The sequence below is a fragment of the Arcobacter roscoffensis genome, from assembly GCF_024267655.1.
Classification (GTDB): domain Bacteria; phylum Campylobacterota; class Campylobacteria; order Campylobacterales; family Arcobacteraceae; genus Arcobacter_B; species Arcobacter_B roscoffensis.
Window position 1 is genome coordinate 2,133,850 of record NZ_CP100595.1, and the last position, 230,686, is coordinate 2,364,535.

201 protein-coding genes, 15 tRNA genes and 9 rRNA genes (1 of these 225 cut by a window edge) are annotated in these 230,686 nt (G+C 29.1%); 74 read left to right on the top strand and 151 right to left on the bottom strand.

From position 1 onward, the window contains the following. Positions 1 to 85: 85 nt before the first annotated feature. From radA to NJU99_RS10085, 3 genes are all read left to right on the top strand, one after another. Positions 86 to 1,435: a DNA repair protein RadA gene (radA, locus tag NJU99_RS10075; RefSeq protein ID WP_254575792.1), complete on the top strand. Its 1,350-nt coding sequence runs from the start codon at positions 86 to 88 to the stop codon at positions 1,433 to 1,435. A 70-nt stretch (positions 1,436 to 1,505) separates the two neighbouring features. Next, positions 1,506 to 1,925: an rRNA maturation RNase YbeY gene (ybeY, locus tag NJU99_RS10080; RefSeq protein WP_254575793.1), complete on the top strand. Its 420-nt coding sequence runs from the start codon at positions 1,506 to 1,508 to the stop codon at positions 1,923 to 1,925. Next, a complete protein-coding gene (locus NJU99_RS10085) occupies positions 1,926 to 2,846 on the top strand; it encodes a calcium/sodium antiporter (RefSeq protein WP_254575794.1) in 921 nt (306 codons plus the stop codon). Positions 2,847 to 2,852: 6 nt separating this feature from the next. On the opposite strand, the gene NJU99_RS10090 is transcribed toward NJU99_RS10085, so the two are convergent. Then, the gene (locus NJU99_RS10090) at positions 2,853 to 3,257 is read right to left on the bottom strand and encodes a Fur family transcriptional regulator (protein WP_254575795.1); all 405 of its coding nucleotides are present in this window, start codon (positions 3,255 to 3,257) and stop codon (positions 2,853 to 2,855) included. A 220-nt stretch (positions 3,258 to 3,477) separates the two neighbouring features. Here NJU99_RS10090 and NJU99_RS10095 point away from each other — a divergent pair, with 220 nt between their 5' ends. The 13 genes from NJU99_RS10095 to NJU99_RS10155 all read left to right on the top strand — a co-directional run bounded on the left by NJU99_RS10095 (position 3,478) and on the right by NJU99_RS10155 (position 16,561). Beyond that, a complete protein-coding gene (locus tag NJU99_RS10095; protein ID WP_254575796.1) occupies positions 3,478 to 4,140 on the top strand; it encodes a ferritin family protein in 663 nt (220 codons plus the stop codon). A gap of 74 nt (positions 4,141 to 4,214) precedes the next feature. Next, positions 4,215 to 4,868 (top strand): ferritin family protein, encoded by a 654-nt coding sequence (locus NJU99_RS10100; protein WP_254575797.1) that lies wholly within the window; start codon positions 4,215 to 4,217, stop codon positions 4,866 to 4,868. A gap of 94 nt (positions 4,869 to 4,962) precedes the next feature. Then, complete coding sequence (locus tag NJU99_RS10105) at positions 4,963 to 6,543, top strand: endonuclease/exonuclease/phosphatase family protein (RefSeq protein WP_254575798.1); 1,581 nt, start codon at positions 4,963 to 4,965, stop codon at positions 6,541 to 6,543. Next, positions 6,543 to 7,850 carry a murein biosynthesis integral membrane protein MurJ gene (gene murJ / locus NJU99_RS10110; RefSeq protein ID WP_254575799.1) on the top strand — a complete coding sequence of 436 codons (1,308 nt, stop codon included), beginning with the start codon at positions 6,543 to 6,545 and terminating at the stop codon, positions 7,848 to 7,850. The genes NJU99_RS10105 and murJ overlap by 1 nt, the downstream gene beginning before the upstream one ends. A 56-nt stretch (positions 7,851 to 7,906) precedes the next feature. Further along, entirely contained in the window at positions 7,907 to 9,616 is a 1,710-nt protein-coding gene (locus tag NJU99_RS10115) for an ABC transporter ATP-binding protein (protein ID WP_254575800.1), read from the top strand. Positions 9,617 to 9,711: 95 nt separating this feature from the next. Then, positions 9,712 to 10,770, top strand: a complete 1,059-nt coding sequence (locus NJU99_RS10120; protein ID WP_254575801.1) for a quinone-dependent dihydroorotate dehydrogenase — start codon at positions 9,712 to 9,714, stop codon at positions 10,768 to 10,770. 81 nt (positions 10,771 to 10,851) lie between these two features. Further along, a complete protein-coding gene (locus NJU99_RS10125) occupies positions 10,852 to 12,111 on the top strand; it encodes a M16 family metallopeptidase (protein ID WP_254575802.1) in 1,260 nt (419 codons plus the stop codon). 1 nt (position 12,112) lies between these two features. Beyond that, entirely contained in the window at positions 12,113 to 12,562 is a 450-nt protein-coding gene (locus NJU99_RS10130) for a globin domain-containing protein (RefSeq protein ID WP_254575803.1), read from the top strand. A gap of 21 nt (positions 12,563 to 12,583) precedes the next feature. Further along, positions 12,584 to 13,471 (top strand): 4-hydroxy-tetrahydrodipicolinate synthase, encoded by an 888-nt coding sequence (gene dapA, locus NJU99_RS10135; RefSeq protein ID WP_254575804.1) that lies wholly within the window; start codon positions 12,584 to 12,586, stop codon positions 13,469 to 13,471. Continuing rightward, positions 13,471 to 14,250: an enoyl-ACP reductase gene (locus NJU99_RS10140; RefSeq protein WP_254575805.1), complete on the top strand. Its 780-nt coding sequence runs from the start codon at positions 13,471 to 13,473 to the stop codon at positions 14,248 to 14,250. Before dapA ends, NJU99_RS10140 begins: the two co-directional genes overlap by 1 nt. Further along, positions 14,250 to 14,792, top strand: a complete 543-nt coding sequence (gene pgsA, locus NJU99_RS10145; protein ID WP_254575806.1) for a CDP-diacylglycerol--glycerol-3-phosphate 3-phosphatidyltransferase — start codon at positions 14,250 to 14,252, stop codon at positions 14,790 to 14,792. The genes NJU99_RS10140 and pgsA overlap by 1 nt, the downstream gene beginning before the upstream one ends. Positions 14,793 to 14,812: 20 nt before the next feature. Continuing rightward, the gene (rseP, locus tag NJU99_RS10150) at positions 14,813 to 15,871 is read left to right on the top strand and encodes an RIP metalloprotease RseP (RefSeq protein WP_254575807.1); all 1,059 of its coding nucleotides are present in this window, start codon (positions 14,813 to 14,815) and stop codon (positions 15,869 to 15,871) included. Positions 15,872 to 15,880: 9 nt separating this feature from the next. Continuing rightward, positions 15,881 to 16,561 carry a YggS family pyridoxal phosphate-dependent enzyme gene (locus NJU99_RS10155; protein ID WP_254575808.1) on the top strand — a complete coding sequence of 227 codons (681 nt, stop codon included), beginning with the start codon at positions 15,881 to 15,883 and terminating at the stop codon, positions 16,559 to 16,561. A 33-nt stretch (positions 16,562 to 16,594) separates the two neighbouring features. Here the strand turns inward: NJU99_RS10155 and trpC are convergent, their stop codons facing one another. From trpC to NJU99_RS10175, 4 genes are read right to left on the bottom strand one after another with little or no spacing between them, the layout of a single operon-like run. Further along, positions 16,595 to 17,389 carry an indole-3-glycerol phosphate synthase TrpC gene (gene trpC, locus NJU99_RS10160; protein WP_254575809.1) on the bottom strand — a complete coding sequence of 265 codons (795 nt, stop codon included), beginning with the start codon at positions 17,387 to 17,389 and terminating at the stop codon, positions 16,595 to 16,597. Continuing rightward, on the bottom strand, positions 17,386 to 18,702 hold the full coding sequence (locus NJU99_RS10165) for a tetratricopeptide repeat protein (protein ID WP_254575810.1): 1,317 nt from the start codon (positions 18,700 to 18,702) through the stop codon (positions 17,386 to 17,388). Before NJU99_RS10165 ends, trpC begins: the two co-directional genes overlap by 4 nt. Continuing rightward, entirely contained in the window at positions 18,678 to 19,061 is a 384-nt protein-coding gene (locus NJU99_RS10170; RefSeq protein ID WP_254575811.1) for a YkgJ family cysteine cluster protein, read from the bottom strand. The genes NJU99_RS10165 and NJU99_RS10170 overlap by 25 nt, the downstream gene beginning before the upstream one ends. Further along, positions 19,054 to 19,767 (bottom strand): tRNA1(Val) (adenine(37)-N6)-methyltransferase, encoded by a 714-nt coding sequence (locus NJU99_RS10175; RefSeq protein ID WP_254575812.1) that lies wholly within the window; start codon positions 19,765 to 19,767, stop codon positions 19,054 to 19,056. Before NJU99_RS10175 ends, NJU99_RS10170 begins: the two co-directional genes overlap by 8 nt. Before the next feature lie 294 nt (positions 19,768 to 20,061). On the opposite strand from NJU99_RS10175, the gene NJU99_RS10180 reads away from it, so the two are divergent. Genes NJU99_RS10180 through NJU99_RS10195 form a run of 4 tightly spaced genes read left to right on the top strand, consistent with a single transcriptional unit; the run spans position 20,062 to position 22,951 of the window. Continuing rightward, entirely contained in the window at positions 20,062 to 20,388 is a 327-nt protein-coding gene (locus tag NJU99_RS10180; RefSeq protein WP_254575813.1) for a 4Fe-4S dicluster domain-containing protein, read from the top strand. Positions 20,389 to 20,397: 9 nt separating this feature from the next. Further along, positions 20,398 to 21,528, top strand: a complete 1,131-nt coding sequence (locus tag NJU99_RS10185; protein ID WP_254575814.1) for a 2-oxoglutarate synthase subunit alpha — start codon at positions 20,398 to 20,400, stop codon at positions 21,526 to 21,528. Positions 21,529 to 21,530: 2 nt separating this feature from the next. After that, a complete protein-coding gene (locus NJU99_RS10190) occupies positions 21,531 to 22,364 on the top strand; it encodes a 2-oxoglutarate ferredoxin oxidoreductase subunit beta (protein WP_254575815.1) in 834 nt (277 codons plus the stop codon). 11 nt (positions 22,365 to 22,375) lie between these two features. Next, positions 22,376 to 22,951 carry a 2-oxoglutarate:acceptor oxidoreductase subunit OorC gene (locus tag NJU99_RS10195; protein WP_254575816.1) on the top strand — a complete coding sequence of 192 codons (576 nt, stop codon included), beginning with the start codon at positions 22,376 to 22,378 and terminating at the stop codon, positions 22,949 to 22,951. 93 nt (positions 22,952 to 23,044) lie between these two features. On the opposite strand, the gene NJU99_RS10200 is transcribed toward NJU99_RS10195, so the two are convergent. Genes NJU99_RS10200 through rpe form a run of 4 tightly spaced genes read right to left on the bottom strand, consistent with a single transcriptional unit; the run spans position 23,045 to position 25,648 of the window. Further along, positions 23,045 to 23,587, bottom strand: a complete 543-nt coding sequence (locus NJU99_RS10200) for an HD domain-containing protein (RefSeq protein WP_254575817.1) — start codon at positions 23,585 to 23,587, stop codon at positions 23,045 to 23,047. Further along, complete coding sequence (locus NJU99_RS10205; RefSeq protein WP_254575818.1) at positions 23,588 to 24,424, bottom strand: 3'-5' exonuclease; 837 nt, start codon at positions 24,422 to 24,424, stop codon at positions 23,588 to 23,590. Beyond that, positions 24,414 to 25,004 (bottom strand): phosphoribosylanthranilate isomerase, encoded by a 591-nt coding sequence (locus NJU99_RS10210; protein WP_254575819.1) that lies wholly within the window; start codon positions 25,002 to 25,004, stop codon positions 24,414 to 24,416. Before NJU99_RS10210 ends, NJU99_RS10205 begins: the two co-directional genes overlap by 11 nt. A 2-nt stretch (positions 25,005 to 25,006) precedes the next feature. Next, positions 25,007 to 25,648, bottom strand: a complete 642-nt coding sequence (gene rpe / locus NJU99_RS10215) for a ribulose-phosphate 3-epimerase (RefSeq protein ID WP_254575820.1) — start codon at positions 25,646 to 25,648, stop codon at positions 25,007 to 25,009. Between the two features lie 146 nt (positions 25,649 to 25,794). On the opposite strand from rpe, the gene NJU99_RS10220 reads away from it, so the two are divergent. After that, a complete protein-coding gene (locus tag NJU99_RS10220; protein WP_254575821.1) occupies positions 25,795 to 26,817 on the top strand; it encodes a phospholipase A in 1,023 nt (340 codons plus the stop codon). A gap of 3 nt (positions 26,818 to 26,820) precedes the next feature. On the opposite strand, the gene NJU99_RS10225 is transcribed toward NJU99_RS10220, so the two are convergent. From NJU99_RS10225 to NJU99_RS10255, 7 genes are all read right to left on the bottom strand, one after another. Further along, positions 26,821 to 27,246 carry a c-type cytochrome gene (locus NJU99_RS10225; protein ID WP_254575822.1) on the bottom strand — a complete coding sequence of 142 codons (426 nt, stop codon included), beginning with the start codon at positions 27,244 to 27,246 and terminating at the stop codon, positions 26,821 to 26,823. Beyond that, positions 27,243 to 27,827 (bottom strand): NUDIX domain-containing protein, encoded by a 585-nt coding sequence (locus tag NJU99_RS10230; protein WP_254575823.1) that lies wholly within the window; start codon positions 27,825 to 27,827, stop codon positions 27,243 to 27,245. The genes NJU99_RS10225 and NJU99_RS10230 overlap by 4 nt, the downstream gene beginning before the upstream one ends. A 51-nt stretch (positions 27,828 to 27,878) precedes the next feature. Then, the gene (locus tag NJU99_RS10235) at positions 27,879 to 29,081 is read right to left on the bottom strand and encodes a sensor histidine kinase (RefSeq protein WP_254575824.1); all 1,203 of its coding nucleotides are present in this window, start codon (positions 29,079 to 29,081) and stop codon (positions 27,879 to 27,881) included. Then, positions 29,074 to 29,733 (bottom strand): response regulator transcription factor, encoded by a 660-nt coding sequence (locus tag NJU99_RS10240; RefSeq protein ID WP_254575825.1) that lies wholly within the window; start codon positions 29,731 to 29,733, stop codon positions 29,074 to 29,076. The genes NJU99_RS10235 and NJU99_RS10240 overlap by 8 nt, the downstream gene beginning before the upstream one ends. Positions 29,734 to 29,791: 58 nt before the next feature. Beyond that, positions 29,792 to 30,577, bottom strand: a complete 786-nt coding sequence (locus NJU99_RS10245; protein WP_254575826.1) for a hypothetical protein — start codon at positions 30,575 to 30,577, stop codon at positions 29,792 to 29,794. A gap of 359 nt (positions 30,578 to 30,936) precedes the next feature. Next, positions 30,937 to 31,440: a YajQ family cyclic di-GMP-binding protein gene (locus tag NJU99_RS10250; protein WP_254575827.1), complete on the bottom strand. Its 504-nt coding sequence runs from the start codon at positions 31,438 to 31,440 to the stop codon at positions 30,937 to 30,939. A gap of 124 nt (positions 31,441 to 31,564) precedes the next feature. Continuing rightward, entirely contained in the window at positions 31,565 to 32,821 is a 1,257-nt protein-coding gene (locus tag NJU99_RS10255; RefSeq protein WP_254575828.1) for a uracil-xanthine permease family protein, read from the bottom strand. 132 nt (positions 32,822 to 32,953) lie between these two features. Here NJU99_RS10255 and upp point away from each other — a divergent pair, with 132 nt between their 5' ends. After that, on the top strand, positions 32,954 to 33,577 hold the full coding sequence (upp, locus tag NJU99_RS10260) for a uracil phosphoribosyltransferase (protein WP_254575829.1): 624 nt from the start codon (positions 32,954 to 32,956) through the stop codon (positions 33,575 to 33,577). Here the strand turns inward: upp and NJU99_RS10265 are convergent. The 7 genes from NJU99_RS10265 to NJU99_RS10295 all read right to left on the bottom strand — a co-directional run bounded on the left by NJU99_RS10265 (position 33,574) and on the right by NJU99_RS10295 (position 39,087). After that, a complete protein-coding gene (locus NJU99_RS10265; protein WP_254575830.1) occupies positions 33,574 to 34,344 on the bottom strand; it encodes a Rossmann-fold NAD(P)-binding domain-containing protein in 771 nt (256 codons plus the stop codon). The two genes, upp and NJU99_RS10265, sit on opposite strands and share 4 nt — an antisense overlap. Continuing rightward, positions 34,341 to 35,144, bottom strand: a complete 804-nt coding sequence (locus NJU99_RS10270) for an ion transporter (protein ID WP_254575831.1) — start codon at positions 35,142 to 35,144, stop codon at positions 34,341 to 34,343. The genes NJU99_RS10265 and NJU99_RS10270 overlap by 4 nt, the downstream gene beginning before the upstream one ends. Positions 35,145 to 35,148: 4 nt before the next feature. Continuing rightward, positions 35,149 to 35,535 carry a DUF423 domain-containing protein gene (locus NJU99_RS10275; protein WP_254575832.1) on the bottom strand — a complete coding sequence of 129 codons (387 nt, stop codon included), beginning with the start codon at positions 35,533 to 35,535 and terminating at the stop codon, positions 35,149 to 35,151. Positions 35,536 to 35,596: 61 nt separating this feature from the next. Then, positions 35,597 to 35,875, bottom strand: a complete 279-nt coding sequence (locus NJU99_RS10280) for a hypothetical protein (RefSeq protein WP_254575833.1) — start codon at positions 35,873 to 35,875, stop codon at positions 35,597 to 35,599. 137 nt (positions 35,876 to 36,012) lie between these two features. Beyond that, a complete protein-coding gene (locus NJU99_RS10285; protein WP_254575834.1) occupies positions 36,013 to 36,459 on the bottom strand; it encodes a phosphoribosyltransferase in 447 nt (148 codons plus the stop codon). Positions 36,460 to 36,468: 9 nt separating this feature from the next. Beyond that, a complete protein-coding gene (locus tag NJU99_RS10290; protein WP_254575835.1) occupies positions 36,469 to 37,761 on the bottom strand; it encodes an NCS2 family permease in 1,293 nt (430 codons plus the stop codon). 174 nt (positions 37,762 to 37,935) lie between these two features. After that, a complete protein-coding gene (locus NJU99_RS10295; protein ID WP_254575836.1) occupies positions 37,936 to 39,087 on the bottom strand; it encodes an aminotransferase-like domain-containing protein in 1,152 nt (383 codons plus the stop codon). A gap of 164 nt (positions 39,088 to 39,251) precedes the next feature. Between NJU99_RS10295 and NJU99_RS10300 the strand changes: the two genes are divergently transcribed. Both NJU99_RS10300 and NJU99_RS10305 read left to right on the top strand, forming a co-directional pair. Next, the gene (locus NJU99_RS10300) at positions 39,252 to 40,055 is read left to right on the top strand and encodes an AraC family transcriptional regulator (RefSeq protein WP_254575837.1); all 804 of its coding nucleotides are present in this window, start codon (positions 39,252 to 39,254) and stop codon (positions 40,053 to 40,055) included. After that, entirely contained in the window at positions 40,055 to 40,402 is a 348-nt protein-coding gene (locus tag NJU99_RS10305) for a DUF192 domain-containing protein (protein ID WP_254575838.1), read from the top strand. Before NJU99_RS10300 ends, NJU99_RS10305 begins: the two co-directional genes overlap by 1 nt. Before the next feature lie 130 nt (positions 40,403 to 40,532). On the opposite strand, the gene rrf (NJU99_RS10310) is transcribed toward NJU99_RS10305, so the two are convergent. The 32 genes from rrf (NJU99_RS10310) to gltB form a co-directional block, all read right to left on the bottom strand. Then, positions 40,533 to 40,648 (bottom strand): 5S ribosomal RNA (gene rrf / locus NJU99_RS10310). A 149-nt stretch (positions 40,649 to 40,797) separates the two neighbouring features. Next, a 23S ribosomal RNA gene (locus NJU99_RS10315) occupies positions 40,798 to 43,712 on the bottom strand. Between the two features lie 338 nt (positions 43,713 to 44,050). Next, a 16S ribosomal RNA gene (locus tag NJU99_RS10320) occupies positions 44,051 to 45,567 on the bottom strand. Together the 16S, 23S and 5S rRNA genes form the textbook arrangement of a ribosomal RNA operon. Before the next feature lie 599 nt (positions 45,568 to 46,166). Continuing rightward, positions 46,167 to 46,241, bottom strand: a tRNA-Asn gene (locus NJU99_RS10325). Positions 46,242 to 46,261: 20 nt separating this feature from the next. Further along, positions 46,262 to 46,336 (bottom strand) — tRNA-Asn (locus NJU99_RS10330). Between the two features lie 33 nt (positions 46,337 to 46,369). After that, positions 46,370 to 46,444, bottom strand: a tRNA-Asn gene (locus NJU99_RS10335). Positions 46,445 to 46,519: 75 nt separating this feature from the next. Next, on the bottom strand, positions 46,520 to 47,437 hold the full coding sequence (locus NJU99_RS10340; protein WP_254575839.1) for a radical SAM protein: 918 nt from the start codon (positions 47,435 to 47,437) through the stop codon (positions 46,520 to 46,522). Positions 47,438 to 47,494: 57 nt separating this feature from the next. Next, positions 47,495 to 48,535, bottom strand: a complete 1,041-nt coding sequence (gene hemE, locus NJU99_RS10345; RefSeq protein ID WP_254575840.1) for a uroporphyrinogen decarboxylase — start codon at positions 48,533 to 48,535, stop codon at positions 47,495 to 47,497. Between the two features lie 13 nt (positions 48,536 to 48,548). Next, a complete protein-coding gene (locus NJU99_RS10350; protein ID WP_254575841.1) occupies positions 48,549 to 49,061 on the bottom strand; it encodes a YqhA family protein in 513 nt (170 codons plus the stop codon). Continuing rightward, entirely contained in the window at positions 49,061 to 50,098 is a 1,038-nt protein-coding gene (locus NJU99_RS10355) for an aspartate-semialdehyde dehydrogenase (protein WP_254575842.1), read from the bottom strand. The genes NJU99_RS10350 and NJU99_RS10355 overlap by 1 nt, the downstream gene beginning before the upstream one ends. Before the next feature lies 1 nt (position 50,099). Further along, on the bottom strand, positions 50,100 to 52,679 hold the full coding sequence (gyrA, locus tag NJU99_RS10360; RefSeq protein ID WP_254575843.1) for a DNA gyrase subunit A: 2,580 nt from the start codon (positions 52,677 to 52,679) through the stop codon (positions 50,100 to 50,102). Positions 52,680 to 52,805: 126 nt separating this feature from the next. Then, positions 52,806 to 53,024: an HP1242/YdcH family protein gene (locus NJU99_RS10365; protein WP_254575844.1), complete on the bottom strand. Its 219-nt coding sequence runs from the start codon at positions 53,022 to 53,024 to the stop codon at positions 52,806 to 52,808. A 152-nt stretch (positions 53,025 to 53,176) separates the two neighbouring features. Continuing rightward, complete coding sequence (gene argJ / locus NJU99_RS10370; protein ID WP_254575845.1) at positions 53,177 to 54,358, bottom strand: bifunctional glutamate N-acetyltransferase/amino-acid acetyltransferase ArgJ; 1,182 nt, start codon at positions 54,356 to 54,358, stop codon at positions 53,177 to 53,179. Beyond that, on the bottom strand, positions 54,359 to 55,480 hold the full coding sequence (locus NJU99_RS10375) for a potassium channel family protein (protein WP_254575846.1): 1,122 nt from the start codon (positions 55,478 to 55,480) through the stop codon (positions 54,359 to 54,361). Positions 55,481 to 55,503: 23 nt separating this feature from the next. Further along, on the bottom strand, positions 55,504 to 55,692 hold the full coding sequence (gene rpmB, locus NJU99_RS10380) for a 50S ribosomal protein L28 (RefSeq protein WP_254575847.1): 189 nt from the start codon (positions 55,690 to 55,692) through the stop codon (positions 55,504 to 55,506). Positions 55,693 to 55,742: 50 nt separating this feature from the next. Next, a complete protein-coding gene (locus tag NJU99_RS10385) occupies positions 55,743 to 56,624 on the bottom strand; it encodes a glycosyltransferase (RefSeq protein WP_254575848.1) in 882 nt (293 codons plus the stop codon). 14 nt (positions 56,625 to 56,638) lie between these two features. Beyond that, positions 56,639 to 57,370 carry a hypothetical protein gene (locus NJU99_RS10390; protein ID WP_254575849.1) on the bottom strand — a complete coding sequence of 244 codons (732 nt, stop codon included), beginning with the start codon at positions 57,368 to 57,370 and terminating at the stop codon, positions 56,639 to 56,641. A gap of 4 nt (positions 57,371 to 57,374) precedes the next feature. Further along, complete coding sequence (locus tag NJU99_RS10395) at positions 57,375 to 58,118, bottom strand: glycosyltransferase family 2 protein (RefSeq protein ID WP_254575850.1); 744 nt, start codon at positions 58,116 to 58,118, stop codon at positions 57,375 to 57,377. Next, positions 58,115 to 58,903, bottom strand: coding sequence for a polysaccharide deacetylase family protein (locus tag NJU99_RS10400; RefSeq protein WP_254575851.1), 789 nt, complete (start codon positions 58,901 to 58,903; stop codon positions 58,115 to 58,117). The genes NJU99_RS10395 and NJU99_RS10400 overlap by 4 nt, the downstream gene beginning before the upstream one ends. 2 nt (positions 58,904 to 58,905) lie before the next feature. Then, the gene (locus NJU99_RS10405) at positions 58,906 to 59,895 is read right to left on the bottom strand and encodes a glycosyltransferase (protein WP_254575852.1); all 990 of its coding nucleotides are present in this window, start codon (positions 59,893 to 59,895) and stop codon (positions 58,906 to 58,908) included. Beyond that, a complete protein-coding gene (locus tag NJU99_RS10410; RefSeq protein ID WP_254575853.1) occupies positions 59,892 to 60,953 on the bottom strand; it encodes a glycosyltransferase family protein in 1,062 nt (353 codons plus the stop codon). Before NJU99_RS10410 ends, NJU99_RS10405 begins: the two co-directional genes overlap by 4 nt. After that, a complete protein-coding gene (locus NJU99_RS10415) occupies positions 60,937 to 61,920 on the bottom strand; it encodes a glycosyltransferase (RefSeq protein ID WP_254575854.1) in 984 nt (327 codons plus the stop codon). The genes NJU99_RS10410 and NJU99_RS10415 overlap by 17 nt, the downstream gene beginning before the upstream one ends. Beyond that, positions 61,917 to 62,738 carry a polysaccharide deacetylase family protein gene (locus NJU99_RS10420; protein WP_254575855.1) on the bottom strand — a complete coding sequence of 274 codons (822 nt, stop codon included), beginning with the start codon at positions 62,736 to 62,738 and terminating at the stop codon, positions 61,917 to 61,919. Before NJU99_RS10420 ends, NJU99_RS10415 begins: the two co-directional genes overlap by 4 nt. Next, positions 62,738 to 63,823 (bottom strand): O-antigen ligase family protein, encoded by a 1,086-nt coding sequence (locus NJU99_RS10425; protein WP_254575856.1) that lies wholly within the window; start codon positions 63,821 to 63,823, stop codon positions 62,738 to 62,740. Before NJU99_RS10425 ends, NJU99_RS10420 begins: the two co-directional genes overlap by 1 nt. 61 nt (positions 63,824 to 63,884) lie before the next feature. Then, on the bottom strand, positions 63,885 to 64,982 hold the full coding sequence (locus NJU99_RS10430; RefSeq protein WP_283256449.1) for a glycosyltransferase family 4 protein: 1,098 nt from the start codon (positions 64,980 to 64,982) through the stop codon (positions 63,885 to 63,887). 1 nt (position 64,983) lies between these two features. Beyond that, positions 64,984 to 65,859, bottom strand: coding sequence for an ELM1/GtrOC1 family putative glycosyltransferase (locus tag NJU99_RS10435; RefSeq protein WP_254575857.1), 876 nt, complete (start codon positions 65,857 to 65,859; stop codon positions 64,984 to 64,986). Continuing rightward, positions 65,834 to 66,742, bottom strand: a complete 909-nt coding sequence (locus tag NJU99_RS10440; protein ID WP_254575858.1) for an LpxL/LpxP family acyltransferase — start codon at positions 66,740 to 66,742, stop codon at positions 65,834 to 65,836. Before NJU99_RS10440 ends, NJU99_RS10435 begins: the two co-directional genes overlap by 26 nt. Continuing rightward, positions 66,743 to 68,212 (bottom strand): Ppx/GppA phosphatase family protein, encoded by a 1,470-nt coding sequence (locus NJU99_RS10445; protein ID WP_254575859.1) that lies wholly within the window; start codon positions 68,210 to 68,212, stop codon positions 66,743 to 66,745. It abuts the gene before it with no gap. Next, positions 68,212 to 68,466, bottom strand: a complete 255-nt coding sequence (locus NJU99_RS10450) for a YfhL family 4Fe-4S dicluster ferredoxin (protein WP_254575860.1) — start codon at positions 68,464 to 68,466, stop codon at positions 68,212 to 68,214. Before NJU99_RS10450 ends, NJU99_RS10445 begins: the two co-directional genes overlap by 1 nt. 39 nt (positions 68,467 to 68,505) lie before the next feature. Further along, the gene (locus NJU99_RS10455) at positions 68,506 to 69,261 is read right to left on the bottom strand and encodes an inositol monophosphatase family protein (protein WP_254575861.1); all 756 of its coding nucleotides are present in this window, start codon (positions 69,259 to 69,261) and stop codon (positions 68,506 to 68,508) included. Then, positions 69,261 to 70,634, bottom strand: coding sequence for a glutamate synthase subunit beta (locus NJU99_RS10460; protein ID WP_254575862.1), 1,374 nt, complete (start codon positions 70,632 to 70,634; stop codon positions 69,261 to 69,263). The genes NJU99_RS10455 and NJU99_RS10460 overlap by 1 nt, the downstream gene beginning before the upstream one ends. Positions 70,635 to 70,639: 5 nt before the next feature. After that, a complete protein-coding gene (gene gltB, locus NJU99_RS10465; RefSeq protein WP_254575863.1) occupies positions 70,640 to 75,076 on the bottom strand; it encodes a glutamate synthase large subunit in 4,437 nt (1,478 codons plus the stop codon). A gap of 362 nt (positions 75,077 to 75,438) precedes the next feature. On the opposite strand from gltB, the gene NJU99_RS10470 reads away from it, so the two are divergent. Genes NJU99_RS10470 through NJU99_RS10480 form a run of 3 tightly spaced genes read left to right on the top strand, consistent with a single transcriptional unit; the run spans position 75,439 to position 78,341 of the window. Then, positions 75,439 to 76,434: a TRAP transporter substrate-binding protein gene (locus NJU99_RS10470; RefSeq protein WP_254575864.1), complete on the top strand. Its 996-nt coding sequence runs from the start codon at positions 75,439 to 75,441 to the stop codon at positions 76,432 to 76,434. Between the two features lie 6 nt (positions 76,435 to 76,440). Beyond that, positions 76,441 to 77,058: a TRAP transporter small permease gene (locus tag NJU99_RS10475; protein ID WP_254575865.1), complete on the top strand. Its 618-nt coding sequence runs from the start codon at positions 76,441 to 76,443 to the stop codon at positions 77,056 to 77,058. Then, complete coding sequence (locus NJU99_RS10480) at positions 77,058 to 78,341, top strand: TRAP transporter large permease (protein ID WP_254575866.1); 1,284 nt, start codon at positions 77,058 to 77,060, stop codon at positions 78,339 to 78,341. The genes NJU99_RS10475 and NJU99_RS10480 overlap by 1 nt, the downstream gene beginning before the upstream one ends. Before the next feature lie 172 nt (positions 78,342 to 78,513). Here NJU99_RS10480 and NJU99_RS10485 read toward each other — a convergent pair whose 3' ends face one another. Further along, positions 78,514 to 79,260 (bottom strand): hypothetical protein, encoded by a 747-nt coding sequence (locus NJU99_RS10485; RefSeq protein ID WP_254575867.1) that lies wholly within the window; start codon positions 79,258 to 79,260, stop codon positions 78,514 to 78,516. A gap of 135 nt (positions 79,261 to 79,395) precedes the next feature. Here NJU99_RS10485 and NJU99_RS10490 point away from each other — a divergent pair, with 135 nt between their 5' ends. The 3 genes from NJU99_RS10490 to NJU99_RS10500 all read left to right on the top strand — a co-directional run bounded on the left by NJU99_RS10490 (position 79,396) and on the right by NJU99_RS10500 (position 82,396). Continuing rightward, positions 79,396 to 79,878, top strand: coding sequence for a hypothetical protein (locus NJU99_RS10490; RefSeq protein ID WP_254575868.1), 483 nt, complete (start codon positions 79,396 to 79,398; stop codon positions 79,876 to 79,878). Positions 79,879 to 79,966: 88 nt separating this feature from the next. Beyond that, entirely contained in the window at positions 79,967 to 80,269 is a 303-nt protein-coding gene (locus NJU99_RS10495) for a tyrosine-type recombinase/integrase (protein ID WP_254575869.1), read from the top strand. Between the two features lie 327 nt (positions 80,270 to 80,596). After that, positions 80,597 to 82,396 carry a hybrid sensor histidine kinase/response regulator gene (locus NJU99_RS10500; RefSeq protein WP_254575870.1) on the top strand — a complete coding sequence of 600 codons (1,800 nt, stop codon included), beginning with the start codon at positions 80,597 to 80,599 and terminating at the stop codon, positions 82,394 to 82,396. A gap of 13 nt (positions 82,397 to 82,409) precedes the next feature. Here the strand turns inward: NJU99_RS10500 and NJU99_RS10505 are convergent, their stop codons facing one another. The 12 genes from NJU99_RS10505 to NJU99_RS10560 form a co-directional block, all read right to left on the bottom strand. Further along, on the bottom strand, positions 82,410 to 83,375 hold the full coding sequence (locus NJU99_RS10505; protein ID WP_254575871.1) for a multidrug resistance efflux transporter family protein: 966 nt from the start codon (positions 83,373 to 83,375) through the stop codon (positions 82,410 to 82,412). Positions 83,376 to 83,436: 61 nt separating this feature from the next. Further along, positions 83,437 to 84,828 (bottom strand): aldehyde dehydrogenase family protein, encoded by a 1,392-nt coding sequence (locus NJU99_RS10510; protein ID WP_254575872.1) that lies wholly within the window; start codon positions 84,826 to 84,828, stop codon positions 83,437 to 83,439. Positions 84,829 to 84,851: 23 nt separating this feature from the next. Further along, positions 84,852 to 85,289 carry a universal stress protein gene (locus NJU99_RS10515; protein WP_254575873.1) on the bottom strand — a complete coding sequence of 146 codons (438 nt, stop codon included), beginning with the start codon at positions 85,287 to 85,289 and terminating at the stop codon, positions 84,852 to 84,854. Between the two features lie 12 nt (positions 85,290 to 85,301). After that, positions 85,302 to 86,627, bottom strand: a complete 1,326-nt coding sequence (locus NJU99_RS10520) for a TRAP transporter large permease (protein ID WP_254575874.1) — start codon at positions 86,625 to 86,627, stop codon at positions 85,302 to 85,304. Then, the gene (locus NJU99_RS10525; protein ID WP_254575875.1) at positions 86,627 to 87,160 is read right to left on the bottom strand and encodes a TRAP transporter small permease subunit; all 534 of its coding nucleotides are present in this window, start codon (positions 87,158 to 87,160) and stop codon (positions 86,627 to 86,629) included. Before NJU99_RS10525 ends, NJU99_RS10520 begins: the two co-directional genes overlap by 1 nt. A 24-nt stretch (positions 87,161 to 87,184) precedes the next feature. Then, on the bottom strand, positions 87,185 to 88,207 hold the full coding sequence (locus NJU99_RS10530; RefSeq protein WP_254575876.1) for a TRAP transporter substrate-binding protein: 1,023 nt from the start codon (positions 88,205 to 88,207) through the stop codon (positions 87,185 to 87,187). Positions 88,208 to 88,302: 95 nt separating this feature from the next. Beyond that, entirely contained in the window at positions 88,303 to 89,589 is a 1,287-nt protein-coding gene (gene gabT, locus NJU99_RS10535; RefSeq protein WP_254575877.1) for a 4-aminobutyrate--2-oxoglutarate transaminase, read from the bottom strand. A gap of 270 nt (positions 89,590 to 89,859) precedes the next feature. Beyond that, the gene (locus NJU99_RS10540; RefSeq protein ID WP_254575878.1) at positions 89,860 to 91,068 is read right to left on the bottom strand and encodes an NAD(P)/FAD-dependent oxidoreductase; all 1,209 of its coding nucleotides are present in this window, start codon (positions 91,066 to 91,068) and stop codon (positions 89,860 to 89,862) included. A gap of 26 nt (positions 91,069 to 91,094) precedes the next feature. Continuing rightward, positions 91,095 to 91,928 carry a DUF5718 family protein gene (locus NJU99_RS10545; protein WP_254575879.1) on the bottom strand — a complete coding sequence of 278 codons (834 nt, stop codon included), beginning with the start codon at positions 91,926 to 91,928 and terminating at the stop codon, positions 91,095 to 91,097. Between the two features lie 20 nt (positions 91,929 to 91,948). Next, on the bottom strand, positions 91,949 to 93,667 hold the full coding sequence (locus NJU99_RS10550) for an FMN-binding glutamate synthase family protein (RefSeq protein WP_254575880.1): 1,719 nt from the start codon (positions 93,665 to 93,667) through the stop codon (positions 91,949 to 91,951). Between the two features lie 238 nt (positions 93,668 to 93,905). Beyond that, positions 93,906 to 96,392, bottom strand: a complete 2,487-nt coding sequence (locus NJU99_RS10555; RefSeq protein WP_254575881.1) for a transporter substrate-binding domain-containing protein — start codon at positions 96,390 to 96,392, stop codon at positions 93,906 to 93,908. A 25-nt stretch (positions 96,393 to 96,417) separates the two neighbouring features. Then, positions 96,418 to 97,608, bottom strand: coding sequence for a hybrid sensor histidine kinase/response regulator (locus NJU99_RS10560; protein ID WP_254575882.1), 1,191 nt, complete (start codon positions 97,606 to 97,608; stop codon positions 96,418 to 96,420). Between the two features lie 178 nt (positions 97,609 to 97,786). Between NJU99_RS10560 and NJU99_RS10565 the strand changes: the two genes are divergently transcribed. The 5 genes from NJU99_RS10565 to NJU99_RS10585 are packed head-to-tail and all read left to right on the top strand — an operon-like array spanning position 97,787 to position 104,265. Then, positions 97,787 to 98,518: a response regulator transcription factor gene (locus NJU99_RS10565; RefSeq protein ID WP_254575883.1), complete on the top strand. Its 732-nt coding sequence runs from the start codon at positions 97,787 to 97,789 to the stop codon at positions 98,516 to 98,518. A gap of 17 nt (positions 98,519 to 98,535) precedes the next feature. Next, a complete protein-coding gene (locus tag NJU99_RS10570) occupies positions 98,536 to 100,485 on the top strand; it encodes a DNA polymerase domain-containing protein (RefSeq protein ID WP_254575884.1) in 1,950 nt (649 codons plus the stop codon). A gap of 47 nt (positions 100,486 to 100,532) precedes the next feature. Then, positions 100,533 to 101,141 (top strand): arylesterase, encoded by a 609-nt coding sequence (locus NJU99_RS10575; RefSeq protein ID WP_254575885.1) that lies wholly within the window; start codon positions 100,533 to 100,535, stop codon positions 101,139 to 101,141. After that, the gene (locus tag NJU99_RS10580; RefSeq protein ID WP_254575886.1) at positions 101,141 to 101,803 is read left to right on the top strand and encodes an ABC transporter ATP-binding protein; all 663 of its coding nucleotides are present in this window, start codon (positions 101,141 to 101,143) and stop codon (positions 101,801 to 101,803) included. The genes NJU99_RS10575 and NJU99_RS10580 overlap by 1 nt, the downstream gene beginning before the upstream one ends. Continuing rightward, positions 101,797 to 104,265, top strand: coding sequence for an ABC transporter permease (locus NJU99_RS10585; protein WP_254575887.1), 2,469 nt, complete (start codon positions 101,797 to 101,799; stop codon positions 104,263 to 104,265). Before NJU99_RS10580 ends, NJU99_RS10585 begins: the two co-directional genes overlap by 7 nt. A gap of 10 nt (positions 104,266 to 104,275) precedes the next feature. Here NJU99_RS10585 and NJU99_RS10590 read toward each other — a convergent pair whose 3' ends face one another. The 11 genes from NJU99_RS10590 to NJU99_RS10640 form a co-directional block, all read right to left on the bottom strand. Continuing rightward, entirely contained in the window at positions 104,276 to 104,743 is a 468-nt protein-coding gene (locus NJU99_RS10590; protein WP_254575888.1) for a hypothetical protein, read from the bottom strand. A 102-nt stretch (positions 104,744 to 104,845) separates the two neighbouring features. Beyond that, positions 104,846 to 105,055, bottom strand: coding sequence for a PD-(D/E)XK nuclease family protein (locus NJU99_RS10595; RefSeq protein ID WP_254575889.1), 210 nt, complete (start codon positions 105,053 to 105,055; stop codon positions 104,846 to 104,848). Between the two features lie 204 nt (positions 105,056 to 105,259). Beyond that, on the bottom strand, positions 105,260 to 106,375 hold the full coding sequence (locus NJU99_RS10600; RefSeq protein ID WP_254575890.1) for a hypothetical protein: 1,116 nt from the start codon (positions 106,373 to 106,375) through the stop codon (positions 105,260 to 105,262). Positions 106,376 to 106,377: 2 nt separating this feature from the next. Beyond that, positions 106,378 to 107,850 (bottom strand): DUF2779 domain-containing protein, encoded by a 1,473-nt coding sequence (locus tag NJU99_RS10605; RefSeq protein ID WP_254575891.1) that lies wholly within the window; start codon positions 107,848 to 107,850, stop codon positions 106,378 to 106,380. A 1-nt stretch (position 107,851) separates the two neighbouring features. Beyond that, positions 107,852 to 108,544 carry a hypothetical protein gene (locus NJU99_RS10610; protein WP_254575892.1) on the bottom strand — a complete coding sequence of 231 codons (693 nt, stop codon included), beginning with the start codon at positions 108,542 to 108,544 and terminating at the stop codon, positions 107,852 to 107,854. Between the two features lie 12 nt (positions 108,545 to 108,556). Beyond that, the gene (gene dgt, locus NJU99_RS10615; protein ID WP_254575893.1) at positions 108,557 to 110,038 is read right to left on the bottom strand and encodes a dGTPase; all 1,482 of its coding nucleotides are present in this window, start codon (positions 110,036 to 110,038) and stop codon (positions 108,557 to 108,559) included. Positions 110,039 to 110,055: 17 nt separating this feature from the next. Beyond that, on the bottom strand, positions 110,056 to 111,438 hold the full coding sequence (locus tag NJU99_RS10620) for a B12-binding domain-containing radical SAM protein (RefSeq protein ID WP_254575894.1): 1,383 nt from the start codon (positions 111,436 to 111,438) through the stop codon (positions 110,056 to 110,058). Positions 111,439 to 111,909: 471 nt separating this feature from the next. Continuing rightward, positions 111,910 to 113,085 (bottom strand): alanine racemase, encoded by a 1,176-nt coding sequence (alr, locus tag NJU99_RS10625; protein ID WP_254575895.1) that lies wholly within the window; start codon positions 113,083 to 113,085, stop codon positions 111,910 to 111,912. Positions 113,086 to 113,213: 128 nt separating this feature from the next. Then, a complete protein-coding gene (locus tag NJU99_RS10630) occupies positions 113,214 to 114,722 on the bottom strand; it encodes an alanine/glycine:cation symporter family protein (protein WP_254575896.1) in 1,509 nt (502 codons plus the stop codon). Positions 114,723 to 114,757: 35 nt separating this feature from the next. Beyond that, on the bottom strand, positions 114,758 to 115,996 hold the full coding sequence (locus NJU99_RS10635; protein WP_254575897.1) for an NAD(P)/FAD-dependent oxidoreductase: 1,239 nt from the start codon (positions 115,994 to 115,996) through the stop codon (positions 114,758 to 114,760). Between the two features lie 25 nt (positions 115,997 to 116,021). After that, complete coding sequence (locus NJU99_RS10640) at positions 116,022 to 116,396, bottom strand: RidA family protein (RefSeq protein WP_254575898.1); 375 nt, start codon at positions 116,394 to 116,396, stop codon at positions 116,022 to 116,024. Positions 116,397 to 116,695: 299 nt separating this feature from the next. Between NJU99_RS10640 and NJU99_RS10645 the strand changes: the two genes are divergently transcribed. Together NJU99_RS10645 and NJU99_RS10650 are read left to right on the top strand one after the other, a co-directional pair. Next, positions 116,696 to 117,346, top strand: a complete 651-nt coding sequence (locus tag NJU99_RS10645; RefSeq protein WP_254575899.1) for a helix-turn-helix transcriptional regulator — start codon at positions 116,696 to 116,698, stop codon at positions 117,344 to 117,346. Continuing rightward, a complete protein-coding gene (locus NJU99_RS10650) occupies positions 117,347 to 117,538 on the top strand; it encodes a DUF6726 family protein (RefSeq protein WP_254575900.1) in 192 nt (63 codons plus the stop codon). Positions 117,539 to 117,664: 126 nt separating this feature from the next. Here NJU99_RS10650 and NJU99_RS10655 read toward each other — a convergent pair whose 3' ends face one another. The 3 genes from NJU99_RS10655 to NJU99_RS10665 are packed head-to-tail and all read right to left on the bottom strand — an operon-like array spanning position 117,665 to position 119,531. Beyond that, a complete protein-coding gene (locus tag NJU99_RS10655) occupies positions 117,665 to 117,976 on the bottom strand; it encodes an AzlD domain-containing protein (RefSeq protein WP_254575901.1) in 312 nt (103 codons plus the stop codon). Beyond that, positions 117,973 to 118,653 carry an AzlC family ABC transporter permease gene (locus tag NJU99_RS10660; RefSeq protein WP_254575902.1) on the bottom strand — a complete coding sequence of 227 codons (681 nt, stop codon included), beginning with the start codon at positions 118,651 to 118,653 and terminating at the stop codon, positions 117,973 to 117,975. The genes NJU99_RS10655 and NJU99_RS10660 overlap by 4 nt, the downstream gene beginning before the upstream one ends. 47 nt (positions 118,654 to 118,700) lie before the next feature. Next, positions 118,701 to 119,531, bottom strand: coding sequence for an AraC family transcriptional regulator (locus NJU99_RS10665; protein ID WP_254575903.1), 831 nt, complete (start codon positions 119,529 to 119,531; stop codon positions 118,701 to 118,703). Between the two features lie 112 nt (positions 119,532 to 119,643). Here NJU99_RS10665 and NJU99_RS10670 point away from each other — a divergent pair, with 112 nt between their 5' ends. Beyond that, the gene (locus tag NJU99_RS10670) at positions 119,644 to 119,886 is read left to right on the top strand and encodes a hypothetical protein (RefSeq protein ID WP_254575904.1); all 243 of its coding nucleotides are present in this window, start codon (positions 119,644 to 119,646) and stop codon (positions 119,884 to 119,886) included. A gap of 13 nt (positions 119,887 to 119,899) precedes the next feature. On the opposite strand, the gene NJU99_RS10675 is transcribed toward NJU99_RS10670, so the two are convergent. Then, positions 119,900 to 121,378 carry a cache domain-containing protein gene (locus NJU99_RS10675; protein WP_254575905.1) on the bottom strand — a complete coding sequence of 493 codons (1,479 nt, stop codon included), beginning with the start codon at positions 121,376 to 121,378 and terminating at the stop codon, positions 119,900 to 119,902. A 145-nt stretch (positions 121,379 to 121,523) separates the two neighbouring features. On the opposite strand from NJU99_RS10675, the gene NJU99_RS10680 reads away from it, so the two are divergent. Genes NJU99_RS10680 through NJU99_RS10690 form a run of 3 tightly spaced genes read left to right on the top strand, consistent with a single transcriptional unit; the run spans position 121,524 to position 123,793 of the window. Continuing rightward, on the top strand, positions 121,524 to 122,219 hold the full coding sequence (locus NJU99_RS10680) for a response regulator transcription factor (RefSeq protein ID WP_254575906.1): 696 nt from the start codon (positions 121,524 to 121,526) through the stop codon (positions 122,217 to 122,219). Continuing rightward, positions 122,220 to 122,636: a hypothetical protein gene (locus tag NJU99_RS10685; RefSeq protein WP_254575907.1), complete on the top strand. Its 417-nt coding sequence runs from the start codon at positions 122,220 to 122,222 to the stop codon at positions 122,634 to 122,636. After that, positions 122,633 to 123,793, top strand: a complete 1,161-nt coding sequence (locus NJU99_RS10690; protein WP_254575908.1) for a S8 family peptidase — start codon at positions 122,633 to 122,635, stop codon at positions 123,791 to 123,793. Before NJU99_RS10685 ends, NJU99_RS10690 begins: the two co-directional genes overlap by 4 nt. A gap of 20 nt (positions 123,794 to 123,813) precedes the next feature. Here NJU99_RS10690 and NJU99_RS10695 read toward each other — a convergent pair whose 3' ends face one another. After that, positions 123,814 to 124,653, bottom strand: a complete 840-nt coding sequence (locus NJU99_RS10695; protein ID WP_254575909.1) for an EI24 domain-containing protein — start codon at positions 124,651 to 124,653, stop codon at positions 123,814 to 123,816. Between the two features lie 39 nt (positions 124,654 to 124,692). Next, complete coding sequence (locus NJU99_RS10700) at positions 124,693 to 125,571, bottom strand: radical SAM/SPASM domain-containing protein (RefSeq protein ID WP_346731822.1); 879 nt, start codon at positions 125,569 to 125,571, stop codon at positions 124,693 to 124,695. A gap of 119 nt (positions 125,572 to 125,690) precedes the next feature. Here NJU99_RS10700 and NJU99_RS10705 point away from each other — a divergent pair, with 119 nt between their 5' ends. Further along, the gene (locus NJU99_RS10705) at positions 125,691 to 126,014 is read left to right on the top strand and encodes a hypothetical protein (protein WP_254575910.1); all 324 of its coding nucleotides are present in this window, start codon (positions 125,691 to 125,693) and stop codon (positions 126,012 to 126,014) included. A 2-nt stretch (positions 126,015 to 126,016) separates the two neighbouring features. Here the strand turns inward: NJU99_RS10705 and NJU99_RS10710 are convergent, their stop codons facing one another. After that, complete coding sequence (locus tag NJU99_RS10710; RefSeq protein WP_254575911.1) at positions 126,017 to 126,754, bottom strand: hypothetical protein; 738 nt, start codon at positions 126,752 to 126,754, stop codon at positions 126,017 to 126,019. 7 nt (positions 126,755 to 126,761) lie between these two features. After that, a complete protein-coding gene (locus NJU99_RS10715; protein WP_254575912.1) occupies positions 126,762 to 127,295 on the bottom strand; it encodes a hypothetical protein in 534 nt (177 codons plus the stop codon). A gap of 186 nt (positions 127,296 to 127,481) precedes the next feature. Between NJU99_RS10715 and NJU99_RS10720 the strand changes: the two genes are divergently transcribed. Beyond that, positions 127,482 to 127,979: a DsrE family protein gene (locus NJU99_RS10720; RefSeq protein ID WP_254575913.1), complete on the top strand. Its 498-nt coding sequence runs from the start codon at positions 127,482 to 127,484 to the stop codon at positions 127,977 to 127,979. Positions 127,980 to 127,987: 8 nt separating this feature from the next. On the opposite strand, the gene NJU99_RS10725 is transcribed toward NJU99_RS10720, so the two are convergent. Then, the gene (locus tag NJU99_RS10725) at positions 127,988 to 128,326 is read right to left on the bottom strand and encodes a MerR family transcriptional regulator (protein ID WP_254575914.1); all 339 of its coding nucleotides are present in this window, start codon (positions 128,324 to 128,326) and stop codon (positions 127,988 to 127,990) included. Between the two features lie 127 nt (positions 128,327 to 128,453). Between NJU99_RS10725 and NJU99_RS10730 the strand changes: the two genes are divergently transcribed. After that, positions 128,454 to 129,335 (top strand): tetratricopeptide repeat protein, encoded by an 882-nt coding sequence (locus NJU99_RS10730; protein WP_254575915.1) that lies wholly within the window; start codon positions 128,454 to 128,456, stop codon positions 129,333 to 129,335. Positions 129,336 to 129,371: 36 nt separating this feature from the next. Here the strand turns inward: NJU99_RS10730 and NJU99_RS10735 are convergent, their stop codons facing one another. The 4 genes from NJU99_RS10735 to proV form a co-directional block, all read right to left on the bottom strand. Continuing rightward, on the bottom strand, positions 129,372 to 130,421 hold the full coding sequence (locus NJU99_RS10735) for an alcohol dehydrogenase family protein (protein WP_254575916.1): 1,050 nt from the start codon (positions 130,419 to 130,421) through the stop codon (positions 129,372 to 129,374). 115 nt (positions 130,422 to 130,536) lie between these two features. Continuing rightward, positions 130,537 to 131,508: a glycine betaine/L-proline ABC transporter substrate-binding protein ProX gene (proX, locus tag NJU99_RS10740; RefSeq protein ID WP_254575917.1), complete on the bottom strand. Its 972-nt coding sequence runs from the start codon at positions 131,506 to 131,508 to the stop codon at positions 130,537 to 130,539. 9 nt (positions 131,509 to 131,517) lie between these two features. Next, the gene (gene proW / locus NJU99_RS10745) at positions 131,518 to 132,537 is read right to left on the bottom strand and encodes a glycine betaine/L-proline ABC transporter permease ProW (RefSeq protein WP_254575918.1); all 1,020 of its coding nucleotides are present in this window, start codon (positions 132,535 to 132,537) and stop codon (positions 131,518 to 131,520) included. Continuing rightward, positions 132,530 to 133,777: a glycine betaine/L-proline ABC transporter ATP-binding protein ProV gene (gene proV / locus NJU99_RS10750; RefSeq protein ID WP_254575919.1), complete on the bottom strand. Its 1,248-nt coding sequence runs from the start codon at positions 133,775 to 133,777 to the stop codon at positions 132,530 to 132,532. Before proV ends, proW begins: the two co-directional genes overlap by 8 nt. A 240-nt stretch (positions 133,778 to 134,017) precedes the next feature. Between proV and NJU99_RS10755 the strand changes: the two genes are divergently transcribed. Then, positions 134,018 to 135,580: a BCCT family transporter gene (locus NJU99_RS10755; RefSeq protein WP_254575920.1), complete on the top strand. Its 1,563-nt coding sequence runs from the start codon at positions 134,018 to 134,020 to the stop codon at positions 135,578 to 135,580. 20 nt (positions 135,581 to 135,600) lie between these two features. Here the strand turns inward: NJU99_RS10755 and NJU99_RS10760 are convergent, their stop codons facing one another. The 3 genes from NJU99_RS10760 to NJU99_RS10770 all read right to left on the bottom strand — a co-directional run bounded on the left by NJU99_RS10760 (position 135,601) and on the right by NJU99_RS10770 (position 139,075). Then, positions 135,601 to 137,763 carry an ATP-binding protein gene (locus tag NJU99_RS10760; protein ID WP_254575921.1) on the bottom strand — a complete coding sequence of 721 codons (2,163 nt, stop codon included), beginning with the start codon at positions 137,761 to 137,763 and terminating at the stop codon, positions 135,601 to 135,603. Further along, entirely contained in the window at positions 137,750 to 138,577 is an 828-nt protein-coding gene (locus NJU99_RS10765) for a PhnD/SsuA/transferrin family substrate-binding protein (protein ID WP_254575922.1), read from the bottom strand. The genes NJU99_RS10760 and NJU99_RS10765 overlap by 14 nt, the downstream gene beginning before the upstream one ends. A gap of 66 nt (positions 138,578 to 138,643) precedes the next feature. Further along, entirely contained in the window at positions 138,644 to 139,075 is a 432-nt protein-coding gene (locus tag NJU99_RS10770) for an NUDIX domain-containing protein (protein WP_254575923.1), read from the bottom strand. 333 nt (positions 139,076 to 139,408) lie between these two features. Between NJU99_RS10770 and NJU99_RS10775 the strand changes: the two genes are divergently transcribed. Beyond that, positions 139,409 to 141,181 (top strand): sensor domain-containing diguanylate cyclase, encoded by a 1,773-nt coding sequence (locus tag NJU99_RS10775; protein WP_254575924.1) that lies wholly within the window; start codon positions 139,409 to 139,411, stop codon positions 141,179 to 141,181. Between the two features lie 66 nt (positions 141,182 to 141,247). Here the strand turns inward: NJU99_RS10775 and NJU99_RS10780 are convergent, their stop codons facing one another. The 11 genes from NJU99_RS10780 to NJU99_RS10830 all read right to left on the bottom strand — a co-directional run bounded on the left by NJU99_RS10780 (position 141,248) and on the right by NJU99_RS10830 (position 142,927). Then, the gene (locus NJU99_RS10780; protein WP_254575925.1) at positions 141,248 to 141,727 is read right to left on the bottom strand and encodes a hypothetical protein; all 480 of its coding nucleotides are present in this window, start codon (positions 141,725 to 141,727) and stop codon (positions 141,248 to 141,250) included. A gap of 112 nt (positions 141,728 to 141,839) precedes the next feature. After that, positions 141,840 to 141,923 (bottom strand) — tRNA-Leu (locus NJU99_RS10785). A gap of 68 nt (positions 141,924 to 141,991) precedes the next feature. After that, positions 141,992 to 142,068 (bottom strand) — tRNA-Met (locus NJU99_RS10790). Positions 142,069 to 142,127: 59 nt separating this feature from the next. Beyond that, positions 142,128 to 142,202: transfer RNA gene (locus tag NJU99_RS10795), tRNA-Gln, on the bottom strand. Between the two features lie 40 nt (positions 142,203 to 142,242). Beyond that, a tRNA-Thr gene (locus tag NJU99_RS10800) sits at positions 142,243 to 142,319 on the bottom strand. Positions 142,320 to 142,356: 37 nt separating this feature from the next. Further along, positions 142,357 to 142,433, bottom strand: a tRNA-Met gene (locus NJU99_RS10805). Between the two features lie 10 nt (positions 142,434 to 142,443). Then, positions 142,444 to 142,520 (bottom strand) — tRNA-Met (locus NJU99_RS10810). 18 nt (positions 142,521 to 142,538) lie between these two features. Continuing rightward, a tRNA-Gly gene (locus NJU99_RS10815) sits at positions 142,539 to 142,615 on the bottom strand. A gap of 53 nt (positions 142,616 to 142,668) precedes the next feature. After that, a tRNA-Gly gene (locus NJU99_RS10820) sits at positions 142,669 to 142,745 on the bottom strand. Between the two features lie 5 nt (positions 142,746 to 142,750). Continuing rightward, positions 142,751 to 142,827 (bottom strand) — tRNA-Ile (locus NJU99_RS10825). A 9-nt stretch (positions 142,828 to 142,836) separates the two neighbouring features. Then, positions 142,837 to 142,927 (bottom strand) — tRNA-Ser (locus NJU99_RS10830). A 205-nt stretch (positions 142,928 to 143,132) separates the two neighbouring features. On the opposite strand from NJU99_RS10830, the gene NJU99_RS10835 reads away from it, so the two are divergent. Next, positions 143,133 to 144,608 (top strand): sensor domain-containing diguanylate cyclase, encoded by a 1,476-nt coding sequence (locus NJU99_RS10835; RefSeq protein WP_254575926.1) that lies wholly within the window; start codon positions 143,133 to 143,135, stop codon positions 144,606 to 144,608. On the opposite strand, the gene pyrF is transcribed toward NJU99_RS10835, so the two are convergent. The 8 genes from pyrF to NJU99_RS10875 form a co-directional block, all read right to left on the bottom strand. Next, complete coding sequence (gene pyrF / locus NJU99_RS10840; protein WP_254575927.1) at positions 144,598 to 145,296, bottom strand: orotidine-5'-phosphate decarboxylase; 699 nt, start codon at positions 145,294 to 145,296, stop codon at positions 144,598 to 144,600. The two genes, NJU99_RS10835 and pyrF, sit on opposite strands and share 11 nt — an antisense overlap. Before the next feature lie 3 nt (positions 145,297 to 145,299). Further along, positions 145,300 to 145,692, bottom strand: coding sequence for a transcription antitermination factor NusB (nusB, locus tag NJU99_RS10845; RefSeq protein ID WP_254575928.1), 393 nt, complete (start codon positions 145,690 to 145,692; stop codon positions 145,300 to 145,302). A gap of 1 nt (position 145,693) precedes the next feature. Next, complete coding sequence (gene ribH / locus NJU99_RS10850) at positions 145,694 to 146,164, bottom strand: 6,7-dimethyl-8-ribityllumazine synthase (RefSeq protein ID WP_254575929.1); 471 nt, start codon at positions 146,162 to 146,164, stop codon at positions 145,694 to 145,696. A gap of 71 nt (positions 146,165 to 146,235) precedes the next feature. Then, positions 146,236 to 147,039: a 3-deoxy-8-phosphooctulonate synthase gene (gene kdsA / locus NJU99_RS10855; RefSeq protein ID WP_254575930.1), complete on the bottom strand. Its 804-nt coding sequence runs from the start codon at positions 147,037 to 147,039 to the stop codon at positions 146,236 to 146,238. Beyond that, positions 147,040 to 148,725 (bottom strand): potassium channel family protein, encoded by a 1,686-nt coding sequence (locus tag NJU99_RS10860; RefSeq protein WP_254575931.1) that lies wholly within the window; start codon positions 148,723 to 148,725, stop codon positions 147,040 to 147,042. A gap of 15 nt (positions 148,726 to 148,740) precedes the next feature. After that, positions 148,741 to 149,118, bottom strand: coding sequence for a DUF6394 family protein (locus NJU99_RS10865; protein WP_254575932.1), 378 nt, complete (start codon positions 149,116 to 149,118; stop codon positions 148,741 to 148,743). After that, positions 149,105 to 150,847: an FMN-binding glutamate synthase family protein gene (locus tag NJU99_RS10870; RefSeq protein WP_254575933.1), complete on the bottom strand. Its 1,743-nt coding sequence runs from the start codon at positions 150,845 to 150,847 to the stop codon at positions 149,105 to 149,107. Before NJU99_RS10870 ends, NJU99_RS10865 begins: the two co-directional genes overlap by 14 nt. A 3-nt stretch (positions 150,848 to 150,850) precedes the next feature. Beyond that, positions 150,851 to 151,735, bottom strand: a complete 885-nt coding sequence (locus NJU99_RS10875) for a DMT family transporter (RefSeq protein WP_254575934.1) — start codon at positions 151,733 to 151,735, stop codon at positions 150,851 to 150,853. Between the two features lie 125 nt (positions 151,736 to 151,860). Here NJU99_RS10875 and murA point away from each other — a divergent pair, with 125 nt between their 5' ends. The 3 genes from murA to NJU99_RS10890 all read left to right on the top strand — a co-directional run bounded on the left by murA (position 151,861) and on the right by NJU99_RS10890 (position 154,961). Next, positions 151,861 to 153,126, top strand: a complete 1,266-nt coding sequence (gene murA, locus NJU99_RS10880; protein WP_254575935.1) for a UDP-N-acetylglucosamine 1-carboxyvinyltransferase — start codon at positions 151,861 to 151,863, stop codon at positions 153,124 to 153,126. A gap of 102 nt (positions 153,127 to 153,228) precedes the next feature. Continuing rightward, positions 153,229 to 154,326, top strand: a complete 1,098-nt coding sequence (locus NJU99_RS10885; RefSeq protein ID WP_254575936.1) for an HdrB C-terminal domain-containing protein — start codon at positions 153,229 to 153,231, stop codon at positions 154,324 to 154,326. A gap of 20 nt (positions 154,327 to 154,346) precedes the next feature. Continuing rightward, positions 154,347 to 154,961, top strand: coding sequence for an HNH endonuclease (locus NJU99_RS10890; RefSeq protein WP_254575937.1), 615 nt, complete (start codon positions 154,347 to 154,349; stop codon positions 154,959 to 154,961). On the opposite strand, the gene NJU99_RS10895 is transcribed toward NJU99_RS10890, so the two are convergent. The 14 genes from NJU99_RS10895 to NJU99_RS10960 all read right to left on the bottom strand — a co-directional run bounded on the left by NJU99_RS10895 (position 154,956) and on the right by NJU99_RS10960 (position 165,889). Next, a complete protein-coding gene (locus tag NJU99_RS10895; RefSeq protein WP_254575938.1) occupies positions 154,956 to 155,537 on the bottom strand; it encodes an SH3 domain-containing protein in 582 nt (193 codons plus the stop codon). The two genes, NJU99_RS10890 and NJU99_RS10895, sit on opposite strands and share 6 nt — an antisense overlap. 8 nt (positions 155,538 to 155,545) lie before the next feature. Then, positions 155,546 to 156,055, bottom strand: a complete 510-nt coding sequence (locus NJU99_RS10900) for a prepilin-type N-terminal cleavage/methylation domain-containing protein (RefSeq protein ID WP_254575939.1) — start codon at positions 156,053 to 156,055, stop codon at positions 155,546 to 155,548. After that, the gene (locus NJU99_RS10905; RefSeq protein ID WP_254575940.1) at positions 156,055 to 156,453 is read right to left on the bottom strand and encodes a type IV pilus modification PilV family protein; all 399 of its coding nucleotides are present in this window, start codon (positions 156,451 to 156,453) and stop codon (positions 156,055 to 156,057) included. Before NJU99_RS10905 ends, NJU99_RS10900 begins: the two co-directional genes overlap by 1 nt. Then, positions 156,453 to 157,955, bottom strand: a complete 1,503-nt coding sequence (locus NJU99_RS10910) for a GspE/PulE family protein (RefSeq protein ID WP_254575941.1) — start codon at positions 157,953 to 157,955, stop codon at positions 156,453 to 156,455. The genes NJU99_RS10905 and NJU99_RS10910 overlap by 1 nt, the downstream gene beginning before the upstream one ends. Before the next feature lies 1 nt (position 157,956). After that, positions 157,957 to 159,900 carry a secretin N-terminal domain-containing protein gene (locus NJU99_RS10915; protein ID WP_254575942.1) on the bottom strand — a complete coding sequence of 648 codons (1,944 nt, stop codon included), beginning with the start codon at positions 159,898 to 159,900 and terminating at the stop codon, positions 157,957 to 157,959. Further along, a complete protein-coding gene (locus NJU99_RS10920) occupies positions 159,887 to 160,708 on the bottom strand; it encodes a site-2 protease family protein (protein ID WP_254575943.1) in 822 nt (273 codons plus the stop codon). Before NJU99_RS10920 ends, NJU99_RS10915 begins: the two co-directional genes overlap by 14 nt. Further along, positions 160,692 to 161,219 carry a hypothetical protein gene (locus tag NJU99_RS10925; RefSeq protein ID WP_254575944.1) on the bottom strand — a complete coding sequence of 176 codons (528 nt, stop codon included), beginning with the start codon at positions 161,217 to 161,219 and terminating at the stop codon, positions 160,692 to 160,694. Before NJU99_RS10925 ends, NJU99_RS10920 begins: the two co-directional genes overlap by 17 nt. Next, entirely contained in the window at positions 161,219 to 161,614 is a 396-nt protein-coding gene (locus tag NJU99_RS10930) for a hypothetical protein (RefSeq protein WP_254575945.1), read from the bottom strand. The genes NJU99_RS10925 and NJU99_RS10930 overlap by 1 nt, the downstream gene beginning before the upstream one ends. Beyond that, the gene (locus tag NJU99_RS10935; protein WP_254575946.1) at positions 161,611 to 162,528 is read right to left on the bottom strand and encodes a hypothetical protein; all 918 of its coding nucleotides are present in this window, start codon (positions 162,526 to 162,528) and stop codon (positions 161,611 to 161,613) included. The genes NJU99_RS10930 and NJU99_RS10935 overlap by 4 nt, the downstream gene beginning before the upstream one ends. Beyond that, on the bottom strand, positions 162,509 to 163,129 hold the full coding sequence (locus NJU99_RS10940; RefSeq protein WP_254575947.1) for a hypothetical protein: 621 nt from the start codon (positions 163,127 to 163,129) through the stop codon (positions 162,509 to 162,511). The genes NJU99_RS10935 and NJU99_RS10940 overlap by 20 nt, the downstream gene beginning before the upstream one ends. Positions 163,130 to 163,132: 3 nt before the next feature. After that, positions 163,133 to 164,347: a type II secretion system F family protein gene (locus tag NJU99_RS10945; protein ID WP_254575948.1), complete on the bottom strand. Its 1,215-nt coding sequence runs from the start codon at positions 164,345 to 164,347 to the stop codon at positions 163,133 to 163,135. Then, entirely contained in the window at positions 164,337 to 164,879 is a 543-nt protein-coding gene (locus NJU99_RS10950) for a prepilin-type N-terminal cleavage/methylation domain-containing protein (protein WP_254575949.1), read from the bottom strand. The genes NJU99_RS10945 and NJU99_RS10950 overlap by 11 nt, the downstream gene beginning before the upstream one ends. A 3-nt stretch (positions 164,880 to 164,882) precedes the next feature. Next, positions 164,883 to 165,254 carry a type II secretion system major pseudopilin GspG gene (gspG, locus tag NJU99_RS10955; RefSeq protein WP_254575950.1) on the bottom strand — a complete coding sequence of 124 codons (372 nt, stop codon included), beginning with the start codon at positions 165,252 to 165,254 and terminating at the stop codon, positions 164,883 to 164,885. Positions 165,255 to 165,316: 62 nt separating this feature from the next. Beyond that, positions 165,317 to 165,889 (bottom strand): YigZ family protein, encoded by a 573-nt coding sequence (locus NJU99_RS10960; RefSeq protein WP_254575951.1) that lies wholly within the window; start codon positions 165,887 to 165,889, stop codon positions 165,317 to 165,319. A gap of 75 nt (positions 165,890 to 165,964) precedes the next feature. On the opposite strand from NJU99_RS10960, the gene tlyA reads away from it, so the two are divergent. Together tlyA and NJU99_RS10970 are read left to right on the top strand one after the other, a co-directional pair. Beyond that, on the top strand, positions 165,965 to 166,675 hold the full coding sequence (gene tlyA / locus NJU99_RS10965) for a 23S rRNA (cytidine-2'-O)-methyltransferase TlyA (RefSeq protein ID WP_254575952.1): 711 nt from the start codon (positions 165,965 to 165,967) through the stop codon (positions 166,673 to 166,675). Beyond that, a complete protein-coding gene (locus tag NJU99_RS10970) occupies positions 166,644 to 167,486 on the top strand; it encodes a bifunctional riboflavin kinase/FAD synthetase (RefSeq protein ID WP_254575953.1) in 843 nt (280 codons plus the stop codon). The genes tlyA and NJU99_RS10970 overlap by 32 nt, the downstream gene beginning before the upstream one ends. Here NJU99_RS10970 and NJU99_RS10975 read toward each other — a convergent pair. The 3 genes from NJU99_RS10975 to NJU99_RS10985 form a co-directional block, all read right to left on the bottom strand. Continuing rightward, the gene (locus tag NJU99_RS10975; protein ID WP_254575954.1) at positions 167,481 to 167,903 is read right to left on the bottom strand and encodes a hypothetical protein; all 423 of its coding nucleotides are present in this window, start codon (positions 167,901 to 167,903) and stop codon (positions 167,481 to 167,483) included. The genes NJU99_RS10970 and NJU99_RS10975 overlap by 6 nt on opposite strands. Before the next feature lie 72 nt (positions 167,904 to 167,975). Beyond that, positions 167,976 to 175,919 (bottom strand): putative Ig domain-containing protein, encoded by a 7,944-nt coding sequence (locus NJU99_RS10980; RefSeq protein ID WP_254575955.1) that lies wholly within the window; start codon positions 175,917 to 175,919, stop codon positions 167,976 to 167,978. Positions 175,920 to 176,108: 189 nt separating this feature from the next. Further along, positions 176,109 to 176,999 (bottom strand): hypothetical protein, encoded by an 891-nt coding sequence (locus NJU99_RS10985; protein WP_254575956.1) that lies wholly within the window; start codon positions 176,997 to 176,999, stop codon positions 176,109 to 176,111. A gap of 106 nt (positions 177,000 to 177,105) precedes the next feature. On the opposite strand from NJU99_RS10985, the gene cmoA reads away from it, so the two are divergent. Genes cmoA through NJU99_RS11015 form a run of 6 tightly spaced genes read left to right on the top strand, consistent with a single transcriptional unit; the run spans position 177,106 to position 182,528 of the window. Continuing rightward, positions 177,106 to 177,816, top strand: a complete 711-nt coding sequence (gene cmoA / locus NJU99_RS10990) for a carboxy-S-adenosyl-L-methionine synthase CmoA (RefSeq protein ID WP_254575957.1) — start codon at positions 177,106 to 177,108, stop codon at positions 177,814 to 177,816. Between the two features lie 11 nt (positions 177,817 to 177,827). Continuing rightward, complete coding sequence (gene bcp / locus NJU99_RS10995; RefSeq protein ID WP_254575958.1) at positions 177,828 to 178,331, top strand: thioredoxin-dependent thiol peroxidase; 504 nt, start codon at positions 177,828 to 177,830, stop codon at positions 178,329 to 178,331. A 14-nt stretch (positions 178,332 to 178,345) separates the two neighbouring features. Next, positions 178,346 to 179,389, top strand: coding sequence for a plasminogen-binding N-terminal domain-containing protein (locus NJU99_RS11000; protein WP_254575959.1), 1,044 nt, complete (start codon positions 178,346 to 178,348; stop codon positions 179,387 to 179,389). Continuing rightward, on the top strand, positions 179,389 to 180,777 hold the full coding sequence (locus NJU99_RS11005) for an FAD-binding oxidoreductase (protein WP_254575960.1): 1,389 nt from the start codon (positions 179,389 to 179,391) through the stop codon (positions 180,775 to 180,777). The genes NJU99_RS11000 and NJU99_RS11005 overlap by 1 nt, the downstream gene beginning before the upstream one ends. Before the next feature lie 6 nt (positions 180,778 to 180,783). Then, a complete protein-coding gene (locus tag NJU99_RS11010) occupies positions 180,784 to 181,581 on the top strand; it encodes a YihY/virulence factor BrkB family protein (protein WP_254575961.1) in 798 nt (265 codons plus the stop codon). Further along, positions 181,578 to 182,528 (top strand): hypothetical protein, encoded by a 951-nt coding sequence (locus NJU99_RS11015; RefSeq protein ID WP_254575962.1) that lies wholly within the window; start codon positions 181,578 to 181,580, stop codon positions 182,526 to 182,528. The genes NJU99_RS11010 and NJU99_RS11015 overlap by 4 nt, the downstream gene beginning before the upstream one ends. A gap of 228 nt (positions 182,529 to 182,756) precedes the next feature. Here NJU99_RS11015 and rrf (NJU99_RS11020) read toward each other — a convergent pair. The 11 genes from rrf (NJU99_RS11020) to NJU99_RS11070 form a co-directional block, all read right to left on the bottom strand. Then, positions 182,757 to 182,872, bottom strand: a 5S ribosomal RNA gene (gene rrf, locus NJU99_RS11020). Between the two features lie 149 nt (positions 182,873 to 183,021). Continuing rightward, positions 183,022 to 185,936 (bottom strand): 23S ribosomal RNA (locus NJU99_RS11025). A gap of 338 nt (positions 185,937 to 186,274) precedes the next feature. Then, positions 186,275 to 187,791 (bottom strand): 16S ribosomal RNA (locus NJU99_RS11030). 911 nt (positions 187,792 to 188,702) lie between these two features. Then, positions 188,703 to 188,818 (bottom strand): 5S ribosomal RNA (gene rrf / locus NJU99_RS11035). A gap of 149 nt (positions 188,819 to 188,967) precedes the next feature. Further along, a 23S ribosomal RNA gene (locus tag NJU99_RS11040) occupies positions 188,968 to 191,882 on the bottom strand. Positions 191,883 to 192,163: 281 nt separating this feature from the next. After that, a tRNA-Ala gene (locus NJU99_RS11045) sits at positions 192,164 to 192,239 on the bottom strand. A 42-nt stretch (positions 192,240 to 192,281) separates the two neighbouring features. Next, positions 192,282 to 192,358 (bottom strand) — tRNA-Ile (locus NJU99_RS11050). 119 nt (positions 192,359 to 192,477) lie between these two features. Continuing rightward, positions 192,478 to 193,994 (bottom strand): 16S ribosomal RNA (locus NJU99_RS11055). Positions 193,995 to 194,347: 353 nt separating this feature from the next. Continuing rightward, entirely contained in the window at positions 194,348 to 195,685 is a 1,338-nt protein-coding gene (locus NJU99_RS11060; RefSeq protein WP_254575963.1) for an HlyD family type I secretion periplasmic adaptor subunit, read from the bottom strand. Next, positions 195,686 to 197,878: a type I secretion system permease/ATPase gene (locus tag NJU99_RS11065; RefSeq protein WP_254575964.1), complete on the bottom strand. Its 2,193-nt coding sequence runs from the start codon at positions 197,876 to 197,878 to the stop codon at positions 195,686 to 195,688. It abuts the gene before it with no gap. Between the two features lie 8 nt (positions 197,879 to 197,886). Beyond that, a complete protein-coding gene (locus tag NJU99_RS11070; RefSeq protein ID WP_254575965.1) occupies positions 197,887 to 199,542 on the bottom strand; it encodes a TolC family protein in 1,656 nt (551 codons plus the stop codon). 181 nt (positions 199,543 to 199,723) lie between these two features. Here NJU99_RS11070 and NJU99_RS11075 point away from each other — a divergent pair, with 181 nt between their 5' ends. From NJU99_RS11075 to NJU99_RS11145, 15 genes are all read left to right on the top strand, one after another. Further along, positions 199,724 to 200,812 carry a glycosyltransferase family 4 protein gene (locus NJU99_RS11075; RefSeq protein ID WP_254575966.1) on the top strand — a complete coding sequence of 363 codons (1,089 nt, stop codon included), beginning with the start codon at positions 199,724 to 199,726 and terminating at the stop codon, positions 200,810 to 200,812. Positions 200,813 to 200,824: 12 nt separating this feature from the next. Next, positions 200,825 to 201,853: an SDR family oxidoreductase gene (locus tag NJU99_RS11080; RefSeq protein ID WP_254575967.1), complete on the top strand. Its 1,029-nt coding sequence runs from the start codon at positions 200,825 to 200,827 to the stop codon at positions 201,851 to 201,853. Positions 201,854 to 201,877: 24 nt separating this feature from the next. Then, on the top strand, positions 201,878 to 203,125 hold the full coding sequence (tviB, locus tag NJU99_RS11085; protein WP_254575968.1) for a Vi polysaccharide biosynthesis UDP-N-acetylglucosamine C-6 dehydrogenase TviB: 1,248 nt from the start codon (positions 201,878 to 201,880) through the stop codon (positions 203,123 to 203,125). A gap of 61 nt (positions 203,126 to 203,186) precedes the next feature. Further along, positions 203,187 to 204,671, top strand: coding sequence for an oligosaccharide flippase family protein (locus NJU99_RS11090; RefSeq protein WP_254575969.1), 1,485 nt, complete (start codon positions 203,187 to 203,189; stop codon positions 204,669 to 204,671). A 4-nt stretch (positions 204,672 to 204,675) separates the two neighbouring features. Then, on the top strand, positions 204,676 to 205,959 hold the full coding sequence (locus NJU99_RS11095) for a hypothetical protein (protein ID WP_254575970.1): 1,284 nt from the start codon (positions 204,676 to 204,678) through the stop codon (positions 205,957 to 205,959). Beyond that, entirely contained in the window at positions 205,956 to 206,921 is a 966-nt protein-coding gene (locus NJU99_RS11100; RefSeq protein WP_254575971.1) for a polysaccharide pyruvyl transferase family protein, read from the top strand. The genes NJU99_RS11095 and NJU99_RS11100 overlap by 4 nt, the downstream gene beginning before the upstream one ends. A gap of 6 nt (positions 206,922 to 206,927) precedes the next feature. Then, positions 206,928 to 208,010, top strand: a complete 1,083-nt coding sequence (locus NJU99_RS11105; protein ID WP_254575972.1) for a glycosyltransferase family 4 protein — start codon at positions 206,928 to 206,930, stop codon at positions 208,008 to 208,010. Then, positions 208,007 to 209,107 (top strand): glycosyltransferase, encoded by a 1,101-nt coding sequence (locus NJU99_RS11110; protein ID WP_254575973.1) that lies wholly within the window; start codon positions 208,007 to 208,009, stop codon positions 209,105 to 209,107. The genes NJU99_RS11105 and NJU99_RS11110 overlap by 4 nt, the downstream gene beginning before the upstream one ends. Position 209,108: 1 nt before the next feature. After that, the gene (locus NJU99_RS14920; protein WP_283256424.1) at positions 209,109 to 209,636 is read left to right on the top strand and encodes a serine O-acetyltransferase; all 528 of its coding nucleotides are present in this window, start codon (positions 209,109 to 209,111) and stop codon (positions 209,634 to 209,636) included. Continuing rightward, positions 209,636 to 210,742, top strand: a complete 1,107-nt coding sequence (locus NJU99_RS11120) for an EpsG family protein (RefSeq protein WP_254575974.1) — start codon at positions 209,636 to 209,638, stop codon at positions 210,740 to 210,742. The genes NJU99_RS14920 and NJU99_RS11120 overlap by 1 nt, the downstream gene beginning before the upstream one ends. A gap of 8 nt (positions 210,743 to 210,750) precedes the next feature. Continuing rightward, on the top strand, positions 210,751 to 211,638 hold the full coding sequence (locus NJU99_RS11125) for a glycosyltransferase family 2 protein (RefSeq protein WP_254575975.1): 888 nt from the start codon (positions 210,751 to 210,753) through the stop codon (positions 211,636 to 211,638). Positions 211,639 to 211,641: 3 nt separating this feature from the next. Further along, a complete protein-coding gene (locus tag NJU99_RS11130) occupies positions 211,642 to 212,688 on the top strand; it encodes a glycosyltransferase (RefSeq protein ID WP_254575976.1) in 1,047 nt (348 codons plus the stop codon). Further along, positions 212,685 to 213,803, top strand: a complete 1,119-nt coding sequence (locus tag NJU99_RS11135; protein WP_254575977.1) for a glycosyltransferase family 4 protein — start codon at positions 212,685 to 212,687, stop codon at positions 213,801 to 213,803. Before NJU99_RS11130 ends, NJU99_RS11135 begins: the two co-directional genes overlap by 4 nt. A 42-nt stretch (positions 213,804 to 213,845) precedes the next feature. Then, positions 213,846 to 214,637 (top strand): polysaccharide biosynthesis/export family protein, encoded by a 792-nt coding sequence (locus NJU99_RS11140; protein ID WP_254575978.1) that lies wholly within the window; start codon positions 213,846 to 213,848, stop codon positions 214,635 to 214,637. A 16-nt stretch (positions 214,638 to 214,653) separates the two neighbouring features. Continuing rightward, complete coding sequence (locus NJU99_RS11145; RefSeq protein ID WP_254575979.1) at positions 214,654 to 217,005, top strand: GumC family protein; 2,352 nt, start codon at positions 214,654 to 214,656, stop codon at positions 217,003 to 217,005. Positions 217,006 to 217,027: 22 nt separating this feature from the next. Here NJU99_RS11145 and NJU99_RS11150 read toward each other — a convergent pair whose 3' ends face one another. Beyond that, on the bottom strand, positions 217,028 to 217,768 hold the full coding sequence (locus NJU99_RS11150) for a tyrosine-protein phosphatase (protein ID WP_254575980.1): 741 nt from the start codon (positions 217,766 to 217,768) through the stop codon (positions 217,028 to 217,030). Positions 217,769 to 217,813: 45 nt separating this feature from the next. After that, positions 217,814 to 224,188: a tandem-95 repeat protein gene (locus NJU99_RS11155; protein ID WP_254575981.1), complete on the bottom strand. Its 6,375-nt coding sequence runs from the start codon at positions 224,186 to 224,188 to the stop codon at positions 217,814 to 217,816. Between the two features lie 103 nt (positions 224,189 to 224,291). Here NJU99_RS11155 and NJU99_RS11160 point away from each other — a divergent pair, with 103 nt between their 5' ends. Beyond that, positions 224,292 to 224,984, top strand: a complete 693-nt coding sequence (locus NJU99_RS11160) for a response regulator transcription factor (protein ID WP_254575982.1) — start codon at positions 224,292 to 224,294, stop codon at positions 224,982 to 224,984. On the opposite strand, the gene NJU99_RS11165 is transcribed toward NJU99_RS11160, so the two are convergent. From NJU99_RS11165 to NJU99_RS11195, 7 genes are all read right to left on the bottom strand, one after another. After that, positions 224,981 to 225,676, bottom strand: a complete 696-nt coding sequence (locus tag NJU99_RS11165; protein ID WP_254575983.1) for a 5'-methylthioadenosine/adenosylhomocysteine nucleosidase — start codon at positions 225,674 to 225,676, stop codon at positions 224,981 to 224,983. The two genes, NJU99_RS11160 and NJU99_RS11165, sit on opposite strands and share 4 nt — an antisense overlap. Further along, positions 225,669 to 226,598 carry an ACP S-malonyltransferase gene (gene fabD / locus NJU99_RS11170; RefSeq protein WP_254575984.1) on the bottom strand — a complete coding sequence of 310 codons (930 nt, stop codon included), beginning with the start codon at positions 226,596 to 226,598 and terminating at the stop codon, positions 225,669 to 225,671. The genes NJU99_RS11165 and fabD overlap by 8 nt, the downstream gene beginning before the upstream one ends. A gap of 178 nt (positions 226,599 to 226,776) precedes the next feature. Continuing rightward, positions 226,777 to 227,310: an FKBP-type peptidyl-prolyl cis-trans isomerase gene (locus NJU99_RS11175; RefSeq protein WP_254575985.1), complete on the bottom strand. Its 534-nt coding sequence runs from the start codon at positions 227,308 to 227,310 to the stop codon at positions 226,777 to 226,779. A gap of 18 nt (positions 227,311 to 227,328) precedes the next feature. Continuing rightward, entirely contained in the window at positions 227,329 to 228,336 is a 1,008-nt protein-coding gene (locus tag NJU99_RS11180) for a tetratricopeptide repeat protein (protein ID WP_254575986.1), read from the bottom strand. A gap of 5 nt (positions 228,337 to 228,341) precedes the next feature. Next, complete coding sequence (locus NJU99_RS11185) at positions 228,342 to 228,896, bottom strand: OmpA family protein (RefSeq protein WP_254575987.1); 555 nt, start codon at positions 228,894 to 228,896, stop codon at positions 228,342 to 228,344. A gap of 69 nt (positions 228,897 to 228,965) precedes the next feature. Next, positions 228,966 to 230,237, bottom strand: a complete 1,272-nt coding sequence (gene tolB / locus NJU99_RS11190; RefSeq protein ID WP_254575988.1) for a Tol-Pal system protein TolB — start codon at positions 230,235 to 230,237, stop codon at positions 228,966 to 228,968. Positions 230,238 to 230,241: 4 nt separating this feature from the next. Then, a protein-coding gene (locus NJU99_RS11195) for a TonB C-terminal domain-containing protein (RefSeq protein ID WP_254575989.1) crosses the window boundary here: on the bottom strand, positions 230,242 to 230,686 show its 3' portion. 290 nt of this gene lie beyond the right edge of the window; 445 of the gene's 735 nt are visible here — the last part of the coding sequence; the start codon falls outside the window, past its right edge; it ends in the stop codon at positions 230,242 to 230,244.

Below are 230,686 nucleotides of genomic sequence, written 5' to 3' on the forward strand. Positions count from 1 at the left end.
CTTAAAATTATAACATATTGCAATATTTTAAACTCCATAATAAAAATTTCACTATAATTGCAAGAAGTTTTAAATAGGAACAAATATGGCTAAAAAGAAAAAAACACTATTTGAGTGTCAACACTGTGGAGAACAATCAACAAAATGGCTAGGTAAATGTCCAAACTGTGGCGGTTGGGATAGTTTTGTAGAATTAAATCAAGAGCAGCAAGAAGTATTAAAACAAGTATCAAAAGTAACTACATCAACTTCAAAAGCAAAGGCTATTACTGAAATTGTTCAAGATGATGTTACAAGATTTAGTTCACATAATGATGAATTTGATTTAGTTTTAGGTGGAGGAATTGTTCCTGGAAGTTTAACCCTAATTGGAGGAAGTCCTGGTGTTGGTAAGTCTACACTACTTCTTAAAGTTGCAGGAAGTATTGCCTTTTCAGGGAAAAAAGTTTTATATGTATCAGGTGAAGAGAGTGCTGGACAGATAAAACTGCGAGCTAATAGACTTGAAGCAAATAGTGATAAGATGTTTTTATTAAGTGAAATAAAACTTGAAGAAATTCAAGATGAACTACTCAGACAAGATTATGAAGTATGTATTATTGACTCTATTCAAACTATCTATTCATCAAACCTAACATCAGCACCAGGAAGTGTAAGTCAAGTTCGTGAAATCACTTTTGAGCTAATGAGAAAAGCAAAAGAGTCTGATATTGCAATGTTTATTATTGGGCATATTACAAAAGATGGAAGTATCGCTGGACCTAGAGTACTTGAACATATGGTTGATACAGTTTTATACTTTGAAGGTGAGGCTTCCAAAGAACTTAGAATGTTAAGAGGTTTCAAAAATAGATTTGGTTCTACTTCTGAAATTGGTATATTTGAGATGACGCAAGAAGGTTTGGTTAGTGCAAAAGATATAGCATCTAAGTTTTTTGATAAAACAAAAGCACAAAGTGGTTCTGCTTTAACTGTATCAATGGAAGGTTCAAGGGCTTTAATACTTGAAGTTCAAGCTTTAGTAACAGAATCAACACATCCAAACCCAAAAAGAAGTGCTACCGGTTTTGATGTAAATAGATTAAATATGCTTTTAGCCCTACTTGAGAAAAAGATTGATTTACCTCTAAATCACTATGATGTATTTGTAAATATAAGTGGTGGTATTAAAATCAAAGAAAGTTCAGCAGATTTAGCAGTAGTTGCAGCTATTATCTCCTCATTTAGAGATAGACCTATTTCAAAAGAGTCAGTATTCATTGGAGAGGTTTCACTTACAGGTGAAATCAAAGATGTATACTCAATGGATATGAGGCTAAAAGAAGCCCAAGCCCAAGGTATAAAAAAAGCTGTAATCTCACAAAAACCAAATCTAAATCTTAAACTAAAGTGCTTCGCTGTTGATGAAGTACCTAAGATGATAGAACTATTTTAAACTAATTTTTTTCTTTTATCTTTTAATTTGCAAAACTTAGATACAATCGCGCAAATTAAAAGGGAAAAGAATGATTGATATAGAAAACAACTCCTCTTTAGAGTTTGATTTATCAAAACTTGAAGAGATAGCTTCATATGTAACTTCAAAAGATATTGAACTAATTATTACAAACAATGATGAAATTCAAGAACTAAATAATGAACATCGAAATATAAATAAAGCAACTGATGTATTAAGTTTCCCTTTAGAGTTTAATATGCCTAATATGCCAGTTGGCTCAATCGTAATCTCAGAAGAGTTTGTAAAAAACAAAGCAGACGAATATGGACATAAAGAAGAGGAAGAGTTTTTTCTTCTTTTTATTCATGGATTACTTCATTTAGTTGGATTTGACCACGAAGTTGACAATGGTGAGCATAGAGATAAAGAAGAAGAGCTGATTAATAAATTTAATCTGCCAAAAAGTTTAATAGTAAGGAATTCGTAAATGGATATTATAATTTTTACAGTAGCGATGGCCGCACTTATATATGGTGCTGATTTTATAATTGAGCAAAGTGAAAAAATTGCACTTCATTACAATATCTCACATTTCGTAATTGGTGCTACTTTAATTGCACTTGGAACATCTCTCCCTGAAATGGCTGTTTCTATGTCAGCTTCAATGAAAGGAAGTGCAGATATTGCTGTAGCAAATGTTGTTGGAAGTACGATATTTAATATTGCACTAGTTTTAGGTGCTGTTTTTCTTGTTGCTAAGAAAATATCACCAGATAGAGATCTTTTTGCAAAAGATTCAGCTTGGGCATTATTTCCTATTTTAGTATTTATACTTATGGGAGTTGATGGTAAGATAAATATAGTTGATGGTGTTTTATTTCTTCTATTAATGGCTGCTTACTTAATTTTCTTAATTAGCTCAAACCAAGTTGAAGAAATAGATGAAGACTTAGCAAAAGAAAAATTTGCATGGGGAAAAACATCTGCATTATTACTTGTTGGTTTTGTATTTGTAGTTGGAGGTGCTGATTTTGCTATTGATAGTGCTGGAAATATTGCAAGAGAGTTTGGGATTTCTGAATGGCTTATTGGACTATTTTTAGTTGCATTTGGTACATCTCTACCAGAACTTACAATCTCAATTAAATCAGCTATGAAAAACAATGCAGATTTAGCAATAGGTAATATCATTGGATCAAATGTTGCTAACTTTACTATGGTATTAGGGTTAGCTTCAATTTTAAATCCTTTAAATGTAGATTTAAATCTTTACTTCTTTGATATAGCAGCAGCTGTTATATTATCACTAATGTTAGTATTTATTACAGCAAACAAACTTTATAATAAAAGTGCAGGAATTGTTTTATTAGTTGTATTAGGGTTAGTAATCCAAAATAGTTTAGCTTAAGCTAAACTATTTTGAACATTTTGGACAAAGTCCGCTAAGTACTATATCAGCACTTTCAATTTTAAAATTACTCTTCACAGCAGCTTCTTCTAAAACATTTGAACTATTTACGATTACATCTTCAATATAACCACAAGATGAACAAACCATGTGTGCATGTTCTTCTTTTACTAGTTCATAAACAGATTTAGTATTTGGTATCTTTACTTCTGAAAGAAATACTTTTTCAACCATTGCATTGATATTTTTATATATCGTTGCTAAAGATATAGATGGGAACTTTGCTAATAATTTTTTATATAAATCATCTATATTCATATGTCCATTTATATAAAGTTCTTCTACTATTGCCACTCTTTGAGGAGTAACTTTTAAATCATAATCTTTTAGTAAACTTGTATAATTTGTCATAGTTTCTCTTCCTTTCGTGAAATAATACAATATATATCATTTAATTTCACATAATTTACATATATAATCTTGTAAAAATTATACACTTATTTTCATAATTCAAATTATACCATAAATTTTATTAAACGAGAATAATTTTCCTTTAAGCTTTAATATATTATACTTTCTTCAACGGAAAAAGATTTTCCATAGAAAATTAATATTATTAAGGAATTAAATTATGAGACAATATGAAACTTACAAATGTAACACATGTGGATGTGAAGTAGAAGTACAAGAAACAGGAACAAATGCAAAATTATCTTGTTGTGGAAATGAAATGGAAATGATTACAGAAAACTTAACTGCTGTAAACTTAATGAAAGCCTTTGCAGGTGAATCACAAGCTAGAAATAAATATGAATTTTTTGCCGAAGTTGCTTTTGAAGAAGGTTTACATAAAATTGCAAGATTCTTCCAAGAAGCTGCTGATAATGAAAAATACCATGCTATGGCTGAATTTAAAGCTTATAATAAATTAGTAAATAATGTAGAGTTAGATTCAACTAAAAAGAACATTCAATATGCAGCTGATGGTGAAAAGTATGAGCATGAAGAAATGTATCCAAACTTTGAAACTATAGCTAAAGAAGAAGGATTAAAAGAGATTGCTAGAATGTTTAAAGCTATTGGAAAAGTTGAAGTTGAACATGAAAATGAATACTTAGAATTAAAACAAGCTTTAATCGATGAAGGTTTCTTAGAATCAGATACTGAAGAAGAATGGGTATGTGAAGTTTGTGGTCATGTTCATAGAGGGAAAAAACCTCCAGGTGCTTGTCCTTTATGTAGAGTTGAAAAAGAGTACTTCAAAAAAAGAAATAAAGATGTTACTGTAGGTTAATATTTTTCATAGTTAATAATCAATTAAATTTTAAATGTTAGAATATATCAATTTCAAATTTCAAGGAGATACAAATGAGACAATATGAAAGTTATAAATGTAGTGTATGTGGTAACGAGGTTGAATTATCAAAAGTTGGTGGAGGTGAACTTCACTGCTGTGGTAAAAAAATGGACTGTATTACAGAAGATTTAACTTCGGTTGTCTTGATGAAAGCTTTTGCAGGTGAATCTATGGCAAGAAACAAATACGAGTATTTTGCAAAAATTGCACAAAAAGAAGGTTTCAGAGATATAGCTGAACATTTCCAAAGAGCAGCAAACAACGAGAAAAAACATGCACATTTAGAACTTAAAGCATATAATGTTCTAAACTATGATAAAGAGTTTGGAGATACAAGTGAAAATCTTCAAATAGCTATTGATGGTGAAAGTTATGAAAATGTTACTATGTATCCAGATTTTGCTAAAGTTGCAAAAGAAGAAGGTCATAAAGACATTTCTAGAATGCTTGATATGATTGGAAAAATTGAAATTGAACATGAAAATATGTACAAAAGATTAAAAGACAGACTTGAAAGTGGTAAAGAGTTTGTTAGTGACGATGATGAGGAAGAATGGATTTGTGAAGTGTGTGGTCATGTTCATAGAGGTAAAAAAGCTCTAAAAACATGTCCTGTTTGTAAACATCCACAAGAGTATCAGTCAAGACTTAACTCTCAAAAATAGATATAAAAAGAAGCATTTTTACCTTGCTTCTTTTAGTTTTACCTCTTAAACATAATATATTTGATAATATTATAAAAAATATTGGAGATTATATTTGTTTAAGAGTTTCTTTCTTTTCTTTTTAGCTTTTGGCGTTTTTTTAAATGCTAAAGATTTTTGTGTAGCTTCTTATAATGTAGAAAACCTATTTGATCTAGAAAATCAAAAAACTGAGTACAAAGAGTATAAACCTTTTACAAGCAGTAATTGGAATAAAAAAACTTTCCATACAAAACTTAATAATACAATAAAAGTAATCAAAGACATAGATTGTGATATTATTGCACTTCAAGAAATAGAAAATAAACAAATACTTCAAACACTACTAAAAAAAATCCCCTCATATAAATACTATTCTTTTTCAAAATATAAAAATTCAGCTGTTGGACTTGGATTTATTTCTAAAGTAAAAATTATAAATTCAAAAGATATAAAAGTAAAGTTTTCAAACAAAACATTTAGACCTATACTTGAATCAACTTTCAAAATAGATAATCATGAATTTAAGATTTTCAATAATCACTGGCCTTCAAAAAGAGTAAAAGAGTCTTACAGAATAAAATTTGCAAAAAAACTTTATGATAGAGTAAAAAAACTTCCAAAGGATTATGATTATATTTTATTAGGTGATTTTAACTCAAATTATAATGAAGAGCAAACATTTAAGTTTGATAAAAAACTAAATAATACTTACGGTATTACAGGAATAAATCAAGTTTTAAATACAAAAATAAAAAAAGATTTTAATACCTATGATGATTTGATGCAAAAAGAAAAAATTGCTCACTATAATTTATGGCTTGATTTAAAATCTTATGAAAGGTTTTCAAATAAATTTAGAAACAAAAACCAAACCCCTGATAATATAATAGTTCCAAAAGCTCTATTTGATACAAAAAATATTTCATATATCCCCTATTCATTTAAAGTTTTTAAACCTTCTTATTTATATAAAAATAAAAGAGTTTTAAGATGGCAAATAAAAAAAGGTATCCATCAAGGATATGGATATTCTGATCACTTGCCAATTATTGCAAGTTTTAGCACTAAAAAAGAGTATAAAAATAGCCTTTTCAAACACAATAATCAAAATGACAGTAAAGATAATAAAGAAGTCTTAATCTCATACCTTTATGAAAAAGAGACATTAAAAAACCCTTCAATCATAAAAAATGCAATAGTAATCTACAAAAATAAGAATAATGCTATTTTAAAACAAAAAAACAATAAAGCTATTTACTTTTATAAAAATGCTAAAAATTTAAAACTTGGAAATTCTTATGATTTTAAAGTCACTAAAATAGAAAACTTCTATGGTTTAAAAGAAGTAAAAGAGTTTGAACTTTTAAAAGAAAATAAAAGAAACAATTCTTATAAAAAACTATATTTAAATGCAAAAAATATAGATATTTTCAATCCGACATATCAAAATGAAATAATTACAAATCTAAATGGTATTGTAAAAAATAATAGGTTATACTTTCAAAACAAGGAAATAAGACTTTATTGCAAAGATAAAAGTATACTCCCTCCTAATAATAGTAAGATTAGAATCCTTTCAGGTCATTTATCGACTTTTAAGGGTAATATTCAAATTAATATTCATAAAAAATCAGATTATAAAGTAGAGTTTTAATGTTAATAAAATCAATTTTTACAAATAGTACAGGTATTCTAACTTCAAGAATTTTAGGTTTCATAAGAGACCTTTTAACAGCTTCAATATTAGGAGCCAATATTTATTCAGATATTTTCTTTGTTGCTTTTAAACTACCTAATCTATTTAGAAGAGTTTTTGCAGAAGGTGCTTTTACACAAGCTTTTATTCCAGCATATGCAAAAACAAAACATAAAATTAGATTTTCTTCTATTATATTCTTACAGCTTTTTGGTTTTTTGATTATTCTTTCCCTTTTAGTAACTGCCTTTTCTCATCTGGTAGCAAAAGCAATCGCTATTGGTTTTGATGATAAAACTATTGATTTAGCAGCGCCTTTATTTGCTATAAACTTCTATTATTTACCTATGATTTTTGTTGTAACATTTATGGCTGCTCTCCTTCAATATAAAAACCATTTTGCTACAACTGCTTATGCTACAGCCCTACTAAACCTAGGAATGATAGCTGCTCTTTTAATCTCACAAGATATGGAAAAATATGATATAACTTTTTATCTATCTTATGGGGTTTTAGTAGGTGGACTTCTTCAAATAATAGTTCATTTAATAGCTATAAAAAATCTAAACTTATGTAAAATATTTCACTTTAAAAAACATAAGAAAAAAGAAGAGAATAAATTTTATAAAAACTTCTTTTCTGCAACACTTGGTTCTTCAACTGCGCATATTTCTGCTTTTTTAGATACTTGGCTTGCTTCTTTTTTAGTATCTGGTTCTATTTCTTATCTTTATTATGGAAATAGAGTTTTTCAACTACCACTTGCGCTATTTGCAATAGCTACATCAATAGCACTATTTCCAATGATAGCAAGAGCAATAAAAAATAAGGATGAAGATAAAGCCCTAAGACTTATGAAAAAATCTTCAATAATTTTATTTACTCTTTTAAGTATAGCTACACTTATTGGTATTGGTTTTGATGAATTTATAATTTGGCTGTTATTTGAAAGAGGTGCTTTTGATGCCCAAGACACAGCAAATACTGCACTTATATTATCTATGTATTTAATAGGACTTATTCCTTATGGAATAGCTAAAATTTTCTCTTTATGGTTATATGCAAAAGAACAACAGTTTTTAGCTGCCAAAATAGCCATGAAAAGTTTAGGTTTTAATATAGTGTTTTCTCTTCTTTTAATACAGCCCTACGGAGCAGCAGGACTTGCATTTGCTTCTACTTTGAGTGGATTTATTCTGTTTTATCTGACACTAAAAGAGTTTGGCTTTAAAAAGTTTTATATTATGTTTAAAAAGCCTATTTAGGGATTAAATTTCTTTTAGATATAATATAAGCTTATTTATAAAAAACTAGGATTATAATGAGAGAATTTTACAAACACTATTTACCTTATTTAAAAAACTACAAACTAAAATTTTTCTTCGCTGTAATTGGTATGATTATGGTAGCAGGTGGTACTGCGGGAACTGTTTATATAATAGAACCTTTACTTGATGATATTTTTATTAATAAAGATAAAGATCTTTTATTTATTATGCCTTTTATTGTTGTTGGTATCTATGCTATTAAAGGTATTGGTGGATATGTTCAAAAGTACTATATTTCATTTATTGGTCAAGATATTGTAAGAATTATTAGAGATAAGCTTTTAAAACATATTTTAGAACTAGATATGTCTTTTTTTCAAAAAAAACATGGCGGTGAACTAATATCAAGAATTACAAATGATATCAATAGAATTCAACAAGCCGTGTCAAACTTTGTTGCTGATATGATAAGAGAGATTCTAACAATCATTGGATTAGTAGGAGTTGCTATTTATCAAAGCCCTGAGCTTGCTTTTTATGGTTTGGTTGTTCTTCCAATAGCTATTTATCCTTTATCAAAACTTGCAAAAAAGATGAAAAAACTATCTTTTAAATCACAAGAATCTATTTCTGATGTTACTTCACATTTAAGTGAAACTTTCAATAATGTAGAGCTAATCAAAGCAAATTCTACAAACAAAATAGAATTAGATAGTTTTAAAGAACATAACTATAAGTTTTTTAAAATTACAATAAATACAGTGAAAACAAATTCTTTAGTATCTCCTATTATGGAAATCATAGGTTCAATTGGTTTTGCAGTAGTTATTATAGTTGGTGGTACACAAGTAATAAATGGAGAGCTTACAACTGGTTCATTCCTTTCATTTACAACTGCCCTATTTTCTTTATACACACCAATTAAAAGACTTTCATCACTATACAACCAAATGCAAGATGCAATAGCTGCTGATATTAGAATTAAAAGTATTTTTGCACAAAAACCAGAAATAAAAAGTGGAAGTAAAACATTTCCTACTCAAATAGAAAATATTGAGTTTAAAAATGTAGAGTTAAAATATGATGATTTTACAGCCTTAAAAGACATAAGTTTTCATGTTACAAAGGGTGAAAAGTTTGCTCTTGTAGGAGATAGTGGTGGTGGAAAATCATCTGTAATTAATCTTCTAATTAGATTTTATGATATCAGTAAAGGTTCAATAAAATACAATAATGAAAATATTCAAGATATAAACATAGACTCTCTTAGAAATAATATCTCAGTAGTAACTCAAAGAGTTTATATCTTTAATGACTCAGTTGCTGCAAATGTGGCATATGGTTATGAAATTGATGAGAAAAGAGTTATTGAAGCTTTAAAGCAAGCCCATGCTTATGATTTTGTAAGTGACTTAGAAAATGGTATTTACACAAAACTTGATGAATCAGGTACAAACTTAAGTGGAGGTCAAAGACAAAGAATTGCAATAGCAAGAGCCTTATATAAGAACCCACAAATCCTAATCTTAGATGAAGCAACTTCTGCTCTTGATAATGAAAGTGAATCTATCATATCAGAAGTAATAGATGATGTTTCAAAAGATAGAATTACTTTCGTAATTGCCCACAGATTAAGCACTATTAAAAATGCCGATAAAATTGCTGTATTCAAAGATGGTAATATTGTAGCAATTGATAATGAAAAAAACCTACTAGATACTTGTAAAGAGTATCAAAGACTATATAACTTAGCAAATATTTAAAAAAATATTTGCTAAAAATGCTTTTAAAACAACATTAAAACTTATATTTAACGATTTTTAGATAAAATATCTAAATTTTAAAAAAGGATTCACTTTTGTTAAGTTATGACACAATAAAAAAAGTTCTATTCAAGTTTGAGCCAGAAACAGCTCATAATATTGCAGAATTAGGTTTAAGAGCAGTAGGTACTTGTAAACTTATTAAAAAACCTATGGAAAAAGAGAATTTTATATGTGATGAAAAACTTACACAAGAGATTTTTGATGTTAAATTTGTAAACCCAGTTGGACTTGCTGCTGGTTTTGATAAAAATGCAACAATGGTTAAATCAATGCCAGCAATGGGATTTGGTTTTACAGAAATTGGAACAATGACACCAAGACCACAAGATGGAAATGCAAAACCTAGAATGTTTAGATACCCTGAACATAAATCAGTTCAAAATGCAATGGGTTTCAATAATGAAGGTGCTCATACGGTTCTAAAAAACTTAAAAAAAGTATACCCTTTTGAAATTCCAGTTGGAGCAAATATTGGTAAAAATAAAATAACACCAGAAGAGTTTGCTTTAAGTGATTATAAAACTCTTATCAAAAAGTTTGAAGGGACAAGTGATTATTTAGTGATAAATATCTCAAGTCCGAATACTCCAAATTTAAGAGATTTACAAAATGAAGAGTTTATTACAGAGCTTTTTACTATGGCAAAAAGCTTAACGAATAAACCAATTTTATTAAAAATTGCTCCTGATATGGAACCTAAGCAAGCAATTGAACTTTGTAATTGTGCAGTAAATGCAGGAGCTGCAGGAATTATTGCTACAAATACAACTATTGATTATAGTTTAGTTCCAAACTGTCAAGACTTTGGCGGATTAAGTGGAGCTTGTTTAACAGAAAAATCATATAGTTTATTTAAAGAAATAGCAAAAGAACTATTTGGAAAAACTGTTTTAATCTCTGTTGGTGGTATTATCACAGGAGAAGATGCTTATAAAAGAATTAAAGCAGGTGCTTCATTAGTGCAAGTATATTCAGGTTTAATTTTTGAAGGTCCTTCGATGGTTAAAAAAATCAATGAAGAAATTCTAGAACTTCTAGAAAAAGACGGTTATTCACATATTAGTGAAGCAATTGGCGCAGATTTAAAATAAGAAAAGGAAGGGAAAATGAGAAGTATTTTTAAATTTTTACTAATTCATTTTTCATTATTAATTATAGTTTCGGGAGAATTAATGAGTAGTAGTTTACCAAAATATCATACACAAACTTTAGAAAATGGTCTACAAGTTGTTGTAATCCCAATGGATAATGGCTCAAATGTAGTATCAACAGATATTTTCTATAAAGTAGGAAGTAGAGATGAAAAGATGGGGAAAAGTGGAATAGCTCATATGCTAGAACACCTAAATTTCAAATCTACTGAAAATTTAAATGCAGGGGAATTTGATGAAATAGTAAAAGGATTTGGTGGAGTTAATAACGCTTCAACTTCTTTTGATTATACACACTATTATATCAAATCTGCTTCAAAAAACATGAATAAGTCATTAGATTTATTTGCAGAGTTAATGGAAAATCTTACTTTAAAAGATGAAGAGTTCCAACCAGAAAGAGATGTGGTTGCAGAAGAGCGAAGATGGAGAACTGATAATAACCCTATGGGATATTTACAGTTTAGACTTTTCAATAATGCCTATATCTATCACCCATACCACTGGACACCTATTGGTTTTATGAGTGATATTAAAAACTGGTCAATTGAAGATATTAAAGACTTCCATAGTACATACTATCAACCAAAAAATGCAATAATAGTAGTTGCTGGTGATATAACAAAAGAAGAAGTATTTAAAGCTGCTAAAAAACATTTTAGTAAAATTAAAAATACAAAAGAAATACCAAGTTCTATTCATACAGTAGAGCCAAAACAAGATGGAGCAAAAAGAGTAGAAATAATCAAAGACTCAGCAGTTCAAATGCTAGCAATTGCTTATCATTTACCAAACTTTGAGCATAAAGATCAAGTTGCCCTATCTGGATTAAGTGAACTATTAAGTGCAGGGAAAAGTTCTATTTTACAAAAAAGACTTGTTGATGAAAAAAGACTTGTAAACTCTATTTATGCTTACAACTTAGAGTTAAAAGATCCTGGACTTTTCTTATTTGTTGCAGTTGCAAATGAAGGTGTAAAAGCAAAAGAAATAGAAAAAGAGATTTTAGATATTATTGATGAAATTAAAAAAGGCAAAATCACTAAAAAAGATATTGAAAAAATCAAAATCAATACAAAAGCTGATTTTATATTCTCATTAGAAAGTTCATCATCAGTTGCTAACTTATATGGGTCATATTTAGTAAGAGACAATATTAAACCTTTATTAGAGTATGAAGGTGCAGTTGAAAAACTAACTAAAAAAGATTTAATAAAAGTTGCAAATAAATATTTAACAAAAAACAATTCTACTACTGTAATTTTAAAACAGGAAAAATAGTATGGATTATCATGTAAGTAAAACTGAGTTTGGTGAAAAACCTAATTTTGAATACCCTAAACCTATCTTTATTGAAGAGCTTGGAGAAGAAGGTTTAAAAAAGCTATTTAATGAATTTTATGATTTAATCGTAGATAGTGATATTGGGAATTTCTTTCCTCAAGAGGAAGAAGAGTTAGAAAAAGTAAAAGCTCACAATGTAAAGTTTTTCATTGAGGCTGCTGGTGGACCTAAGCACTATAGTGAAACAGTAGGTCACTTTGATATGGTTAAGGCCCATGAGCCATTTTCAATTACTGAAAAAGCAAGAAGAGAATGGCTTGGAACAATGGAAGAAGTTCTTAGAAAGACAGATATTTCGGATGAAGCAAAACAAAGTTTCTGGGATTTTTTAGAGAGATTTTCAAAACATACAGTTAATACTCCCGTGAGTGAAGACTTTAAGATTTAGTAGTAGGAAAGGATAAATAATATGGAAAATATCACAGGTGCGATGACTGCACTAATTACACCGTTTAAAAATGGAAAAGTTGATTTAGAAAAGTATGAGTCTTTAATAAAAAGACAAATAGAACAAGGTATGGATGCAGTAGTTCCAGTTGGAACAACAGGAGAGAGTGCAACACTTTCACATAAAGAGCATAAAGATTGTATCTCTGTTGCTGTTGAAACATGTAAGGGAACAAATGTAAAAGTAATAGCAGGTGCTGGTTCAAATGCTACTCATGAAGCTTGTGATATTGCAAAACATGCTGAGTCTGTAGGAGCACATGGTTTATTATCTGTAACTCCATACTACAATAAACCTACTCAAGAAGGTTTATATCAACACTATAAAGCAATTGCAAATGCGGTTGAAATTCCAGTGATGCTTTATAATGTACCTGGAAGAACGGGTGTAGAAATTGAAACAGCTACAGTTGTTAGACTATATGATGATGTAGAAAACATTTATGCTATTAAAGAAGCTAGTGGGTCTATTGGAAAAATCGTAGAACTTCAAGCTCAAAGAAAAGATTTAGTAATTGTTTCAGGTGAAGATGCAATTGATTTTCCAATTTTAACAGCAGGTGGTCATGGTATTATTTCTGTAACATCAAACCTACTTCCTAATTTAAAATCAAAACTTGTACATTCAGTAGCCAAAGGAGACTTAAGTGTAGCAAAACAAATTAATGAAGATTTATTTGAATTAAACTCTGTACTTTTCTGTGAAAGTAATCCTATTCCAATTAAAGCAGCAATGTATTTATCTGGATTATTAGATACTTTAGAGTATAGACTTCCTTTAACAGCACCTAGTGCACAAAACATGAAAAAACTTGAAGAAACTTTAAAAAAATATGAGGTAATAAAATAATGAGTAACGAAATGAAGGGTAAAACTTTAGTAATTACAGGTGGTACAAAAGGTATCGGTAAAGAGTGTGTATATAAATTTGCAAGCAATGGTATAGATGTTGCGTTCACATATAACTCAAATGCACAAATTGCAGAAGATATTTGTAAAGATGTAGAAGAGAAATTTGGTGTAAAATGTAAATGTTATGCATATAATATCCTAGAACCAGAAACTGCTAAAGAACTTTTCTTAGAAATTGACAAAGATTTTGATAGAGTTGATTTCTTTATTTCAAATGCTATGATTTATGGAAGAGCAGTTGTTGGTGGATATGGTAAATTTATGAAATTAAAACCAAGAGGATTAAACAATATTTATACAGCAACAGTTAATGCTTTTGTTTGTGGTGCTCAACAAGCTGCAAAAAGAATGCAAAAAACTGGTGGTGGTGCAATTGTTTCTTTATCTTCAACTGGAAACTTAGTTTATATTGAAAATTATTCAGGACATGGTACAAATAAAGCAGCTGTTGAAGCTATGGTTAGATATGCTGCAACTGAACTTGGTGAATTTAATATTAGAGTAAATGCTGTTTCTGGTGGTCCAATTGATACAGATGCACTTAAAGCATTCACAAATTATGAAGAAGTTAAAGCAAAAACTGCTGAATACTCTCCTTTAAATAGAATTGGTCAACCAGAAGATTTAGCTCAATCATGTTACTTCTTATGTACAAATGATGCTTCTTGGATTACAGGTCATACACTAATTGTTGACGGTGGGACTACATTTAAATAATGACAAAAAGTTTAAACCTACCAAATGCACTGGCACTTTTCAGAATAGCATTAGCTCCGCTAATGCTATGGTTTTTAGTAGATAGAGACAATGCTATTTTTGCTACTTGGCACCCTTCTTGGCTTGATTACTTCGCAGGACTTATTTTTGTAATTGCATCTGTAACTGACTTTTTTGATGGCTTTATTGCAAGAGCTTGGAATCAAATGACAAAACTTGGTGGAATTTTAGATCCCCTTGCAGATAAAATGCTTATGCTAGCAGGTTTCTTAGGACTTATGGCAATAGATAGAGCAAGTGCATGGGCTGTATTTTTAATACTTTCTAGGGAGTTCTTTATTACAGGTCTTAGAGTTGTTGCTATTGGTGAAGGTAAGGATGTAGCTTCTACTATGGCAGGTAAAATTAAAACCGTAGTTCAAATGATAGCTATTGGTTTTTTAATTATGAACTGGCCTTTTGCAACTGCCCTATTATGGTTAGCTGTTGCGCTTACAATTTACTCTGGATATGAATATACTAGAGATTATTTCAAAAACTAAATAATTAACTGGAGATTATCTTGGGTACTATTACTTTTTTACTTGTACTATCTTTTTTAGTATTTTTTCATGAATTAGGACACTTTTTAGCAGCACGTTATTTTGGTGTAAAAGTTCATGTATTTTCAATTGGATTTGGGAAACAGCTTTTCGCAAAAGAATGGAAAGGTACTACTTGGCAATTTGCTTTAATACCACTTGGTGGCTATGTAAGAATGAAAGGTCAAGATGATACTAAACCCGGAATTGAAGAGGAAGGAAATGACTCTTACAATACTAAAAAACCTTGGCAAAGAATAGTTATACTATTTGCAGGTCCTTTTGCAAACTTTATTTTAGCAGCTGTGTTATATTTTTTTATTGCTGTTTTAGGAGCAAGTGCTTTAGCACCACAAGTTGGTAAAGTATTAGAAAACTCCCCTGCTCAACAAGCTGGCATACTGGCTAAAGATGAGATATTAAAGATTAATAACACAGAAATCACTACTTGGAATGATATAGGAAAAGTTATAGTTAATACGCAAGGTCCTTTAAAGTTTTATCTTAAAAGAGATGATAAATATTTTGCAAAAACTATCAACCCATATATTTCAGACTCTCAAAATATGTTTAAAGAGAAAATCAAAAAAAGAATGATTGGTATATCACCATCAGGTAAGGTTATTAACCTTGATTTATCTTTTGGGGAATCTTTAGTATTTGCATATGAAAAAACAATTTTTGCTTCAACTATGATTTTTCAAGGAGTACAGAAATTAATCCAAGGAATAATACCTAGTTCTGAAATTGGTGGAGTTATTACTATTGGTAAAGTAATTTCAGATGCAAGTGAATCAAGTATAATTGCTCTACTTAGTATAACAGCACTAATATCTGTAAACTTAGGAGTTCTAAATTTACTTCCTATTCCTGCACTTGATGGAGGACATATAATGTTTAATTTATATGAAATGATTTTTAGAAGAAAACCAAGTGATAAAGTATTTATGTTTTTAACTATTATGGGTTGGGTGATACTAGCAAGTCTTATGTTACTTGGTATATACAATGATATAAATAGAATATTTTTAAATGAATAAGGGTTTATAATGAATAAAAAAACAGCTACTAGAAATTTAGATGATATTATTACAAGAGTAGAAGGTGCTAGACTTAGAGTATCAGAACATCATATAGTAAAGGTAATTGGTATTAGTAAATACTCAAGTTCTGATGATGTTGCTACACTTTACGAGGCAGGTCAAAGAGCCTTTGGTGAAAATAAAGTACAAGACTTAAGAGAAAAGAGCGAAAAGCTTGATGAACTACCAATTGAATGGCATTTTGTAGGAAGACTACAAAAAAATAAAATCAATAATCTAATTGATTTAAATCCTTCACTTGTACAATCAATTGATTCATTAGAATTAGCACAAGAATTCAATAAAAAACTTGAAGCAAAAGGTAAAAAGATAAATGCCCTACTTCAAATAAACTCTGCAAAAGAAGATACAAAAGCAGGTGTAATGCCAGAAGATGCTCTATCAACTTATAAAGAGATTTTAGATACATGTCCTAACTTAAAACTTAAAGGTGTTATGAGTATTGGAGCACATGTAGAAGATGAAAAGATTATAAAAGAGTCATTCAAAACTACTAAAAAAATCTTTGATGAACTAGTACCACTTGGGGCAAAATATTGTTCTATGGGAATGAGTTCTGATTATGAGTTAGCTATTGCTTGTGGTTCAAATATGATTAGAGTTGGTTCTACACTATTTAAAGACTAAGTGTCTTTAAATAGTAAATGTTTTTCTAGAAGATTAAGATTCTTTAGCTTTTTTAAATTTTTGTAGTTCTTCTTCAATCGAAGGAACTCGCATAAAATGCTCACCTATTAAGAAAGCATCAGCTCCAGCATCACTTAATCTAGCAATTATTTCTGTATTAGAAACTCCTGATTCAGCAACAATTATTTTTCCATTTGGAATCATTGGAATTAATTTCTCACATAAACTCATATCCATTTCCATAGTCTCAAGGTTTCTATGATTTATGCCTACTATATGAGCTCCGCATTTCATGGCTTTTGTTAAATCTTCTTTATCATGAACTTCAACTAATACTTCTAAACCTAAATATAAAGCATATTCATATAATTCTTTTAAATCTTTAGTACTTAAACTTTTTGCAATTAATAAAATAAAATCTGCACCATAAACTAAGGCTTCAACAATTTGATATTTATCTAAAATAAAATCTTTTCTTAAAAGTGGTGTTGGTACATATCTTCTAATAGCAGTTAAATACTCAAGATTTCCTTGAAACCAATGAGGCTCAGTTAATACTGAAATAGCATTAGCTCCATTGTTTGAATACTCTTGGGCAATAGCAATTGGATCAAAATCTTCTTTGATAACACCTTTTGATGGACTTGCTTTTTTAACCTCTGCAATAATTCTAATTGGTTCTTCTTTTGTTGCAGTTAAATATGGTTTAACATCTCTTGGTGCGTAAGGATTTGAAGAAAGTGTTCTTCCTAATAAATCCAATGGTAAATCTTTTTTTCTTTTTTCAACATCTTCTAAAGTTCGTCTGTTAATTTCATCTAATATCACTTGATACACTCCTTAATTTTTTCCCAGTGAAATTTTATTTCATCATCTTCAAGTCCAGCTTTATCAACAACTTTTTTCATTTGCTCATAAGCAGTAGTACAATTATTTAGTTTATACTCACCCCAAGCTAAAGTATCAATATAAGCAAGATTATCAGGTTCTTTTTCTAAGGCTTGTTTAACTAAAACTAAACCTTTTTCTACATCTTTATCATAATCAATTAAAATGTAAGCTAAATAGTTTTGATAAATTGGATTGTCCAAAGTCTCTAAAGCTTTTGCAAATTTACGAATTACACTAGCTAGTACATCTTTTTTATTATCTGCTAACTCAAACTCTAAAATTGCAATTTGAGCTAGATAATCAGAGTTATTTGTCTTTTTATAAAGTTTATTTAAAATATCTAAAGCTTTTAAAGGCTGATTTGAATTTCTATATAAAGCAAGTAAAATCTCTGGGTCTTTATCATTTTTCTCAAAAAATTCTAAGGCTTCATTTATATCTTTTTTTGCTAAATATCTAAGCAATAGACTTTTTATTCTTTTTAATAACTCTTCATCCTGATTATCATTATATTTAAAATACATTTCTTTAAGCAAAGCAATTATTTTATCATCGCTTTTATCTTTTTCGTAAAGAGTTAAAAGTTGAATTGCCACACTATAAACTAAACCATTTTTATCAATAAAATTTTCTAGTAAGCTTATAGCCTCTTCTTTTTCATCTAAATAGTAATACTTTACGTTTGAAAGAGAGAAAAGTGTTCTAGAGTTTTGAGTTAATTTATAAGCTTTTAAAAAAGTTTCAGAGGCTTTTTTATAATCTTTTTTTTGTAAGTAAATTGTACCTAGTAATTCTAGATTTACATCTTTATAAAATTTATCGACTAATTGCTTTGCATATACAATAGAGTTATCATACTCTTTTAGTTTAAATAAACTTAATATATAAAATCTAAGTATTTGCTCTTCTTCTTTGATTCCAGAAGTCAAATTCTCACTTGCATACTTTTTTATAGTCTTTAAATCATTAAGTAAAAAGTTTAAAGAAAGAAATTTTACAAGATACTCATACTTATTTGTTTTTAAAAATAGTTTATAATAAATATCTCGTGATATATTGAACTTTCTTTGACTTTCATTTTCAAGTGCATATATAATGTATTGATCTTCAAGAACATACTCTTTGTGCTTAACAGTTATATAATCTTTTTTTTCTTTTGTTTTTATATCTAAGTTTTGTGTTTGAGCACTACAACCAAATAAAATTGTTGCTAAAACAATAGAACTTAAATATTTTTTACAGCTGGGCACTCTTTAAAAACCTCTTCTTTATTCTCTTTGAAATAATCCCAAAATGGAAATGTCCTACATTGTGTAGGTCTTGCTTCATATATACTACACTGTTTTTTGTTCAAATCAAAAAATACGCAAGCATAATTATCTTTTTGTAATTGTATCTCTTTTATGCTGTATTTATATCCTATTTTCATCAAATATTTTTGCCCTACTTCTTCAATTGTAGTATTTAAATGCTTGGCTAAATTTTCAATCTCTGATTTATTTATCCATATATAGCCACTCTCTCCTATACAACATCTTCCACCACATGATTCACAACCACTTGCATCAAAAGAAAAATCAAAACCTTCTTTTTTAAAAATATTACTCATTATCAACCTTAATACTATGAGTAGAAGATTTTTTATAAATATCTTGTACTTCATTTGTAAATTCACTATCTTCAAAAACAACTAAAGGAGGTAAGACTTTCGTTAAAGATTTTGAGTTTTTTCTTGCGTAAACTAAAATAAGAGTAGCATCTTTTTGTTTTTTTGGATGAACAAACTGTAAGCTTTCTAGATTTAATTTATATTTCTTTAGACTAATTAATATTTCATTTATCTGTTTCACATCGTAACAAAAGAAGAATTGTCCTGAATCTTTTAGTATTAAAGATACCTTTGAAATAAAAGAATCCAATGGCATTGAATCATTATATCTAGCAATTTTTATATTTTCATTTTCACTTTTAACTACACTTGAATGATAAAAAGGTGGGTTAGAAACACAGATATCAAACTTTTTATCAAATTGCATCTGCAAAAAAGAACCTTTATACATATTTGATTCTATATTATTAGATTTTGCATTTTTTTGTGAGAAAAATTGAAACACTTCTTGTATCTCACTTTGATTTAACGAAAGCTTCTTATACTCTCTAGACACAAGTAACCCTAGTATTCCACTACCACTTCCTATATCTAAAAGCTCTCCTTTTACATTTTTGAACTTTTCTAAATTATTACAAATGAAGTTATATAAAAAATGAGTGTCGCTATTGTAACAATAGCCGTCTTTAGGCTGATATAAAACCAAAACTATCCTTTATTATTTTAGATATTATATCAAAAAAATCCTAGATAAATTTTAAACTTAATTTAACCATATCTTTTAATACAAAATTAGCAATAATAATTAAGCTAAAACATAGTTTCAAAGCCACTAATTATACACTTGAAAAAATCGTGTAGCAAAATGTAACAATAGAGAAATTAAGAATTCAAAATGCTTGTTTTAATTAATTTTTAGATGTGATATAGGTTATCATTCAACAATAATAATTGAGATTTATTCAACTATTGATAAATAAAAAATAATTAAGGGGAAATTATGTCTAATATGGAAGCTCCTGCAAACACTCCTGTTTGGGTGAATGAAGATAGATGTAAAGCATGTGATAAGTGTGTTTCTGTTTGTCCAGCTGGTGTTCTTGCTATGAGACAAGAGATTACTTCAACTTTAGGTTCGATGATTAAAGTTGTTCATCCAGATTCATGTATTGGTTGTACTGACTGTGAACTTGCATGTCCAGATTTCGCTATTTACGTAGCTGATAGAAAAGAGTTTAAATTTGCTAAATTATCAGATGAAGCAAAAGAAAGAAAAGAAAAAGTTATCAAAAATAACTATAGAATTTTAGATGAAGATGAGGCTTAAGGAGAATTAATGGCAAGAGAACTAATTTCAACAGGTAACGAATTAGCAGCTAAAGCTGCACTTGACTCAGATCTTGAGTTTTTTGGTGGGTACCCTATTACTCCTTCAAGTGAAATAATGCACGTTTTATCTTCAGCACTTCCTGCAAGAGGAAAAGCTTGTATCCAAATGGAAGACGAAATTTCTGGTATTTGTACTGCATTAGGTGCAGCTATGTCAGGAAAAAGATCTATGACAGCTTCATCTGGACCTGGTATTTCATTAAAAGCTGAAAACTTAGGTGTTGGATATATTTCAGAAGTTCCTTTAGTAGTAGTAAATGTAATGAGAGGTGGTCCATCAACTGGTTTACCAACAAGAGTTGCACAAGGTGACTTATTACAAGCTAAGAACCCTACTCATGGAGATGTAAAATCTATTACATTATGTCCTGGGAACTTAACTGAGTGTTACACTGAAACAGTAAGAGCATTTAATTTAGCTGATAGATTCATGCAACCTGTATTTATTTTATTAGATGAAACAATTGGTCACATGAGTGGTAAAACTACAATTCCTGACTTAGAAGAAATTCAAGCTTCAAAAATTTCAAGAAAGAAATTTGAAGGTGATCCAAAAGAGTATAAACCTTATGGTGTTGCTGAAGATGAGCCAGCAGTATTAAACCCAATGTTTGAAGGTTATAGATACCACTTTACTGGATTACACCATGGACCAACAGGTCACCCAACAGAAGATGCTGATACTTGTGATGCTTTAATGAAAAGATTATTCAACAAAGTTGATGCACATACTGATGAATTAGAATTAAATGAAGAGTATATGTTAGAAGATGCAGATATTATGATTATCGCATATGGTTCAGTTTCATTAGGTGCAACTGAAGCAATTAACAGATTAAGAGCTGAGGGAATTAAAGTTGGTATGTTTAGACCACTTACAATTTGGCCAAGCCCAGCAAAAAGAATTAAAGAATTAATGGACAAATTTGATAAGGTATTAGTTACTGAATTAAATATGGGTCAATTTGCAGATGAAGTACAAAGAGTATCTGGAAGATCTGACTTTGATACATTATTTAAAGTAAATGGAAGACCTTTATCTCCATTAGAGATTATTGAAAAAGTGAAAGGAATGTAATCATGGCATTTAATTATGATGAATATTTAAGAACAGACAAAATGCCAACACTATGGTGTTGGGGATGTGGTGATGGAGTTATTTTAAAATCTGTAATTAGAGCCATTGAAAAAACTGGTTGGAATATGGATGACGTATGTGTTGTTTCTGGTATTGGATGTTCAGGAAGATTCTCTTCTTACATCAACTGTAATACAGTACATACAACTCATGGTAGAACATTAGCATATGCAACAGGTATTAAATTAGCAAACCCTGAAAAGAAAGTTATTGTTGTTGGTGGAGATGGTGATGGTCTTGCTATTGGTGGTAACCATACGATCCACGCATCAAGAAGAAATATTGATCTTAACTACATTATTATCAATAACTTTATTTATGGATTAACAAACTCTCAAACTTCTCCAACTACTCCTCAAGGTATGTGGACAGTTACAATGAGTAGAGGTAATATCGATCCTACATTTGATGCTTGTAAACTAGTTGAAGCAGCAGGAGCTTCATTTGTTGCAAGAGAAACTATGTTAGATCCTAAAAAACTTGAAAGAGTTTTAGTTAAAGGTTTCCAACATACTGGATTCTCATTTATTGAAGTATTCTCTAACTGTCACGTTAACTTAGGAAGAAAAAATAAAATGGCTACAGCTATGGCTAACTTAGAGTGGATTAAATCTATCTCAATTGGTAAAGCTAAATTTGATAAATTAGAAGCTGAAGAGCAAACAGGATTATTCCCTACAGGTATCTTAAAACACGATACTGAAGCACAAGAGTACTGTGAAGCATACGAAAAAGTAAAAGAAGCTCACAGAACTAAAACAGCAGTAGAATTATAAGGAGAAACATCATGGCAGCTAATAGAACGTTAATGAGATTTACAGGAGTTGGTGGACAAGGTGTTCTTCTTGCAGGTGCGATTTTCGCAGCTGCTAAGATTAATGATGGTGGTTATGGTTTAAAAACTTCAACTTATACATCTCAAGTAAGAGGTGGTCCAACAGTTGTTGATATTACTTTACAAGATGAAGAAATTTTATACCCATATGCAAATAAAGGTGAAATTGACTTTATGTTATCAGTTGCTAATGTATCTTACCAACAATTTAAAGGTGATGTTAAACCAGGTGGAACAATTGTAATTGAACCAAACCTAGTTAAGCCTACAGAAGAAGATAGAAAAACATGGAATATCGTTGAGATTCCTATTATTACTATTGCAAAAGAAGAAGTTGGAAATGTTATTACTCAATCTGTATTAGCATTATCAATTGCTAACTACTTTACAGGGGAAACTATTCCAGCTGAAAGACTAAGAGAAACTATGCTTTCAAAAGTACCTGCAAAAGTACATGATATTAATAATAAAGCTTATGACTTAGGTTATAAGTATGCAAAAGAAGCTCAGGATGCACAAGCTTCATAATAAAATATTATGAAAACTAAAAAAGGGAAGTGACAAAACCACTTCCCTTTTTTTATGTTCAAAATTAAAAACTATTATAAACTCTTTTTTATTTTAGTCCATAAACTCTTCATACTCTTTTATTTTTTCTTCAAGTCTTACAGATAAGTGAATATTAGAATTTTTTAGACAAGATAAAATAAATTTTGCTTCACCAAGATAGTTTTTCTTTTTTTCATTGTTCCAATGTTTTGGAGGTTTTGATAAATTTGTTATTCTATCAGCTAATTTTACCATTTGAACCTCATAAGGTTGGTTCATTAATTTTTCTAAACTATCTTGCATTTGCTCTTTTTTAGTCTTTAAATTTTTATTTTTACTTAAAGCCTCAACTCCATCAGCAACCTCAGGAGAGAAATGAGTATACAAATGATCATAAGTAATATCAGTATCTTCAATTGTATCATGTAGTAAAGCACATACTATTGCCAAGTTTGACTTTTCTTCATCAAGACCTGACTTTTCACAAGCATGTATAACTTCCATAGCAACACTTGTAATATGAACAACATAAGGATGACCCTTTGGAGTTTTTTGTTCACCGTGGGCTTTTGATGCATAAGCTAAGGCTTTTAAATAAACTTCTTGTGAAAACATTTATTCTTCCTTTTTATTATTTTGTTTCTGTATAGTTTTTTGTTTTACTTTTGAACTCTTTGAAAATATTATCAAATCTTCACTAGTAATATCTTTATTCTCTAAATTTGATATACATTCTTTCAAGATATAAGTAGTTGCAAGTGCATCATAATAAGCTCTGTGATGATTATCTACATCAATATCTAAAGTCTCTTTCAAAGCTCTTAAACCATACTTTTCAGACTCAATACACCTTCTAGCTAAATCAATAGTACAAAGTTTTCTATTATAAAGTTTTCCTAAATCATATTTTTCAAAAGAATCAGATATAAACCCATAATCAAACTTAATATTATGAGCAATAAAAAGATCATCGCCCAAAAAGAGTTTAAACTCTTTTAAAACCTTTTCAACAATAGGTGAGTCTTCTAGCATTTTTGGATTTATTTGTGTTACTTCTTGTATATATTCAGGTATTTTTTTCGCATGAACCAAAGACTCAAACTTATCAATGACTTTGTCATTTTTATATTTAATAGCACCTATTTCTATAACTTGAGCACCTTTTTTAACACAAGATCCATTTGTTTCAATATCAACAATACAAAAAACTTGATCTTCTATTTTTGTGTGTGCTGTTTTTAAAAATATATAGTTTTCTTCATCTAGTTCTAAAGGTAAACCATTTGATAAAAGTAATTCAAATTCCAATTCAGGTGTATCAAAAAATGTATCATTAGCTTTTTCTAAAAGTGCTAAAAAGTCATTGTATTCAATTTTTTCTTTTTCTAGTTTTTGGATTATATTTTCTATTTTAAAAGAAGGTTTTGGAATTAGTCTTTTTCTAGATTTCATTTGAAGCTTTTATAAATTTAATCATTTTATCTTTATCTTTTTTACCCTTTGATGCTTCAACACCAGAACTTACATCAATAGCAAAAAAGTTATAGCCCTTTAGTTCTTTTATATTTTCATAAGTTAAACCACCTGCAAGTACAATTTTAGAGCAATCAACCTCATCAAACCAATCAAGAGCTACTCTTTTTCCTGCACCGCCAAAACTCTCTACAAAAGCATCTACTAAATAATACTTATCATCTATATTTAATAAGTCATTTTTATTTTTTGCTCTTATAACTTCTATATATTTTATTTCTAATGATTCTAGTTCAGTGTAATTATCATCATCAATTATTTGAGCTATTTGCATTTTAGCATTAGTGCAAACTTGATTTATATAATTTGTTGATTCATTTACAAAAAGTCCTACGGTTTGAATAAAAGGAGGTAGTTTATCTACAATTTTTCTTGCTTCAAAAGGCTCTATATATCTAGGTGATTTTTCATAAAATACAAAGCCAAGAGCTGAAGCTCCCGCTTGTATTGCATCAAGTGCATCTTCAAGATTTGTGATACCACAAATTTTAACTCTCATTTTTACACCTGTAGGCTTTTAATCGCTTTTGAGTAATCATCATTTCCAAATACATAAGATCCAGCAACAACTACATCAACACCTGCTTCTTTAAGTTCATGGATATTCTTATCATTTACACCACCATCAACTTCAATTAAACAGTTTGGATTTCTTTTATTAATTAACTCTTTTAATTTTTTAGTTTTTTCAACAACAGATGTGATAAACTTTTGTCCACCAAAACCAGGGTTTACAGACATTAATAAAACCATATCTAAATCTTCTAATAAATACTCAATTGTTTCAGGAGTAGTATGTGGATTTAAAACAATAGCAGGTTTAATTCCGTATGATCTAATTTTTTGAATAAGTCTATGAGGATGTTTCTCACTTTCAATATGAAAAGATATATATTCAGGCTTTAATGGAGCAAAAAGCTCAACAAAAAAAGTATTGTTTTCAACCATCAAGTGTACATCAAGAGGCTTTGTAGCAGCTTTAGCTACTGGGTTTACTACAACTGGACCAATTGTCATATTTGGAACAAAATGTCCATCCATAACATCAACATGAATTAAATCACATCCACCATCACAAATTGCTTTTATTTCTTCATCTAACTTTCCAAAATCAGCCGATAAAATCGAAGGTGCAACAAGCATATATTAACCTTTTATTAATTTTTTAGGGATTATAGCATTATCTCTCTTTTATCCTGCGAAAATATATATTTTCAAATAAGTTTTTGATAAAAATAGAAAGCTAAACACTATTATTGTAAAATTCAAAAAACAAAAAAAGAGATAAAATGTTAAAAGTAAAAATATTACTAATATTTACAATAAGTTTTCTTTGGGCAAATGACACAAGTAAGATTTATAAAAAAGCTCAGGAATATGAAAAAATAGGTGATTACAAAAATGCTATGATTATGTATAAAAAAGCATATGAAACTTCAAATAAAACTGCTCAATCTAACGATCAGTACTTAGTTGATAAATCAAAAGATCAAAACTATCAAGTACAAACTTTCACTAAGTTAAAAAGTGATTTTTATGAAAAACTCATAAATAAAACAGAAGATAAAGAAGCAAACAAAGCTATAAAACAGATTCTTACAAAAAACTTTGGTTTGTATCCTTATCAAATGAACTATTTACTTCCAGTGACATTTGATGATAATAGAAAAAGTGATAGAGAAAGATTTGAAACAAAATTTCAATTTAGTATTGAAAAACCTATGACATATAATTTTCTAGGTCTAGATGAGTCAATATCATTTGCATATACTCAAAAATCTTTTTGGCAAACAAGTGCTGATTCTGCACCATTTAGGGAAACTAACTATGAACCAGAAATATTTGTACAGTTTCCTTATAAAAATAGTGAGACATTAAAAGGTTATAAAATAGCTTTAAATCATCAATCAAACGGTAGAAACAATGAGTTTTCAAGATCATGGAATAGAATCTACCTAGAAGGGTATTTACAGCTATCAAAAATGTTTGTAGTTCCTAGAGTTTGGTATAGAATTCCTGAAAAAGCAGATGATGATAATCCAGATATTGAAGATTATTATGGATATGGAGACTTAAAACTTTTATACCCTTATAAAGATCAAGTTTTTGAATTAATGGTTCGTAATAATATGAAATTTAATTCAGAAAATAAAGGTGCAGTTCAACTTGACTGGACTTTTCCTTTTCCAAGTTTTATATCATCTTCAAATACATATGGATTTATTCAAGTGTTTTCAGGTTATGGAGATAGCTTAATAGATTATGACAAAAAGATAAATAGAATTGGATTTGGTATAGCCCTATCTAGATAGAGCTTACTTTAAATTTTTCACATAGTAGTAAATTGCTGCGATTTCTTCTTCTACTAAAAAATATGTAGGCATTACATTTGCATAATATATAAGTTTTTCGCATACTTGCTCTTTGGGAAACTTCTTTGAAGGGTTTCTTTTTGAGTTAATTTTTTTTGAAAAAACCTTATAATCAGCTTCTTTAATACTTGGAGCTACTAAATCACACTCATATTGTTTTTTTCTATAAGTATGAGTGAAACTAACTATTTTTTTTCCTTTTGCATCATTTCCATGGCAAGTATTGCACCCTATTCCTCTAGGATTAGTATAAAGCATTTTTCCATACTCATACTTTGTAATAAAAGTATTATCCACTTTAACCATAGGCTCATTTGCAAAAAGAAAAAAAGGTGTGATTAAAAAAAGGTATATAAATCTTCTACTCATTTTATTCCTAAACTATTTTTATTCTTCATAAACCAATAAAAAGAGAACATAAGACCTGGTGTTTTAGCTTTACTTTCATCAAAAATAAACTCATCACTCTCATCTAGTGGAAGATACATAAGTTCAATTTGTTCATCATTTATTCCTCCACCCTTATGAGACAACATAGAGTTATTTATCTTTGCAAAATATAAATGCTGTTTAGATCCACTAACTCCTACATTCGTATAAAATGAAGTGACCTTTAAAATAGAATCAACTTCTACTTTATATCCACATTCCTCATCTATTTCTTCTTTTACTATTTCTTCAAGGGATTTTTCTTTATCAATAATACCTGCACAAAGTTCATAAGTACATAATTTACTATTATCATTTAAATACACAGGAGGCCTAAACTGCTTTACTAATAAAAAAGAGTGTTTTTCTTCATGGTATAAAAGTACAGCTACACTATCATGACTTTTTACAGCTTCCCAAGCTTTATTTTTACCATTTTGATTATATGTTAGTCTTAATGGATGAACAAACTTTGTATTTTCTAAATCACTTGTTTTAAAATCTTTAATAATATTATTCATTTTATCTCTTTTTATTTTTTGTATTCTATTGCTTTTATTATAAAAACTCTTTTAAATTTCTTTATCTTTTATATCACATTTAGCACCAGTGATTACAGATGAGAAGTTTATATAAAAAGTTGTACCCTCATCAAGTTTTGAATCTAACTGTAATTTTAAGTCATATTCACTTGATATTCTTTTTACTATATCAAGACCTATTCCAAAACCACCTTCTATATTATTGCTACCTCTTTTATATCTTTTGAAAATCTCTTTTTGCTCTTTTTTTGAAATACCCACACCAAAATCTTTTACACTTAAAATATTCTCTTTAATACTGACCTCAACATTAGAGTTATTATGACTATATTTAACAGAATTTGAAATAAGATTATTTACAATTTTTTGTGTTTTTGTTTTATCCATAAATAAAATACAATCATCTAAGTCTGCTTTTATTTCAATATTTTTAGTGATTGAAATATCATTAAAATAATCAACACTTTCTTGAACAAGTTCTTTTAAATCAAACTCTTCTATTACATCTTCATTTGAAGCATTAAAAGCAGAAAAGTGTATGTCATTGTAAATTTGTGATATTTGTTTTGAACTACTTAAAATGTATTTCATCATCTTTTCAGGATTTTTACCTTTTTTAAGCATGGAAACAGATGTTAATAAAACTGAAATTGGAGTATTTAACTCATGTGCTGAATCTTTTATAAACCTATCCATATGTTCCACTTTCTCTCTAACTGGTTTTAAGAGAATTTTAGCCAATAAATAAGCAATTATTCCAATAAACACTGAACTTAAAATCAGTACAACTATTATATATACTTTTAGTTTGTTTGTATCTTGATACTCTCTACAAGACTCTAAAACAATATATTCAGTTGGAACTGAGGGTTCATTTAGTTTAACAATATAAAAATCATATATATCTTCCACATATTTACTTTTTGATAAGTCAACATATTTTTGCCCATCTAAACTTGAATATAAAAGTTTTTTATCTTCATCATATAAAGCATATCTTATATGATCACTTCCATAATCTTTAGGAATAAACCTTTTATTTTTCATATAGCTATCAAGTATTTCACTTTTTATTTCCATAGAAACACTACTTATTTCCATACTACAACTATCTTTTAACATTCTAACTTCATTGTTATAGTATAAATAAAGCATAATACTAATCAAAAGTATGGCTGAACCAATATAAATACTAAGAAAACTAATAAGGGCTTTTCTTTCATTTTTATTCAAATTTATACCCTATACCTCTAATAGTTTTTATTCTATCTTTTCCAATAATTTCTCTTAAATTTTTTATATAAACCCTAATAGTTGCATCAGTTGGCATATCTTCATAAGCCCAAATGTTTTGAAGTAGTTCTTCACTAGAAACTACCCTATTTCTATGGTTACAAAAATACTTTAAAATATCTCTTTCTTTTTGAGCAATACTTACACTTTTATTATCTAATAATATCAAACATGAGTCAGGTTCAAAAAATAGTTTTTCATCAATTTGTATATTACTATTTTGCTCAATTGAAAACTGTCTACAAAGTTTCATAATTCTTTGGTCTAATTCTTCTAAATCAAAGGGCTTTTTTATATAATCATCAACACCATTTTCAAATGAATCTTTTAAATGTTTTGTGTCTTGATAAGCAGTAAGAATTATTACAGGAGTACTGTTCTTGTAATCTTCTCTTATAGTTTTTAAAACTTCTATTCCTGTCATTATTGGAGTATTTATATCAAGTAGAGCAAAATCAAACTTTTCATCTATTAAATACTCTAATGCTTCTTGTCCATTTGTACATAAAGTAACATCATAACCTTTGTCTTCCAAATGATCACTTAGCAAATCATTTAATGCCATATCATCTTCTAATAGTAGTACTCTCATATATATCCTATTTATAAATATGAGATATTATAATATAAGTTTGTTTATTTCTTGTAAATTAAATTAATTTGAAAATTCTCATAAGTTTTGTTTGAATCAATATATAAACAACAGATGCTACAAAAGCTAAAACTGTACCTATTAAAATTCCATAAGGCTCATAAGTATAAAAAACCACTAATGAATAAATAACAACCGAACTTAAACCAAAAGGTGTATTTTTTATTATAGTTCTAGCTTGTAAATTACTATGTCTAAAATGAATTATTAATAATAGTGGCAAGAGAATAGTAGGAAAGGCTGAAAAAATACCAGCAAGATTTGGATCTACATATTTAGGTAGACTTGAAACAATTAAAAAAATACCTATTGTAATAATAGACCTAAAAAGTAAATCAAGAAAAGATACTTTTTCTTTTTTTTCAATTGAATGATTCTGTTTTTTTGCAAAATATACAGATGAAATCAACATTAATATTATAACTATTAAAGGTGTAAAAATTATATGTGGAGGAATAAATGATATAATATATGCGATTAAAAGATAAGAAAGGAAAGAGATTAAAAGACTCATTGAAATCTCTAATTTACCTTTATAAAAAGTACTAATATAATAACCTATACAAAAAGCAAGTGCTGCAAAAAGACCATGTATATTATATAATGCTACATTAGTTACATAATCTACACCATTTTCAACTGCAAAAAATAAAAGTGTGATTGAGCTTCCTACAGGAAGTCCTGATAAAATACCTGAGATTTTGGGACTTAGTTTTTCTGCAATAAAACTAAGAGTTAAAACTAGTACAACAACAGATATAGATTTTATTATTAAAAGTTCCAAGATAGATTCCTTGTAATAAATGAAGTAAAGACTATGTAAGGCGGTATATTAAAGAGTATTAGGTCACTACAAAAGAAAGAAGAATTCATATAAAGTATTATATAATAACCTATTATTGGCGTTGTAGTAAAAGTATAAAAACTACAACTATTTTTTACATAGTCCACTTCATTACAATAGCAAAAAAGATAGATAGAAGTGGATTAAAATATTATGTTTATTAACAAAAACTAAGGGTTAAGACTTAATTTTAAAACTATTTCTTCAGGAGTCTTCTATCACACTATCCTTTTTGAACTTTGTAAGTATATATAAAATACAATTAATTTCAGATTAATTGTACAAAAGTTTCATATTTTCTATCTAAAGTTATCAAAAACAAGTGGAGCTTTTAACTCTAAACTTTTTAAGTGCTTCATTACAGTTTGTAAGTCATCAATATTTTTTCCTGTAACTCTTATCTCATCACCTTGATTTACAGCAGTAACTTTTAGTTTTAGTTTTTTGATTTCATTTTGAATAGTTTTTGCTTCATCTTTTTCTATACTATCAATAACTTTGTATGTGAATTTTCTATTTGCACCACTTGAATCTTCTGTTTTTAATTCCTCTAGTGAGTTAATAGATAAACCTCTTTTATTCATTTTAGAAATTAAGATATCCTTCATAGCATCAATCTTATTATCACTTGCACTAATTAGTGTCAAAGTTTTTGCACCTTGGTTAAAATCGATCTCTTTTGAGATACCTTTAAAATCGTATCTATTATCTATCTCTTTTTGAGCTTGAATTACTGCATTTTTCATCTCTTGCATATCAAGTTTTGCAGAAATATCAAATTGATGTTCTTTAGCTTTTGCCATAAATGTTTCCTTTGATTTTAAATTAGAAGAAGATTATATCAAAGAAAAAGAAAGGATTTGTTTATAATTTAAGTAGTTTTAAGTATATGGCTAAATAAATAGCCATATATTTTATGATAAAGGATTAGATTGCTTCATCACTTTCATCTTTACTTGGCTGTGGTAAAACAAGATTTAAAATAATACCAACAATAGCTCCAAGACCAATTCCAGAAAATGGAACCCCACCAAAGTTAAATGTCATTCCACCAATAGAAAATACTAAAATCATTGAAACAATAACCATATTTCTAGGACAAGTAAAATCAGTTTTTGCTTTTACTAAAGTAGAAATACCTAAAGTTGCAATAATACCAAAAAGTAAAAGCATAATTCCACCCATTACAACAGTAGGAATAGTTGCAAGTAAACCTCCAAGTTTTCCAACAAATGCAAGTGCAATTGCACAAATAGCAGCCCAAGTCATAATTGCAGGATTATAAGCTTTTGTAACAGTTACTGCCCCTGTAACTTCCGAATATGTAGTATTTGGTGGTCCACCAAATAATGAAGCAACAGAAGTAGCCAAACCATCACCTAGAAGTGTATTTTTTAAACCTGGCTTTTTTAAGTAATCTTTTTTCGTAACATTTGAAATAGCTAGCATATCTCCAATATGTTCAATAGCAGGAGCTATAGCAATTGGCAATATAAATAAAATAGCATGCCAGTTAAATTCAGGTGCTGTAAAATTTGGTATTGCAAACCAAGCTGCATTTTTAAAAGCTGAAAAATCAACTATTCCATAAAATAAAGATAAGGCATAACCTACAATAATACCACATAAAATAGGAATAAGTTTGAATATTCCTTTAGCTTTTAAAGATACTAATACAGTTACAAGCAAAGATACCATTGATATGATAATTGCTTTATCAAAATCTACAAGAACAGCAGATCCGTCACCTGTTTTTCCCATAGCTAAGTTTACTGCAACAGGAGATAAAATAAGTCCAATAGACATAATTACAGGACCTACAACAACAGCAGGTAAAAGTCTATGTAAAAAGCCATCCCCTTTAAGTCTAATTAGAAAACTTAAAAATACATATAATAAACCAGCAGCTACTAATCCTGACATAGTTGCTGCAATTCCCCAAGTTTGAACCCCATGTGAAATAGGAGCAATAAAAGCAAAAGAAGATGCTAAAAAAATAGGAGGAATAGCTCCTCTATTTACAAATTGAAATACTAAAGTACCAATACCAGCTGTGAAAAGTGCAACACTTGGATCTAGTCCCGTTAAAATAGGAACAAGCACAAGTGCACCAAAGGCTACAAATAAAAATTGTAAACCTAAAATCGAATCCTTGACTCTAAAATTGTAATCAGTGGCGTTCATAAAACCTCTTTGTGAAAAATTTAACCTAAAATGATAACAAATTAATCGTTAATAAAAATTAAATTTATATGCAATTTATAAGCAATTTTTCAGTATTATATAAACTTTAAAATAAAATAATGGGGATTTTATATGTATAAAGAGAGTTCTAATGTTGTTGTTAAACATTTAGTAAACAGATTAAGAGATACAAGAACTGCTTCAAATGAATTTAGATTAACTATTGAAGAAATTTCAAGAATCATAGTATCAGAAGCATTAAGTGATTTTGAAACAGTAACTCAAAATATCAATACTTGGCAAGGTGCCTTAGATGTTGAAATGATTGAAGTTCAAAAACTAGTACTTGTTCCAATTTTAAGAGCTGGGGAGCCAATGCTTACAGGTATTTTAAGAACACTTCCATATGCAAGAAGTGGTTTTTTAGCTATGAAAAGAGATGAAGAAACTGCTTTAAGTAAACTATTTTATGAAAATATTCCTGCAATTGAAGATAAAACTGTTCTACTATTAGATCCAATGATTGCAACAGGTGGTTCACTAATAGATGGTATTGACTACTTAAAATCAAAGGGTGCTAAAAGAATTATTTCATTAAATATTTTAGGTTGTCCAGAGGGAGTTGAAAGTGTACAAAAAGCTCACCCAGATGTAGATATCTATATTGCTCAAATTGATGAAAGACTTGATGAAAACAAATATATTAGACCAGGTCTAGGAGATGCAGGAGATAGAGCCTTTAATACAAATGGCTAATCATACTGCATAGGGTTTTGGTATTTATACCTAAATCCTAAACTCTCAATTCTACTTCCATCAATTATTCGATTTAAAACTTTTTTATTTGTATACTCCAAAATAGGTTTTTCAAAATTATACTTTTTTGCATTTGATTCATATAAATCATCTCTTAAAGGGTGAGTATTTGAACAAAGATTGTATATACCTTCAATATCATTTTTTATTGCAAAAATAGTTGCCCTTATTACATCATCTAAATGTACATGATTTATTTTTTTATTTGAGCTTTTTAAAACTTTACCACTAAAATATTTTCCAGCAATTCTATCATTTCCCATAAGACCAGAACATCTAAATATTACATGACTTCTTTTAGCCACTTGTTCTGCTTCAAAAACTATCAGCTTTGAGTCTTCTTTTTTTATCTTGTACTCTTCTGTAAAAGACTCTTCAAAACTTGGATAAATAGAAGTTGAACTAATAAAAAATATCTTTTGGATATTTGTGATTTTTGAATGAGTATATATCTTTTGTAAAAATAAAAGATAGTCCTCAAATTTTGAGGGAGGATAGTTAATAAATAAAAAATCACAATCAAGTAATGAGTCTAAACTATCAAGCTGCTTTTCATTTAAAACATAAGGGTTAAAGCCCTCATGCTTTAAAGAATCAAATCTTGTGTCATCTTTTATAGACACTTTAACATTATAGTCCTCTTTTAAACTACAAGCTAAGGCATAACCTAACCATCCAGTACCTAATATTGAAAATGTTTTTTTCATGTATCTTTCTTCTTTAGTTCACTAATCTCTTCTCTTAAACTTTTTACTTCTTTAAGTAAAACATCAAGCTTTTTACTATCTTCATGAATCTCTTCTTTCATTTCAGCCTCTTGAAGTTTTTGCATCTCTCCAATGATAACTGCAACAAAAAGATTGAAAAATACAAATGCAGCAATAATTACAAATGATACAAAATATATCCATGCCCATGGATATACTTCCATTGCCTCATACATAACATCTGTCCAGTCTTCAAAAGTTAAAACTCTAAATAAAGTAAGCATTGAAATTAAGAAATCTTTCCATAAACCAGATGGTAAATCAACAAAGAAGAAACTTCCAATAATTGCATAAATATAGAATATAATAAACATTAAAATAACTATATCAATGATTGAAGGAATAGCTTTTATAAGCATATCTATTATTGCTTTTAATTCAGGTCGTGCTGTAAAAAGCCTTAAAATTCTAAATACCCTCATAAGTCTAGCAATAGCTGCAAAACTTGATGATTCTAAAGGTAAAAGAGTAATTACAACAATTACAAAATCAAATACATTCCAGCCTGATTTAAAGAAGTTTACAAACTTCTTTTCAGCAACCATTTTAATGGCTAACTCAAATACAAAATAAACAGTTACAAAATAATCAGCAACTCTCAAAAAAAGATCATAATGGCCTTCAACTTCATCTAAAGTTTTAAACCCTAAGATTGAAGCATATGCAAGAATAATAAAAGTTGTTAAATTTGAGAACCACTTTGCATCTCTTATTTCTTGTATTTTTTCCATTGCAGTCATTAAATTACTCCTTTACAATAGCATAAGTTGTAAGCAACCAAGCAATTATAAGTAAAGAACCACCTATTGGAGTTACTGCTCCTAATATTGGCATATTTAATAAAACTAAAGCATATAGTGAAAATGAGAATATTAATAATCCTATTAATACTAACCAAGCAGAGATTACTAGCTTCTTTGAATTTTGTTTAAAATTCATAAGAAATGCAATAACAAAAAGTCCAAGTGTATTATAAAAGTGATATTCCACACCTGTATTGTAAGTAATTAGCATCTTTTCAGATACAATTGATTTTAGGCCATGGGCACCAAAAGCGCCTATAGCAATAGCCAACGCAAATAAAAAACTTGCGATTGCAAGAAATTTTTTTGAATTTTGATTAAGTGACATTATACTTCCCAATTTTAAATTTTGCGAAGTATATCAAAAAAATGTTAATAGTATGTAACAGCTATTGAGGCTCTTGATCTTTCTCTTCTTTTTTCTTAGAAAAACCTGCACCTTTTTTCTCTTTTTTCTTTAACTCTAAATCATTAATTAATGTCTTATAGTCAATACCTTCTTGATTCATTTTAGCAAAACAAGTTGCAACAGCAGCAATTGCATTAGGTACTTCCTTTTTCTTTTTATAAGCTTGAATATTCTTCTCGCTCACCTTAATTAATGCAGTAAATTTTGGTATTGTAAGTTCAGCGTCTAAAAGTAGTTTCTTAAATTCTATAAATGTCATTTTTTATGTCCATTAGTTTTTTTTAGATTATACAAGCAAGTTTGTAAAAATTAGCTAAATCTTTTATAATTTATTTATAAAAGTAATATTTTATGTAGATTATAGGTCAAAATATTTAATATTTTGACCTAGTGTAATTATTTAACGTCAACTTCCCAAAAGAAATCAATCCATTGAGTAGCTTCTCTTACAGTATAATCAGGCTGTAAAACTGCAGTTTTCTTATAAAAGATAGTTGCAAGTTTAAATTCAACTGTAGGAAATTTTTCTTTTAAAATTTTTAAAATCTCTTCCATTGTTTCACCAGAGTCAACAATATCATCAACTACTAACACTCTTTTTGCATGAGATACATCTGGAATATTAAAAATATTAAATGTATCAAGCTTTAATTCACCTTCATAATGAATTGAATTTAAAGAGTATAAGTTTCTCATATCTAAAGCCTGAGCCATTAAATGAGAAAGTGTTAAGCCACCTCTTGCTACTGCAAGTAAAATATCTGGCTCGTAATCTCTACAACTATCTACTAACTTTTGAGTGTCCTCTTTGAACAGTTCATAACTATAATAAAGTTTTTCCAAAAAATATCCTTATAAAATAAATGCTAACGCACTAATAAATGTAATTACTAATATACCTAAATTAAGACTTTCAAACTCTTTCTTACCAATCTTAATAATTGTATAAACTAAGAATCCAGCTGCAATACCATTTGTAATTGAAAAAGTTAAAGGCATTAAAATCACTATTAAAAATGCCCCTGCACTTGTAGCTAAATCAGAATCTTCAAAATTAATCTTTCCAAGTTCAGTAAACATTAGAACACCAACTACAACCAATACAGGATAAATAGCATTTGCTGGAATTGATTTAAATAAAGGCAACATAAATAAAGTTGCTACAAAAAACATAGCCGTAAATACAGCAGTAAGACCAGTTCTACCACCTTCTTCAACACCAGAAGCACTCTCAATAAATGCAGTAGTTGTAGAAACACCAATCATAGAACCAGCAGTAGTAGCAATAGCATCTGCTTCTAAAGTTTTTTGTAAAGACTTATCATCTTTATTATTCTCTTGGAAAAGTTTTGCTCTAGTTCCAACTCCTGTTAATGTTCCAAGAGTATCAAACATATCTGTGATTAAAAAAGTAATAATAACAGGTAATAAAGACAAGCTTATTGCACTCATAATATCAAGTTTAAAGAAAATTGGCTCAATAGAAGCTGGTGCTGAAACAACAGCAGTAGGAAGCTCACCAAGACCAAAAGTCCATGCTACAATAGATGTAATGGAAATAGATAAGATGAAAGCACCTTTTAATCTATATGCATAGAATAAGAAAGAAAGAATTAAACCTAATACTCCAAGAAGTACATTTGGATTAGAGAAGTCTCCAAGTGAAACTAATGTAGCTTCATTTGCACTTATCATGCCCATTTGCTTTAAACCAATAAAAGCAATAAATGATCCAATACCTGCACTAATTGCTCTTCTTAAACTCATAGGGATAGATGTCATTATCCAAACTCTAAAGTTTGTTAATGACAAAATCACAAAGAGTAAACCTGATAAAAATACAATACCTAATGCTGTTTCCCATGGAAGTTTCATTCCTAATACTAATCCATAAGAGAAATACGCATTAAGTCCCATACCAACACTCATTGCAATTGGAGTATTTGACCATAATCCAGAGAAAAGTGTAGCTAGAATTGTAATTAATGCAGTGGCAGTAACTACTGCATCCATTGGCAATCCTGCATCAGCTAAAATAAAGCCATTTACAGGAACGATATACATCATTGTTAAAAATGTTGTAAAACCAGCAGAAAGTTCAGTACCTACTGTTGTATTATGCTCTTTTAGTTTAAAAAAGTTCATAAGCTTGTCCTTATTTATAAATTAAGGCGGAATTATACTGAAATTTAAGTAAAACTTAATATAAAAAGATAGTTTTTATATATAAAAGTTGTAAAATATTAGTAAAATAGTATCTATTATGAAGTATTTTAAATAATAAACCTACAACTAATAATCTAAACCTTTATATAATTTTCAACCTGCCTTTAAAGAATCAAAAATTGTTAGAAAAATTGATCTCTTTTCTTTTTTAATTTCCTTTAAAATATTTGCTAAAATTTTTATTCCATCTTCGATTTCACCATAAGTAGAATTAGTAAAATTTAACCTGATTTCATTTGACTTTTTATTTAAGTAAAAAACTTCTGCAGGAACAATAGCAAGTTTTTGTTTTAGTGCAATATTAGCAAGATTCATAGTATCACAATTTAATTTGCCATAAATAAACATTCCACCTTTTGGTCTTTCAAATTTAAAAGAAGGTATATATTTTACTAAACAATCAGCCATAAAATTCATCTTTTCTTGATAGTTAGCATTAATAAACTCAATATGCTCAAATAAGTTATTTCTATTTAAGTATTCATCAAAAATCATTTGATTTAATGTTGCTGTATGTAAATCAAGTGATTCCTTAATAAACAATAATTTATCGATTAAACTCTTCTTAGCTCTAATCCAACCTACTCTAAGTCCAGGTGCAACTATTTTAGAAAAAGAGCCTAAATGAAATGACTTTTCTACATTTTTAGATATAGGTGTTTTAAAATTATTCTCAAAATCTAAAAAAGTATATGCTCCATCTTCAATTAAGAAACTACAATTTTTATTTATCATTTTACTTAACACTTGTCGTTGAGTACAATTATAAGAACTAGTTGATGGATTTTGAAAATCACTTATTAAATATAAACAACTTTTATTATCTAATAAAGCATTTAAACTAGATATCTTTGAAAAAGAGTTTATCTTCTTATTTAAAACTCTAAAAGAAGCTAAAGCTCCTAAATATGATGGTTCTTCTACAATAATTTTTGTATCAATAGCTTTTAAAATAATATCAAATGCCTGTTGACTACCACTTGTAATTAAAATCTCTTCTTCATTTGTAGGAAAATCTAATTTATCACAATAAAATGAAGCAATTTTTTTTCTTAAAGTTTCTAATCCATAAGATGATGAATACTGTAAGGACTTTGTGTTTTCTAAAGCTTTTACTGTAGCTTCTTGAATCTGTTTTTTTGGAAAAAGCTCTTCATTTGGTAAGCCACCTGCAAAAGAAATATAATCATCATCAATAACATCTAAAATCTCACGAATATAAGATCTTTTAATTTTACTACTCATTACTTCGCCTTTTTTATTTGTATTATAGAAGATTTTATTTTTTTAATCTTTATTCTAGTTTGCAATTTTTTTGTCTTAAATTGCTATTTTTTTTGCTATACTAAAGTATGAAAAAAGAAACAATACAAGACAGAGCCGACATAGTAAATAAGAGTCTTTCATATATGTATAAAAACATTGAATATGAAATCACATTAGATGACTTAGCAAAAATAAACCATGTATCAAAATTTCATTTTCACAGAATATTCAAAGAAGAAACAAGTGAGAATTTTTCAGAAGTCTTAACATCAATAAGACTACAAAAAGCTGCTAATTTACTAATATCTAATCAACACTCTACTATTACAGAGATTTCAAAACAATGTGGATATAATTCACACTCATCTTTTATAAAAGCATTTAAAAATAGGTTTTTATATACTCCGAGTCAATGGAAAAATGGTTCCTTTGAAATGTATAGTGAAAAGTTAAATACAAAGAAATTAAAAGAAATTAAAACCCTAGATTATGAAATAAAAGTAAATGAAGAAGTTTATTGTGCATATATTAGGCATAAAGGTTATGATAAAACTATAAAAAATACTTGGCAAAGACTAAGAGCACTTGCTTATCAAAATAATATAGAAAAATATGAAGAAATTGGACTACATCATGATAATCCTGCCATTACTCCACTTGATAAATGTAAATATATAGCAGCAATTACAATTAGTAAAAATCAAAAAATAAAATCAAATATATCAACTTTCATAATTCCAAAATCTTTATGCGCAGTATTTAAACTAGATGGAAAATTTGGTGAGATTATTGATTTAATCAGATATATTCATCAAAATTGGATTTTAAATGAAGGAAAAGGTTATGAAATTACAACACTTCCAATTTATATAAAATACATAAAAAACCATTTAATAGATAACACAGATTTTAAAATAGAAGTTAATATTCCAATAAAGGTTATATAATGACAAATAAACTAAAAACTTGTCTACTTTACACACTTCTAGGATTTACAATAGGTGGCTATGCAAACATAAAAGAACCTGATTATTATTCAAAAAAGGGTTATTGTATAGTAAACACTAGTAAGCAAAAAGCAATTGGTTTAAATAGATTTAAGACAGTAAAAGAGTTTAAAGAAAAATGTAACTCGAAAATGATCTTTCATTTTGAAAAAGACGAATGTAGACTATTTACAATGAAAGATATGAAATTTGATATATACATAAAAGATAAAAAGTCAAATCAAAAATTTAAAATAAAAGAAGAAAAATTGATGTGTGGTAAAACAGTAATTGAATATGTAAAATAAAATAAAAAGAGGAGAAGAGGCTAGGGAGATAAAATGGGGGGGGCTAAAAAATTCAGCTAAAAAAAAAGCTTCTATCTAAAGGAACTTTAGAGAAGTTCAAATAGATAAAAGCTTAATAAATATACTCAAGAGCTGGCAGCGGCCTACGTTTCCACAAGTGAAACCTGCAGTATTATCAGCGATGAAGTGCTTGACTTCCAGGTTCGGAATGGGGCTGGGTATTTCCACTTCTCTGTAACCACCAGCAATATGAGTATAAAAAGTTCTAAATAAACTCTTTATACTCACATTAGGTAATGAGTGTAAAGATAATGTTAAAGTCTTAATGAATGAAACAATTCACACATTTATCAAGTATGCATATACTTAATAAGATAGTAAACCAAGAAATATATTAAAAAAAGCCAAACGATCTATTAGTACTAGTCAGCTAAACGTCTTACAACGCTTACACACCTAGCCTATCAACCAGCTAGTCTTGCTGGGATCTTCAGGGAAAGTTCATCTTGAAGTTGGCTTCGAGCTTAGATGCTTTCAGCTCTTATCACATCCGTACATAGCTACCCAACGATGCCCTTGGCAGAACAATTGGTACACTAGTGGTACGTTCATCCCGGTCCTCTCGTACTAGGGACAAATCTCCTCAACTTTCCTACGCCCACGGAAGATAGGGACCGAACTGTCTCACGACGTTCTGAACCCAGCTCGCGTACCGCTTTAAATGGCGAACAGCCATACCCTTGGGACCTGCTCCAGCCCCAGGATGCGATGAGCCGACATCGAGGTGCCAAACCTCCCCGTCGATGTGAGCTCTTGGGGGAGATCAGCCTGTTATCCCCGGCGTACCTTTTATCCTTTGAGCGATGGCCCTTCCACACAGAACCACCGGATCACTATGACCGACTTTCGTCTCTGTTCGACTTGTATGTCTCACAGTCAAGCTAGTTTATGCCATTATACTCAACTGGCGATTTCCATCCGCCATGAACTAACCTTTGTAAGCCTCCGTTACTTTTTAGGAGGCGACCGCCCCAGTCAAACTACCCACCAGACATTGTCCTAGTAGAGGATAACTCTACGTAGTTAGTAACTCAAATATTCAAGGGTGGTATCTCAAGGATGGCTCATCATATACTGGCGTCTATGAATCAAAGCCTCCCACCTATCCTGCACAAGAATATCCAAGCTACAGTGTCAAGCTGTAGTAAAGGTGCACGGGGTCTTTCCGTCTTTCCGCGGGTAGGAGGAATTTTCACCTCCACTACAATTTCACTGGATCCCTGGTTGAGACAGCTCCCATCTCGTTACGCCATTCATGCAGGTCGGTATTTAACCGACAAGGAATTTCGCTACCTTAGGACCGTTATAGTTACGGCCGCCGTTTACTCGGGCTTCGATCAAATGCTTCGATAAATCTAACATCATCAATTAACCTTCGAGCACCGGGCAGGCGTCACACCTTATACATCCACTTACGTGTTAGCAAAGTGCTGTGTTTTTGGTAAACAGTCGGGAGGGACTCTTTGTTGCAACCTCTTTAGCTTTCGAGAGTAAATCTCTATACCAAAGTAGGCACACCTTATACCGAAGATACGGTGCTAGTTTGCAGAGTTCCTTAACCAGGGTTCTTCCACGCGCCTTAGAATACTCATCCCACCCACCTGTGTCGGTTTACGGTACGGGCAACAAATAATATACTTAGTGGCTTTTCTTGGCACGACAGTATCATCGATTCTCTATCTCCTCCGAAGAGTGTCAAGAGCCTGTAAGATCTCGGCCTAATGTAACCCGGATTTGCCTAAGTTACAGCCTACGTCCTTCGACCCACTATTCCATCAGTGAGCTCGATTAACTCTATGCGTCCCCACATCGCGCTTATTTGTTGGTATTGAAATATTAATCAATTTGCCATCGTCTACCCCTCTCGGACTCGACTTAGGTCCCGACTAACCCTACGATGACGAGCATCGCGTAGGAAACCTTGGGTTTTCGGCGAAGAGGATTCTCACCTCTTTTATCGCTACTCATGCCTGCATGCTCACTTCTATCCGCTCCAGCGCTCCTTGCCGGTACACCTTCAACGCTGAATAGAACGCTCTCCTACCACTCAGATAAATCTGAGTCTAAAGCTTCGGTGCATATCTTAGCCCCGTTATATTTTCCGCGCAGAATCACTAGACCAGTGAGCTGTTACGCTTTCTTTAAAGGATGGCTGCTTCTAAGCCAACCTCCTGGTTGTCACAGTAACTCCACATCGTTTTCCACTTAGATATGACTTTGGGACCTTAGCTGTTAGTCTGGGTTGTTCCCCTCTCGACATAGGATTTTATCACCCTACGCCTGACTCCTGTGATTACACATATAGTATTCATAGTTTGATAGGGTTTGGTACCGCGGTAAGCAGCCCTAGCCCATTCAGTGCTCTACCCCTATATGCTACTACACAAGGCTATACCTAAATATATTTCGGAGAGAACCAGCTATCACGAAGTTTGATTGGCCTTTCACCCCTATCCACAAGTCATCCGAGGACTTTTCAACGCCCACCGGTTCGGTCCTCCACTGGCTCTTACACCAGCTTCAACCTGCTCATGGATAGATCACTTCGTTTCGGGTCTGCAGCATCTGACTAATTCGCCCTATTAAGACTCGCTTTCGCTACGGCTTCGTACTTGACTTAACCTTGCCAGACACCACAACTCGCAGGCTCATTATGCAAAAGGCAGTCCGTCACCCTGATAAATCATAGGGCTCCGAATGATTGTAAGCTAATGGTTTCAGGTTCTATTTCACTCTCCTCACTGGAGTACTTTTCACCTTTCCCTCACGGTACTTGTTCACTATCGATCTGTAAGTAGTATTTAGGATTAGAGGGTGGTCCCCCTAGATTCAGTCAAAATATCACGTGTTCCGACCTACTCAGGATACCAATAAAGTCATTGAAGATTTTAAGTACAGGAGTATCACCTTCTATGCTATAGCTTTCCAACTATTTCCTCTATCTTCTTTGATCTTATATCTTGGTCCTACAACCCCCTATGCAAGCATAGGGTTTGTCCTAATCCGCGTTCGCTCGCCGCTACTAACGGAATCTCATTTGATTTCTCTTCCTCCGGTTACTGAGATGTTTCACTTCACCGGGTTCGCCCACTTTGCAGTGTAATATATATCTCTATATACTGGGTTGTCCCATTCGGAAATCTACGGATCAAAACTTCTTGACAGTTCCCCGTAGCTTATCGCAGTCTAGTACGTCCTTCATCGCCTCTTACAGTCTAGGCATCCACCATTAGCCCTTAATAGCTTATTTTTTATGTTGATAAAGTAATTTACATTACTTCACCGTTTGAATAATTATTCCTTGGCTACTATCTTATTAAATATATTACTATATTCAATAAAAAAGTTGTGTTTTAAAAATTGTTTCTTATTTTAGTTCATATTTAAACTTTCATTTAAATATTCGCTAGAAAAATTTTAAGACTTTAACATTATGTTTTTAAATATCATATCCTTTATTATCAAATAAAGAATGTTTAAAGATTATAAATAATCTTTATAAACCGAATATAGAAAAGGTCGATATTCCCTTTTTTTACTAACTTTGTTAGTTTCTGAGATAAGAATCGAATCTTATCTCTTTCTCTGAAAGGAGGTGATCCAACCGCAGGTTCTCCTACGGTTACCTTGTTACGACTTCACCCCAGTTACTGAATCCACTGTGGAGGGTAGCTACTTTAGCATTCCCGCTTCGAATGAGTTCAATTCCCATGGTGTGACGGGCGGTGAGTACAAGACCCGGGAACGTATTCACCGTAGCATTGCTGATCTACGATTACTAGCGATTCCAACTTCAAGTAGTCGAGTTGCAGACTACTATCCGAACTGGGAGATATTTTTGAGATTTGCTCCACGTCACCGTATCGCTGCTCTTTGTATACCCCATTGTAGCACGTGTGTAGCCCTGGACGTAAGGGCCATGATGACTTGACGTCGTCCTCACCTTCCTCCTGGTTACCCAGGCAGTCTCGTTAGAGTTCTCAGCCGAACTGTTAGCAACTAACGACGAGGGTTGCGCTCGTTGCGGGACTTAACCCAACATCTCACGACACGAGCTGACGACAGCCGTGCAGCACCTGTATATAAGCTTCTGCAAGCAGACACCTCATAATCTCTTATAAGTTCTTACTATGTCAAGTCCAGGTAAGGTTCTTCGCGTATCGTCGAATTAAACCACATGCTCCACCGCTTGTGCGGGTCCCCGTCTATTCCTTTGAGTTTTAATCTTGCGACCGTACTCCCCAGGCGGTACACTTAATGTGTTTACTGCATTACTGCAAGGTCTAGCCTCACAACAACTAGTGTACATCGTTTAGGGCGTGGACTACCAGGGTATCTAATCCTGTTTGCTCCCCACGCTTTCGCGTCTCAGCGTCAATAATGTTCCAGTAGATCGCCTTCGCAATCGGTATTCCTTCTGATCTCTACGGATTTTACCCCTACACCAGAAATTCCATCTACCTCTCCCATATTCTAGGTTAACAGTTTTCAAAGCAGTTCTATGGTTGAGCCATAGGATTTCACTTCAAACTTATTAACCCGCCTACACGCTCTTTACGCCCAGTGATTCCGAGTAACGCTTGCGCCCTCCGTATTACCGCGGCTGCTGGCACGGAGTTAGCCGGCGCTTATTCATATAGTACCGTCATTATCTTCCTATATAAAAGGAGTTTACGCACCGAAATGTGTCATCCTCCACGCGGCGTTGCTGCATCAGGGTTTCCCCCATTGTGCAATATTCCCCACTGCTGCCTCCCGTAGGAGTCTGGACCGTGTCTCAGTTCCAGTGTGACTGATCATCCTCTCAAACCAGTTAGGCGTCATTGTCTTGGTGAGCCATTACCTCACCAACTAACTGATACCGTACAGGCCGATCCTAGAGCTATAAATATTTCCCTTGCAGACTTTTGTCTTAAAGGCATATAGAGTCTTAGCATTCGTTTCCAAATGTTATCCTCTTCTCTAGGGCACATTACCTATATATTACTCACCCGTGCGCCACTTAGCTGACAGTTATAGCAAGCTATAACCCGTTCTCGTTCGACTTGCATGTGTTAAGCACGCCGCCAGCGTTCACTCTGAGCCAGGATCAAACTCTCCATAAATGAAGTATTTGAAACTGACAATTTTTGTATTAAATTACAAAATTATCACTCAAAATGCTTTTTACTTTCGTAAAAAACTTAAATAGACAAGAATTGTATTTCTTGTTTTTTATATCGTTTATTCTATATTCGGTTTATAAAAATTACTTCTTATTAACCTTCTGTTTTTAAAGATCATAATCTCTTTTAGAACTTCTTGTCGTTCCTCTGAAATTGGATGGGAATTATAGACAAATATCTCTCGCTTGTCAAGCGATTTTTCTAAATTAAAGCTTAAATTTTGGAAATTATGGATTTTTGTATTGAAAAATCTATATTTTATTACCTTTTAGAGTTTATATTTTTTATTCTTTTTACCTTATTTGATTTTTACTATTCTTTTTTACATAAATAGAAAAGAATTTCTTTTGTAAATTCACATTAGATGTGTAAAGTTTATAAAGTTAAGATACTAAGATTAGCTGACATACGACCAAAGTTTATTATAGTAGGCATATATGAACTATTTAATGAAAAGTTATAATTGTTAATTTCTCATAATATTTTAATTTATTAATTGTTTACTGTGAAATATTATGTGATTGATTAAATATATGAAGTGGCTCCGGCACCTGGATTCGAACCAGGGACCAAATGATTAACAGTCATCTACTCTACCACTGAGCTATGCCGGATTTTGAAGTTAATTTATAAATGGCTCCGGCACCTGGATTCGAACCAGGGACCAAATGATTAACAGTCATCTACTCTACCACTGAGCTATGCCGGAATCTATAAATTATGATATGTTGTATTAAAAATATGGCTCCGGCACCTGGATTCGAACCAGGGACCAAATGATTAACAGTCATCTACTCTACCACTGAGCTATGCCGGATTATTTAACCATTTTTTTAATGGAGTGGAATTATAGTAAAAAATATTTTCTTTGTCAAGGGAATTTTATAAAAATTTATAAATTTTTATAAAATTTAACTCCACTACTATCGACAAGTGATATTTTACTATTTTTTACTAGTTCTTCAAGCTTATTCTTAGATTCCTCATCAAATAAGTTTTCAATATCTTCAATAGTAAGAGGTCTTCTTTTTAATGTTTGAACAATATCATCTTTTGAATATGAACCTAAAAGTTTAGGTCTATTTTTATATACTATGTTTACATTTATACCTTTAAAAATATTTGCAACTTTTTCTAAAGTTTTATATGATACAGGTTTAACTTTATACGCAGGTGGCCTATCAATAGTACCAATATCTACTCTTTTAGGGTTTATTTTTTTCACAGCATTATATAATAAAGCAATTTCATCATCCTTATCATTTAAATCTTTAACAAAAAGAATTTCTAAAACAAAATCATTTTTTGTTTTTTGCGAAAAATCTATCATAGAAGGAACAATTTTATCTATTTCTATACTTTTATCAGTTCTATCAAGTTTTTTAAAACACTTCTCACTTACACAATCTAATGAAAGTTTTACTGTATCAATTTTAAGAAGAGTTTTAAAGGTATCTTCTTTATAAATTGTACTACCATTTGATAAAATAAGAGTTTTTGTATTATTTTTGATTTTATTAATTTCATCCACAAGTTCATCTAACTTAGGATAAAGTGTTGGTTCACCATTTGCAGTTAATGTAATAACATCGATTTTTTCATTTTTTAGAAAACTTTTTTTTATTTCAGAGATTACTTCTTCAACACTTGGATACTCAGTCATTTTAGAAACTGTTTTAGCACCTTCTAATTCACAATATAAACAATCAAAGTTACACTGTTTTGATGAAGGAGAAAGATCTATCCCTAAAGATATACCAAATCTTCTTGAAGCGATTGGTCCAAAAGTTATTGAGTTTGAATAAGACATGATTTAAACTTTCTTTAATAAGTAGCAAAGCTACTTATTAGATAATTGAGATTTTAATTAAGATTTTTTAGATACTCTTTGACACTCTTTAACAAAGTGAATAGCATTTTCAACAGGAACATCTGGCAAAATACCATGTCCTAAGTTGAAAATATGTCCTTCACCTTGCATAGTCTCTTGAATTTTTTCTACACATTTAGTAGTCTCTTCTTTTGAGTAAAGTCTACAAGGTTCCATATTTCCTTGAAGAACATATTTATCACCTAACTTAGCTTTAGCCATAGCCATTGGAGTTCCCCAATCAATTCCTAATACATCAAAGTTTCCATAAACTCCATCCATATTAATAAATGCAGAGATTCCTTTAGGGAACATTATTACTGGAATATGTGGATATTTCTCTTTAATGTATTCAGCAATTTCAACCATATACTTCCATGAGAATTCATCATATCTTCCAGGTTCAATTGCTGCAGCCCATGAATCAAAGATTTGAACAACATCTGCACCTGCTTGAATTTGTTTTTCTAGATATAATTTAACAATATCAGTTACTTTTCTTAAAATATTATGCAATAGTTCAGGATTTGAATACATCATTTTTTTACATAAATTATAAGTCTTAGTCCCCTGCCCTTCAATCATGTAAGTTGCAAGAGTCCATGGAGCACCTGTAAAACCAATAAGTGCTTTATCTTCTGGTAACTTTTCTTTTAAAAGTTTGATTGTTTCATAAACATATGTTAATTTATTTGCAGCTTCTTCACCACAAATTAGTCTATCAACATCTTCTTGTGTTTCAATTGGGTCATGAAATACAGGACCTTGACCTTTAATAAACTCTAAATCCATTCCCATTTCATCTGGAATTACTAAAATATCACTAAATAAGATTGCAGCATCAACTCCAACAATATCTAAAGGCTGAATAGTAACTTCACAAGCTTTTTCAGGGTTATGACATAAGTTTAAGAAGCTTCCTGCTTGTCCTCTTACTTCCATATACTCAGGAAGGTATCTTCCTGCTTGTCTCATCATCCATACAGGAGTGTAAGGAGTCTCTTTTCTAAAACACGCATCTACAAATATCTTTGACATATATTTACCTTTTTTATTTTTTTCCAACTTTTCCTAAAAAGAAAAGTCCAAGAGCTAAAGCAGCTACGGCTAAAGCAAAATACAACATTTCTAAAGCACCATTATATTCCGTATGTAAAACTCTTTGAAAAAAGTTTACTACTAGAACCATAACAATAACTTTTGCTATTTTATCTTTTAACTGATCTAATGAAGTAATTGATAATATTTTTGAATCATCTTGTGCTTGTTCATTATGATCAATAGGAGAGATAAAAAGTTCGTATATTCCAAAAGAAAAAATAAGCATAACTACTGCAATTAAATATAAATCAACTGCACCAATTATACCGCTTACAATATCTTCATGGAAATTCTCTGGATGGGCATGAGTAATAATAGTATCAAATGCATATTTTGCAACAACAAATATATCCATACTTGCAACTACAAATAATACTACAGCACCTAATAAGCCAAAAAGTACAGCGAAGATAACAAGAAATCTTGTTTTCCACATTGCACTTTCAAATAGCCTTTCAATCATTAAATATCGCTCTCCATTTCAATCCATTTTAAAGCAATTCTAACTGAGTTAGTAGCTGCACCTACTCTTACTTGGTCTGCAACATTGAAGAAATGAACTATATTTGGTGCATAAACATCTTTTCTTATTCTTCCTACATATGTCATATCTGTATCAGTTGATACAATTGGCATGGGGTATGCATTGTTAGCTAAATCATCTATAACTTCTACATTTTCAAAGTTTTCTAATGCATTTCTTACTTCATTTACATCTACATCTATATTTTCATCAAATGTAACTGTGATTGATTCTGAGTGAGATCTTAAAACTGGAACTCTAACACAAGTAGCTGCTACTTGAACTTCTTTATGAAGAATTTTTTGAGTTTCATTTACCATTTTCATTTCTTCTTTTGTGAAATCATTTGGCTGCTGAACATCAATTTGAGGAATAACATTTAGTGCAATTTGATGTGCAAATGCATCTTTTTTGCTCTCATCTAACTTAAATGCAAAAAAGTCTTGCATTTGAGTTACTAACTCTTCCATTCCTGCTTTTCCTGCACCTGAAACTGCTTGATATGTTGATACATCAACTCTTTTAATTCCATATAATTCATCTAATGGTTTTAAAGATAATACCATTTGAATAGTTGAACAATTTGGATTAGCAATAATTCCTGTTTCTCTCCATAGTGCAATGTCTTCTGGATTTACTTCTGGAACTACTAATGGAACATTTGGAACCATTCTGAAGTGACTTGTATTATCAATAACAACCGCACCAGCTTCTACAGCATACTTTGCAAACTTCTCTGAAATATTACCACCTGCACTAAAAAATGCAATATCTACTTCATTTTCTTCAAACGCAGTCTCAGTAAGTTCTAAAACAGTATACTCTTTATTTTTATACTCAATTTTTGAACCAGCACTTTTAGCACTCGCTAATGGAACAATATTATTAACTGGAAAGTCATAATCTGCCATTACTCTAAAAAGTTCTTCACCTACTGCACCAGTTGCTCCTACAACTGCGACATTAAATTTTCTCATATTAATCTTCCTTTTTTTCTTCTAGATTGTCTTTTAATGATTGTGATTGTTGTTGACTTTTATCTTCAACTGCAATCTCTTCAATTATTTCTCCATCTTCATTGTATCTTATTACATTTCCGTTTTCATCAACTTCAATTTCTTCATCTTGTTTTGGACATTTTGCAATTGATACTACTTTATCACCTTTATCAACATTTACAATGATAACACCTGATGTATTTCTTCCTGCTTTTCTAATTGTTTGCATATCAACTCTAATCATCTTACCAATAGATGTTAAAGCCATTAAGTCCATACTTTCATCAACTAAAACTTCACCAATAACGCTTCCAGTTTTTTGTGATAATTTCATTGATATAACACCAGAACCTGCTCTATTTGTAAGTCTGTACTCTTCTACAAGTGTTCTTTTTCCAATACCTTTTTCAGATACAGTTAATAACTCTTGCTCTACATTATCAATAACATCTGCATCAACTACATAATCAGTATCATGTTTAAACTTAATACCTCTTACACCTCTTGTTGATCTACCTTGTTCTCTTGTTTTATCAATTTCAAATCTAATACATTGACCTAAACTTGTAAATATCATAATATATTCAGACTCAACATTTGTAATCTTTGCAGTTACAATTTCATCTAAATCATCAAGAACAATTGCTCTTACACCATTTGATCTTATATTACTAAACTCTGATAATGATGTTCTTTTTACAATACCATTCTTAGTAAAGAATGCTAATGATTTAGATTCATCAAAGTCATCAGTTGGAATAATAGCCATGATTTTTTCATCAGGTCTTAAGTTAATTAAGTTAACAACTGCTTTACCTTTTGCAGTTCTACTTCCCTCAGGAATTCTATAAACTTTTAACCAATATAATTGCCCCATGTTTGTAACAAACATTAAAGTATCATGAGTATTTGAAACAAAGAACTTCTCAATAAAGTCATCATCATGAGTAGTAACAGCTACTTTACCTTTACCACCTCTTCTTTGTTTTTCATAAGACTTAATTGGAACTCTTTTTACATATCCATTGTGAGTAATAGTAACTACCATTGGCTCATTTGGAATTAAATCTTCCATATCGATTTCATCATATGAATCTTCGATTTCTGTTCTTCTTTCATCAGAATATTTGTCTTTAATTTCAATTAACTCTTCTTTGATAATTTCATTTAACTTATCTTCTGATTTTAAGATTGCTTCTAATTCTGCAATTAAAGCTAATAGCTCTTGATATTCAGCTTCAAGCTTATCTCTTTGAAGACCTGTAAGTCTTCCTAATCTCATATCTAAAATAGCTTGAGATTGAATTGTTGAAAGTCCAAATCTATCTTGAAGCTTCTCTTTTGCTTCACCATCATTTGCAGATGATCTAATAATTTGAACAACTTCATCAATATTATCTAAAGCAATTTTTAAACCTTCTAAAATATGAGCTCTAGCTTTTGCTTTTTCTAAATCAAAGATTGTTCTTCTAATAATTACAGTTTTTCTATGAGCTAAGAAAATATTTAAAATTTGAGGTAAATTAAATACCTTTGGTTCTTTGTTATGAACGGCTAAAAGAATAATACCAAATGTAGTTTCCATTGGAGTAGATTTATAAAGGTTATTTAATACAATCTCACCCATAGCATCTTTTTTAAGTTCAATAACAACTCTAATACCGTCTCTATCAGATTCATCTCTAACTTCTGAAATACCTTCAATTTGTTTATCTTTAGCAAGTGTAGCTATTTGCTCAATAAGTCTTGATTTATTTACTTGATATGGTAGTTCATCTAAAACGATTACTTCTTTTTTACCTTTTGTTTCGATATGATGCTTAGCTCTTATCTTAACTCTTCCACGTCCTGTTTTATATGCATCAATAATTCCTCTTCTTCCAAAGATAGTACCACCTGTTGGAAAATCTGGACCTTGAATAAATTGCATTAAATCCTCAGCTGTTGATTCTGGATTGTCAATTGTATGTAAAACGGCATTTAATAATTCATTTAAATTATGCGGTGGAATTTTAGTAGCCATACCAACTGCAATACCCTCACTACCATTTAATAATAGTGTTGGAACTCTTGTAGGTAAAACAGTTGGTTCTTTTAATGTATCATCATAGTTTTGAGTATAATTAATAGTATCTTTATCAATATCTCTTAAAACCTCTTCAGATATTTTAGTCATTCTAGCTTCTGTATATCTCATTGCTGCTGCGTTATCACCATCAATTGAACCGAAGTTACCTTGTCCATCAACTAAAGGAGCTCTCATTGAGAAATCTTGCGCCATTCTAACTAGTGCATCATAAACTGAGCTATCACCATGAGGGTGATACTTACCAATAACATCTCCAACGATTCTTGCAGATTTCTTATATGCAGACTTCGAAGAAATATTTAAATCATGCATCGCATATAAAATTCTTCTGTGAACTGGTTTTAATCCATCTTTTGCATCAGGTAGTGCTCTACCAATAATAACACTCATTGAATAATCTAAATATGAAGCTTTAACTGAATCTTCAATATTTATGTCAATAATATCTTGGTTTTCAAAAAGGTTTTCCATAAAAAAAGGCCTTTGTAATATAAAATTTAGATATTTTATCCAAAGTGTGCTTAGGGCAAGTTGAGTAAGTTATTTTTGAAGAAAAAGAGACCTAGTATAGTCTCTTTTTTGTTTAATAAAAGTTATTTATGCTTTTTCACTTTTATATTTAATGATCATATTATAAACATCATCTTTTAGTTTTAATTTCTCTTTTTTCTTTGCTTCAACATCAAATTGATCTGCATGACTTTTTTCCATTTCCATAATCTCTTCATCCAAATCATTATGTTTATCAAATAATTTGTGGAAATGTGCATCTTTTTGTTTTAACTCTGCGATTAGATCTCTATATTCATGAAACATTTTACATCCTATATATTGGTTTATAAAATGATTATACACCCCTTGAACTTAAGAGAATTTAAATTTATATTTTAAGTTCTGTAATCAGCATTAATCTTTACGTTTTCGTACGTACTGAAGTGACATCTAGTCACTTCAGAAGTTATTGTATTTTAAGTTCTGTAATCAGCATTAATCTTTACGTACTCATAACCTAAGTCACATCCATACGCTGTAAAACTATACTCCCCTACTCCTAAATCACAAATAACTTTAAACTTATCATTTCCTAGTACTTTTGCTGCTTTTGCTTCTTGTTCTTCATCAAAGCAAAGTTCACCTTTATCATAAACTACAACATCATTATATGATATTACTAGTTTTTCTTCATCACTTATTACTTTTGATGCTCCTATTGTTGATGCAATTCTTCCAAAGTTTGGATCTTCTCCAAACAGTGCTGTTTTTACAAGTAATGAGTTTGATAATGCTTTTGCTGCTTTTTGTGCTTCTTCTTTTGAGGCTGCATTTCTAACTTCAAATGCAACTGCTTTTTTAGCTCCCTCACCATCTGCTACCATTAACATCGCCATATCATGCATTACCAATCTTACAGCTTCAATAAATGCTTCTTTATCATAAGTATTTGATTTTTTATTTGCTAGAAGCATTACTGTATCATTTGTTGATGTATCTCCATCTACTGATATTGCATTAAATGTTGTTTCACTATTTACTTCTAATGCTTCTTTCATATCATTTAAAGGAACTGCTGCATCTGTACAAATAAAACAAAGCATAGTTGCTAGGTTTGGGTTTATCATCCCTGCACCTTTTGCTACAGCACCTATTTTAAACGAACTACCATCTTCAAGTTTTACTTCATACATACAACTTTTTTCATAAGCATCAGTTGTCATAATTGCTCTTGCTAGGTTCTCACCACTTTTAGCATTTAAGTCAAAAGAATTAGCACCTTTTACAATCTTATCAATTGGTAAAGGATTTCCTATTACTCCTGTACTACTCATAATTGGGTTTACTAAATCAAAACTTAATGATGAAAAAATAGTATTTATATCTTCAATACCTTTTTTCCCAGTTAATGCATTTGCATTTTTTGAGTTAATAAGTACAAAGTTTGTTTTAAAACCTTCTTCATATTGTAAATAGTGTTTTAATGGTGCAGCTTGAAATCTGTTTTCTGTAAAAACTGCTTGAACATCGCAAGGTTCATTTGTATAAATAAAACCTAAATCATTATTGCCATTTGGTTTAAGTCCTGCACTTATTCCATCACAGTTAAAGCCATCTATTTGATCTATATGACCTTTTATTGGTAATATTGTAAACATCTATATATCCTCTGGTTTCTCTTTTAAATTTATTATTCTTTTTGCTCTTGAAATACCTTTTTGTGAACCAACTAGCAGTAGTTTACAATTGGCACTAATAAGTATAGTTCCCCTTGGCATTTGAATAAACTTACCTTTCTTCTCAGTAATACCTATAACTGAAACCTTTAGCCTATCTCTTAAATGCAAGTCTTTAATTTCTCTATTTACGACCCAAGACTCTTCTTTTACATATACTTCTTCCATATCAATAGGAGTGTCTCTTTTATATAAAAACTCATCAAGTACGTTTTCCATATCTGGTCTAATAGCCATTGCAGATACTCTTTTTGCCATTAAAGATGGAGTGGCAACAACTTTATCCGCTCCAAGTTTTTTAAGTCTAATTTTTTCATTTTGTGTTTCTGCATTTGAAATGATTAAGAAAGGACTTCTTCCAAGCTCTTTTTCATAAAGCCTTACTGATGCAATTAAAGTAATATTGTCTGAAATATTCTTTGATAAAGATATTGCACCTTTTGCAGAACTTAAGTGAGACTTTAAAAAAGCAACCTCTTTATAAGGTTCTTCTTTTACAAAATATGGATAGCCATTCTCTTTGGCAATCTGTTCAATATCCTCACTTGGATCAACAACAACGAAAGGAATATGATTTTCCCTAAACTGTTTTGCTAACTGTGAAGTATACTCATTATGATAGAAAATAACAAAATGTCTTCTAAGTCTTGCAATCTTATATAACATACTTCTTTCCTTATATAGGTCAAACAACCTTCCTTTAACAACAGTATCAATTAAAACAGCAGTAGAAAGTGTAAATACTGCAAAACCAAATATAATAAGTGTAATAGTAAAAAATCTACCTGCAGGTGAAATAGGAGCAATTTCTCCAAATCCAACAGTTGTAAATGTAATACCTGTTTGAAATATTGCGTCTAAAATTGAAAAGTCATCAATGATAATATATCCAAGTGTACCAATCATCATAATGATTTGAACTAATACAAATGGTAATCTAAATGGTTTTAATTGTGAGTATATTAATGGATTTAAGTCGTATTCTGGTTTGACTGTTCGAATTTCCCAGCCAAGGGCTTTTTTGATTCTTCTAAAGATGCTCATGAAAGCACTTTTCTAGTGCTCTCTTATGAGTGTTTTTTAAGAGTTCTTAACTCTTTAGCTGAGATTCTGATTTTTTTAGTTGTACCATCTTCTAAAGTAACTCTAACAGTTCTTAAGTTTGGTAAAAATCTCTTTTTTGTTCTGTTTTTAGCGTGACTTACGTTGTTTCCAACCATAGGTCCTTTTCCTGATATTGCACATCTTCTTGACATTTGTCTTCCTTATATAGTGAAAAATATTTGCGTATTTTATCCTATTAATCTTAAATCTTATTTAAACTATCGATAATTTCATTTACTCTTTTTAAATTAATATCCAATGCAAACTTTTTGGCTAGTTTTCTATTATCTTTTTTAATTTTTTTCATTTCCTCTTTTTCCATAAGAACTGCATCTATTTTAAAAGATGCCGATCTATCATTTGGATTTTCCATAGTAGAGAAAACATCAATCAACTCACTAGCATGATTGTTTGCTGTTGTAAATACTACATTTTTACAATACATGGCTTTTAAAACATTTGAAGCAAAGTAGTTGTTATATGTAGGTAAGAAAAATATATCAGAAGCTAAAAAAAGCTCATCAATATTTTCATAATCTTCTACTAAAAGCAATTTTGATGAATAATTGAATTTTGATATTTGAAACTTCAAAGCATTTATCTGTCTTTTATCTCCTGCTATTAGCCCTAAAACATTTTGTTCATTTAATGTAAATAAAGTTTCAATAAACTCTTTTACACCTGAATTCTTGAAGTTTTTAGCAGTAAATAAAATAATTCTTTTTTTTGAGTCTATATCTAAGGTATCACAAACCTTTTTCTTTATAAGTTTAGGTTTTTCATAGTTTATGTCTACACTTGGATAAATACACTCAAGCTTTGATGACTCAAGATCAGGTATTGACCTAATAATTTCTTTTTTCAGACTTTTTGAATTAACAACAACTTTTTTAGAATGGAGTATTTCATCTTTACTTTTTTCATCTAAAGTTCCAGAATGAAAATATACATCTGAATACTCTTTATTGAAAAAAGATAGTTTTTTTAAAATTCCACTATTTTGAACTTCTGAAACATTATCTTGCTTTAATAAAGCCTCTATTAGATTGTTTTTAGTTTTATAAGATATTGATATTTGATTCATTTAAACTCTTTATTTTAATGATAAGCATATATTGGACTATTTGTAATTTTTATATCACTTTTTAATTCTTGACCAAACTTATCAAAAACTCTATTAAAGTCTGTTAAGTCAATCTCTCTTTTTGAACTAGACCAGATAATATCAAATTTCTCTTTCTTTTTTTCACAAGTTAAAACATATAAATCTTTTGACTTAGAAAATTTTACAAATTTTGAACTATTTAATTTATCTTCGAAATTATTGATTATTTCTAAAGCTTTTTTTGAAAAAGTACTTTTATCAAGATATAAAAAATCAACCTTTCTTGAAGCATAAACTAAAAACATATATCTTAATAAATTATTTAAACATTCTTCATTTAAACTTTTTTTATCAAAAATAAGTTTTATGTATAAGTTGTCATTTGTAATTCTTGAACTTAACATAGAAGAAGAGTAATACATGCTAATAAATTTGGAAAAATCATATAAACCATAAGATTTAGACTCAGGTGTTTTTTCTAAATCAACATAAATATTTACAAATGTTTTGTCATATAAAGGTGATTTTTTATCAAAAAAATATTTTATATCATCAAAAAAATTGTTTCTATCTTTTTGTGAATTTATTTCTAAGAGTTCTAAATTTTTTAGCTTATTTAAATTATCACTTAAAAAATCATCATAATTTTCTTTACTTCCTTTTAACAAGTATGCGAATAAAGTTAGCAGTGGATATATTAGGATTGAGTGTATTTTTGATTTCATTGATTTATCTCTTTTCTTCTAATTCATAAAGCTTAGATTCTTTTAAAAATGCATAATAAGCATTATTAGTAGAAGATATAAAACCTCTTCTTCCATTTAAAAAGTTTCTTTTTAATATATAAGATTTTATAAAAGCTAAAGGCATGACTAAAATAAGTTTGATTAAAGAAGATTTTTTGTTTTTATTATTTTTCTCTTTTGCTCTTAAAGATGAATAATTATTAATCTTTAAAAGATGTGTAGATAAATCGACTATTCCATAATCATAAATAAAACCTGAAGCATTTTTTATTTTTCCATCAATTTTTATTGATTCATGTACTAATTTATCTTCATAATTACCTTTTTCTTTTTTAAAAAATCTTACTCTTCTATTAAATTTAGATTTCTTATTATTAAATTTTCCTAAATACATACTTGAAATTTTTATATCTAATCCATCAATTTGATCTTGACTGATTGTATCTTGTATTTCTTTTTTTAATTCAATTGTAAGTTCCTCATCAGCGTCAAGGTTTAAAACCCATTTATTTGAACATAAATTTTTCGCATATTGTTTTTGTTTTGAGAATCCAAGCCACTCTTGATGAAAAATTTTATTAGTATAATTTTTTGCTATTTCTAAAGTTTTATCTGTACTTCCACTATCAACAACAATTATTTCATCAAAATCTTTTACACTTTCTAAAACTCTTTTGATATGTTTTTCTTCGTCTTTGCAAATTATATAAACAGAAGCTTTTATCATAATTTATTCCTAACTTTAAAAATTTTTAAAAGAAAATCAATAAAACTTTCAGTACCTAAAATACCTAATCTATTAATAGCAAAAACATCATCTGTTTTATCAAACAAACCTCTTTTTACAACAGTAGCATTTTTATAGCCTGCTTTTTTCACAATATTTATGATTCTATCATCAAATTTACCATAAGGATAAGCAAAAGCTTTACATTCAGTTTTTGTAAGCTCTTCGACTCTTTGTTTCGAAAGAAAGATTTCTTTTTCTAAATCTTCAAGCTTTTCAATTCTTAATAAATTTTTATGAGATAAAGTGTGAGAACCAAACTCTATTAAATTTGAAGATAACATATCTTTTATTTGATTTTCATCTAAAAGCTTTGATAAATAACTTGTATTATCTTTTTCCCAATGATTTTCATTTTGTAAAGGTACGAGATAAATAGTTGCTTTAAAATTATACTTTTTTAATATAGGAAAAGCATTAATATAATTATCTTCAAAGCCATCATCAAAAGTAATTACAAAAGACTTTTCAGGAATACCACTTAAAGATGTTAGCTCTGAAATAGTATAGGAACTCCAAGCATTATCATAAAACCATTTCATTTGTTTATCAAAATCTTTTGTTTTAATTCTCCATTTATTATGTTTTTCATTTATCTTATGTTCACTAATACTATGGTACATCAAAATTCTAGCTTTATTTAAATTATGAGTTTTTCTCCACCAGTTATATCTTAAAGATAAACTTACAAAAAGTATTACGGTAATTATTATATAAGTAGTCATTATTACACTTTTAATAAAGATTTATATGCATCCATATAATTACTTGCCATTTTTTCAATAGAGAATTCATCTTTTCTGTCTTTTAATTTCTTAAATTCTTTTTCATAATCTGAATAGTTTTCATAAATTGATTTAATCTTTTTAGATAAATCTTCAACTGTATTATCAAAAACAAGTTTATCTCCTAACATTTCTTTATGATTTGCAATATCTGATGCAAGAAGAACCTTCGAATAAAATATCGCTTCAATTAAAGCTAAAGATAGGCCTTCTTCGATAGAAGAAATTACTTGTAAGTCACTATTATATATATAATCATGTACATTACCCACAAATCCTTTTAAGAAAACTTTTTCCTCAAGATTTAATTCTTTTATTAACTTTTCTAACTCCTCTTTTTGTTCACCCTCACCTAAAATAGTAAGTTCATAATCAAAGTTCACTAAAGAAAGAGCTTTTATTAAGTTATCAAAACCTTTTACAGGAGCTAAGCGACCAACGGCAATAATTTTAAATTTATCAATTTTCTCAAAATCAACAGCTTCTTTAACAGGGATTCCATTTAAAATTGTGATATTTTTTTTTGCATTAGTATATAATCTTGTTTCATCAGAAACAGCTACTCCTAAATCAGCTAATGCAAATTTCTTTTTAATTACAGGATTATGTCGTGTTCCAACGATAGGTACATTATTATCAAGAAATATTTTTGCATTATGCATAATCTCAAGCTCTTTAGTATTATGTACATGTATAATATCAGGATTAACATTTTTTATTATCTTTGCAATTGTATACAAAAATATTGGATTGTATCTATTCTTTTCAAAATCTATTTCAATTAGATTTATCTTATCATTTATATATGATTTAATTTCTTTGCTAGACAATAAAAAGATTTCATTTTCATTAGAAAATTCATTACATAAATCAACACAAACTTTTTCAGTCCCTGCAAACTGAACCCAATGTAGTGTATGTAATATTCTCATAAATTTTTTCCTTTTTTATATTTATATTCAGCCCATTCATAGCTATTGTGCTTTGAGCTATTAAATAAAACTTCTAGCATAAAATTTGTAACTCTTTTTGTATTAGCAATATCAAATGTCTTATTTTGACCATTTTGAGCAATTTCTAAATACCTCTCATTTTGTAAAGTTTTTTTTATCTTTTCAAAACAATCTTTGGGAGAATCAAAATATATTAAATCTTTTTCATCTTCATATAGCTTTTCAAAACCATTTATTCTAGGAGAGAATGTACAAACCTTTGAACCTAAGAATTGTGCCATTCTATCAGAAGCTCCTAGCACCTTTTCTTGATTTACTTCATTTAAATGATCATCTCTATTAAAATTAATAGCAATTTTAGACTTAGCTATTTCCTTATGAAAATCATTTCCAAAAATAGCTGGCTTTCCTAAAGATGCGAAAACGTTCAGCCTTATATCTTCCTTCTCACAAAACTCTTTTAGTAATAATGCAAATTTGGTTCTAACATCTTCTTTATAATCTCTTGCGATATATAATACGTCAGTTGTTTTCTCATAATTTAAACTTTTGTCAAAAGCTGGATCTGAGATGTTTGGGAAAAAAGAGAATATTGTGTCTGTATATTTTAAAGAAAGATTTTTTAATTCTTTCGCATTTGCATAAAAAAAAGCATCCATACAATCTAATTTTTCAAAAAATTCTTTTTTTTCTTCTAAGTGATCAACATACCACTGTATTACTTTTATATTTGGAAGAGCTTTTTTAATAGTTTCTATAGTACTTTTAAAAATCTTTTCAGCTTTAGCTAAAACTAAAATATCAGCGTCTATATTTTTACATACCTCTAACAAAAATAAATTCATCTTTTTCAAGCCGCTATCTTTAATCCCTAAGGTTCTGTTATTTCTTTCTATATCTCTATAACTAAAATTATAAACAAAATGTCCATTTTGAATAAAGCCATGACTTATTTTTCTCTCTAAACCATAAAAAAAGTTTCCATTGTCTTTTTCATTAAATATTCCACAGTGAACAATTTTAAGATGTTTTTTCATCTAATATACCTTTATAATACTTCATTAAACTATTTATATAATTTACTTTATCGAAACTTTTTTTAATCTTTTCATGTTTAATAGAAAAGTTCTTCTTTTCACTTTCAAAATTTATATATATATCATTTATCTTTTTAGGGAACTCTTCTATATTAAGCAAATAATCCTTGTCTAAAACTTCAACAATACCACCAACAGGAGTTGATATAATCACAGGACTATACAGTAAACCTTCCATTAATGTAATAGGTAAACCTTCACTTAAAGAAGAAATTAATTGAATATTAGAGTTTAATAAATAACTAGGTATATTATCTTTAAAGCCAATCAATTTAATTTTGTCTTCTAAATTTTTACTTTTTATTAATTCATTAAGCTGAGACTTTTGAGTTCCTTCACCAATAATATTAAGCTCAAAATCAAAATCTAATTTTGATAACTCATTTATTAAATTATCAAACCCTTTAATAGGATCAAGTCTTCCAACTGCTACCATTGTGAATTTTGAGTTTTGTTGTGAGTTTTGTTCTTTATAATCAAGTCCAAAATAAATAACTTTACTATTGTGAGTTATTGTTTTTGAAACTTTTTTGGAAACACTAATCACATTTTTAACTTTATTAAATATTTTACCTTTTCTACTATTATGTTTTGTTGCAATATGATTAAAGGAAATAAACTTACTCAAAACATAGCTTATTTGAGTCGCCTTTGCACCATGAGTATGAACAATATCACAATCTTTGATATTTTCTATAATTTCAAGGTATAAAAAAGGATTATATCTTTTATCATGAGATTTATATTCATAAACCTCTATTTTCTTATTAAGTTTATACTTAAATTCACAACCAAAAGGTACGATAAGTAAACAATCATTGGTTTTTACTAATTCATTTAATGTATCAACTACTATTTTTTCTATACCACCAAATTTTGAAGAGCAAGAAAAGTAACAAATTTTCATCTTACTCTTCCTTTTTTTATTTTTAAGATAAACGCTAAGATACCTTGTCTACCACTTATCATAATTCTAGGAATTTTATATTTTAAAAATAGTTTTTTATCATAAACTGAATTATAAGTTGTAGTTGCATTTGAATAGTTTAATTCTTCAACTAGACTCACATCCTTTTCATCATGAAAACCAAAAGGATAAGCAAATGAAGTACAACTAATTTTAAATAAGTCTTCTATTTGTTCTTTCGATTTTAAAAGTTGTTGTTTTTTTTCATTTATATTTGATTCAGGTAAATTTACATGATCTAAAGTATGTGAACCAATCTCAATTAATCCACTTTTAATTAATTCTTCAATTTGTTTATTACTTAGCATTTTTTCATTATTCAATTCATCTGAACTTACTTTTAAATCTTTATCAGTTGCCCAATCTTTATTAAATCTATTCAAAACTATATAAATAGTTGCTTTAAAATCATATTTCTTTAATAATGGAAATGCATTAGTAAAATTATCTTCATAACCATCATCAAAAGTTATAACTACAGCTTTTTCTGGAATTTCTTTCAAAGAAACTAATTCACTTAGTGTAAAGCTTTTGAAATTATTTTTTTTTAACCAAATTAGCTGTTTTTCAAACTCTTCTGGTTTTACCCTTAACCTATTAAATTTAGATTGTTTTTTTGGTAAATGACTTGAAATCATATGATACATCAAAACTCTAGGATGAGAGTACGAAATATTTTTTTTCCACCATTTAAATCTAATAGAAAAAACCATAAAACAAATAAATACTAATATAAAGAGCCATAAATAAAGTTCCACTATTCTTCCTTAAATTTTTTACTATAAATTAGAAAAACAAAAATTGTTAAAAAGCTTAATATTTCTTTTGTAAAAAAAGCTCCAAAATCAAATTGTGTAATAACTAAAAAATAAATTGAAACAGAAAGATAAAGACAATTCTTACTTTTAACTATTTCTTTTAAAATTATAAAAATAGTAAAAAAACAAAAGAAGAAGCCAATTAAGCCTGTATATAATAATATTTCTAAAACCATGTTATGAGGGTCAGGAAATTTATTTAAATAAGTATTTGGTAAACTTGCCCAAGAATCTATACCGTATCCAATGATTGGATTTAACTTTATAAATTCAATAGTATGTAGCCAGATAGTAGTTCTATGACTTGAATATCCCTCAAGTAATTGAGAAAATCTCATTTGAAGAGAATCAGAAGAAAAATAAACTGCTAAAAGCAGCCCTATAAAACCAAATATATATAATATATGATTCATTTTTATTTCTCTGTAGTTAAATACCATCAATACAAATATAGATGCAAAACTAGCAACCCAAGAAGATCTTGAGAATGAAAATATCATAAGAAATGTAAATATAGAAAATAGTATAACTGCTACTTTTTTATTATACGTAAAAAGAATTGCACTTAAAACAACTCCCATCCCCATATGTAAGCCAAAAGAGTTTCTATTGTTTAAAGTACCATGAATACCAATTCCATTTAAAATAGAAGGGTTTAAAATCAGCTCATACAAACCTAATAAAGCTAAATAAGTTAATGAGCTATATACGAGAATTTTAACAAATTTTTCTTCGAAATACTTTTTTTTATAAAAATATGCTAAACAAACAAAAATCAAACCATATCTAATGACAAACATAAAAGTAGTATGCCATGACTTCTCACTTAAGTTTTCAGGATTGACTAAATTTGATAATATCATTGAAAAAACAATTAAAAAAAATCCTATAGATAGGTATCTAACTTTTCTTAAGTTCTCTATTAAAATAGAGTAATCTTTATGTTTAAATAAAGAATAGATAAAGAAAAGTATAATCAAAGCCATAGAACCTTGGAAAATAGCATTTTTAAATGGTATTGACATTATCCAAAGTACTAATAAAATCTTAAAAATGAAACTTTTATTTTTTTCAATTAATATTGTTTTAATAATATACTCCTTTATATACGTAAATAGTCTTTTCAATCATATTTTCTAAAGAAAAGTTATTCTTTATATAATTTAAACCATCAAAGTTTAATTGTTCACATTTTATTATTTTTTTACTTAATTCTTTTACATCACCTATTTCAAAGAAAAACCCATTTTCATTTTCTATTATTATATCTTTTACCCCACCATGATTTGTTGCAACTACTGGTGTATTTAAAGCTATTGCTTCTGCTACTGCTCTTCCGAAGCTTTCTGGTTTTTTTGAACTACTTACAACTACATCACTTATGTCATAAACTTCAGCTATTTTACTTTGACTTCCTGTAAAACTGATATTTTCTTTTAAATTCAATTCTTTTATTAATTCTTTTAATGAGTTAAAATAGTCTTGTTTATCTTCTCTAACACCACCAACAATTATAGCTTTTATATTTTTTTTACTTTTTTTTACTTCAGAAATTGCTTTTATAAATGTTTCATAATCTTTTAGTTGGGTAACTCTTCCTATAATTGACACTATAAATTTATCTTTTAAATCATGCTCTATTTTGAAGTTTTCAATAAAGTTCTTATCAAGGTTATTTTTATTAAAAAGTTTTGTATCTATACCTCTTGGTATCACAGTGATCATTTCATCTGACACTTTATAGTTAGATTGAATATACTCTTTTATAGAATTACTTACACAAATCACATGATCTGCTTTTGTCATAATCGAGCTGTAAAAACCAACACTATTAAAACCATGAACAGTACTTACTATTTTAGCTTTTAGATTTTTCTTTGCAAAATACACAAGCCATGCAGGTACTCTACTTCGCACATGAATAATATCAGGGTTTATATCTTTTAATATCTTTTTTAAAGAAGCGACTCTTGAAAGAAGTGTAAATATATTTTTACTGCAAACATCAAAAGTATAGTGTTTTCCACCATCAGTTTCTATTTGAGGTAGAAGTTTTCCTCCATTGCTTATTACAATAGATTCTATTCCTTTTTTTACATATTCTCTACTAGATTCAACTGTTCCTCTTTCAACTCCACCTTCATTTAACTCAGGTAAAACTTGAACTACCTTAAAATTTTCTATATTAAATTTCCACTCTTTCTAAAAGTTTTTCAAAATCTACTTTTTTATTCATACTAGATACTTTTTCCACAAGTCTATGATATTTTGTATTCTCTTTTTTAGATTTTAAATTTATTATATTTATTTTTGCATCTGTATTAGCTCGTGCTTCACTTAGCATTGATGTTGAATCTTGTGTGATATATAATTCATCACAAACATTAATAAAATCATAAACAGGGTTTATTTCAGGTTCTCTTGAATATATAAGTTTATAATCAAACTCATATTCATCTATCAATCCATCAACTTCAAAAGGTGTTCTTGCACTTGTAGTAATGTACTTTAAACTATTTGTACTTTCTTCAAATATTTTGTTTAACTCATCTCTTAAATCATCAACATCTAAAGTAAATACTGAATTGTTTCCACCTATTATTATACCAACAGCATTTTTTTCTTCATTTTTTTCTAAAATATTTTTAGCTTTGCTGTATGATAAATTTAAAGGTACTTCTAAAATATTGTCTAGTTTTGGAGCTTTATCATGTTCTTGAGCTATTATATAGTCAAAATTAACGTATTTGTATCCTTTTGGAAGCATTAAAACTACTGATTTTTTATTTTGAGTTTTACTTATAAATTTATTAAAATAGTAAGTACTAGATCCAGTACTTACAACTGCATCATAAAATTCATAGTAATATTTTCTATAATCTTCAAACAGTTCGTCAGTATAATGGTTTATTCTATCAAAAAAATAAGACATTGCTTTATGTAGTTTTGTTTTAAATTTTACTTCAACAATATCATAACTTATATTTTTTATTTTGCAAAAGGCAATTGACTGGTTTAAGTGACCTGGTTTACCATCACTTATTATTAAAATTCTTTTCATATATCTCTCTATAGTGGCTTTTAAATCTTTTATGAGGCCAGAACCATTGTTTTTTATCTGAAAGTATTATATCAGATATTGCGTTAGCATGCAACTGACAAGAGGCCATTAAATCTTTTTCTTCATCATCAGTTTTAATTGGCTCTATAGGATTATATACTTTGATTGTGTAATTATAGTTCTCTTCATTAAAAATAGCTACAGGAACAACATAAGCATTAAATTTTCTAGCAAGTAGTGCAGATGTACTTGTTTGATAAGCCTTTTTACCCAAAAACTCAACTTCTGTACCGTCTTTTGAATTAATGTTTTGATCAATAATCAAAGATACAACTTCTTTTTTCATCAAAGCTTTTACTAGTTTTTTAACAGCCCCTGATCGAAAGATAATCTTTGCACCTGATTTTTCCCTAGCATTTACTATAAAATCATCCATTTCTTTAAAGTTAGATTGCCTAGCTACTTGATGAATAGATGTTACAAACTTATTTAAATAACAGCTAAGCATTTCCATGTTTCCATAGTGAGCTGATATTAAAATTATAGGCTTTTTTTCTTCTTTTAATTTAGTAAGAATTTCTTCATTTTCAATTTTTACAGTTTTTTTAAGTTCCTCATCACTTGCATCAAGATTTTCAATTAGCGATTGAACCCATAAAACCATATTAAAGTAAGAGTACTTTTGAATTTCTTTTAACTCTTTTTCTTCAATTTTCCCATCAAATACTAAATCAAGATTAGTTTTTATAATTCTATTAGTATTTGAAGCAAATAAATAAGCTGTATTAGCAATAAATTTGAAAAAACCTCTTCTTAATACTTTAGGGCTTTTTCTTAGTAAAAATACTAAGAAAAGAAATATCTGATAAATAAACTTTTTCATTTATAATAACTCTAAATTTAAACTCTTTGGTAACTCTAATTTATCAATATTTGAAGCAATCATAAATGATTTATTTTCTAATTTGATTTTTAAAGTCTCATCGTCTAATTGATATTCTACATTTGGTCTTGATAAATCCTCATTAACAGCAAGATTTAAAGCAATCATAAATGACATCCATTTCATATCGGAAGTTTTAGGTAATAACTCTTTAAAAGTTTCCAAATCACTTTTACTTGGCAATGACTTTTTAGAATACTTAATTGTGTGAGCAATAATAACCCTTGAACTATGTTGAAAATCATAATTTAATCCATTTAGGATAAAATCAAAAGCATTATCATTTGACTTATAGAAGTTTAAAGAACTACCAATTGTATGAAGTTTAGAAGCGATTATTAAAAGTTGTCTAAACTTATCATCAAGTTTGTGAAGTGGCTTTAAAGCATCATAAATTTTAGCTGCATTTGAACCAAAATAAGCACTTTGTCTTTGATCAATTTGAAATCTATCTAATAAACTTCTCACACTTACATTATAGTTTGCTGGAAACTTATTCTTAGTAGATCTTAGTAAATCACAAAGATAAACACCTTCTCTAACACCTGCACCTGATGTTATTACTTTTTTAATACTTAGCTCTTCTAAAATAGTTTTAAATATAAAAGTTCCCTCTTTTATAGTATCGAACCTATCTTTTTTAACACCTAAGTTTTTAAGATCTTTATTTGTTTTTGCATTTACAATTAAATCTAAATGATTAAGTTCATTTTCCACGCTGTATTTATAACCATGAATAATATCAAGTGGATATTCATTTTTTTGCATTATGATTTTTGATAATGCTCTAATGCTTCCACCAATACCAACAGCAACACTTGGAATATTTGTATTTAAATCAAAAAGCTCTTTTAAATTATCTAAGATATATTTTTTTGCACCTTTAATATCATTTTTATTAAAGTACAATTCTTTCATTCTAACTGTTCCAATATTTAATGAAATTGATTTTAAAATCGCTCCATTTCGTACAAATGAAAATTCAGTAGAACCTCCACCAATATCAACAGTTACAAAATCATCATCATGTATTAAGTTTGATGCAGCAATACCACCGTAAAAGGCTTCTTTTTCACCATCAATAACTTTTATATTTAAACCAAAATCATTTCTTATTCTAGTTATAAAAGTTTTTGCATTTGGAGCATCTCTTAATGCAGAAGTAGCAACACATATGATTTTTCTTGATTTTAATGAGTTAGATATATTTAAAAAAGATTTTAAAGACTCATAAGCTCTTTGCATAGGAATTTCTTGAAGATTGCCACCGTTTTCGTAACAACCCTCCGAAATTTTAACTCTACTTTTAGTTTCATTGATTAGGTTAAAAGCAAATCTACTGCTTTTTTCCAATACAACCATACGCATTGAGTTAGACCCAATATCTATAATAGTTGTAATCTTTGCCATTAGGCTTCTTCTTCCGCTATTTGTTCATACTTGAACTTTAACTCTTCCATTGTCTCTTGATTGTCTGGGTCAATTATAATACAATCAACTGGACAAACCTCGATACATTGTGGTTCCTCAAAGTGACCAACACATTCAGTACATCTATCAGAGTCGATTAAATATATTGGATCTCCCTCTTCAATTGCATAATTTGGACACTCATCTCTACATGCATCACATGCGATACATTCATCAGTAATAATTAAAGACATATAAACACCAATCCCTAGTTTTAAAATATTATCTTGGAGTTATAACCTATTATTGTTTATAATTTCTTTAATTAGCTCAACTTTTTGTTTATTTTTAGATATAAGCAAAAAATCTTCACTTTTATAAATATTTTGTTCGTTACAAATATATAAAGAAGCTGCAATATCAAACTCTCTAATTTGCCCTACAAACAATACAAAATCGTAGTTTTTTGAAAATGCTAAAGAAACAGCTGCTGCACCTAATGATCTAAATTTAATACTACTTTCTTGCAATTTTTGTGAAATTTTAGGGTACTTATAAGCACGCTCAAAAATCCCAAACTTATCAAAACCATCTCTTTTTAAAACTTTTTTACCTGTAATATTAAACTCTTTTATATCAAAATAAAAAGCTTTATATATTAAATTTCCTGTTGCTAAATTACATACAAAACCAGCAATTATTTCATCTTTATATTTTAAGGCCACAGAACTTCCATAGTATTCTAAATTGGCACAGAAGTTATCACTTCCATCAATAGGGTCAATTATAATTGTGAAGTCTTTATTAAAATCTATGAAACCACACTCTTCGGAATAAATGTTTCCAAATTTTTTTAGATATTTAATAAAAATTTCTTCTGCATATAAATCAATATTTAAGGAGTTGTCTCCTCCATAACCAATTGTATTAGAGTATTGTAAATCTTTTTCTTTTAAATTATAATGTAAGTAGTTGTATAGTTCTTTATTAGCTTCTATTACAGAGTTTATAAAGTTTTCTTTATAAGCTTCTGTAATAGTTTTATTCATTATGAAAGTTTTTCTACGATAGCTTTTGCAGCTTCTCTACCATCAAGAGCAGCTGTTACAGCAAGGTGAGCACCTCTTTGGCAATCTCCACCTGCATAAACCTTTTCATTTGAAGTTTGGTAATTAGTAGTCTCTACTCCACCCCATGAGTTAGTTTCAACATTTAACTCTTTTAAGAATTGTGGTTTTTCAGGAGAGAACCCTAATGCAAGAATCACTACATCTGCTTCTTCAAAGTATTCTGTACCTTCATTAATAACAACTCTTTGTCTTCCTGATTCATCAGGATCTGACATAGAAGTAGTTAATAACTCAATAGCAGTAACTTTATCACCTGTAATTTTTAAAGATTTAGGTGACACGTTAAATACATATTCAACACCCTCTTCTTTAGCATTTACAACTTCTTTTTTAGAACCAGGCATATTTACTTCATCTCTTCTATAAAGACATTTTACAGATTTAGCTTTTTCTCTTACTGATGTTCTAACACAGTCCATAGCAGTATCTCCACCACCAATTACAACTACGTTTTTATCTTTTACATCAATAAAATCAACTTTTGTTCCTAAATTTCTTTTTTGAATTCCAGTTAAAAAGTCCATTGCTAAATGTACATTTGAAGCATCTTTTTCACCATCCATACCAGTGTATCTACCATCTTTTGCACCAGTACCAAGATAAATTGCATCAAAGTTTTCTTCTAAATCTTTAACAGATACATCTTTTCCAACTTCACAATTTAAGTGAAGTTTCATACCTGCATCAATTAGCCAATTCATTCTTCTGTCAACTGTTGTTTTATCAAGTTTGAAGCCAGGGATTCCATACATTAATAATCCACCAGCTCTATCTTCTCTTTCGAACATTTCAACTTCATAACCTTTTCTTAAAAGGAAAGTAGCAGCAGAAATACCAGAAGGTCCAGAACCAACTACAGCTACTTTTTTATCTACTTTTTTATCAGTAAATTTAGGTTTTAATCCCTTTGCAAAAGCAGTTTCTGAAATATGAGTTTCAATTGCACCAATTGAAATAGCACCATGTCCAGTATTTAAAGAACAAGCACCCTCACAAAGTACATCTTGAGGACAAATTCTTCCTAAAATCTCTGGGAAAGGAGATGTTTCATTTGATAAAGCAAATGCTAAATCATGATTCTTAGTTGCTGTTTGTTTTAACCATGCAGGAATAAAGTTTCCTAATGGACATCCTGTATGACAGTATGGATCCCCACACTGCATACATCTATCAGATTGTTCTTTTGCTCTTTGTTTTCCAAATACTTCATAGATTTCATTAAAATCTTTTAGTCTTTGAAGTACATCTCTTTTTTCAGGGTTAATTCTTTCAAATTTTGTAAAGTTTAACATTTTTATTAATCTCCCTTGTCCGGATCTAATGGTAATACTGTCATATTTTTAGGTTTTACCATCCAGAAGTTTCTAATTTCTGCTCTAAAGTTTCCTAAGATTTTCTCAGCAGCTTCACTTTCAGTTTCATGTACATAATCTAAAAGTAATCTTTTTAAGTATAATCTTTCTCTTTCTGTATCATCTGTATCAATTCTAACAGCTTCAATTAACTCTTGGTTCATTTTATCAACAAATGTTTTTTCTGGATCATAAACAAATGATAAACCACCTGTCATACCAGCACCAAAGTTAATTCCTGTATTTCCAAGAATCACTACAATACCACCTGTCATATATTCACAAGCATTATCACCAGTACCTTCAACTACAGCAACACATCCTGAGTTTCTAACACCAAATCTCTCACCTACAGCAGCTCTAACATAAAGTTTACCACCAGTAGCTCCATAAAGACATGTATTACCAGCACCTGCGAATTCTTGACCTTGGTGTGGAGGATTGATAATAATTTTACCACCATTCATTCCCTTACCAACGTAATCATTAGCTGCACCAGTTAATGTTAAGTTCATACCTGTTGAAAGGAAAGCACCAAATGATTGACCTGCAATACCTGCTAAATTGATATTAATTGAGTTTTCAGGTAAACCTTTATCTCCATAATATCTTGCAATCTCACCTGAGATCAACGCACCAAATGATCTGTTTAAGTTAGAAATTTCAGTATTAACTTTCACAGGAGTATTTGGATTTTCAATAGTTCTATGAACTTTCTTTAATAGTTCTTTTTCATATTTATTATCATCAAATGGCTCATTTGATTCTTTTTGACAAGTATCAACACCATCAATTCTTCTTAAAATATTTTGGAAGTCAAATTTTTGTGCAAACTCATCATCAATAACTTTTAATAAATCAGCTCTACCAACAATCTCTTCCATTGTTTTATATCCAAGTTCAGCAAGAATTTCTCTTACTTCTTCTGCAATATAAGTAAAGTAAGAAATAAGTCTTTCAACAGTACCTGTAAAGTGTCCTCTTAAATCTTCATCTTGAGTAGCAACACCAACAGAACATTTGTTTGTATGACAAATTCTTAAAATTTTACATCCAAGAAGTGTTAATGCAGCTGTACCAAATGCGTAAGATTCAGCACCTAATAAAGCTGCTTTTACAACATCAAGACCAGTTTTTAAACCACCATCAGTTTGTACATGAACAGAAGTTCTTAAGTTATTAGCTTTTAAGGCATTATGAGCTTCTGAAAGTCCCATTTCCCAAGCATTACCTGCATGTTTAATAGATGTTAATGGAGCAGCACCTGTACCACCATCTCCACCTGAAATAATAATCTTATCAGCATAAGCTTTTGCAACACCAGCTGCAATTGTTCCTACACCTACAGAAGATACTAATTTAACTGTGATTTTTGCCATTGGATTAATTTGCTTTAAGTCAAAAATTAATTGAGCTAAATCTTCAATTGAATAAATATCATGATGTGGTGGTGGTGAAATTAGTGTAACACCAGGAACTGTATGTCTTAAAGTAGCAATAAGGTTTGTTACTTTATGTCCTGGTAATTGTCCACCTTCACCTGGTTTTGCACCTTGTGCAACTTTAATTTGTAATTCTTCTGCACTTCTTAAGTATCCAGGAGTTACACCAAATCTACCAGATGCAATTTGCTTAATCTTAGAGTTCTTTAGTGTATTAAACCTTGCTGGATCTTCTCCACCCTCACCTGAGTTTGAAGAACCACCAATTGTATTCATAGCTTGTGCTAATGCTTCGTGAGCTTCTGGTGAAATAGAACCACATGACATTGCAGCTGATGCAAATCTTTTGAAGATTTCTTCTTTAGATTCTACTTCATCAATAGAAATTGCTTTTCTATCAGAATTGAACTCTAAAAAGTCTCTAATAAATTTTTTATCTCTGTTTTGAACTAAACTTTTTAGCCCATCAAAATCAGTAATTTCTTCTTTTGAAGTTGCTGATTTATTATGCATAGCTCTTGTAGTAGCAGGACCATAATCATGATATTCACCACCATTTAAGTATTTGTAGAAACCACCTAAATCAAGTGGGAACATATGGTTATCATCATGGAATGCATTTAAGTGAGATTTTTCAACTCTCTGCTCAATATCCTCATATCCAAGTCCAGCTAATTCAGAATATGCATCAGGGAAACAATCTGTAACGATTTCATCTGATAATCCAATAGCATCAAATAATGAAGAGTTTCTATATGAAGCAACAGTAGAAATACCCATTTTAGACATGATTTTTAGTAGACCTGCATTTAAAGCTTTTTGAGTATTTTTAAGTAATCTTTGCATTTCATACTTAGAAACTTCTTGTCTTTCAAATAAAGCTACAGTAGTTGCATACATCATGTATGGATACATAGCAGTTGCACCAAATCCTAACATTACAGCAGCCATATGTGGATCATAAACTTCCCCTGTTACAGGAACAATAGAAACACAGTGTCTAACTTTTGCTTTTAACAATGCTTGATTTACATAACCAACAGCCATTGCCATAGGAATTAGTTTACAACTATCATTAATATCTCTATCATCTAAAAATACAATAGAAACACCATCTTCCTTAACTGCTTTTACAACATTTGAAGCTAAGGCTTGTAATGCTTCTCTTAAATCAGTTTTAAAAGTAGTTGAAAAAGTTTTGTTTTTGTAGTATTCATCATATCTTGGAGAATTTTCATCACCAAATGAGAATAATACATCAAACTTTTCTTTCATTAAAATTGGACTTGCAACTTTAATTCTCTTTGCATCTTCTGGTTTTTCAACTAAAACATTTTGAACTTTACCAAATCCAGTCTCTAAAGACATTACAACTTTTTCTCTATATGGATCAATTGGAGGATTTGTTACTTGTGCAAATTTTTGCTTAAAGAAATCTGTAAAATTTCTATTTACTTTTGAGAAACATGCCATTGGTGTGTCATCACCCATAGAACCAACTGGTTCTTTACCTTCTTTAGCCATTGGTTCAATCATTTGATCAATTGCTTCATAAGTGATATTGAAATATTTTTGTTTCTTTTCTAAATCTTCTAATTTATAATCAGATGTATTTAAGAATGAATCTTCAATATACTCTTGTAAGTAATCCATATCATCATTTAACCATTTAGCATAGTGTTGTGATGATTTTAAGTAATTGTTAATATCTTCTTCTTTTAAGATTTTACCATGTTTAAGGTCAAGTCCAATCATTTGTCCTGATTGTAATCTTCCTCTTTCTAAAATATTGTCTTCATCAATCTTTAATGTACCATATTCAGAAGTAATATATAATTTATCATCTTTTGTGATTACATATTTAGATGGTCTTAGACCATTTCTGTCAATTAAACATCCAATATGTCTACCATCAGTTAAAGATACTGCTGCTGGTCCATCCCAAGCTTCCATTGCAGTAGCTGTATACTCATAGAAAGCTCTTAAATCAGAATCCATATGAGGTGCATTTTGCCAAGGTGCAGGAACTAATGATCTTGCAGCTTTAAAAAAGTCAACACCATTTGCTAACATAAATTCAAACATATTATCTAAAGAAGCAGAATCTGATGACCCTTCTTGTAAAATAGGTAAAAGTCTTTTTATCTCTTCATCAGAGAATATTTCAGATTTAATTTTTTCTGATTTTACTTTTACATTAAATCTATTTGCTTCCACTGAGTTAATCTCACCATTATGAGCAATGGCTCTAAATGGTTGTGCTAATCTCCATTGAGGTAATGTATTTGTAGAGAATCTTTGGTGAAATAATGAGAATGAGATTTTAAAATCTTCATCTCTTAAATCAACATAAAACCTTTTGATATGCGTAGGCATAACAAGCCCTTTATACGCAATCACCGTAGATGAGAATGTAGGAATATAAAAATCTTTCTTATCTATTAGTTTGTGTTCACACTCTTTTCTTGTCATGTATAACATTGCATCAAATCTCTTTGATGACATTAAAGTATTTGGAGTAACAAATACTTGAATAATATGCGGTAATGTCTCTAAAGCTTGTTGTCCTAGTGCTTCAGTATCAACTGGAACATCTCTAGTTAACACAACTTTTAAGTCGTTTGTTTCACAGAACTCTTTAAAAGTATCTATGTCTTGTAAATCTTTTGTAAAAATCATAGCAACTGCGTATTTTTCAGGTAAATCAATACCATTTTGAGAAGCTATTTTTCTCATAAATTCATCTGGCATAGATAAAAGTAAACCTGAACCATCTCCAGTTTTACCATCGGCTGCCACTGCACCTCTGTGCATCATTCTTTCTAGTGAAGTTATTGCATCTTCTAAATTCTTATGACTTGGTCTGTTCTTCATATCTGCAACAAGACCAAAACCACAGTTGTCTTTAAAAGAAGTTAGTAAGTCTAAATTACAACCCATCATTTTCCTTTATTTTAATCTTTTATATTCCTAAGAAAAGTGGGATATAGTACTCTAATATTGTTTAAAAAATGGTTAAGAAATATTTGACTTTAATTTCCACTTAAAAAAAGTGTCATTTTTAAGAGCATTGATAATATGGTGGCTAGAATAACTTTATGAAACTTTTTTGTGACTTTTGTGCAACTTAGAAAACACTACTTTTTGTAGTACAAACTGTATTACTTATTTTAAACTTAATTACAAATTCTAATGTTATATAATAAGTAATAATAAGTTTTCAAATTTACACAATTGTACATAATTGTGACATAAGTTTTTACTATAATTTTCTTATATCAAATTAATTAAGGAGAAATGATATGAAAAAATTAGTACTAGGAACTATTGCAGCAGCAATGCTTGCAACTTCAGGATTAGCAGCTGAGTATACTTTAAAGTTCTCACACGTAGTTAGCCCAAATACACCAAAGGGTAAAGCAGCAGATTTCTTTGAAAAGAGATTAGAAGAGTTATCAGGTGGTAAAATTGATGTTCAAGTTTACCCATCATCACAGTTATATAAGGATAATGCAGTATTAAAAGCATTAAGATTAAATTCTGTACAAATGGCAGCACCTTCATTTTCTAAATTTGGGAAAATTGTTCCAAACTTAGCAATATTTGACTTACCATTCCTTTTCAAAGATATTGACCACTTACATAGAGTTCAAGATGGTGAAGTAGGACAAGCATTAAAAGATAAAGTTACAGCTAAAGGTATTGTTGCTTTAGACTTCTGGGATAATGGATTTAAACAATTATCTTCATCAACTAAAGCTTTAATTGAGCCAAAAGATGCTGAGGGTCAAAAATTTAGAATTATGTCTTCAAAAGTATTAGAAGCACAATTTCATGCAGTAAATGCAAACCCACAAATGATGCCATTTTCTGAAGTTTACTCAGGATTACAACAAGGTGTTATTGATGGACAAGAAAATACAATTTCTAACATTTATACTAAAAAATTCCATGAAGTTCAAACTGACTTAACTATTTCTAACCACGGTTACTTAGGTTACTTAGTTGTAATGTCAAAAAGATTTTGGAAGTCTTTACCAGCTGATTTACAAGCAAATGTAAAACAAGCGATGAAAGAAGCTACAGCTAAAGAAAGACAATTCGCACAAGAGTTAAATGATTCTCAATTAGAAAAAATTAAAGAGTATGCAAAAAATACTGGAAAATTAAAAATCCATACTTTAACTGACGAGCAAAGAGAAGCTTGGAGAACTAAAGTAAGTAAAATTTATCCAGAATTCTACTCTGATAGAACTATTGGTGAAGATTTAATCAAAAAAACTATCGCTACAAAGTAGTAAATTATGTTTAGTTTTATAAGTAAAATTATAGGCTTCATAAATCAAACAATAGCAGCATTCGGTATAACAGCCGGTGTTGCTATTGCTTTTACTAATGTTGTTGCAAGATATGTATTTGACGCATCATTAGTATGGGCAACGGAGCTTACAATCTTTTTATTCTTATGGAGTATATTTTTTGCAGCTGCTTATTGTTTCAAAAAAGATGCACATATTGCTGTTACTGTAGTATTAGATATTGTTCCAACTAAAATTGCAAAGCCAATGTTATTAATATCACATATAATAACATTTTTCTTTTTGGCTGCAGTTTCTTATTATGGATATGAATATTTATTATTAGTGGCAGATTTAGATGAAAGATCTATTGATTTATGGGATATGCCTATGTGGATAGTGTATTTAGTTATACCTATTTCATTTGCATTTGGTGCATACAGAGTTGGTGAGAAGATTGTACATATTATCAAAACTCCTCATGACAAAGTAGTACCTGAAAGTGAAGCTGAAATGGTTTTAGCTGAATTAGGTGTTAAGCATGATGATAACTCAAACAAACATGTAAAAGAGTTAAATGACATGGTTAAAGAAGTAGAGAAGAAAACAGGAGGAATGTTATAATGAGTGTAAGTGTATTATTTGGTATATTTTTCTTCCTTGTAATTCTTGGAGCTCCTATTGCTATTTGTTTAGGTGTAGCAACGTTTACAACATTAATGTTATTTACGCATATTTCACCTATAGAAATTTCAGCAATGATGTTTGAAAAAGTTGAGCATTACTCACTTATGGCAATTCCGATGTTTATCCTTGCAGGTAACTTATTGTCTAAAGGGTCAGCTGCTACAAGAATTATTGAATTTGCAAAAGCTTGTGTAGGTCACTTACCTGGTGGTCTTCCAATTTCAGCTATTTTTGCATCAATTATTTTTGCAGCTGTATCAGGTAGTTCTCCTGCAACTGTTGTTGCTATTGGTTCTATTATGTTTGGTGCTATTATGCAAGCTGGTTATCCTAAAAGATATGCGGTTGGTACTATTGCCACTGCTGGTTCATTAGGGATTTTAATTCCACCATCAATTGTACTTATCGTATATGGTGTTACAGCAGAAGTTTCTATTGGTAAACTGTTTATGGCAGGTGTTGTTCCAGGTTTAATGCTTGGTATTATGATGATGGTTGTAACTTATATTGGTGCAGTTAGACTTGGATTTAAAAGAACTGAGCCAGCTCCATTAAGAGTAAGACTTCAAAAGATGAAAGATGCAGCATGGGGATTAATGACAATTGTTATTGTTATTGGTGGTATCTATGGTGGTATCTTTACACCAACTGAAGCTGCAGCTGTTGCTTGTGTATGGGCTTTTGTTGTTTCTGTATTTATTTACAAAGATATCAAAATCACACAATTATGGACAACTGCTTTAGAGTCAGCAAAAACAACTGCAATGATTATGTTTATTATTGCAAATGCTATGTTATTTGCTCACTTCTTAACAATTGAGAATATTCCTCAAGGAATTACAAATGCCTTAATTGAAGCAAATGTTGACAAATATATGTTCTTATTAATGGTAAATATTTTATTAATCTTAGCTGGTTCATTTATGGAACCAAGTGCGATTATTATGATTATGGTTCCATTATTACTTCCAGTTGCTGTTGCACTTGGAATTGATCCAATTCACTTCGGTATTGTAATTACTATCAATATGGAGCTTGGTATGGTGTCTCCACCTGTTGGTCTGAATTTATTTGTAACATCAGGTTTAACAGGTATGAGTATCAAAGATGTTATTGTTGCGGCATTCCCTTGGACAATGACTATCTTAGCAGGATTATTAATCACTACATATATTCCAGAAGTAGCCCTTTGGTTACCAAATCTAATGTATGGTGGATGATAAAATCTACAAAAATTATTAACTTACGGTTTTATGGGATCTTTTCCCATAAAATCAAATCTACTAACAAAGAACTATTGGAATAATTCGATTATATTTTTTCATTTTTTGTTCAAATAAAAAAATTGCACATAAACTGCACAATTTTAAATATTAAATACATACATTATAATTACAATAAGTTTATATTTTTTCCTAAATAGTCATAATCAATATTGTCAAAAGTAAATGTAGACTGCGAAGAAGATAATATTTTTGTAATAAGATGTGGATTTTGTTTTCCTTTATGAAAAAATATAATCCCTGCATGATATTTATTTTCGAGATCACTTATTCCCATAATTAATCCATACATATATTCGTCTTTTATATTTTTTCTCTCTAATTGGATTGTAATAAAACTATCCTTTGTCCGCTCATCTATACAATCAAGCTTTATTGCATTACCAACAATAATAACTTTACCCTTTTCTAGTTCTGGTGAAACACTTGGCGTCCTATCTAATTCAAAAGTTAAATTATTATTTATTTTAATTTTATAATATATAATTGAATCATCATCTATAGACTTACTAGCTGCCTTTTGACCACAAACATTCCATTCTCCACACATTGAATTTAGTGTCTTTAACTCTTCTCTACTTAATGTAGCATATTTTCTAATGTATTCTTCAAGCTCATACTCATCTAAAAACTTTAATGAGAATAACTCTTCTATAGTTAAAAAGTTATGTTTTTTAATAAAATATTCTATCAATCTATTTTTATGTTTTATTGGAACTTTCCCATCTTTTCGATACTTTCCGAAATTAGTTATGGATGTTCCACCATTTAAACCTAAAATATCCTTTGCAAAAGTATCATATTTATATGAATAAACCTTAATTATAAATCTAAAAATATCAGCCTCTGTTAACATACTATATCCTTTCTTTTAATATATTATAATATAAATATTATTCATTTATTATCATCTTAAATTAAAACAACTCTCTTTACAGAAGCTAAAATATAATTTAAAATATGCCTAATTAACTAACTAAAGGTCTAATATATGAAAGTAATTGAAATCGAATGTCCTTACTGTACAAAAGAAAATGAAAACTGCTCACACTGTAATAATTTTAAAAAAAGAATAGCACTAATTGATAATAAACATACTTGGTTACTACAAATACAAAAAGTAAATTGTGAATTTTGTGATGAAGGAAAAGTAGAAAATACAAGTTATATTTATAAAAAAACAATATTTACTAAAAAAAATTATAGAATTAAAAATGAGTCTTATAATAATTGTATCAGATGTTTTGGAATAGGATTTAGACTGAAGAAAATTACACAGTACTTATGTCCAGAATGTGAAGGTGTTGGTTCTATTTTATTTTATAAAGAAAAAAAACCATTTTTACCGTTTTTTAAAATCAGAGAATATGAAGAATATGAGAATTGTAAGAAATGTAAAGGAAATAAATACATAGAAAAATATAGTAGCGAGTTTTATATAGGAACTAATGATAAAACATTTGTATTAAATTAAGTTACCACTCCAAATTCATATTAAAAGAGCCATTAGACATGGAAAAGAAAGTACCACTAAAACACAAAATTCTAATAGAGTTATTGATATGCTACCACTTGTTGAAGAAGCATTAAATAGACAAAAAAGCTTTACGTACATTAATGACAGTTATATATTTTTAAATCAAAATAAAAAGGCTTTTAAGTCTGCTCAATCAATAAGTAAAGGTTTTTGGAAAAATGTCTTAAGGTTTTGTGGATTAGATTATAGAGTTCTATATCAAACAAGACATACTTTTGCAACACTAATGATTTCCAAAGGGGAAGATATTGTTTGGGTATCAAAAATGTTAGGTCATACAAATGTAAGGATTACATTAGAAACATATACAAAGTACATAACAAATTAGAAAAAAGAAAGAGCATCTTTCTTAAAAGACTTTAAGGAAAAAAACTGCACACACTAATTTAAAACTTTTAAGAACTTCCTAAATTTAGAAGTTTTAAGAAGTATATCTACCATATCTAATGTATGGTGGATGATAAAATCTACAAAAATTATTACTTACGGTTTTATGGGAGATATTCCCATAAAATCGAACTACCTAAAATATTTCACTTCTCTTTTTAATTTTTACTCTTATAGTTATAGACATAACAAATAGATAAATAAACTTTAATTATAAAACAGATAATATTAATAAACAAAATAAATAATTTTTATATTAGGCTAAAACATGAAGTTTACCAATGCTTTTTTCAATATCTTTAAAAACACCTTCTTAAGAAACATCTTTATATTTACGCTATTACTTTTAGTCCTAATCCCAACTTTACTTTTCAATACAATAAATGAAAATTTTCAAAAAGAGATGTTTTATAACATCAAAGATGATGCAAAAAGAGTTGCGAAACATATAAAAGCAGAGCATCTAGATGCCCATAAAGAAAAGTTTTTAAAAAGTATAAATGTTGTTGTTGAGGACTTTAATATCTATAAATTGAGATACTTTGATAAAAATGGATATATTAAAGCTTCAACTGTAAAAAAAGAAATAGGTACAAAGTCTTCAAGTAAACCTTTTTATGAAATAGTAAGCAAAGGAAATATCTATCATAAAGTAGTTCAAAAAGGAATGAAAGCAGAAGATGGAAAGATTATTTCACAAGATGTAGTTGAAATATATATACCATTTATGGAAAAAAATAAGTTTACAGGTTCAATAGAACTTTATTATAACATCACTTCTAAACTTAATAATTTTGAAAAAATTCAATTAAAAATGCTATCACTTCAAATTATAATACTTATAATAATATTTGCTATTTTAATTATCATCATGTACAAAGCAAGTATAAATGAACTTGAAAGAGATGAAAAAGAAAAAGAACTTCTAAAACAAAAAGAACTTGCAAATAAAGCAAGTCAATCAAAATCAGACTTTCTAGCAAATATGTCACATGAACTTAGAACCCCTTTAAATGCCATAATAGGTTTCAACCAGATACTTTTAGATGAAGAGAAAGATAAAGATAAAAAAAAGAAACTATCCATCATAAATACTAGTTCAAAAACCTTACTTCAATTAATACATGATATTTTAGATATTAGTAAAATCGAAATAGGAAAAATAGAATTAAACAATATAGAATTTAACTTTAAAGAAGAAATAAAAAATATCTGTGAAGGTTTTAGTTACCAACTATCCCAGAAAAATATAGATTTTAAACTAGATATTGATGAAAAAATTCCAGAAACTATTATTACAGATAGCCTTAGAATAAAACAAATATTTTTAAATCTAATGAGTAATGCAATTAAATTTACACCTAAGAATAAAAGCATACAAGTAAATATCACTTATGATTTAAAAAAGTCACAAATTACTATAAATGTTTTAGATGAAGGTATAGGTATAGAAAAAAGTAAACTTGATTTAATATTTGAAAAATTCACCCAAGAAGATAGTAGTACAACTAGACTTTATGGAGGTACTGGACTTGGCTTACCAATTAGTAAATCACTTGCAAATATCATGCAAGGAGATTTAACTGTAGAAAGTCAAAAAGGTGTAGGCAGTACTTTTAGTTTCTATTTTCCAATAAGCTTATCAAATAAAAATAAAGTAGAAAAGAGTGAGAAAAAAGAAGGAGAAATAAATAAAACTAATGAAAAAATAAATATTTTACTAGCAGAAGACAATAAAATAAATCAAATACTTTTCTTAGAGATTTTAAAAGACTCAAATATTGACATAATCATAGCAAATAATGGACTTGAAGCCTTAGAATATTATAAATCAAAAGAGTTTGATTTAATTTTTATGGATGATAAAATGCCTCAAATGGATGGAAAAGAAACAATTGAAAAGATAAATAAACTAGGAAACCATCCTCCTATTATAGCCTTTACAGCAAATGCTCTTAGTTCTGATAAAGAAGAGTTTTTCAAACTTGGAGTTGTTGACTTTTTAAGTAAGCCTGTTGAAACACAACTTTTAAAAGAACTTATTGTCAAACATACTAAAAAGCAATAAAATAAAAGCTTCTCTATTTTATTTTTACTAATAAAAAAAGACCTAAAATTGTTATAAGAATACCTACTATTCCTAAAGCATTTGGGAATACTGCATTTAAGAAAATAATCTCACCAATAAGTGCAAAAAAAACATCCCCTGATTGTGTAGAGTCTATTAAAACAAGTTTATTATTCGTATTACATAATGAACGTGCGTATAAAAAAAGTGATGTAGCTATGATTCCAGATAATATTGTTATTAGAGCTACATTTATATATTGATCATACGTAGGTATACCAGAGTCTGTTGAAAAATAAAGAAAAATCCAAAAAGGAGCACTTCCTAAAGTAAGTAAAAAAATCTTTGCAAAACTATTTTTTATAATAAGAATATCACAATTATTTTTTATTCTTTTTTCTTTTTCTTCCCATACCATTTGATTTCCAACAGGAAAAGAAAAAGATGCTATAAGAACAGGTACAAAACCTAGTAATAAAAGGTCAATATTACTCATATCAAAATGACTTATATTAACTAAAGTAACTCCAATAAAAATCATTGCTGTAATTGCCCATACAGATTTAGATAACTTTTTACCAAAAAATAAAAGAACAAATAATGAAGCTATGATAGTAAACTGAAAAGTAGTGGCAATAACCCATGCGGGGGAATAGTAAGAAGCATAGCAAATTAAAGAATAAAAAAAACCAAAACCTATAGTTCCAGCAGTAGTCCAAAAAACAAAGTTTTTAATATATTCATCAATAACTAGTTTAAAGTAAGAAAAGCCCTTAAATGATATAAATCCAACAGCTAAAAAAATAATAGTAAATAAAAATCTTAAAAAAGCAGACCAAAACCAATGTCCACCATCTAAAGAAATAGCACGGTTTATCAAAAATGTTGCAGTAAAAAATAAAGCAGCTATTATTCCTATTAAAAATATATAATAAGAACTATTTTCAAATCTCTGCAAAAATAATTTAAGTTTATTCAATAGTATTCCTCAAGATATAAAAAGAGAAAGTTTTAAAAACCTTTCTCTTTTATGGATAAGATTATAATGATGGTGATTTAATAACCATCATTTTTTGATTTTGCATTTCATTCATAGAATCAGGAATTCCACCTAATCCAAGTCCTGAAGTTTTAGCTCCACCAAATGGCATCCAATCAACTCTAAATGCTGTATGGTCATTTACCATTACAGTAGTACCATTTAATCTTTTAACTGCTTTTAAAGCTGTATCAATATTTTTTGTAAATACTGCTGCTTGGAATGAAACATCTAAAGCATTTGCTCTACTGATTGCTTCATCAATATTTGAATAAGAGTAAATAACTACAACTGGTCCAAATACTTCTTTAGTAGAAACTAAAGCATCATCAGAAGGATTTAAAATTACCGTTGGTTCATAACAAGAATCAGAAATTCTCTTACCACCAATTAAAATTTTTCCACCTTTTTCAAGCGATTCATTAACCCATTCTTCAACTCTGTTTACTTCATCATTATTAATTAATGGACCAACTTCAGTTTTAGGGTCTAATTGATCACCTACAACTAATTTAGAAGCATAGTCAGTTAATTTTGAAGCTACTTCATCAACAATTGATTCATGTACATAAACTCTTTGTACTGATACACAAACTTGACCAGCATGGTAGAAACCACCTTTTCCTAAGTCTGGAATCATAGCATCGATATTGGCATCAGGCTCAACAATAACAGGTGCAACTCCACCATGCTCTAGTGCAGATCTAGTTCCTGGGCTTGACTTAGAGTTTAAGTACCAACCAACAGGTCCTGAACCAATAAATGTAAAGAATGCAGTTTTTTCACTTGTAACTAATAACTCTCCACCTTGTCTATCACAAACAACAGCTTGTGCCCAACCATCAGGAAGACCAGCTTCTTTTAGTAATTCTACTAATTTAACTGCTGACATTGGAGTTTGAGTTGCAGGTCTAATAATCACTGGACATCCAACTGCAAGTGCTGGAATTACTTGGTGAACTGCTAAGTTAAATGGGTGATTAAATGCTGAAATTGCAGCAACTACACCAATAGGTTCTTTCATAGTATAAGCCATTCTATTTGCACTTGATGCAGTATGACCCATAGCAATTTCTTGACCTTCTTGCACTGCTAATTGCTCAATTGCAATTTTTACACCATTGATAGCTCTTTGTATTTCTACTTTAGAATCCATATATGGTTTACCACCTTCACTAGCACAAAGAATAGTTAATTCTTCTACTTGTGAACTCATTATGTCCATTAGGTTTTCTAAGATTTCAATTCTCTTATATTTTGGAAGCCAGTTATCAACATCTAAAAACTTTTCATATGCAACATCAATTGCTTTTTCTACACCTTCTATACTTGTAAAAGGTACTTCTCCAACTACTTTCCCATCAAATGGTGATGTAACTTTAATTGTACTCATACTATTATTTATCCTTTCAATTTTTAATTATAATCTGTTAATCTAATAACAAACACTGAACATGCAGCATGTCTAATAACACGCTCTGAAGTACTACTAATAAAATAACTTCCAAAACCTGGTTTTGTTGCCATCATAACTATTGCATCTGCATTTATCCTTCTTGCTTCTTCAAGAATTTCTCTATGTGCAGACCCATCTCTAATATTAAAAGATAGTTTATCTTTTGGTAAATCATGTTTTTCAGTAATATTCTTCAACTCAACAAAAGCATCATGGTTATAATGCTTTTCATTTTCATCATCTAATATTGCATACGCAGAGCCATGGGCTCTATTTTCATTAACATATAATAAAGAAAGACTTCCATCTTTATCTAAAACTTCTAATGCACCTGTAAAAAGTTTTTCATGATTTTCTTTATAATCTAAATGCAATGGCACTAATATATTCTTAAACATCTATTATCTCCTCTAACCCATGACTTTATTAGGTAACCAAAGAACAATCTCTGGGAATGACATACAAATAATAAGAACTGTTAAATTCACTAAAATAAATGGCGTTACAGATTTATAAATTTCACCCATACTTACATCTGTTGGTGCTATTCCTTTTAAATAAAATAATGCGAAACCATAAGGAGGTGTTTGTACAGCAATTAAAATATTAATAATCATTAAAACACCAAACCAAATTGGATCATAACCTAAAGATACAGCAATTGGAGTAAATAGTGGCGCACACATTAATACAATAATAAACTCATCAATAATAAATCCTAAAAACAACATGATAAGCTGGAACATAAGAATAATCATAATAGGTGGTAAGTCAAGACCATTTGTAAAATCAGCAATCATACCTTGAATACCCATTAATAAATGAAAATTACTAAAAACAGAAGCACCTAAAATAATCCACATAGCAACACTTACTAATATAGCTGTTTGCATACCAACTTTTTGGAACATATCAGCTTTAAACTTTTTAAAGAAAATTGCAAGTAAAATAGCTCCGGCTACTCCTAAAGCTCCTGATTCTGTTGGTGTTGCAATACCGCTAATAATACTTCCAAGTACTATAAAAATAAGCCCAATTGATAAAAAACCATCTCTAAATACTTTTAGTTTTTCTTTACCTTCAAGTTTTGGTACACCTGGGTTACTTTCACTTAATAATGGAGCATTTTCAGGTTTAAGTTTAGAGCTAATTACAATATATGCAATAAGTAATATAATTGTTATAATAGCAGGAACCATTGCTCCAAGGAACATTCTTCCCACAGAATTTTGAGTAGAAGCTGCAAACATAATCATTGGAATACTAGGTGGAATTAAAATACCTAAAGCTCCACCAGCCATGATTGTACCAAGAGCTAACCTTCTGTTATATCCAGCATCAAGCATTGGTTTTAAAGCAATACTACCAGAACTCATAATTCCAGCTCCAATAATACCAACCATTGCACCAATCATAGAACAAATAAATACAACACTAATTGCAAGAGAACCTCTAATTTTACCAATTAGTAATTGACTTGCTTTAAACATTGCATCACCTATACCTGAATGAGTTAATAATTGCCCCATATAAATATAAAGTGGAATAGCTAATAAAATAAAACTAAAAAATGTAGCTTCTACCGTAGTTGGAATTACATTAAAAATTCCATCACCCCATGTGAAATAACCTACCATCATTGCAATTCCACCTAAGGCTAAACCAACAGGAGAACCTAATGCAAAGAATATTAGGATACAAAATAATAAAACTACTGTTAATAACTCAACACCCATTATTTAGACTCCTTTTCAATTAATGGTAAACCCGTAAATAAATGATAAACTTCAGAAATAATATCTCTTACTAATTGCAATATAAATAGCGAACTAGCAATACATAACATAATCCAAAAGTGCCACATAACAGGAGCCCATTCACTTTGTCTTCTATAGTCAAACTCTAAAGCTTCTTCAAATTTAACTAATCCCATTTTAAAAACAATAATTAAAAAGAATACACCTAAAGAAAATGAGATAATATTGAAAATATTTTTAACTTTAGGAGAAACTGATATATAAAGAATATCTACATTAATATGAGATCTTTTTTGTTGAGCATAAGCCCCTCCTAAAGCCGCAATATAACCAAATAGGAATAGAGACAAGTCATATGCCCAAACTGTTGGAGCATCAAATAGGTATCTAGCCACTACTTCATAAACGACAATGAAAGCAAGAATGGGCATCAAAAATGATGCCCCTTTACCTAACCACATAACAATTTTATCAACTGTTTTGCAAAATATTTGTAGGAATTTTTTAAACATAGTTAAAACCTGTTTTTAACCCGACTATTTATTTTCTGATTTTTTTAATACATCAATTAACTGTTTGCTGTATTTGTCTTTTGATGAATACTCATCCCATAATCCAGCACCTGCTTGTGCCCATGCTTTAATATCAGCATCTGATGGCAGTGGAGACCATTTTAAACCTTTAGCTTCCATTTGAGCTACGGCTTCTGATTCCCATTTTTTAGACATTGTTAATTGAGCTTTTGCATGTGCTACAGTTGCTTGGTAAACACCTTTTTTAGCTGCATCACTTAGTTTATTCCAAGCTGATCTATTAACAACAATTGGTAAAACTTGAGCACCAGCTAAAGGTAATTTATACATATATTTTGCAACTTCAACGTGATTTCCATCTCTGTGGTCAATCATATTTGAACCAATTGAACCATCAATAACACCTGTTGCTAAACTTGTATAGATTTCACTCCACGCTAATGAAACAGGAGAAGCACCTAAGTTTCTTAAGAACTTACCATATGCACCTGGAGCTCTAATTTTTAAACCTTGGAAATCAGCTACTGATTCAATTGGTTTTTTAGTAATAATATATACTGGTGGTTGAATGTAAGGCTCTAACCATACTAAACCTTGAGAACCGTATGCTTTTTTAAGAATCTTGTCCCATCCATCTTCGTGGAAAAGTTTATGTAATTTATCAGTATCTGCTGTACCACCTGGTAAACCAATTTCTACAACACCTGCTGGTAACTCACCTGCATGCATAGATTGAAATGGAGCTGCCATAGTAATTAAACCTGATTTTGTAGCACCTAATAATCCAGAAGTTCCAACACCCTCACCTGAGAATAATACTTGTACTTTAACTTCACCATTTGTATTTTTTTCAATATCCTTAGCTAATTGTTGATATAAATCACCAAATGCCGTACCTCTACCATAAAGGTTCGAGAACCTCCAGTTTTGAGCTGCTGATGCAGTATCAACAAAAGCCATAACACCTAATAATGCAACAATAGATGTTGACATTAAACTTTTTTTCATTTTTGAAAACAGTTTCATAATCTTTCTCCTTAGTTTATTTTCTGTAATTTAACCCTCAATAGGCTGACAGTTCTTCTTTCTTTAAAAATTTATATCCCCCTATATCAGTTAAATTAATTTTGTACTAAACTTTCAAATAGTTCAGTAAATTTGTCTAATCCTTCATTAGCTATGTCATCACTAATAGTTAAAGCAGGTAAAAATCTAATTACATTGCTATTAAATCCACAAGCTAATAAGATTAATCCATATTCAGCTGCTTTAGCAGTAATTGCTTTTGTAAGTTCTGCATTTGCATCTTCAGGATTACCATCTTTCATAAGTTCTAAGGCAATCATTGCACCTTGATTTCTTACATCAGAAATTAATGCTGGGTATTTTGCTTTTAGTTCATTTAATCTTGTATTGAAAATTTCACCAATTTGATTAGATCTATTAATTAAATCTTCTTCTTCAATAATCTCTAATACAGCTAATGCAGCAGCACAAGCTACAGGTGAACCACCATAAGTTCCACCTAATCCACCAGGAATTGGTGAGTCCATAATTTCAGATTTACCTACAACAGCAGCAATTGGATAACCACCTGCAATACCTTTAGCCATAGTCATTAAATCTGGTTCAATTCCTGAGTACTCAGTATTAAACATTTTTCCTGTTCTTGCAAAACCAGTTTGAATTTCATCTAAAATTAAACAAATACCATGCTCATCACAAATAGCTCTTAGCTCTTGTAATAACTCTTTTGGTGTTTGGTAGAATCCACCTTCACCTTGAATTGGCTCAACAATAATAGCTGCTGTATCAGTAGGTAAAATATCAACTTTAAAAAGGTTTTTAAGTGCTTTTAATGAATCTTGAACTGTAGTTCCATTAATACTTGTTGGATATGGTAAGTGATAAATCTCACCTGGGAATGGTCCAAATTCATGTTTATAAGGAGCAATTTTTCCAGTAAGTCCCATTGTTAAATTTGTTCTACCATGAAAACCACCGTTAAATGCAATTACACCTCTTCTTTTAGTGTGAGCTCTAGCAATTTTTACACAGTTTTCTACAGCTTCTGCACCAGTAGTTACAAAAATAGCTTTTTTATCAGATTCTCCAGGAGCAATTTTTGTTAACTTTTCTGCTAACTCAACTGCAACTTCATATGGATTAACCATAACGCATGTATGACTGAATTTTTCAACCTGTGATTTAACAGCTTCAATAATTTTTGGATGACTATGTCCAGTATTACATACAGCAATACCTGTACCAAAATCAATAAATCTATTACCTTCAACATCCCATAATTCAGCATTCTTTGCTTCTTTTACATAGATTGGATAAGCATTTCCTTGCCCTCTAGCAATTACTTTAACTTTTCTTTCTTGTAGATCTTTATTATTACCCATTCTCTCACCTTTTATAAATTTATTAATTGTGCTTGTTTATTAATTCGACACTTGATGCTTATTGTCACAAGACAAGCACCTGTTTTACCCAAGCTTTTTTATCTAAAATATTACATATGTATTTACCTCAAAAGAGGCTTGATTGATGTTCTATTAAAGAATTCCTACATGAATAAAGTAGATAAGATAATTATTGCGGAAAAGAGTAGTCAAAAAGTGACCATTTTGATGTTTTTTAGAAGTTATTATTTGTATAAACCATTTATTGGTTTATACTTTTTGAAGTTTTTTAAGCCTTTGGTACCCAGTCTTAATAAGCTTAAGAAGAGGCTTTCTATATGAATGGAATACATATTTTTTAATCTCATAAGCTATTTTCCCTTTAACTGTAAACATGCCCTTTATATCTCCTGCGGCATACTCACCACCTAAAGCTATTAATATGCCATCAAGTTTTGGTTTGCATTTTTTTAATTCTTTATTTTGTATATGTCTTAGTACATTTGTTCCTGCATTTGTTCCCGATATTCTAGCTATGGTTACATTTGGAGGCATCATTTCTTCATTTTCATTTTTTATCTGAGCTAAATCCCCTATTGCAAATATATTTTCATACTCTTTTGTTTGCATATATTCATTTACTACAATCTGTCCTCTTGAGTTTTTTGTAAGATCCTCTAATCCTGACATTTTTACAGCTTCTATTCCTCCTGTAAAAATCAAAAAGGAGTTATTAATCTTAGTTCCATTTGATAAATAAGCATAACCATCTTCTAGTTTTGTTAGCTTTGTATTTGTTATCACATTTATCCCTAATGATTTTAATCTTTTATGGGATATATTTATTAGCTTTTGACTTAATCCAGGTAATATTGATACAGAACTACTTACTAATGATATTTTCAAATTGTCACAAGAGAAGTTTCCTCTTTTAAAAAACTTCCTCGCATTATATGCCATCTCAGCAGCTATTTCAACTCCTGATAATCCAGCTCCAACAACTACAATATGTGTATCATTACACTGTTTTGCCTCATCTCTAATTTTTTCAAATAATTGATTCTCGAAACTTTGTTTAAAATACATTGCCCATTGTAACTTCTTTATATCATGGGCATTATTTAAGCCTTCAATACTATTTGGGAAAAAGGTTCTTGTTCCTGCTGCTAATATCAAGTAGTCATAATCAACTAACTCTTTTTCTTCTGTGTGAATAACTTTTTCTTTGATATCTATATTTCTTACAGTTAAATTTCTATATTCTAAGTAATTATGTTTTAAACCTAAACATAAAGTTGTTAAGTCTATAGTTACATCTGCGATGTTTGATTTATTTGCTATTAAATCATATACTTCAGGTTGAAGATTATGATATGTATTTCTATCTATTAGGGTGATTTTTATGTTTTTATTTTTTACTAGCTCTCTTAGGGCATATATTCCTCCATATCCCCCTCCTATTATTACTACTCTTTTCATATATGCTTTTTTATTCCCTTTCTATTTTATCTAATAACTTGGTGTAACTTAGAACACTCTTGTAGAGGTTTTTCATCTGAATTAACATTGTTAAGAATAGCTTGGTGACTATTTATATGAGCATTATAAACATATATAAATAACTCGTCCCCTTTTTGCAAAAAGTTGTTCTTTCCAAATTCACAGTATGATGTAGCTCCTGCTGCTATTATCATTCCTTTTGCATCTTTTGCATCTTTCATAAATTGAGTAAGCTCTTCTAAAGGACCACAATCTTTTTGTGTATTAAACTTCTTAAGCATCCAATCTTTTAATTGCATAAAAAAGTAACTATATGAATTAATAGCAGAGATTGTTCCATAATTATGTATTTTCCCATCTCTTTTAATAAATGATGAGATATGGTATTTATTTAAAATTCCCTCTTCAGTGAAGTTGTCAATTTTGATAAAATCTTTTGAGATACCTTTTGTAGCAGTCCCCCAATTTTTTTTCACACTTAATTTTTCACCATTTTGAACCCTTAAAGAACAATCATTAAATGCAGAAAAATATTTAGGAATAATATCTACAACCTTATTATCTTCATAAACAAAATCACATATTAAAGCAACTTCTGGTTCTGCTTGAATTTTGTCTTCTTCTCTTCCATGTGTTAAGATAATTTCATTAGAAATTGGATAAGTACCCAAAAAAGATTCATGCCCTTTTATATAAAATGGGAACAATCCTTTTGGTTCATTTTCTTCTTCTGTTTTAATTATAGAAAACTCATCTGCCTCACCTGCTTCACCTAAATGATTTGCAAAATTTCCTGCAACTGCAAAACCTAAATAATCTTTTAAATCTTCTATTAACATACCCCAGTCCTATTCTATTTTTAGTTAATTGAACTTGTAGTATTATCTTTATTAAATACTCTTCTTTCAAATACACTCTCAATATCATCATGAATAATTGAGTTTTTATCTAAAAATATTAGTTTTTCCTTATCTAATTCATTAATATTTTTAAGCCCCATAACTGCTAATAAACTTTTCATACTTTTTAAAATATTATTATGATAATTTTTTACGTAGCTTGCGTGTTTTTTTACAAAATAGTGCTTTCTTTTTTTAATATCTTGAGTAGCTAACCCAACTGGACACTGATGTTTTCCAGAACCTGAACAAAATCTAGCTCTAATACATCCTGCACTCATCATAAAACCACGTGCAATTTGAATAAAATCAGCTCCCATACATAATGTTATTACAACATCATCAGGAGTAAGGATTTTTCCACTTGCTGATATTTTTACTTTTTCTCTAACACCATGTTCTTTAAGTACTTTATCTACTAAATATATAGCATCTCTAATTTCCATACCTATTCTTTCCATCATGTCTAAAGGAGCTGTAGCACTTCCACCGCTTCCACCATCAATTGCAATATAATCAGGATAAGGTAAATTAAGTTCTACTCTTCTTTTTATCTCTTTAGCCAAAGGTAAGATATTGTCATAATCAGATATTACAATTTTAATTCCAACAGGTTTATCAGAGGCTTCTTGTAATACTCCAATAAAGTCAAATAATTCTTCTATGCTATTTGCATAAGGGAATCTATTGGGAGAGAAAGCATCCTTATGTGCTTCAATATTTCTATAATAAGCTATTGAAGGAGTTACTTTATCTGCAATTAGTTTTCCACCTGTTTGTTTTGCACCTTGTGCTAACTTTATTTCTGTCATTCTACAAAATGTCATCTGCTTTTTATATCGCTCTAAATCAAACTTACCATCTTTTGTTCTAACTCCATATAAACCTGAACTTATCTGTAAAATAATATCTGCCATATCATCAGGAACTTCACTTGGAAAATCCTCTAAAGAGGCATTCCAATTTGGTCTATAAAAACAGTTTTTTTCTTGATTAAAAACATAGGTATCAGAAGTTAAACTCTTTTTAAATAACATCTTTCTATACATCTCTATTGCAACGGGTACATTAAATAAAGTTTTTGCTAATTTGAATGCTTTCAATTGAAAACTTGAACCTTTAACCTCATCCATATAACTAGTATTATATTTAGTATGAGTTACAAAAAAGTTAGAAGTTAAACCACCCTCACCTGAGTTAATTGGGAACTGTCCTTCTTGTGCTCCAAAAACAAAAGCTCTTGTACCCTCAGGAGAAATAGAACCATCACTCATAGGTGCTCTACAAAGAATAGACTTTGAAAGAAAAGGCTTTTGTCTTTCTTGTCCGAAAAGTACCGAGAAGTCATTTTCAACTTCATCATCATTTAATACAATGTTTTTATGCTTTAGCATTAGTTTTGGTTTTAACATTGGTTGAGAAGGAGAAAAGGAAGCATAATTTATTCTATCTCTTGAAGCACTATAAACCCAATCTAGTTTGTCCATAGATTCATAAAATTTTTCATCACCAAAATATTGTCTAAAAGGTTCTCTAAATTCTTGAAAAACGAATCTTAATCTTCCAATAATTGGATAATTAACTAAAATCTGATATTTTCTTTGTACATATTTATCGTGAATATACCATAGTGCGATTATTAAAGTAAAAACCAAAAGTACAATAATCCATGTTTGCATTTGTGTTCCTATAAATTTATTTTAATTTAAAATGATAAATTAGAAAGCAGGCAAAATAAGGAGTGACTATGTTTTTTTTGGAATATAAAAGAGTCTAATACCTGCTTTACTAATGGTTAAAATACTAGTAATAATTACCACATGGAAGCTTATGGTGTAATGTTTAATTATTTAATTTGATGTTTTACTAATATTTGTAGTCGTATTATTGCTTAAAATAGTAGTTAAAAAGTAACTACTATCTTTTTTTTAGTTTAGAGATAGGAATATAGATAGTAAATTGTACACCATCTTTTATATTTTTAACTTTTAACTCCCCTCTCATATTTTGTTCTATAATGATTTTACTCATATATAAACCTAAACCTGTACCATTAAAACTATCTTTTGTTGTAAAGTAAGGTTCAAATATTTTATCAAGAAGAGATTCGTTAATTCCACCTGCATTATCTGAAATCAATATTTTGATATGAGTTTCAACTTGTTTTGTAAGTATTCTAATTAAGGGGTTTTCAACTTGATTATCTAAAAAAGCATCTTTTGAATTCTTTATAATATTTAATAAAACTTGTGATAATTCACTTTCAAAACCATAAATTGTAATATCTTTAGACAATTGCTTATCAATTTTTATACTATGACTTTTAAAACTATCATCAATAAGAAAAATAGTTTGATTAATAGTATCGTTTATAGAGAATAGATGTTTTTCCTTATTGGGTTTAAAAAAGTTTCTAAAATCTTCAATAGTTGTAGACATCTTTTCAGTAAGAGCATTACTTAAAACTCTTTGGTTTTCAATATAGTCTTTATCTAATTTACCAAGTGAATATCTTAAATGTATATTTTGAATTATTGTACTTAAAGCACTTAATGGTTGTCTCCATTGATGGGCAATCATACTTATCATTTCACCCATTTCTGCTAGTTTTGACTGCTGAATCAAAAGCTGTTCTTGTCTTTTTCTATTATTGATTTCTTCTTTTATTCTACTATCTAAGGTGTCATTTAAGTTTTCAAGTTCTTGGGTTTTAAACTTTAATTCTTTATTTGAAAGTTCTAATTCCTGTGTTCTAATTTGTACTTTTTTTTCCAAAGTACTATTTAGCATTTCTATTTCATCTTTAACTCTTGTTAGTTTTTTAATATATCTTCTTTGTAACATATATGTATATAAAATCACTAATAAGATAAAAACGAAAAAAGCAGTAACTTTCCAAAAAAGTTCATAATCAAAAACTTTTTCATATTTTACAGAAACCCAATCATTCATTATTTTTTGAGTTGTTTGTTCACTTATTGAAGAGACTAATTTATTGAAAATATTTAGAAGTATTAAATCATCATTTCTAACTCCAACAGATAATTTCCATTCATCATCAAATTTTCCAGAGATTTGTAAACTTCCATAAAACTCTTCTTGAAAAGCATACGCAACATTTAGATGTGTTGTTACTTGTCCAAAGAGTTCTCCTCTTTCAACTTTTTCTAAACCATTACGTAAATGTTCTTGATTAATTATTTCAATATTAGGGTAGTTTTTTCTGATTATTTCATTATAAGCAAAATCTTTTTGTATTCCTATTTTCTTATCTTTCAAAGTTTTTAAATCACTTATAAAAGTAACTGTTCTTTTTGTAACTAGAACCAAAGGAGCTGTAATATATGGCTTTGTAAAATTCATATATTCTCTTCTTTTCTCAGTATCCATAACTAAAGCTAAGATATCACAATTTCTTTTTTTTACGTAGTCTAAAGACTGAGTCCAGTTTTGAGACTCTATTAAATCAAAAGGAATCCCCAACTTTTTTTGAAAATCCTTCATATAATCAGCAGCAATACCAACATGTTTATGATTTTGAATCTTCTCAAAAGGCATCCAATCTGGATCCACACACATATTTATACTTTTTTTCTTTTCTAGATATGCTAGCTCTTCTTTTGTAAGTTTTAAAGGTAATTTAGCTAAATCTTTTAAAAACCATTTATCAAAAATCTCTTTTTCTTCTTTTATAGTAATTGAGTTTAAACCTTTTTCTATAATTGAATATAGTTCAGGTTTCTTTTTATTAGTAAACAAATACAAGTTTGAAGGCTCAAAGCTAATTAAAGGCATAGCCTTTAATCCAATTGTTAAGTTCTCTTCTAAGAATCTTTGAATAATAATAGGAGAAGCTATTATTCCAGATACAGAACCTTCAAGAAGTTTTTCAACTGATTCTCGCATATCATTAGTTTCTAATATAGTAATATCAGGATGTTTTTTTCTTATATTTTCAATACTTCCTGGTTGGTTTATAATTGCTACTTTTTTGTTTTTTATATCATCAAAAGTTTCAATGCTATTATTATCTTGTTTTACAAATAATATTCTATTTACCTGTAAGATTTCAGAAGAGTAACTTCCAAATTTGCTTTTTGCATTTGAATTATTTACTAAAGGAATTAAATCAATTTCTCCATTTTCAAAAGCAAATTCTATATTACCTTGATTAACATCTACTGTTCTTGTTTTTATTTGATATTTTTTTATAATCAACTCTAAAATATCATTTGCAAAGCCGTCTTTTTGATATTCTTTATTTAAATAGCTTAGTGGATATAAATCAGTAATTCCAACTTTTACAGTATTGTTTTTTATCCACTCTTTTTCTTTTTGAGTTAAAACAGATGTATCTGCGTATAAAAAACTAAAAACTAAAAATATAAATACAATAAATTTCAAATACTAACTCCCATATTTTTTATAATTATACTAATGTATTTAAAACTATTGTAAAACAAGCACCCTCAGTAGTATTACTTACCAATAGTTTACCCTTGTGATTATTTTCAACAATAACTTTAGACATATAAAGACCAATACCTGTACCATTTTTCTCTTTTTTTGTTGAAAAATATGGTTCAAAAATAAGACTCATATTCTCTTTATCAATTCCACCACCATTATCTTTTATCTCTATTTTTACACTATCTTCTATATCTTCAGTAATTATTTTAATTTCTCTATTTGATTGTTTTTCTAAGAGTTTTTCTTGAGCATTTTTTAATATATTTATAAATACATGTGCCATTTCATTTTCATAAATATTCACATCACTTTTACTTTTAAAGTCAAAGTTTATATTAATATCATTTGTTTGAAAATCTTTATTTATCATCTTTATACTATTTTTTATAGTATTTTCAATTTTTGTTTTAGTTATTATTTTGTCTGATTTAAAGAAGTTTCTAAAATCATCAATTGTATTAGTTAAATTTTGTACATAGCCCTCAATGTCATCTAATTTTTTATTAAAAAACTCTGTTTGCTCAAATCTTCCCTCTTTTGTTTCTAAATCATATTTTCCAGATAGTAACTTATTTTTTAGATTAAAAGAAACTGTTCCAATTGACGCCAAAGGCTGTCTCCATTGATGAGCTATCATAGCTATCATTTCACCCATTGCTGCAAATCTTGACTGAACTTCCATAAGTTTTTGTTTCTTTTCAATCTCTTGAATTGCCAGTTCTAACTCTTGATTTTTTTTTCTTAGTTTGTCTTTTAAAACCTTTGATTCCATTGCTTTTATCAATGTATCTTTTAATTTGTAAATATCAATAGGTTTTAAAACATAAGCATTTATATTTAATTCTATAGATTTCATAAGAAAGTTTGTTTCTTGATGTGCAGTAGTAATAATAACAGGTATTTCTTTGTTAATTTCTCTAATACTTTTAATCATATCAATACCATTTAGTTTAGGCATTTTTATATCTGTCAAAACTAAATCGATTTTATCTTGCATTAACCTATATGTAGATAGACCATCTTCACCATTTTGAGCACAAATCACATTTATATCAAAAAGTTCAAGAGTTTCAGTGGTTCCTTCTTGAAGCAAAGACTCATCTTCCACATAAAGTACTGTAATATTTTTTAGAACTTCTTCCCCAATCATAACTTCTCTTTTATCTTTTTTTTATTATATCTGAAAACAATAGTCAAATAATAGCTAAACAACTTTCAAATAGACTAATATATAAACACACTAAATTATAGTTTTACTTATACTATAAGAAACAAAATGATAATATCGTTTTATAAAAAATAGATGACTTTGTTTTAGGAAAATATTAATGGATTATGGTTTATTAAAAAAATATACTAAAGATTTTAATGTTCTTTTTGTAGAAGATGATGTTGATTTTAGAAAAGAGTTTTCAGAATTGCTTCTTGACATATTTCCCAATGTTACTACAGCAGAAGATGGACTTGATGGTTTAGATAAATATCAAGAGTACTATAAAAACAACAACAAATACTTTGACTTAGTCATTTCAGATATAAAAATGCCAAAACTAGATGGTGTAGAATTAATTGATTCTATATATAAAATAAAAGAAGATCAAATTGTAATTATTCTCTCAGCTAGAAATGAGTTCAATTACTTATTGCCTTTAGTTAATTTAGGTATTCATCAGTTTTTTACCAAACCTATAGATTACTCAACTTTTTTAGAAGATATATTTAAACTATCTAATCAAATGTATCATAATAAATCAAATAATAAAAAAAATACAATTGCAATCAATGAAGAACTAGAATGGGATAAGGATAGGAAATTATTAGCTAGAAATAATGAAACAATTAAACTTACAAAAAATGAACATCGTTTTGTAGAAACTATACTTAATAACAATGGCAAAGTATGTACTGTTGAAAACCTTATAAATGTTATTTGGAATGATGATTTTGAAGTTGATGCAGATATTAGCCATCTAAAAAGTTTGATTTATAGATTAAGAAAAAAAGTACCAGATTTACACATAAAAAACATATATGGAATGGGTTATATTCATGATAATTGATTGCTAATACTTAATAAATGAAATACTACATATATGACCTAGAGACCTTTCCAAATATCTTTACTTGTGTTATGCAAAATGCTCAAACAAAAGAGCTTAGAGTTTTTGAGTTAAGCATAAGACAAAATGACTTAGCAAAACTTCTCAAAACTCTGCAATGGCTAAGTAAAACAGATAAAATATTAGTGGGATATAATAATCTAAACTTTGATTACGCAGTACTTCAATATCTCTATAAAAATGCTAATAACTATGACCTAAATGAGCTTATTTATAAAACATTTCTTTTTGCTGATGAATTGATAAAAAATAATACTATTTATAAAGAAGATAAAAACTCTATACTTCTAAAGCAACTTGACCTTATGAAAATACATAACTTTGATTATAAAGCAACAAGAGTTAGTCTAAAGGTTTTAGAAGTAAATATGTGTATGGATTCTATTGAGGATTTAAACTTCACTATTGGAGAGAATCTAAAAACAGATGAATTTGATAATCTAATCAAATACAACAAACATGATGTTGAAGCAACACTACTTTTTTTTAATCACTCTTTAGAATCTATCGAATTTAGAGAAAGTTTAAGTTCAAAATATAATGAGTATATGCTTAATTATAGCGATACAAAAATAGGAAAAAGATACTTTATTAGAAACCTAGAAGAAAAACTTGGAAAAGATATATGTTATATAAATGGAAAACCAAGACAAACTGTAAGAAACTTCCTTAATTTTGGTGAGATTATATTTGATTATGTGAAGTTTGAAAGCTTTGAGTTTCAAGCTCTTTTAAAATATCTAAAAAAACAGTATACAAACGATATGTCAAAAGTCTTTTCAAGTATCAAAAAAGAAGATTTAGAAGAACTATCTTCATTTTGTAATCTAAATGCAAAAAATGAAGCTTCTTCTTTGCACCTAAACTATAAAGGCTTTTCTTTTTACTTTGGTACTGGTGGGCTTCATGGAAGTGTTGAGGGTAAGTTTTATGACCAAAGTGATGAGTATCTTATCATTGATGTAGATGTTGCTAGTTATTACCCATCTATTGTGATACAAAATAGACTCTATCCTGAACATCTTGGGGCTGAGTTTGTGGATATATATAAAGAGATAAGGGATATGAGATTTTCATACAAAAAAGGAACTTCTCAAAACAAGATGCTAAAACTAGCCCTAAACTCAGCATATGGGGATACAAATAACCAGTTTAGTCCATTTTATGACTATAAAATGACTCTAAGTATCACCCTAAACGGTCAACTTATGCTTTGTATGCTTGCTGAAAAACTTATGAGTATAGACTCTGTTTCACTTATTCAAGCAAATACAGATGGTCTTACTTTTAAAATAGATAAAAAAGATAAAACCTTATATGAGAATATTTCTAAAAACTGGCAAGAGTTTACAGGTCTAGAACTAGAAGAAGCAATATACAAAAAACTATGGATTAGAGATGTAAATAACTACATAGCCCTAAAAGAAAATGGTGAAGCAAAAAAAATAGGTGCTTATAAATATGAACTAGCTTGGAATCAAAATCACTCATGCCTAGTAGTACAAAAAGCAGTAGAAGCACATCTTTTAAAAGGTATCTCAATAGAAGAGTTTATCCATAATCACAGAAATAAATATGACTTTTTACTAAATACAAAAGCTACTAAAAACATAGACTTAGTACTTGAAAAAGTTTACTCACTTGAAAAAACCTATGTAAAACTTCCAAATACTATAAGGTATTTTATCAGTAAAAATGGTCTTTCCCTAAAAAAGATTCTTCCACCTCTAAATAACACTAGTGAGCAAAGAGTAATAGGAATAAATGTAGGATATAAAGTAGAGCTTTGTAATAAAATAGAAGATTTTTCATATGAGTATTTAGATTTTGATTTTTATATAAAAGAAGCCTATAAATTAATAGAGCCTTTCAAACAAAAACAAGAATCTCTTTTTGATTTCAGCTAATATTATCTCTTTATAATTGGTTAACAAACTTTTGATAACATAGGCACATGAAAAAGATAATTTTTATCCTATGTATAATAACACTACAAATTTTAACAGCAAATTCAAGTACAAAAACTATCCTATTTTTAGGGGATTCACTAACTGAGGGCTTAGGAGTATCAAAAAATCAAGCCTATCCAAATTTAGTACAAGAACTAGCAAAAAAAGAACTAAACAAAAATATAAAAGCTATAAATGGTGGAGTTTCAGGCTCAACAACAAATGATGCCTTATCTAGACTAAAATGGTATCTAAAAAGAAAGCCTGATATTGTATTTATTGCTCTTGGGGCAAATGATGGGCTTAGGGGTTTAAATCTTACTCAAAGCCAAAAAAATCTAGAAGAGATTATAGACTATGCCAAAAAAGCGAAGGCAAAAGTACTATTAGCAGGTATGATAATCCCACCAAATTATGGACCTGTCTACTCAAAAGAGTTTGAGAAAATGTATCTTGAAATCAAAGAAAAATATAATCTTAAATTTATGCCCTTTTTACTAAAAAATGTGGCAGGAGTACAAAGCTTAAATCAAGCAGATGGTATACATCCAAATGCTAAAGGTCATAAAATCATGTCAAAAGAAGTATTCAAGTTTCTAAAGGAAGAGTTATAATGCTACAAATCAAATCACTTAAAAAATCATATTCACAAGGCTCAACTGAAGTAAAAATCTATGAAGATTTAAATTTTCATGTAAAAGAAGCTTCAAAAGTTGCAATCATGGGAAAATCAGGAAGTGGAAAGTCAACCCTACTTTCACTAATCTCAGGAATCATCAAACCAACATCAGGAGACATTTTACTTGATGGTGTTTCATATAAAGATATGAAAGAAGAACAGATAAATGACTTTAGAGCTTCAAATATAGGCTTTGTATTTCAAAACTTTCATCTTGTTTCATACTTAAACGCACTAGAAAATGTAATGCTTCCAGCAAAAGTATGTGGTATAAAAAATCCAAAAGAAAAAGCAGTTGAACTTTTAGAGAGTGTAGGATTAGGACATAGGCTTGATCACTTGCCATCAGAACTAAGTGGTGGGGAGAAACAAAGAGTTGCAATAGCAAGAGCTTTGATACACAATCCAAAAATTATCCTAGCAGATGAACCAAGTGGAAATTTAGATGAAGATACTGGAATAGCTGTAATGGACAAACTTTTTGAACTAATCAGTAAAAACAATACAACTTTGATTTTGGTAACTCACTCAAAAGATGTAGCTGCTAGATGTGAGCAGACTTATTCACTAAATCATGGAAACCTAGATAAATGTTAGTAGTTGAACTAGTTTCAAAAGCCCTTAAAAGGTCAAAATCTTTTAGTCTTATTTTTATACTAAACTTTTGTTTGGCTATTGCTTCACTATCTTACTTGCAGTTTTTTAAAGGAAGTATCGATACTTCCCTTGATGCAAAAGCTAAAAGTTTACTTGGAGCTGATTTAGTAATAAATTCTAGATTTCCAATAAGCGATGAGCAAAAAGAACAAGTAAAAAATCTACTACCTCAAATCAAAAGCTATGATGAGGGAATATCGACAGTAAGCATGGTAGCTTCTTCTAAAAGAGCTAGACTTATGGAACTTGTACAAATAAACAAAGGTTTTCCATACTATGGTGGTTTAGTTTTCAATGACAGCTCAACTTATCCAAAAGGACAAGCCCTACCAAAAGAGAATGAGGTTTGGGTATATCAAGAAGTTTTAGACCAACTAGGACTTACTCTTGGAAGCACTCTTAAAATAGGAAGTAAAAACTACACTATTTCAAAAGTCATAAAAGAAGATAGCCTTAAAAACATAAGTTTTAGTGGCTTTATGCCAAAAGTATATTTAAGCCCCAAAGGGCTTGAAAGAAGTGAACTTCTAAAGTTTGGTTCAACAGCTAGATATAAACTAAACTATCTTTTTGAGCAAAACTTTAGTAATGACAAGCTAGAAGAGTTAGAAGAGCAAATGGAAACGAAACTTGATAGAAGTCTTAGAGTTCTATCTCCAAATGATGGAAGAGATAGACTTATAGCAGTTCTTAGTTTCTTGACAAATTTCTTATCACTTGTATCTTTGATTTCATTTTTCTTAGGACTTGTGGGGCTTATATATCTCTACTCAGGTTTTTTGAAAAAACATCAGCAAGATATAACTGTACTAAATGATATAGGAGTTAGTAAGAAAAATCTTATTATGACTTACTTGCTTCACCTTTTTGTGCTTATATCAATAGCCACTGTTTTAGTTTTTGCTTTTATAACAGCATCTTCACAGTTTATAGGACCACTTGTTCAAAAGTATATTGATTTTAGTTTTGATTTTAGTCTTGACTATATGTTTTTTGTAAAGTCTGCTGTTGTACTTTTTGCACTAAGTTTATCTATTGGGCTTCCTTTGATACTGCCACTTGTACAAAGGCAAAAAAGAAAACTATCAAGAGTTATCTTAAGTTTCACTCCTTTTGTAGTTTTCTTACTTGTGCTTTCACACTTTGTAACCCCTGCTCGGAATATAGGATTTTTCTTTGCTTTAAGTGTACTTGTAATCATCGCCCTACTTTTTGGTATAGGCTCTTTTATCCTAAAAAGATTTGATTTTTCAGGACACCTTGATAATCTAGCTTTATCGCTGGCTCTAAAAAATATCACAAGACAAAAAAGAACCTCACTTACACTATTTAGTGCCATACTTTTATGTACTGCATTTTTTAGTTTGATACCACAAGTTGGAAGTTCTTTATCAAATGTCTTATCAAAAAGTGTAGAAGAAAGACCTAGATTTTTTGTAGTAGATGCAAAGGAAGAGCAACTATCTGACATAAGTAAACAAGTTGAAAAACTAGGAGCAAAACTAGAAAATACAGCCCCAATGATCCGAGCAAGAGTTCTTAAAATAAACGGTAAAGAACAATCTCAAGAAGGTGAAAATGCAAGAAACTCAACTGTAAATCTATCATATAGAAGTGATTTAAAACCAAGTGAGCAAATACTTGAAGGTAGAGAGTTTAGTGGAGTTTATGACTCTGTTGATTACTCAAAACCTATTGAAATGAGTGTTGAGAAAAGATATGCAAAAAGAAGAGGTATAAGCTTAGGGGATACAGTAGTATTTGATGTATTAGGTCTTGAACTAGTTGCTAAAGTAGTAAACATAAGATCAGTTAAATGGACAGAGTTTACACCAAACTTTTTCTTGATACTGCAAGAAGGAGCTATAAATGACGCTCCAAAAACTATACTAGCAACTATCTCTACAGGAGAATATGACACTACAAAAATGTTACTTGCCTTAACAGACAAGTTCCCTAGTCTTACGGTAATAGATGTGAAGAGTTTATTTGAGTCATTTGCCACGGTGGTTGATGATGTGGCAGCTATCACTGAAAAGATGAGTTTTTACTCTATAGCTATTGGACTTCTAATGAGTTTTATCATCATTCAGTATCAAATGAACTTACAAAAAAACAATATCCTAAGACTAAAGATGATAGGTATAAAAAATAAGACTATTAAAAATTCATTTTTATTGGAGTTTGGGCTGATAGCACTTAGTGCAAGTAGTATAGGTATCATACTTGGAAGTGTTGGTTCGTACTTTATAAGTAGTTTACTTTTTGAGTCTTATTGGGATTTTAGAGCTGATATACTAGTGCTTTATTTCTTACTAATACCAATACTTACTATTTTAGTTGTAAACTTCTTTACATCTAAAATCATACATCAAAAAGAGAATGTACTTTTTGGTGAGTAAAAAAGGGGTTTCAAGGTTTTACTCTATACAAAACCTGCCCTACAAAAAAGGCAAGTAAAACACATAAAGACATAAGAGCAGAGAAGAAACTCTTAGGTTTTTTCTTGTGTTGTCTTTGATACTTGTGTATATACATCCACTTTTTTACAAGATAAAAAACAAATCCATCAGCAAAACTAAAATGCTTTAGCAAAAATATCACAGGAGCTAAAACAAACAAATATCCCCTAAAAGTAAGCTCATCATAAAGTGAAGCCACCTCAACAGTCTCAAACTCATACTCTTCATCACTTAGGTATTTTTTACTATTTAAAACACTACAAATAGTCTCTCTTTTCTTCACCCTATCCAAATCAATATGAACTCTTTTTTTATAAAGAAGTGAGCCAACAAGAGAAATAATAAAGCAAAAAAGTAACCAGATAGTAAATAGTGGTATGCTTATGAGGTAGGCTGTTGTTTTTTGTTTGAGTGTCATATATTACTTTATTTTTAGTTTATTATCTACTCTTGCTCTTACTGTAGAATCTAAAGGCATAATTCAATCCTCTTTATTTTTATAAATTGTAGTACCTTTATACTACAAAGTCAATATTATGGATTGTTTTAAAATAGGTTCTACATTTGTCTGATTTAGGGTTGACATATCATGAAGTCCATTAGGGTCAATCAAAGAATATATTACATTGGAATGCATTCCAACTTCAGCATTTTCTTTTCTTACAAGATTTACTATATTATAATCATTTAATCCACGCTGTTTTTGTTTTTCTTGCTCAGATAAAAACATATTAACCTTATTAAAAAAATCAATATATATATATGGATTTTATATTTTCATTATCTGTATTCATCTTTTTTCTAATCCCTTTAATAATTATTTAAATTAAGAAGTATAATATCTGACAACTTCTATCCTTACCTATAATAATTATCCTAAATTAATAACCTTATTTTTTCGTACTAACATCAAAATTAACTTTTATCTATAAATCTATTTAGTACTAGTTTTATTTTCTATTTTTTCATTAGATATAATACTTTTGATATATTTAACGCCACCTAGTTCTTCAAAATCTTTATATGCACTCACAAGGGATATCAATGCTATTGCAATAGCAATTTTTGTTAATCTCTTAGTTTTTTTATTAAATTCTAAATTTTCTAGATTCCTTCTCTCTTCATCTTTTTCTTTTTCTTTAAGATACTCATCTTTTTGTTTTCGATATCGTCTTTCTTCTTCCTTCCTCTCTTTATCTTTATCTTCTTGTATCTTTCGATATCTTTTTTCTTCTTCTAATCTTTTTTCTTCTTTTTCTTTTTTTTCAATATCTCTATTATTGAATTCAATTAAATTGACTAAATCTTCTACTTGTGACTTCATTTCTCTATGATTATGTTCAACTGAATATATTTCTTTTAAATATGGCCATATATTATATAACTGATGCCATCTATAATCTATAGGATTATAAAAGAAATATTTTAAATCAAAAATGTATATATCTCTTCGCAACTCTAACATTTTTTTATTTTGTTCATTATCCAAAGACTTCGATACTTCATACATTAAACGTTCCGTATACATATTATAAACGTGAGCCAAAAGATATAAAATATTTATTCTTAAAAATTTATCTAATTGAGCTTTTTTTGTTGAGCTTTTTGAATTATCAAAGTTATTTTTACATACAAATGTATTTTCTGAAAATGTTACTTCTATATCTACATTTTTGTAAGTATTAAACTCTAAAAACTTTAAACTCTTACTTCCTCTTAATAAATAACTAATTTGTTCGTCATTTAAATTTAATTCATTTTTAGAAATATATAAAGAATAGTAGTCATTTTCTTTTTTTAATTTCCTATTTTTTTCCTTTAAAGAATTTGAATCAAAATCAACAATGTTTAATTCTAAACCTTCAATATCAATTCTAAAGTATACTTTTTCAAAAAAATCAAGATAAATAAAATCTTTATATCTATAATACTTTATTTTTTCATTTAAACTTTTATAAAAAAACTTTGTATTATCAAGACCTTTACTCTGAAACTCTTTAAATTCCTCTTCTTTAATTTCATTAATCTTATATATATAATTATTATTCAAATTTAATCCTTTAATTTTCTCAAAATCTCCACCATAGCCAAAGTATCAAGTTTACAATACTCTAAAAGAGAAGTTCTCATTTTTTCTTTCTCTTTATCATCAGGCTTCCCAAGATTTGCAAAAGCATTCATAGCTTCGCTTCCATTTTGTACACCATCTAATTCTTTATATGCTTTTTCAAACTCTGGAACCAATGATGGTAATACATACTTGATAGAATAACTTCCTTGCATAGAAGGTGTTATATACCATTTCTTGTGGAAAGGGATCATCAAGTCTTTCATGTTTTCATTTATACTTAGTAGGTGTTCGCTATATTCTGAGTAAGTATTTGCAAGTCTTGATATAACACCTTTTTCAAAACTCATGTTATAAGCTAAAACTGTCACATCACTTGGTATATCTTCAATTAATCTTTTTACTATTTTCTCTCTTGGGTCAATACCATCTTGTGCTAAAAATTCTTTGTGTCCTAAAGTTCCATCTTTATACTCTATATGAAGTGAATATTGAAAAGGTATTTGCTCAAAAGGTTTAAGACCTTTGTATTGTGGTACTGCTTGTTGGAATGTCTCAAAATCAAGATGATAAATAGGATATGTCAAATCATCGCAAAAGGCTTTGATATTCTCACTATCAATATAGGTTGTATTGTTTTTATAGTTTTCTACTGCTTTTTTTTGATTCGCTGTTAACTCAAAGTTTTCTGGAATATCTTCTATATTTACTATTCCTTGAGAATATAGCTCTACTTGCTTTTTACTTCCAAGTTTGAAAATATTAAATATAGAATAATCTGGAATTTGTCTTTGAACTTTCCAACAGTAGTCTTTAGCATCACATGCATAAGGCTTTTTACAATGACTTCCTATATCAATATTTGGTTCATTTTGTTTATCAGATAAATACACCCTAAACTCTTCTAAATTTTTTGGGATATTTGATTGTAATTCTTCTACTTGTGAACTTACTTCATCAATCACAAAAAGTTTATCAAGTTCTAGTTTATCACCTCTTATATACTCATTGTTTATATAAACTACATTTGAACTTTTGATATTGAAGCCTAGATTTGTAAGTACATAATACTGTATAGAGACATCATGTAAATATATATCTTTTAAAGAAGTTGAACTTTTAACTTCATAGATACTTACTCCATCATCTTCTACTTCTAAAACATCTACCATCACTAAGATGCCTTGATATTCAAAAGTGGCTTCATAGATATAGGGTAGTTTTTCATCTAAATACTCTTGAGTAGTATCTAACATTAAAGAGAAATCTTTTGAGAAGTGCACTTCTTTACCATCAGGGAAAAGTTTACAAGCTAAGTTCCCTACTATATTTCCAGTTTCAAATATAGCTTGGGCTGATTCATCAGGTGGGGTTAGCACACTTGGCTTATACTTTTTAAGCCAAAGTGCTTTAGGGCACTGGATGCCTTTTGTGTAGAGGGATTTGGAGAGGTTCATTTTAATTCCTTAAAAAAAGTCTTTTTAAATCACTTATTGTTAAGTTTAAATAATTTTCTTTACAATAACAATCAGAACATTTTCTCCATTCAAAATAATTTTTTGAAATCAACTCTTTATTTATCAACATCGACAATTCATCTTTTAAAACTTTACTTAATACTATTGCCCCATCTTCTATAGATACACAAGGATCATCAACAATAATTTTCTCTAAATAATCGAATAAAATTGGATCTGTTGCATTTCTTACAGTAAACATTTTCCGTTGAATATCATATTCATCCCATTTTTCTTTTAGCTCACATACACTTTGAAAATACTTGTTTTCCATAGTCTCATTTTCATCCCAATAAATTGGATTATTTTTTGTAACCCATATTTCAAGACTATCTTCTTTTAAAAATTCAATATTAAACTTAAATAAAATAGGTCCATATAAATTTTGTCGGGGAAAATGACCATGTAAATCAACTACATCTAAAAAAATATCATTCCATACATCAAATTTTTTATCAATTTCATCTGAACTCTGTGGAGTTTGTGACAAACCCTTTGTTTCAACTAGACCTCTTGATATTAATCCTTTATTTTCTAAAAATGATAAAGAAGTTGTTAAGGTATTTGCATGAAAAAAATTCTCTATACCTTTTTCTTTTAAAAGATTATATAATTCTTTATTATCTAACTTCATAATTATTTCCTTTTATTTTATTGCTGATAATTCTTGAAATTCTTTAATAGCGTATTCATCAGTCATCCCACTAATAAAATCAATTATTAAACGTGCCCTATAATACCATTCAAGAATTCTAAATTCAAAACCTTTTATATTTTGATCATTCATTTTTTTTATTACTTTTTCATAAGAACTTATATGTTTATTAGATAACCGTTTAAATAATCTTGATTCAAGAGGAGTTCCATCACTAACTCCTAAAACAAGACAATTAAACTTTTTATTTGAAAGATTAAGTAATGGCTTATAACAATTTAATAAACCTCTAATTGAAGAGTTACCTTTGAGTTCAAGTAATTCAACCTCTTCATGACTAAACACATGTTGAAATGCTACATTTTTTAAAACTTTTAAAGCTACATGATATTTACTTTTATCTTCGAGTAATGCTCTATTAAAACTTCCATCATATATAGATTGATGATTTTCTATAAAGACTTTTGTAGCATAAGGAACTAGCTCATTAACTAACTGCGTACGGAAATTAATAATAAAGGTATTGATTTTTAATCTTTTGGCTTTTTTAGCTTTTTGATAGTTCTCTTCTGCAATACATTTAATATAAATACCTTTCCCCTCATGCTCTTCTTTTGAAGCCTCATTAATTATTGTTTCATATAATTTTTTTAAAGAAATTATGCCTTTATCAACAGCATCTTCTAAATCTGCAATTCCATAAGATATATCATCTGCTGCCTCCATTATATAAGTTAAAGAGAATCTATGTCCATCTTTAATAGCTAACTCATTACAAACCTCTTTGATGAAATCCTCTTCACTAAAATAAAAGCCTGGTTTTTTTTTCAAATAACTAAAATCAGAATCTGACGAAGGTCTAGGTTCATAAGCAGCACGAGTATATTTTAAAATTGAAGCAACTTGAGTATATGTCAAATTTAAACCTTGTAAGCTATGTACAATTCTAATGCCCTGCGCATTCCCCTCAAAGCAGCAGATATCTTCTTCAAGTTTCCTTTTAAATTTCCTCAATTTTGGCTCTAAAAAGGAATTTTTCTTTATATTAAGAGACTTATTAAAACACTTTACCCCTTTAGTTTTCATCCAGTTATTTATTGCTAACTCACCAAAGTGTCCAAATGGAGGATTTCCTATATCATGCATTAAACTTGCCATTTCTGTAGTAGATACAAATGCATCTTCTAAACTTTTTAAATTAAATTTTTTAATTTTATTTTTTCTTTTCAGCTTATTTATAATACTTCTAGAAATGTATCTTGCTGTTTGCTGAACCTCCAAAGAATGAGTTAGTCTACTTCTTACTGCAGCATTTATTTCAAGAGGGAAAACCTGAGTTTTTTGTTGAAGCCTTCTAACCGCTGGTGAATTTACAATTCTTCCTCTATTACTTTCAGTAGCTAAGTCTATATCTGTAGTTACTTTTTTCTGATATTTTCTTGTACATGTTATTTTTTTTCTATAATCAATCATAATCATTTCCTTTTATTTTAAGTATCTAAAGAAAAAGGCAAATGCCTTTCTTCAATTTTATATATGTGTTCTATAAAATTGTCATAGGTGTAATTTCTTGGAAAATAGCTAAAAGATTTTAGTTCGAAGTAATCATTAAAGGACATAAATTTCTTAGCAATATTTATTGACAATTGCTTAGATTTATCAAAATTTATTTGTTCTGATAAATTTAATTTAGTAATACCATTACTTTCAATTGTTCCATTTAAAGATGAAGCACCATATTGTTCTATTTCTCTTAAGAAATTAACTGCATACTTATCTGAACCATAAATAATTGTTGGATAAACAGATAATCCCTTAAAATAGTTTTGATTAGACTCTAGAAACTTTATTGTTTCATTTAAGGTTTCTTCTGTTTCTCCAGGATAAAGTAATATATTAATTTTCACCCAAATATCATACTTTGAACAAAGTCTAATAAACTTTTGTGCTTTTTCTAAGTACCTTTGTGGATTATTTGTTTTTTTCATTCTTTTTAATTGAAGGATACTAGCTGATTCTAAGCCTAAATCAATAACCTTTAAACCACTTAGAGCCAGTAGTTTTATATTTTCTTCCTTCAAATTTATATCTGCTCTTGTTTCACATCTCCACTTATTTTTTAAATTGTGATTAATGTATAGCTCATAAAATTCATTTATCCATTTATCTTTAGGATTAAAAATTGATGCTTCAAAATAAAAATGTAATTTTCTATCATTATATAATTTACTTATATCAATAATTTCATCAATTATTTTAAAAGGAGATTTTAAATTTGTTGCCGCCACATTTTTATCTGCACAAAAACCACATCCCATACCACATCCTCTAGAGACCTCAATAGAAGGTAAGATCTTTTCGTAATCATAAAGTAATGTGTAATCAAATCTATCAAATAATTCACTTTTTAAAACTACTGGAGCATCAATATATTTAGATTTTTGAATTTCTTTGTCCGACTCCAAAACTTTAGTAAGTATTCCTTCAACTTGGCCATTTATAATTGTATCTGCATTTACAAAAGTTTTTAAAGCCCAAGTTTTATCTGACAATACCCATCTACCTCCAATTATTATTTTACATTTTAAATTTATTCGTAGTAGATTAATAAATTCAAGTCCCCAAGAAACTGCAAAAAAACTTGGTATTGAAATTAAAATATTATTGTCTTTTTCTTTATATCTTTCAACTAACAATTTAATTAAATCTTCTGGATTAAAAAGATCTCCTTGATAAACAATGACATTATTTTTAAACTTTTTTAAATTAGTAGCTAATCCTAAAATTGCATAATTAAGATAAACATGTTTTTCTTGATGTTTTTTCTTTTTTTTAAGCATACCTGCAGAAACAAATATATAATTACTAGACATAATTTTTCCTATATATTTAAATTTAAAATTCTCGTCCCATCACCCTTAGGCTCAAGATTCATCTACAATGGGATTCTCTTTTTTAGTGCTTCAACATGGGAAATCAAACATACCATTTTTCCTGAACTTTGTAATTGACTTAGCGTATTTAGTACTAGTTATAAACGCTTTTATCTAAGAAAAGAGTATTTATTTTTATTTCAACGAGTAAATGATATGAGAACATAAGTTCATATATATTTAGCGTCTCCAAATCTCAAACCTAAAATAATTTTACTATTATAGTATTATTTATTCATTTGATTTTGGATTAAAAAGTAAGTTTTTATAACACTTATTTATAAATATATACTTGATTATTATTTTATATAATAAATATTTATATCTGACATGTAGTAGTTGTAGAGATAAAACAAAGAGTTATTCTTTGTTTTATTAAGATTTATTGAGATTTATTTTTACTTATTTTATTTAGTCTTTACAAAGACATAGTACATAGTCTTTGTAGTTTGTTTTAGTATTGTTTTTTAGGTAGACTCTTGGGACTCTTTTGTCTACCATACATACGATTTCATAGTTTATTGTATTTAGAAGCTTTGCTACACTATCGATTGAGATTCCATCTTTGTTATTTCCTCCGTATAGTACTACCTCCTCGCCCATTTTTACATCAAGGTTTGTTACGTCTATGATACATTGATCCATACAGATATTTCCTAGTACTGGAACTATTTTGTTTTTTACTAGTACTTTTGCTTTATTTGAAAGCATTCTTGTGTAGCCATCTGCATAGCCTATTGGTAGGGTTGCGATTTTTGTTTTGTGTTCACATTTATATGTAAGTCCGTAGCTTATGCCTGAACCTGCTTCGATTTCTTTTACTTGGGCTATTTTTGCTTTTAGACACATCACTTCTTTTAAGTTTACTCTTTCATGGTTTACACTTTGTGATGGATATAGTCCATACAGCATGATACCTGCTCTTACCATATCGAAGTTAAACTCAGGCATATCTATGATAGCAGCACTATTTGATACATGTTTGATAGGTATAGATAAACCTTTTTGTTCTATTTGCTCTACTATTTTACTGAACTTTTCTACTTGTGTTTTTGTATATGTTTTATCTAGTTCATCGGCTGCTGCGAAGTGAGTATAAATACCTTCAATCACTAAGTTTTCAAGCTTACTTATCTGTAAAACTGTTTGTACTGTATCTTCACTACATAGCATACCAAGACGGTTCATACCGCTATCTATCTTTATATGAACTACGATATTTTTATTTAGTTGTTTAGCTACTTTTGAGAACTCTTGGGCTTGTTCTAGTGAATATATTGTTTGGATTATGTTGTTTTGGATTACTTCTTTGGCTAAGTGTTCAAGTGTGTATCCTAAGACCATGATTTGAGTTTCTTTAAACTCTTTTCTTAGTTGTATTGCTTCACTTAAAGTAGCAACAGCAAATCTATCTGCTCCATTTTCAAGCAATGTTTGAGCAATAGCAACTGCTCCATGTCCATAGCCATCTGCTTTTATCACGGCTGATATTTTTGTATTAGGCTTTGTAACTCTTCTTACTTCACTTATATTATTTGCTAGATTATCTAAGTTTATTTCAGCCCAAACAGCTCTTGTTAGTTCCACGCTCTTTCCTCACATTTTTATAAAAAATTATTCTTATGAGGACAATATAAAGAAGCACAAAACTTTATATTGTCTTCATAAAAATAATACAAGCACAAGAAAGTAAAACTCTCTTGTACTAATTATATCTACTTATATTTTTTAATTTCGCCTGAATCAATTCTTGCAAGATATGATTTTAGCTCTTTTTTTACAACTGGCATTAAGTAGTATAAACCAATGATATTAAAAATCGACATTGCAAACATAGCAGCATCTGAGAAGTCAATTGCTGCACCAAAACTAATACTTGTACCAACAACTACAAATAAACAAAACATAGTTTTGTAAGCAAGTTCAGTTTTCTTACCCTCTCCAAATAGATAAGTCCATGCTTTTAATCCATAATAAGACCATGAAATCATCGTAGAGAATGCAAATAATACAATACAAAGTGTTAATAAGTATTCAAAAATTGGTGACGTTTGTGTAAATGCAGCTGATGTTAATGTTACACCTGTTAATTCACCAGTGTTAACTCCTGCAATAATAATAACTAAGGCAGTCATCGTACAAATCACAACCGTATCAATAAACGGCTCTAATAATGAAACTAAACCTTCTGTTACAGGCTCTTTTGTTTTTACTGCTGAGTGAGCAATAGCAGCAGAACCAACACCTGCTTCATTTGAGAAAGTTGCTCTTTTTAGACCTTGAATCAATGCCCCAAGGAATCCACCTGCTACACCAGCACCAGTAAATGCACCTACAAATATTTGCTCAAATGCCCAACCTATTTTGTCATAGTTAGCTATTAAAACAATTAGTGCCATTCCGATATAAAGGAAAGCCATAGATGGAACTAATTTTGAAGTAACTGCACCAATTGAAGGCATACCTCCAATAAGAACACTAGCAATTAAAACTGCTAAAATAACACCAGTAACCCATCCATATCCAGGAGCAATATCAAATGTCTGAACAATCATAGCATTTGCTTGATTTCCTTGGAATAAGTTTCCAGCACCAAGAGCTGAGAATATTGTCATAATAGCAAAACCAATAGCAAAGAACTTACCAAGAGTTGCATAACCACCCTCTTTGAAACCTTTAGAAAGGTAGTACATAGGACCACCTGATACAGTACCATCAGGATTTATATTTCTATATTTTACACCCAGTGTACATTCAGTAAACTTTGAAGCCATACCAAATAAACCACATAAAATCATCCAAAATGTAGCCCCAGGTCCACCAATAGCAATAGCAACACCAACACCTGCGATATTACCAAGTCCTACTGTACCAGAAAGTGCAGATGTAAGAGCCTGAAAGTGTGAAACTTCACCAGATTTTTTCTCAGCTGGATTAGTATATTTTCCAGAAACTATATCAATTGCTAGACCAAATCTTTTAAATTGAATAAATCCAAAATAAATAGTAAATACAATAGCTGCAACAAATAACCATCCAACAATCAATGGAAATGAAACACCATCCTCAATTGAAGCACCAAAAAAGATAGCATTAGCAAACCATCCTAAATAATCAGTAAAAAACTGATCTATTTGTTTATCAATACCCATAACCTCTTGGGCTAAAACAAGGCTTGGCAAACATAAAACTGCCATATATAGCAATACTTTTTTTAATATCATTTTTATCTCTCCTTTAAAATTTAAAATTAAATATATTACCCTTGATAAAATGCAGAGAATAACAACACATCTTCATTAGTCTCATTTTTTCCATCTTTAGTAATCACATCCCCTATTATCTTTCCAATTGCCGGTGCAAATGTAATACCTAACCATCCAAGTCCCGTAGCATGAACTAGATTCTTGTATTTTTCATCAAAACCTATAATTGGAATATCATTTGGTGTAAGAGGTCTAAAACCTGTCCACTCTACTTGCTCTTCCATATCAAATTTATTTGTATACATTCCAAGATTTTTATGAATACTATCTATTTGTTTTCTAACAACTTCAGGGTTTGTAGTTCCTAGCTCTAACTTTGAAGTCATTCTAACTGTATGTCTTCTTGGAGTCATAGCTATAAATAAATCAGCAAAAAGTGATGAAGTTTTTGGTTTTAACTCATCTTTCATTTTGAAAGTTACACTATATCCCTTTGCAGGTGTCATCATGAACTTATTTTTTGCTTGTTTTGCTAGTGTATCATCTGCCCCTGTTGATAATACAAAAGTTTCCGCTTCATAAGAGCCTTTTGATGTTCTGATTTTACTTACCTTTGAACCTTCAAACTCTAATCTTTGAACTTCTTCATTTAGTAAAAACTCTACACCATTTGATTCAAGATATTTTTTAAGCTCAAGCATAAATTCACCTGGATCAACATGACCATTTTCTTTTAATAAAATAGAACCAATTACTTTTTCATTTAAGATAGGCATATACTCTTTTGTTCGCTCTTTTGAAAGAATCTCATAAGCATCTGGATTTGTACAAAGTTTTGCTTTTGCATCAAATGTATTTTGCTCAGTATAGATCATAAGTAAACCATCTTTACAAAAGTGAAAGTCCATACCATCGTCTTTTACCATTGATTCATACATATCTAAACTTATTTGTCCATATCTTTCAAATAAGGCTAGTGTTCTTTTTAGTCTTGACTCAGTTGCACTAGCTGCAAATTTTAAAAGCCATTTATATAAGTGTAAATCAAAAGTTGGATGAACACTTGCAGGTGATTCACCCTTTGCCATAAGTTTTAATGTATCTAGGATTACTCCTGGAGCACTTAGAGGTGCTTTTTTAAATGCAGATAATAAACCTGCATTACCAAAAGATGTACCATCTGTAATGTCGTTTTTCTCAATTACAGTTACTTCTCTTCCACTTTTATGTAAGCAGTAAGCACTCATAAGTCCTATACAACCACCACCTACAACTACAACATCTCTTTTCATGATTATCTCTCCATATAATTTATTACTATCTTTTTGCTATTGCTTCTATTTCAATTAGTGCGTCTTTTGGAAGTCTTGATACTTCATATGTTGCTCTTGCAGGGAAAGGCTCAGAGAAATAACTTCCATAGATTTCATTTACTACTACAAAATCTTCTAAATCTTTTAATAAAATAGTTGTTTTTGTAATATCTTTCATTTCTAAACCAGCTTCTTCTAAAATAAACTTGATGTTTTCTAAAGATTGTTTTGCTTGCTCTTTTATAGTTTGACCTGCAAACTCTCCTGTATTCTCATCAATTGGTAATTGACCTGATACAAAGATAAAACCATCTTTATCTACTGCTTGTGAATAAGGTCCTATTGCACTTGGTGCTTTTGTTGAGTTTATAGCTTTCATTTTCTATTCCTTTTGTGATAATTTATTTTCATTACGGTCAGTATATAATAAAATTTTATCATTGTAAATAGTTTTTATTAGAAATTGAGAAATTTTTATTATATTTTTTATACAGTTATTGTCTTTCTTTTATATAAAAGTCACTTTTATTCTTCAAAAACTAATATTTTATAGCAATTAATAATTATATATAAAACTATATTGGAAATTTTTATTAATCTAATAACAATTTATTATCACCTTGACATTTTTTTGTATATTTCTTATAATTCATCACCAAACAATATAAAAGGTAAAACTTGAATCCTTATATAAAAAAATACATTCCTATAGCTGATTTCTTAGGAGAAGTATTAGGACAAAATACAGAAATTATCATACATGATATGACTAATTATGATCATTCAATAGTACATATAATAAATGCACATATTAGTAATAGAAAAATAGGTGATCCTATAACTGATTTGGTTTTAGATTTTATTGCTACTGAATCAAAAGGAAATAAACAGTTTATATGTAACTACAACTCTAAAACAATTGAAGGAAGACTTTTATACTCTTCTACATTTTTTATTAGAAATGATAAAAATGAAATAGTTGGAGCTTTATGTTTAAACTCTGATTATCATGATGTTAAAAAGTCTTTATCATTTATCACATCACTACTTCCTAACTATGTGGATGATAAAATTTTATCACTTAACAATATAAAAGAGAATCTAAATACAAACCCACAAGAAATAACACTAAATAAAATAGATGCAATAATACAGCAATTTGATGTAGTACCTCAAAGAATGAACACAAAAGAAAAAACAGAAATCATTCAAGCTTTAAATGATTGTGGTATTTTCAATATAAGAGGTGCAGTTCAAGAAGTAGCAGATAAACTACAAATGTCTGAACCATCTGTTTATAGATATATCAAAAAAATCAAAAAGGTTTAAATGAAAAATTTGATTTTAAAAACTACATTTCTTCTATTTATAGTATTAAATTTTCAAGGATGTATAGTAGGAACTGTTGCAGCAGCTCCTTTTAAAATAGTAGGTGCAGCTGTAAATGTAGTAACACCTGATATTGTAGGTGATACTATTTCAGCAACAGGTGATGTAGTAGATACGGTAATACCATTTTGATGAATGATTTTATTTCTGAAATAATTGGCTTTAGTATTGTCACACTAGTTGTACTAATGCTTGCATTTTTTACTAAAAAAATGGAAGATAAATATAAAGATGAGGATAAAAATTAATCCTGCATCTTTATAGAAAGAAGTTTCTATATAAAGCTATCGTTACTACACCTATTAGAAGTGATAGTAAAATACTCTTTGTTTTATACATACACAAAAATATCAAAAAAGCAGCCACAAGACCTATCATACCCTCTTTTAAAATCGAAGGTACAACCAAAGCTAAAAGTAAAGTTGATGGAAGATAATCTAAAAAAAGTTTTAAATCCCCCTCTTCTTTTACAAACTTTGAAGACAAAAGAAGTCCTGATACTCTTAAACTATAAGTTCCAAGTGCTACAAAAAATATGATTATTAAAGCATTTAAATCTATACTACTCATAAACTCTTCCTTTTATGTAAAATCACAGCACTGTATGAGCCAACTATTGCAGCTATTACAATATAAAAGTTTCCATCTATATATAAACTTGATACTACTGCTACAAGTGCTGTGATTATCCAAGGAGTTATATCTTGTTTTCCTTTATACATACTCAAAGCCAAAGCAAAAAATATAGCCACAAAAGCAAAGTCTAAACCATAAATTTTAGGGTCATTTATAAACTCTCCTAAGTTATACCCTAAAACAGTTCCAACAAACCAAGTAAGAAAGATACAAACTCCACCACCAAATAAAAACTTTGGAGTAATATCTTGACTTTTTAATCTTTGCATTGTTATAGCCCAAGACTCATCTGTTGCGAAGTGCATATATTTGAACTTCTCTTTTTTACTACTTTGTTTAAAAAGAGGATTTAGTGAAGCCCCAACTAAAAAATATCTAAGATTTATAAGTAAAGCAGCTGTTATCATAGCTATAATATCAAGAGTATTATCCCACATTTGTACTAGGACAAACTGGGAAGAACCTGCAAAAATAAATATATTCATAAGTACCAACTCAAAAAGCTCAACACCCTTTTGAGTACTAAGTACACCTAATACTGAACCATAAGTGAAAACACTTATTCCTATTGGCATATTTGCCACAAATCCATCTAAAAATTCATTTTTCATAAAAGAATTCTATCAAAGAGACTAGCAAAAAATCTTGTACCTAATTGCTAATTAAAAAACTTTCTATAGTTTCCTGGAGTTAAACCTACAAAGGCTTTGAATCTTCTGCTTAAATGGCTTTGATCATTAAAGCCACACATATATGTAGTATTTATAATACTCTCACCTTTTTGTAAAGCTTGTTTTGCTCGCTCAATTCTTTTTAGCATTAAGTATGAATGAGGTGAGATAAAAGTCTTTTGTTTAAAAAGTCTTAAAAAGTGATATTTAGATATATCAAGTTCATTTGAAATATCATCAAGTGACAAGTCAAGATGCAAGTTATAATTCATAAACTCTTTAGCTCTATTTATCATCATATCATGTTTACTTAAAATAATAGGAGTTTTAGCTTTACTATTATTTAAAAATAATTCATTTAAAGTATTTACTAAATCACACTCAAAGTCTATATTTGAGTGTGTTTTATACTCATTTTGCATTATCAAACTTGTAAGTTTATTTGCAAGATATTGATTTTCAAAGATTCCTGAAGAGAAAAAAAGCTCTTCATTGTAGAAGTTTTCCTCTTGAAACTTTTTTACAAAGCTTGGTTTAAGATATAAAGAATAATGCTTGTAGCCCTCACAGTACTGGCTTTGGCAAGCATGTGTTTCATCTGGATTAATCGTAATTACACTGGCTTTATTTAGCTTTTTTTTCTGTCCATCTACAAAAGCATCCATCTGTCCTTCATAAATTAGACCAATAGTATAGTCTTCATGTACATGCTTATCAAAACCATAGTTATTAAAATGAGCCTTATGTAAAACTATATCTTCATTTATTTTAGGCTTCCAAAATTTTGCATCATAAATTACTTCTTCTTGCTTCTTCATAATAATATTATATCAAAATAAGAAATCTATTTCTTGTATCAAATTGCTATTATGAAACTTTGTATTAATTCTATATAGATATAATTCTTTCAATTTTTTATAAGAGGTATCTATGGCAATAAAAAATATTGTAATTGGTGGTTTCACTAAAGAACAAAGAGAAAAAGAACTTGAAAAAACAAAAGTTAAACTTTCAAAAAAAGGCTATAAGTTTTTGAAGTTTGAAGAAAAAGGTGCTTTAAAATCAGTGGCTATCTTTGAAGTAGATGAAGCTATTTTGAAAAAAGAAAAGTCAATGCAACTTATCGTAGTTGGTGTTGGTTTTATGATAATTGCAGCTATTTTATACTTCTAGAGTATAAAGTAGCTTACTTTGGAACTTCTATAGTAAATCTCGCTCCATCATTTATATTTTCTACTGAAAGTTTACCTTTCATATTTTTATCTACAATTGTTTTTGACATATAAAGTCCTATTCCTGTACCATCATTATCATCTCTTGTAGTAAAGTATGGTTCAAATATCTTTGATTTTGGTTCAACAGTAACTCCACCACCATTATCTTCTATATATAAAGATACATCAAATTCTTGCTCTTTTGCCCAAATGAAAATCTTTGGATTACTCACATTTTTTTCAATCAATACATCTTTAGCATTTTTCAAGATATTTAAAAGTACTTGTTCATACTCATTTTGGTAAGTGAATAGTTTTATGTTTTCATCTATATCAATTGTTACAGTAATATTATTGTTTTTTAAAGCACTTGAAACAATAGTCATAACAGATTCAAGCATTTTAACTAGATAAAACTCTTCTTTCTCTTTTTTAGGCATAAAGAAGTTTCTAAAGTCATCAATAGTATGAGACATAAACTCTAAAACAGTATCTGCTTCTTTAGATTTTTTCTGCATTGTTTCATCATCTAAAGCACCGATACTATGTTTAAATTTAATATACATCAAAATAGAAGAAAGCTCAGATAAAGGCTGTCTCCATTGATGAGCGATATTTGAAATCATTTCACCTAAAGCAATAAACCTTGACTTTTGAATAAGAAGTTGCTCTTTTTCTCTATTTTTTTCAACCTCATAAGTTACTCTATTTTCTAAATTCTGATTTAACTCTTCAAGCTCTTTTGTTTTTGTTTTTACTTTATTTTGATAAACTTTTAAAACCTCATCAATTTTTTGAGATACTGCAATAGAGATTAAGATAGCAATAGATAAAAACATCACAAATAAAACTATATTTTGCCCTACTTGGTTTCTTACTGTTTTTTCTAAAGCTTCTCTTTTTTTTGTTATTTCTTTTTCTATATCGTCGATATAAACACCAACAGCAATTACCCAGTTCCAGTTTTCATAATATTTAAAGTAGGATAACTTTTGTCTAATCTCATCATTTGTATTTGGTTTTTTATATGCATATTGAGTAAAAGCTTCACCCTTTATACTTATATTTTTTAGAAACTCTTCTCTAAATTTTTTACCATTTGCATCTTTAAATTCTGTAGAAATCAATTTACCAATAAGATCAGGTCTATTTGGATTTACAATAAGCCTTGCAAAATCATCTCCACCTTTTATGTCTAAAATATCATATACAAAATAATAGTTGCTTTTACTTTCTTGAAATGAAATATTATTTAAAAGTCTTATGGCATCTTCTTTTATCTCTTCTTCATCTGTATCTACTTTAGTAAGATTGTAATTTAATACATCAATAACAGTATCTATCTCTTTTTTAAGTATTCTTTTTTGGTCTTCATAGTACTCTTGAACAAAATTTTCCATTTGCTTTTCAAAATCATCATATGTATTTTTTACATAAAAATATGAAATCATAAATATCATAGACGACATAATGATTATAAAAATGTATATGGTTATTTTTGATAGATTATTTTCTGTTATTAAATTCAATTTTTCTTGTCCTGTAACCTTTAATATGATATGATAACATAATATTTCTAATAAGGATTTTATCATAATGCAAGATAATATAATTAGTAAGTTAAATGCTTTTTCAGTACTTTACATAGAAGATGAAGATGGCATTAGAAATAATATCAAAGAGATATTAGACCACTTATTTAAAGAAACAATTACAGCAAAAAACGCAAGCGATGGCCATATAAAATATGTTCAAAATAAACCTGACTTAATCATTACAGACATTAGAATGCCCCCTGGTGAAACTGGAATTGATTTAATAAAAAAAATAAGAGAATCAGATTCAAAAACTAGAATCATAATCACTTCAGCTCACACAGATTTAGAATATATGCTAAAAGCAGCTGAACTACATCTTGTAAAATATATCATCAAACCTATAACACAAGAAAAACTTATGGATGCTCTTGAAGCTTTTGTAAAAACACATGATGAAAATAAAATCTACACTTTAAATGAAAATTGCTATTTTGACTATAGTAAATCTATTATTTCAAACAAAGAAGAAACACACAATCTTACAAAAAAAGAGAATATGTTCTTAAAACTTCTTATCACTAAAAATAGAATCATCACATATGAAGAAATGGAAACTCAAATCTGGGATGAAGACTCTGTTATGACACAAAATGCCATGAGATTATTTATCAAAAACTTTAGAAAAAAATTACCTGAAAAATGCCTAAAAAACATTCAAGGTACTGGATATAGACTAGTTTTAGGAGAGCAGTAGATGAGAAAGTTTATACTTTCAACTACTCTTTTAACCTTTTGTAGCTCTTTGTTTGCAAATGAGTTTTATTATGAGTTTGATAAAAAAATAGAACTTATTAAACCAATAGAATCAAAAACTTATAGCACAAATTCACAAGATGAAAACACTTCTGAAAAAATACATACATACCAAACAACAAATGGAAAAACAATAAAATTTAAAAATGAACTAATAGTTCAATGTCATAAAGAAGCATATTGCCAAGATGATTTTAGTGATTTAAATATTACTAACTACAAAGAAATAAGTAAGGGATTCTTTCTTATAAAAGTAGAAGATTCACAAAATATTTTTACTCTAGCACAAGAGTTACATAACAAAGAAGATATTAAAAGTGCCACACCAAATAAATTATTAAAGTTGCAGAAAAGATGAAATTAATTAATATTCAAAAATATAGCATAGCACTTACTTTAGCTATTAGTCTTACTGCTTGTGGTGGTGGAGGTGGAGGTAGTACCTCATCTACTTCTATTTCAAATGTTGTAAATTCAGTGATTGATGATAATATGTTTCAGTTTGCTTGGCATATTAATAAAAATATAAACTCAACATACAAAACAAACAATAACATAAATAATGAATCACACATAAGTTTGGAAGAAGCTTGGGCAATAACAAAAGGTAAACAAACAAATGGTGAAGCTATAAAAGTAGCAGTAATTGATGAAGATTTTGAAGTCAATCACCCTAATATAAAAAATAAGATATATAAAGCTTACAATGCAATGGATGATACTTCAAATATTTCAGACGCAGATGGTGATACATTTTATCATGGTCTTGCGGTTGCAGGTATTATTGTAGGAGATGAAGTTGGTGTTGCTCCAAATACAGAACTTATTTTAATTAACTTGGACTTTGAAGACAATAACCTTAGTGAACTTGATATTTTAAAAGCCTTTAATTATGCAAAAGACAATGGAGCAAAAGTTATAAACTGTAGTTGGGGATTAGGAAATATTCCACAAACAATTTCAGATAGAATAAATCAACTTAAAGATGATGGAATTATAGTTGTATTTGCATCTGGAAATGAAGGAGTAGACTTAGACCAAGCTGGAAATGAAGACTTATCTGAAATTAGCTCAGTTATTGGAGTGGGTGCTTCAAGTGTAAAGAATGACGTAACTTCATACTCAAACTATGGTTCAACCATTGATGTAATAGCACCTGGTGGAGGAAGTTTAAACGATGGATTACTTGGTATTTTATCCCTAGATCAAAGTGGAAGTGCAGGAGAAAATGATAATAATCAACTTTCCTATACAAATGAAAATTTAAATAACTATACTTTAACATCTGGTACAAGCTTTGCAGCACCTACAACAAGTGGTTTAGTTGCATTAATGTTATCTGTAAACCCAAATCTTACTTTTAATCAAATAAGAACTATTTTGATTTCAACTACGGATAGAGTTGGAGGGACAGATGCAGACTACTCAAACGGTGGATTTGATACGAAAAGAGCCTATGGAAAAATAAATGCAAAAAAAGCTATAGAGGCTGCACAAGCATCACTTAACCCATAAAAAAAGATAAGTAAGAAATCTTACTTATCTTCTAAAAGTTTCACTTCTTCTTTTTTCTCTTCACTTTTATTATTTATGTCTGGTACTTCAAACTCATACATTTTATCTAGTTTTACAAAATAAGCATGTCCTAAATAAATTATATAAAATACTGCTGTAAATAGTGTAATAAAAGGTATCATAGAAACTAAATATAAAAATAGAGTTCTTCCTCTAAAAGCATTTGCTTCTTTTTTATATATTTTTTTATACTCTTCTTCACTTAAAAGTGTAGAGGCAACATCATAGTTTAAAAGCTTATGAAAGAAATAGTATAAAGGTAATGCGAAAGCTATTATATTTAATACTGGAACAAAATACACCGGAATTAAGAGTATAAATAAAAGTATCATCATAAATGAACTTTTTAACAAAACCCACAAGGGAGATAAAAGTGAACCATGTCCATGCAAGGTTATATGACTATAGTGTCTTTTATGAACGATTCCCAAAATCATTGGAGTTAAAAAACCAATAACAACTAAAGTTAAAATAACCGATGCTTGTAAAACTATAATAGATCCAATAGTATAAAGTAAAAAGCCTGCTATCCATGAAGTAAATGAATACTTAAATAAAAACACTACTAAATAAGTAGCCCATACAAAATAAAATGGTGCATTTTCATCAACGATAACTTCTTCACCATTTTGAGAAGCTTCTGCTGCTTCTTGAAGTGCAGTAATTCCAAAGTCAGCTGCTGCAAAAAATAGTGAATAAATTAAAATCATTGTAACTATCAATGGAACTAATGAAATCTTTAACATCTTTGATGTTAAAAAGTCTTTCAAACTTCGAGATAAAATATCTATTTCTGTCAAATTAAACCTTTAAATAATTTTTCAAATTATAGCTTAGTTTTACTTATCAAATCTAAGTCTATACTCACACTTTTGGCAAAGTTCTTCTACTACTTTACCTTCTTTAAAACCTTTTTGAATATCTATTACTCTTTTTGAGTTTAATATATCTTTTATTTGTGTATCATTTGTATTTCCAAGATTTACACAAGCATTTTGATCTAAACAGCAAGGTATTACATCTCCTGATGAAAGAATTCCAAAGTGAGAATCTAAGCCATAACAAAAACCTTTATCTGATACAAACTTATTACCTAAGCTAGGCCAGTTAAAGTACTCATCAAAATTAAAAAATAGCTTTCTGTCTATTCTTATATTTTTAGGTTTATTTTTATATACCTCATCAAGTAAGATATTTGTTTCAAAACTTTTATTTATTTTTTCAAATACTTTTTGATTAAACTCTTTTGCACTTTGCTCTTCATCTAAATTCCAAATTCTAAGATTTATAAAATATTCATGTTTTTTATCTTGTGCATGTTTTATAAAACTAATAATTGGATCTAAATACTCATCTAAACTTTTCTTATGTGAATTTGCATTATATGAATTAATAGAGAAATTAATCTGTCTTATTGCCTTATGCATTAAAGTATCAAAATGTTTTTCATTTAAATTATTTGCAGTTGTAGTAATATTCACTTCTAATTCATTTTTTAAACTTACATCTAAATACTTAGCCAAACTTGATAATACTAAAGGATCTCCTACTACATGATAGGCTAACTGTTTTGTATAATCTTTTAATTGGGAGTTTATCTCTTCAAAATGTTCTAAACTCATAGTCTCATTTGGCTTTATTTTTGGAGGGCAAAATGTACACTTTAGATTACAAATATTTGTAATTTCTATATGAACTTTCTTAAACTTTTTTATAATATAGCCTTTTTAAAATTTTAGCAATTGTATCAAATAGTTCATAAAATAAAGGCTCTTAAAGCCTTAAGTAATAGTAGTTTAATTATAATTGCCTTCAAGTTCAAAACAAAGGTTTTATAATGGAAATGATTTTAAATGATAATGATATAGTTGTAGGAGCACAATTTGATGGTGGAACTATTCAAGACTATGTAGATGATAAAAAAACTTATGGACTAATCAGAATAGAAAACTCAACTGCAAACTGGTTTTTATTTAATAAAAATGAGAGTGATGAGGATATTCAAAAACTATATAGTGAAGTTATTAAACAAGATCATTTTATTCATGATGACTTTGGAGAAGAAATAGTTATATTTAATAAACTAGGTTCAAAAGACTTCAAAGACTTTAAAGAAAAAGTAGATGAATACCTAAATGATGAAATGGGTAGTATTTTTTAATACTACTCCATAAATACCTTTTTATAAATCTCATCAAAGTTTTGTATATCGTCGGGATGAAAAGCTTTATCTCTTTGTTCATTCCAATACAAAAGCTTATGTCTTAATGTCTTTTTATACAAGAACTTCACATAATATGCTGTTGCTAAAACTTCATTTGAACTATTATCAATAAATCTGTATTTATATTCATCATAAATACTAGGAAGCAAACTCTTTACTTTCTCAACTTTTATCTCAAATCTTGCTTTTTCAAATTTATTATTTGATTCTTCACTATATTCATATTCATTTAAAAAAAGTCTTATTTTTTTATATTTATATCTTTTAAATTTATACTCCAAAGAAGGAATATCAATAAATTTTTCTATATGGTTTTCATGTCCTATTGAAATAGCATGCTTAGCACTTGAAGATAAATTTGCCAATTGTTTTATATTATAAGAATACACTTTTATCGTAGATAAACTTTCAATTCTTCCATATTCATTTTTAGGTGCTTTTTTCAAAAAAGTACTATTATATGAAGTTAAGCTATAGAAGTTTTTAACAGCGTACTTTAAAAATATATCATGATAAAAAATACTTAAGGCTAAAAAAACACATACTAAAAAGAATATTTTAGATCTAAATATTTTAAATAATAAAAAACTTACAAATATACAAAAAGATATGTAAGATAAATTTGCAGGTATAAATAAAAAGTTTTCTGGTATTACAAATTCAAAAGATGTTGGCATTGAAACTCTATTTTAAAAGATATGGTAAATCTCTTTTAAGACTTTCTAATAAATCTTCATTTAGAAAAAACTTACACTCTTCTTTTTCAATATTTTTATGACAATAAGCACATACATATCTATTTCTTTTTAAAATTTCTATACTTTGCTCTAAGTTCACTTGATTTTCTTCATTTGAGTTGTAGTAATCAAACATATCTTTTAGTTCATTTTTAATTTCATCTTTTACAAAAACTATACTCTCATCCATAAACTCTATTACATTGTCTCTGTTATTTGTTATATTTAAAAAAGCATCTTTTATATCTGAAAATCTTATATCAAATTTTGCTCCAACTAATAGCAGTTCTTTTAAGTTATTTAATTCATTTTTTTGAAAGTAAAATTGTAAAAGTAAATTCAAGTAGTGCTCTTGAATATCACTATCATAATCTTCTATATATTCAAATACTAAATTTGCATCTTTGATTTTTTCATTATTTATAAGTTCGTTATGTAAAACACCTATTTGGGCGATTATCTCATGTAATCTATCACTCATAATTATTCCTATATTTAAGTTGCCCAATTATAGCCAAAGAAGATTTTATTTTCCTATAAGTACATGTAATAAAAATGTTACTTTATTATACTTTCTTTTAAATAAATAACTATTAATTATAATACTTATTCTTTATCTAATTTATATAATATATAATTATAATAAATAGAAAAAGAAAGGAAAGAAATGAAGATTATTAGTAGATTAATCTTATCTATATTTATTACACTTTTATCTTTAAATAGTTTAAGTGCTAAACAAATAAATGACAAAGTAGCTCTAAATGGAATAAAAGAAGCCAAAAGTGTTTTCTTAATTGATTTTACAAATGTTAGAAAAACTGCTTTTTATTTAAATATCATCGAAGGGACACATAAAGGTTTAGTAGATCAAGGCGTTAAACCTAAAATGGTTTTAGTTTTTATTGGTGAAACAGTAAAATATTTAAGTACAAAACAAGATGAAGCTTTTGAAATGGAAAATGAAGAGCATTTAGAATCAATTCAAAATTCTATAAAAAGATTAGCTAATTTAGGTGTTAGAATGGAAGTTTGTGCTGTAGCAACAAAGGTATTTAAAATAGATAATAATACTATTCCAAAAGAAATGGATATTATTGCTGATGGGTTTATCTCACTTATTGGTTGGCAAACTCAAGACTATAAATTAGTTCCGATTTTTTAAAATTGGAACTAAATAATATCTACGTCTTTTACATCAATACCTGAAAGTTTTTCCATCTTAGTCTCAACTATATCTAAGAAGTCAGCTTTATTTTTTTCATCCATATTATTTTCTAACATTTCTGTGATATATTTAATACCATTTGCATTGATTTTTTTTGCACTTGCTAGATAGTGAACAAATGCAATTATTTTAACATCATTAATTGAGTAAAGTTTTTTACCATCTGTTTTTTTAGGAAGTAATCCTTTATCTTCATACATCTTAAGAGTTCTTACTTTTGCCGTTAAAAGTTCTGCAATACTACTTAAAGGTAAAATATCTTTATCATTGTTCAATAGTGCCAAAACCATCCTTTATTTTTTTTCAAATTATACAATTATTTCTATAATTATCTTATAAATCTTCTATTTATTTCGATTTTTGTTAAATAAGATATAATATATTTTTATTATAAAATCTAGAAGGACGCACATGAGAAAAATTGCAGTTTTATTACTACTTATTAGCACTATACTAATAGCTCAATCAAAAACTGAACCTGTTACAAAAGAAAAAATAAATGAGAAAGTTAATTCTTTAGAAAAGCCTCTTTATAATCCATTTGTAGAAAATTATATATTAAATGAGATAAAGCAACTAAGAGAGGAAAATAGAGACTTAAAAGTTGACTTACATAAGACATTAGCAAAAAAAGAAGTTGATATATCAACAAACGTGATAAATTATGCTACCTCAACAATAAATAATATGTTTTATATTATAGCTGCAGCCAGTTCTATTTTAGTAATAATTGGTTGGTCTTCCATTAGAGATATTAATGAAAAAGTGAAACATATGATTGATGAAAAGACCTCAAAAACAATCCTTGAATATGATGAAAGAATGTCAATCTTTGAAAAAGATTTAGCAAAAAGAGCTAAACAAGTAAAACAAAATGAACATGAAATCGAAATAATGAATGCAATTCACTCATTATGGCTTAGAGCTTCACAAGAAACAACTCCAAGTGGTAAGATTGAAATATATGATGAGATTCTAAAAATAAGACCTGATGAAGTGGAAGCCTTAACTTATAAAGCAGATGCAACACTAGATTTAGGAGAAGCAAACTGGTCTTTAAGTCTTACAAATCAAGCATTAAGCATTGATAATGACTATCCTAATGCCTTCTATCAAAGAGCGAAAGTATTTGCTGTTTTAGGACAAGAAGATAATGCTATTGTAGATTTAGAAAAAGCTATTGAACTAAATGAAGAGTATATTTATAAAATAGAAACAGAAGAAGAGTTTACAGAACTTGTACAACACGAAGATGTACAAAAAATACTAGAAAAGAAAGTAGACTTAACTTAAAAAAGGTGTGTAATTACACCTTTTATTTTTCAATCTCTATTTTACTTCGAGAACTATCTTTCCTATATGTTTTTTCTCTAAAAACTCTTTTTGAGCCAGAACAATATCTTGAAGTTTGTAAACTTTTGAAACTAAAGGTTTTATCTTTTTTTCTTCAATCAAACTTACAAGACTTGAAAATACTCCCTCTTCTAAAACTGTCCCACCTATTAAAGTCAAATCTTTTAAATAAAGTGTTCTTAAATCAAGATTTACAATAGCACCGCCTATTGCACCTGATGTTGCATATTTTCCTTTTGCTTTTAAAACTTCTAGTAAATCATTGAAGTTCTCACCACCAACTAAATCAATAACTACATCAATACTATTTTTATCAAGTTGCTCTAAAATGGGCTCTTTTCTTGAAAGAGTTTTATAAGCACCTAGATTTCTAATATCACTGTATTTTGAAGGGCTTGTAATGGCTATTATCTTTGCACCTCTTGCTGTTGCTAACTGTATAGCTGCACTTCCCACACCGCCAGATGCACCTGTAATAAGTACAATATTATCTTTTTTTACATCTGCTCGTGTTAGTAGATTTTCTGCTGTAGAATATGAACAAGGAAATGATGCTAATTCAATATCAGTATAATCACTTTTTATTTCATGGGCATGTTCTGTTGAAACTACAGTGTATTGGGCAAATCCACCATTACACTCACTACCTAAAAAATATGCTGGATTCATTAACTTTGAGTTTACATATTTTAAACAAGGTTCGAGTATAACTCTTTGCCCTACTCTTTTTTTATCAATATTCTCTCCAACAGCTACTATAATACCACATACATCGATTCCTTGTATTAAAGGAAATTCTAAACCCTTACCAGTCCAAGCTGCATCATCACTTGAGTTATCATTTTTTGAATACCAGCCTATTCTTGTATTTATATCAGTGTTATTTACTCCTGCTGCTTTCACCTCAACTAAAACCTCATTTTCTTTTGGACTTGGGGTTTTAAAATCCAAAACATACTCTAAATTATCATAATCACCATTTGCTTTTAAAATTACCGCATTCATTTGTTTAGGAATATTATTCATATTTACTCTTTAATTTTTGTTTTGATTTATATTTGTAAGTTTAGTGTAGAATTTGTTTAAACAAGGGAGCTTTCCCTTGTTTGTAAATTTTATATTTAACTATTTAAGAATATAGTTATTTTGCAGCTTTAGCTTCAGAAACCCAAGCATCAACTTGTTTAGAATTTTGTTTTAACCATAATTTAACATGTCTTTTCACGTCTTTTTCTTTATTTTGACCATTTGCCATTAACATGTTTTGACCTGAAATGTCATTTACATCAATTTTAATAATTTCAAATAATTTAGAAATATCTTTATGATTTTTAACATTTGCACTTGCTACGATTTTTTGATTATTTACATTAAATCCATAATCAGCACCATTTGATAATTTTGTAGAATCAGTATTTGGGTTAGCACTATGAGTTACTTGTAAGAATTTTACATCTTTACCAGGAACTAATTTTCCAGAAACCCAGTATGGAGTCCAAGTATAGTAAAGAATTGGTTTACCAGTTTTATAGTTTGCAATAGTATCAGCAATAAGTGCTGAATACTCGCCTTGATTATGCTCAACTGTATCTCTTAATCCATAAGCATCTAATTGATGTTCAATAACCTTTTCACATCCCCAACCTGCATTACATCCAGTTAAATCAGCTTTACCATTTCCATTTAAATCAAATAATTTTGCGATTTCTGGCTTTTTTAAATCATTATAATACTTAATATTATATTTATCAGCAGTTTTTTTATCAACTAAATAACCTTGAGCACAATTTGCCACAAAGTTAGTATCAAATTTTTTAACCTTATCATTAACTGCTGCTAATTTACTATTATGTAAAGGAAACCATGCAGAAGCTAAAAAGTAAACACTTTCACCTTTTGAATTATTTGCTATTTCTTGATATGCAATATCATAATTTATATCATTTGTTGTTGTAACTTCATGACCCATTTTTTCTAATAATGCAGAAACAATTTCCATTTGAAATGCTTCCTCTGCAATATTTGTTTTAACAGCAGTTACCTTTGCTCCAAATAATGATGATGCTACAACAGCTGAAGCTACACCTGCTAATAATAATTTCTTTAAACTCATAAACTCTCCTTATTTTTTAATTAATTTATATACAAAACCTGCTGGTCCTTTTTCAAACCATTTAGTTTTATCACTTTTATCTTTTTGACCCATTGACTGAGTAAGTCTGTCTAAAACAACCGCAAGTAATACAATACCAAGACCACCAACAGCAGCAAGACCAATATCAAGTCTTCCTATACCTCTTAATACCATTTGACCTAAACCACCAACTGCAATCATAGAAGCAATTACAACCATTGATAGTGCAAGCATTAGTGTTTGGTTTATTCCTGCCATAATAGTAGGCATAGCAACTGGTATTTGAACCTTCCATAACATCTGTTTTGAACTAGCACCAAAAGACCTTGATGCCTCAATTAAATCCTCAGGCACTTGTCTAATACCTAAATTTGTTAATCTAATCAAAGGTGGAAGAGCAAAAATAATAGTAACAATAACACCTGGAACGTTACCAATACCAAATAGCATTACAATTGGAATTAAGTAAACAAAGGCAGGAGTTGTTTGCATAGCATCTAAAACAGGTCGTAGAAACTTATCTACATTATCACTTCTTGCACTCCAAATACCAAGGGGAAGACCAATTACTATTGAGAATAATACAGCTGTTAAAACAAGCGCTAGGGTAATCATAGATTCTTCCCAAGCTCCAATAAATCCTATAACTAAAAATGAAAGTAAAGTACCAATTGCTAGTTTTTTAGTAGAGAATTGTAAAGCTAATAAAACAAAAAATATGATTACAACATAAGGATTTAAAAACAATAAAAAAGCTTCAATTGATTTTAAAACAATATCAATAGGAGCTTTCGCAGCTAAAAAAACCTCTCTAAAGTTCTCAACTAACCAATCAATACCTTTGTTTGTCCAATCATCAAATGGAATAATCGCATTTTCAAAAGGATTTAAAATATCAAAATTTGTTGGCTCTTCTACAGGAGTATTTGAAGCTTCTTGTGTCCAGTTTACACTTGATTCTTTATTCTCTTGTGCAGTAGAAGCATTTCCCCATGGATCATTACTCATTTTCTACTCCTTCATCAAATACTTTTAACAATCTACTTTTTGAGATTGTTCCTTTATATTTTCCATTTTTATCTATTACTGCTGTTGGATAGTTGTGTTCTGCTACTTTTGCAATAAAATCAGATATTTGCATATCTTCATCAATAGCTTTTTCATCAATTATTGCATCATGAATACTTCCACCAGCAGCTTTTTGTTCTTTTAAAGACTCTAAAGTTAAAATACCTATGTATTTTCCACTTTTTTCTACAAAATATGCATAGTCTTCATCAAAATCAGATATGTATTGAAGAGCTGATTTAATACCTGTACTTTCTTTATTTATAATAGTTGGTCTAATTTTCTTAGCAATATGAGAAGCATTTAATACAGATGTTACATCAACACCTTTAAAGAATGATCTTACATAATCATTTGCAGGATTATTGATAATATCTTCAGGAGTTCCAATTTGAACAACCTCTCCATTTTGCATAATAGCAATTCTATCACCAATTCTAATAGCTTCATCTAAGTCATGAGAAATAAATACAATTGTTCTTTTCTCTTCTTCTTGTAAAACTAAAAGTTCATCTTGCATTTCTGTTCTAATTAATGGGTCAAGGGCTGAAAATGCCTCATCCATCAACATAATTTCTGGATCATTTGCTAGGGCTCTTGCAAGACCAACTCTTTGTTGCATACCACCACTTAGCTCATCAGGATATGAAAACTCATGTTGAGCAAGACCAACTTGTGCCAAGGCCTTTCTTGCTTTTTCATATCTTTTATTTTTAGTAACACCACTTAATTCTAAACCAAATGAAACATTATCAATAATATTCATATGAGGCATTAATGCAAATGATTGAAATACCATAGAGATTTTTTCTCTTCTTATGTTTATAAGTTCTTTATCACTTAAATTTGTAACATCAGTATCATCAATTAAAATTTGCCCAGAAGTAGGTTCAATTAACCTATTAAGAAGTCTTACTAAAGTAGATTTACCAGAACCTGATAGTCCCATGATTACGAAAATTTCACCTTCATTTATTTCAAAACTTGCATCTTGAACACCGATTGTCATACCAGTTTTATCAAAGATTTCTTCTTTTGAAACACCATCTTCTAAAAGTTTTAAAGCCTTTTTGGGATTGTCTCCAAAAACTTTAAAAACATTTTTAACTGTTAGTTTTTTCTTTTTATTTGTGTCGATATTTAAACTCCATCGTCTTAAATGTAATATATCTACATTCATTATGTATTAATTTAACTTAATTTAGTCTGAAACAAATCATATAACATGTATATTTATTAACACATTAAATGTTTTATAAAATGATACATTTCTACATATCAAAACTTATTTATGTCTTTATGAAACATATAAATTGTTTTTATTAAGTTTGTTTTCAATATTATAAATCCTTATTTTTTATTGTACCAATAATTGTATGATAAATTTTTATTATTACACAATGAAAGGAACTAACACATAATGTCAAAAAATGAGACACAAACTGACTATAAAATTGGTCAAGATAACTTGCAAAAATTTGGCTTAGATATACATAATCCTGTTTTTGCTATAAGTGCATTACTTATACTTGTGTTCGTAATTGGAACACTTATATCACCAACAGAGGCAAAAGAAATATTAGATGGAGCTAAATGGTGGTCAATAAATAACTTTGATTGGTTGTTTATGTTAGCTGGTAATATTTTTGTAATTTTCTGTTTTTTATTAATATTTTTACCTGTAGGAAAACTAAGAATTGGTGGGAAGGATGCAAAACCTGAATTTTCAACATTTTCATGGTTTTCTATGTTATTTGCTGCTGGTATGGGAATTGGTCTTATGTACTGGTCGGTAGCAGAACCTGTTGCATACTATACAGCTTGGTGGCATACACCTTTAAATGTTGAAGCAAATACTCCTCAAGCACAAGAACTAGCAATGGGTGCTACTATGTATCACTGGGGATTACACCCTTGGGCCATTTATGCAGTAGTTGGATTATCTTTAGCATTTTTTTCTTATAGTAAAAAACTTCCACTTACAATGAGATCAGCTTTTTATCCTATATTAAAAGAAAAAGTTTGGGGATGGCCTGGACATATTATTGATATTTTAGCTGTGTTTGCAACTATTTTTGGACTAGCAACATCTTTAGGTTTAGGAGCTCAGCAAGTATCTGCTGGTTTAAACTTCTTATTTGATATAGACAAGGGTGTAAATACTCAAATTATAGTTATTATAGCAATTACAGCTATTGCTGTAGTATCAGTTTTAAGAGGACTTGAGGGTGGAGTTAAAGTATTAAGTAAATTTAATATTATACTAGCTTCATTACTTGTACTTTTTATCATAATAGTTGGACCAACATTAGATATCTTACTTGGTGTAGGAACTACATTAGGAAATTATGCTTCAAATATTATAGATTTAAGTAATTTTGTGGGAAGAGAAGATGACAAATGGTTTCATGGTTGGACTATTTTTTATTGGGCATGGTGGATTGCATGGTCTCCATTTGTTGGTATGTTCATTGCAAGAGTATCAAAAGGAAGAACTGTAAGAGAATTTGTTATAGCTGTACTACTTGTACCTATGATTGTAACAGCAATTTGGATGAGTACTTTTGGTCTAACTGCTTTAGATCAAGTAATTTCTAGTACAGGTGCACTTGCAAATGGTATTTCTGATAAATCATTAGCAATGTTCCAAATGTTAGAAAATATTCCATTTGCTTCGATTACTTCTCTTGTTGCTATATCATTGGTTGTTGTATTTTTTGTAACATCTTCTGATTCAGGTTCATTAGTAATTGATAGTATTACAGCTGGAGGAAAAGTAGATGCACCTGTTGTTCAAAGAGTATTTTGGGCTTTAATTGAAGGACTAGTAGCTATTGGTTTACTTTATATAGGTGGGAAAGAAGCACTTCAAGCCTTACAAGCAGGTTCAATTACAACTGCACTACCCTTTACAATAATACTTCTAGTAATGTGTTATAGTTTGTACAAGGGCTTAAATGACGAACTTAAACTAACTAAGTAATAGCTTTAGGCTATTACTTATTAAATTTCAATTGGAATCTCTATTTTAAACTGCGCGCCTTTTAAAGACTTATTATTATATTTATAAGTTTTATTTTTCACTAAAATTTTTCCTTTTAACTGTTTAGTTATAAGCTGATGAGTCATATATAAACCTATTCCTGTACCAACTGATTGATGTTTAGTAGTAAAGTAAGGGTCAAATATTTTATCAATTATTGATTCATCAATTCCTCCTGCACTATCAATTACTTTTATTACAATACAATCATCTTTTTTATTTAGAGAAATAAATAAATACCTATCATCACTGCTAATATTTTTATCGAGGAAGGCATCTTTTGCATTATTAATAATATTGATTAATGCTTGTACAATAACACTATCATTGTTAAAAATACTCACTTCTGGTGTATCAATTTGTACATTTATATAGTTAGCTTTTAATGAATCTTTTGTAATGTCAAAAACTTTTTCGATAAGTTCATTTACTTTGAACTCTTTTGAAGATAAACCATCATCTTTAAAAAAGTTTCTAAAATCATCAATAGTTTTGGAAAGATACTTAGCTTGAAAATTTACTCTATCAAAAGATTCAATAAAACCTTTTTTATCAAAATCATCATTATATTCAAGTTGAAACTTTAGACCTGTTACACATGTAGTAATTACAGATAAAGGTTGCCTCCACTGATGAGCAATATTCCCTATCATCTCTCCAACTGCTGCTATCTTTGATTGAGTGTAAACTATTCTTTGTAAGTTTATTAGTTCACTAATATCTGTTAGAACTAAAATAAAAGAGTTATTTCCACTATAAAAATTAATATTGATTAAATAAGTTTGTTCTTTTTTTAGAAGTGTATTATAAATTTTTAGCATCTTATTATTTATTTTAGAGAAGTTTTTATATGAAATAGCATCTTGTAAATTTACTTTTTTTACATAATCTTCTTCATTTGTATCTAGTATCATATTTTCAAAACTAGAACTGCAAAAACTATTATCAGTAAATAATTCTCTAAACTTTTGATTTACTGTAATAATTTCTGAATCTTCATATATAATAATTAAGTTTTTTTGATTATCAATTATATTTTGTAAATTTATATTACTTTTTTCTAACTCTTTTTTATTTTTAATTGTTCTTGATCTATGTTCAACTGCAATACTAATAAGATAAACAAATAAAGCAATCAATACTAATCCTAAAGCTTTAAAAATGTCATATTTATTAGCAATATTAACTAAATCTTCGAAATCCATATAAGAGACAATATATCCAGCAAACATCTTTTTTGTATCATATACAGCTAAAAAAGTTACCATAAAACCTCTATCATCTTTTAAAATAGGTAGATAGAAACTTTTATGCTTTTGATGTGAAGATAAAAATCTCTTATCATCTTTAATAATATTGTCTAAACTTTTTATTAATTTATTTTCATGATATTTTTTTGAAAGTGATGAGATTAAACTATTTTCTATATAATAATCTTTAAAAAGTACAGAAGCCTCAAAATATTTCTTTTTAGAATTAAATACCTTTTTTAAAGTTGTTTGATCATTCATTAAAAGCATATGCATTTTTGATGATAATACACTATTTAGCTTTTTCTCAACTGCATCAAAAGATATAGAGAACTCAACACTTCCTAAATGATCTTCTTTATATACTATGGGAAAAACATATCTAAATCCAGGGTATACTCTACCACCTTCAAAACCAAAACTAGTTTTTAACTTAGTGTTCGCTATGTTTATTGACTCTCTTAAATCAATAAGACTATCTGCACTATTTGAAGGATTATGAAACCTTAATAAACTTTCACCTTTATGTGTATGAAAATGAAACTGTCTAATACCATTACTTTTTAAAATTTCATAATCTTTATAAAGTGCTCTATAAAGTAAGCCTCTATATACATTTTTATCTTTATTATTTCCATATTTAAACTGATGTAATAACTTTAAAATTTTTTCTTGTTTCATCAAAAAATTAAAATCTTTTTTTGCAGCTAATTTATATGTATCTAAAATACTATTATAAGCAATTTGAGTAGATTCTAGTCTTTGTTTTGAAAGTATATCAATTTCATTTTTTTCTATTTTCTCTAAAACAAAAATGAAAATAAATCCAATAACAAAAAAATATAAAATAAAAAGAAACTTATTTTTTTTCAAGCATATTCCCTTCTAATGGTAATTTAGATATTTCCACTTTTAAATTTCCATAATCACTCTTATTTGCTTTTACAAATCCATAAGATCCTTTTTTTAATTTTTTTAAGTCATCATCTGAGATATTCAATAAAGTTTCAGTAATTTTTTGTGATAGCTCATTGTCAACATTATTAGTATTAACAACAAAGGTAAAGCCAGGAAGTAAAATACTCTTTTTAATAATATCCACACCTAAACTTTTATATTTATTAGCAATAGTATCTTTTGCTCCTGCTAGATTGTGAGTTCCTTTTACCAATGACAATAAAGCATTTTGATGTGACATTTCATAAGAATATAAAAGCTCATCAAGATTTTTTGAATACTCTTGTTTTAATAAAATATTTGTCATAAAGTATCCGCAAGTAGACAAAGGTTGAGTTAGTGCAAGCTTTGTATTATTAGAGATGTCTATTTTAGATGTTTTAAACTTTGCAAGAACACATCTATAGTTATGTTTATTGTTTTTTTCTTTAAAAGTTACAAGGGGTTTTATATCATTGTATTTAGTAGATAAAGCTACATAAGGTAAGGGTCCTAAATATGCTAAATCTATTTTTTTCTTTTCTATATCACTTATAATATCTTTGTAGTTTGAATAAAACTTATATTTAATTTTTATATCTAAATGTTTTTCTAAATATATTAGTAAAGGATTAAAATCATTTATAATGTTTGCTTTTGATTTAGTAGGTAAAGGTGCGAATACTATTTCTTTAGAATAGACTGTAACTAGTAAAAATAAAGTCATAAAAACTATTCTTAATAACTTCATTTACACACCCCATAATATTTCATATATTATATAAAATAATTTGTTAATGTTGTATAAAGTTTAAGATTATTTATATGTGATTTTTTTATTTTCATGCAAAACAAAATCTTTTAATATTTTGTTATGGTCAAAAACCATTTTATCAAATGGTAATTCATCCAAAGAAAAAACATAAACCTCTTTTGCATCATCACATGCTTTTGGTGTACCTATTGCAGAACAAATATAGGCAATTGATGCAGTATGAAATCTTGGATCTCTGTTTGGATCTGAATATACACCCAATAAGGACTCAATTTTTACATCTAAGGAAGTTTCTTCTTTCATTTCACGAACTAAAGCATTTTCAACACTCTCACCAATATCAACAAAACCACCAGGAATTGCTATACCATGGGGTGTATTAAGTCTTTCAATAAGCACTATACCTTTAAAGTTCTCATTTTTATCATATAGTTTGATAATACCATCAACACTTAAGTGGGGAGTTTTTATCATAGATTAGCCTTAGTTTCTAATATTATACTAAATTCTCAACAATAAACTTAGCTAAAGAAGTGAAATATTTATCAATATTTTCAGAAAAGATTATAATAACAAATGTAAGCAATATAAAATTAAAAATATATGCCATTTATAAACCTTATATAATATTTTTGTGTAATTATATATAAAATATTCTTACATATAAATAACAATTATGTTATATATGATGTTATATTAAAAAATTTATAAAAGAAGCTTTTTACTATGTATAATCTACATATATTTGGTAAGTAAATGTTATAATTTAATAATACTCATATATTAAATTATTTTTAAGGCAAAACATTGAAAACAATTTTTATAATTGCATTACTACTTATACAAATAAACTCCTTATATGCCATTGCTATAGATAAAGCAAAAGTTAAATTAACAGATTTTGAACTTGAATATTTTGTAAATGACAATAAAAATCTCAGATTTGAAGACCTTAATGAAGCTAAGTTTAAAAAAGGCAAAAACAAAGATAGCTTGGGTACGGCTATTACAAATAGTTGGTTGAAAATTCAATTAACAAATACAAGTGATAATACACTTGAACTTTATATTCATCAAAATTTAGCTTTTACATTTGATGCAATCACATTTTATGAAGCAAATATAAAAAATGAACTAATAAAAAAAACAAATATTTCCACAGGTTACTCAAAAGAACAATCAGAACTATTAGGCGCAAATAGCGTTTATCCCGTAGTTTTAGAAAAAAATGAAACAAAAAATATATACATAAATCAAAAAACTTTAGCATATCATTTTTATGACTATTCAATACTAACAAAAGATGAGTCAACTAATTATTTGATTTATGAAAAAGCAGATGGTATTTTCTTTTTTGGATTATTAGTCGCCCTTGCTTTATATAATTTACTCATTTTTATATCTACTAGATACAAAGAGTATTTATACTACTTTCTATATCTATTAAGTGCAACTATATGGATACTTTATATGTATGGCTCTTTATCACACTACTTTAATGTATATGGACAACTAGCTGTAAAATTTAATTTTGCTTTGATGCTGACACCTATTTTTTTAGCACTTTTTATTCAATCAGTATTTGAAACTAAAGAAAAATATATAAAAGAACATCTTTTTTTAAATAGTATAATAGTTTTACTTTCTTCAAATGTAGTTTATTCATTTATAAACTTCAATCATGCATTAGGATTATTATCTTTAAGTCTAAACTACTCACTGGTTATTTTCTTGTTCATTAGTATTAGTATTTATAAAAAAGGAAATCAATTTATAAAAATATTTTTAACTGCTCACATCTTCTATATAGTATTTAGTCTTTATGGACTTATGTTTTATATGGGAATAGTTGATTTTAACTATATTTCATCTCGTAGTATGGGAATAGGTATTATAATTGAAGCTTTAATCCTATCTTATTTAATATCATATAAATTTAAAAAGATTGAAGAAGAAAAAAAATTAGAACAACTTTTAAAACAAAATGCTTTAAATGATAAATCGAAAATTGAACTTCTTTTAGAAGAAAAAAATAAGCTTCTAGATATATCTCAACAAAAGTCAATTGAACTTACAAAATTAAATAAACAATTAGAGCAATTATCTATTACTGACAAGCTAACTAAATTATATAATAGAACTAAAATAGATAGTTTCTTAGAAGAACAACTAAAATATGCAAAAAGGTATAAAGAGTGTTTTAGTGTGATTTTATTAGATATTGATTTCTTTAAAAAAGTAAATGATACGCATGGTCATCAAACAGGAGATATTGTGCTTAAAGAGTTCTCAGCTATCTTAAAATCAAATATAAGAGAAACAGATGTACTTGGAAGATGGGGTGGTGAAGAGTTTATAATCATTTGTCCTAAAACAAATTTAGAAGAAACTCTTGTAGTTGCAAAAAAAATAAAAAGCAAAATAGAAAACTACAACTTTACAACCATAGTTAACTGCACAGCAAGTTTTGGTATTAGCAATTATAAAATTAATTTGGATATAAAAGATATTATTAAAAATGCAGATGATGCACTTTATGAAGCTAAGAAAAATGGTCGTAATAGTATTGCTAGTAGATAGCAAAATATTTAGGTGGATAGAGAGATTCAAAGCCCCAATAACGATATAAGTTTTTGAACTGCTAGACTATTTTTGTCTTTGTAAAACTCTTCTATTTATTTCTTTATTTAAAATATTTTCATCAGCAGTCGTTATAAATTTTGTAAGTTCAGGTACTTTTAGTTCTTTAATATTTAAATATTCAGGTTTTTTTGATGTAAGAATTTTATATTGATCAAGTACATTTGTTTTATACTCATCAAAGTTTGTTTTTTCCATAGGACTAAGTTCACTTGTATTTTTAGCTATATAAATTAAATACTTTAAAGAACCATTTATATATCTATGAGCAGTCTCATAGTCTTCTAATTTAAAACAAAGTATTGTTTTCATTACAAAATAAGAAGGAACTATTTTAAAAAGAATTACACTATTCTCAAAATCTTCACACTGCTTTAATATAAGTTTATAATCAGGTTTTTCTTCTTTACATATAGCTAATGAAATATTATCAAATGCAAAGGCATCATCTTTCATAAATTCTTTTATATTTAAGTTTTCTGACATTGTTTATATCCTTTGTAAACTTTTATATTTCCCATTTCAAGTAATAGTGAATTATTGGTTCATCTTGCACTTATAAGCTAAACAGGCATAAATAATAAAGTAAAATAGTAAGTGGTACCAGTGACCGGACTCGAACCGGTACGCCCTAAGGCAAAAGATTTTGAATCTCTCAAGTCTACCATTCCATCACACTGGCATAATGTTGCTAAAAAAAAGCTTCTAGCTAAAAGAACTAAAAGTTCAAATAGCTAAAAGCTTTGTAATTGGTTGCGGAAACTGGATTTGAACCAGTGACCTTCGGGTTATGAGCCCGACGAGCTACCGAACTGCTCTATTCCGCGATTTGAAATACTTATTAGTATTTTATAAAATTCAACATAATAATATTGTTGGATTGTAGTGGATGGGGTAGAGGGATTCGAACCCCCGAATAACGATACCAAAAACCGTTGCCTTACCACTTGGCGATACCCCATTCTGAGTCTAACATATAATTTGTGTAGTTTAAAATAAAGTGGAGCTGGTGAAGGGACTTGAACCCCCGACCTGCTGATTACAAATCAGCTGCTCTAGCCAACTGAGCTACACCAGCTTCCAAAATTAATAAAGATTATTCACTATGTGAATAATGGTGTCAAGAGAGAGACTTGAACTCTCGACCTCCGGCTTATGAGACCAGCGCTCTAGCCAGCTGAGCTACCTTGACACTGACTAATTGGTTGCGGAAACAGGATTTGAACCTGTGACCTTCGGGTTATGAGCCCGACGAGCTACCGAACTGCTCTATTCCGCGTTATGTTAAAATAATAAGTGGAGCGGGAGACGAGACTCGAACTCGCGACAATCTGCTTGGAAGGCAGAGGCTCTAGCCAACTGAGCTACTCCCGCTCATATGGTAAATTAATTAAAAAATAAATAGTATTACCAACCCTATTTATTAGTGGAGCGGGAGACGAGACTCGAACTCGCGACAATCTGCTTGGAAGGCAGAGGCTCTAGCCAACTGAGCTACTCCCGCATAAGTGGTGGGTCTAGAAGGACTCGAACCTTCGACCACTCGGTTATGAGCCGAGTGCTCTAACCAGCTGAGCTATAGACCCTCACTTAAATGGCGGACAGAGAGGGATTCGAACCCTCGGTACCGTTGCCAGTACGCATCCTTAGCAGGGATGTGGTTTAAGCCAGCTCACCCATCTATCCGTCTAAACTTGATAACTATGTATCAAATTTGGATGGGAATTATAATAGTTATGTGCTTAAAGAGCCCTTAAAAAATATATTACTTTTAATTTTTTTCTTTTTTTAGCTAAAACATTAGTATTAACAAGTATTATTGCAAATAATTTTTATTTTTATCTTTTTCAAATAGAGAAAATACTAAAATTGAAGAAAACATAGGTTAACAATGAAATCACACACCAACAATTTAATTTTAATACTATTAGGTATTTTATTTTTAATTACTTCATACTATATATATAAAAATGAAGAAAAAAAGCTTAGTAAAGAAATAGAAAATTATACTCAAACACAAAAAACTATCATTGAAGATTATTTAAATATCTCAAAAACTATACTTTTTACATATAAAAACTTATTAGAAAATATGACTAATGTAGATATCCAAAAACATAAAAGTTTTTCACATATAAAGCAAAATACAAGTGATAGCTATCATATTCAAAATGAGGTTGATAATACCTATAACTCAACTCTTTTTGGAGTAGGAAAGATTGAGTCTCTTTCAAAAGAACATGTAAATGAAATAAATAGAGTACTATATTTAGAGTCGATATTTAAAACAGCATTAGATATTCTTCCTGATATAAAATGGGTATATTATAGTTCAAATAACAGATATATATACCTAGCACCATCAATATTAAATGTTAATAAACAATTCATCGAAAATCAGTTCAAAAAAAACTTTTGGACAGAAGCTGCACCTCCTAACAATAAAACAAAAGAGCTTGTTTTGACTAAACTTTACGAAGATGGAGTAAGTAAAGAGCTTCTAACTACTTTATCTTTGCCAATATTTAATAAATCCAATAAGTTTTTAGGAATAGTTTCAATTGATATAGGACTTCAAGTCTTTAATAAAATATTTAATAAATATAAAAACATTAGTGGAGATACTTATTTAATAAATCATAATAACTATATTCTAGCTTCAACTAATAGCTTTGACAAAAATACAAAACTATCTTTTTCAAATACAAAACAAAAAAGTAAAAACATTTTTAATGATAAGATAAAACTAGTATATCTTGAAAATGAAAGAAAAAAACATTCTATTATAATTAATAGATCCATGTCTAAGATATTCTTATTTCTATTTTTACTATCTATAATATATTTATCTTACCACCTTGCATGCTTATTAAGAAAAGTAGAAAGACTAGCTAACTATGACTCCTTAACTAAACTCTTAAATAGAAGAGCCTTGAGAGATGAAGCTTCTAAATATATTGAACTTTCAAAAAGAAATAAAAATCCCATATCCTTTATACTTATAGATATAGATGACTTCAAATCTATAAATGATACATATGGACATGCAATTGGTGATTTAGTTTTAACAAGCTTATCTGATACTCTTTTATCTTCTGTTCGAAAAAGTGATTTAGTTTCAAGGTACGGAGGAGAAGAGTTTTTAGTTGTATTGACAAATACAAATTTAGAAAAATCTTTTATTCAGGCAGAAAGACTTAGAGAAAAAGTTCTAAAACTAAAGTTAAAAAATATAAAAGGAAATATAACAATAAGCCTTGGATGTAGTGAACTTAAAGAAAATGAGTCTTTAGATAATGCAATTCAAAGAGCAGATGAACTGCTCTATGAAGCAAAAAAGAATGGGAAAAATCAAACTAAATATTAGCTAAGATTTTTTCTACTACCTCTTTTGGATTAGTAGCTTTATAAATTGGTCTTCCAACAACTATAAAGTCTACTTTATTCTCTTTAGCAAAAGGAATGTCAGCTACTCTTTTTTGATCACCAGCATCTTCACCAAAAGGTCTAATACCAGGACACAAAGTAATAAAACTATCACAAGTATTAGCTTTGATATCTAAGCTTTCAAAAGCAGAACACACTACTCCATCAATACCTGATTCATGTGTGTCTTTTGCCATTTTTGTAGCTTTTGTTTTAATATCTTCATTATAAATAGCTTTAAATGATTCATTATCAAAAGAAGTAAGAGCTGTTACAGCTAAAACTAAAGGCTTATTTGGAATATCTTTAATTCTATCCATAACTGTACTCATAGCTTTGCTACCAGCACTTGCATGTACATTAAACATATCAACTAAACCAAAGTTAGCTATTTCTTGGGCTGCATCAGCCATTGTATTAGGAATATCATAAAGCTTTAAATCTAGGAAAATTTTAAAATTAGGATTAATAACTTTTAATTCTTCTAAAAATTCTTTCCCGTCTCTAATATATGATCTAAATCCAACTTTTAACCATACATCAAAATCTTTAATTTGCTTAACAATTTCTAAGTTTTCTTTTGCAGTTGGTAAATCAAGTGATACACAAAGTTTCATAGCATTACTCATAAATTATGCCTTTTGAACTTTATCTAAAAGTCCATTTATAAACTTAGGAGCACCGTCACTTGCAAGCTTTTTTGATAATTCAATTGCTTCATTAATTACAATCGCTTTATCTAAACCATCTAAAATTTCATAAATAGCAAGTCTTAAAATAGATTTTTCAACAGAACCAATATCTGTAATATTTCCTTGTTTTAAGTGACTTATTAATTCTTCATCAATTTTTTCAATATTTTCAACTGTTCCATTGAAAAGTTTTAATGCAAACTCTTTTTGCTTATTTCTAATTTTTTTATCTTCTAATATTTCATCTACAAATTTAGCAATACCTTCATTACCTAAATCATATGCATATAAAAGACCAATAACTGACTCTCTTGCTTGTGTTCTTGTAGCCAAATTATTTCTCCATCTCAGAGTAAAGGTCTAACATCTCAATGATTGTAACCATTGCTTCAGCACCTTTATTCCCTGCTTTTGAACCAGCTCTTTCAATTGCTTGTTCTAAAGTATCAGTAGTTAAAACTCCATTTGATACAGCTTTTCCATGTTGTAATGCTACAGTTGCTATACCTTTTGTAGCTTCTGCTGAAATATAATCAAAGTGAGGAGTAGAACCTCTAATTACAGCACCAACACAACATACAGCATCATATTTTCCAGAAGCTAATGCTTTTTCTAATGCAAAAGGAATTTCAAATGCACCTGGTACTAATAATAAATCTAAATTATCTTCATTTCCACCATGTCTAAGAAATGCATCTTTTGCACCCTCAACTAATCTATCAGTGATTATGTGATTAAATCTACCATTAATAATAGCAACTTTTTCATCACCTTTTAATCTTAATTTTCCTTCAATAACGTTCATAAAATTTCTCCGAATTTTTTATAATATTTTGCGATTATACCTAATTTTTATTTAAAGCCTAAAAATGTAACTTATTTGTTAAAACCAAGTACTTCTTGAATAGCAAAGATATCATCAATAACTTTATATAGTTCATCAACTTGAACCATATTAGGACCATCACTTAAAGCAACACTTGGGTCTGTATGAGTTTCAAAGAAAAATCCATCAACACCAACAGCTGCTGCAGCTTTTGCTAAACTTGGTACTACTGCACTATTTCCACCAGTTGTTCCACCAGTACTTGGAACTTGTGCTGAGTGTGTTGCATCAAAAATCACAGGTGCATACTCTCTCATTGCAATTAAGTTTTTCATATCAACTACTAAAGAACCATAACCAAATGTGTTTCCTCTTTCACAAAGCCATACACCATTTTCATCAGAGTTTTTGTAGTTAACTTCTTCTACACCTCTTGTTTTTAGTATTTTTTCAACTGGATGCTTCATAGCTCCTGCTGCTAAAAACTGACCTTTTTTAATATTGATTTTACAGTTTGTCTTTGCTGCTTCTACTAGTAAGTCAGTTTGTCTACATAAAAATGCTGGAATTTGTAAAATATCTAATACTTCTCCTGCTGGTGCAGCTTGATATGATTCATGAATATCACTTACTAATTTGTATCCAAACTGATCTTTAATCTCTTGGAATAATTTTAAACCCTCTTCAAGTCCTGGTCCTCTATATGAGTCTAAACTTGTTCTGTTTGCTTTATCAAATGATGCCTTGAAGTAAAACTCTACTCTCTTATCTTCACTTAAAGGCATTAGCTTTTCAGCAATTCTCATTACCGTATCTCTATCTTCTAAAACACAAGGTCCAGTTAAAATTTTCATTTAATTCCTTTTAAAAATTGTTTCTTTTTCTTTACCTGTTAAGGCATAATGAAACTCATAAATATTTTGACAGATATATTCAATATCACTTTTTGCGTACTTATCGCAAGCAATTAGTATTTTATCTTCAATTTCCAACTCCAAACTATTTTGAGGTAAAAGAGTATATTCCTCTTTTCTTTTTAGCAGTAATGGTACCACATTATTACTCTGTTCTTTATTATGTAAAGACCTAAATAAAAACTCCAAATTTAAAGTTTGATTATTTTTTAAATGCTTATAAACCTCAGGGGATTGATCTTCATCTATGGATAATTCAAATACTATTGGGCTTTCATCAATTACTGTTATCAAATTTTTCACAAGTTTACTAGCCCATTTTTCATCTTTTTTTAACATTAATCTTATAAACTTATCTGATAATGGTCTAATTAAAGCATTTGTTGTTTTATTTATCAAAATTTTAGAAGGTAAAAAAATATGATCAATATCTGCATTTTTAAAAATTGAAAAATCTTCCATTTCATTTTCACGAACTATGGTTTTTATACTAGGATTTAGTTTTTTTGCTGTTGCTAATATAGATAAATTTGTAGTATCATCATTAGTTGCAGCAATAATAGCACTTGCTTCTTTAACCCCTACATTTAAAAGCATTTGTTTATCATCTGCATTTCCAAAGTTTACATGAGATATTTCTTCATCTGAATAGCTTTGAGCTTTATTTATATCAAGTTCTACTAAATCAAGTTCAATGTCATTTACATTTAATTTTTCATATATTTTTCGCCCCAATCTTCCATAACCACAAATAATATATTTACCTTTTGGAAAAACTGGAAGTTTTGCTACTAAAGTATCTAGTCCATAAAGCCATTTCTCAAGCCTAAAAATATTAGGAGCTGATAAAGCTATATTTATTTCTGATGAGATAATAGAAAAAGGGTTTGCAATAATCTCAACATCTAAATCTTTTAAGTTTTCTGTTTGATTTGTAGTTGTTGACTTTGCTGCAATTTTTACATGCTTATTTAAAAGTCTTGAAGTTAAAGCAATTCTTAAATTCATATTGTCATCTTCAAAAAGGGAAACTATTGCTTTACAATTTGACTTTTTAATTCCAGCTGATTCTAAAACTTTTATAGAATAATTGTCACAATTTAATACAGGAACAGTAGGAGTGAAACTTTCTAATAAAAGCTCATTGATTCTTTTTTTATCTTTCTCGATTACAACTGTTCTTGTTCCTTGTTCTATTGCTTTATTTATTATCTCTTTTGTGATTTGATTGTAACCTAAGATGATGATAAACTTCTCTTTTAAATCACCAATTTGTCTTTTAAATTTACTTTTTTGAATTTCTTGTAAAAAAAGTTTATCTTGAAGAAGTGAAACCAAAGACCCTATAGCATAAAACCAACCAAGTACTGTCAAATATATAGAAAAAGTCACCCACATTCGTTGGGAATAAGTAAAATCGTAAGGAGTCTCTCCAAAACCTATAGTAGTTGCTGTGTATGTTATAAAATAAAAAGCATCAAAAATACTCATATGATAAGGCTTGCCATTTGAGTCGAGCCCCTCAATAAGAATAAGACCAGTAATTGCTATTGTATAAGTTATAACAATTACTAAAAATGGTACTCTCATTCTTTGCAGAATGATAAATAGTGAACTGTTTTCCAAAGGCCTATTCCTAATTTATCTTTTTGACTTTAAAGTATCTCCCACATAAAGTGTAACAGAAACTAAATTTGCAAGTAATGCACCACCTGATAAAGATACAATAGTTGCAATAATCTCTGCATCAACAGTATATGCGTAAGCAGCCACTGTCCATACAATAGCTGCTGCTATTAATTGAATATCAGCTACAAGAGATGTTGCTAATAATACAGAACCCATTTGAGTTTTATCACCAATCTTTAAAGTAGTAGCAATTAAATTTATTACAATTGCTGCAAAAAGTTCATATTTACTATGGCTTTCTAGGGAGTACATATCTCCATAGAAAAAGCCAAAGTTAATAGTCATTGCTAAGATTATAAAAAATCCAGAAATAACCTTATCTAGATTCATGGTACTCATCCTCTAGATCTTTACCAATATCTAGTCTTCTTTTAAATACATTGTCAATATTATCATGAACTCTTGAGTCTTTATCTAGGAATAACAATCTATGTTTATTTAATTGTTTTACATTTTTAAGTCCCATAATTGCAAGCATTCCCTTAACACTTTTTAATAAGTTGTTATGGTAGTTTCTTACTTTTTTAGCTTGTTTATAAACAAAGTATTTTTTTCTTTTTTCTTTATTTTGAGTTGCAAGTCCAACTGGACAATCATGACCTGTTGTACCTGAACAATATCTAGCTCTAATACACCCTGCACTCATCATAAATCCTCTTGCAATTTGAATAAAATCAGCACCTAATGATAAAATTACAATAATATCATCAGGAGTTAAGATTTTACCACTCGCAACAATTTTTACTTTGTCTCTTATTCCAAACTCTTGTAATACTTTATCAGCTAAATAAACAGAATCTCTGATATTTAAACCAACTCTTTCCATCATTTCAATAGGAGCAGTTGCACTACCACCTGAACCACCATCAATAGAAATAAAGTCAGGATATCTAGTATCACCTGCATCTATTCTTCTTTTTATTTCTCTTGCATAAGGTTCAATATTTTCAATATCTGAAATTACAATTTTTACACCAACTGGCTTATCTGACAATTCTTGTAATGTTCCAATAAAATCAAATAATTCCTCGATTGTATTTGCATAAGGGAATCTATTTGGAGAGAAAACATCAGTATAAGCTCTTACATTTCTATAATATGCAATAGCAGGAGTTACTTTATGAGCAGCAAGTTTACCACCTGTTTGTTTTGCCCCTTGAGCTATTTTAATCTCAGTCATTCTACAAAATCTCATAGTCTTTTGGTATCTATCAGGATCAAACTTACCGTCTTTATCCCTAGCACCATAAAGTCCAGAACTTAATTGTAAAATAATATCAGGCATATCTTTTGGAACTTCACTTGGAAAATTTACTAAAGGTGCGTCCCAATTTACTCTATGGAAAAGCTGTGATTTTAAATCAAATACATAAGTTTCTGCTTCTGGATCATCTTTGAATACAAGTTTTCTATAAACATCAGCTGCCATTGCACCATTGAAAAAGAATTGAACTACATCTTTTACTTTTTTTGCAAAAGTTGTACCATGAACTATCTTCATATAGCCTTTTTCATAAGTTTTATGAGTTACAAAGAAGTTAGAAGTTACACTACCCTCACCTGAATTAATAGGAAAACCTCCCATTTGAGCACCTCTTACAAAGGCTCTTGTACCCTCAGGAGAAATAGACCCATCACTCATCGCACTTCTTGCTATAATTGACTTTGCAGTATAAGGATACTTTCTTGTCTCACCAAATGTTACTTCAAAATCATTATCAACTTCATCTTCATTTAAAACAATATTTGCATGTCTAATCATAAACTTAGGTTTTGGAAGAGGCTGTGATGGAGAAAATGCTGCATAATTTGGTTTGTCATTTGCAGCTTTATAAACCCAGTCAAGTTTATCTTTTGATTCATAAAACTTCTCATCACCAAAGTATTGTCTAAAAGGCTCTCTCGCCTCTTCTAAAACATATCTCAATCTACCAATAATTGGGTAGTTAACTAAAAGCTGATGATCTCTTTGTACATATTTATCATGAACATACCAAGCAGTTATGATAATTAAAAATATTAATACAATAATCTCTATATATAATAAAAAAACGTCCATTTTCTAATCCTTTTTCATGGAAACTAAAACACCACTAATTACTATCAAAAGTATACCAAAAGTAATCCAAATGTCAGGCAAACTATCCCCTAAAATCAATCCTAAAAGAATTGAAAAGGCAATATTACTATAACCTATAGTACCAATAATACCCGCCTTAGCACAAGAGTAGGCTTTTGTCATATAAATTTGTGCAAATGTTGCAAAAATTCCCAGTAAAATAATAAATAACCAATCATCACCTTTAGGCATTACAAAAGGTGCGAATAAAAAGTCTAAATTATCATTTGTATAAAATTCACCAATAATTAAAAGTATCATTGGTCCAACTGTTCCTATTGTCATAAATGATAAAACAATTGCCCTACTATCATAAAATTTTCTAAGCTCTCTTATAGAAGTATAAGCAAGCCCAGCTCCAACACCACAAAGTATCCCTAAATAATCTGTTTTATCTAAGGAAGAGCCATCAAATTTTGTAATAAATAAAATACCAATAAAACCTATAAATACTCCAAGCCAACCTTTAAAGCCTAGTTTCTCTTTTACAAAAATGTAAGCAAAAATTGCAGTAAAAATTGCAGATGTTTTAGAGAAAGTCATAGCTTCACCTAAAGGAATATTTGCAATATTATAAAAGAAGAATAATAAGGCTATAAAACCTGCCATACCTCTAAAAATTAGAAGCCACATTTTTCCACCGATTTGATTTAAGGGACTTTTGTATATTGACAACAAAATTAATATAACCCCAAAAACATTTCTGAAAAATACTACTTCAATTGAGCTCATAGAGTTACTAAGCTCTTTTGCTGCTGCACCCATTAAGGCAAATAATACAGCAGCAAATAACATATATTTGACACCTAATTTAACACTATTTTCCATTCATTACCTTTTAAAATCGCAATTGTATTCCTTATCATATTAAAAAAAGATTATTAGTATTAATTTTTAAAGGCTTTTTTAGATATTATATTAGCTTTGTTTATATATATAATTGTAGGAATGACATGGAATACTTAAAAATAATAGGAAATAAAGAGATTTCAGGAGAAGTTGAAATCTCAGGAGCTAAAAATGCAGCCCTTCCTTTAATAGCAGCAACGATACTTGCTAAAAATGAAATCAAAATTGGAAATATGCCAAACGTAGTTGATATTAACACATTTTTAAAATTAATTGATATGCTTGGTGGAAGTTTTGAAAAACAAGATGGTATTGTAAAAATAAACACATATGAAATAGATAAAACTACTGCAACATATGATATTGTGAAGACTATGAGAGCTTCTATTTTAGTTTTAGGACCTCTTTTGGCTAGGTTTGGTCACTGTGAAGTTTCACTTCCAGGTGGATGTGCTATTGGTCAAAGACCTGTTGATTTACATTTAAAAGCTTTAGAGCAAATGGGTGCTAAAATTGATATTAAACATGGATATATTCAAGCAACTGCACCAGAAGGACTAAAAGGTTCTAAAATTGTATTTGATAAAGTTACAGTTGGTGGAACAGAAAATATCTTAATGGCAGCAGCATTAGCTCAAGGAACAACAACTATTATAAATGCAGCAAAAGAGCCTGAAATAGAACAACTTTGTGAAGTTTTAATGAATGCTGGTGTTAAAATAGAAGGACTAGGTACTTCAAAACTTACAGTTGAGGGTTCTAATAAAGAATTATTAGAATTTAAAGATTTTGATATTATTCCAGATAGAATTGAAGCTGGTACATATATGTGTGCTGCTGCAATTACAAATAGAAAACTTAAGATAAAGAAAGTAATTCCATTACATTTAGAAGCTGTGATTTCAAAACTTGAAGAAATGAATTTTGAAGTAATAAGTGATGAAAACAGTGTAACTATTCTTCCTACAGATGAGATAAAACCTGTGAATATTATAACAAGTGAATATCCAGGTTTCCCAACAGATATGCAAGCACAATTTATGGCTTTAGCAACTCAAGCAAATGGAACTTCCACAATTGATGAAAGACTTTTTGAAAATAGATTTATGCATGTAAGTGAGCTTTTAAGATTGGGAGCTGATATTCACTTAAATGGAAATATTGCAACTATAAATGGTCAATCTCATACTTTAAATGGTACTGATGTAATGGCAACTGATCTGAGAGCATCATCTGCTTTAGTTTTAGCTGCACTTGTAGCAAAAGGCGAAACTAATATTCATAGAATTTACCATTTAGATAGAGGATATGAAAACCTTGAGGGAAAACTAACTTCAATTGGTTCTGATGTAAAAAGGTTTACAGAATAGGACACTTTTTAAATGATAAGAGAAAAATACATACTCTTATCATTTTTTTAAGTTAAAATTCCATAAAATTTACTCAACTACAAAAAAGGTGATAATACTAATATGAAACTAGAAATATCTTTATTTAAATTTGACAAAAACTCTGATTATTTACCATACTATACTAAGCATTTTATTAAAACAAAAGAAGAAAAAACACTTCTTGATATTTTAAAAAATATTGACAATGAACAAAAATTAAGTTTTGTTGATTGCCAAGATTTTGATTTAGTAGTAAATGGTGTATATGTAAAAGCAGGAATTGAACTAAAAAGATTAAAAAAAGAGTTTGGAACTGATATTAAAATTGAACCAATCTCAATTAGAAGAGCATGTGATGACTTACTTATAAATGATGATGACTTTAATGAAAGATTAGAACTTCTAAAAGATTTTATAAACGAAGAAGATAAAAAAACTTATCAAGAATTAAAACCATACTTTTATGCTTCAAATACACTAAATTTAGATACATCATATATTGGTGATTCTTTACTTATTTTAGCTTCTATGATAATAGAGAGAGCCAATAAAGAAGAAAAAGACTCTATTTTAAAAATCATAAACTCGTATGAAGTATCAGCAAGTTTTTACAATAGTTCTAAAAATGTGATTTTAGACTTTGATAACTCTTATGAAGAAAGAATTATCAAACTTCAAAAAGCTTTAAATGTTTATGAAGAGACTGAGAAGCAAAACTTTAGACTAAATAAAACTCTTATCTTAGACTTTGGTAGTTTTGAAGAAGAGTATGAATTAAATCATGACTTTAGTGATTTTGCTATTGCATACTACGCTTCAAATAAGGAAGAAAAATATTCTAAACTAATCAATAGTTTAAAAGCAAAAAAAATAAACTTAGAGTCTCAAAGATTAGACTTATCAAAAAATACTTTTAATATAAATAGTAAGATTACACTGTATACAGCTTGTACAATACTATTGGAAGCATTCGATGCAGGAGCTGATTTAATTGTAGTTGATAATGACGAAGATTTCTATATTTTTGATTATAACAGAAAAGAGTTAGAAAAAATTTGTGGTAGAGAAGTTGCTATTCCAGTAGTTCATATAAATGAACTTCAAAAACTAGTAAGTGGAAACCATAAAGAAGCAAAAGAAACACTTGAAAAACATCAAGTAAATCCAGAATTAATCTAAAAAAATAAAAAGGCAAAAACATGATTTTAGATATAAAGTTTATCGTTCTATCGTCACTTTTAATAGCAGCAATAATTCCTCTTTATATCTATAGAGAAAAGGTTTTTGCCTTTGCATATAGAAAAGGTGATATTGAACCTTTTTTGGACCTTGTAAAAAACCATATGAAAAAAGAACACCCTTTAGTTCCTATAAACTATGCTATTGTAGAAAAAACTGCTGATGAAAAAGATATAAGAGTAAGGGAAACTATCATAGTTGAAGATATTGTATCTCAATATTTTAATTATGAATATGAGAAGCAAACTCAAGGAAGTGTTAGTAAAGACAAACTATGGACAGGATATGATGAAAAATCTGTTCATAATGTAAAAATGCCATCTGATTGGGTACAAAGAAAAGAACTAGCTTGGGCAAGAGATAATCAAAAATGTAATAGATGTGCTAAAACTGTTTCACTAAAAAACTCAATTAGTATCTTTGTAAAAGATATAGAAGATGGCGCTGGATATAATATAGAGAATATCATTACTCTTTGTGAAGATTGTAATAGAGTATTAAACTCAAAAAATCCAAGAAATACTATGGCAAATCTTGAACTTATGGATAGACTTATGAAATATGTAGAATCATAAGTTTAATAAAAATTTTGCAATAAATCCACTTTTATTATTTACTTTAATCTCACACCAATCATACTTATTACAACTTTTTAACTCAACTAAAACATCTTTATTTAAATTATACATAATCTTTGAATTATAGTTTGGTTTCTCTCTTACATTTGAGTTATTAGTATTTATTATTGCCTTATTTATCACTAGATTAGTACTTTTTTCTTTTATTATTTTTCTAGTTTTTAGACTTCTAATCTCACTCTTTAAAAGTTCTATTTCTTCTCTAAGTTCACTAATTTCTTTTGTTTTTATTGACTTATCAACAGTTAAATTACTATCTTTTTCAACTAATAGTCTCTTATCTTTGTAAACCTCATCCATGATAATTTTTACTTTATCTTTTAAGTCTTTGATATTTTCTTCATTTTGTATTGACTTATCTTTTGTTATATCTACATCAGTTAATAAAGATTGAAATCCAACTTTAAACAAAAGCAATTCTAATTCTGATGTTTTAACTACTCTACTTTCTTCTTGGACTTCTTGAGCAAAAAGAGATGAACAAACAAATAAACTTAAAATAATCTTCTTCAAACCTTCTCCTATTTTAATAAATATGTACTATAAAGTACTCTTTTTTTATTCTTTTGTTTTATAGCTAAAACATACTGCTTTTTATCTTTTTTTATATCAAAATACTCTATATCTTCTAGAAGAACATCCACATAGGCATTTTCATAGAACTCATAACTTGTATTAGAAAACTTGAACTTATCTTTGCTCTCAATTCTAACTAGTTTGTCATTTGATGAAATAAGATAAGTTATATTAGTATAATATGGATTATGATAAGTATTATTCGAAGTAAAAATAAGCCTTGCATTTTTATCTTTATCATAACTAATACTTAGTGTTTGTGTTGATTCTGCTATATCTTCTAAAAAGATATTATAAAGTCTATTTGAGTCTTTTATAGTTTTTGTTTGTTTTTCAAATATTTTATTTGAGTGTTTTGTTTGATCTAGTGTTTTATATACAAAAATAATAAAAATCATAAAAAGTGTAATCGAAATAACAACTTCAAGTAAAGTAAATGCCTTTTTAGTGTTCATCATAACTCTATTTTAAAACTATAAATATTTTTTTGAACTTTCTTATCTATACTATATGAAGTCTCATATGTCACAATACTAAAATCATAAGAGTCATTTTTAACAACTCTTGTGTCTATTTGCTCATCTTTAACTTTTACTTTTATTGCTTTTAGCTCTCTTCTTAATTTATCATCTTCAAAATCAAATTTTCTACTTAAAAAAAGGTTTTCATTTCTATTATTAAGCTCATCAAGACTAAAAGCTAGTGATAAATACTCTTTGAATTCTTTAGTTTCATTTGATTTATTCACTAAATAAATATTATCACTTTTTACTTGAAGAAGTGCTACCATGACTACACTTAGTACCATAACGGCAACTATTACTTCCATAAGTGAAAAAGATTTTTTCGTCACTACTTAATACCTATTCTAATAGCTTCATCCACAGATGTATCCCCTGCTTCAAGCATAAGTTTTAGTTGTTTATCTAAAGATATCATACCATTTGCTAAAGCTTTTTTCATTAAAGTTGAGTCATCAACTTCACCTTTTAAATACTCTTTTATATCCTCATCTATAACAAATAATTCACCAATAGCAATTCTTCCACTATATCCTGTAAAATTACAAGATTTACAACCATTTGCTTTATAAATATTAGTACTACTATCAAGTCCAAATACTTTATGAGAACCCTCTGAATTGTCTTCTTGTTTACAATCATCACAAAGTTTTCTAACTAGCCTTTGAGCAAGTACTGCAAGTAATGATGAAGAAATCAAGAACTTCTCAACTCCCATATCAATAAGTCTTGTAATAGCTGCTGGGGCTCTATTTGTATGTAGAGTTGAGAAAAGCAAGTGACCGGTAAGAGCTGATTGAACTGCAATTGAAGCAGTTTCACTATCTCTAATCTCCCCTACCATAATAATATCAGGGTCTTGCCTTAAAATAGATCTAAGTCCTGATGCGAAAGTAAGCCCTACTTTTGTATTTACTTGTATTTGAGAGAATTCATTTGATTTATACTCAACTGGATCTTCAACTGTTATGATATTTTTTTCATCGCTTACAACTTGATGTAATAGTGAGTGTAAAGTTGTTGATTTACCACTTCCTGTAGGTCCTGTTACTAATACCATTCCATAAGAGTTTTGAAGAACACCTTCAAGCTCTTTAGTTATATATGTAGGAAAACCTAACTCTTGAACACTTAATATATCCTCACTTTGCATAAGAATCCTCATAACAACTCGCTCACCATAAAAAGTTGGAAGAATAGAAACCCTAATATCCAAAGTCTTACCTGCAATCTTTATTTGTGTTCTACCATCTTGAGGAACTCTTTTTTCACTAATATCAAGATTTGAAATAACTTTAATTCTTGAGATTACTAAAGACATGATATTTTTATCAAGTTCTATATGCTTAACTAAAACACCATCAACTCTATATCTAACCTCAGCTTTAAACTCATGCATTTCTATATGAATATCTGATGATTTTTTCTTAATTGCTTGATAGAAAAGTGAATTTACAAACTTAATAATAGGAGCTGATTCTTCTGAGGTTAAAATATCACTTCCAACTTTTAAGAAATCACTCATAGAGAAATCTTCATCCTCCAAAGTTGCATCTTCTTGCTCTTGCTGAATTGCACTCATTTCGCTATCTGTTTTTATTTCTAAGAACTTATTATAAAGCTTTTCATAAGATATTTCATCTAAAAATACTATCTCATGCTCATAATTTAGTTTTGATAAATAATCCAAAGATAAACTCATATGCTCACTTGAAATAGCAATAACTACTTTTTCATCAATCTTTGTAAAAAGAACATAGTTTTTTAAAGCAGTTGAGTAGTTATCTAACTCATAAGGAATAAGATTTAAATTGTGAACTTCATTTATATTCATACTAGTTTCCTAAGATCTCTGCAACTCTTTTTTCATGGGCAGTTTTTGAATCTGTTTGTTCTTGAACTGTTTTCCCAGTTTTTAAAGAAGTGTATTTTTTATCTAATTCTTCAAGTTTTTCTTTATACTCTTTTTCTCTTTGGATTTTATCGATTTGTTTTTCTCTTAATCTAATTAATGACTCTTTTAAATACTTATCTTCTAAAAGTTTTAATTGTGCTAATTGATTTCTAACATAAGATAAATCTTTTGATTTAGGAATAATATATGGAGTTACAACAATAACTAAGCTTCTTTTTCTATAGTCAGTTTTATTATGTTTAAATAAGTTTCCTAATAATGGAACATCCCCTAAGATAGGAACTTTACTTTCCGTTGACTCTTCTTTATCTTCAATTAGTCCACCTATTATTACAGATTCACCATTTTTAACAATTGCACTTGTGATTACTTCTTTTTTTGTTGTATCTGCATTACCACTTGTAGTTTCTGTTGTTTTTACATCTTCTAAAATAGTATTAATTTCCAATGTAACTTTGTTATCATTTGAGATTCTTGGTTTTACTTTTAAAGTAAGTCCTACATCTTCTCTTTTGAAATTCTCATTTGTAGTTCCACCATCTGTAACAGTAGAAGAAGTTTTAACAGATATTGTTTCACCCACATAAATAGAGCTTTCTTTATTATTAATAGCTAAGATAGATGGTTCAGAAACAATATCTAAAGCACCGTCTTGATCAAGCAGACTAATAGAAGCACCCAAAGCTAAACCAGAAGTAATATCAGGTATTTTAAGACCAATACTATCTGGTTTAAAAGCTAAAGCTTCCCCTCCATTTAAAGATGAAGAAAATGTTCCAAGACCATTACTTCCAGATTTACCACCTAAAATTCCATATTTCACACCTACTTCATCAACTAAGGTATCATTTAACTCAATAATTCTAGCTTGAACATATACTTGTGCTTTTTCCTTATCTAACTCTCTTAAAAGCTCTTTTATATAAGCTATTTCAGTTGATGGTCCCATTAAAACTATAGCATTTGATTCTTCATCTATTGAAGAAAGTGGTTTATCATTTGGGTCTATGTATTTTTTCTTTCCAATTACCCCATCAATTATTTTGATTACATTTTTTGCTTCTACATTTTTTAAAGGTATTACTTCAACTACTCTTTTTACTAATGAATCATTTTCATCTACGCTTTTTACATATTTAGCTAAGTAGTTTATATTTTGTTTATGTCCTATTAAAATTAAAGAGTTATCATCTTTATTTGCAATAATATCTACTTTTTGAGTCTCTATTTTACTATCAAATTTTGATTTTGCTATTGCATCAAGATTTTTTTTAGCTTCAATTGCTTGAATGTTTTTAAGTTCAACTATCTTAGTATCTTTTTTTGCTCCGTAAGTCATAATAGATACTACTTTTTTAACAGTTTTTATATTATCAACAAAGTCTGTTAAAACTAAAGAGTTTGATTCTTTATTTGTTACAAGTTTTGCATTTTTAGAAATAAGATGTCTTATTTTTGAAGCTACGTAATCTACATTTGCATTGTAAACTGTAAATACTTCTGTAACCATTTGATAATGAGTTTTTTGCTTTGCACCATTTACAACAGGTACATTCTTTTTTGCACCTTCATTTAGTTTTACTATTCTTAAAATTTCATCATTTTGAACAAGAGTATAACCTTTTGATTCAAGTACATATATAAGTATTTTTACCAACTCATCTTTTTCTAAAGGTTTATTTGAAATAAAATCAACATTTCCTTTTATTTGAGTAGTAACTAAGATATTCTTATCAATAATCTTAGATGTAATCTTCACTAAATCCATAATCTTTAAATCTTTAAAGTTTATGTTTATTTTCTCACTTGCATTTAGTGTAAAAGTAAGAAATAGTCCTACTAATAGTACTTTAATCAATCTCATAGTTTAACTCCATTATCTCATTGTTTCTTAATATTTCTATGTTTAGGTATTTTGTTTTGCTTATATTGTTATATACTGCAAAAGCATCAGCATAAGAGTCTAAAACCTTATTGTTTATTGCTTTTATAATATCACCTTGTTTTAGGCCTAGTTTCCCAAAAACAGAATTTTGATTTACACTTCCCACTTTGAACCCTTCTATTTTAGAACCATTTCTTAACTCTTCTATTGCTATATTTTGCCAAACTTTATCAGGGTTTTGTACATAAGAGTTTAAATAGTCTCTTTTTACAGTAACACTGTCATTTTGAACTACTACATTTTCATTTATATTATTTGTTTTTCTTGATATTTCATAAGATATATTTTCTTTAGCTTTTGATATTTCAAGTTTATACTCTTTTGCTTGTTTCTCAAAAATCACATGATTTTTAAAAAGTTTTGTAAGAATATATCCATCTAGTTCTTCATACTGAGCTACAAAGTAGCTTTTCTTGTCTCTCTTATTTTCTATAATAGCCCAACCAGTATTTGAACTTGTAGAGTAAATACCTTTTAAATTATAAGAAGACAAACTTTTAATATTTTCTCTTTTTGTTTGTGTTTTAGGAATAGAAGGTCTTGATACTGTACTATTATAAAAACCATCATATTTATTATAGTCAATATCAGAACTAGGCTCTTTTACATACTCTACAGAACTTTTAGGTAAAAAACTTCCTAAAACACTCATAAGTATATATACAAACAATGATATATAAATAAAAGGTATTAATAATTTAACTAATTTATTAAAATTTGTATTCATAAACATACCTTCCATCTTTAAATTTCATTTGTCTTAATACATTTGAATAAGAGTTTTTCATACTACTTGTAGCTTCTAAATAAACTATAGCTTTTCTATCAAAAATATTTATACTTCCATAAAGCTTTCCAAAAATACCATCTGCTTCTATTTGTACATTTTCATAGTCTAAAATGGAATAAGTCAAGTATATATTTGTAAGAGGTGTTGGAAACATTGATTTAAAGCTATCTAATAATCTTACATTTTTAATAGATACTTGATTGTAAAACAAGTAAGTATTTATAGATAACTTTTCTACATTTGCGACATTTATTTGCTCAAAATAAATATCTGAATACTTTAAGTCAAAGCCTAAAATTTTGTTTTCAAACTGCTCATTTGAAATAACGATATTTTTTTCCTCTATCTTTTTCTCTAAGAAATAAAAAAGCTCTTGTTTAGGTAGTAAAACCATAGATATAAAAATAAAAAATATCACATAAACTAAACTCTTTAGTATTTTTTTCATTATTTATATCCTATTTCTAAAGCAATATAATCTTTTTGTAGTTCCATTTTTTCTATAATTAACTGCTTATTTAAGACTCTATTTAAAAAATCATTTAACACTTTACTATCTTTTGATTCTATTTTTACTTTTAGATTTTTTTGAGTTTCAACTTTTAAAATTTTATGTTTTCTAAATTTAGAACTATTTACTATTTGATTAATTGTATTAATACTATTTTGTTTATTAGCCCAAGAATTACTAAGATTTCTATACTCTTTTGCTTTTGCCTTTAAAGATTCAAACTCTTTTGCTTTTTCATAAAAACTATTTTTTTGCTCATTTAATTGCTGAAAAGATAAAAGTACTAAGGTTAGCATTAATGCTAGTATGTATAAAGGATTTATTTTATTCATATTTTAATCCTCACTTTTAGAGTTTGCCCTACTTTTCTAAATGATAGAATTTCATATTTTTTACTTAAGTAGTTTTTTAAACTTTCTGTATTATTAATAGATTTATACTCTAATTCAAAGTTTCTTTTTTTGATTTGAACACTCTTTAGAGTAAATCTTTTATCTTTTAAGATATAAGAAACTGCTTCTCTTAATTCAATTTGACTTTTTTGTTTTAGTTTATAAGTGTCTAAAATAGAGTTTGTTTGAATCATCGAACTAGGTAACTTGCTAGCTTTTTTTGTTGATTCTATTTTTTCTTCTAAAGTTGAGATTTCACTACTATAATCAAAGATTTTAAATATATTCACAAAACATATTAAAAGCATCACAAACAGCAATGAATAAATCTGATTAGAAGACAATGAACTGTTATATAGTTTTATATCTACTTTATTTGAGGAAAGTTTTATTTTTTCTAAATTCTTCTCTAAATCAATACTTTGAGTTAATAACGCACTTGGAACTTTTACTAAAATGTCATCGTGTGTATATAAAAATGCTTTATTGCAAATAGTAAATTGTTTGAACTCTAAACATTCAGTTTGAGCAAAATATATTGAGTTTACTTGCGAACTTGAAATAGCAGCATTTTTTATAGCTTCAAATATCTTTTTATTTATATATGCAAAACATAAATACTTACCATCTTCAAGTTTTAACACTTGATATGAAAGTTCATTTGTTGTCTCTAATACATCCTCAAAAAGAGTAGGCAATACATGCCTTGCTTGTGTACTGTTTTTTACAGGTATATCAAAAACTCTAACCCAATAAAACTCAGGGGATAAAATAATATCAACCCTATCTTTTATATTTACTTTACTATCTAAACATAAAAAGAGTTTTTTATGTTTATTTGAAACTAAGCTCAAAGTATTTTACCTTTCCTTCTTTATCTAAAATATAATATCCTTTTAAAATCTCTTTTAGATACATGACTTTTATTTTTAATTCATAAAGTTTACCCTCATTTGAAGAAGATAAAAATCCTAATCTATCTTTTATCTTTAAAATATCATCACTATATGTCTGTTCAATAAAAGTAATTATTATATCATCTACTTGCTTACTATTTTGAAGCTTTGGAGCTCCTTTTAAAAGATACTGTAAGTTTTCAAAACCATCTACAGAGTTATCCCAAAAAAACTCTTGTATATGTTCATACTTTTTTTTATCTTTTTCTTTTAGCAAATTTAAATCATACTTATCATACTCAACAAGTGAAAGTTGTAAATCAATATCTTTTATGGAAAAAGGTATCCCTTCTAAAGGTGGTAAATCATCTGGGTATTTTTTGATAAATTTTGAAGCTTCAGTTTGGGCATTTTTTACCATCATCAAAAGTTGGGCTTTATTTAGCTTATAATTTTGTTCACTTATATACTCATTTGTATCATCTAAGTTTTTTAATATCAAAGCAGAAATAGCAGTGATAAATAGAAGTGATACTAAAAGAACAATGGATTTTTTCAAAGCCTAACCTAAATTCATAGAAAAGATTGGAAGAAGCATAGAAATTACAATAAATCCAATAGTCACACCAACAAAAAGCATAAATATAGGTTCTAATAAAGACAAGAAAAGATTTGTTTTATCTTTATTTGCTTCATTGTATAAACTAGCTAGATTGTTTAATATCTCAGATAATCTACTTGTATCTTCACCTATTGCAATAGAATGAATAAAAGCTTCATCAATTTTATAAGTCTTATTTGAGTGAAGTAAACTTGATAACTTCTTACCTTCAACAACACTTGAAGAAGCATCAACAAAAACTTTTTTTATTACACTATTTTTTAAAATATTTGCACTTAAGTTTATAGCTTGAACTATAGGAACACCTGATTTTATTAAAATAGAGTTCATATATGAAAACCTAGAAAGTTCTGCTTGCTCTACCATAGTTGAAAAAAATGGCAATTTTAAAACTAATTTATCAAAAACATATTTAAAGGCTTTTGATTTTTTCATCAAAAAAACAAACATAAAAACAAAAGAGAAAATAAAAACTAAAATATAAGCATAATTATTAGAGAAAAAATCCCCCAAAGCAATAACTATTTTTGTACTTTGAGGAAGTTCTTGATCTATTTGTGTAAAAATATCAGTAATCTTTGGTACTATGAAACTAAGCATAAAACCAACCATAAAAAGTGAAATAAATAGTATAAATAAAGGATAAGCTAAAGCTTGACTTGCTTGTTTTTTAACTCTATCTTGTTCTTTTAGAAAAGTTGCCAATTCTAAAAGAACTGATTCTAAAAGCCCACCATTTTCACTAATTTTTATTGATTGTTTATAAAACTCTGGAAGTTTTACTACACTTTGAGAATCAAGTGCCACATAAAAGTTTTTCCCTTCATCAAGATATGTTCCAATTGACTCAAAAAATGAACTTAAAGTTTTATTGTTTTTGTATCTTTGTTTTAAAAGTTCTATTGCCGAGATCAAAGATATACCAGAGTTTAAGTAAATACTTAAATCCCTACTAAGATAAGATAAAGTTGATAAATCTAAAGTTTTTTTTCTTTTAAAAGAGACTTTTGAGAGATTAAAATTTTCTTCTTCAATAGAAGTATATAAAATAGCTCTTGCTTTTAGTTTAGCTTTTGCTTCTTTCAAGTTTGAAGCTTCAAGTTTAGCTTTTACTTTTTTACCATTTGAATCAAAACCTTGATATTTAAAAAGCATCTTTTACCTCAACTATATTTTTATTAAAAATTTCAAAAGCATCACTTAAAGAGTCATAAATACTTGGTTTATCATAAATAGAATTAAAAATATATACTTTATCTTCTTGGGTATCTAAAATAAACTCATTTGTTTTAAAGTCATTATTGATACTAAATTTGAAAACCACATCATAGTCCACATCATTTATTCTTATTTCATCAAACTCTTTTAGAGTTTGTATTGCTTCATATTCATAAATTTCAGGTTTCTGAGAGAAAAAAGCTGAAACAATTTTTTCTTCACTTACTAAACCATCGACTTTTGCATAACAATCAAAACTATCATCAATACAAAGGAACTCTAGTTTTTGTGAAAATTCATATGTATTAAGTAATGAATTTTTTAAGTTTTCTAAACTAATCTTTTTATTGTTTGTTTGAGTATTAAAACTATTAGTTGAAAAAACTAAGAAATATGTAGCAGAAACTATTACTATTACTATAATAAGCTCTATTAGAGTAAAAGCTTTTTTTACTCTAATATCACTCATTTATTACTTACACTTTGAGTAGTAAATATCATCTTCTGTGCTTTCTTTTTTATCAGCACCCTTTGATACTAAATCAAAACCACCCTCATTTGAAATATAAATGAAGTCATTACTCCATGCATCTTTTGGAAGCTTTCTATCTTCAAAATATTTCTTTTCAACTAATAAACCTAAACCCTCTTGTGTTTGAGGATAAGAAGAGTTGTCTAATTTATACATCTTTAAAGTTTGTGCAATACTTTTCATCTGAATACAAACTATTTTATCTTTTGCTTCATCACTTTTACCTGTAAGGTTTGGTAATACAAAAGCAGCCAGTAATCCTAAGATAATAATTACTACCATTAATTCCATTAAAGAAAATGCTTTTTTCACTTTTTGCAACCTTTTTTAAAATTATGATATTATAGTGTCTTTTTCTTAAAATAAATTGTTATTTATTCATATTTTATTGTTCTTGGAAGCTGTGTAACTAAATTGTTATATTCTTCTTTACTAAGAGATATACTAAGCACTATACTATCAGTAAACTCTTTATCTTTAATAACTATTTCCATAGAGTTTAAAAGATACTCTAATTTAGACAACTCAGCATATTGACAATAAAGCTTTTTCGTTATTAATTCTTTATATTCAAAAAATTCTGCTTTGTTTATAACTTCATTTACACTTGAGCCATAAGCTCTAACTAAGCCACCAGTACCTAGTTTAATTCCACCAAAATACCTTACAATAATAACTGCACTATTTATGATACCTGCACCTGCTAAAACTGCTAGACAAGGTTTTCCAGATGTTCCTTTAGGCTCTCCATCATCACTACTATTTTCAACAACTTGTCCATACTCATTTAAATATCTATAAGCATAAACAAAGTGTCTTCCTTTTGGGTGTTCCTCTTTTAGTCTTTTCATAACTTCATCAAATTTATCATAAGGCATCATATGTGCTATAAACTTTGATTTTTTCTCTTCATACGTGTTTTCAAACTCTTCTTTTACAAACTTCAAATAAAATCCCGTTATATTAAAATAAATTATAGTATATATAAACTATTCTTGATAAAAATTTAACTATAATTTCGCATGAGATTAGACCAATACCTAAAAGACAACTTTCAAATACAAAGTAGAAATAAAGCAAGTGAACTTATAAAAGCAAATAAAATAAAAGTAGATAACAAAATAGTTTCAAAACCATCTTTGGATGTAAATGAAACAAATAAAATCGAAATACTTGAAGATGAGTTTTATGTAAGTCGAGCTGCGTATAAACTAAAACACTTTTTAGAAGAACTTCCAAGTTTAAAACTTGAAAATAAAAATGCCCTTGATATAGGAAGTAGTACAGGTGGATTTACACAAATACTTCTAAATCAAAATGTAAAAAGTGTAACTTGTGTAGATGTTGGTTCAAACCAATTACATGAGAAAATAAAAAGTGACAAAAGAATTAGCTTTTTTGAAAATACAGATGTACGAGACTACAAAAATGAAAATGGCTTTGAAATAGTAACTTGCGATGTGTCTTTTATTTCTATTTTAAATATTATTGAAGATATAAATAGATTAAGCACTAAAGATATAATCATCTTATTTAAGCCTCAGTTTGAAGTTGGAACAAATGTAAAAAGAGATAAAAAAGGTGTGGTAAAAGACAAAAAAGCAATAGAAAATGCTAGAACTAAATTTTTAGATAACACTAAACTTTTAAATTGGGAACTAAAATACAACTCAAAAAGTAAACTACAAGGAAAAGATGGAAATGAAGAAGAACTTTTCTACTTTAGTAAATAAAAACACAATAACTTCTATAGCAATAGGAGGCTTTGATGGAATGCATGCAGCACATCAAAAACTTTTTGAGAAGCTAGATGAAAATGGTGCAATTTTATCTATAGAATCGGGCTACGCAAACTTAACACCTAAAAGTCACAGACAAGAGTATTCAAAGTATCCTATTTACTACTATGTACTTGATAATATCAAACATCTTGAAGGAAGAGAGTTTATTAAACTTTTAAAAGAAGAGTATCCGAACTTAAAAAAAATAGTGGTTGGATTTGATTTTTGTTTTGGTAAAGGTAGAAAAAACTGCGTAAAAGAACTAGATGAACTTTTTGATGGAGAAGTTGAGGTTCTTGATGAGATTAAACTAGATGATATAGCTGTTCACTCAAGAGTAATAAGACAATACCTAAAAGATGGTGATATAAAAACAGCAAACAAACTTCTAGGGAAAGAGTATAAAATCTACGGAAAACACATCAAGGGTCAAGGCTTAGGAGCAAAAAGTTTTGTACCAACAATAAACCTTTTCATAGAAGAGTTTTTACTACCAAATGAAGGTGTTTATGCTACAAAAACTATACTAAATGAAAAAGAATACAACTCTATAACTTTCTTAGGACATAGAGTAACAACTGATGGTAGTTATGCAGTTGAAACACATATATTAGATGAAGAAGTAAAAAACGAAGAGTTTATTGTACAAGTTAAATTTTTTGAAAAATTAAGAGATAATGCAAAATTTGATAGTTTTGATGATTTGAAAAAGCAGATTCTTTTGGATATAAAAAAAGCTAATTTATATCTACAAAACTTATAGTTCTAAAACATACTTTATTTTACGGTACCTTTTGTTTTTTATAGTAATATAAACATTTGAAAAAGTCAATTTATTTTTAAAATAGATTGCCTTTTGAGCTTTAAAGGTTGTTCTTTTATAAATCCCTTTTGGATTTAACATCACAAACTTTCCTTCTAAGAAATAAGCCTTTGTAAAATCAATTTTAGTATCTTCTATAGAAAATTTTCCATTTAAATAAAAAGATGAATTTGAAACAATTTTTTCCTTATTAAAAAATCTAAATTTATTAAATTTTATGGGATTTATATTTTTAGAATTAGCAGATATTTTATAAACTATTTTATCTTCTGTTACTTTATACTCTTTTATATCATTAAGCACTATTTTAAGTTCAGCAAATAAAAAAAGAGGAAAACACAAAAGAAGAAGTTTCAAATTTTACCTTTGAAATAAAAGTAATTATATATGATTTTTATTAAAAGTAGAGAAAACTCTACTTTTAATATACTAGAAGTTATCAGAAATATAAGTATTTAAACCTGTTGTTGTATCTGAAGAGATAAATTTCTCTGTGAAAATAAATCCAGTTAATAATTTATTTGCCTGTTCTATCATATATGTACCTGCATCATTAACTACTTTTAAATAAACGATTTCATTATCTAAAGTTAAAACTAGTTGATTATTAACAGAATCACTTGTCCATGTACCAACTTCATCTGTAGTTCTTATATACATTGGGTGTGGGTCTGAAGAACTTGCTGTATCTATACCTTTTACAACTTTATTGTCTGATGTCAGCATAATATCTCCATACTTTTCAGAATATGTAGTCATACTACTATTTGTATAAGTAAATCCAGCAGTTAATGTAGCTAAATCTATAATTGCTATTTGTGATGTACCATCATAATATGAAGGATCAGTCCAGTCCCAACTGTCCCACTCAATTGAATTAGCAGGTGTTGTTATTTCAATATTTGCAGTTGTTTTATATACATCTGTATACCCTGTAATCAACTCCGTACTTACAAGAGTTAGAGTTCCTGCTTCACCTGTAGCTGCTTCAGTATATGATGAAACTTGTGCATTTGATGTACTTGGAGTAACATTTAAAGTAAAAGTATCATTATCAGTTACATATGAACCTGAATCATTTTGATTGTACTCTGTTCCAACTAATACACCTGTTGAACCATTATCAGTATAAGACATAGAGTCATACCAGTCATCTCCAACTGATAAGAAAGTGTTAGCTGTTAACTCTGCAAAAGTTAAAGTATCAACTTGACTTAAAGCATTTGTAACAGATGTTACTGTTTCAACTTTTTCTTGGCTAGTCTCTTCATCAAAAACTGTAATTTTCATTCCATTTTTAATCTCTTCTTCAAATAAAATATAGAAACTACTATTTGAAGTACCTGTTACTCCTTCTTCACTACAAGTAGCTGTGATATTAACTTTATTTGGATTTGTACTATCAACACTCCAAGAACCTGAACAACTTCCCTTTGTATCTCCACCTGCTGTATCATCAAACATCTCTTCATAATCACCTGATGATTTAAATGTTAAACTAGCTTCACCGTATGAATCTACGAAATTAAAAGTTTTATCCTCAATCATAGATTTATTAAAAGTGAATGTTGTACCAGTTGAAGTATCATCATCAACTAAAAAATCAATTAAAGCTTGACCACTTAAAGTTGAATTATCAGGCTTAGTAATTTTAAGAACAACATCATCTATCTTAGAATTTTCTGCTGTTGGCATAGTTTGAGGTTCTTGCGAAGCTGTGTAACTATGGTAATAGTACATATCAGAGTATTCACATCTTAAGTCATTGTAGATTTTTGCCATATCAGTTGAGATTAAAGTATCATTTCCACCACAAGTATTTGCCCAATTAGAACCAAAGTCACTTATATCTAAAGCTCCTGCAGAACTAAATAGTTTTGAAAGGTCAACTTCAATAGATTTTATTTCATCATCATTTTTAACATCCATAATGTATGAACTAGCAGTTCCATCTAAAGCATCTTTAATTTTCTTAGCTTCATCTAAATCTTCTTGTGTCATCTCATCTTCAAAACCAATAGGAAGTTTAGAAACTAAAGTTAATGCTTCAATTGCATAAGTCTTAGCTGTATCAATTCTTGCTCCATCTACTAACTTGAAAAACTCTCCTGTATTTAATACAGCTGCTGGGTCAATTGCTATATCGTTATATTCAAAAGTCCCACCATAACCATCACTGTGTTCTCTTGTTTTATAGTCAGCATCACTACCAAATCTATATGCAGCTAAATTATCCAACTTAAACGCAACTGCAAGTAAAGTCGCTCTAAATGCAAGTGATTGTTCATAGTTCATAGATACACCATCATGGTCATAAGCAGCAGTTGGATTACTATCAGGGAATAATAAACCTATATCATCACTCATTTGTTTTAGTTCAGTTGCAACATTATGTAACATATTAGTAGAAAAATTTGATAAATTATATGCACTAATACTATCTGCTAAATTCTCATCAATATTTATAGTATCTAATACTGTTGATTTAATATATTGATTTAAATAATTAGTAGTTGATAAATCACTTGGAACATCAAATGTTAATAATGATGCTAAATCTTCATCATTTGCAAGTTCTGCTACTCTAATCATAGTTTTTGCTAAAGTTGCATCAGCACTAGTCTCTGATGAAAGGATAGCTTCAGCTTCATCTATTTTAGTATCAATATTATCTGTTTCAATATCCGTGTTTTCAATTACAGCAATTGCTTCTTGAACAGCATTACTTAAAGGTTCACCAGCTCTCGCTTCAAATCCTAATAAATCTACTTTTGTAATATCTAAGACATCTATTTCTTGTGTCTCAGTTGTTTCAATATTTGACTTAGCTCTAACTTGTGTTCTATCAAACTCTAAATCTAAAGCAGTATCAGATATTTGTACACTTTTCTCAGTATATTCTTCAATAACTGTACCTGTTGATTTATTGATTTTTGCAACATTAAACTTAATAGTGTTTCCATCAATTTCTTGTTTAACAGAATAGAAGAATGTACCATCTGAAACAGTACTATCCACATCTACAAACATTTCATTTGCATACTCTTCTTCTAAGTTGTCTCCATTAACATCATATCTAGCTACATAATAGTACATATGACCAGCTTTAATTCCAGTAGTTACATAAATAGTATCACCAGCTGTGTTTACATCATGCATAACTGAAGTAACTTGTGCTTGAGAATAAGCATTTACTTCTAAAATTTCTAAATCAGCTTTGATTATAGTTTTAGGCTCATCTAAATAAGTTCTAGCTTCCGCTCTTGACTCACTTCCCTTATCTGCATTAAATGCTTCAATATGAATAGTATTACTAGTTAAGTTTTTTATTGCACTATTTCCAGATATATTATATTTACTACTATATCTTTTCTCAACCCAAGTTCTATCAAAGGCTTCAAAATATTGTTCTTGAATATCATTAAATGCTGTGTCAATATCTGTTTGATTATAGTCTTCTAAAGTTGTAGAAATAGACTCACTTCCATTTGCTTGAATAGTTCCATTTACAAACTCGAAAAACTCAACAGTAAATCCACTTGTAGTTTTAGTAATAATATCATACTCACCACTTCTAAATACTACTTTAATTTTTCCATCTTCAATAGTTTCATACTCTAAGAACTCAGTAAAATCATCATAACCACTATCAGCTAAGATAATATCATTTTCTCTAAAGATATATGTTTCATACATATTTGAAAGTTTTTTACCAATTACATTTTCTTTATTAAATGGAGCATCTAAAACACTAATATTTACTGTGGCACGACTCTCTTCAATACCATCTGTAACTGTATACATAAATGTATCATCACCTAAGTATCCACTACTTGGTGTATATACTATTTTACCATCTACAGTTTGCGCACTACCATTCATAGGAGTAGTTAAAGAACCATCTTTTATAGTTAATGTAGTGTCTTTATCCTCATCCGAATCATTTGCTAAAACATCAATAGTTACAGCTGTATCAACTAAAGTATTTGCAGTGTCATCTACTGCTTTTGGAGCATCATTTACATTTGTAACAACAATAGTAAACTCTTCAATAGTTTTTTCACCAGATAAATCTGTTGCTGTAAGTTTCATTAGGTGTTCACCTACATGCTCATTTAAAGCATTTACAGTTAATACACCATCTATAAAATCCATCCAAGAAGGAAGTAAAACACCATCAGCAAAAGTAACATCTAATTCTAATTTATCATCTACATCAATATCTTTAAATGTTGCACTAAAATCAAAGCTCTTAGGAGTATCTTCTAACACTTCTAATGTATCAATTGCAGTTACTAGAATAGGTGCATCATTTACATTTATAACCTCAATATCAAAACTTGCACTAACTTTTGCACCTTCTTTGTCTGTTGCCGTAACTGTAAATGTTTCAGTACCAACAGCATCATTATCAGGAGTTCCACTAAATACTCCGTTTTCAAAGCTTATATCTTCTGGCATTGTTCCCGATGAATCAACTAAAGTATAAGTTAAAGCATCTCCAACATCTACATCTTCAAAATACTCTTTTAAATCTAATGTAAATGGAGTATCTTCATATGCAGTTTGTTTTGGTATTGTTAAAGCTGTTGGGTCATCATTTGTATTTTGAACAACAAGCTCAAAAGTATCACTTACTTCTTTTTCACTGTCTTTTGCAGTTACTTTTATCATATGTGTACCTACAAAATCATTTCCAAGATTTCCACTAAATACACCATCTACAAACTGAATATCAGAGGGTAAATCAGTTTCTTCTGAGTCTTTTACTAAAACTGCTGTGTAAGTTAAAGCGTCTTTATCAATATCTTTAAAGTTTGATGTAATATCATAAGTAAACACTTCATCTTCATTTACAACTTTATTTTTTATAGTTTCCACTAATTCAGGAGCATCATTTACATTTGTAACTGTGATCGTAAATAATAAAGGATCACTTTTCGCACCATTACTATCAACTGCTAAAACTTTAATACTTAAAACTTCTCCAACTGCTTCTTGTCCAGGAGTTCCAGTTAAAATACCATTTGATAAAGTTACACCATATGGTAAAGGAGTTCCATCTTCTTGAGAAGCTATATATGTTAATGTATCTGAATCAACATCACTAAACTTAGATTTTAAATCAAGAGATAATGTTTCACCCTGTGCAATAGTAAGATTCTCTTGTATAGTTACACTTGGCTTATCATTTACATTTACAACTTCAATGTTAAATGAATCTAAAGATGAAGTAGCCTGTCCATCAGTAACACTAATAACAATACCTTCATGAGAACCTACATCACTATTTGTTGGTGTACCACTTACTTTTCCAGTATCTGGATTTATTCCTAACCATGATGGATTATTTGAAATACTAAATACTAAAGTATCTCCATTTACATCATTTGCAATTGGTGTGAAGCTATATAATTCACCTTGTTTTATAGAAGTTGGAACAGTTCCACTAATAGTTGGAGCTGCTTGTGTTGTTTCAAATTCAGTTACCTCTAAAGCCATATCAAGTTCACCTGTTAAATCACCATCATTAACTGTAACTTTAAAGTTGTGAGTATTATTCCCTGATTCTGTATATTCTAAAGAAGAACTTGTAATCTCACCTGTTGAAGGATTAATACTTAAAAAACTTGGAGCATCAACTAATGCAAAAGTATAAGGAGTAGAGTCACTATTTTCAATATCAGTAACATCAACTTTTACAGATAAAGAACTATTTTTAGTTTTACTAATACTTGTACCTGTTGGAACAGATAATACAGGAGCTAAATTATTTACTGTAATTGTAAATGGTGTAACAGTAGTTTGCCCTGCATTATTAACAGCTGCAATTTCAATATTTGAAGTTGTCCCTTCATGGGACTTTTGACTTGGTTTTACTGTAATTACTCCGGTAACACTATTTAAGCTTGCAAATGATGGTAAAGAGTTATTTAAAACTATCCATGAACTTACATCTGTCCCAGATAGTGTTATTGTTGAAGTTTGACCATTTGTTACAGAGTCATTCCCCATTATACTAAGTTCACTTGGTGTAGGTTTTATAGTAAGAGAAATAAATTTAGTTACAAAATCTCCTACAGTTATTTCACTTTCTACTTTTGTATCATTAGAAGGACTAGTTTCATGTCTTACTTTTAATGTTTGACCATTAGTAATTGTTCCACTTGTAGTCCAACCAGTGTTATTAATGTTAATCTCACCATCTGTAACAGATACATTTGTATCTGTATTTATACCTTTGATAGTAACAGCTTCTGACTCAATAACTCTACCAGGTTCAACACCTTCATTTATAGAAAAAGAGAAACTATTAGGTTTAGTATCATCCGCTGCTTTTGTATAAGAAACTAAATTAGATGTAATTCCACCTATATTAACAGTAGTAACAGTTTTTGTTAAGTTTTCAGAAGATGAGGTATGTTTTACAACAACAGCATCTCCATTTTGAACAGTTCCATTTTCACTTGTGAAATCTCCACTATTAATACTATATTGACCATTTTGCACACTAATTGGCGTTGTAGCATTAATACCAGCAACATTTATTGTTGTAGTAATTTCATCAGAAAGTGCAACTTTTGTATTTGCTGAATTATCAATAGTAAATTCATTTGGTACTGTATCTTCAGCTAATGCTTCACTATAAGAGTTAAACTCAGCTACTTTTGTACCTATTCTTAAAGAAGAAGTTGTTTTTGTACTGTTTGAAGAAGATGAGGTATGTCTTACATATACAACATCATTTAAAGATACTTTACCATCTTCATCTGTCCATGTTCCAAACTCACCTATTTTATATTCACCATTTTCAACAGAGACGTCAACCTCACCTGTAATACTTAATACAGTTACAGGAGAAAATGTATCTACAGTTGAACTTAGTGAAGTATCATAAATAGTATCAAAACTAAATGCTGTAGGCTCTTTATCTTGTGCCACAGTAAATGATTTAAAGTATGTTTCTACTTGATTGTCTCCTAAACCAAATGTCACAGTTGTTTTGGTTCTAGTAGAGTATTCACTTGATGTAGTATGTCTTACTTTTAAAGTATCTCCATTATTTATAGTTCCTGCTGCACTTGTATAGGCACCATTATTTATACTATATTCACTACCATCTGAGATAAATATATCAGTTGCAGTATTTATACCTTCAATTGTAATAGTATTACTTTCTACTTGTGTGTTTAAGGCTTGTGCAGTAGAAGAAGTAAAATCAAACTCTTTTATTTTAGTATCAGCTACAAAAGGATCTGATTCTGTAGTTACATTATATTTAAATTTTGTACCACCAATATCAAGTGTTGCTATAACTTTTGTATCATAAGAAGGTGAAGATTGAAGTTTTAATTTTAATGTATCACCATTTTTAATAGTTCCAGAATTAGTAAATGCTTCACCGTTTATACTAAACTCTGCCGTCGTTGAAGAAGAAATAGAAATTTGTGCTTCGCTATTTCCATAAATACCCTCTACTATAATCTCTTCTGATTCATAAGATGTTCCTAAAGAAGCTTCTAGAATATCATTAAAGTCAATAGAGTTATCTAAAGAAATAGTCCCAGCTAATAAATCATCACTACTTGGAACATTGTCAAGTTCAATAACACTCTCCATAGTTGCAGCAACTTCAGATAAATCAACATCTTCTTCTTTTTGCTTTAACTCTTGAAAAACAACTTCAGCTTCATCATCAACTTCACCATCTGTTAAGTCAGTGGCTAAATTTTCTAGTGTTTTTTCTGGATCTTCTGTAGCAGTTAATGCAGCAGAGATTTTAAGAAGCTGAGTATTGGCAGCCTGATTTGTTCCCTCACTACCATCAGTTAAATCTAAATCTTCTAAATCAGTATTTTCATCAAGCTTTAAATTAAATGTCTCTTGAACAACATTTTTTGCAGTTGCAGTTGCATCAGTGATGGATACATTATTTGCCATTTGTTGTTTAATACTTTTTGCAGCGATATGTGTAAGAATATTAATATTTACAGTAGGAGTTGTACCTTCAACTACATTTGTTACAGCAGTTAAAAGTCCACCTGCTGTATATTCACCAGTATTTTCATTTAAATATTCACCTTCAACTTTAAATTCTGTTGGTCCACTCCATGGAATAGAAGAAAAACTAAACTTACCTAAAGAGTTTGTAGTTGTAGTAATAGCTGAGATAGTATTATCAGCATTACCTTGACTATCAAGCTTTGTTGCAGTCACGGTCTGTCCCTCTTTAAAAGGTCCTTTGTGACCTCCACCTCCTGCACCAGTATTTCCTGATGAAGAAGTAGAAGTACCACCTCCTCCACCACAACCAACTAGCATACCAGCAACAACTGTAGATAATACAACATTTTTTATATTAGAATTCCCCATAAAATCTCCTTGTGAATCAAAACTTGTTATTAAATAAGTTTGTATACATTATTTTTACATAATAGAACTTAATACATCTAATAAGCTTTTATAAAAACCTAAAAAATAATAGTATTTTTAAACTTTTTCATCAGTTATGGGTTTAGTTAAATTATTATTTTTATTATTTACTTTTCCATAATTAATTATTTAAAATTCATTTTCATAGTAATAATAATCTAGAATCTCATCTTTTGCAAGTTCATCATATAGATACATTTTTTCTACTAAGTTTTTTTTCTTTATAATTCCCTTATATAAATATCCATTTTTTTCTATATAAACCAAATAATTACCTTTTTTCAAATATCCTTGTATTTTTGGCTTAATTTTTAAAACTTCTAAATCATTAAAGTTTACAATTTCCCAAGTTCCTGTATTTAAGACTATTGAATCAGTTTTTAAATCATATTCACTTAAAGTCCCCATATTACCACTTGATGACTCTGTCAAAATCAAAGCCTTTGTTTTAGAATATTTATTTAATAAAAGAATATTAGATTTCTTGTTTTTTTCCAAAATAAACTCATCAAGACTTCTAAAATATTTTTCCTTTCTTTCTTTACTAAAATTTATAACTTTTTCATTATAAAAAATAAAACTATTTTTTATATACTTTATTGAAATTTCATAAATCTTAGAATTACCACTAAATATTTTATTATGAAAAGAAGCATTTCTCATTTTAATGTATTCAATTTCTATATCATTATAAGAAGACTTTGAAAATAAGATATTATCATTTAGTTCAAATTCCCTCTCACCTAGGATAGGATCATCCTTTAAGATGAAATTATCATTTATTAAATCAAAAGATTTTAAAATTAGGTTTCCATTTTTTTTGATAAACACATTTTTAACTACAAAAATATTTACACCATTATTTATGTATTCAAAAGAGATATCATACATAGGTAGATTAAATAAATTTTCTATATTTACTCTTATTTCTTTTTCAAAAATATCATCAATAGCATATAGACTTTTAAATGATAAAAATATACTAAGAAAAAAAGAAACTAGTTTTATTTGTATTTTCATTAAAACTCCAATCTATATAAAATAATATTATATTGTATTTTTTAATAAATTAGAAGCATATAAATATTTTTATCTAGATTTATAATAATTTAGATAAAATATCCCTATGGTAGATAAAGTATTTGAAAAATCAATAACAAAACAATTTGAGTTCGATGAAGATGTTGCATCAGTATTTGATGATATGCTAAATAGGTCAGTTCCTTTTTATAAAGAAATGCAAAGATTATCTATAAACTTTGCTTGTAACTTTTTGGAAGAAGATGACAAGGTATATGATTTAGGCTGTTCAACTGCCTCAACACTTATAGAGTTATCAAAACATTGTGAAAAAAATTTAAACCTTATAGGTATAGATAACTCAGAAGCAATGCTTAGTCGTGCTTCAAAAAAAGCAAAAGCTTTTGGTGTGGATATTGATTTAATAAACGCAGACTTACATGACGTTTCATATAAAAATGCAAAACTTATACTTTCAAACTATACACTTCAATTTATAAGACCACTTCAAAGAGAAAAATTAGTTAAAAAGATTTATGATTCTTTAGAAAATAAAGGTATTTTTATATTTAGTGAGAAAGTTATCTCTGCAAACCCTACTTTAAATAAACAATCAATTGATGAATATTATGAGTTCAAAAAAACTCAAGGGTACTCAGAGTTTGAAATAGCTCAAAAAAGAGAAGCATTAGAAAATGTCTTGATACCATATACAGAAGATGAAAATAAACAAATGATAAAAGATGCTGGTTTCTCACATTGTGAGACGATATTTAAATGGGTAAACTTTGCCACATTTATAGCAATAAAAGAATAAAGGATAATTATATGTTAGAAATAGGAACAAAAGCACCTGATTTTTGCGCACTAAACCAAGATGATATTGAAATTTGCTCAAGAGACTTAAAGGGTAAATGGATTGTTTTATACTTCTATCCAAAAGATATGACTCCTGGTTGTACAACACAAGCTTGTGATTTTACAGAAGCACATCCCAAATTTGACGATTTAGATGCAGTAATTTTAGGTGTAAGTCCTGATGATGCAGCAAAACATAGAAAATTTATAGAAAAAAAAGAGCTATCTATTACGCTATTAGCAGATGTTGATAAGAAAATGTGTGAAGACTACGGCGTATGGCAACTAAAAAAATTCATGGGTAAAGAGTTTATGGGAGTTGTTAGAAGTACATTTATTATTACCCCAGAGGGTGAAATAGCTGCTATTTGGGAAAAAGTAAATGTAAGAAAAAAGAAAACTGTAAAAGGTGAAAAAATAGAGATTGTACATGTAGAAGAAGTTAGAAAAAAACTTCAAGAACTACAAGCATAAATTTAGGAAATAAAATGAATAGACTTTTAAACAAAATTACAATTATTGGTTCATCTTTACTTTTAAGTGCAACACTTGCAAGTGCCGAAACAACAGTTTGTTATAAAGATAAGTGGAATACACCTTCAACAATTGAAACTACAAAACTTGATGGTGGTTTATGTGAAGGAAAATTTTCAGTAAAAGATATGGAAGAAAAAGGTTGGAGAGTATTAGATATAAAAATTGACTCAAACCAAAACTCTTTAAGTTATAAATATTTACTTACAAATGACAAACTAACAAAAAAAGAGATAAAAAAAGTTGATACAAATGAAAATACTCAAAAACTTTCATATCAAGCTTTTGGTGTAAAAATTGATAATATCAAAGACAATAAAACAGTAATTGATATTGGGAACTTAATAGTTGGTCAAAGTGGAGTCGTTATACATCTTCACGACAGAGATAAAAGACTTATAGTTGCAAATGCAAAAGTTATAAGCTCTGATGACACAAGTTCTACTGTAGAGTTTAGTAAGTTTAATGATATAAAACAAGATGCTTTACCAACTTCAAAAAGAGAAGTACAAAAAGGTGATATTTTAGCACTTAATTATCTTTACACTTCATCAATGCTAATAGCTCCAAATCAAGAAGCATTCCAAATTGTAAGAGAAAACTTCAAATACAATAATTTTTTACACTCAGATGTATTTGCAGCGCAACTTAAAGTAAATGAAGAAGCATTACCTTCTAAAAAGTCTATTCAAGAATTTGCAATCAAACAAAACCTAAGAACTATATTTATAGTTATTGAAAATAAAGTATATGTAGTAGATGTAAAAACATTTAAAACATTAACAAATTATGATATTAACTACAATTCTTCAAAATCTGAATTACCATTCTATACAAGAATTGAAGATATAGAAGATGCTCCTTTAGATTTTGACTTTAGTTTTGATTTATCTATTTTAAACTTTTTATTAGATGAAGAAGACAAGCTTGATGAAAAAAAATCATCTAAAACTAATAGTTATGAAGACTATTATAAAAATATTTTAGGAATTAACTAATGATAGAAAAAGAACATTTAGATTATTTAACATCTATTGTTGGAGAAGAAAATGTAAAAGCTGACAAAGCTCACTTAATTGCTTATTGTTATGATGCAACAAGAGAGAGATTTGAACCAGATGCAGTAATTTTCCCAAGAGACGAACAAGATATTTCAAAAATCTTAAGATTTTGTAATGAAAACAAAATAGTAATTGTACCAAGAGGTGCAGGTTCTGGATTTACAGGTGGAGCATTACCATCAAATGGTGGTATTATTTTATCACTTGAAAGACATATGAACAAACTATTAGAAATTGATATGGAAAATATGGTTGGTGTAGTTCAACCAGGACTTATTAATATGGATTTTCAAAAAGCAGTTGAAGAAGTTGGATTATTTTATCCACCAGATCCAGCAAGTGAAAACTACTCAACTTTGGGTGGAAATGTAAGTGAAAACGCAGGTGGTATGAGAGCTGCAAAATATGGTATTACAAAAGATTATGTAGTAGCATTAAGAGCTGTTTTACCTAATGGTGAAATAATTAAAGCAGGTAAAAAGACTATTAAGGATGTTGCAGGATATAACACAGCAGGTATCTTAATAGCAAGTGAAGGAACATTAGCAATAATCACAGAAATCACTTTAAAATTAATTCCAAAACCAAAATTTAAACAAACATATATGGGTGTATTTCCAGATGTGAATAAAGCTATGAATGCAGTATTTAAATCACTTGCAGCAGGAGCTAATCCTGTAGCAATGGAATTTTTAGATGCTTTAGTTATTAAAGCATTAAAAGAGAAATTTCCTCAAGTAGAGCTACCTGAAAATGCAGGTGGTATTTTAGTTGGAGATGTTGATGGTTCATCACAAGCAGAAGTTGACTCACAAATTCAAACATTAAAAGAAGCATTTGCAAAATTTGGTTCAGTTGGTTTTATTGAAGCAAAAGATGAAGCACATGGAAATTCACTTTGGTTTGCAAGAAGAAATGCAAGTCCTGCAACAATGATTTATGGAACAAAAAAACTAAATGAAGACATTTCAGTACCTAGATCAAAACTTCCGGAAGCATTAGATGCTATTTATGCAATTGGTGAAAAGTATGGCTTTAATGTACCATGTTTTGGACATGCAGGAGATGGAAATATCCATGTAAATGTAATGGTAAAAGACAAAACAAATCCAAAAGAAATGGAAGATGGGCACAAAGCGATTGAAGATATATTCCAAATGGTTTGTGACATGGGTGGAACTTTATCAGGAGAACATGGCATTGGCTTATCAAAAGCACCATTTATGAATATAGCTTTTAATGAAGCAGAAATTGAACTATTTAGAAGTATTAAAAAAGCCTTTGATCCAAATAATATTTTAAATCCATTTAAAATGGGACTTTAATGACAAATGAATAGTAAAGATAAAAAAGATAGCTTAACAAAAAAGATAATATCAAGAATTGATTCATTTTTTAATGATGATACAACATATTACGCAGCTAGTTTAAGCTTCTTTACTATCTTTTCTATTCTTCCCATAATTGCTTTACTTATAGCAATTATTTCAAGCTTTCAAGAATTTCAAGCCTATATAGATATATTTATTGATTATATATTTAATATTATAAATCCAACACACTCAGCAGATATTGTAACAACACTAAAAGACTATATTTCAAATTCTAGTAAATTGGGTTGGTTAGGAATAGTTTATATGTTATTTGTATTTATTATGTTCTTTAAAGACTATGAGTATATAGTAAATAAAATTCACAAATCAAAAAGAAAATCAATACATTTCTCTTTTATTTTCTATTCTTTATATTTAGTTATGCTACCTATAATATTTGCAGCACTAAATATAGTAACAGCTTTCTATGACAATAATATTCTAAATATAATTTTTTCATATTTATTTTCGTGGCTTATTTTTTATTCACTATTTAAATATAGTGTAAATAGATATATAGATGATAAAGCAGCACTAATATCATCCCTTGTAACCCTTATTATTTTGTCAATAACTAAAAACCTATTTGTATATTATGTTATTTATAATAAAACATACACTACAATATATGGTTCTTTAGCCACACTTTTATTTACATTTTTTTGGATATATATATCTTGGATAATATATTTATATGGAATAAAAATGTGTCATAAATTAAACATACAATATCAAGCAAGAAAGAGTAATACATGAAAAAAAAGATTTTATTAAGTATTTTAACAGCAAGCACTTTATCTTATGCAAATCAAATAGATAATAAAACCTTTTTAGATGATTTTATAGAAAACACAAATGACTTTAGAGAAACTATTCATTCATCGATAATAAACACATCAATAAAGGTAGATAACTACTTCTTTGAAGACACAGTTGATAATCTAGACTATCATAATGCCTATGGTTTATTAGAGTTCTCAGCTTCACAAAATCAACATGAAAGCATAGTTCTTGATCAAAGGGTAAAAATTAAACTAAAACTTCCAAGACTAAAAGAAGCTATACATTTAGAAATAGAAACAGATGAACAAAGAGATACTATTGATAATGTAGAAAACAAAACATCAAACAGTAAAAACGATGATGTAAGTTTAGCTTTAGGCTATTATAAAACACTTAGAAACAAAATAAATCTAAAAACAAAAGTTGGTCTAAAAATAAAATCTAAACTTGATCCATTTATAAAAATAGAAGCAAAAAGAACTTTTGAAAATCCAAACAGTAATTATATATATACATTAAGTCAAGCATTTAAATACTCAAATTTAAATGATTTAGAATCAACAAGTTATTTTAAGATAGATAGACCTTTAAATGAAACATTATCAGCACATAATTTCTATCAACATTATTTGCAATCACAGAAAAAAAATGATAGTGAATTCTATAGTTCAATCTATTTAGATCAAAAACTAACGAATAAAGACTATATAAGATACACAGCAAATACAAACATAAATAATATAGATTCAGATATGAAAGTAAAAAGATATGCCTTAAAATTAAAATATAGACATTTTATAAAAAAGTGGTTATATCTAGATACAGTTCCAGAGAACTATTATAGTAGAGAACAAGATTTTAAACCAAGATACGCAATAAGATTTAACCTTGGTATGTATTTTAATAAAGATTCATACTAATAAATACTTAGAGTAGTATTCTCTCTTAGCATGAGCCTTTTATAAACTAAATAAATCAACTTCGTATGCATGTAAAGTAAATAAGAAAGTAATAGGAAGAAGAATAAAAGAATATGTAAAATAAAAATAGAAGAATGGGGGCTAAAAAATTCAGCTAAAAAAAAAGCTTCTATCTAAAGGAACTTTAGAGAAGTTCAAATAGATAAAAGCTTAATAAATATACTCAAGAGCTGGCAGCGGCCTACGTTTCCACAAGTGAAACCTGCAGTATTATCAGCGATGAAGTGCTTGACTTCCAGGTTCGGAATGGGGCTGGGTATTTCCACTTCTCTGTAACCACCAGCAATATGAGTATAAAAAGTTCTAAATAAACTCTTTATACTCACATTAGGTAATGAGTGTAAAGATAATGTTAAAGTCTTAATGAATGAAACAATTCACACATTTATCAAGTATGCATATACTTAATAAGATAGTAAACCAAGAAATATATTAAAAAAAGCCAAACGATCTATTAGTACTAGTCAGCTAAACGTCTTACAACGCTTACACACCTAGCCTATCAACCAGCTAGTCTTGCTGGGATCTTCAGGGAAAGTTCATCTTGAAGTTGGCTTCGAGCTTAGATGCTTTCAGCTCTTATCACATCCGTACATAGCTACCCAACGATGCCCTTGGCAGAACAATTGGTACACTAGTGGTACGTTCATCCCGGTCCTCTCGTACTAGGGACAAATCTCCTCAACTTTCCTACGCCCACGGAAGATAGGGACCGAACTGTCTCACGACGTTCTGAACCCAGCTCGCGTACCGCTTTAAATGGCGAACAGCCATACCCTTGGGACCTGCTCCAGCCCCAGGATGCGATGAGCCGACATCGAGGTGCCAAACCTCCCCGTCGATGTGAGCTCTTGGGGGAGATCAGCCTGTTATCCCCGGCGTACCTTTTATCCTTTGAGCGATGGCCCTTCCACACAGAACCACCGGATCACTATGACCGACTTTCGTCTCTGTTCGACTTGTATGTCTCACAGTCAAGCTAGTTTATGCCATTATACTCAACTGGCGATTTCCATCCGCCATGAACTAACCTTTGTAAGCCTCCGTTACTTTTTAGGAGGCGACCGCCCCAGTCAAACTACCCACCAGACATTGTCCTAGTAGAGGATAACTCTACGTAGTTAGTAACTCAAATATTCAAGGGTGGTATCTCAAGGATGGCTCATCATATACTGGCGTCTATGAATCAAAGCCTCCCACCTATCCTGCACAAGAATATCCAAGCTACAGTGTCAAGCTGTAGTAAAGGTGCACGGGGTCTTTCCGTCTTTCCGCGGGTAGGAGGAATTTTCACCTCCACTACAATTTCACTGGATCCCTGGTTGAGACAGCTCCCATCTCGTTACGCCATTCATGCAGGTCGGTATTTAACCGACAAGGAATTTCGCTACCTTAGGACCGTTATAGTTACGGCCGCCGTTTACTCGGGCTTCGATCAAATGCTTCGATAAATCTAACATCATCAATTAACCTTCGAGCACCGGGCAGGCGTCACACCTTATACATCCACTTACGTGTTAGCAAAGTGCTGTGTTTTTGGTAAACAGTCGGGAGGGACTCTTTGTTGCAACCTCTTTAGCTTTCGAGAGTAAATCTCTATACCAAAGTAGGCACACCTTATACCGAAGATACGGTGCTAGTTTGCAGAGTTCCTTAACCAGGGTTCTTCCACGCGCCTTAGAATACTCATCCCACCCACCTGTGTCGGTTTACGGTACGGGCAACAAATAATATACTTAGTGGCTTTTCTTGGCACGACAGTATCATCGATTCTCTATCTCCTCCGAAGAGTGTCAAGAGCCTGTAAGATCTCGGCCTAATGTAACCCGGATTTGCCTAAGTTACAGCCTACGTCCTTCGACCCACTATTCCATCAGTGAGCTCGATTAACTCTATGCGTCCCCACATCGCGCTTATTTGTTGGTATTGAAATATTAATCAATTTGCCATCGTCTACCCCTCTCGGACTCGACTTAGGTCCCGACTAACCCTACGATGACGAGCATCGCGTAGGAAACCTTGGGTTTTCGGCGAAGAGGATTCTCACCTCTTTTATCGCTACTCATGCCTGCATGCTCACTTCTATCCGCTCCAGCGCTCCTTGCCGGTACACCTTCAACGCTGAATAGAACGCTCTCCTACCACTCAGATAAATCTGAGTCTAAAGCTTCGGTGCATATCTTAGCCCCGTTATATTTTCCGCGCAGAATCACTAGACCAGTGAGCTGTTACGCTTTCTTTAAAGGATGGCTGCTTCTAAGCCAACCTCCTGGTTGTCACAGTAACTCCACATCGTTTTCCACTTAGATATGACTTTGGGACCTTAGCTGTTAGTCTGGGTTGTTCCCCTCTCGACATAGGATTTTATCACCCTACGCCTGACTCCTGTGATTACACATATAGTATTCATAGTTTGATAGGGTTTGGTACCGCGGTAAGCAGCCCTAGCCCATTCAGTGCTCTACCCCTATATGCTACTACACAAGGCTATACCTAAATATATTTCGGAGAGAACCAGCTATCACGAAGTTTGATTGGCCTTTCACCCCTATCCACAAGTCATCCGAGGACTTTTCAACGCCCACCGGTTCGGTCCTCCACTGGCTCTTACACCAGCTTCAACCTGCTCATGGATAGATCACTTCGTTTCGGGTCTGCAGCATCTGACTAATTCGCCCTATTAAGACTCGCTTTCGCTACGGCTTCGTACTTGACTTAACCTTGCCAGACACCACAACTCGCAGGCTCATTATGCAAAAGGCAGTCCGTCACCCTGATAAATCATAGGGCTCCGAATGATTGTAAGCTAATGGTTTCAGGTTCTATTTCACTCTCCTCACTGGAGTACTTTTCACCTTTCCCTCACGGTACTTGTTCACTATCGATCTGTAAGTAGTATTTAGGATTAGAGGGTGGTCCCCCTAGATTCAGTCAAAATATCACGTGTTCCGACCTACTCAGGATACCAATAAAGTCATTGAAGATTTTAAGTACAGGAGTATCACCTTCTATGCTATAGCTTTCCAACTATTTCCTCTATCTTCTTTGATCTTATATCTTGGTCCTACAACCCCCTATGCAAGCATAGGGTTTGTCCTAATCCGCGTTCGCTCGCCGCTACTAACGGAATCTCATTTGATTTCTCTTCCTCCGGTTACTGAGATGTTTCACTTCACCGGGTTCGCCCACTTTGCAGTGTAATATATATCTCTATATACTGGGTTGTCCCATTCGGAAATCTACGGATCAAAACTTCTTGACAGTTCCCCGTAGCTTATCGCAGTCTAGTACGTCCTTCATCGCCTCTTACAGTCTAGGCATCCACCATTAGCCCTTAATAGCTTATTTTTTATGTTGATAAAGTAATTTACATTACTTCACCGTTTGAATAATTATTCCTTGGCTACTATCTTATTAAATATATTACTATATTCAATAAAAAAGTTGTGTTTTAAAAATTGTTTCTTATTTTAGTTCATATTTAAACTTTCATTTAAATATTCGCTAGAAAAATTTTAAGACTTTAACATTATGTTTTTAAATATCATATCCTTTATTATCAAATAAAGAATGTTTAAAGATTATAAATAATCTTTATAAACCGAATATAGAAAAGGTCGATATTCCCTTTTTTTACTAACTTTGTTAGTTTCTGAGATAAGAATCGAATCTTATCTCTTTCTCTGAAAGGAGGTGATCCAACCGCAGGTTCTCCTACGGTTACCTTGTTACGACTTCACCCCAGTTACTGAATCCACTGTGGAGGGTAGCTACTTTAGCATTCCCGCTTCGAATGAGTTCAATTCCCATGGTGTGACGGGCGGTGAGTACAAGACCCGGGAACGTATTCACCGTAGCATTGCTGATCTACGATTACTAGCGATTCCAACTTCAAGTAGTCGAGTTGCAGACTACTATCCGAACTGGGAGATATTTTTGAGATTTGCTCCACGTCACCGTATCGCTGCTCTTTGTATACCCCATTGTAGCACGTGTGTAGCCCTGGACGTAAGGGCCATGATGACTTGACGTCGTCCTCACCTTCCTCCTGGTTACCCAGGCAGTCTCGTTAGAGTTCTCAGCCGAACTGTTAGCAACTAACGACGAGGGTTGCGCTCGTTGCGGGACTTAACCCAACATCTCACGACACGAGCTGACGACAGCCGTGCAGCACCTGTATATAAGCTTCTGCAAGCAGACACCTCATAATCTCTTATAAGTTCTTACTATGTCAAGTCCAGGTAAGGTTCTTCGCGTATCGTCGAATTAAACCACATGCTCCACCGCTTGTGCGGGTCCCCGTCTATTCCTTTGAGTTTTAATCTTGCGACCGTACTCCCCAGGCGGTACACTTAATGTGTTTACTGCATTACTGCAAGGTCTAGCCTCACAACAACTAGTGTACATCGTTTAGGGCGTGGACTACCAGGGTATCTAATCCTGTTTGCTCCCCACGCTTTCGCGTCTCAGCGTCAATAATGTTCCAGTAGATCGCCTTCGCAATCGGTATTCCTTCTGATCTCTACGGATTTTACCCCTACACCAGAAATTCCATCTACCTCTCCCATATTCTAGGTTAACAGTTTTCAAAGCAGTTCTATGGTTGAGCCATAGGATTTCACTTCAAACTTATTAACCCGCCTACACGCTCTTTACGCCCAGTGATTCCGAGTAACGCTTGCGCCCTCCGTATTACCGCGGCTGCTGGCACGGAGTTAGCCGGCGCTTATTCATATAGTACCGTCATTATCTTCCTATATAAAAGGAGTTTACGCACCGAAATGTGTCATCCTCCACGCGGCGTTGCTGCATCAGGGTTTCCCCCATTGTGCAATATTCCCCACTGCTGCCTCCCGTAGGAGTCTGGACCGTGTCTCAGTTCCAGTGTGACTGATCATCCTCTCAAACCAGTTAGGCGTCATTGTCTTGGTGAGCCATTACCTCACCAACTAACTGATACCGTACAGGCCGATCCTAGAGCTATAAATATTTCCCTTGCAGACTTTTGTCTTAAAGGCATATAGAGTCTTAGCATTCGTTTCCAAATGTTATCCTCTTCTCTAGGGCACATTACCTATATATTACTCACCCGTGCGCCACTTAGCTGACAGTTATAGCAAGCTATAACCCGTTCTCGTTCGACTTGCATGTGTTAAGCACGCCGCCAGCGTTCACTCTGAGCCAGGATCAAACTCTCCATAAATGAAGTATTTGAAACTGACAATTTTTGTATTAAATTACAAAATTATCACTCAAAATGCTTTTTACTTTCGTAAAAAACTTAAATAGACAAGAATTGTATTTCTTGTTTTTTATATCGTTTATTCTATATTCGGTTTATAAAAATTACTTCTTATTAACCTTCTGTTTTTAAAGATCATAATCTCTTTTAGAACTTCTTGTCGTTCCTCTGAAATTGGATGGGAATTATAGACAAATATCTCTCGCTTGTCAAGCGATTTTTCTAAATTAAAGCTTAAATTTTACAAATTGTCATTTAATTTAACTATTATTATTAAAGTAATGCATAAACACAATATATATATTGTTTATTAAAATAAATTTAAATTGTTTCTGTTTTATATTTTGAATTATTCTTTAATTTCTTTATAAAAAAAGGCAATTTTTTTACTTTGTTTGTGTTTATTTTTGATTTTTTGAGAATAAGATAGTGATTTCTTTAGAAAATCATAGAAAAGAATTTTCAAATTTGTATTTTTCTCTTTTAATTTATCTATCAAAGTAAAAAACTACTCATTTTTTATTAAAAAAATCTAAGTATTTTTATAAATTTATTCATTGAAAGTAGATAAAAATCTATAAATACTATGTATTTTTAAATAGACTTTCTAGATTTTACATAAGAGAGATGAGTCATTTTAATTAAATAATAATAATATTGCAGAAATATGTAAATATAAAAGAGAAGAGTTCTTAGAGCGATGGTACAGTTGCATGTAAAGTAAATAAGAAAGTAATAGGAAGAAGAATAAAAGAATATGTAAAATAAAAATAGAAGAATGGGGGCTAAAAAATTCAGCTAAAAAAAAAGCTTCTATCTAAAGGAACTTTAGAGAAGTTCAAATAGATAAAAGCTTAATAAATATACTCAAGAGCTGGCAGCGGCCTACGTTTCCACAAGTGAAACCTGCAGTATTATCAGCGATGAAGTGCTTGACTTCCAGGTTCGGAATGGGGCTGGGTATTTCCACTTCTCTGTAACCACCAGCAATATGAGTATAAAAAGTTCTAAATAAACTCTTTATACTCACATTAGGTAATGAGTGTAAAGATAATGTTAAAGTCTTAATGAATGAAACAATTCACACATTTATCAAGTATGCATATACTTAATAAGATAGTAAACCAAGAAATATATTAAAAAAAGCCAAACGATCTATTAGTACTAGTCAGCTAAACGTCTTACAACGCTTACACACCTAGCCTATCAACCAGCTAGTCTTGCTGGGATCTTCAGGGAAAGTTCATCTTGAAGTTGGCTTCGAGCTTAGATGCTTTCAGCTCTTATCACATCCGTACATAGCTACCCAACGATGCCCTTGGCAGAACAATTGGTACACTAGTGGTACGTTCATCCCGGTCCTCTCGTACTAGGGACAAATCTCCTCAACTTTCCTACGCCCACGGAAGATAGGGACCGAACTGTCTCACGACGTTCTGAACCCAGCTCGCGTACCGCTTTAAATGGCGAACAGCCATACCCTTGGGACCTGCTCCAGCCCCAGGATGCGATGAGCCGACATCGAGGTGCCAAACCTCCCCGTCGATGTGAGCTCTTGGGGGAGATCAGCCTGTTATCCCCGGCGTACCTTTTATCCTTTGAGCGATGGCCCTTCCACACAGAACCACCGGATCACTATGACCGACTTTCGTCTCTGTTCGACTTGTATGTCTCACAGTCAAGCTAGTTTATGCCATTATACTCAACTGGCGATTTCCATCCGCCATGAACTAACCTTTGTAAGCCTCCGTTACTTTTTAGGAGGCGACCGCCCCAGTCAAACTACCCACCAGACATTGTCCTAGTAGAGGATAACTCTACGTAGTTAGTAACTCAAATATTCAAGGGTGGTATCTCAAGGATGGCTCATCATATACTGGCGTCTATGAATCAAAGCCTCCCACCTATCCTGCACAAGAATATCCAAGCTACAGTGTCAAGCTGTAGTAAAGGTGCACGGGGTCTTTCCGTCTTTCCGCGGGTAGGAGGAATTTTCACCTCCACTACAATTTCACTGGATCCCTGGTTGAGACAGCTCCCATCTCGTTACGCCATTCATGCAGGTCGGTATTTAACCGACAAGGAATTTCGCTACCTTAGGACCGTTATAGTTACGGCCGCCGTTTACTCGGGCTTCGATCAAATGCTTCGATAAATCTAACATCATCAATTAACCTTCGAGCACCGGGCAGGCGTCACACCTTATACATCCACTTACGTGTTAGCAAAGTGCTGTGTTTTTGGTAAACAGTCGGGAGGGACTCTTTGTTGCAACCTCTTTAGCTTTCGAGAGTAAATCTCTATACCAAAGTAGGCACACCTTATACCGAAGATACGGTGCTAGTTTGCAGAGTTCCTTAACCAGGGTTCTTCCACGCGCCTTAGAATACTCATCCCACCCACCTGTGTCGGTTTACGGTACGGGCAACAAATAATATACTTAGTGGCTTTTCTTGGCACGACAGTATCATCGATTCTCTATCTCCTCCGAAGAGTGTCAAGAGCCTGTAAGATCTCGGCCTAATGTAACCCGGATTTGCCTAAGTTACAGCCTACGTCCTTCGACCCACTATTCCATCAGTGAGCTCGATTAACTCTATGCGTCCCCACATCGCGCTTATTTGTTGGTATTGAAATATTAATCAATTTGCCATCGTCTACCCCTCTCGGACTCGACTTAGGTCCCGACTAACCCTACGATGACGAGCATCGCGTAGGAAACCTTGGGTTTTCGGCGAAGAGGATTCTCACCTCTTTTATCGCTACTCATGCCTGCATGCTCACTTCTATCCGCTCCAGCGCTCCTTGCCGGTACACCTTCAACGCTGAATAGAACGCTCTCCTACCACTCAGATAAATCTGAGTCTAAAGCTTCGGTGCATATCTTAGCCCCGTTATATTTTCCGCGCAGAATCACTAGACCAGTGAGCTGTTACGCTTTCTTTAAAGGATGGCTGCTTCTAAGCCAACCTCCTGGTTGTCACAGTAACTCCACATCGTTTTCCACTTAGATATGACTTTGGGACCTTAGCTGTTAGTCTGGGTTGTTCCCCTCTCGACATAGGATTTTATCACCCTACGCCTGACTCCTGTGATTACACATATAGTATTCATAGTTTGATAGGGTTTGGTACCGCGGTAAGCAGCCCTAGCCCATTCAGTGCTCTACCCCTATATGCTACTACACAAGGCTATACCTAAATATATTTCGGAGAGAACCAGCTATCACGAAGTTTGATTGGCCTTTCACCCCTATCCACAAGTCATCCGAGGACTTTTCAACGCCCACCGGTTCGGTCCTCCACTGGCTCTTACACCAGCTTCAACCTGCTCATGGATAGATCACTTCGTTTCGGGTCTGCAGCATCTGACTAATTCGCCCTATTAAGACTCGCTTTCGCTACGGCTTCGTACTTGACTTAACCTTGCCAGACACCACAACTCGCAGGCTCATTATGCAAAAGGCAGTCCGTCACCCTGATAAATCATAGGGCTCCGAATGATTGTAAGCTAATGGTTTCAGGTTCTATTTCACTCTCCTCACTGGAGTACTTTTCACCTTTCCCTCACGGTACTTGTTCACTATCGATCTGTAAGTAGTATTTAGGATTAGAGGGTGGTCCCCCTAGATTCAGTCAAAATATCACGTGTTCCGACCTACTCAGGATACCAATAAAGTCATTGAAGATTTTAAGTACAGGAGTATCACCTTCTATGCTATAGCTTTCCAACTATTTCCTCTATCTTCTTTGATCTTATATCTTGGTCCTACAACCCCCTATGCAAGCATAGGGTTTGTCCTAATCCGCGTTCGCTCGCCGCTACTAACGGAATCTCATTTGATTTCTCTTCCTCCGGTTACTGAGATGTTTCACTTCACCGGGTTCGCCCACTTTGCAGTGTAATATATATCTCTATATACTGGGTTGTCCCATTCGGAAATCTACGGATCAAAACTTCTTGACAGTTCCCCGTAGCTTATCGCAGTCTAGTACGTCCTTCATCGCCTCTTACAGTCTAGGCATCCACCATTAGCCCTTAATAGCTTATTTTTTATGTTGATAAAGTAATTTACATTACTTCACCGTTTGAATAATTATTCCTTGGCTACTATCTTATTAAATATATTACTATATTCAATAAAAAAGTTGTGTTTTAAAAATTGTTTCTTATTTTAGTTCATATTTAAACTTTCATTTAAATATTCGCTAGAAAATTTTAAGACTTTAACATTATGTTTTTAAATATCATATCCTTTATTTCTAAAGAACATTTTGGTTATTAAAACCAAATATAAATTCAATTCTTATTGAACTTATATTTAGTTTTCAAATGGTGGAGAATAGCGGGATCGAACCGCTGACCTCCTGCGTGCAAGGCAGGCGCTCTCCCAGCTGAGCTAATTCCCCATCTGTTTTAATCTTTAAAAGTTAATTTCAAATAGATATAAATGGTGGGCCTACCAGGACTTGAACCTGGGACCTCACGATTATCAGTCGAGCGCTCTAGCCAGCTGAGCTATAGGCCCATTATTACCTATCTTTTAAAGTAATCTTTATAAACCGAATATAGAAAAGGTCGATATTCCCTTTTTTTACTAACTTTGTTAGTTTCTGAGATAAGAATCGAATCTTATCTCTTTCTCTGAAAGGAGGTGATCCAACCGCAGGTTCTCCTACGGTTACCTTGTTACGACTTCACCCCAGTTACTGAATCCACTGTGGAGGGTAGCTACTTTAGCATTCCCGCTTCGAATGAGTTCAATTCCCATGGTGTGACGGGCGGTGAGTACAAGACCCGGGAACGTATTCACCGTAGCATTGCTGATCTACGATTACTAGCGATTCCAACTTCAAGTAGTCGAGTTGCAGACTACTATCCGAACTGGGAGATATTTTTGAGATTTGCTCCACGTCACCGTATCGCTGCTCTTTGTATACCCCATTGTAGCACGTGTGTAGCCCTGGACGTAAGGGCCATGATGACTTGACGTCGTCCTCACCTTCCTCCTGGTTACCCAGGCAGTCTCGTTAGAGTTCTCAGCCGAACTGTTAGCAACTAACGACGAGGGTTGCGCTCGTTGCGGGACTTAACCCAACATCTCACGACACGAGCTGACGACAGCCGTGCAGCACCTGTATATAAGCTTCTGCAAGCAGACACCTCATAATCTCTTATAAGTTCTTACTATGTCAAGTCCAGGTAAGGTTCTTCGCGTATCGTCGAATTAAACCACATGCTCCACCGCTTGTGCGGGTCCCCGTCTATTCCTTTGAGTTTTAATCTTGCGACCGTACTCCCCAGGCGGTACACTTAATGTGTTTACTGCATTACTGCAAGGTCTAGCCTCACAACAACTAGTGTACATCGTTTAGGGCGTGGACTACCAGGGTATCTAATCCTGTTTGCTCCCCACGCTTTCGCGTCTCAGCGTCAATAATGTTCCAGTAGATCGCCTTCGCAATCGGTATTCCTTCTGATCTCTACGGATTTTACCCCTACACCAGAAATTCCATCTACCTCTCCCATATTCTAGGTTAACAGTTTTCAAAGCAGTTCTATGGTTGAGCCATAGGATTTCACTTCAAACTTATTAACCCGCCTACACGCTCTTTACGCCCAGTGATTCCGAGTAACGCTTGCGCCCTCCGTATTACCGCGGCTGCTGGCACGGAGTTAGCCGGCGCTTATTCATATAGTACCGTCATTATCTTCCTATATAAAAGGAGTTTACGCACCGAAATGTGTCATCCTCCACGCGGCGTTGCTGCATCAGGGTTTCCCCCATTGTGCAATATTCCCCACTGCTGCCTCCCGTAGGAGTCTGGACCGTGTCTCAGTTCCAGTGTGACTGATCATCCTCTCAAACCAGTTAGGCGTCATTGTCTTGGTGAGCCATTACCTCACCAACTAACTGATACCGTACAGGCCGATCCTAGAGCTATAAATATTTCCCTTGCAGACTTTTGTCTTAAAGGCATATAGAGTCTTAGCATTCGTTTCCAAATGTTATCCTCTTCTCTAGGGCACATTACCTATATATTACTCACCCGTGCGCCACTTAGCTGACAGTTATAGCAAGCTATAACCCGTTCTCGTTCGACTTGCATGTGTTAAGCACGCCGCCAGCGTTCACTCTGAGCCAGGATCAAACTCTCCATAAATGAAGTATTTGAAACTGACAATTTTTGTATTAAATTACAAAATTATCACTCAAAATGCTTTTTACTTTCGTAAAAAACTTAAATAGACAAGAATTGTATTTCTTGTTTTTTATATCGTTTATTCTATATTCGGTTTATAAAAATTACTTCTTATTAACCTTCTGTTTTTAAAGATCATAATCTCTTTTAGAACTTCTTGTCGTTCCTCTGAAATTGGATGGGAATTATAGACAAATATCTCTCGCTTGTCAAGCGATTTTTCTAAATTAAAGCTTAAATTTTGGAATTTGTGGGTTTTTATCCTCTTTCTTTCTCTTTTTATTTAGTTTTACTAGGTTTTATTTGTGTACAACCTACCTTTCATGCATTGCATTTTCCTTTGTTTTCAAAATTGGCTTTAAAATATAGTCTAATATTGTCTTTTTTCCTGTTATAATATCTACGCTTGTGATCATTCCTGGTATTATTGGAAACCTTTCTTTATTCTTTTCTAAATAGTTTTTATTTGTTTTTATTGTTACCTTATAATAGCTTTTTTGATTTTTATCTTTTTCATCTATAATACTATCTGCTGATATTTCTGTAATACTTCCTTCTAAAGCTCCATATATTGAAAAATCATAAGCTGTTATTTTTACAATTGCTTTTTGCTTTGGGTTGATAAAAGCAATATCTTTAGGATCAATTTTTGCTTCAATTAATAAGATTTCACTTTGTGGTACTATTTCTATTAAATCCATTCCTGATTTAATTACTCCACCTACAGTATTTACATTTATTTGTTTTACTATTCCATTTACTGGTGAATGCAATATTGTTTTATCTACCTTATCTTTTTGCGCTACAATTTTTGATTCATATTTTTTTATTTCAGTATTTATCTTTTGAAGTTCATTTGATGCTTGGGCTTTAAATATTTTTGTTTTTTCAATTATTCTATTTTTCGCTTCTTGTATTGCATATTTTGCTTTTGGTATTTGAATATATGTAGTTTGTAAATCACCTTCAAGTTTTGCTAACTCTTTTTTTATTTTTAATAAATCTACTCTTGATCGTGAACCTTTATTTACCATTTTATTTATAGTTCTATATTCTTCTTTTACATATTTTAATCTTTTTTTCAATTGAACGCTGTCATTTTGCAATTCTTTTAACTCTTGTTCTTTTTGTTTTAATTGTATTTTAAATATATTAGATGTACTAATTAGTTCTTCTACTCTTGATAAAAAAAGTTTTCTATCATTTTGAATAAATTCTTCTACATTAGTTCTCAATTCTTTTGAGTATTCTAGTTTTTTAATATCTTTTGATATATCAACACTAGATTCAGCTTCCAATCTTTGCTGAGTAACTAAAAGATGATAGTATGTTTGTTTATTCTCTTCTAGTGATGCTTGAAACCTAGTAGTATCAATTTTCATCAAGGCTTGACCTTTTTTTACAATTGAACCTTCTTTTACTAGAATTTCTGAAATTAATCCACCATCTAAGCTTTGTATTTTCTTTATTTTCTCAGAAGGTATAACCTTTCCCTCACCTCTTGTTAATTCATCAACTTCTGCTAAATATGCCCACACAAAGGCTCCTACAAAAAAACAAACAATTATAAAGAAAAAAAGAATAATTTTTGGATTTAGTTCAGCATTTTTTTGAGAGTGTAATGTGTCTACAAAATTTATATCTTTTTGCATTTAAATCCTTTTAATTCTTGCAGTCTTTTTTACTTGTGTTTTTCCAAAAGAAGATATGATTTTTTCTTTTGGTCCATCTGCCACTACTTTTCCATCTTCTATAACTATCAATCTATCAACTAATGATAATAAAGAAGGTTTATGAGTAATTAGTAATAGCGTTTTATCTTTTATAATTGTCTCTAAACTTTTTTTGAATTTTGTTTCAGATAATTCGTCCATCATATTTGTTGGTTCATCTAATAGTAATATGTTTGGATTTGAAAGAATGGCTCTTGCAAGAGTAACTGATTGTCTTTCTCCACCGGATAGACCTTCACCTCTCTCCCCTACTATCAAATCATAACCTGCTTCATGTTTACCTAAAAAATCATGTACACCTGCTATTTTTGAAGCTTTTAGTATTTGCTCGTCACTTGCATATTGTTCTGCTATTGATATATTATCTTTTATACTTCCCATAAATAAAAAAGGTTCTTGAGGAACATAACCAATTGATCTTCTTAAATCAACTGGATCTATTTGTCTTATATCAGTGTTATTTACTATAACTGAACCCTTATCTGGTTCATATAGATTTAATAAAAGCTTTGCAAACGTAGATTTACCAGAACCAATTTTTCCTATGATCCCTACTTTCTCACCCTCTTTGATTGTAAGATTTATATTTTTTAGCACATTAAATTTTTGATCTTTATATGAAAACTCAATATCTTTAAATATGATATCTCCTTTTAAATCAGGTCTACTTAAAAAGTTTTTATTTGGATCTCTTTCAACAGGCATTTTCATAGTTTCATCAATATTTTCAAGAGACAGCATGGTTCTATCAAGCCTTATAATCATACCAACAATTTGAGACACAGGTCCAATAACTCTACTATTCAACATCATAGCAGCTATAATTGCTCCCATTGTTATTGTTCCTTCACTTGCTAGAATTACACCAAACGCTACTATTAATACTCCTGATAGTTGTGAAATAAAACCTACAAAATAAGTAACTATTTGTGATAAATAGTGAGATTTGTTTCCATAATAAGAAGTTTGAGAGATAGATCTTTCCCAATGAGTTCTCATTCTATTTAATGCTCTAACACTTTTAATGATTTCTAAACCTGTTACTGTTTCAGTTAAAACAGTCTGTTTTATTTGCTCTTCTTTTGCAGAATTTAAAATATTTTTTTTAATAGGTCTTTGCATAAACCAAGAAAATGTTATTGCTATTAACATAGTTGCTAAACTAACATATGCTAAATCTCCTCCTATATAAAAGATAACTCCTATAAAAAGTAAAACAAAAGGTAAATCAACAAAAGCAGTAATAGTTGCTGTAGTGAAAAATTCTCTAACACTTTCAAAGGATTGTAGTCTACTTACAAACATACCAGTAGAACTTGGTTTTGAATCCAGTTTAATATTTAACAGTTGATCAAATATCTTACTTGACATACGAATATCTGCTCTTTTTCCTGCTTGTTCGATAAAGTAGGCTCTAATTAATTTTAGTATTAAATCAAAAAACAATACAAAAACTATACCTACAAGTAAAACCCATAAAGTATCTATTGATTTATTTGGTAATACTCTATCATATACATTCATAGTAAATAAAGGAACAAATATAACAAAAATATTTATTAGAATTGCAGCTATAATTACTAATTTATAAATAGATATATTTTTTTTCATTGTTCTAAAAAACCAGCGTTTATTATCTTTTATATCTATATCTTTTTGTACTCTATTTTCAAAATTATAAGCTGGTTTTACTATCAGAAGGTTATTTGTATAAATCTGTTGAAGACTCTCAATAGAAATATGGGTTTCACCTTCATTTACATGTGGCATTATTAAAGTTACTATTTTATCTTTTTTATCTATATTTAAAACTACACAAGCTTTATTATCTTCTAAAATCATTACTGCAGGTAAAGCTTTATTGTCAATTTCTTCTATTTTTCTAGAAACTGCTTTTGTTATAAGTCCGATTTTTTTTGCAGCAGTTTTAAACATAGATGGAGTCATCAAAGAATCATGAATAGCAAGACCTGCTATCAATGACTCTTTTGAAGATGCTCTTTTATGGAATTTAGAAAGAAAAAATAAAGACTCTAAAAGTGTATCAATCTTTTTAGAGTCATCTTTTATTGAATCGAAATCTTCACTGAAATTTATATTTTTTTCACTCAATTGTTTACCTATTTAGATTTTTTTATAAAATATGAATTTGGAAACTTATAATCTAAACTCTCTTTTAATGAAACAGCGTTCTGTTTTCCTTTTATATTATAAGCAGCTAAAGTATATGAGGCTTTTGAATTTAATATAACTTTTAACTTTTGATTGTTTTTTAAATCGGTTTTAGTATTATCTAAAACATCTTGTGCTTTTTTCATAGTTGAATATGTATTTAAAAATAATGCATATTCATTTTCAACTGAAGTTTTTGGTGTAGATATTTGTGTCTCTAAAGTAGAAGACTCCTCTAAATTTAACTCTTCTTCCATATCTTTTAACTCATCTTTTTTAGGTTCTTCTTTAAAAAAGTCGTCTGCATCACATACTTGTCTTTGTGAATCAGATATAGTGTTTTGTAATGTTGACATTAATTTTAAGATTTTATAATATGATTGATACATATTAAATTGAGTGTTAATCAGTGATATTTTAGAATTGTATAAGTCTGCTTCAACATTTAAAACATCAATAAAACTTCTTGTTCCTGAATCAAATTGATCTTTATAGATTTCTATGATTTGCTTATTTTCTTCAATAAACTGTTTTAATTCAATTATTTGACTTTTTGAAGTTTGATAAGTATTAAAAGATGAAGTTAGTTGATCGATAATGTCTTTTGTCACGACATCAAGCTTAGCTTTAGATTCTTTAAGAAATAGCCTCTCTCTTTGAGATGCCTTCTCATCAGATAAACCATTAAAAATATTATATGTTAACTCTATTTTTCCTGTGTATCTTTTTGTTTCAGTTTCATCAGTGATAAGTTCATCATCATGAATAGCTTGAAGTTTAAATTTTAAAGTAGGTAAAAAGTTTGAATCTGTTTGAGCTAATTTTTCTCTTTGTTCTTTTATATTTTCTATCTGCTCTTTGATTTTATAATTTGAACTTAATGCAATAGTTTTTAAATCTTTTAAAGATGATGGAACTTTAGATTCATCAATACTTGGTCTACAAATTTCACCTAAAACTTTCATACCAACATTTTTATCAAATGAACTTTTTGCTAGATTGTAGTTATTTATTTCATCAAATAATTTATTTTTTGCATTATGAATTTTTGCTTTTGTTTGAACCTTATCTAAAATAGTACCGTTTATATCTTCTGTTTCTCTTGCAATTTGAAGATAATTATTATGAACTTTTATATTATCTTCAGAGATATTTATTCTTTCTTGCGACTTTACCATATTTAAATAAGAAATAATTCCATCTAATATAATATTTTCTATATCATCAGAGTTTTTATATTTATTAGACATATAAGTATATTTTGCACTCTCAATTTTACTTGAAGATAATCCTCCATCATAAAGAAGTTGTTCTAAATCAAGTCTAATATTATTTCCTGTTCTTGTTTCATTCGTATTTAATGTAGGAGACTTTTCTTTCTCTTTTATTTTTTCTAATGATGCTGTTAAATCTACCTTTGGATAGTAAGCTGTTTTTTCTTCATCAATATAATTTTTAAATGCATTATTATTTAGTGATTTTGAATATATATCTTGATTACTTTTTAAAGTATGCGAAACTACATCCTTTAAAGAAGTAGCTTCTCCAACACTAAAAAGCACCATTAATACAGGGATACCATAGATAAATCTATTGTTTTTCATCTTCTTTCCTTTAATTTAATAACGCAATTATATACTAAAAAGATAAAAAAATCAATAATTAATTTTAATTAAATTTATTAATTTATTATAAAATGCAACCAATTTGTAATTATTAATAATAAAAAAATAAGTTGAGTTATAGTAAAATTACATCATAATTTATTTTAGAGGAATTATTTTTATGTATGAGCTACCACTTTTAGGCTTTTTTTTGATAATTTTTACATATATGTCTATAAGAAAGTTTATTAACCTTGCTCCTAAGTTAAAACTTATTGACATTCCTAATCAAAGAAGCTCACATAAAAGTGTAACTCCAAGAGGTGCTGGAATAGTTTTTGGTACGACTTTTTTAATTTCACTTTTTTTATATTATCAAGGAGAAATTACACCACATCTACTGATTATTCTTTCAATTTTGATAGTTTTTATAGGTGGAGTAGTTGATGACATTTATACACTTAGTTCAAAAACAAAACTAGCATTTATAGTTTTGGCTGCAATAATTGCTTATTTTGATGGATATACTATTAGTAGTATTGGTACATATTTTGGATATGAACTTAACTTAGGAATTATTGCATTGCCATTTACACTTTTTGCAATAATTGCATTTACAAATGCTGTTAACTTAACTGATGGACTTGATGGACTTGCTTCATCAATTTCAATAATAATTCTTGCAGCTTTACTGACAATAGGAATTTTAAATAATGATACCATGCTTACAGTATGGCCAGCACTTTTAATATGTTCTGTCCTAGGTTTTTTGATACTAAACTGGTATCCAGCAAAAGTTTTTATGGGAGATAGTGGTTCCTTACTTCTTGGCTTTATAATTGCAATACTTAGTATAAAGGCTTTAGAATATGTAAATCCTGTAGCAATATTCTTTTTAGCAGCTGTTCCAATTTTAGATACTTTAGTTGTATTTAGAAGAAGAAGACAAAGAGGAAAATCACCCTTTGAAGCTGATAAAAATCACCTACATCATATACTTGATAATATCAAACAAAATAAAGCATTTACAGTAAAAATGCTTATTTTTATGCAACTAACATTTTCTTGTATGTTTCTACAATTATACAAGCAAGATGATGGATTAAATCTTTTAATATTTTTTCTACTATTTTTAATATTTTTTGATCTTTTTGACCCACGAGCTAGAAAAAGACCTAAAAATGCAAAACTGAAAAAAAAATACAAAAGATTAAAGAAAGAAAAAAAAGAAAATCAAAAACTTGAAAAAAAGCTTGAAAATATATCATAAAGAAGGAATAAAATGAGATATGAAAAGATAAAAGAAGAGCTCTTAAATAATCCAAAGAGATGGTTAATAACAGGATGTGCTGGATTTATAGGCTCAAATCTTTTAGAAACTCTTTTAAAACTAAACCAAAAAGTCATAGGTCTAGATAACTTTTCAACTGGTCATCAACATAATTTAGATGATGTGAAAAATTGTGTTTCAAATGAACAATGGAAAAACTTTTCTTTTATTAAAGGTGATATTTCTGATTATGATACTTGTGATATTGCTTGTAAAAATGTAGATATTATTTTAAATCAAGCTGCATTAGGTTCAGTTCCAAGATCAATTGATAATCCTGTAATTTCAAATAATTCAAATGTAACAGGTTTTTTAAATATTTTAACAGCCGCAAAAGAAAATGGTGTAAAAAGATTTGTATATGCTTCATCTTCATCTGTTTACGGTGATAGTGTTGAGCTTCCAAAAGTAGAAGAAAGAACAGGTAGTCTTTTATCACCTTATGCTGTTACAAAATATGTAAATGAACTTTATATGGGAGTTTTTTATAAGTGTTATGGCTTTGAATCAATTGGACTTAGATATTTTAATGTATTTGGTAGAAGACAAGATCCAAATGGAGCGTATGCAGCAGTAATGCCAAAATGGATTTCTTCAATATTAAATGGTGAAAATGTTTACATAAATGGTGATGGTGAAACATCAAGAGACTTTACATATATAGATAATGTTATTCAAGCAAATATTTTAGCAGGAACTACAACAAATAAAGAAGCTTTTGCTCAAGCATTTAACACAGCAGCAGGTGGAAGAGAAACACTAAATAATTTATATAATGCAATAACAAATGGTATAAAAGAAAAATTACCAGAATTAGAAGTAAAAGAAGCAGTTTATAGAGATTTTAGAGCAGGAGATATAAGACATTCAAATGCAAATATTAATAAAGCAAAAGAACTATTAGGATATGAACCAACTCATACACTTGAAACAGGCTTACAAGAATCAATAGCTTGGTATATAGAGAACTTAAAGAAATAAATATTAATTGGGAGAGATGAATAAATGAATAAAATTTGTGTAATAGGTCTAGGATATGTGGGATTGCCATTAGCAGCAGCATTTTCATCAAAATATCATGTAGTAGGATTAGATATATATCAAGAGAGAATTGATGAATTATCACGTGCGTTTGATAGAACATTAGAATTAAATGAATCACAATTGCAAGAAGCTATTGATAATGGTATAAAATTTACTTGTAGTATAGATGATATAAAAGATTGTAATATTTATATAGTAACAGTACCAACTCCAATTGATAAAAATAAAAGACCAGATTTAACTCCCTTAATTAAAGCAAGTGAAACTGTAGGAAAAGTTCTAAAAAAAGATGATATCGTAATTTATGAATCAACTGTTTATCCAGGAGCTACAGAAGAAGATTGCGTACCTGTACTTGAAAAGTTCTCAAATCTAACTTTCAATAAAGACTTCTTCTGTGGTTATTCACCTGAAAGAATTAACCCAGGTGATAAAGAACACACAGTTACAAAGATTCTAAAAGTAACAGCTGGTTCAACTCCTGAAATTGGAAAAAAAGTAGATGCATTATACTCTTCTATTATAACAGCTGGTACTCACTTAGCACCAACAATAAAAGTAGCAGAAGCAGCAAAAGTAATTGAAAATAGTCAGAGAGATATAAACATTGCATTTGTAAATGAATTAGCAATTATCTTTAATAAACTTGGTATTAATACAAATGATGTACTAGAAGCAGCAGGAACAAAATGGAACTTCTTACCATTTAAACCAGGATTAGTTGGTGGACATTGTATTGGAGTTGATCCATATTATTTAACACATAAAGCACAATCAATTGGATATAACCCTGAAATTATTTTAGCAGGAAGAAGACTAAATGATAATATGGGTATATATGTAGCTAATCAAGTAATAAAACTAATGATTAAAAAAGGTCATAAAATAGAAGGTTCTAATGTATTAATGTTAGGAATTACTTTTAAAGAGAATTGTCCAGATATTAGAAATTCAAGAGTAATTGATGTAGTAGAAGAATTACAAGAGTTTGGATGTAATATAGATGTATATGATCCATGGGCAGATAAAGAAGAAGTTAAACATGAGTATTCTTTAGATTTAGTAAAAGATATAGACACATTAAAATATGATGGAATAGTAGTAGCTGTTGCTCATGATCAGTTTAAAACTTTAGATTTATCAAATAGAGATAAAGCTGTTTTATTTGATATTAAGTCTATTACATACGATATGGATGGGAGATTATAAACTTTTAGTTTATATTTTTTAAATGACTATTAACAAAAATAAACAATTAAAGATAGGTATTATGTTAAATTATATAACTATTTTTATGACTACAGTTATAGGATTATTTTTAACACCAATTATAATTAAATATCTTGGTAATTCTGAATATGGACTCTATAGTTTAATGGGTGCATTTGTTGGATATTTAACTGTTATGGATTTTGGCTTAAATAATAGTATAGTTAGATTTGTTTCAAAATATCAAGCAGAAAAAAACCTTAAAGATGAAGAGAATTTTCTTTCTACTGTAATGATTATATATCTTTTCATATGCACTTTAATAATTATAATTTCATCAATTATATATATAAATTTTGAAAATATTTTTACTGAATCTTTAACTTCAGAAGAATTAGAAAAAGCAAAATTAATGTTTTGCATATTAGTATTAAATATAGTAATAACATTACCGGGAGGATCATTTAAAGCAATATCAAATGCCTATGAACATTTTATATTTCCAAGAATATCTGAAATTATAAAATATCTATCTAGATCACTATTAGTTGTAGTAATTTTAACTAATGGTTCAGATGCAATTGGTTTAGTAATATTAGATACTATTGCAAATATATCGATTATAATAATTAATGCTATTTATGTTTTAAAAGTTTTAAAAATAAGATTCAAAGTACATTCATTTAACAAAAAACTTACAAAAGAAGTGTTTACATACTCTATTTGGGTTTTTGTATTTAGTATAGTAGGTGTTCTACAATGGCAATTAGGACAATTTTTAGTTGGCATTAACAGCAATACAGAAAATGTTGCTATATACTCAATTGGAGTTATGCTTGGCACATATTATGGCACATTTTCTTCTGCAATTTCAAGTGTAATGATACCCAAAGCATCAAAAATGATAATTAATAACTCATCAAATATTGAATTAACTAATATGATGATTAAAATAGGAAGATACTCTTTTATAATCTTAATGTTAATTTTAGGAAACTTTATACTATTTGGAAGTGAATTCATAATTTTATGGGTAGGTGAAACATATACTAAGGCTTGGATTATTGCTTTAATAATTATGATTACATATACGATACCATTAATTCAGTCTTTTGCAAATACAATTTTAGAAGTCAAAGCTTTATTTAAATTTAAAGCTATAGTTTATATTTTTTCGATTACTTTTGGTGCTTTTTTAGGATTAATACTTTTGGAAAAATCGGGTATTGAAGGTATGATACTTGGAACTTCCATAGGGTGGTTAGTTGGAATAATTATAATGAACTTTTATTATCAATATAAGATTTGTCTAAATATAAAAAACTTTTATATGGCAATTTTTACTAAACCTTTTATCTTCTTCTTAACTATATTGACATTTTGTAATTTTATTAATAATTATTTTGACTTATATGAATTAAATTCTTCATGGTTATTTTTATTAATTAAAATAGCTCTATTTTCAATAATATATATATTTTTTTCATTCTTTCTATTATTGAATAAAAATGAGAAAAACCAATTGAAAAATTTAATAAAAAGGTGATTAAATGTTAACAATTAAACAAATAAAATTTACTAATGATGGTAAAAGAATAGAATATGACTATGAATATTCAAAGAATATTTCAAAATATTTTAATAGTACTGATAACTTTTTTGTTGAGTTTCAAAGTGATATTAGTTCAACACCAGAAGGTTTGGCGGTCATTCCATTTCTAGGAAATTTAGTTACGATATCATGGTTTATTGGTTTTGATATAAAATTAGACATTCTTGATAAAGAATATTATGAATCACTAATTAAAATCAAACAGGTTTTTATTAATTACTTTCCTGAAATCAAAGAAAAATCTAGTAATTTAATTGTTAATAAATTAGTAACTACTAATTATTTGACAAACAAAGAATCAATGTTATTTAGTGGTGGAGTTGATGCTTATACTACATATTTTAGAAGAAATTCTAAAAATATAGATTTAATTACTATTTGGGGAGCAGATGTAGAATTATCAGATAGTAATCAATGGAATAGAGTTTTATCATTAAATAACAATGAGAATATTTTAAGAAATAATGATAAATGTATTATCCGCTCTAATATGAGAACTTTTTATTCTCATAACGTAAATTTTTTACATAAAAATCTTGGATGGTGGGGAAGTGTTCAACATGGATTAGGTTTAAATTCACTTATTGCGCCATTAAGTTTTATAAAAGGTTATTCAAAATCATTTATTGCTTCTTCTTATACAGCAGATTTTCAGTATGCATGGGGCTCTACACCAGATATTGATAATAATATTAAATGGGGTTCAACTCAAATAATTCATGATGGATTTGAACTTAAAAGACAAAATAAAGTACAAGTAATTGTACAAAGTATAAAACAACTTGAAAGTAATTTAAACCTGAGAGTTTGTTATTCTGAAATTAATAATTTTACAAATTGTTCAATGTGTGAAAAATGTCATAGAACAATTATAGGAATTATTTTAGAAAATGATGATCCAAATAAATATGGATTTAAGGTTACTAAGAATATTTACAAAGAAATAATAAATTCATATAAAGAAGGATTTGCTTCTGAAGGAGCTAAATACTTCTGGTGGGAGATTTTGAATAGAATTAAGGATAAAGAAAAAATTTTCATTTTTAAAAATGAAGTTGAAGAATCAAATGATTTAAAAGAACTAGAAGATTTATTAGATTTAAATATGAAAAAAAAACCACCAAATAAATCTTTGCTTAGCAAATTAAAATTTTTTTTAATAAATAAATATCCTAATTTATTTATTAAATACTCAAAGTTTAAAAAGGTTATAAGAAAATGAAATATGCAATAATGACATATGATGAGAATAAAAAATTCTTCAATATTGGAGATTATATACAAAGTTTAGCTGCAAAACAATATTTACCTAAAATTGATACTTATATTAACAGAGAGGAATTGGCTTCGTATAAAGGTGAGAAAGTAAAACTTATTTTAAATGGATGGTTTACTCATAATACACAAAATTGGATTCCCTCTGAAAATATAGAACCTTTATTTATCTCATTTCATATAAATAATACTGCTGCACAAGCTATGTTAACTTCAAAAGCTATTGAATACCTAAAAAAATACCAACCTATAGGTTGCAGGGATGAATACACGGTTGGTATTTTAAAAGATAAAGGTATTGAAGCTTATTTTAGCGGTTGTCTTACTACTACACTTGATTCCTATAAAGTTGATGATAAAGAAAGAGGAAAGGATACTTATATAGTAGATCCATTATATAGTTACCCTAGAAAAGAGAAAGTATTCTATAACTTAAAATGGACAATTAAAAGTCTTTTAAATGGAGACACTTTTCAATTAAATAAAAAAAGAAAACATCTTAAAAATATTTTTGATGAAGAGATACTTAATAATGCAATTTATATTAATCAAGAACCGCAATCAAACAAATATAATGACTTAGAAAAATTTGAAATGGCAGAAGATTTACTTCATAAATATGCTAGAGCAAAACTTGTAATTACTTCTAGAATTCATTGTGCATTACCATGTCTAGCCTTAGGTACACCCGTAATATTTATAAATGGATTTGATAGTTTTGTAGATACAAGTCGTTTTGATGGAATCATTAATTTGTTTAATAGAGTTGATGTTAATAGTAAAACAGGTGAATTTAAAGCTAATTTTTCTTTAAAAGGAAAAATTACTTCAAATATTAATATAAAAAATTTGGAATTACATCATAAAATTGCTGATCCAATGAAAAAAACTTGTAAAGACTTTATTTAAAATAATATGAAATTACTTTACATAACAAACGGAATAAATGGTTCTGGTGGTCTTGAAAGAGTATTATCTATTAAGGCTTCATACTTTACTGATGTATTTAACTATGAAGTAAATATTCTTACTCTAAATGATGGGAATAAAAATATATTTTTTGATTTTAGTAGAAATATTAAATTTCATGATATTAAGATAAATAAATCTAATCCTTTCACATTTATTTCATCATATAAAAATGGTATTCAAAATGTTATTGAAAATATTTTACCTGATATTATTATAGTTTGTGATGATGGATTAAAAGGTATGTTATTCCCAATAATTTTTGGTAAAAAAATACCAACTATTTATGAAAGACATGCTGCAAAAGAGTTAAATATTAATTCTAAATTATTATTTTTTTTAATAAGACCTATTTTAAATATGTTTGATAAATTTGTTTTACTAACGAATGGTAATAAATTAGACTGGAAGGGAGTAAACAGTCAAGTGATAAATAATCCTATTCCTTTAGAAAACTATAATCCAGATTATATTTTTGAAAAAAAAGAAAAAATTGTTCTTGCTGTTGGAAGTAATAGTTTTCATAAAGGGTTTGATTTATTGATAAACTCTTGGAAAATAGTTCATGAAAAATACCCTGAATGGAATCTAAAAATTTTTGGGAAAAAGAATCCTCGTTTAGGTTTAGAATCACTAATTGATCTTTATAATTTATCTTCATCAATCCAACTTAATAATCCAGAAAAAAACATTTCTGAAAAATATAAATCAGCTTCAATATATGCCTTATCCTCTAGACATGAAGGATTTGGAATGGTATTAGTTGAAGCTATGAGCTTTGGAGTAGCTTGTGTATCCTTTGATTGTCCACATGGACCAAAGGATATAATTTCTAATGGGGAAGATGGTTTTATTGTAGAAAATGGAAATATAAATAAATTCGCTGATAAACTTATTTATTTGATTGAAAATGAAAACAAAAGATTGGAATTTGGTCATAAAGCACTTGAAAATGTAAAAAGATTTGATATTGAGAATATTGCTTTAGAATGGGAAAGATTATTTAATCAATTGGTGAAAAATAAATGAAAAAAATAGCAATATTAATAGATCAATTTTATGAACATGGTGGTATTGAAAAACTTGTTTCTATCAAAGCTAATTATTGGTCAAAATATTTTAATTATGATGTTACATTAATAGCAACAGAAAATAAAAATAAACCTTATGTATATGAATTAGAAAAATCAGTCAACTTTATTGACTTAAAAATTAATTTTAATAGAGAGAAGAGTTACTTTTCATCTGAAAATTTAAAACTTTTTATTAAAAATGTAACTTTAATGCAAAACTATATTGATAAAAATAGACCTGATTATATTTTAGTTGCGTCACACATTCCTATTACATATATTCTTCCATTTTTATCACTTAATCAAACAAAGACTATTAAAGAATTCCATTTTACACAGTTTTATAGAAAAGAAAAAACTTCTTTTAAAAATAAAGTGTTTAATTTTATAGAATCAAAATATGATAAGTTGATTGTTTTAAGTAAAGAAGAAAGAAGCTTTTATAAAACAGATAATGTAATTATAGTTCCTAATCCTATAACTTCAAAATCAACCTTTAATGAATCAAATAAGACTAATACTTTTTCTGTAGTATGTAGATTTGCTCCTGTAAAGCAACTTGAAATATTAGTAGAGGTATGGAAAAACTTAATCGAAAAACTTCCTGATTTAGACTGGGATCTAAATATATTTGGTGACTATAAAAGTGAATATGGTAATAAAGTAAATACTTTAATTCAACAGTATAACTTACAAGATAGTATTAATTTAAAAGGTCAATCTAATAAAGTATTAGAAGAAATAAAAAGTTCAAAAGCCCTTCTTATAACTTCAAGTCAAGAATGTTTTCCAATGGTTATACTTGAAGCACAATCTGTAGGAGTTCCTGTTATTTCTTTTGATTGCCCAACTGGACCAAGAAATATTATAAACAATTATAAAGATGGCATACTAGTTGAACATAACACTATTGAAGACTTTGTTAGTAAATTAATACAGTTTATAACAAATGAAAATCTTCAAAATGAGCTAATCAAAAATAGTTTGAAAAATGCAGAAAAATATACATTAGAAAAAATTATGAACTTATGGAAAGAAAAGGTATTTAACTAAAATGAAATATATATATTTGATTTGTCAAGTCTCTTTTATACCTCATATACTTTTATTTATTAGTTCAAACAAAAAAGAAATTATTTTAAAGGATTTGTATAAAAAGCAAAAAATAAAAAATGGTTTATCTAAAGAGTTATTAACTAATAAGTATTTTAGAATAAGCAATATATTTAGTAAATTATTAAGAGTTATATTTCCAAGCCATTCTTCTTTTACAATTGAAATCAATTCAAAAATAGGTGCTTGTGTTCATCTAGCACACCCTTATTCAACAATTATAAATGCTAAATCAATTATCGAAAATTTATATATAAATCAAGTAGTAACTATTGGAGAAAAAAATGGTAAAAAACCTGTAATTGGTAATAATGTAGAAATTCATGCACACTGTGTTTTAATTGGTAGAATAAATATAGGAGATAATTCAATAATTGGTGCTGGTCCAGTTGTAGTAAAAGACGTGCCTAAAAATTGTGTAGTAGCAGGTAATCCAGCAAAAGTAATTAAATATTTGGAAAGTAAATAATGTTTGATTTTATACCTTTAGAAAACTACGCATATATTTACTATAATATAATTCTTTTATTTATTTTTTTAACTATTTTACATACTACTTTATATACAGGTTTTACAGAAGAGACTTTTAAATTTAATAAAATCTTTGAGTTTATTTTATTTGGTTATATTTTACTATTCATGGGACTAAGACCTGTTTCTTGGTATTTTGGAGACATGTGGAATTATTCAAAAACATTTGATTATTTTTCTATTGGATGGCATGTAGATATAACAAAAGATTTTATATTTTATAGTATAATGAATTTCTTTGTTGAAATTGAATCTAAAACATCATTCTTTTTCTTTATTGCTTTTTTATATCTTTTAAATATATTTATTGCATCAAAAAGATTATTTAAAAATTATTCTTTCTTTGCCTTTTTAATTTTAGTTTCTTCTTTTGAATTTTGGTCTTATGGAACAAATGGTATTAGAAATGGATTAGCAACATCACTTATAATTTTAGCTTTTACATTTATGAATAAAAAATGGATAATGTATTTGCTTTTTATATTAGCTTTTAGCATACACTCTTCTGTTTTAATACCTATTGGAGCTTACTTTGTAACAAATTTATTTAATGATAAAGAAAAGTTTTATTTCAAAGTTTGGTTTATATGTATTTTTTTATCATTTTTTATTGGTAGTCAAATTGAAAACCTAATAACTAACCTTGGTATTCTAAGAGAAGATGTAGTCAATACATATTTTAATAATAAAGAGTTATATGCATCAAGTTTTTCCCAAACTGGTTTTAGATGGGACTTTTTAATTTATAGTTCATTACCTGTAATAATAAGCTATTATTTTATATTCAAAAAAGATTTCAAAGATAAATATTATCAACGAATTACAAACATCTATTTGGTATCAAATTCTGTTTGGATTTTAGTTATTCAAGCAAGCTTTTCAAATAGATTTGCCTATTTATCATGGTTTATGATGGGATTAGTAGTCATTTATCCATTTTTAAAACAAGTATTTTTTAACAATCAATTCAAAATCATTGGATTTGTAATATTAGGATATTTCTCATTTACATATCTTATGAATTTTATTCTTCGAGTTATATAAGGAAAATTATGAAAAAGTTAACAGTATTTACGCCAGCATTTAATAGAGCTTATTGTATTCATCAGCTTTACGAAAGTTTATTGAGACAAACAAATCAAGAATTTATTTGGTTAATAGTAGATGATGGTTCATCCGATAATACTAAAGAACTAATAGAAAAATGGATTAATGAAAATAAAATAGAAATAAAATATATTTATCAAGAAAACCAAGGAATGCATGGAGCACATAATACAGCATATGAGCATATTATCACAGAACTAAATGTATGTATAGATTCAGATGATTATATGACAGATAATGCAGTTGATCTAATACTTAAAAAATGGGACTCAATAGAAGACAAATCAAATACCTCAGGAATTGTAGGCTTAGACTACGATATAAAAGGAAGAATCATCGGTTCTAAATTTCCAGAAAACCTAGAATACTCTACTCTTTATGATATCTACCATAAACATAATATCAAAGGAGATAAAAAACTTGTTTTAAGAACAGACATAGTTAAAAAATATCCTAAATATCCAATATTTAAAGATGAAAGATTTGTTCCTTTAGGTACATTGTATTTGATGATAGACCAAGATTATAAACTAGCTTGTTTAAATAAACCTCTTTGTATTGTTGAATACATGGCAGATGGTTCAACTATGAATATATTTAAACAATACAAAAGACACCCAAAAGGTTTTAGATATGCAAGATCAATTGAAATGTTATATTTAAAAGGATTTAAAAATCAATTTAAAACCATATTACACTTTATCTCATCAACTATATATGCTAAAGATTTTAAATTTTTTACAAATAATACAAAAAAAATATCTACATTAAGTTTATTACCTTTGGGGATATTATTTCATATTTATGTAGATTTGAAAACTAGGAAGGATTGAAATTTGAACAAAATTAATATTTTACAACTTATCACAGGATTAGGAATGGGTGGAGCGGAAAAAGTTGTTTTAGATTTGGCAAAATTTACAAATAAAAATGAATTTAATACATATGTAGTATCTATGTCAAAAAGAGATGAATTATATGATGACTTTATTCAAAATAAAATAAATACTATAAAATTAGATAAATCAAATTCTTTTAGAGATATTATTTCACTAATAAGTTCTATCAACAAAATTATAAAAGAAAAAAATATTAATATTATTCATGCGCATATGACGCATTCTGTTATTGTTGCATCTATTTTAAAAATATTAAACCCAAAACTAAAAGTTGTATACACTTCACACAATTTTAACATTGGTTCAAAATTAAGAGAAATTATTGTTTGGTTTTTAAAACCTTTTAGAAATATTGATATAGTTTTTTCTAAAAATATTCTAAAATATTTTTACAAATCTCATTATAAAGTAATTCCTAATGGCGTTCAAATTGATAAATACAATTTAAATCTTGAAAAAAATAATAAATTTACATTTATTAATATAGGTAGACTTGAAACACAAAAAAATCAAAAGTTTTTAATAAAATTTACAAACAAATTAAAGAGTAAGTATGATTTTGAAATTCACATTGTAGGACATGGTTATCTAAACGAAGAACTTGAAAACTTAATCAAAGAGAATAAGCTAGAAAATCATATAAAACTATTAGGATTGAGAAATGACATACCAGAATTATTAAATCAATCACATTGTTTAATTATGCCATCGCTATGGGAGGGTTTACCAATAGTAATTCTTGAAGCAGGCGCAAGTAGTTTACCTGTGCTTTCAACTCCAGTAGGAAGTATTCCTTCTTTACTTAATAAAAAGAATTCATATATTTGTGAATTAAAAAATTTTGTAGATAATGCAGAATTTATTATAAATGATTATGAAACAGCAAAAGAAAAAGCAAATAAACTTTTTAAAAAAATTAATACTATTTATTCAATTGATGAAATAGTAAAAAAACATGAACAAATATACAAAGATTTAACTTGAAAACTATAATCATAACAATAAATACCTCATGGAATATCTTCAACTTCAGAGTTGGTCTTCTAAAAACCTTACAAAAAAAAGGATACAAAATAGTATGTGTTGCTCCACTTGATGACTACTCAAAAAAACTTGAAGAGTTAGGGTTTGAATACTATGAAATCAAGATGAACAACAAAGGAACAAATCCTATTGAAGATATAAAGTTAATACGTGATTATTATGCTTTATATAAAAAAATAAATCCAGATGTGATACTTCAATACACTATAAAACCAAACATCTATGGCTCAATAGCAGCTAGACTTTTAGACAAAAATGTGATCTCAAATATCTCAGGTCTTGGAACTGTATTTTTAAACGATAACTTTTCTTCAAAAGTTGCAAGATGGCTATATAAAGTAAGCTTAGTGAAAAACAAAGTATTTTTTCAAAATACTGAAGATAAAAATCTATTTGTACAAAATAACTTAGTAAAAGAATATCAAACCGACCTACTTCCAGGTTCTGGTATAAATACAGATATTTATAAAGCAGTTGAAAATATTGTACCAAATGAAAAACTTACATTTATGATGATTGCAAGACTTGTAAGAGATAAAGGTATAGGTGAATATATAGAAGCTATAAAAATCATAAAACAAAAGTATAAAAATATAGAATTTAAACTGCTAGGTAGTCTATACTCTGGAAATCCAACAGCAGTAAGTGAAACTGAACTTCAATCTTGGATTGAAGAGGGACTTATAAACTATTTAGGTCACAGTGATGATGTTATGAGTGAAATTTTAAAAGTAGATTGTGTAGTTTTACCTTCATATAGAGAAGGATTATCTAGAGTTTTACTTGAAGCTGCTGCTTTAGCAAAACCTATTGTTACTACAGATGCACCTGGTTGTAAAGATGTAGTTGATGATGGAGTAAATGGCTTTTTATCTAAAGTAAAAGATGCTAAAGATTTAGCTTTACAAATTGAAAAAATGATACATATATCCCTAGATGATAGAAAACTAATGGGCAAGAAAAGTAGAGAAAAAGTTATTAAAGAATTTGATGAACAAATAGTAATTAATAAATATTTACAGTGCATAGATAATCTCTATAATAAAACTTTATAACTTTTTTAGTTAAAATTATATAATAAAATAAAGGGAGAATTTATGAAAGATAGTATACTTGTAGTTATTTTATCTATTTTTATATTTAGTGGTTGTAGTATGAAAGACTATAAACTTTTTCAAACTAAAGATGAAAAGAAAGATGAACTTTCAATAATTTCACAAGATGAATATGAAGAAGAAGTAGTATTTGAAAATCTTATTGCTCCAAATGACAGGGTTGATATTACTGTTTATATTCAAGCAGGACAAGGAAGTCAGCAAATGACTTCTATACTTACTAGTAGAGATACAAATACTAGCCAAACTATCGAAGAAAATATTGGCCTTTTAGTAACTCAAAAAGGAACTGTTAGACTTCCTTTACTAGGTAGTGTAAATGTAGCTGGCTACACACAAGATGAGGCATCGGAAATGCTTATCAAAAAATATAAGAAATATATCAGAAACCCATATGTACTTGTAGAGATAAAAAACCAAAGAGTTATAGTAATAGGTGAAGTAAAACAACCGGGAATAGTTCCAGTTACAAATGGAACTATGAATGTTATAGAAGCTATAGCAAGAACAGGTGACCTTACAGATATGGCATCTAGATCAAATATAAAAGTAGTAAGAGGTGATTTAAGAAAACCACAAATTAGAAATATTGATCTTACAAACATGTCTAGTTTAGCTGTATCAAGTCTATATCTTAAACCAAATGATATTTTATATGTCCAACCTAGAAAACTTAAAGGTTATAACAAAGCATTTGATGAAATCAACCCATTTTGGAATATGTTATCTAGTATCCTAGATCCATTAAACCAAAGAAAAACTCTTATAGAGTAATAAAGGTATAAAAAGAATGAATCAAACGAACATTCAACATCATGATCAAATAGATTTAAAAGATGTTATAAAAACTATTTTTAGATATAAGTGGTCTATTATTATTATCACGTTTATATTTACTTTTGGTAGTGCTATATTTGCATATATAAAACCAAACATCTACTCTTCATCTGCAACTATTGAACTTATGGAAGATAAAAAAAAGTCAGCAAGTCCTGCTGACTTTATGCTTCAAGCTTTTGATGGTGGAGGAGCAAATGTAGATAATGAAATAGAAGTAATGAAATCAAGATTTTTAGCCAAAAAAGCTTTTAATCTTTTAAATTTAAAAACTAGATATTTCACTACTCATAACTTTAGAGAAATAGAACTATACAAAGACTCACCATTTGTTGTAAATAGTCACTTTTTAGATGACTTACTTTATGGAAAAGAGTTTATTTTAAAACCAATAGATGAAAATAGTTTCAATTTAAGAATAGAACCTATTTCACCTTATTCAATAAAAGGTTTTCTAAAAAATTATGGAATTATACCTTTAAAAGCTCATGAAAAAATAGTTTACAACAAAAATCACAAGTATTCTGAAACTATAAATAACCCTTATTTCACCCTAAATATAAAAAAGATTCATGCTCTTAAAAACAAAGAGTATAGATTTAGTTTTATGACGAATAGAGGACTATATCAATTTTATAGAAAAAATATATCCGTGTCACAGGTGTCAAAAAAAGCTACAATTTTAAAACTTAGCTTTCAGGATACTTCATCACTTAGAGCAAAAGAGATTTTAAATGCTGTTCATCAGGCTTATATGAATCAAGAAATTGAACATAAAACAAAAGAGGCAAACCTTACTTTAGGATTCATAGATAGACAACTTGACTCAATAAATGCAAGACTTAAAAAATCAGAAACAAAACTTGAAGATTTTAAAGAAAAAAATCAAGTAGTTGGACTTGGTGAACAAGCCATAAAAACTACTGAACAGTTAAGTGAGTATGAAGCAAAACTTGAAGAAATGCAAACAGAAATAACAATCTTGTCAAATTTACAACAATACATAAAGTCAAACCAAAACCTTACAGGTCTTACTATTGGTTCTGTAAATTTTGCGGACCCTGCTCTTGGTACTTTAGTAAATAGATTACAAGAAGAAGCTACAAGAAAGTCTACTTTACTTGTTGATTATACAGAGTTACACCCTGATGTACAAAAAGTTAGTCAAAATATATCTAGTCTAAAACGATCTATAAAAGCAGCTCTTAGAAATAATCTAAGACAATTAAATCAAAGAAAACAATCATTAAGAAATGTAATTGCTAAGTTTAACAAATCAATTGCTTCTTTACCAAAACAAGAAAGAGAATTATCAAGACTTACAAGATACTACAGTATTGATGAAAAGATTTATTCTTTTTTACTAGAGAAAAAAGCTGAAACTGCAATACTTAAATCTTCTACTATTTCAAATTCAAGACTACTTGATAGTGCAGTACAAAACTCTTATCCAATAAAACCCAAAAGAAAACTTATTGTTTTGGTTGGTATAATTTTGGGTCTTATAGTAGGATTAGCATTAGCATTCTTAAGAGAGTTCTTTAATAATACTGTCAAGAACTCAGATGAAATTGAAAAGCTTTGCAGTATACCTTTATATGGTATTATACCTCAAAATAAAAACAAAAAAACTTCAAACCTAGTAGATGAAGCATATAGAGCTATAAGAACTAATCTACAGTTCTTACCAAAGCATGAAAGTAGTGAAGTTATAGCTATTACTTCTTCTGTTTCAGGAGAAGGTAAAACTACTATTGCAGCAAATTTAGCAAAAATCATAGCTCAAACAAATAAAAAGGTTGTTGTTTTAGACTTAGACTTAAGAAAAGCAAGTTTACATAATGAGTTTAACATTTCTAATAATATTGGTATTAGTAACTACCTAACAAAGCAAAATAGTTTAGAAGAAGTTCTTTACCATGATGAAAATACTAATGTTGACATCATTACAACAGGTACGATTCCTCCAAATCCTTCTGAATTAATACTTACAGATAATATGAAAGAGTTTATTGAAATTCTAAAAGAAAGATATGATTATATTATCTTTGATACTCCGCCAGTTGGGTTAGTAACAGATGCAATGATTCTTATGAACTATGCTGATATATCTTTTGTAGTAGCACGTGCTTCTTACACTAGAAAAGAGTTTGTTAAAAATCTTGATAGATTAAGTAAAGAGCATACTCAAAATACATTTGGAATGATTTTAAATGGTGTTGAAATTGGTGAGAAATATGGCTATGGCTATGGTTCAAACTATGGCTATGGTTATGGAAATGACAAGTATTATAAAAATAGGTAGAAGTTTTAACTTCTACCATATTTTATAAATATATATTTTTTATCTCATTTTTTTCTTCTATTTTTCTAAAATTTTTACTATTCATACTCTCTTTTAAAGCATCTACATAGTTTGGTCTATGAGTGTCACTTCCTACAAAATCTACCAAACCATTGTTTATTAGATATTCAACAGCTTTTTTTACATTTTTACCATAGAAGTTATTAGTTGAGTTTACATTTATTTGAAAGCTTAAACCTGCTTCTTTTATTTGATTATATTTCTCTAAGTTCTGAGAGAAGTATGTATATCTTTCAGGATGTGCAAGTACAGGTTTATACCCTGCTTTTAAAAGTTCGTATATAGTTTGTTCTATTCCAAATACAGGAGTAGTATACGATAACTCAAAAAGAACATAGTTATCTCCAAATGTTAAAAGCTCTTTATTTTTAATAAGCTCAAAAAAGTGTTCATCATAGTAATACTCACTTGCTACTTCTAAACATATATCAATATTTTGTTTTGAAACTTCTTCTTTTAAAAGATCAAATTTTCTTAAAATATCATCTTTTGTGTTAGGAAATCTATGAGACATAGTATGTGGTGTAGTAATCAGTTTTTTGAAACCTAAGTTTTTAAGTTCTTTAATCATTTCTATACTTTGGGTCATTGATTTTGAACCGTCATCTATTTCAGGAATTAAATGAGAGTGTAAATCAGTTGTGTAAAAATCAGGGAGTTTATTATCAGTTTTTTTAAAGTTTTTAAATATTTTTGAAAGCAATTCTATCTTCCTTTTTCAATTATTTGGCTAATTTTAGCCTAATAATTATATTTCTACGGTTACGCTATCTTCAATAAGAAGTTTTAGTACCTCATCTTGTGTATTTGTTGTTGTATATACTTGGAAGCCATCTGCATCTTTGTATGTTGAGCCATCTGTATTTAGTTTTGGCTCCCAGTTTTGTGAAGTTTCAAGTTTAATACTATCAGCTTCATCCCCCAGAATTCTTAAAGAATTATCCTCGTCTGTCAATGCTACAAAATCTTCAAGTGTAAAATTACTTAGTATATGTTCTCCACTATCTAAATCTAATTCATCTAAACCAGTAGTATTACTAAGTAGTGTACTCATATCAATTTCATTGTCAGTTTCACTTGGAGTATATGTATCTGTTAAATCAATTTCAACTGTTACTTTTTTTGGCTCACTCTCAACTCCTTGTTTATCTACAACTTTATAAGCAAATTCTACTTCAATATCATATGAAGGACTTATCACTTCAAAATCTTCATTTGTTACACTATAAGAACCATCCTCTTGAATATTAACTATGGTATTACTAAGAGTTAAGGTATCAGTAATATCAAGCCCATTTTCATCATATACAGTTGTAACTATAGAATCAGATACTTCTTTAAAAGTTAAAGTAGCAATATCTTGTAAGTCTTCATCCATACTTATTCTATAGTATAAATCTTGAACCATTTTATCGGCAATTTCATCTCTTGTCTCATCAAACAATAAGCCTCTATCTAATCCTAATTGAGCAAAAATATTTTCAAGTGTAATAGATTTGATTTCATCTACACTTAGATTTACATCTTGAGTTAACTCAGCAACAATAGTTTGTATAACTTCATCACCTAGCTTATCGTAGTTTGGAGTATCACTAAGCTTTAAAGTTCCACCATCATCAACTACTACAAAATCAAAGTTATATGATACAGTTTCCCCATTAGAATCTTCACCATTTACAGTTACAGTGATTTCTTCACCTAAAGAGTATGTTGCAACATTTAAAGTAACTATACCTTTAGTTAAATTTACACTTAATCCACCATTATTTGGCTCAAGTGTAACAACTGGATTAGAAATAGTCTCTATACTCATAGTTACAACTTCTGATTCTTTTCCAAAATTGTTTTTAAGTGCAGAAATTAAAGCATCCATTTCTGTAGAAATTTCAGTTATGATTGCATCACTAAGAGCATTAACAATTGCATCTTTTAACTCTACATCTGTAATATCAATTAAGTTATCAATTACAGAAGTTAATATTCCATTTTCCTGTGCAAAAATAGTATCTAAAATATCTTTGAAAGTATCAGATATAGCATCTGGATTATTTACTAAGTCACTTGGACTTAATGAGCTAATAGATTCTGTAATTTTTATTCTTGTATCATTTAAAATTTCATTATAATCAATATTATTAATATCTATACCTAAATCAACTAATAATTGATTTATATCTAAATTTGCAATAATTGCATCTGGGTCTAATGATAATGATGTTTCTAAATTATCTAAAGCATTTGTAATATCACTTGGTAAATTTTCTATAATAATTTGATTTAAGTCTAAGCCCAATAAATCAGTCGTCTCAATCAATAAAATTTTAGATTCTTCAGTTGCATCAAATGTTAAAGGATTATTTTTAGCATTTAATAGCAAATTGTTAATTTTATTTAAAATTGTTTGATACTCAGACGGTGAGACATCACCTGTCCAATTAGTAGTATCTAATGTTAAATCTAAAGAATCAACGATTAATGTATTTGCTAAGTCCATAGGGAAATCTGATATAGAAGCTGAAAGAGCATTTGCCTCAGTTTCTATTGAAGTACGAATAAATAGTAAATCATCTAAAGTCACAGTTGCATTGTAAAGAGTAAATAAATCTTCTACAAATGCTTCTAAAACTAGTGTTTCATCAGATGGATTAGCTTCAATTTGAACAACTAATATTGTAATTAGACTTCTTAAAGCTGGTGTATCTTCTACTCCAATTTGAGATTCAATAGCTTCAACCATTGCAGTAACATAATAAATAGATGGATTTGATTGAATAGAAGCTATATCAGTCTGAATAGAAACTAAATCACTAGGAGTTACTGATGCATTAAATGTTATAAATAAACCATTTGCAAAACTATCTAAAATAGTATCTTGAGAAGAAGGATTAGATTCTATATCACTTAATAGTTGAATCACATCAGAAGTTAATTGCGCTCTTTGTGTTGTATCTCCAATTTGTGTTTCAATAGAATTTACTATTTGAGACACTAACTCATTTTGAACATTATTTGTATATGTTATGAGTAAAGGAGAAACAGCAATTTGAATATTTGTTGCTTCGATAGAAATACTAGGACCGTATATAGAGATAAGACCACTAACTAAATTAGAGTCTGCATCTGTATTTTCGGCTTCTAGTTCAGATACAAATTGAGTGACAACATCTATTAAAGATATTGAAGGATTCAATACTGGATAAAGGTTTAATTGAGTACTTATTGCTAATTCAATATTAGAAATTAAATCTGTTCTTAAAGTCTCTACATTGGTATGAATAGAAATTCCAGAGATAATAGTTGGAATAGATGTAGATATAACTGATAAATCTATAGGTGTTACAGAAGACTCAAAAATAGTAAATAATGAGTTAGTAAAAGTTGTTTCATTTATATTTGAAGCAATTAAATTTTCAACTAAAGTTTCTAACTCTCTTGTATGAGTTGTATCGTCAATTTGTGTCTCAATTACATCAACTATTGTATTAACTATAATACTTGTATTTGTTTTGATATCAACTATCGCTTTTTTGATATCTGTTATATCAGAATAATTTATTGGTGATTCATAAATATCAAATAATGCCAAACCTAAAGTCTCAGCTGCAGTTTCTGCACCTGATTGGTCTGCATTTAGAAGTTTTGAAACAAAGTCATTAATCAAATTATCTAGTTGTAAATCTTTAGAACTTCCAGCTGTTAATTCACCAAATTTAGTTTCTATTATATTTTTTATAGTTGCTGGAAAACTATTTATCTTATCTTGTAAAGAATCAACCTTATTATTTATTGGATCTGTTAAACTAGTAAGTGCAGGTAGAATATCATCAGTTGTTAAACCAAGTGAAGCAAAAGCATTTGGCAAAACTCTTGCTTGAATTTCAGCTATTTTTTCAGAACTTACATCTATATTTACATCATCAGCAAGACTAGTTAATAGTGCATTTTGAAGTTCTGTTTGGTCTATAATTTCTGTTAATCCATTTGATGTATCTATATTATCAAGTACTGTTTTAAACATATCAAGATTGTATGCACCTGGAAGTGTCCCATAATATGTACCAGTACTACTTTCAGTATTTACAGTATCAGCAATAGCAACAGGAGTATCATTTGTCCCTAATATCTTTACTAATTCTATAGAGTTTACAGTATCAATACCATCCGCGACGCTATAATCAAATGATAGATCAAGGGAATCTGTCTCATTCATCATATTGAAGATAGGAGAAATTATTTGATAATTAACAGTGCCAGTTATTTCGTCATCAGCTAAGATTAGATCACTTGTAACTACATTTAGTAATCCAGCAGTTTCTAATAATTTTACTGCAGATGCTGGTAATGTAACTGATTTAGATTCAGTTGTTGACTCGACATCTCCTGATAAAATATCTGTTAATAATGATTGAATAGATGCTCTATCTATAGATGAAATTCCACTTATTTGCTCAAATACAGAGATTAATAATTCACTTGTTGTTGTAAGCGTTACTGAAAACTGACCTAAAGATACTGTTACATCCTCAATATTATCTAAATCTGTTATCTCCATACTATTTGAATAAACAGCATTTTCAAAAGGTAAATTAAATGCCATTCCTAAGTTATCTAAAATCACTAACTTAAGGTTTTCTTGTGTGATTGCTGTTTCAAAAGGATTTGACGGTAAGCCTGAAATTTCAGCATTGATTGTAACTGTTCCAGCAACTGATTTATCTACAACAAATGAAACATTTGAAGCTGGAATATTTAATAATTCAATTAAAGTATCATTTACTATTCCTGAAACATCAAATTGTTCAAATAACTTTACTATTGTAGAGTTTGAAGTTGATATAGACAAAGAAATTATACCATCCGTATTAGTAACTACTGTTTCTAATATACCTTGAGTTGCATCGTTTAAATCAGATTCTAAAACTATAATTGGATCTTTTGCAGTGATTTGAGGAGCGTCATTTGTACCTTTTACTGTTAATGTTACTGTTGTATCATTTGTTAATTCTCCATCACTTACTGTATATGTAAATACTACTGTTGCCTCTTTATCTTTTTCTAAGTAGTCAAAATCACGTCCAGGAATAAACTCTAATTTATCACCTGTACTATTTAATTGAACACTTCCTTTTAAAGGCTGAGTAAAACTACTTATTGATAAAGGAGAGTTTTCCACATCACTATCATTTGATAAAACATCAATTTCTAAACTTTGTACATTTTCGCTTATTTCAAACCCACTGTCATTATTTGCAATAGGTACATCATTTACAGCTGTTACATTTACATTAAATGTTTTACTTGCAGTTGTTGTTCCATCATTTACATCTAAAGTTACAACAGCCATACCATTAAAGTTAGCATTTGGAGTAAATTCAATATTACCATCATTATTTATAATAGCTGCTCCATTTGTTGTACTAACTGTTTTTGTTAAATCATCACCATCAATATCACTTACATCAATTGTAACTATTTTTGTATTATCTTCGGCTACTGTCTGAGTTGATATATTTTCAATTACTGGTGCATCATTTACACTATTTACTGTAACTTCTACTTCTTTTACTACTTTTGCTCCATCATCATCTGTTGTTGTTAAAGTTATTGTATCTCTTCCATTAAAGTTCTCATTTGGTGAGTATGTTATTTCACTTCCATTTATTACTACGCTTCCATTATTTGCAATTGCTGTCGTTGTTACTGTTCCATCTAAATCACTTGCTGTAAATGTGATTGTCTTACTACTATCTTCATCTAGTGTTGTAGCACTTACAACTTCTAATGTTGGTGTATCAATTTCACCTGTTAATTTTATAGTAAATTTGTTTGAGCTTTGTTCACCTAGTTCATCTTCAACATCTATATTAATACTAATTATTTCTTCTTCACCATTTTTCAAATAATCATAATCTGATGCATCAAATTCATAATTACCATCTTGGTCTATTGAAAAACCATCTACTATATCAATAGTACTAAATACAAGTTTTTCACCTGAAGGTAAATCAATATCATTTGCAATAACTGTTCCTCTTAAAATCTGATCTTCTTGAACACTAATTGTCTGTGATTCAATTATTGGTGCATCATTTACACTATTTACTGTAACTGCTACTTCTTTTACTACTTTAGCTCCATCATCATCAATTGTTGTTATTGTTAGTGTATCACTTCCATTGAAGTTTGCATTTGGTGTATATGTTATCTCATTTCCATTTACTACAACTGTTCCATTATTTGCTACTGCTGTTGTATTTACTGTTCCATCTATATCATTTGCTGCAAATGTGATTGTCTTACTTCCATCTTCTTCTACTTCAAATGTAGAAACTGTTTCCAATTTAGGTTCATCATTTATATCACTTACAATTACATTAATACTTTTAGTAGTTATTGCCTTTCCATCACTTACATTTAATACAATTGTTGTTTGACCATTAAAATTTTCATTAGGAGTAAATATAATTTCATTTCCATTTAGTGAAATAGTTCCATCAGAAGAACTTGCATTTACGATTAATGTATCATTGTCTCTATCTGTTGCATTAAATGTAAATATCAATGTTTTATCTTCATCTACTATCTGAGCATCTATATCATCAATTTTAGGAGCAAAGTTTCGTCTAGCTAAAGCATCTTGTGCATTTTGATTACCAAGGGCATTTGAAGGTAGGTTATTATCTCCCCCAATTCTAGCATTGTCATAATTTCTATTTTCTATACCATTTTCAGAAGCATTATTAAAACCTGGATTATTATATGTATCACCAGAACGAGCTTCTTCTGCTCCCGCAGCAGAAGCTTGAAGTGCAGTTGCTAAATCACTAATACTAGCAATAACTTCATCTTCTTCATTATCTTTAGTTAATATTAAATCTACTAGAGTAGTTCCATCATTTTGTGCTAATAATGTAGCCATATCTTTTAATATTAACTGAAAAGAATTTCCTTCTTTATCAATAAACTCAAATGCCAAATCTTCTTCAACTAACTGAGAACTATACTTGATATCTTCTGATAATTTAATCTTAATAGTTTTATTTAACTCAAGATTATCAAGAATTAAAATATTTTGGTTCTCAACAAAAGATAAATTTTGCCCGTACTTTGAAATAGTAATCATTATTTACTCCTAATAGTAATAAAACTATTGATATATTATCAAATAAGTAGTCACAAAATAGTCGCTTTATTGTTTTATTAATAATTTTTAGTATAATATATTTATGAGTATATCATTAAAAAAAATACTAAAAAATAAATATGTTCTTTATATCTCTAATAAAGATACTTCTTATACAAAAATAATAAAAATATTGGATATATTTTTTAAAAAAACACTTTGGACAGATAATCAAAAAGAAGCAAATAACTTATATGAAAAAGTGAATCCAAGAGTTATAGTTACAGATATCTTACTAGAAAAGCATGATGGTTTTGATTTTATAAAAGAGATTAGAAAAAGAGATGAAAAAATACCAATTATAGTAATAAGCTCAAAAAAAGATACTACAACCCTCATAAAAGCAATTAAATTGAATTTAACAGATTATATACTAAAACCTGTTGATATAAATAGCCTAATTTATGCGCTAAATAATAGTGCTAAAAAACTTCTTAATGGAGAAAGTCATACAATTAGTATCAGTAGAAATAAACACTATAACTATATAGATAATAGTTTATATATAAATAAAAAAATTGTAAAACTAACAAAAAACGAAACTATACTTCTAGAATTACTACTTGAAAATAAAAGTAGTATAGTAAGAATAGAAAAAATAAAAAGTCACATTTGGAAAGATAAAGAAGTTAGTGAATCTGCCTTTAAATCATTAATTAGCAGACTTTCAAATAAAATAGGTAAAGAATCCATAACCAATAGCTTTGGTATTGGTTATGGAATTATTGATAATTAGTCTATTAACTTATCAACAATTTTAATCATATAGTTTGCAGAGTTTATAGCTGATGATTTTAAAAATTCATCAAAATCAATATCAGCTCCACCATCAGCACTATCAGAGATAGCTCTTAATACAAAAAATGGAACATTTAAAGAATCACAAACAACTGCAACACTTGCCCCCTCCATTTCTAATGCATCAGCTTTGAAAGTTGATTCAATAAAATCTTTTCGCTCACTTGAGTGAACAAATTGATCGCCTGTAGCAATAGTACCTTCAATAACATTCAGTTCATTCTCTTTTGCTACATCTTTAGCAATTGTTCTTAGTTTTTCAGATGTTTCAACAAAAACACTTCCACCTGGAACAAAACCATTTGGATGACCAAATGCAGTAATATCTAAATCATGTTGACATAATTTATCAGCGATAATTAAATCACCAATTTTAAGTTTAGGATTAATTCCACCTGCAACACCTGAAAAAAGAAGTGTATCACACTCAAATTTTTCAATCATTGTTGCAGCTGTTAAACTTGCAAATACTTTTCCTATTTTAGAATAAGCAATAACAATTTCTACACCTTTATAGCTTACTTCATAATATTTATTATTAGCAAACTCAACAATATTTACATTATCAAAATGAGCTAAAAGAGGTTCGATTTCCTCTTCCATAGCTCCCATAATTGCAATTTTAGTCATTTAATGCCTCAATTGTCTTTTCTAAAGACTTCATATCACTTACATTTAATGTAGGTACACCTTTTACAATTTTTCTATTTAAACCTTTTAATACAATACCATTTCCAAACTCAATAAATGCATCTACATTTTTATGAGCACTAATTGATTGCTTATATTTAACAGGTTTTGTAAGTTGTGAAGCTAAAAGTTCTATTGCATCACCTTTTGTTGTATATGCTTCTGTAGTTACATTTGAAATTACTTGTGCAAATTCATCCTTTAAATACTCATCTAAGTATGGTTTTAAGTTTTCAACAGCACTTTCAAGTAATTCACAATGGCTAGCAACAGACATATCTAAAACAATTGCTCTTTTAGCTCCTGCTTCTTTAAAAGTATCAACTAAACTCTCTAAATCAGACTTGATACCAGCTAAAACTAATTGACCATCCATATTATAATTTGCTGGCCAAACTTGCTTACCTGCATCTCTTTGTTCTTTACAAATATTCTCTACTGTAGTGTCATCAAGACCAACTAAAGCCATCATTCCTGCATTTCCACCTGAACAAGCTTCAGTCATAAATAAACCTCTTCTATGTACCAACTCAACAGCATCTAAATAGTCAATTGCTCCGGCACTAACTAATGCTGAAAACTCACCTAATGAGTGTCCTAAAACAAACTCTGGCTGAATCTCATATTTTTCTTTAAAAATTGCATTTGCTATAGAACTTACTAAAAGAATAGCAGGTTGAGTATATTCAGTTTTACCTAAGTTGTCATTCTCATCAAATAAAAGCTCTTCAAAATCAATTCCTAATCTTTCACTAGCTTTTGAAATCATCTCTTTTGCAATTTCGCTATTCTCAAAGAAATCTTTTCCCATTCCAACACTTTGACTTCCTTGTCCTGGAAAAATAAAAGCAACTTTTTTCATTGTAAATACCTTTTTATTTAAAATAATTAGTTTATAAAAACTATTTGTTAAAGCTTATAAAACAAACCTTAAAAAATAGTTTTGCCCAAGTGTAAAATACACTTGGGCAAATATGTGATTATTGTAATCTAAACTACAAGTATCTATACTTGTAAATGTTTTGCTAACCTAGCAACTATTAATTACAACCACAACCACCAGTAGACTGTTGTGGTTGGCTTCCGCCACCACCACAACATCCACCGCTCATTGCAGCCATACCACCAACTACACCTGTTTGAAGTTCTTCTTCAGTTGCAGCTCTCATTGAAGTAACAACAACTGAAAACATTAAAGTTTTTCCAGCCATTGGGTGGTTATAGTCAATTGTAACTTCATTTTCATCAAATGATTTAACTACAACTTGTACAGTCTCACCATTTTGACCAGTACCATATAAAGACATTCCTTCACTTAACTCAATACCAGCAAATTGCTCTTTTGGTAAAACTTGAATTGCTTCTTCATTGTACTCACCGTACCCATCTTTTGCTTCAACTAAAACATCAGCTTTATCATTTTCTGACATATCAACTAATTTAGACTCTAAACCTGGAATAATTTGACCTTTTCCAGCAATAAATTCTAGTGGTGCTTGACCAACATTAGTGTCAAGTTGTTCACCGCTATTTGCGTCTTTTAAAGTATATTCAATACCTATAACTTTTGACATATTCTTTCCTTATTAAATTTATAATTTTTTAAAATTTTTCTTGGCTATCTTTGTTTCATCTGAACTTGGATAAAGATCTATTAAAGTACTATAAAAACTCTTTGCATTTTCTTTATCACCTGTATGTTCAAATGAGATAGCACTGTGCAATAATAAAGATGGCATATAAGCTGCTTTATCATTTAATATAGCAGATTTTTTAAAATGACTTATTGCAAGATCATATTTCTTTCTTACATACCACATTTCACCTAAATAATAATTACTCTCAGCAGGCTTATAATTTAAAGATATTAGCTGTTCAAACTTTGGAATAGCATATTTAAAATATTTTTTCTTGAATAAACTCTTGGCATCTTTCATTATTTTAGCTTTATCATTAGCTACTAACTTTTTAGGTTCTTCTTTTTTTGTATCATTGTTTTTTGATACTTTTGATACAACACTTGATGTAGTTTCAACACCAAGAGATTTTTTTAAACTTTCAAACTCAGCTCTTGTAATGAACTGGTCCATATTTTTTCTAAGTTCACTAGCTGATACATATTCTCTGTTTATTTTATTTACTAAACTAGAGATTTTTGTAACTGCTTTTTTTAAAGTTGCAATACTTGCTCTCATCTCTTTATCTGTTTCTTCTTTCATATTCAAAAGTTCTTCAGATACAGATTTTATTTCAGCTGTTTCAGTACTATTCTTTGAAGCTAATTGAGAAGACATTTCAACTTGTTTCATTAATTCATTCATTCTTAATACTGTTGAATTAAGTTTTGAAGAATCACCTTCATATATTGATTCTAAGCCTTCTAATCTTTTCTTTAAAGTATCAATAAGTAAGTTAACATCATTAATTTTAGAATTAAGCGTTGTTAATTTCTTTTGATTATTTAAGATATGTTTTTCAGCTGAATTTAATCCATAAGGATTTTTTGAATTTAAATCACCTGCTCCAAATACAGAAACCTCTTCAGCAAAAGAGATTCCTATTGAAGCTGTGATTAAAAATGATGCAAGATATTTATTCATAGAACTTATTTAGCTAAAGTATGTTCAACTCTTCTGTTTTTTGACCAACAGTTTTTATTTTTTTCAGTACAAACTGGATTACTTTCACCTAATGAAATTAATGAAATATTAGCTTCTACACCATTATTCTCTAAAACATTCTTAACAGCTTTTGCTCTTTTTAAACCTAAAGCATAGTTGTACTCATCAGTTCCCCACTCATCTGTATTACCAGAAACTTTTACAGTTGTTGATGGGTTTAATGCAGATAATTTTGAAGCATTAGTCATTGCTTTTTCTTTCATATCAGCAGTTAAGTTATATTTATCAAATCCAAAATAAATATTTTCGATTAATACTTTTTTACCATTAATCATATAATAAGCACCATTTCCTGCTTTTTCAAGCATTGAAAAGCTACCATCCATTACTTGCTCTACATTTGTATCTGGAATAGTATTTAACGCAGTCTCAGAGTTTTGCTCAGGTGCATTATTTACATTCATATCTACGTTTTTTTCACTACACCCTGTAAATAATACAGATGCTATCAAGAAAGAGTAAATGCTAATTTTTTTCATAAATTTGTCCTTAGAATTAAAAATTTACTTTGATTTTACAAAATCAAAACTTAATTAATCATTATTTGGTTACCAATCAATAGATTGGATTCTTCCACCATCAAGATTAAATAGGTAAGACTTGTTAAAATTAAGCCTTATTATACCAACTGAACTTTGAGAATTAAAGTTTTTAATAAACAGTAATGACTCACCATCTTTTGAAAATTTAGGGAATTGATTTATTCCACTTGAAGTTAATCTTTTTAAACTATCAGACTTTGTCGACATTAAGTATAAATTAAAAGTTCTGCTATTAAATTCATTATCACTTTCTCTACTTACATAAACAATATTATCTTTGTGAGATGTAGCCGAAGAGTTATTTCTACTATGATATACAAGTCTTTCAACACCTCTTGAGTTAAAAGATTTTGCAAAGATATTTGGATATCCTAATCTATCAGAAACAAACACCATTTTTGAGCCATCATCAATAAACTGAGCACTAACATCAATACCACTGTAATTAGTTACTTGTTTAGCACTTTTTGTACTAGTATTATATAAATAAACATCAGGTTGATTATTAGGTGAAGCTGTAATTAAAACTTTTGAACCATCACTATTTACATCAGAAGCTACAATCATACCATCTGACTGCATTATAATACTTTTTTCTTGAGTGTATATATTCAATTTTACCAATGTTGGTTTAACATAGTTATATGATGTGTAATAAATTGATCTTTGATTTTTATCTGCCCATTTAGGGAAAATATTTAGTCCACCTCTAATTATAGTTTTCTTATAATTCAAAGTATAATCTCCAATCATAATATCTGCTTTTTTACTTTCTTTATATGTTGAGAATACAACAAATTTATCCATCCAATCAATACTTGGTGCATCAAAATGATCATTAACACTAATAGCAGTTCTATGAGCTAAAAAAGGATATCTATCCTCTTTTAATGTAGTATAACTTTTTTGTAGACTCAAAGTTTTTGCATTAATATCAAATAACTTAGTATAAAGTGTATAGGAACCATTTAAAGACCTTTTAGCACTAAGCAATAGATATAAATCTAAACCTTCATTAGAAAGTCTTAAAGTATCTAATTCATCATCAAATTTAATTATTGAATTAGACAATGCAACATCAAAATGACCACTAATAATCAAGTCTTTTGTTAGTATCTCTTTAATTTTACTTAAAGTTGCAATTTCTGCTGAATCACTAGCAATGTTAACAGAAATTTTTGGTAATGTTTTAGCTTTTTTAACGATTTCAAGATTTGCATCTACTTGCGCAAATAAAAAACCACATAAAACAAATAAAAATATAAAAGTTTTTTTCATCAAATTATCCTTCAGATCTAAAGTTCACACTTATTTTAACAGATTTACCCTTTTTAGGTTTAGGATATATTATACTTTTTTGTTCTTCTAAAAAAGCTTTTAAAGATTCATCAAAATTGACATTTTGTGAAAATTTTGTAAATCTATACTCAAAATTTCCAGTTGGAGAAATTGTAACAATAATTGTAGCTAAGAGATTCTCTGCTCTTGTAGTTGGAGTCCATACTGAAAGCATTTCATTAACTTTTGAGAAGTATTCATCGCTTTCATCATTTTTACTTAAATTTTTTGAGCTTATATTTGTAGTTGTAATTTTATCATTTAAAAGTTTTTCTACTTTTACATTTGAAGATTTCTTTTCTCTTTCAAATTTAGCTTTAAATCTTTTAGGGTCAATAGATTCTTTAACATTATTAACTTCTTCTTTTTTAACTTTTATCTCTTTAGTT

Coding starts and splice junctions, on each gene's coding strand:
- radA (WP_254575792.1), top strand. CDS start 86: ATGGCTAAAAAGAAAAAAACACTATTTGAGTGTCAACACTGTGGAGAA.
- ybeY (WP_254575793.1), top strand. CDS start 1,506: ATGATTGATATAGAAAACAACTCCTCTTTAGAGTTTGATTTATCAAAA.
- NJU99_RS10085 (WP_254575794.1), top strand. CDS start 1,926: ATGGATATTATAATTTTTACAGTAGCGATGGCCGCACTTATATATGGT.
- NJU99_RS10090 (WP_254575795.1), bottom strand. CDS start 3,257: ATGACAAATTATACAAGTTTACTAAAAGATTATGATTTAAAAGTTACT.
- NJU99_RS10095 (WP_254575796.1), top strand. CDS start 3,478: ATGAGACAATATGAAACTTACAAATGTAACACATGTGGATGTGAAGTA.
- NJU99_RS10100 (WP_254575797.1), top strand. CDS start 4,215: ATGAGACAATATGAAAGTTATAAATGTAGTGTATGTGGTAACGAGGTT.
- murJ (WP_254575799.1), top strand. CDS start 6,543: ATGTTAATAAAATCAATTTTTACAAATAGTACAGGTATTCTAACTTCA.
- NJU99_RS10115 (WP_254575800.1), top strand. CDS start 7,907: ATGAGAGAATTTTACAAACACTATTTACCTTATTTAAAAAACTACAAA.
- NJU99_RS10125 (WP_254575802.1), top strand. CDS start 10,852: ATGAGTAGTAGTTTACCAAAATATCATACACAAACTTTAGAAAATGGT.
- NJU99_RS10130 (WP_254575803.1), top strand. CDS start 12,113: ATGGATTATCATGTAAGTAAAACTGAGTTTGGTGAAAAACCTAATTTT.
- dapA (WP_254575804.1), top strand. CDS start 12,584: ATGGAAAATATCACAGGTGCGATGACTGCACTAATTACACCGTTTAAA.
- NJU99_RS10140 (WP_254575805.1), top strand. CDS start 13,471: ATGAGTAACGAAATGAAGGGTAAAACTTTAGTAATTACAGGTGGTACA.
- pgsA (WP_254575806.1), top strand. CDS start 14,250: ATGACAAAAAGTTTAAACCTACCAAATGCACTGGCACTTTTCAGAATA.
- NJU99_RS10155 (WP_254575808.1), top strand. CDS start 15,881: ATGAATAAAAAAACAGCTACTAGAAATTTAGATGATATTATTACAAGA.
- NJU99_RS10170 (WP_254575811.1), bottom strand. CDS start 19,061: ATGAGTAATATTTTTAAAAAAGAAGGTTTTGATTTTTCTTTTGATGCA.
- NJU99_RS10180 (WP_254575813.1), top strand. CDS start 20,062: ATGTCTAATATGGAAGCTCCTGCAAACACTCCTGTTTGGGTGAATGAA.
- NJU99_RS10185 (WP_254575814.1), top strand. CDS start 20,398: ATGGCAAGAGAACTAATTTCAACAGGTAACGAATTAGCAGCTAAAGCT.
- NJU99_RS10190 (WP_254575815.1), top strand. CDS start 21,531: ATGGCATTTAATTATGATGAATATTTAAGAACAGACAAAATGCCAACA.
- NJU99_RS10195 (WP_254575816.1), top strand. CDS start 22,376: ATGGCAGCTAATAGAACGTTAATGAGATTTACAGGAGTTGGTGGACAA.
- NJU99_RS10200 (WP_254575817.1), bottom strand. CDS start 23,587: ATGTTTTCACAAGAAGTTTATTTAAAAGCCTTAGCTTATGCATCAAAA.
- NJU99_RS10205 (WP_254575818.1), bottom strand. CDS start 24,424: ATGAAATCTAGAAAAAGACTAATTCCAAAACCTTCTTTTAAAATAGAA.
- NJU99_RS10210 (WP_254575819.1), bottom strand. CDS start 25,004: ATGAGAGTTAAAATTTGTGGTATCACAAATCTTGAAGATGCACTTGAT.
- rpe (WP_254575820.1), bottom strand. CDS start 25,648: ATGCTTGTTGCACCTTCGATTTTATCGGCTGATTTTGGAAAGTTAGAT.
- NJU99_RS10220 (WP_254575821.1), top strand. CDS start 25,795: ATGTTAAAAGTAAAAATATTACTAATATTTACAATAAGTTTTCTTTGG.
- NJU99_RS10225 (WP_254575822.1), bottom strand. CDS start 27,246: ATGAGTAGAAGATTTATATACCTTTTTTTAATCACACCTTTTTTTCTT.
- NJU99_RS10230 (WP_254575823.1), bottom strand. CDS start 27,827: ATGAATAATATTATTAAAGATTTTAAAACAAGTGATTTAGAAAATACA.
- NJU99_RS10240 (WP_254575825.1), bottom strand. CDS start 29,733: ATGAGAGTACTACTATTAGAAGATGATATGGCATTAAATGATTTGCTA.
- NJU99_RS10250 (WP_254575827.1), bottom strand. CDS start 31,440: ATGGCAAAAGCTAAAGAACATCAATTTGATATTTCTGCAAAACTTGAT.
- NJU99_RS10255 (WP_254575828.1), bottom strand. CDS start 32,821: ATGAACGCCACTGATTACAATTTTAGAGTCAAGGATTCGATTTTAGGT.
- upp (WP_254575829.1), top strand. CDS start 32,954: ATGTATAAAGAGAGTTCTAATGTTGTTGTTAAACATTTAGTAAACAGA.
- NJU99_RS10265 (WP_254575830.1), bottom strand. CDS start 34,344: ATGAAAAAAACATTTTCAATATTAGGTACTGGATGGTTAGGTTATGCC.
- NJU99_RS10270 (WP_254575831.1), bottom strand. CDS start 35,144: ATGACTGCAATGGAAAAAATACAAGAAATAAGAGATGCAAAGTGGTTC.
- NJU99_RS10275 (WP_254575832.1), bottom strand. CDS start 35,535: ATGTCACTTAATCAAAATTCAAAAAAATTTCTTGCAATCGCAAGTTTT.
- NJU99_RS10280 (WP_254575833.1), bottom strand. CDS start 35,875: ATGACATTTATAGAATTTAAGAAACTACTTTTAGACGCTGAACTTACA.
- NJU99_RS10290 (WP_254575835.1), bottom strand. CDS start 37,761: ATGAACTTTTTTAAACTAAAAGAGCATAATACAACAGTAGGTACTGAA.
- NJU99_RS10295 (WP_254575836.1), bottom strand. CDS start 39,087: ATGAGTAGTAAAATTAAAAGATCTTATATTCGTGAGATTTTAGATGTT.
- NJU99_RS10300 (WP_254575837.1), top strand. CDS start 39,252: ATGTATAAAAACATTGAATATGAAATCACATTAGATGACTTAGCAAAA.
- NJU99_RS10305 (WP_254575838.1), top strand. CDS start 40,055: ATGACAAATAAACTAAAAACTTGTCTACTTTACACACTTCTAGGATTT.
- NJU99_RS10340 (WP_254575839.1), bottom strand. CDS start 47,437: ATGTCTTATTCAAACTCAATAACTTTTGGACCAATCGCTTCAAGAAGA.
- hemE (WP_254575840.1), bottom strand. CDS start 48,535: ATGTCAAAGATATTTGTAGATGCGTGTTTTAGAAAAGAGACTCCTTAC.
- NJU99_RS10350 (WP_254575841.1), bottom strand. CDS start 49,061: ATGATTGAAAGGCTATTTGAAAGTGCAATGTGGAAAACAAGATTTCTT.
- NJU99_RS10355 (WP_254575842.1), bottom strand. CDS start 50,098: ATGAGAAAATTTAATGTCGCAGTTGTAGGAGCAACTGGTGCAGTAGGT.
- gyrA (WP_254575843.1), bottom strand. CDS start 52,679: ATGGAAAACCTTTTTGAAAACCAAGATATTATTGACATAAATATTGAA.
- NJU99_RS10365 (WP_254575844.1), bottom strand. CDS start 53,024: ATGTTTCATGAATATAGAGATCTAATCGCAGAGTTAAAACAAAAAGAT.
- argJ (WP_254575845.1), bottom strand. CDS start 54,358: ATGTTTACAATATTACCAATAAAAGGTCATATAGATCAAATAGATGGC.
- NJU99_RS10375 (WP_254575846.1), bottom strand. CDS start 55,480: ATGAGCATCTTTAGAAGAATCAAAAAAGCCCTTGGCTGGGAAATTCGA.
- rpmB (WP_254575847.1), bottom strand. CDS start 55,692: ATGTCAAGAAGATGTGCAATATCAGGAAAAGGACCTATGGTTGGAAAC.
- NJU99_RS10385 (WP_254575848.1), bottom strand. CDS start 56,624: ATGAATCAAATATCAATATCTTATAAAACTAAAAACAATCTAATAGAG.
- NJU99_RS10390 (WP_254575849.1), bottom strand. CDS start 57,370: ATGAAATCAAAAATACACTCAATCCTAATATATCCACTGCTAACTTTA.
- NJU99_RS10395 (WP_254575850.1), bottom strand. CDS start 58,118: ATGATAAAAGCTTCTGTTTATATAATTTGCAAAGACGAAGAAAAACAT.
- NJU99_RS10400 (WP_254575851.1), bottom strand. CDS start 58,903: ATGACTACTTATATAATAATTACCGTAATACTTTTTGTAAGTTTATCT.
- NJU99_RS10405 (WP_254575852.1), bottom strand. CDS start 59,895: ATGAGAATATTACATACACTACATTGGGTTCAGTTTGCAGGGACTGAA.
- NJU99_RS10410 (WP_254575853.1), bottom strand. CDS start 60,953: ATGAAAAAACATCTTAAAATTGTTCACTGTGGAATATTTAATGAAAAA.
- NJU99_RS10415 (WP_254575854.1), bottom strand. CDS start 61,920: ATGAAAATTTGTTACTTTTCTTGCTCTTCAAAATTTGGTGGTATAGAA.
- NJU99_RS10425 (WP_254575856.1), bottom strand. CDS start 63,823: ATGTCAATACCATTTAAAAATGCTATTTTCCAAGGTTCTATGGCTTTG.
- NJU99_RS10435 (WP_254575857.1), bottom strand. CDS start 65,859: ATGAAAAGAATTTTAATAATAAGTGATGGTAAACCAGGTCACTTAAAC.
- NJU99_RS10440 (WP_254575858.1), bottom strand. CDS start 66,742: ATGAAAAAGTTTATTTATCAGATATTTCTTTTCTTAGTATTTTTACTA.
- NJU99_RS10445 (WP_254575859.1), bottom strand. CDS start 68,212: ATGGCAAAGATTACAACTATTATAGATATTGGGTCTAACTCAATGCGT.
- NJU99_RS10450 (WP_254575860.1), bottom strand. CDS start 68,466: ATGTCTTTAATTATTACTGATGAATGTATCGCATGTGATGCATGTAGA.
- NJU99_RS10455 (WP_254575861.1), bottom strand. CDS start 69,261: ATGAATAAAACTATTACAGAAGCTTATAAAGAAAACTTTATAAACTCT.
- NJU99_RS10460 (WP_254575862.1), bottom strand. CDS start 70,634: ATGTTAAACTTTACAAAATTTGAAAGAATTAACCCTGAAAAAAGAGAT.
- gltB (WP_254575863.1), bottom strand. CDS start 75,076: ATGGGTTGTAATTTAGACTTACTAACTTCTTTTAAAGACAACTGTGGT.
- NJU99_RS10470 (WP_254575864.1), top strand. CDS start 75,439: ATGAAAAAATTAGTACTAGGAACTATTGCAGCAGCAATGCTTGCAACT.
- NJU99_RS10475 (WP_254575865.1), top strand. CDS start 76,441: ATGTTTAGTTTTATAAGTAAAATTATAGGCTTCATAAATCAAACAATA.
- NJU99_RS10480 (WP_254575866.1), top strand. CDS start 77,058: ATGAGTGTAAGTGTATTATTTGGTATATTTTTCTTCCTTGTAATTCTT.
- NJU99_RS10485 (WP_254575867.1), bottom strand. CDS start 79,260: ATGTTAACAGAGGCTGATATTTTTAGATTTATAATTAAGGTTTATTCA.
- NJU99_RS10490 (WP_254575868.1), top strand. CDS start 79,396: ATGAAAGTAATTGAAATCGAATGTCCTTACTGTACAAAAGAAAATGAA.
- NJU99_RS10495 (WP_254575869.1), top strand. CDS start 79,967: ATGCTACCACTTGTTGAAGAAGCATTAAATAGACAAAAAAGCTTTACG.
- NJU99_RS10500 (WP_254575870.1), top strand. CDS start 80,597: ATGAAGTTTACCAATGCTTTTTTCAATATCTTTAAAAACACCTTCTTA.
- NJU99_RS10510 (WP_254575872.1), bottom strand. CDS start 84,828: ATGAGTACAATTAAAGTTACATCACCATTTGATGGGAAAGTAGTTGGA.
- NJU99_RS10515 (WP_254575873.1), bottom strand. CDS start 85,289: ATGTTTAAGAATATATTAGTGCCATTGCATTTAGATTATAAAGAAAAT.
- NJU99_RS10520 (WP_254575874.1), bottom strand. CDS start 86,627: ATGGGTGTTGAGTTATTAACAGTAGTTTTATTATTTTGTATCCTAATA.
- NJU99_RS10525 (WP_254575875.1), bottom strand. CDS start 87,160: ATGTTTAAAAAATTCCTACAAATATTTTGCAAAACAGTTGATAAAATT.
- NJU99_RS10530 (WP_254575876.1), bottom strand. CDS start 88,207: ATGAAACTGTTTTCAAAAATGAAAAAAAGTTTAATGTCAACATCTATT.
- gabT (WP_254575877.1), bottom strand. CDS start 89,589: ATGGGTAATAATAAAGATCTACAAGAAAGAAAAGTTAAAGTAATTGCT.
- NJU99_RS10540 (WP_254575878.1), bottom strand. CDS start 91,068: ATGAAAAGAGTAGTAATAATAGGAGGGGGATATGGAGGAATATATGCC.
- NJU99_RS10545 (WP_254575879.1), bottom strand. CDS start 91,928: ATGTTAATAGAAGATTTAAAAGATTATTTAGGTTTTGCAGTTGCAGGA.
- NJU99_RS10550 (WP_254575880.1), bottom strand. CDS start 93,667: ATGCAAACATGGATTATTGTACTTTTGGTTTTTACTTTAATAATCGCA.
- NJU99_RS10560 (WP_254575882.1), bottom strand. CDS start 97,608: ATGATTGGGGAAGAAGTTCTAAAAAATATTACAGTACTTTATGTGGAA.
- NJU99_RS10565 (WP_254575883.1), top strand. CDS start 97,787: ATGGATTATGGTTTATTAAAAAAATATACTAAAGATTTTAATGTTCTT.
- NJU99_RS10570 (WP_254575884.1), top strand. CDS start 98,536: ATGAAATACTACATATATGACCTAGAGACCTTTCCAAATATCTTTACT.
- NJU99_RS10575 (WP_254575885.1), top strand. CDS start 100,533: ATGAAAAAGATAATTTTTATCCTATGTATAATAACACTACAAATTTTA.
- NJU99_RS10580 (WP_254575886.1), top strand. CDS start 101,141: ATGCTACAAATCAAATCACTTAAAAAATCATATTCACAAGGCTCAACT.
- NJU99_RS10585 (WP_254575887.1), top strand. CDS start 101,797: ATGTTAGTAGTTGAACTAGTTTCAAAAGCCCTTAAAAGGTCAAAATCT.
- NJU99_RS10590 (WP_254575888.1), bottom strand. CDS start 104,743: ATGACACTCAAACAAAAAACAACAGCCTACCTCATAAGCATACCACTA.
- NJU99_RS10595 (WP_254575889.1), bottom strand. CDS start 105,055: ATGTTTTTATCTGAGCAAGAAAAACAAAAACAGCGTGGATTAAATGAT.
- NJU99_RS10605 (WP_254575891.1), bottom strand. CDS start 107,850: ATGAACCTCTCCAAATCCCTCTACACAAAAGGCATCCAGTGCCCTAAA.
- NJU99_RS10610 (WP_254575892.1), bottom strand. CDS start 108,544: ATGAAGTTAGATAATAAAGAATTATATAATCTTTTAAAAGAAAAAGGT.
- dgt (WP_254575893.1), bottom strand. CDS start 110,038: ATGATTGATTATAGAAAAAAAATAACATGTACAAGAAAATATCAGAAA.
- NJU99_RS10620 (WP_254575894.1), bottom strand. CDS start 111,438: ATGTCTAGTAATTATATATTTGTTTCTGCAGGTATGCTTAAAAAAAAG.
- NJU99_RS10630 (WP_254575896.1), bottom strand. CDS start 114,722: ATGATATTAAAAAAAGTATTGCTATATATGGCAGTTTTATGTTTGCCA.
- NJU99_RS10635 (WP_254575897.1), bottom strand. CDS start 115,996: ATGAAAAGAGATGTTGTAGTTGTAGGTGGTGGTTGTATAGGACTTATG.
- NJU99_RS10640 (WP_254575898.1), bottom strand. CDS start 116,396: ATGAAAGCTATAAACTCAACAAAAGCACCAAGTGCAATAGGACCTTAT.
- NJU99_RS10650 (WP_254575900.1), top strand. CDS start 117,347: ATGAAAAATTTGATTTTAAAAACTACATTTCTTCTATTTATAGTATTA.
- NJU99_RS10655 (WP_254575901.1), bottom strand. CDS start 117,976: ATGAGTAGTATAGATTTAAATGCTTTAATAATCATATTTTTTGTAGCA.
- NJU99_RS10660 (WP_254575902.1), bottom strand. CDS start 118,653: ATGAAAAATGAATTTTTAGATGGATTTGTGGCAAATATGCCAATAGGA.
- NJU99_RS10665 (WP_254575903.1), bottom strand. CDS start 119,531: ATGAAGAAGCAAGAAGAAGTAATTTATGATGCAAAATTTTGGAAGCCT.
- NJU99_RS10670 (WP_254575904.1), top strand. CDS start 119,644: ATGGCAATAAAAAATATTGTAATTGGTGGTTTCACTAAAGAACAAAGA.
- NJU99_RS10675 (WP_254575905.1), bottom strand. CDS start 121,378: ATGATTTCATATTTTTATGTAAAAAATACATATGATGATTTTGAAAAG.
- NJU99_RS10680 (WP_254575906.1), top strand. CDS start 121,524: ATGCAAGATAATATAATTAGTAAGTTAAATGCTTTTTCAGTACTTTAC.
- NJU99_RS10685 (WP_254575907.1), top strand. CDS start 122,220: ATGAGAAAGTTTATACTTTCAACTACTCTTTTAACCTTTTGTAGCTCT.
- NJU99_RS10690 (WP_254575908.1), top strand. CDS start 122,633: ATGAAATTAATTAATATTCAAAAATATAGCATAGCACTTACTTTAGCT.
- NJU99_RS10705 (WP_254575910.1), top strand. CDS start 125,691: ATGGAAATGATTTTAAATGATAATGATATAGTTGTAGGAGCACAATTT.
- NJU99_RS10710 (WP_254575911.1), bottom strand. CDS start 126,754: ATGCCAACATCTTTTGAATTTGTAATACCAGAAAACTTTTTATTTATA.
- NJU99_RS10715 (WP_254575912.1), bottom strand. CDS start 127,295: ATGAGTGATAGATTACATGAGATAATCGCCCAAATAGGTGTTTTACAT.
- NJU99_RS10720 (WP_254575913.1), top strand. CDS start 127,482: ATGAAGATTATTAGTAGATTAATCTTATCTATATTTATTACACTTTTA.
- NJU99_RS10730 (WP_254575915.1), top strand. CDS start 128,454: ATGAGAAAAATTGCAGTTTTATTACTACTTATTAGCACTATACTAATA.
- NJU99_RS10735 (WP_254575916.1), bottom strand. CDS start 130,421: ATGAATAATATTCCTAAACAAATGAATGCGGTAATTTTAAAAGCAAAT.
- proX (WP_254575917.1), bottom strand. CDS start 131,508: ATGAGTTTAAAGAAATTATTATTAGCAGGTGTAGCTTCAGCTGTTGTA.
- proW (WP_254575918.1), bottom strand. CDS start 132,537: ATGAGTAATGATCCATGGGGAAATGCTTCTACTGCACAAGAGAATAAA.
- proV (WP_254575919.1), bottom strand. CDS start 133,777: ATGAATGTAGATATATTACATTTAAGACGATGGAGTTTAAATATCGAC.
- NJU99_RS10755 (WP_254575920.1), top strand. CDS start 134,018: ATGTCAAAAAATGAGACACAAACTGACTATAAAATTGGTCAAGATAAC.
- NJU99_RS10765 (WP_254575922.1), bottom strand. CDS start 138,577: ATGAAGTTATTAAGAATAGTTTTTATGACTTTATTTTTACTAGTTACA.
- NJU99_RS10770 (WP_254575923.1), bottom strand. CDS start 139,075: ATGATAAAAACTCCCCACTTAAGTGTTGATGGTATTATCAAACTATAT.
- NJU99_RS10780 (WP_254575925.1), bottom strand. CDS start 141,727: ATGTCAGAAAACTTAAATATAAAAGAATTTATGAAAGATGATGCCTTT.
- NJU99_RS10835 (WP_254575926.1), top strand. CDS start 143,133: ATGAAATCACACACCAACAATTTAATTTTAATACTATTAGGTATTTTA.
- pyrF (WP_254575927.1), bottom strand. CDS start 145,296: ATGAGTAATGCTATGAAACTTTGTGTATCACTTGATTTACCAACTGCA.
- ribH (WP_254575929.1), bottom strand. CDS start 146,164: ATGAACGTTATTGAAGGAAAATTAAGATTAAAAGGTGATGAAAAAGTT.
- kdsA (WP_254575930.1), bottom strand. CDS start 147,039: ATGAAAATTTTAACTGGACCTTGTGTTTTAGAAGATAGAGATACGGTA.
- NJU99_RS10865 (WP_254575932.1), bottom strand. CDS start 149,118: ATGAATCTAGATAAGGTTATTTCTGGATTTTTTATAATCTTAGCAATG.
- NJU99_RS10870 (WP_254575933.1), bottom strand. CDS start 150,847: ATGGACGTTTTTTTATTATATATAGAGATTATTGTATTAATATTTTTA.
- NJU99_RS10875 (WP_254575934.1), bottom strand. CDS start 151,735: ATGGAAAATAGTGTTAAATTAGGTGTCAAATATATGTTATTTGCTGCT.
- murA (WP_254575935.1), top strand. CDS start 151,861: ATGGAATACTTAAAAATAATAGGAAATAAAGAGATTTCAGGAGAAGTT.
- NJU99_RS10885 (WP_254575936.1), top strand. CDS start 153,229: ATGAAACTAGAAATATCTTTATTTAAATTTGACAAAAACTCTGATTAT.
- NJU99_RS10890 (WP_254575937.1), top strand. CDS start 154,347: ATGATTTTAGATATAAAGTTTATCGTTCTATCGTCACTTTTAATAGCA.
- NJU99_RS10900 (WP_254575939.1), bottom strand. CDS start 156,055: ATGAACACTAAAAAGGCATTTACTTTACTTGAAGTTGTTATTTCGATT.
- NJU99_RS10910 (WP_254575941.1), bottom strand. CDS start 157,955: ATGAATATAAATGAAGTTCACAATTTAAATCTTATTCCTTATGAGTTA.
- NJU99_RS10915 (WP_254575942.1), bottom strand. CDS start 159,900: ATGAGATTGATTAAAGTACTATTAGTAGGACTATTTCTTACTTTTACA.
- NJU99_RS10920 (WP_254575943.1), bottom strand. CDS start 160,708: ATGAATACAAATTTTAATAAATTAGTTAAATTATTAATACCTTTTATT.
- NJU99_RS10925 (WP_254575944.1), bottom strand. CDS start 161,219: ATGAAAAAAATACTAAAGAGTTTAGTTTATGTGATATTTTTTATTTTT.
- NJU99_RS10930 (WP_254575945.1), bottom strand. CDS start 161,614: ATGAATAAAATAAATCCTTTATACATACTAGCATTAATGCTAACCTTA.
- NJU99_RS10945 (WP_254575948.1), bottom strand. CDS start 164,347: ATGCTTTTTAAATATCAAGGTTTTGATTCAAATGGTAAAAAAGTAAAA.
- NJU99_RS10950 (WP_254575949.1), bottom strand. CDS start 164,879: ATGAGTGATATTAGAGTAAAAAAAGCTTTTACTCTAATAGAGCTTATT.
- tlyA (WP_254575952.1), top strand. CDS start 165,965: ATGAGATTAGACCAATACCTAAAAGACAACTTTCAAATACAAAGTAGA.
- NJU99_RS10970 (WP_254575953.1), top strand. CDS start 166,644: ATGAAGAAGAACTTTTCTACTTTAGTAAATAAAAACACAATAACTTCT.
- NJU99_RS10980 (WP_254575955.1), bottom strand. CDS start 175,919: ATGGGGAATTCTAATATAAAAAATGTTGTATTATCTACAGTTGTTGCT.
- NJU99_RS10985 (WP_254575956.1), bottom strand. CDS start 176,999: ATGAAAATACAAATAAAACTAGTTTCTTTTTTTCTTAGTATATTTTTA.
- cmoA (WP_254575957.1), top strand. CDS start 177,106: ATGGTAGATAAAGTATTTGAAAAATCAATAACAAAACAATTTGAGTTC.
- bcp (WP_254575958.1), top strand. CDS start 177,828: ATGTTAGAAATAGGAACAAAAGCACCTGATTTTTGCGCACTAAACCAA.
- NJU99_RS11000 (WP_254575959.1), top strand. CDS start 178,346: ATGAATAGACTTTTAAACAAAATTACAATTATTGGTTCATCTTTACTT.
- NJU99_RS11005 (WP_254575960.1), top strand. CDS start 179,389: ATGATAGAAAAAGAACATTTAGATTATTTAACATCTATTGTTGGAGAA.
- NJU99_RS11010 (WP_254575961.1), top strand. CDS start 180,784: ATGAATAGTAAAGATAAAAAAGATAGCTTAACAAAAAAGATAATATCA.
- NJU99_RS11015 (WP_254575962.1), top strand. CDS start 181,578: ATGAAAAAAAAGATTTTATTAAGTATTTTAACAGCAAGCACTTTATCT.
- NJU99_RS11060 (WP_254575963.1), bottom strand. CDS start 195,685: ATGCAAAAAGATATAAATTTTGTAGACACATTACACTCTCAAAAAAAT.
- NJU99_RS11070 (WP_254575965.1), bottom strand. CDS start 199,542: ATGAAAAACAATAGATTTATCTATGGTATCCCTGTATTAATGGTGCTT.
- NJU99_RS11075 (WP_254575966.1), top strand. CDS start 199,724: ATGTATGAGCTACCACTTTTAGGCTTTTTTTTGATAATTTTTACATAT.
- NJU99_RS11080 (WP_254575967.1), top strand. CDS start 200,825: ATGAGATATGAAAAGATAAAAGAAGAGCTCTTAAATAATCCAAAGAGA.
- tviB (WP_254575968.1), top strand. CDS start 201,878: ATGAATAAAATTTGTGTAATAGGTCTAGGATATGTGGGATTGCCATTA.
- NJU99_RS11090 (WP_254575969.1), top strand. CDS start 203,187: ATGTTAAATTATATAACTATTTTTATGACTACAGTTATAGGATTATTT.
- NJU99_RS11095 (WP_254575970.1), top strand. CDS start 204,676: ATGTTAACAATTAAACAAATAAAATTTACTAATGATGGTAAAAGAATA.
- NJU99_RS11100 (WP_254575971.1), top strand. CDS start 205,956: ATGAAATATGCAATAATGACATATGATGAGAATAAAAAATTCTTCAAT.
- NJU99_RS11105 (WP_254575972.1), top strand. CDS start 206,928: ATGAAATTACTTTACATAACAAACGGAATAAATGGTTCTGGTGGTCTT.
- NJU99_RS11110 (WP_254575973.1), top strand. CDS start 208,007: ATGAAAAAAATAGCAATATTAATAGATCAATTTTATGAACATGGTGGT.
- NJU99_RS14920 (WP_283256424.1), top strand. CDS start 209,109: ATGAAATATATATATTTGATTTGTCAAGTCTCTTTTATACCTCATATA.
- NJU99_RS11120 (WP_254575974.1), top strand. CDS start 209,636: ATGTTTGATTTTATACCTTTAGAAAACTACGCATATATTTACTATAAT.
- NJU99_RS11125 (WP_254575975.1), top strand. CDS start 210,751: ATGAAAAAGTTAACAGTATTTACGCCAGCATTTAATAGAGCTTATTGT.
- NJU99_RS11140 (WP_254575978.1), top strand. CDS start 213,846: ATGAAAGATAGTATACTTGTAGTTATTTTATCTATTTTTATATTTAGT.
- NJU99_RS11145 (WP_254575979.1), top strand. CDS start 214,654: ATGAATCAAACGAACATTCAACATCATGATCAAATAGATTTAAAAGAT.
- NJU99_RS11155 (WP_254575981.1), bottom strand. CDS start 224,188: ATGATTACTATTTCAAAGTACGGGCAAAATTTATCTTTTGTTGAGAAC.
- NJU99_RS11160 (WP_254575982.1), top strand. CDS start 224,292: ATGAGTATATCATTAAAAAAAATACTAAAAAATAAATATGTTCTTTAT.
- NJU99_RS11165 (WP_254575983.1), bottom strand. CDS start 225,676: ATGACTAAAATTGCAATTATGGGAGCTATGGAAGAGGAAATCGAACCT.
- fabD (WP_254575984.1), bottom strand. CDS start 226,598: ATGAAAAAAGTTGCTTTTATTTTTCCAGGACAAGGAAGTCAAAGTGTT.
- NJU99_RS11175 (WP_254575985.1), bottom strand. CDS start 227,310: ATGTCAAAAGTTATAGGTATTGAATATACTTTAAAAGACGCAAATAGC.
- NJU99_RS11180 (WP_254575986.1), bottom strand. CDS start 228,336: ATGAATAAATATCTTGCATCATTTTTAATCACAGCTTCAATAGGAATC.
- NJU99_RS11185 (WP_254575987.1), bottom strand. CDS start 228,896: ATGAAAAAAATTAGCATTTACTCTTTCTTGATAGCATCTGTATTATTT.
- tolB (WP_254575988.1), bottom strand. CDS start 230,237: ATGAAAAAAACTTTTATATTTTTATTTGTTTTATGTGGTTTTTTATTT.